This window comes from Nocardia sp. NPDC049935 (assembly GCF_055586645.1).
Window position 1 is genome coordinate 1,185,460 of record NZ_JBVJHV010000001.1, and the last position, 230,686, is coordinate 1,416,145.

The 230,686-nt window shown below is 69.5% G+C and carries 190 protein-coding genes (2 of these 190 running past the window's edge); 97 read left to right on the forward strand and 93 right to left on the reverse strand.

The genetic code is table 11. The features are described 5' to 3' along the window. A protein-coding gene (locus ACZ6SF_RS05575; RefSeq protein ID WP_466060771.1) for an SDR family NAD(P)-dependent oxidoreductase crosses the window boundary here: on the reverse strand, positions 1–631 show its 5' portion. 161 nt of this gene lie to the left of the window's left edge; 631 of the gene's 792 nt are visible here — the first part of the coding sequence; it begins with the start codon at positions 629–631; its stop codon lies beyond the left edge, outside the window. A gap of 217 nt (positions 632–848) precedes the next feature. Between ACZ6SF_RS05575 and ACZ6SF_RS05580 the strand changes: the two genes are divergently transcribed. After that, positions 849–1,475 carry a TetR/AcrR family transcriptional regulator gene (locus ACZ6SF_RS05580; protein ID WP_466060772.1) on the forward strand — a complete coding sequence of 209 codons (627 nt, stop codon included), beginning with the start codon at positions 849–851 and terminating at the stop codon, positions 1,473–1,475. A 44-nt stretch (positions 1,476–1,519) separates the two neighbouring features. On the opposite strand, the gene casG is transcribed toward ACZ6SF_RS05580, so the two are convergent. After that, positions 1,520–3,181, reverse strand: a complete 1,662-nt coding sequence (casG, locus tag ACZ6SF_RS05585; protein WP_466060773.1) for a steroid-24-oyl-CoA synthetase — start codon at positions 3,179–3,181, stop codon at positions 1,520–1,522. Positions 3,182–3,485: 304 nt separating this feature from the next. Between casG and ACZ6SF_RS05590 the strand changes: the two genes are divergently transcribed. Beyond that, on the forward strand, positions 3,486–4,325 hold the full coding sequence (locus ACZ6SF_RS05590; RefSeq protein WP_466060774.1) for an IclR family transcriptional regulator: 840 nt from the start codon (positions 3,486–3,488) through the stop codon (positions 4,323–4,325). 35 nt (positions 4,326–4,360) lie between these two features. On the opposite strand, the gene ACZ6SF_RS05595 is transcribed toward ACZ6SF_RS05590, so the two are convergent. Further along, positions 4,361–5,356 carry a LysR family transcriptional regulator gene (locus ACZ6SF_RS05595; RefSeq protein ID WP_466060775.1) on the reverse strand — a complete coding sequence of 332 codons (996 nt, stop codon included), beginning with the start codon at positions 5,354–5,356 and terminating at the stop codon, positions 4,361–4,363. 324 nt (positions 5,357–5,680) lie between these two features. Between ACZ6SF_RS05595 and ACZ6SF_RS05600 the strand changes: the two genes are divergently transcribed. Together ACZ6SF_RS05600 and ACZ6SF_RS05605 are read left to right on the forward strand one after the other, a co-directional pair. Further along, positions 5,681–6,823, forward strand: coding sequence for a Glu/Leu/Phe/Val dehydrogenase dimerization domain-containing protein (locus ACZ6SF_RS05600; protein WP_466061353.1), 1,143 nt, complete (start codon positions 5,681–5,683; stop codon positions 6,821–6,823). A gap of 88 nt (positions 6,824–6,911) precedes the next feature. Further along, positions 6,912–7,652, forward strand: coding sequence for a dienelactone hydrolase family protein (locus ACZ6SF_RS05605; protein WP_466060776.1), 741 nt, complete (start codon positions 6,912–6,914; stop codon positions 7,650–7,652). On the opposite strand, the gene ACZ6SF_RS05610 is transcribed toward ACZ6SF_RS05605, so the two are convergent. After that, a complete protein-coding gene (locus ACZ6SF_RS05610; RefSeq protein WP_466060777.1) occupies positions 7,649–8,578 on the reverse strand; it encodes a class I SAM-dependent methyltransferase in 930 nt (309 codons plus the stop codon). The genes ACZ6SF_RS05605 and ACZ6SF_RS05610 overlap by 4 nt on opposite strands. A gap of 247 nt (positions 8,579–8,825) precedes the next feature. Here ACZ6SF_RS05610 and mug point away from each other — a divergent pair, with 247 nt between their 5' ends. Further along, positions 8,826–9,413 (forward strand): G/U mismatch-specific DNA glycosylase, encoded by a 588-nt coding sequence (mug, locus tag ACZ6SF_RS05615; RefSeq protein ID WP_466060778.1) that lies wholly within the window; start codon positions 8,826–8,828, stop codon positions 9,411–9,413. A 36-nt stretch (positions 9,414–9,449) separates the two neighbouring features. Here mug and ACZ6SF_RS05620 read toward each other — a convergent pair whose 3' ends face one another. Then, entirely contained in the window at positions 9,450–10,505 is a 1,056-nt protein-coding gene (locus tag ACZ6SF_RS05620; RefSeq protein WP_466060779.1) for an alpha/beta hydrolase, read from the reverse strand. Between the two features lie 137 nt (positions 10,506–10,642). Between ACZ6SF_RS05620 and ACZ6SF_RS05625 the strand changes: the two genes are divergently transcribed. Both ACZ6SF_RS05625 and ACZ6SF_RS05630 read left to right on the forward strand, forming a co-directional pair. Next, complete coding sequence (locus tag ACZ6SF_RS05625; protein WP_466060780.1) at positions 10,643–11,695, forward strand: hypothetical protein; 1,053 nt, start codon at positions 10,643–10,645, stop codon at positions 11,693–11,695. A 57-nt stretch (positions 11,696–11,752) separates the two neighbouring features. Then, positions 11,753–12,535 carry an SAM-dependent methyltransferase gene (locus ACZ6SF_RS05630; protein WP_466060781.1) on the forward strand — a complete coding sequence of 261 codons (783 nt, stop codon included), beginning with the start codon at positions 11,753–11,755 and terminating at the stop codon, positions 12,533–12,535. 26 nt (positions 12,536–12,561) lie between these two features. Here the strand turns inward: ACZ6SF_RS05630 and ACZ6SF_RS05635 are convergent, their stop codons facing one another. After that, positions 12,562–14,160, reverse strand: coding sequence for a GMC oxidoreductase (locus tag ACZ6SF_RS05635; protein WP_466060782.1), 1,599 nt, complete (start codon positions 14,158–14,160; stop codon positions 12,562–12,564). Positions 14,161–14,548: 388 nt separating this feature from the next. Further along, positions 14,549–15,160 (reverse strand): TetR/AcrR family transcriptional regulator, encoded by a 612-nt coding sequence (locus tag ACZ6SF_RS05640; RefSeq protein ID WP_466060783.1) that lies wholly within the window; start codon positions 15,158–15,160, stop codon positions 14,549–14,551. Positions 15,161–15,262: 102 nt separating this feature from the next. Here ACZ6SF_RS05640 and ACZ6SF_RS05645 point away from each other — a divergent pair, with 102 nt between their 5' ends. After that, positions 15,263–16,639, forward strand: coding sequence for a cytochrome P450 (locus ACZ6SF_RS05645; RefSeq protein ID WP_466060784.1), 1,377 nt, complete (start codon positions 15,263–15,265; stop codon positions 16,637–16,639). On the opposite strand, the gene ACZ6SF_RS05650 is transcribed toward ACZ6SF_RS05645, so the two are convergent. From ACZ6SF_RS05650 to ACZ6SF_RS05660, 3 genes are all read right to left on the reverse strand, one after another. After that, positions 16,620–17,696 carry an LLM class flavin-dependent oxidoreductase gene (locus ACZ6SF_RS05650; RefSeq protein ID WP_466060785.1) on the reverse strand — a complete coding sequence of 359 codons (1,077 nt, stop codon included), beginning with the start codon at positions 17,694–17,696 and terminating at the stop codon, positions 16,620–16,622. The genes ACZ6SF_RS05645 and ACZ6SF_RS05650 overlap by 20 nt on opposite strands. Further along, on the reverse strand, positions 17,683–18,501 hold the full coding sequence (locus ACZ6SF_RS05655; RefSeq protein WP_466060786.1) for a DUF1684 domain-containing protein: 819 nt from the start codon (positions 18,499–18,501) through the stop codon (positions 17,683–17,685). The genes ACZ6SF_RS05650 and ACZ6SF_RS05655 overlap by 14 nt, the downstream gene beginning before the upstream one ends. Before the next feature lie 119 nt (positions 18,502–18,620). Next, complete coding sequence (locus tag ACZ6SF_RS05660) at positions 18,621–19,487, reverse strand: sulfurtransferase (protein ID WP_466060787.1); 867 nt, start codon at positions 19,485–19,487, stop codon at positions 18,621–18,623. A gap of 476 nt (positions 19,488–19,963) precedes the next feature. Here ACZ6SF_RS05660 and ACZ6SF_RS05665 point away from each other — a divergent pair, with 476 nt between their 5' ends. From ACZ6SF_RS05665 to ACZ6SF_RS05705, 9 genes are all read left to right on the forward strand, one after another. After that, positions 19,964–29,188 (forward strand): fatty acid synthase subunit beta domain-containing protein, encoded by a 9,225-nt coding sequence (locus ACZ6SF_RS05665; RefSeq protein ID WP_466060788.1) that lies wholly within the window; start codon positions 19,964–19,966, stop codon positions 29,186–29,188. Between the two features lie 332 nt (positions 29,189–29,520). Then, the gene (locus tag ACZ6SF_RS05670; RefSeq protein ID WP_466060789.1) at positions 29,521–30,198 is read left to right on the forward strand and encodes an alpha/beta fold hydrolase; all 678 of its coding nucleotides are present in this window, start codon (positions 29,521–29,523) and stop codon (positions 30,196–30,198) included. Between the two features lie 149 nt (positions 30,199–30,347). After that, entirely contained in the window at positions 30,348–37,529 is a 7,182-nt protein-coding gene (locus tag ACZ6SF_RS05675; protein WP_466060790.1) for an SDR family NAD(P)-dependent oxidoreductase, read from the forward strand. A 51-nt stretch (positions 37,530–37,580) separates the two neighbouring features. Then, positions 37,581–38,231 carry a LuxR C-terminal-related transcriptional regulator gene (locus ACZ6SF_RS05680; protein ID WP_466060791.1) on the forward strand — a complete coding sequence of 217 codons (651 nt, stop codon included), beginning with the start codon at positions 37,581–37,583 and terminating at the stop codon, positions 38,229–38,231. Between the two features lie 15 nt (positions 38,232–38,246). Next, a complete protein-coding gene (locus ACZ6SF_RS05685; RefSeq protein WP_466060792.1) occupies positions 38,247–39,911 on the forward strand; it encodes an AMP-binding protein in 1,665 nt (554 codons plus the stop codon). A gap of 143 nt (positions 39,912–40,054) precedes the next feature. Beyond that, positions 40,055–41,542: an APC family permease gene (locus tag ACZ6SF_RS05690; protein ID WP_466060793.1), complete on the forward strand. Its 1,488-nt coding sequence runs from the start codon at positions 40,055–40,057 to the stop codon at positions 41,540–41,542. Between the two features lie 183 nt (positions 41,543–41,725). Continuing rightward, positions 41,726–42,871 (forward strand): acyl-CoA dehydrogenase family protein, encoded by a 1,146-nt coding sequence (locus ACZ6SF_RS05695; RefSeq protein WP_466060794.1) that lies wholly within the window; start codon positions 41,726–41,728, stop codon positions 42,869–42,871. Position 42,872: 1 nt separating this feature from the next. Continuing rightward, positions 42,873–43,322, forward strand: coding sequence for a PaaI family thioesterase (locus ACZ6SF_RS05700; protein WP_466060795.1), 450 nt, complete (start codon positions 42,873–42,875; stop codon positions 43,320–43,322). After that, complete coding sequence (locus ACZ6SF_RS05705) at positions 43,319–44,806, forward strand: flavin-containing monooxygenase (RefSeq protein WP_466060796.1); 1,488 nt, start codon at positions 43,319–43,321, stop codon at positions 44,804–44,806. Before ACZ6SF_RS05700 ends, ACZ6SF_RS05705 begins: the two co-directional genes overlap by 4 nt. A gap of 47 nt (positions 44,807–44,853) precedes the next feature. Here ACZ6SF_RS05705 and ACZ6SF_RS05710 read toward each other — a convergent pair whose 3' ends face one another. Continuing rightward, positions 44,854–45,354 carry a winged helix-turn-helix transcriptional regulator gene (locus ACZ6SF_RS05710; protein ID WP_466060797.1) on the reverse strand — a complete coding sequence of 167 codons (501 nt, stop codon included), beginning with the start codon at positions 45,352–45,354 and terminating at the stop codon, positions 44,854–44,856. Positions 45,355–45,475: 121 nt separating this feature from the next. On the opposite strand from ACZ6SF_RS05710, the gene ACZ6SF_RS05715 reads away from it, so the two are divergent. The 5 genes from ACZ6SF_RS05715 (at position 45,476) to ACZ6SF_RS05735 (ending at position 49,287) form a co-directional block, all read left to right on the forward strand. Then, a complete protein-coding gene (locus ACZ6SF_RS05715; protein ID WP_466060798.1) occupies positions 45,476–46,174 on the forward strand; it encodes a nitroreductase in 699 nt (232 codons plus the stop codon). A gap of 19 nt (positions 46,175–46,193) precedes the next feature. Further along, positions 46,194–46,394 carry a hypothetical protein gene (locus tag ACZ6SF_RS05720; protein WP_466060799.1) on the forward strand — a complete coding sequence of 67 codons (201 nt, stop codon included), beginning with the start codon at positions 46,194–46,196 and terminating at the stop codon, positions 46,392–46,394. A gap of 80 nt (positions 46,395–46,474) precedes the next feature. Beyond that, the gene (locus ACZ6SF_RS05725; protein WP_466060800.1) at positions 46,475–47,677 is read left to right on the forward strand and encodes a GNAT family N-acetyltransferase; all 1,203 of its coding nucleotides are present in this window, start codon (positions 46,475–46,477) and stop codon (positions 47,675–47,677) included. Between the two features lie 172 nt (positions 47,678–47,849). Beyond that, a complete protein-coding gene (locus ACZ6SF_RS05730) occupies positions 47,850–48,701 on the forward strand; it encodes a mycofactocin-coupled SDR family oxidoreductase (RefSeq protein WP_466060801.1) in 852 nt (283 codons plus the stop codon). A 19-nt stretch (positions 48,702–48,720) separates the two neighbouring features. After that, positions 48,721–49,287: a TetR/AcrR family transcriptional regulator gene (locus tag ACZ6SF_RS05735; RefSeq protein ID WP_466060802.1), complete on the forward strand. Its 567-nt coding sequence runs from the start codon at positions 48,721–48,723 to the stop codon at positions 49,285–49,287. Here the strand turns inward: ACZ6SF_RS05735 and ACZ6SF_RS05740 are convergent. From ACZ6SF_RS05740 to ACZ6SF_RS05750, 3 genes are all read right to left on the reverse strand, one after another. Further along, positions 49,277–49,705, reverse strand: a complete 429-nt coding sequence (locus ACZ6SF_RS05740) for a DUF6069 family protein (RefSeq protein ID WP_466060803.1) — start codon at positions 49,703–49,705, stop codon at positions 49,277–49,279. The two genes, ACZ6SF_RS05735 and ACZ6SF_RS05740, sit on opposite strands and share 11 nt — an antisense overlap. A 119-nt stretch (positions 49,706–49,824) precedes the next feature. Then, complete coding sequence (locus ACZ6SF_RS05745; protein ID WP_466060804.1) at positions 49,825–50,910, reverse strand: NAD(P)H-dependent amine dehydrogenase family protein; 1,086 nt, start codon at positions 50,908–50,910, stop codon at positions 49,825–49,827. A gap of 53 nt (positions 50,911–50,963) precedes the next feature. Beyond that, positions 50,964–52,010 carry a Rieske 2Fe-2S domain-containing protein gene (locus tag ACZ6SF_RS05750; RefSeq protein ID WP_466060805.1) on the reverse strand — a complete coding sequence of 349 codons (1,047 nt, stop codon included), beginning with the start codon at positions 52,008–52,010 and terminating at the stop codon, positions 50,964–50,966. 218 nt (positions 52,011–52,228) lie between these two features. On the opposite strand from ACZ6SF_RS05750, the gene ACZ6SF_RS05755 reads away from it, so the two are divergent. The 18 genes from ACZ6SF_RS05755 (at position 52,229) to ACZ6SF_RS05840 (ending at position 73,941) form a co-directional block, all read left to right on the forward strand. Beyond that, a complete protein-coding gene (locus ACZ6SF_RS05755) occupies positions 52,229–52,783 on the forward strand; it encodes a TetR/AcrR family transcriptional regulator (RefSeq protein WP_466060806.1) in 555 nt (184 codons plus the stop codon). 199 nt (positions 52,784–52,982) lie between these two features. Then, positions 52,983–56,099: an AfsR/SARP family transcriptional regulator gene (locus tag ACZ6SF_RS05760; RefSeq protein WP_466060807.1), complete on the forward strand. Its 3,117-nt coding sequence runs from the start codon at positions 52,983–52,985 to the stop codon at positions 56,097–56,099. A 478-nt stretch (positions 56,100–56,577) separates the two neighbouring features. Next, positions 56,578–56,865 (forward strand): hypothetical protein, encoded by a 288-nt coding sequence (locus ACZ6SF_RS05765; RefSeq protein WP_466060808.1) that lies wholly within the window; start codon positions 56,578–56,580, stop codon positions 56,863–56,865. Beyond that, positions 56,862–60,023 carry a non-ribosomal peptide synthetase gene (locus tag ACZ6SF_RS05770; protein WP_466060809.1) on the forward strand — a complete coding sequence of 1,054 codons (3,162 nt, stop codon included), beginning with the start codon at positions 56,862–56,864 and terminating at the stop codon, positions 60,021–60,023. Before ACZ6SF_RS05765 ends, ACZ6SF_RS05770 begins: the two co-directional genes overlap by 4 nt. Then, positions 60,020–60,724, forward strand: coding sequence for a thioesterase domain-containing protein (locus tag ACZ6SF_RS05775; RefSeq protein ID WP_466060810.1), 705 nt, complete (start codon positions 60,020–60,022; stop codon positions 60,722–60,724). Before ACZ6SF_RS05770 ends, ACZ6SF_RS05775 begins: the two co-directional genes overlap by 4 nt. Positions 60,725–60,727: 3 nt before the next feature. Beyond that, positions 60,728–61,468: an SDR family NAD(P)-dependent oxidoreductase gene (locus ACZ6SF_RS05780; RefSeq protein WP_466060811.1), complete on the forward strand. Its 741-nt coding sequence runs from the start codon at positions 60,728–60,730 to the stop codon at positions 61,466–61,468. Positions 61,469–61,474: 6 nt separating this feature from the next. Next, complete coding sequence (locus ACZ6SF_RS05785; protein ID WP_466060812.1) at positions 61,475–62,740, forward strand: glutamate-5-semialdehyde dehydrogenase; 1,266 nt, start codon at positions 61,475–61,477, stop codon at positions 62,738–62,740. Between the two features lie 40 nt (positions 62,741–62,780). After that, on the forward strand, positions 62,781–63,062 hold the full coding sequence (locus ACZ6SF_RS05790) for an acyl carrier protein (RefSeq protein ID WP_466060813.1): 282 nt from the start codon (positions 62,781–62,783) through the stop codon (positions 63,060–63,062). Continuing rightward, positions 63,059–64,420 (forward strand): TrpB-like pyridoxal phosphate-dependent enzyme, encoded by a 1,362-nt coding sequence (locus ACZ6SF_RS05795; protein ID WP_466060814.1) that lies wholly within the window; start codon positions 63,059–63,061, stop codon positions 64,418–64,420. Before ACZ6SF_RS05790 ends, ACZ6SF_RS05795 begins: the two co-directional genes overlap by 4 nt. Beyond that, on the forward strand, positions 64,417–65,514 hold the full coding sequence (locus tag ACZ6SF_RS05800) for an acyl carrier protein (protein ID WP_466060815.1): 1,098 nt from the start codon (positions 64,417–64,419) through the stop codon (positions 65,512–65,514). The genes ACZ6SF_RS05795 and ACZ6SF_RS05800 overlap by 4 nt, the downstream gene beginning before the upstream one ends. Then, positions 65,511–66,995, forward strand: coding sequence for a class I adenylate-forming enzyme family protein (locus tag ACZ6SF_RS05805; RefSeq protein ID WP_466060816.1), 1,485 nt, complete (start codon positions 65,511–65,513; stop codon positions 66,993–66,995). The genes ACZ6SF_RS05800 and ACZ6SF_RS05805 overlap by 4 nt, the downstream gene beginning before the upstream one ends. Next, complete coding sequence (locus ACZ6SF_RS05810; RefSeq protein WP_466060817.1) at positions 66,985–68,247, forward strand: type III PLP-dependent enzyme domain-containing protein; 1,263 nt, start codon at positions 66,985–66,987, stop codon at positions 68,245–68,247. Before ACZ6SF_RS05805 ends, ACZ6SF_RS05810 begins: the two co-directional genes overlap by 11 nt. Before the next feature lie 5 nt (positions 68,248–68,252). After that, entirely contained in the window at positions 68,253–68,498 is a 246-nt protein-coding gene (locus tag ACZ6SF_RS05815; protein ID WP_466060818.1) for an acyl carrier protein, read from the forward strand. Then, entirely contained in the window at positions 68,495–69,667 is a 1,173-nt protein-coding gene (locus tag ACZ6SF_RS05820) for an acyl-CoA dehydrogenase family protein (RefSeq protein WP_466060819.1), read from the forward strand. Before ACZ6SF_RS05815 ends, ACZ6SF_RS05820 begins: the two co-directional genes overlap by 4 nt. Then, positions 69,660–70,829: an acyl-CoA dehydrogenase family protein gene (locus tag ACZ6SF_RS05825; RefSeq protein ID WP_466060820.1), complete on the forward strand. Its 1,170-nt coding sequence runs from the start codon at positions 69,660–69,662 to the stop codon at positions 70,827–70,829. Before ACZ6SF_RS05820 ends, ACZ6SF_RS05825 begins: the two co-directional genes overlap by 8 nt. Next, positions 70,808–71,434: a 4'-phosphopantetheinyl transferase superfamily protein gene (locus ACZ6SF_RS05830; RefSeq protein ID WP_466060821.1), complete on the forward strand. Its 627-nt coding sequence runs from the start codon at positions 70,808–70,810 to the stop codon at positions 71,432–71,434. The genes ACZ6SF_RS05825 and ACZ6SF_RS05830 overlap by 22 nt, the downstream gene beginning before the upstream one ends. After that, positions 71,431–72,363, forward strand: a complete 933-nt coding sequence (locus tag ACZ6SF_RS05835) for a hypothetical protein (protein ID WP_466060822.1) — start codon at positions 71,431–71,433, stop codon at positions 72,361–72,363. The genes ACZ6SF_RS05830 and ACZ6SF_RS05835 overlap by 4 nt, the downstream gene beginning before the upstream one ends. 27 nt (positions 72,364–72,390) lie before the next feature. Then, positions 72,391–73,941 (forward strand): amino acid adenylation domain-containing protein, encoded by a 1,551-nt coding sequence (locus ACZ6SF_RS05840; protein WP_466060823.1) that lies wholly within the window; start codon positions 72,391–72,393, stop codon positions 73,939–73,941. 53 nt (positions 73,942–73,994) lie between these two features. On the opposite strand, the gene ACZ6SF_RS05845 is transcribed toward ACZ6SF_RS05840, so the two are convergent. After that, the gene (locus tag ACZ6SF_RS05845; RefSeq protein ID WP_466060824.1) at positions 73,995–74,567 is read right to left on the reverse strand and encodes a CGNR zinc finger domain-containing protein; all 573 of its coding nucleotides are present in this window, start codon (positions 74,565–74,567) and stop codon (positions 73,995–73,997) included. 123 nt (positions 74,568–74,690) lie between these two features. On the opposite strand from ACZ6SF_RS05845, the gene ACZ6SF_RS05850 reads away from it, so the two are divergent. Together ACZ6SF_RS05850 and ACZ6SF_RS05855 are read left to right on the forward strand one after the other, a co-directional pair. Further along, positions 74,691–75,998 (forward strand): MFS transporter, encoded by a 1,308-nt coding sequence (locus ACZ6SF_RS05850; protein WP_466060825.1) that lies wholly within the window; start codon positions 74,691–74,693, stop codon positions 75,996–75,998. Positions 75,999–76,065: 67 nt separating this feature from the next. Continuing rightward, positions 76,066–77,133, forward strand: a complete 1,068-nt coding sequence (locus ACZ6SF_RS05855) for an enoyl-CoA hydratase/isomerase family protein (RefSeq protein ID WP_466061354.1) — start codon at positions 76,066–76,068, stop codon at positions 77,131–77,133. A gap of 35 nt (positions 77,134–77,168) precedes the next feature. On the opposite strand, the gene ACZ6SF_RS05860 is transcribed toward ACZ6SF_RS05855, so the two are convergent. From ACZ6SF_RS05860 to ACZ6SF_RS05900, 9 genes are all read right to left on the reverse strand, one after another. Beyond that, entirely contained in the window at positions 77,169–78,560 is a 1,392-nt protein-coding gene (locus ACZ6SF_RS05860) for an amidohydrolase family protein (RefSeq protein WP_466060826.1), read from the reverse strand. Then, positions 78,557–79,753, reverse strand: coding sequence for a CoA transferase (locus ACZ6SF_RS05865; RefSeq protein ID WP_466060827.1), 1,197 nt, complete (start codon positions 79,751–79,753; stop codon positions 78,557–78,559). Before ACZ6SF_RS05865 ends, ACZ6SF_RS05860 begins: the two co-directional genes overlap by 4 nt. Before the next feature lie 74 nt (positions 79,754–79,827). Continuing rightward, positions 79,828–80,925 (reverse strand): MSMEG_0565 family glycosyltransferase, encoded by a 1,098-nt coding sequence (locus ACZ6SF_RS05870; RefSeq protein ID WP_466060828.1) that lies wholly within the window; start codon positions 80,923–80,925, stop codon positions 79,828–79,830. Further along, the gene (locus ACZ6SF_RS05875; protein ID WP_466060829.1) at positions 80,925–81,776 is read right to left on the reverse strand and encodes a carbon-nitrogen hydrolase family protein; all 852 of its coding nucleotides are present in this window, start codon (positions 81,774–81,776) and stop codon (positions 80,925–80,927) included. The genes ACZ6SF_RS05870 and ACZ6SF_RS05875 overlap by 1 nt, the downstream gene beginning before the upstream one ends. Before the next feature lie 11 nt (positions 81,777–81,787). Next, the gene (locus ACZ6SF_RS05880) at positions 81,788–83,056 is read right to left on the reverse strand and encodes an MSMEG_0569 family flavin-dependent oxidoreductase (protein ID WP_466060830.1); all 1,269 of its coding nucleotides are present in this window, start codon (positions 83,054–83,056) and stop codon (positions 81,788–81,790) included. Beyond that, on the reverse strand, positions 83,053–83,985 hold the full coding sequence (locus tag ACZ6SF_RS05885) for a carbon-nitrogen hydrolase family protein (protein WP_466060831.1): 933 nt from the start codon (positions 83,983–83,985) through the stop codon (positions 83,053–83,055). Before ACZ6SF_RS05885 ends, ACZ6SF_RS05880 begins: the two co-directional genes overlap by 4 nt. Further along, entirely contained in the window at positions 83,982–85,451 is a 1,470-nt protein-coding gene (locus ACZ6SF_RS05890; RefSeq protein ID WP_466060832.1) for an MSMEG_0567/sll0787 family protein, read from the reverse strand. The genes ACZ6SF_RS05885 and ACZ6SF_RS05890 overlap by 4 nt, the downstream gene beginning before the upstream one ends. Before the next feature lies 1 nt (position 85,452). After that, the gene (locus ACZ6SF_RS05895) at positions 85,453–86,511 is read right to left on the reverse strand and encodes an MSMEG_0568 family radical SAM protein (RefSeq protein WP_466060833.1); all 1,059 of its coding nucleotides are present in this window, start codon (positions 86,509–86,511) and stop codon (positions 85,453–85,455) included. A 10-nt stretch (positions 86,512–86,521) separates the two neighbouring features. Then, complete coding sequence (locus ACZ6SF_RS05900; protein ID WP_466060834.1) at positions 86,522–87,067, reverse strand: MSMEG_0572/Sll0783 family nitrogen starvation response protein; 546 nt, start codon at positions 87,065–87,067, stop codon at positions 86,522–86,524. 469 nt (positions 87,068–87,536) lie between these two features. Between ACZ6SF_RS05900 and ACZ6SF_RS05905 the strand changes: the two genes are divergently transcribed. Then, on the forward strand, positions 87,537–88,334 hold the full coding sequence (locus tag ACZ6SF_RS05905) for an SDR family NAD(P)-dependent oxidoreductase (protein ID WP_466060835.1): 798 nt from the start codon (positions 87,537–87,539) through the stop codon (positions 88,332–88,334). Here ACZ6SF_RS05905 and ACZ6SF_RS05910 read toward each other — a convergent pair. From ACZ6SF_RS05910 to ACZ6SF_RS05930, 5 genes are all read right to left on the reverse strand, one after another. Next, complete coding sequence (locus ACZ6SF_RS05910) at positions 88,328–90,028, reverse strand: CocE/NonD family hydrolase (RefSeq protein WP_466060836.1); 1,701 nt, start codon at positions 90,026–90,028, stop codon at positions 88,328–88,330. The genes ACZ6SF_RS05905 and ACZ6SF_RS05910 overlap by 7 nt on opposite strands. Next, positions 90,025–90,513 carry a MarR family winged helix-turn-helix transcriptional regulator gene (locus ACZ6SF_RS05915; protein ID WP_466060837.1) on the reverse strand — a complete coding sequence of 163 codons (489 nt, stop codon included), beginning with the start codon at positions 90,511–90,513 and terminating at the stop codon, positions 90,025–90,027. Before ACZ6SF_RS05915 ends, ACZ6SF_RS05910 begins: the two co-directional genes overlap by 4 nt. Positions 90,514–90,568: 55 nt before the next feature. Then, positions 90,569–90,859 carry a hypothetical protein gene (locus tag ACZ6SF_RS05920; protein WP_466060838.1) on the reverse strand — a complete coding sequence of 97 codons (291 nt, stop codon included), beginning with the start codon at positions 90,857–90,859 and terminating at the stop codon, positions 90,569–90,571. Positions 90,860–90,921: 62 nt separating this feature from the next. Next, on the reverse strand, positions 90,922–91,158 hold the full coding sequence (locus ACZ6SF_RS05925; protein WP_466061355.1) for a cold shock domain-containing protein: 237 nt from the start codon (positions 91,156–91,158) through the stop codon (positions 90,922–90,924). A 224-nt stretch (positions 91,159–91,382) separates the two neighbouring features. Further along, positions 91,383–92,390 carry a GlxA family transcriptional regulator gene (locus ACZ6SF_RS05930; RefSeq protein ID WP_466060839.1) on the reverse strand — a complete coding sequence of 336 codons (1,008 nt, stop codon included), beginning with the start codon at positions 92,388–92,390 and terminating at the stop codon, positions 91,383–91,385. 54 nt (positions 92,391–92,444) lie between these two features. Between ACZ6SF_RS05930 and ACZ6SF_RS05935 the strand changes: the two genes are divergently transcribed. Then, positions 92,445–93,755: an MFS transporter gene (locus ACZ6SF_RS05935; protein WP_466060840.1), complete on the forward strand. Its 1,311-nt coding sequence runs from the start codon at positions 92,445–92,447 to the stop codon at positions 93,753–93,755. A 13-nt stretch (positions 93,756–93,768) separates the two neighbouring features. Here the strand turns inward: ACZ6SF_RS05935 and ACZ6SF_RS05940 are convergent, their stop codons facing one another. The 4 genes from ACZ6SF_RS05940 to ACZ6SF_RS05955 all read right to left on the reverse strand — a co-directional run bounded on the left by ACZ6SF_RS05940 (position 93,769) and on the right by ACZ6SF_RS05955 (position 97,416). After that, the gene (locus ACZ6SF_RS05940; protein ID WP_466060841.1) at positions 93,769–94,719 is read right to left on the reverse strand and encodes an acyl-ACP desaturase; all 951 of its coding nucleotides are present in this window, start codon (positions 94,717–94,719) and stop codon (positions 93,769–93,771) included. Between the two features lie 191 nt (positions 94,720–94,910). After that, positions 94,911–95,873 carry an ADP-ribosylglycohydrolase family protein gene (locus tag ACZ6SF_RS05945; protein ID WP_466060842.1) on the reverse strand — a complete coding sequence of 321 codons (963 nt, stop codon included), beginning with the start codon at positions 95,871–95,873 and terminating at the stop codon, positions 94,911–94,913. Positions 95,874–95,977: 104 nt separating this feature from the next. After that, positions 95,978–96,433 carry a nitroreductase/quinone reductase family protein gene (locus ACZ6SF_RS05950; protein ID WP_466060843.1) on the reverse strand — a complete coding sequence of 152 codons (456 nt, stop codon included), beginning with the start codon at positions 96,431–96,433 and terminating at the stop codon, positions 95,978–95,980. Positions 96,434–96,549: 116 nt separating this feature from the next. Beyond that, positions 96,550–97,416 carry an SDR family NAD(P)-dependent oxidoreductase gene (locus ACZ6SF_RS05955; RefSeq protein ID WP_466060844.1) on the reverse strand — a complete coding sequence of 289 codons (867 nt, stop codon included), beginning with the start codon at positions 97,414–97,416 and terminating at the stop codon, positions 96,550–96,552. A gap of 45 nt (positions 97,417–97,461) precedes the next feature. Here ACZ6SF_RS05955 and ACZ6SF_RS05960 point away from each other — a divergent pair, with 45 nt between their 5' ends. The 3 genes from ACZ6SF_RS05960 (at position 97,462) to ACZ6SF_RS05970 (ending at position 99,625) form a co-directional block, all read left to right on the forward strand. Then, a complete protein-coding gene (locus ACZ6SF_RS05960; RefSeq protein ID WP_466060845.1) occupies positions 97,462–97,902 on the forward strand; it encodes a MarR family transcriptional regulator in 441 nt (146 codons plus the stop codon). A 205-nt stretch (positions 97,903–98,107) separates the two neighbouring features. Then, the gene (locus tag ACZ6SF_RS05965) at positions 98,108–98,929 is read left to right on the forward strand and encodes a DUF1206 domain-containing protein (protein ID WP_466060846.1); all 822 of its coding nucleotides are present in this window, start codon (positions 98,108–98,110) and stop codon (positions 98,927–98,929) included. A gap of 123 nt (positions 98,930–99,052) precedes the next feature. Next, entirely contained in the window at positions 99,053–99,625 is a 573-nt protein-coding gene (locus ACZ6SF_RS05970; RefSeq protein ID WP_466060847.1) for a hypothetical protein, read from the forward strand. Between the two features lie 7 nt (positions 99,626–99,632). On the opposite strand, the gene ACZ6SF_RS05975 is transcribed toward ACZ6SF_RS05970, so the two are convergent. Then, positions 99,633–99,983, reverse strand: a complete 351-nt coding sequence (locus ACZ6SF_RS05975) for a UBP-type zinc finger domain-containing protein (protein WP_466060848.1) — start codon at positions 99,981–99,983, stop codon at positions 99,633–99,635. 204 nt (positions 99,984–100,187) lie between these two features. Between ACZ6SF_RS05975 and ACZ6SF_RS05980 the strand changes: the two genes are divergently transcribed. Further along, positions 100,188–100,655, forward strand: a complete 468-nt coding sequence (locus ACZ6SF_RS05980) for a cupin domain-containing protein (RefSeq protein WP_466060849.1) — start codon at positions 100,188–100,190, stop codon at positions 100,653–100,655. A gap of 841 nt (positions 100,656–101,496) precedes the next feature. On the opposite strand, the gene ACZ6SF_RS05985 is transcribed toward ACZ6SF_RS05980, so the two are convergent. Then, positions 101,497–102,267, reverse strand: coding sequence for an IclR family transcriptional regulator (locus ACZ6SF_RS05985; protein ID WP_466060850.1), 771 nt, complete (start codon positions 102,265–102,267; stop codon positions 101,497–101,499). A 68-nt stretch (positions 102,268–102,335) separates the two neighbouring features. On the opposite strand from ACZ6SF_RS05985, the gene ACZ6SF_RS05990 reads away from it, so the two are divergent. From ACZ6SF_RS05990 to ACZ6SF_RS06005, 4 genes are read left to right on the forward strand one after another with little or no spacing between them, the layout of a single operon-like run. After that, on the forward strand, positions 102,336–103,343 hold the full coding sequence (locus ACZ6SF_RS05990; RefSeq protein ID WP_466060851.1) for a 2-dehydro-3-deoxygalactonokinase: 1,008 nt from the start codon (positions 102,336–102,338) through the stop codon (positions 103,341–103,343). Next, positions 103,340–104,005: a 2-dehydro-3-deoxy-6-phosphogalactonate aldolase gene (locus ACZ6SF_RS05995; RefSeq protein ID WP_466060852.1), complete on the forward strand. Its 666-nt coding sequence runs from the start codon at positions 103,340–103,342 to the stop codon at positions 104,003–104,005. Before ACZ6SF_RS05990 ends, ACZ6SF_RS05995 begins: the two co-directional genes overlap by 4 nt. 48 nt (positions 104,006–104,053) lie before the next feature. Further along, positions 104,054–105,202, forward strand: a complete 1,149-nt coding sequence (dgoD, locus tag ACZ6SF_RS06000) for a galactonate dehydratase (protein WP_466060853.1) — start codon at positions 104,054–104,056, stop codon at positions 105,200–105,202. A gap of 2 nt (positions 105,203–105,204) precedes the next feature. Beyond that, positions 105,205–106,542, forward strand: coding sequence for an MFS transporter (locus tag ACZ6SF_RS06005; protein ID WP_466060854.1), 1,338 nt, complete (start codon positions 105,205–105,207; stop codon positions 106,540–106,542). Between the two features lie 200 nt (positions 106,543–106,742). Here ACZ6SF_RS06005 and ligD (ACZ6SF_RS06010) read toward each other — a convergent pair whose 3' ends face one another. The 3 genes from ligD (ACZ6SF_RS06010) to ACZ6SF_RS06020 form a co-directional block, all read right to left on the reverse strand. Next, positions 106,743–107,681: a non-homologous end-joining DNA ligase gene (gene ligD, locus ACZ6SF_RS06010; protein WP_466061356.1), complete on the reverse strand. Its 939-nt coding sequence runs from the start codon at positions 107,679–107,681 to the stop codon at positions 106,743–106,745. Between the two features lie 338 nt (positions 107,682–108,019). Then, positions 108,020–108,640 (reverse strand): class I SAM-dependent methyltransferase, encoded by a 621-nt coding sequence (locus tag ACZ6SF_RS06015; RefSeq protein ID WP_466060855.1) that lies wholly within the window; start codon positions 108,638–108,640, stop codon positions 108,020–108,022. Between the two features lie 585 nt (positions 108,641–109,225). Next, positions 109,226–109,726 carry a hypothetical protein gene (locus ACZ6SF_RS06020; RefSeq protein WP_466060856.1) on the reverse strand — a complete coding sequence of 167 codons (501 nt, stop codon included), beginning with the start codon at positions 109,724–109,726 and terminating at the stop codon, positions 109,226–109,228. Positions 109,727–110,237: 511 nt separating this feature from the next. Here ACZ6SF_RS06020 and ACZ6SF_RS06025 point away from each other — a divergent pair. Both ACZ6SF_RS06025 and ACZ6SF_RS06030 read left to right on the forward strand, forming a co-directional pair. Then, positions 110,238–111,611, forward strand: coding sequence for a glucose-6-phosphate dehydrogenase (locus ACZ6SF_RS06025; protein ID WP_466060857.1), 1,374 nt, complete (start codon positions 110,238–110,240; stop codon positions 111,609–111,611). After that, positions 111,608–112,162 (forward strand): gluconokinase, encoded by a 555-nt coding sequence (locus tag ACZ6SF_RS06030; RefSeq protein ID WP_466060858.1) that lies wholly within the window; start codon positions 111,608–111,610, stop codon positions 112,160–112,162. Before ACZ6SF_RS06025 ends, ACZ6SF_RS06030 begins: the two co-directional genes overlap by 4 nt. Positions 112,163–112,322: 160 nt before the next feature. Here the strand turns inward: ACZ6SF_RS06030 and ACZ6SF_RS06035 are convergent, their stop codons facing one another. Together ACZ6SF_RS06035 and ACZ6SF_RS06040 are read right to left on the reverse strand one after the other, a co-directional pair. Further along, positions 112,323–113,510, reverse strand: coding sequence for a lipase family protein (locus ACZ6SF_RS06035; protein WP_466060859.1), 1,188 nt, complete (start codon positions 113,508–113,510; stop codon positions 112,323–112,325). Between the two features lie 371 nt (positions 113,511–113,881). After that, a complete protein-coding gene (locus tag ACZ6SF_RS06040; protein ID WP_466060860.1) occupies positions 113,882–115,390 on the reverse strand; it encodes a flavin-containing monooxygenase in 1,509 nt (502 codons plus the stop codon). A gap of 38 nt (positions 115,391–115,428) precedes the next feature. On the opposite strand from ACZ6SF_RS06040, the gene ACZ6SF_RS06045 reads away from it, so the two are divergent. Further along, a complete protein-coding gene (locus ACZ6SF_RS06045) occupies positions 115,429–116,100 on the forward strand; it encodes a TetR/AcrR family transcriptional regulator (RefSeq protein ID WP_466060861.1) in 672 nt (223 codons plus the stop codon). Positions 116,101–116,156: 56 nt separating this feature from the next. After that, on the forward strand, positions 116,157–117,326 hold the full coding sequence (locus tag ACZ6SF_RS06050; RefSeq protein ID WP_466060862.1) for an alpha/beta fold hydrolase: 1,170 nt from the start codon (positions 116,157–116,159) through the stop codon (positions 117,324–117,326). Here the strand turns inward: ACZ6SF_RS06050 and ACZ6SF_RS06055 are convergent. Beyond that, positions 117,283–117,897 (reverse strand): TetR/AcrR family transcriptional regulator, encoded by a 615-nt coding sequence (locus ACZ6SF_RS06055; RefSeq protein ID WP_466060863.1) that lies wholly within the window; start codon positions 117,895–117,897, stop codon positions 117,283–117,285. The two genes, ACZ6SF_RS06050 and ACZ6SF_RS06055, sit on opposite strands and share 44 nt — an antisense overlap. 99 nt (positions 117,898–117,996) lie before the next feature. On the opposite strand from ACZ6SF_RS06055, the gene ACZ6SF_RS06060 reads away from it, so the two are divergent. Together ACZ6SF_RS06060 and ACZ6SF_RS06065 are read left to right on the forward strand one after the other, a co-directional pair. Then, complete coding sequence (locus ACZ6SF_RS06060; protein WP_466060864.1) at positions 117,997–119,142, forward strand: FAD-dependent oxidoreductase; 1,146 nt, start codon at positions 117,997–117,999, stop codon at positions 119,140–119,142. A 30-nt stretch (positions 119,143–119,172) separates the two neighbouring features. Next, positions 119,173–119,913 carry a hypothetical protein gene (locus ACZ6SF_RS06065; protein WP_466060865.1) on the forward strand — a complete coding sequence of 247 codons (741 nt, stop codon included), beginning with the start codon at positions 119,173–119,175 and terminating at the stop codon, positions 119,911–119,913. A 52-nt stretch (positions 119,914–119,965) separates the two neighbouring features. Here ACZ6SF_RS06065 and ACZ6SF_RS06070 read toward each other — a convergent pair whose 3' ends face one another. The 4 genes from ACZ6SF_RS06070 to ACZ6SF_RS06085 all read right to left on the reverse strand — a co-directional run bounded on the left by ACZ6SF_RS06070 (position 119,966) and on the right by ACZ6SF_RS06085 (position 126,756). Continuing rightward, positions 119,966–120,715, reverse strand: coding sequence for an SDR family NAD(P)-dependent oxidoreductase (locus ACZ6SF_RS06070; protein ID WP_466060866.1), 750 nt, complete (start codon positions 120,713–120,715; stop codon positions 119,966–119,968). Positions 120,716–120,843: 128 nt separating this feature from the next. Then, the gene (locus tag ACZ6SF_RS06075; RefSeq protein ID WP_466060867.1) at positions 120,844–123,567 is read right to left on the reverse strand and encodes a helix-turn-helix transcriptional regulator; all 2,724 of its coding nucleotides are present in this window, start codon (positions 123,565–123,567) and stop codon (positions 120,844–120,846) included. A 74-nt stretch (positions 123,568–123,641) separates the two neighbouring features. Next, positions 123,642–125,075, reverse strand: coding sequence for an ATP-binding protein (locus tag ACZ6SF_RS06080; protein WP_466060868.1), 1,434 nt, complete (start codon positions 125,073–125,075; stop codon positions 123,642–123,644). A gap of 13 nt (positions 125,076–125,088) precedes the next feature. After that, entirely contained in the window at positions 125,089–126,756 is a 1,668-nt protein-coding gene (locus ACZ6SF_RS06085) for an NAD(P)/FAD-dependent oxidoreductase (protein WP_466060869.1), read from the reverse strand. Positions 126,757–127,136: 380 nt separating this feature from the next. Here ACZ6SF_RS06085 and ACZ6SF_RS06090 point away from each other — a divergent pair, with 380 nt between their 5' ends. From ACZ6SF_RS06090 to ACZ6SF_RS06105, 4 genes are all read left to right on the forward strand, one after another. Then, on the forward strand, positions 127,137–128,045 hold the full coding sequence (locus ACZ6SF_RS06090; protein ID WP_466060870.1) for a DUF2382 domain-containing protein: 909 nt from the start codon (positions 127,137–127,139) through the stop codon (positions 128,043–128,045). A 248-nt stretch (positions 128,046–128,293) separates the two neighbouring features. Further along, complete coding sequence (locus tag ACZ6SF_RS06095) at positions 128,294–129,814, forward strand: SDR family oxidoreductase (protein WP_466060871.1); 1,521 nt, start codon at positions 128,294–128,296, stop codon at positions 129,812–129,814. Between the two features lie 41 nt (positions 129,815–129,855). After that, the gene (locus tag ACZ6SF_RS06100) at positions 129,856–130,938 is read left to right on the forward strand and encodes a DNA glycosylase AlkZ-like family protein (RefSeq protein WP_466060872.1); all 1,083 of its coding nucleotides are present in this window, start codon (positions 129,856–129,858) and stop codon (positions 130,936–130,938) included. 134 nt (positions 130,939–131,072) lie between these two features. Beyond that, positions 131,073–133,109, forward strand: coding sequence for a TerD family protein (locus tag ACZ6SF_RS06105; protein WP_466060873.1), 2,037 nt, complete (start codon positions 131,073–131,075; stop codon positions 133,107–133,109). Between the two features lie 72 nt (positions 133,110–133,181). Here ACZ6SF_RS06105 and ACZ6SF_RS06110 read toward each other — a convergent pair whose 3' ends face one another. Then, positions 133,182–133,919, reverse strand: coding sequence for a sulfite exporter TauE/SafE family protein (locus ACZ6SF_RS06110; protein WP_466060874.1), 738 nt, complete (start codon positions 133,917–133,919; stop codon positions 133,182–133,184). A 290-nt stretch (positions 133,920–134,209) separates the two neighbouring features. Here ACZ6SF_RS06110 and ACZ6SF_RS06115 point away from each other — a divergent pair, with 290 nt between their 5' ends. Then, complete coding sequence (locus ACZ6SF_RS06115; RefSeq protein WP_466060875.1) at positions 134,210–134,668, forward strand: MaoC family dehydratase; 459 nt, start codon at positions 134,210–134,212, stop codon at positions 134,666–134,668. 27 nt (positions 134,669–134,695) lie between these two features. Here the strand turns inward: ACZ6SF_RS06115 and ACZ6SF_RS06120 are convergent, their stop codons facing one another. From ACZ6SF_RS06120 to ACZ6SF_RS06140, 5 genes are all read right to left on the reverse strand, one after another. Beyond that, the gene (locus tag ACZ6SF_RS06120) at positions 134,696–135,823 is read right to left on the reverse strand and encodes an NDMA-dependent alcohol dehydrogenase (protein WP_466060876.1); all 1,128 of its coding nucleotides are present in this window, start codon (positions 135,821–135,823) and stop codon (positions 134,696–134,698) included. A gap of 173 nt (positions 135,824–135,996) precedes the next feature. Then, on the reverse strand, positions 135,997–136,818 hold the full coding sequence (locus tag ACZ6SF_RS06125; protein ID WP_466060877.1) for a mycofactocin-coupled SDR family oxidoreductase: 822 nt from the start codon (positions 136,816–136,818) through the stop codon (positions 135,997–135,999). Between the two features lie 94 nt (positions 136,819–136,912). After that, a complete protein-coding gene (locus tag ACZ6SF_RS06130; protein WP_466060878.1) occupies positions 136,913–137,626 on the reverse strand; it encodes a 3'(2'),5'-bisphosphate nucleotidase CysQ in 714 nt (237 codons plus the stop codon). A gap of 165 nt (positions 137,627–137,791) precedes the next feature. Further along, complete coding sequence (locus ACZ6SF_RS06135; protein ID WP_357421078.1) at positions 137,792–137,938, reverse strand: DUF1059 domain-containing protein; 147 nt, start codon at positions 137,936–137,938, stop codon at positions 137,792–137,794. Positions 137,939–138,058: 120 nt separating this feature from the next. Then, positions 138,059–139,336 carry a cytochrome P450 gene (locus ACZ6SF_RS06140; protein WP_466060879.1) on the reverse strand — a complete coding sequence of 426 codons (1,278 nt, stop codon included), beginning with the start codon at positions 139,334–139,336 and terminating at the stop codon, positions 138,059–138,061. Positions 139,337–139,632: 296 nt separating this feature from the next. Here ACZ6SF_RS06140 and ACZ6SF_RS06145 point away from each other — a divergent pair, with 296 nt between their 5' ends. Together ACZ6SF_RS06145 and ACZ6SF_RS06150 are read left to right on the forward strand one after the other, a co-directional pair. After that, a complete protein-coding gene (locus ACZ6SF_RS06145) occupies positions 139,633–140,493 on the forward strand; it encodes an SAM-dependent methyltransferase (protein ID WP_466060880.1) in 861 nt (286 codons plus the stop codon). A gap of 172 nt (positions 140,494–140,665) precedes the next feature. Next, positions 140,666–141,688, forward strand: a complete 1,023-nt coding sequence (locus ACZ6SF_RS06150) for an oxidoreductase (protein ID WP_466060881.1) — start codon at positions 140,666–140,668, stop codon at positions 141,686–141,688. Between the two features lie 13 nt (positions 141,689–141,701). Here the strand turns inward: ACZ6SF_RS06150 and ACZ6SF_RS06155 are convergent, their stop codons facing one another. The 3 genes from ACZ6SF_RS06155 to ACZ6SF_RS06165 all read right to left on the reverse strand — a co-directional run bounded on the left by ACZ6SF_RS06155 (position 141,702) and on the right by ACZ6SF_RS06165 (position 144,154). Continuing rightward, positions 141,702–142,583: an acyl-CoA thioesterase gene (locus ACZ6SF_RS06155; protein ID WP_466060882.1), complete on the reverse strand. Its 882-nt coding sequence runs from the start codon at positions 142,581–142,583 to the stop codon at positions 141,702–141,704. Positions 142,584–142,735: 152 nt separating this feature from the next. Then, positions 142,736–143,497, reverse strand: a complete 762-nt coding sequence (locus ACZ6SF_RS06160) for an SDR family NAD(P)-dependent oxidoreductase (protein WP_466060883.1) — start codon at positions 143,495–143,497, stop codon at positions 142,736–142,738. Between the two features lie 201 nt (positions 143,498–143,698). Beyond that, positions 143,699–144,154, reverse strand: coding sequence for a nitroreductase family deazaflavin-dependent oxidoreductase (locus ACZ6SF_RS06165; RefSeq protein ID WP_466060884.1), 456 nt, complete (start codon positions 144,152–144,154; stop codon positions 143,699–143,701). Between the two features lie 217 nt (positions 144,155–144,371). Between ACZ6SF_RS06165 and hpnE the strand changes: the two genes are divergently transcribed. The 6 genes from hpnE (at position 144,372) to ACZ6SF_RS06195 (ending at position 152,215) form a co-directional block, all read left to right on the forward strand. After that, positions 144,372–145,772, forward strand: coding sequence for a hydroxysqualene dehydroxylase HpnE (hpnE, locus tag ACZ6SF_RS06170; RefSeq protein WP_466060885.1), 1,401 nt, complete (start codon positions 144,372–144,374; stop codon positions 145,770–145,772). Between the two features lie 31 nt (positions 145,773–145,803). After that, positions 145,804–146,412: a TetR/AcrR family transcriptional regulator gene (locus tag ACZ6SF_RS06175; protein WP_466060886.1), complete on the forward strand. Its 609-nt coding sequence runs from the start codon at positions 145,804–145,806 to the stop codon at positions 146,410–146,412. Beyond that, entirely contained in the window at positions 146,406–146,918 is a 513-nt protein-coding gene (locus tag ACZ6SF_RS06180; protein WP_466060887.1) for an SRPBCC family protein, read from the forward strand. Before ACZ6SF_RS06175 ends, ACZ6SF_RS06180 begins: the two co-directional genes overlap by 7 nt. 290 nt (positions 146,919–147,208) lie before the next feature. Next, the gene (locus ACZ6SF_RS06185) at positions 147,209–148,807 is read left to right on the forward strand and encodes a GMC oxidoreductase (RefSeq protein ID WP_466060888.1); all 1,599 of its coding nucleotides are present in this window, start codon (positions 147,209–147,211) and stop codon (positions 148,805–148,807) included. 135 nt (positions 148,808–148,942) lie between these two features. Continuing rightward, positions 148,943–151,156, forward strand: coding sequence for an acyl-CoA dehydrogenase (locus ACZ6SF_RS06190; protein ID WP_466060889.1), 2,214 nt, complete (start codon positions 148,943–148,945; stop codon positions 151,154–151,156). 165 nt (positions 151,157–151,321) lie between these two features. After that, positions 151,322–152,215: an NAD(P)H-dependent flavin oxidoreductase gene (locus ACZ6SF_RS06195; RefSeq protein ID WP_466061357.1), complete on the forward strand. Its 894-nt coding sequence runs from the start codon at positions 151,322–151,324 to the stop codon at positions 152,213–152,215. A gap of 52 nt (positions 152,216–152,267) precedes the next feature. Here ACZ6SF_RS06195 and ACZ6SF_RS06200 read toward each other — a convergent pair whose 3' ends face one another. Beyond that, a complete protein-coding gene (locus ACZ6SF_RS06200; protein WP_466060890.1) occupies positions 152,268–152,819 on the reverse strand; it encodes a dihydrofolate reductase family protein in 552 nt (183 codons plus the stop codon). Between the two features lie 224 nt (positions 152,820–153,043). Here ACZ6SF_RS06200 and ACZ6SF_RS06205 point away from each other — a divergent pair, with 224 nt between their 5' ends. Together ACZ6SF_RS06205 and ACZ6SF_RS06210 are read left to right on the forward strand one after the other, a co-directional pair. Then, positions 153,044–154,063, forward strand: a complete 1,020-nt coding sequence (locus tag ACZ6SF_RS06205; protein ID WP_466060891.1) for a phage tail tip lysozyme — start codon at positions 153,044–153,046, stop codon at positions 154,061–154,063. A gap of 193 nt (positions 154,064–154,256) precedes the next feature. After that, positions 154,257–154,949 carry a hypothetical protein gene (locus ACZ6SF_RS06210; protein ID WP_466060892.1) on the forward strand — a complete coding sequence of 231 codons (693 nt, stop codon included), beginning with the start codon at positions 154,257–154,259 and terminating at the stop codon, positions 154,947–154,949. A gap of 10 nt (positions 154,950–154,959) precedes the next feature. On the opposite strand, the gene ACZ6SF_RS06215 is transcribed toward ACZ6SF_RS06210, so the two are convergent. After that, positions 154,960–156,111 carry a thioesterase domain-containing protein gene (locus ACZ6SF_RS06215; RefSeq protein ID WP_466060893.1) on the reverse strand — a complete coding sequence of 384 codons (1,152 nt, stop codon included), beginning with the start codon at positions 156,109–156,111 and terminating at the stop codon, positions 154,960–154,962. 873 nt (positions 156,112–156,984) lie between these two features. Here ACZ6SF_RS06215 and ACZ6SF_RS06220 point away from each other — a divergent pair. Further along, positions 156,985–157,317: a hypothetical protein gene (locus tag ACZ6SF_RS06220; RefSeq protein WP_466060894.1), complete on the forward strand. Its 333-nt coding sequence runs from the start codon at positions 156,985–156,987 to the stop codon at positions 157,315–157,317. On the opposite strand, the gene ACZ6SF_RS06225 is transcribed toward ACZ6SF_RS06220, so the two are convergent. From ACZ6SF_RS06225 to ACZ6SF_RS06235, 3 genes are all read right to left on the reverse strand, one after another. After that, a complete protein-coding gene (locus tag ACZ6SF_RS06225) occupies positions 157,318–158,664 on the reverse strand; it encodes a CoA transferase (protein WP_466060895.1) in 1,347 nt (448 codons plus the stop codon). It lies immediately after the preceding gene. A 95-nt stretch (positions 158,665–158,759) separates the two neighbouring features. After that, positions 158,760–159,143: a DUF2784 domain-containing protein gene (locus ACZ6SF_RS06230; RefSeq protein ID WP_466060896.1), complete on the reverse strand. Its 384-nt coding sequence runs from the start codon at positions 159,141–159,143 to the stop codon at positions 158,760–158,762. Positions 159,144–159,183: 40 nt separating this feature from the next. Continuing rightward, the gene (locus ACZ6SF_RS06235) at positions 159,184–160,614 is read right to left on the reverse strand and encodes an SDR family NAD(P)-dependent oxidoreductase (protein WP_466060897.1); all 1,431 of its coding nucleotides are present in this window, start codon (positions 160,612–160,614) and stop codon (positions 159,184–159,186) included. 204 nt (positions 160,615–160,818) lie between these two features. Between ACZ6SF_RS06235 and ACZ6SF_RS06240 the strand changes: the two genes are divergently transcribed. The 3 genes from ACZ6SF_RS06240 (at position 160,819) to ACZ6SF_RS06250 (ending at position 163,548) form a co-directional block, all read left to right on the forward strand. After that, complete coding sequence (locus tag ACZ6SF_RS06240) at positions 160,819–161,964, forward strand: acyl-CoA dehydrogenase family protein (protein ID WP_466060898.1); 1,146 nt, start codon at positions 160,819–160,821, stop codon at positions 161,962–161,964. 52 nt (positions 161,965–162,016) lie between these two features. Then, a complete protein-coding gene (locus ACZ6SF_RS06245) occupies positions 162,017–162,634 on the forward strand; it encodes a TetR/AcrR family transcriptional regulator (protein WP_466061358.1) in 618 nt (205 codons plus the stop codon). A 161-nt stretch (positions 162,635–162,795) separates the two neighbouring features. After that, positions 162,796–163,548: a hypothetical protein gene (locus ACZ6SF_RS06250; RefSeq protein ID WP_466060899.1), complete on the forward strand. Its 753-nt coding sequence runs from the start codon at positions 162,796–162,798 to the stop codon at positions 163,546–163,548. Positions 163,549–163,579: 31 nt separating this feature from the next. On the opposite strand, the gene ligD (ACZ6SF_RS06255) is transcribed toward ACZ6SF_RS06250, so the two are convergent. The 7 genes from ligD (ACZ6SF_RS06255) to ACZ6SF_RS06285 all read right to left on the reverse strand — a co-directional run bounded on the left by ligD (ACZ6SF_RS06255) (position 163,580) and on the right by ACZ6SF_RS06285 (position 168,616). After that, positions 163,580–164,590, reverse strand: a complete 1,011-nt coding sequence (ligD, locus tag ACZ6SF_RS06255) for a non-homologous end-joining DNA ligase (protein WP_466060900.1) — start codon at positions 164,588–164,590, stop codon at positions 163,580–163,582. Beyond that, positions 164,587–165,672 carry an ATP-dependent DNA ligase gene (locus ACZ6SF_RS06260; RefSeq protein WP_466060901.1) on the reverse strand — a complete coding sequence of 362 codons (1,086 nt, stop codon included), beginning with the start codon at positions 165,670–165,672 and terminating at the stop codon, positions 164,587–164,589. Before ACZ6SF_RS06260 ends, ligD (ACZ6SF_RS06255) begins: the two co-directional genes overlap by 4 nt. A 107-nt stretch (positions 165,673–165,779) precedes the next feature. Beyond that, positions 165,780–166,166, reverse strand: coding sequence for a cold shock domain-containing protein (locus tag ACZ6SF_RS06265; RefSeq protein WP_466061359.1), 387 nt, complete (start codon positions 166,164–166,166; stop codon positions 165,780–165,782). Between the two features lie 24 nt (positions 166,167–166,190). Beyond that, positions 166,191–167,297: an SPFH domain-containing protein gene (locus ACZ6SF_RS06270; protein ID WP_466060902.1), complete on the reverse strand. Its 1,107-nt coding sequence runs from the start codon at positions 167,295–167,297 to the stop codon at positions 166,191–166,193. 25 nt (positions 167,298–167,322) lie between these two features. Next, positions 167,323–167,550, reverse strand: coding sequence for a hypothetical protein (locus ACZ6SF_RS06275; RefSeq protein ID WP_449994567.1), 228 nt, complete (start codon positions 167,548–167,550; stop codon positions 167,323–167,325). A gap of 56 nt (positions 167,551–167,606) precedes the next feature. Then, entirely contained in the window at positions 167,607–168,230 is a 624-nt protein-coding gene (locus tag ACZ6SF_RS06280; RefSeq protein WP_466060903.1) for a TetR/AcrR family transcriptional regulator, read from the reverse strand. A gap of 74 nt (positions 168,231–168,304) precedes the next feature. Beyond that, positions 168,305–168,616: a DUF6191 domain-containing protein gene (locus tag ACZ6SF_RS06285; protein ID WP_466060904.1), complete on the reverse strand. Its 312-nt coding sequence runs from the start codon at positions 168,614–168,616 to the stop codon at positions 168,305–168,307. Positions 168,617–168,680: 64 nt separating this feature from the next. On the opposite strand from ACZ6SF_RS06285, the gene ACZ6SF_RS06290 reads away from it, so the two are divergent. Next, positions 168,681–169,364, forward strand: coding sequence for a phosphatase PAP2 family protein (locus ACZ6SF_RS06290; protein ID WP_466060905.1), 684 nt, complete (start codon positions 168,681–168,683; stop codon positions 169,362–169,364). 4 nt (positions 169,365–169,368) lie between these two features. Here the strand turns inward: ACZ6SF_RS06290 and ACZ6SF_RS06295 are convergent, their stop codons facing one another. From ACZ6SF_RS06295 to ACZ6SF_RS06310, 4 genes are read right to left on the reverse strand one after another with little or no spacing between them, the layout of a single operon-like run. After that, positions 169,369–170,691: a pyridoxal-phosphate dependent enzyme gene (locus ACZ6SF_RS06295; protein ID WP_466060906.1), complete on the reverse strand. Its 1,323-nt coding sequence runs from the start codon at positions 170,689–170,691 to the stop codon at positions 169,369–169,371. Further along, on the reverse strand, positions 170,688–172,160 hold the full coding sequence (locus ACZ6SF_RS06300) for a type III PLP-dependent enzyme domain-containing protein (protein WP_466060907.1): 1,473 nt from the start codon (positions 172,158–172,160) through the stop codon (positions 170,688–170,690). Before ACZ6SF_RS06300 ends, ACZ6SF_RS06295 begins: the two co-directional genes overlap by 4 nt. Continuing rightward, positions 172,157–173,443: a heavy-metal-associated domain-containing protein gene (locus tag ACZ6SF_RS06305; protein ID WP_466060908.1), complete on the reverse strand. Its 1,287-nt coding sequence runs from the start codon at positions 173,441–173,443 to the stop codon at positions 172,157–172,159. The genes ACZ6SF_RS06300 and ACZ6SF_RS06305 overlap by 4 nt, the downstream gene beginning before the upstream one ends. Continuing rightward, positions 173,440–174,777: an aminotransferase class V-fold PLP-dependent enzyme gene (locus ACZ6SF_RS06310; RefSeq protein WP_466060909.1), complete on the reverse strand. Its 1,338-nt coding sequence runs from the start codon at positions 174,775–174,777 to the stop codon at positions 173,440–173,442. Before ACZ6SF_RS06310 ends, ACZ6SF_RS06305 begins: the two co-directional genes overlap by 4 nt. Before the next feature lie 108 nt (positions 174,778–174,885). Between ACZ6SF_RS06310 and ACZ6SF_RS06315 the strand changes: the two genes are divergently transcribed. Beyond that, positions 174,886–175,305, forward strand: a complete 420-nt coding sequence (locus ACZ6SF_RS06315) for a pyridoxamine 5'-phosphate oxidase family protein (protein ID WP_466060910.1) — start codon at positions 174,886–174,888, stop codon at positions 175,303–175,305. Between the two features lie 3 nt (positions 175,306–175,308). Here the strand turns inward: ACZ6SF_RS06315 and ACZ6SF_RS06320 are convergent, their stop codons facing one another. The 3 genes from ACZ6SF_RS06320 to ACZ6SF_RS06330 form a co-directional block, all read right to left on the reverse strand. Then, complete coding sequence (locus tag ACZ6SF_RS06320) at positions 175,309–175,746, reverse strand: CBS domain-containing protein (protein WP_466060911.1); 438 nt, start codon at positions 175,744–175,746, stop codon at positions 175,309–175,311. Between the two features lie 102 nt (positions 175,747–175,848). After that, complete coding sequence (locus ACZ6SF_RS06325) at positions 175,849–176,103, reverse strand: hypothetical protein (protein WP_466060912.1); 255 nt, start codon at positions 176,101–176,103, stop codon at positions 175,849–175,851. A gap of 250 nt (positions 176,104–176,353) precedes the next feature. Further along, positions 176,354–177,151: an SAM-dependent methyltransferase gene (locus ACZ6SF_RS06330; protein ID WP_466060913.1), complete on the reverse strand. Its 798-nt coding sequence runs from the start codon at positions 177,149–177,151 to the stop codon at positions 176,354–176,356. 338 nt (positions 177,152–177,489) lie between these two features. Here ACZ6SF_RS06330 and ACZ6SF_RS06335 point away from each other — a divergent pair, with 338 nt between their 5' ends. Both ACZ6SF_RS06335 and ACZ6SF_RS06340 read left to right on the forward strand, forming a co-directional pair. Beyond that, positions 177,490–177,708, forward strand: a complete 219-nt coding sequence (locus tag ACZ6SF_RS06335) for a DUF397 domain-containing protein (RefSeq protein WP_449994588.1) — start codon at positions 177,490–177,492, stop codon at positions 177,706–177,708. A gap of 83 nt (positions 177,709–177,791) precedes the next feature. Further along, positions 177,792–178,679, forward strand: a complete 888-nt coding sequence (locus ACZ6SF_RS06340) for a helix-turn-helix domain-containing protein (protein WP_466060914.1) — start codon at positions 177,792–177,794, stop codon at positions 178,677–178,679. 124 nt (positions 178,680–178,803) lie between these two features. Here ACZ6SF_RS06340 and ACZ6SF_RS06345 read toward each other — a convergent pair whose 3' ends face one another. The 4 genes from ACZ6SF_RS06345 to ACZ6SF_RS06360 form a co-directional block, all read right to left on the reverse strand. Further along, positions 178,804–179,031, reverse strand: a complete 228-nt coding sequence (locus ACZ6SF_RS06345) for a hypothetical protein (protein ID WP_466060915.1) — start codon at positions 179,029–179,031, stop codon at positions 178,804–178,806. A 262-nt stretch (positions 179,032–179,293) separates the two neighbouring features. Further along, positions 179,294–179,953, reverse strand: a complete 660-nt coding sequence (locus ACZ6SF_RS06350; protein WP_466060916.1) for an SDR family oxidoreductase — start codon at positions 179,951–179,953, stop codon at positions 179,294–179,296. Between the two features lie 33 nt (positions 179,954–179,986). Further along, positions 179,987–180,493, reverse strand: a complete 507-nt coding sequence (locus ACZ6SF_RS06355; protein WP_466060917.1) for a DUF2599 domain-containing protein — start codon at positions 180,491–180,493, stop codon at positions 179,987–179,989. Positions 180,494–180,598: 105 nt separating this feature from the next. After that, positions 180,599–180,841, reverse strand: coding sequence for a hypothetical protein (locus ACZ6SF_RS06360; protein ID WP_466060918.1), 243 nt, complete (start codon positions 180,839–180,841; stop codon positions 180,599–180,601). A gap of 280 nt (positions 180,842–181,121) precedes the next feature. Between ACZ6SF_RS06360 and ACZ6SF_RS06365 the strand changes: the two genes are divergently transcribed. From ACZ6SF_RS06365 to ACZ6SF_RS06375, 3 genes are all read left to right on the forward strand, one after another. Continuing rightward, positions 181,122–182,069 carry a helix-turn-helix domain-containing protein gene (locus ACZ6SF_RS06365; RefSeq protein WP_466060919.1) on the forward strand — a complete coding sequence of 316 codons (948 nt, stop codon included), beginning with the start codon at positions 181,122–181,124 and terminating at the stop codon, positions 182,067–182,069. Between the two features lie 224 nt (positions 182,070–182,293). Then, positions 182,294–183,298, forward strand: coding sequence for an RsbRD N-terminal domain-containing protein (locus ACZ6SF_RS06370; protein WP_466060920.1), 1,005 nt, complete (start codon positions 182,294–182,296; stop codon positions 183,296–183,298). Between the two features lie 127 nt (positions 183,299–183,425). Beyond that, positions 183,426–184,466: an alpha/beta hydrolase gene (locus tag ACZ6SF_RS06375; RefSeq protein ID WP_466060921.1), complete on the forward strand. Its 1,041-nt coding sequence runs from the start codon at positions 183,426–183,428 to the stop codon at positions 184,464–184,466. Positions 184,467–184,516: 50 nt separating this feature from the next. On the opposite strand, the gene ACZ6SF_RS06380 is transcribed toward ACZ6SF_RS06375, so the two are convergent. Together ACZ6SF_RS06380 and ACZ6SF_RS06385 are read right to left on the reverse strand one after the other, a co-directional pair. Continuing rightward, complete coding sequence (locus tag ACZ6SF_RS06380) at positions 184,517–185,143, reverse strand: YdcF family protein (RefSeq protein ID WP_466060922.1); 627 nt, start codon at positions 185,141–185,143, stop codon at positions 184,517–184,519. Positions 185,144–185,565: 422 nt separating this feature from the next. Beyond that, positions 185,566–187,155: a GMC family oxidoreductase gene (locus tag ACZ6SF_RS06385; protein WP_466060923.1), complete on the reverse strand. Its 1,590-nt coding sequence runs from the start codon at positions 187,153–187,155 to the stop codon at positions 185,566–185,568. A 110-nt stretch (positions 187,156–187,265) separates the two neighbouring features. Between ACZ6SF_RS06385 and ACZ6SF_RS06390 the strand changes: the two genes are divergently transcribed. Then, positions 187,266–187,904, forward strand: coding sequence for a hypothetical protein (locus ACZ6SF_RS06390; protein ID WP_466060924.1), 639 nt, complete (start codon positions 187,266–187,268; stop codon positions 187,902–187,904). On the opposite strand, the gene ACZ6SF_RS06395 is transcribed toward ACZ6SF_RS06390, so the two are convergent. Continuing rightward, positions 187,882–188,496: a TetR/AcrR family transcriptional regulator gene (locus ACZ6SF_RS06395; protein WP_466060925.1), complete on the reverse strand. Its 615-nt coding sequence runs from the start codon at positions 188,494–188,496 to the stop codon at positions 187,882–187,884. The two genes, ACZ6SF_RS06390 and ACZ6SF_RS06395, sit on opposite strands and share 23 nt — an antisense overlap. A gap of 90 nt (positions 188,497–188,586) precedes the next feature. On the opposite strand from ACZ6SF_RS06395, the gene ACZ6SF_RS06400 reads away from it, so the two are divergent. After that, positions 188,587–189,420, forward strand: a complete 834-nt coding sequence (locus tag ACZ6SF_RS06400; RefSeq protein ID WP_466060926.1) for an acyl-CoA thioesterase — start codon at positions 188,587–188,589, stop codon at positions 189,418–189,420. 10 nt (positions 189,421–189,430) lie between these two features. On the opposite strand, the gene ACZ6SF_RS06405 is transcribed toward ACZ6SF_RS06400, so the two are convergent. Continuing rightward, on the reverse strand, positions 189,431–191,149 hold the full coding sequence (locus ACZ6SF_RS06405; RefSeq protein ID WP_466060927.1) for a GMC family oxidoreductase N-terminal domain-containing protein: 1,719 nt from the start codon (positions 191,147–191,149) through the stop codon (positions 189,431–189,433). Between the two features lie 116 nt (positions 191,150–191,265). Here ACZ6SF_RS06405 and ACZ6SF_RS06410 point away from each other — a divergent pair, with 116 nt between their 5' ends. After that, positions 191,266–191,958 carry a TetR/AcrR family transcriptional regulator gene (locus ACZ6SF_RS06410; protein ID WP_466060928.1) on the forward strand — a complete coding sequence of 231 codons (693 nt, stop codon included), beginning with the start codon at positions 191,266–191,268 and terminating at the stop codon, positions 191,956–191,958. Between the two features lie 9 nt (positions 191,959–191,967). Here ACZ6SF_RS06410 and ACZ6SF_RS06415 read toward each other — a convergent pair whose 3' ends face one another. From ACZ6SF_RS06415 to ACZ6SF_RS06425, 3 genes are all read right to left on the reverse strand, one after another. Continuing rightward, positions 191,968–193,095, reverse strand: a complete 1,128-nt coding sequence (locus ACZ6SF_RS06415) for an AI-2E family transporter (RefSeq protein ID WP_466061360.1) — start codon at positions 193,093–193,095, stop codon at positions 191,968–191,970. 130 nt (positions 193,096–193,225) lie between these two features. Then, positions 193,226–194,551 carry a family 1 glycosylhydrolase gene (locus ACZ6SF_RS06420; protein ID WP_466060929.1) on the reverse strand — a complete coding sequence of 442 codons (1,326 nt, stop codon included), beginning with the start codon at positions 194,549–194,551 and terminating at the stop codon, positions 193,226–193,228. 224 nt (positions 194,552–194,775) lie between these two features. Continuing rightward, positions 194,776–195,945 (reverse strand): epoxide hydrolase family protein, encoded by a 1,170-nt coding sequence (locus ACZ6SF_RS06425; protein ID WP_466060930.1) that lies wholly within the window; start codon positions 195,943–195,945, stop codon positions 194,776–194,778. A 100-nt stretch (positions 195,946–196,045) separates the two neighbouring features. Here ACZ6SF_RS06425 and ACZ6SF_RS06430 point away from each other — a divergent pair, with 100 nt between their 5' ends. The 3 genes from ACZ6SF_RS06430 to ACZ6SF_RS06440 all read left to right on the forward strand — a co-directional run bounded on the left by ACZ6SF_RS06430 (position 196,046) and on the right by ACZ6SF_RS06440 (position 198,596). Beyond that, positions 196,046–196,633, forward strand: coding sequence for a CGNR zinc finger domain-containing protein (locus ACZ6SF_RS06430; RefSeq protein ID WP_466060931.1), 588 nt, complete (start codon positions 196,046–196,048; stop codon positions 196,631–196,633). Positions 196,634–196,792: 159 nt separating this feature from the next. Then, on the forward strand, positions 196,793–197,599 hold the full coding sequence (locus tag ACZ6SF_RS06435; protein ID WP_466061361.1) for an SDR family oxidoreductase: 807 nt from the start codon (positions 196,793–196,795) through the stop codon (positions 197,597–197,599). Positions 197,600–197,702: 103 nt separating this feature from the next. Further along, positions 197,703–198,596, forward strand: a complete 894-nt coding sequence (locus ACZ6SF_RS06440; protein WP_466060932.1) for a helix-turn-helix transcriptional regulator — start codon at positions 197,703–197,705, stop codon at positions 198,594–198,596. 286 nt (positions 198,597–198,882) lie between these two features. On the opposite strand, the gene ACZ6SF_RS06445 is transcribed toward ACZ6SF_RS06440, so the two are convergent. Beyond that, the gene (locus ACZ6SF_RS06445) at positions 198,883–199,677 is read right to left on the reverse strand and encodes an SDR family NAD(P)-dependent oxidoreductase (RefSeq protein ID WP_466060933.1); all 795 of its coding nucleotides are present in this window, start codon (positions 199,675–199,677) and stop codon (positions 198,883–198,885) included. A gap of 109 nt (positions 199,678–199,786) precedes the next feature. On the opposite strand from ACZ6SF_RS06445, the gene ACZ6SF_RS06450 reads away from it, so the two are divergent. Continuing rightward, positions 199,787–199,975: a hypothetical protein gene (locus tag ACZ6SF_RS06450; protein WP_466060934.1), complete on the forward strand. Its 189-nt coding sequence runs from the start codon at positions 199,787–199,789 to the stop codon at positions 199,973–199,975. Positions 199,976–199,988: 13 nt separating this feature from the next. Here ACZ6SF_RS06450 and ACZ6SF_RS06455 read toward each other — a convergent pair whose 3' ends face one another. The 3 genes from ACZ6SF_RS06455 to ACZ6SF_RS06465 form a co-directional block, all read right to left on the reverse strand. Then, positions 199,989–201,161: a macrolide family glycosyltransferase gene (locus ACZ6SF_RS06455; RefSeq protein ID WP_466060935.1), complete on the reverse strand. Its 1,173-nt coding sequence runs from the start codon at positions 201,159–201,161 to the stop codon at positions 199,989–199,991. A gap of 237 nt (positions 201,162–201,398) precedes the next feature. Then, positions 201,399–201,905, reverse strand: coding sequence for a hypothetical protein (locus ACZ6SF_RS06460; RefSeq protein WP_466060936.1), 507 nt, complete (start codon positions 201,903–201,905; stop codon positions 201,399–201,401). A 245-nt stretch (positions 201,906–202,150) separates the two neighbouring features. Then, the gene (locus tag ACZ6SF_RS06465; RefSeq protein WP_466060937.1) at positions 202,151–203,353 is read right to left on the reverse strand and encodes a tyrosine-type recombinase/integrase; all 1,203 of its coding nucleotides are present in this window, start codon (positions 203,351–203,353) and stop codon (positions 202,151–202,153) included. A 402-nt stretch (positions 203,354–203,755) separates the two neighbouring features. Between ACZ6SF_RS06465 and ACZ6SF_RS06470 the strand changes: the two genes are divergently transcribed. Together ACZ6SF_RS06470 and ACZ6SF_RS06475 are read left to right on the forward strand one after the other, a co-directional pair. Beyond that, positions 203,756–204,697, forward strand: coding sequence for a coiled-coil domain-containing protein (locus ACZ6SF_RS06470; RefSeq protein WP_466060938.1), 942 nt, complete (start codon positions 203,756–203,758; stop codon positions 204,695–204,697). 67 nt (positions 204,698–204,764) lie between these two features. Beyond that, entirely contained in the window at positions 204,765–205,127 is a 363-nt protein-coding gene (locus ACZ6SF_RS06475; protein ID WP_466060939.1) for an MmcQ/YjbR family DNA-binding protein, read from the forward strand. A gap of 9 nt (positions 205,128–205,136) precedes the next feature. Here ACZ6SF_RS06475 and ACZ6SF_RS06480 read toward each other — a convergent pair whose 3' ends face one another. Further along, the gene (locus ACZ6SF_RS06480) at positions 205,137–206,354 is read right to left on the reverse strand and encodes a TerC family protein (RefSeq protein ID WP_466060940.1); all 1,218 of its coding nucleotides are present in this window, start codon (positions 206,352–206,354) and stop codon (positions 205,137–205,139) included. 185 nt (positions 206,355–206,539) lie between these two features. Here ACZ6SF_RS06480 and ACZ6SF_RS06485 point away from each other — a divergent pair, with 185 nt between their 5' ends. After that, the gene (locus tag ACZ6SF_RS06485; protein WP_466060941.1) at positions 206,540–207,181 is read left to right on the forward strand and encodes an HdeD family acid-resistance protein; all 642 of its coding nucleotides are present in this window, start codon (positions 206,540–206,542) and stop codon (positions 207,179–207,181) included. Positions 207,182–207,220: 39 nt separating this feature from the next. Next, complete coding sequence (locus tag ACZ6SF_RS06490) at positions 207,221–207,760, forward strand: hypothetical protein (RefSeq protein ID WP_466060942.1); 540 nt, start codon at positions 207,221–207,223, stop codon at positions 207,758–207,760. An 11-nt stretch (positions 207,761–207,771) separates the two neighbouring features. Here ACZ6SF_RS06490 and ACZ6SF_RS06495 read toward each other — a convergent pair whose 3' ends face one another. From ACZ6SF_RS06495 to ACZ6SF_RS06510, 4 genes are all read right to left on the reverse strand, one after another. Then, a complete protein-coding gene (locus tag ACZ6SF_RS06495) occupies positions 207,772–208,263 on the reverse strand; it encodes an SRPBCC family protein (RefSeq protein ID WP_466060943.1) in 492 nt (163 codons plus the stop codon). Positions 208,264–208,285: 22 nt separating this feature from the next. Continuing rightward, positions 208,286–209,167: an SCO6745 family protein gene (locus tag ACZ6SF_RS06500; protein WP_466060944.1), complete on the reverse strand. Its 882-nt coding sequence runs from the start codon at positions 209,165–209,167 to the stop codon at positions 208,286–208,288. A 174-nt stretch (positions 209,168–209,341) separates the two neighbouring features. Next, positions 209,342–211,525: a catalase/peroxidase HPI gene (gene katG / locus ACZ6SF_RS06505; protein ID WP_466060945.1), complete on the reverse strand. Its 2,184-nt coding sequence runs from the start codon at positions 211,523–211,525 to the stop codon at positions 209,342–209,344. A gap of 15 nt (positions 211,526–211,540) precedes the next feature. Then, positions 211,541–211,957: a Fur family transcriptional regulator gene (locus ACZ6SF_RS06510; RefSeq protein ID WP_466061362.1), complete on the reverse strand. Its 417-nt coding sequence runs from the start codon at positions 211,955–211,957 to the stop codon at positions 211,541–211,543. Between the two features lie 722 nt (positions 211,958–212,679). On the opposite strand from ACZ6SF_RS06510, the gene ACZ6SF_RS06515 reads away from it, so the two are divergent. After that, positions 212,680–212,856 (forward strand): hypothetical protein, encoded by a 177-nt coding sequence (locus tag ACZ6SF_RS06515; RefSeq protein ID WP_466060946.1) that lies wholly within the window; start codon positions 212,680–212,682, stop codon positions 212,854–212,856. Between the two features lie 447 nt (positions 212,857–213,303). Next, positions 213,304–230,686, forward strand: the 5' portion of a protein-coding gene (locus ACZ6SF_RS06520; RefSeq protein WP_466060947.1) for an amino acid adenylation domain-containing protein. The gene runs 638 nt beyond the window's last position; only the first 17,383 of its 18,021 coding nucleotides appear in the window; it begins with the start codon at positions 213,304–213,306; its stop codon lies off the right edge, out of view.

The window sequence follows — 230,686 nt, forward strand, 5'->3', positions numbered from 1 at the left end:
GTTCGGCGACCAGCATGCCCGGTAGCTCGAGGTTCAGCCCGGCCCGCCGCATGGCCGGTGTCCGGGTGACACCGAGGACCAGTTCGACCACATGGACCCCGTACGGTTCGAGTTCGATCCACAACCCCTCGGCGAACACCCGGCTGAAGGCCTTCGCGGCGGCGTAGACGCTCTGCTGCTCGGAGCCCAGGTACCCGGCCAGCGAGCCGAGCAGCACGATGCCCCCGCGCCCGCGCTCCTTCATCGGCCCACCGAAATGATGGGCGAGCTCGAGCTGGCGGTCGATATTGAGGGTGATCACGCGACGGAAGCCGTCCAGATCGCCGGTGACGAATTCGTTTCCGTAGGAGTTCGCCCCGGCATTGAAGATGAGCAGGCCGACCTCGATATCGGCGGTCGCCGCGCGGATCCGCGCCACGGCGTCGGCGGCGAGCAGATCGAGAGCGAGCGTGCGTACCTCGACGCCGTGGGCGCGCGCCTTCGCCGCGGTCTCCTCGAGCGGTTCGGGTTTGCGGGCGATGAGCACCAGGTTCATTCCGGCCCGGCTCAGTTCGTCGGCGAACGCGGCGCCGACCCCCTCGGATCCACCGGCGATCACGCACCAGGGTCCGAACAGGCTCTTGTCGATCACTGGACTGCCTCTCTGTTTCCCATCCCGTATCGCGGCGCGGCGGCCGGCCCGGTACGGCTCACGCTAGGGACCGTGGCGACCGGGCGGTGTCGCGATCTCACTGTCCGGGACCGTCGCCGGGCCCGGTGCCGATCTCACTCATCGGACGCGCCTACCTGCCGGTCGCGACGTACTGGCAGCATCGAACCGTACGGATGACCGGGTGAGGAGGGACGCGATGCCGAGAATCGCCGAAGCGCGCGATGCCGCGGCACCGAGTTCCACCGAACAGCGCGCGCGGGTCGTGCGGATCCTCGACGCCGCCGCCGCGCTCGCCACCGACAACGACCTCGAGCGGGTCCAGATGAACGAGGTGGCCAAACTCGCGGGTGTGGCGGTCGCGACCCTGTACCGGTACTTCCCGTCCAAGACCCATCTCTTCGTCGCGGTCATGCTGGACCAGATCGACCGGATGAGCGCGGCGTTCGCGCGCCGTCCACGCCGTGACCGGCGGCCCGCGGACGCGGTGTACGACACCCTGGTGCAGGTGGTCCGGGCTTTGATGCGCCGGCCGCTGCTGGCGACCGCCATGATCCAGTCCAACAGCACCGCGAAGGCCAGTGCCGTCCCCGATACCGCGCGGGTGGACAACAATTTCCGGCAGCTGCTCTACGACGCGGCCGGTATCCGCACGGTGACCGAACGCGACGCGACGCTGGTCCGAATCCTGGTCCACGCCACCTTCGGCGCCATCCAGTCCTGTCTCAACGGGCGGATCACGATCGCCGGCGCCGAACAGGATCTGCGGGTCACCTGCGATCTGCTGCTCGCCGAATGGCCGGACGACTTCGCCGCGTTCGGCTGACACCGGGAGTGCTCCGCACCGTCGCGGCGCGGAGCACCCCCGGATCAGAAGGTGATGGAACGGCGGGCGAGTTTCCCGGTCGCGTTACGCGGCAACGCCTCGGTGGTGATCCGCCACCGCGCCGGCACCTTGAAATACGACAGGCGCTCGGCGGCATAGGCTCGCAGTTCGGCCTCGCCGACGGTCCCGTCGCGCGCGACCACCACCGCCGCCACCTCGTTTCCGAGATCGGGGTGGGGAATGCCGAACACCGCGCATTCCTCGACCTCGGAATGCTCCTCGAGGCACTGCTCGATCTCGGTGGGATAGATGTTCTCGCCACCGCGCAGGATGAGATCGGAGCGCCGGCCGGTGAGCCACAGCCGGCCCTCGCGCACCAGTCCGTAGTCGCCGGTCCGAAGCCACCGGTCGGGGGTTATCGCCGCGGCCGTGGCCGCCTCGTCCTCCCAGTAGCCGAGCATGACGAACGGGCTGCGCACACAGACTTCGCCCTCCGTCCCGTCCGGGACCCGCTCACCCTCGGGCGTGCGGATCTCCAGGGCCACCGTGAGGATCGGCCGGCCGAGGGTGCCGGGCGCCTGCTCGAGATCGGCGGCGGTGGCCACCGCGATGGCGGTACTGCATTCGGTCAGGCCGTAGCTGTCGGCCAGGGTGGTGCCGACTGCCGGGAGCCGTTCCCGGAGCCTGTCCTTGAACGCGATCGACGACGGCGCGGAGGCCAGCGCGAAGGCGGTGAGCGAGGACAGATCGTATTTCTCGAGGTCGTCGTGGGCGAGCAGCCGGGCGGCCATCGTGGGCACCGCGCCCCAGTTGGTGACCCGCTCCCGTTCCACCAGCCCGAGCACCCGGTCGACATCGAAGGCGCCCTGGGTCATCACGACCGCGCTGCCGGTCGCGAGCCGGGGCACGATCACATTGTGCAGGCTGGCGATATGGAACAGCGGCGAGGTGAGCAGGTAGCGCAGCGGGCTGGGCTCGGTGTCGTCGTAGGTGCGGCCGGTGAACTCGGCCATCAGCGCGTCGTTGAACCGATGGTAGTCGGCCACGGCCAGCAGGTTGCGCTGCGAATGCAGGGCGCCCTTCGGACGCCCGCTGGTGCCGCTGGTGTAGAGGATGACCGACGGGTCGTCCTCGCCGGCCGCCACCCGGGGCAGTTCCGCGCCGGCGCGGCCGGCGATGAGCCGCGGCAGGTCGGTTTCCACGGTGAGGACCGTGATTCCGGTGGTATCGATACCGTCCAGCAGCCGGGCGCGCGGGGCATCGACGACGAGAATCGACGGGCGGCTGTGCCGTAACCCGTAGTCGATCTCGCGCGGTACCCACCAGCCGTTGAGGCCGACGGTGACGGCGCCCAGGCACTGGGTGGCCCAGAACGTCATCACCCATTCGGGGCTGTTGGCGGCGAGGATCGCCACCCGGTCGCCGGGGGCGACCGCATAATCGTCCCGGAGCGCGGTCGCCAGGGCCGCCACGGCGTCCAGATGCGCGGCGAACGAGAGGCGGCGGTCGGCGGTGACCAGGTAGTCCCGCTCACCCCAGGCCCGCGAGGCGGCGAGGAGTTCACCGACCGAACGGCCCCGATGCCGCATGACCGGTATCGCCACCCCGAGAACGTCCTCGGTGTCCATCTCGAACCGGCCGCCGGGGCCGGTCAATCGGGCGACAACGGCGGCCGGGTCCGGCTGCGCGGGGAGTGCTCGGGTCATGGAATGCCGCCTCTCGTTCGCGGTGCACATCGCGCGCCAACATCTCACGGTGTGGCCGGTAGCCCGGGAATCGCTACCACTCAGCGAGACCGGGTCCGCGTGGGGCGCCGGCGGGCGCGGTATCCGCGTCCGGCGGATCGCGTGGGCGATGCGGTGTGAACCCGCCGGGCGGTACCGCACCGCCGACGTCCGCCGGATACGCCGATTTCGCCCCTCGGCCCGATGCCGTGGTGCTACGGTCAACGAGAATTCATTTCAGTTTTCGAGATGAATAGTTCGATGAAGTGCGTATTTGGAGTGATCGATGACTGTTATTGATTCGGTCTGCGAGGTCGATGCGCCGAACCAGGGCCTGCCCGCGTCGATGGTCGAGCGGATGACGCTGATCCTCGACGCCTTCGACGGGCGCGGGTCGCGGCTGACACTCGAGGAAGTGGCCGGCCGCGCGCGGTTGCCGCGCTCCACGGTGCATCGGATCCTGCACCAGATGGTGCGCCTGAACTGGATCGAGCACGCCGCCTACGGGTACCGGCTGGGCGGGCGCGCACTCGCACTGGGCGGTGACGGCGGGCAGGGGCGGATCCGGGCCGCCGCCGCACCGGTACTGCACGAACTGCATCAGCGGACCGGCCTCGTGGTCCACCTGACCGTTCTCGAAGGAGCGGACTGCGTCTATCTCGACAAGATCGGAGGACCGTTCGCGGCCAGGGTCCCGTCCCGGGTCGGCGGCCGGGTTCCGGCGTACGCGACCGCCGCCGGGAAGGCGATGCTCGCGCGGCTGATACCGGAGACCGTCGACCTCGTCTACGGGCGGACGCTGCCCGGACGCACCGGACGCACGATCACCGAGCGCACGGCGCTGCACGGGGAACTGCATCGGATCCGGCAGCGTAGCGGCCTGGCCTTCGATCTCGGCGAATCGGCGCACGGGGTGGGTTGCGCCGGCGCGGCGGTGCGTGGACCCGACGGACCGGTCGCCGGTATCTCGCTGTGCGGCGACGAGCAGAGCAACCGGCTCGAGCGGGTCGCGCCGCTGGTGGTCGACGCCGCGCGCGAGGTGTCGCGGCTATTGCACCCCGATCTCGGGGAGTCCCGGCGGGCCGCCCGCGAGCCGGCGCGGTCCGGGCGCGGTCCCGGGGTATGACCGGGAGACCGGACCGGCGGCGTGGCGGGACGGATTCACCCGAACGCCAGGCGGCCGCCGGCGGTTTCGTCCGGGGCGGCGGCGGGCGCCGCCGGTTCGGTGGTGGGCGCGGGCAGCGCCGTATCGGCGCCCAGGCCCTTCTCCGCCGCCGCGGTGCGGATCGCGTCCACGACCAGCAGCAGCGCCGCTCGCCGCGCCGTATTGGTGCGGTAGGCCAGCGAAACGGTCCGGGTGAGGACATCACCGAGCGCGACGACCGATACTCCCGGCGGGCGCAGCGCCAGGCCCAGATCCGATACCAGCGTCACTCCCAGGCCCGCCGCGACCATGGCCATTGCGGTCGCCTGCTCCTCCACCTCGTGGTGGATCCGCGGTTCCAGGCCCGCGGTCTGGAACGCCAGTCGCGCCGAATGCCCGAAATGCGATCGCGCGGGAGCGAGGATCCACGGATGCTCCGACAGTTCGGCCAGCGTCACACTGGCCGCGGGCACCGCCCCGGCCGGCACGGCGGCGTGTAACCGCTCGACCGCGATGACCGCCCGCTCCAGCCCGCGGTCCCAGGTCATCGGAGAATTCGAGTAGTCGAGTACGAAGGACAGATCGAGGGTGCCGTCCAGGACGGCCGCGGCGGTGGCCTCCGGTGCGAGTTCCTTCGTGCGGACCAGGATGCCCGGATGGGTGCGGGCGAGCGCGTTGAGCGCGTCGGGCAGCAGGCCGGAGGCGACCGAGGCCCACACGCCGGCCGTGATCTTGGCCGTCACCGATTCGCCGGCCTCCTCGAGGGCCTGGGTGGCGCGTTCGACCGAGGCGAGGATCTCCTCCGCGTGCTCGGCGAGCAGCACACCCAGATCGGTGAGCTGCACCCGGCGGCCCCGGCGTTCGAAAAGTCTGGTGCCGACATCGCGTTCCAGCTGCGCGAGCTGCTGGGACACCGCGGAGGCGGTGTAGTGCAGGGCCGTCGCGGCCGCGGTGATGGTGCCGCGTCGGTGCAGCTCACGCAGCATTCGCAATCGGGCCAGCGAAAGGTCCATACCCATGAGCGTAAGCGTTGTGCAGGAGTACTGAACACTGCCGTGAACGAACCGTAAATAGACGCGCGGCAGGGTGCGAATGCACGCTGGGTGAACCGGATGCACAGCCATCGGCCGGGGACGACGAGGTCCGGGCAGGGACTCTCGCTACTCGGGTAATTCCCTGCGGGTGGTGGCGCCAAACATGAACTTGAAGAGGAGGGGTTCGCCGTGACGACGATTCAGGACCCGGCCGGGGGCACACCGCAGGTGGCCACGCACACCGTTCCGACCATCCCCGCGGCTGTCGCCGTCGCCCCCGCGATCCGCCGTTCCGAACCGTATATGCGGCTGCACTGGACGGATTCGGTGACCGGCGCGGTCGGCTATCTCGTCGTCCACACGTTGCGAGCGGGCCTGGCGACCGGCGGTACCCGGATGCGCGCCGGATGCACGGTGCACGAGGTGGAGGATCTGGCCCGTGGCATGGCCAACAAGACGGCCACCTTCGATCTGCCGGTCGGCGGCGCCAAGGGCGGGATCGATTTCGATCCCAAGGATCCCCGTGCCGTCGAGGTGCTCGAGCGGTTCTGCGAGGCCATGCGCCCGTGGATCGACTCGCACTGGGTCACGGCCGAGGATCTGGGGGTCCCGCAGCACCTCATCGACGAAGTCTTCGAGAAGCTGGGGATGGGGCAGAGCTACCATGCCGCGATCAGCCGCGCGGCCGACCCGGTGGCGACCCTCGAACGCGTCCGCAAAGGCCTGAACGCCGCGGTCGACGGCGGCTTCCTGCTGGGCGATGTGATCGGCGGCTACGGCGTCGCGCACGCCTGTCTCGCCGCGGCGGTGTGGCGGGGCAAGGGCCCGGCCGACACCACGGTCGCGATCCAGGGCGTGGGCACCATGGGCGGAGCGGCGGCCTACTACCTGCACGAGGCCGGTATGAAGGTCACCACCGTGGCCGATGCCGCCGGCACCCTGCACTGCGACGACGGGCTTGATATCCCGGCCCTGCTCGACCTGCGCGACGGTTTCGGCGAAATCGATCGTTCCCGGCTGCCCGCGGGCATCGAGCTGCTGCCGCGCACCGCCATCCTCTCCGCGGAGGTCGACATCCTGGTGCCGGCGGCGATCTCCTATGCGATCACCCCGGACAACTCGTTCGACGTCCGTGCACATGTCGTGGTCGAGGCCGCGAACGCCGCCACCACGCCGGAGGCGGAGGCCATGCTGGCCGCCCGCGGCATCCCGGTCCTGCCGGATTTCGTGGCGAACGCCGGAGCGGTGGCGTGGGCGTGGTGGCTGCTGCTCGGTGAGGTCGACGACAACCCGGAGAACTCCTTCGACCGGCTGCGCACCATCATGCACACCAAGGTCGCGCTGCTGCTGGCCGCGTGGACGGACGAGGGTCTCACCCCGCGGGAGTCCGGGCACCGCTGGGCCGACGAGCCGGCGCCGGTGGCCGGGCCGGTCGTCATTCCCTGACCGCGAAACCCGACCCGTGACGCCGTTGATCTCCGCGGCGTCACGGGGTCCGGCGGCCCCGGCCCGTTCCGCTGGCTAGGGTCGAGGCGTGACGACGATCGAGATTGCACTGCCCGCCGGAGTTGCCGAAGCGTATGTGGCGGGAGGCGCCGGTCCGGGTGTTCTCCTGTATCCCGATGCCATCGGCCTGCGGCCGCAGATCGAACAGATCGCCGACCGGATCGCCGCCTGGGGTTATGTCGTACTGGCGCCGAATATCTTCTGGCGCGACGGCCGGGCCGCCGATCTCGCACCCACCACCGATCTCCGTGATCCGGACAATCGCGTGGCGTTCTTCGCCTCGGGCGTCGGCGCGCGGATCGCGGCCCTGACACCGGATCTGCTGCGTGCCGACGGTGAGACCTGGCTGTCGACCCTGCACGGGTTGCCCGGGGTGACCGGAACCCAGGTCGGTGCGACCGGCTACTGCTTCGGCGGCCGGGCCGCGCTCGTGCTGGCGGCGCACCGGCCCGCCGAGGTCGCCGCGATCGGGCTGTTCCACACCGGTGGCCTGGTCACCGATGGTCCCGACAGCCCGCACCACGAGGTGCCCCGGGTGCGGGCCGCGGTCCTGGCCGGGCACGCCGACAACGATCCGAGCAACACCCCGGAACAGGCCGCGGCCTTCGACGCCGCGCTCGTGGCGGCCGGTGTGGACCATCGGACCGCGGTCTACCCCGACGCGCCGCACGGGTACACCATGGCCGATACCTCCATGTATCACGAAGCGGGTGCCGAGCGGCACTACCTGGAACTCCGAGAGCTCTTCGACCGCGCCCTGAAGAGCTAGACCGAGCCGGCGGAGTTCTCCGGCTCCGGCGCCGTGGTGTCGTAGGCCGCCGACAGGTATCGCGGGCGCTGCCACTGCTGCTCCAGCTCCTCGGGAAGTTCGGGCAGCGTCACGCCGTAGGCGTCGGCCAGTTCGGCCGAACCGGTGGCCTGTACCGCCCAGCCGTGATCGGTCAGCCACTGCGCGGGATCGCTGCGCTCGTCGTGGTAGAAGAGCTCGGTCGGGTCGATATCGCCGAACGGGTTCTTGTCGAAGTACTTCGCCTCGAGGTTCGCGAAGTTCCCCGCCACCGCGCCGGACGGGGCGGTCTCGACCGCGAATCGGCTGCCGGGCGCCGAGAGGTCGCGGATACGGTCGAACAGGGCGTCCTGCGCCGCGCCCGGCAGGTAGGGGAGCAGCCCTTCGGCCGACCACGCGGTGGCGGTATCCGGGTCGAACCCGGCCGAGACGAGTGCGGCCGGCCAGTCGTCGCGGAGATCGACGGCGACCGTCCGCCGCTGCGCCCGCGGCGCCGCGGCGTGATCGGCGAGCACGCGGTCCTTGAATTCGAGCACTTTGGGCTGGTCGATTTCGAAGACGACGGTGCCCGCGGGCCAGTCGAGCCGATAGGCCCGGGCGTCGAGCCCGGCCGCCAGGATCACCGCCTGGCCGGCCCCGGCCTCGACGGCCGCGAGGAAGTACTCGTCGAAGAACCTGGTCCGCAGCCCCATGAAGCCCGGAACCAGGGATCGGCCCGCGACCTTCGGTGGGTCGCGCAGTATGTCCAGGAAATGGGGTTCACCCGCGGCCCGGACGAACAATGCCGCGTAGTCGTCACGAATCAGTGGATCGGGCAGCGCCGATTCCAGGGCCCGGAAAGTGGCCACGCCCAAGGCGGTGAGCCCGACACCGGTGACGATATCCCACGCGTCTCCCTCGGTTCGCATCACCGAACCACCTTCCGATCGAATCGGCGGACAGGGTTTCGACAACGACCATGCGCCCGGAGAACGGGCCCGGAAACGGGGCGGTCGCGGCGGGTGCGCATCCTGCCGTCGACAACCGACTCCGATTCTACGACCGGTCCGCCGGGAGCCGGACGAGGCGGCCGCCCGATTCGCGCAGTGCGCACGCGCCGGGGCGGCGGGGCGGGCGGCGCCCGGACTCCGGTCGCCGATCGGGCAGACTGAGGGGATGGCACCGTCCGGCGGCTATCGCCCCACCCCGGCCGACCTGACCGCCGCGGCGGGGTCGACGATTCCCGATGTCCTGGCCGCCGATCTGCGGGTGCTGTTCTGCGGTATCAACCCGGGGCTGTGGTCCGGTGCGACGGGCCATCATTTCGCCCGGCCGGGAAATCGTTTCTGGCCCGCGCTGTTCCGGTCGGGGTTCACGCCGCGGCTGCTGCGCCCCGATGAACAGGACGCGCTACCGGCGCTGGGTCTGGGTATCACCAATGTCGTTCCCCGTACCACGGCGAAGGCGCAGGAGTTGACCACACAGGAATTGCGGGACGGCGGCCGCGCGCTCGTGGACCGCGTGACGCGCTACCGGCCACGCATTCTCGCGGTGCTGGGTCTGGGGGCCTACCGCACCGCGTTCGGTCGTCCGCGAACCGGTGTCGGGCCCCAGCCTGGCGGACTGGGCGAGACCGAGGTCTGGGTACTGCCGAACCCGAGCGGACTCAACGCGCACTACACACTGGACGCGCTGGCCGCCGAGTTCCGGACGCTGCGCGAAGCGGCCGAGCGGTCCGGCGGACCGCTGCCGCCCACCCGTTAGCGCGGGCGCGGGCCCGGTGACGCGTCCCGGATCCGGTCAGCCGGGGATCGAGTCCATCCAGTCCCGCACGACTGCCCGGTAGTCGGCGGTATTACGCGCGAGATTGACCGAGTGCCCGCTACCGGGCAGAACGAACGCCCGCAGCCGGGCCTCGGGTGCGAAATGCGGGGCCTCGGCGGCCTGCAGGGTCGCCGTATCGGCACAGGCGTTCGAACACAGCACGTCGGCGCTGCCGTTGACCACCAGAACCGGCACCGTGATCTCCGTCGACATGGGCGGCAGGGTCGAGGTCAGCCCGTCGGGATACTCCGCCGCGGAGAACACGTCCTTGGTCGCCTCGTCGACGGCCACCACCGCCGGATCGGAGGTCGCGGGCGCGTGGAAGGAACGTTCACGGGTACCGGGCCGCGTGGTGAGATATCCGGTGTCGTAACCACGGCCGGTGAACGCGGCATCCTGTTCGGCGGGTTGGTAGGTGCCGATGATGCCCAGTGCGCCGGGCACGTTCAGACTGTGCGAATAGCCCGTGAGCAGCACGCCGTCGACATCGTGGTGGGTGGTCGCCTCCAGCACGGCCACACCGGAACTGAGCGAATGCCCGCCGGTGACGACCGTATCGAAGGGGTCGGCCCCCGCGTACCCCGCGCGCAGGGCGCCCACGAGTTCGTGCAGCGCCTGGGCATCGGCGGTGGCGGTGACCCCGGTACTGGCCGGGCGGGAACTCGTGCCGGTCCCCGCCCGGTCGACGACGAGGGTGGCGAATCCCGCGGCGTTCATCGCGCGGCGGAAATTGTAGGTCTCGGGCGCGTGCGGGAAATCCCAGTAGGTGTGGTTGTAGTTGGAACCCGGCATCAGGACCATGACCTTGCCGGTGGCCGCGCCGGCCGGAGTACACAGTGTCGTGGCCAGGGTGGCGCCGCTGCCGGTGCGGAACGGAACCGGCTCGCACTGCCCGGGATCCGGTTCGGCGGCCTGGGCGACGCCCGGTGTCAGTCCTGCCACCGCGACCACCAGGGTCGCCAGCAATCGTGCGGTGATCGGCGAACGGAGCGCTCGCCGGATGCGGCCGCGCGGAAAGCTCTGTGCAGTCATGCTCACGGAACCTAATGGGGGTCGCCTTGGCGCGCAACGAGTGTCGTGGCGGCGGTCCCGGAACGATATGCCGCGCACCGGGACAGCGAATCGCGCACGGGCAGGTAGGTGAGGGCTTCCGGGGCTACGATACGACCGTGAACAGGCGGGCCGTGCATTTCGTCGGGAGTTTTCCGGCCGACACCACCGAGGATGCGATGCGGGCCATGCTCGACGCCGCCGGACCGCGGCTGCGCACCCTGCCGACCGGGGAGACGCGCCGCTACGAATTCTATATCCGCCCGATTATCGAAAACCTGGTGGAGCGAGGTGTTCTGGAGGTCGACCGCCCCAGGGAGTGGCGGTCGAGCCGGGACCGGACCCGCCACCGCGTGCCCCGGGGCCGCCGCCTCGTCGCCGACGCCCTCGATCTCGGATACCGGGGGGAAGCCGAGGAGGCGCTTCCGGTCTTCGCGGAGCTGTGCCCCGGCCGGGCGGCGCCGGGCACCGCCCTGCAGATCGGTATGCCCACCGATTTCACTCTCGCCTTCATCGCTTTGGGCGTCACCGGCGTACTCCGGCATCGCGCCGTCTTCACCGCCGCGACCGTCCGCGAGATCACCCGGATCCGCGAACTCGCCGGTGACGGGGTGGTGATCCAGCTCGAGGCGACCGCGGAACTGGTGCTGATGGCTTCGGCGCAACCGCTGCACCGGCCGGCCGACCTCGCGCTGGGTCTGGCCCGGGGTATCGCGGGTATCGCCGCGGCCGCCCCGGCCGGCACCCGGTTCGGTGTGCATCTGTGCCTGGGGAGTCTGCACAACAAGGCCAGGGCCACGTTGCGTGATACCCGGCCACTGGTCGATCTCGCCAACGCGATCGCGCGGCACTGGCCCGCGGACCGGCCGCTGGAATTCCTGCACGCGCCACTGGCCGCGGGTGATGTGCCGCCGCCGGATCGGCCGGAATTCTATGCGCCGCTGCGGGGACTGGCGCTCGGTGCGAACACCGCGTTCTACGCGGGTGTGGTCCACGAGACTCCCACCGACGCCGAGCAATTGCGTCTGCTGGCGCTGGTCGAGGACGCGCTGGGCCGCCCGGTCGACGGGGTGGCCAGTGCCTGCGGTCTGGGCCGGCGTCCCCGTGCGGTCGCTGACGCGCTGCTGGCGCGGGCCGAACGGACCGCGGCGGGCGGTGATTCGAGCGTATGAGCACGGGCGGGGTATTCGCCACGACCGGTGGCCGGAATCGGAGGTAGCGTGGCGGAAATGGAACGCACACCGCGCGGGGTGGATCCACACGAGCCGCGCTCGGCCCGGGTGTTCGACTACCTGCTGGGTGGTAAGGACAACTACGAGGTCGATCGCGCCCTCGCGCATCGGATACTGGCCGTGGCGCCGGAAACCAAATCGCTGGCCTGGTTCAGCCGCAACTTCCTGCTGCACGCGGTACGGCTGGCCGCCACCGCGGGCGTGCGGCAGTTCGTCGACCTCGGCTCGGGTATCCCGACCTCCCCGAACGTGCACGAGGTGGCGCACGAGACCCACCCGGACGCGCGGGTGGCCTATGTCGACAACGATCCGGTCGTCTTCGTGCACTGTAATGCCCTGATGGGCAACCACCCCGCGGTGAGCGCCCTGCACGCCGACGTGCGCCATCCCGCGGAATTGCTGGAACGGCTCGCCTCCGAATCGGGGATCGACTTCACCGAACCGGTCGCGGTGATGATGGTCGGCGTCCTGCATTTCGTGATGGACGAAGAACATCCGGCCGGCATCCTCGCCCGCTATCGTGACGCCCTGGCCCCGGGCAGCTATCTGGCCTTCACCCACGGCGCCGATATCAGCCATCCGGAGATCATCGAGCGCACCTCGAAAGACGCGATGAACACCTCCTCGCAGGTGAAATACCGGTCACGCGAGGAGGTGACCTCGTTCCTGGACGGTTTCGAGAACCTGGACCCCGGGGTGGTCCCGCTGCAGCGGTGGCTCGGCGACGATCTGCCCGATACCCGGCTGGTGCTCTACGGCGCGGTCGGCCGCAAGGGCTGAACGGTCCCGGCCCGTCGCTCCGGGGCTCAGATCACCGTGCCCACATCACGGCCGACGATATTGTCCATCGCGCGTTCGGCCACTGCCGCGATGGTCATCGAGGGATTGCACGCCGCGGCGTTACCCGGCAGGAGCGCGCCGTCGAGAACGTACAGCCCCCGCTGACCCAGCACCCGGCCGTCGAGATCGCAGACCGGGCCCATACAGGCGCCCCCGAGACCGTGCCAGGTCGAGGGGAACACCCGGTTGGTATCGGCGATCACCGAGGCGGGGCCCGCCACGGCGTGGACGGTTTTCTCGATCTGCCCGTACTGGATCGCCGCGTCGCCGTCGGCGGGCCAGCGCAGGCGGGTGGTATCGGTAGCCGAGTCGTAGGTGAAATGCCCACGGGCGTCGCTCACTCCGTAGCCGACGAGCATCGTGGTGTGGGCGTCGATCCCCAGCGGCGGGATGGACGCCTGGATCACGGTATGGGCCGTCGCGGGATCGTCCCAGTTCAGGCTGCCGTAGATCACCGGGCCGCCCTGGGCGGCGCCGAATCCCTCGGCGAGATCGGTCCAGGTGTAGATGCGATCCGCGTTCGTGCCCCAGCCGGACCCCAGCGCGTCGGGCATATCGGGGATCGCGCCCGCGGCCGCGGCCCGCAGCAGCAGATCGGTGGTGCCGAGACTGCCGGCGGCCAGGACCAGTGTGGTGGTGGTGAGGATCCGCTGCTCCAGGATCCGTGCGGATTCGTCGGTCCGGTCGGCGTGCACGATCCAGCGCCCGTCGGCGCCGCGTTCGATTCCGGTCACGGTGTGCATGGTCCGGACATCGACCAGTCCGGTGTCCTCCGCTTCGGCGATATAGGTGACATCCACGGAGTGTTTGCCCCCGTTGTTCACCCCCAGTGAGCCGGAGGCATCGGTGTAGGACGGCTTCATCTCGCCGCGGGTCTCGGCCAGCGCGTAGTTCCAGTCGATCGGCATGGGGATCTTCGATACCGGCAGTCCACGGGCGCGCGCATTGCGGGCGAATATCCGGGCGGCGGCGTAGTGGGGGTGCGCGATCAATTCGTCGGGCGCGACCGCCAGCCGCAGCATTCGCGCGACCCGCGGATAGTGGACCCGGTTCATCAGATCCCAGTCCAGGTCCTCGGGGAGATGGGTGCCGAAGACCTCTTTCGAGGGCTGTAGCGACATGCCCTGATAGATCAGCGATCCGCCGCCGAGCCCGGCCGCGCACAGTGCCGTCATGTTCTCACCGGCCACCGCGTCGACGAGGCCCAGGTACGGATCGAATGCCACCGGCCGACCGAACAATTGGGGCGCCGAACCGTGCCAAAGCATACGCTTGTCCGGTTGGGCCGGGTCGGGGAAGGTGGTGGCGCCGGGGCCGGTGCGCCACCGCCTGCCGCGTTCGAGCAACACCACCGGTACACCCGCCCGCGCCAGCCGTAATGCGGCGACGCCACCGCCGAAACCGGATCCGATCACGATCACCCGATGGTCCTCGCGCACGAGCGGCGTGCGCCGCCTGGGTGTGCGGATTGTGGTGTCCGCCCGGGCGATTGCCGCCCCGGCGAGGGCTGTTCCGGTCGCTACCGCGGAGCCACCCAAGAAGGTGCGCCGTGAAATTCCGGACAAGACCGACCTCCGAACCGCCGCGTGAACCTCTTCGCGTCACCGAGTCGGAACGCGCCTCTGGGAACCCGCCGCAGCGATCGGGGAGGCCGGCGATACGAAGTGCCCGTGGGTGTTTCCCGGGGGCGGGGCCCAAATTAGATACACAACAAATCGTGTGTCAATAAATATGCCCAGGTTGGCCGCTCGGTTCCCGGATCGGTGAGATTCCAGGTCGTGGTGGGTAGCTGGTGGGGTCTACCCTCTCGCCGCTGTGACCGAGGTCATATTTCGGGCCCGGATTCCATTGGTTGCCACACGGCGGAACATCGCCCTCGTTGTTTATGGTCACAAAGATTGTAAAGATGGCAAGAATGGCATTGATCCACCGCGCGATCCGCTGTCCGATGGATCAGTGATAGAGGCCGAGGAGGGCGCGGGTGGCGGCGTCGACGATATCGTCGGCCGAGGCGGTGACCGCGTTGTCGAGCCAGGCGGTGACCAGTTCGGCCATCCCGCCGATGAAGAACAGGCCGGCCGTCTCGTCGTCGTCCTCGCTGCGACCCCGGGGGCCGAGGAATTCCCGCGCCTCGAGCGCGGACTGGTGGGCGAGATGGCGCAGAAGTTCGGTCCGGCGTTGCCGCAGTTTCGGAATCGCGACCGATTCCACGATCGCGACCCGGCCCTTCCGGGGGTCGTCGAGCAGCAGCTGGACGAACGCGTGGAGCGAGGCGCGCACCCGCGCCTCGGGTTCGGCGCCCGCGTTCTCGGCGGCGTGCCGGCTGGTCTCCTCGATCTCGGCGGCGATCGCGTTCATCACCGCTTCCAGTGCCGCGTCCAGGCCGGAGAAGCTCTCGTAGAAATAGCGTTCGCTGAGCCCGGCCGCGGTGCAGATCGCGGTCATCGTGGTCTTGGATTCCGGATTCGACCAGACCGTCAGTGCGGCCTCGAGCAGCCGGGCGCGGCGCTCGGTGGCGCGCTCGGCGGCACTGAGGCCCCGGTAGACCCCTGATTGCACGGCCATGCCGCCAGCATGCCACAGCGACCCGCCGGTCAAGGTTGACAGGAGGCTCTTCCTGAATCAGTCTTGACGTGACCGGCACCACATGAACGCGCGAGGTGAACCATGACGGCCGAGACCCTGGGACCCCATGAGGGAACGGCGGACCAGGCCGCCGGGCCGCGGCCGATCCCGGTTCGGCACCGCGACGACGGCGGACTGCCCCTGCTCGGGCAGGTGCTGGAATACGCCAAGGACCCCGTCGCGCTGTGCCGGAGCCGCTGGGAACGCTACGGTCCGGTCGCGCCGTTCCGCGCACTCGGCAAGAACGCCGTGATGCTGCTCGGGGCCGACGCCTGCGGTGCGGCACTGCAGAACAAGGACAAGGCGTTCGCCAACGAACCGGCCTGGTCCGAACTCGTGGGCCCGTTCTTCGACCGCGGCCTGATGCTGATCGATTTCGAGGAACATCTCGCGCATCGGCGGATCATGCAGGAGGCGTTCACCCGGTCCCGGCTCGAGGCCTACACCCAGCGGCTGCACCCCGCCGTCGAACGCGGAGTGGCGAACTGGGCGGCGGGCACGGAGTTCCCGTCCTACTGGAAGCTCAAGCAGCTCACCCTCGATATCGCCGCGGACCTGTTCATGGGCGGTGTCGAGGATACGAGCCCGGCCGAGATGGACCGGGTCAACAAGGCGTTCATCGCCTGTGTCCAGGCCGCGGCCGGAATCGTCCGGATCAACGCGCCGTTCACCCGGTGGGGCCGGGCCTACCGCGGTCGCAAGGTACTCGAGGGGTTCCTGCGCCACTACCTGCCGGCCAAACGCGCGCGGCAGACCGACGATATCTTCTCGGTGCTCTGCCATGTCGAGACCGAGGACGGCGAACGGTTCAGCGACGACGACGTCGTGAACCATATGATCTTCCTGATGATGGCGGCCCACGACACCTCCACCATCACCACCTCGACCATCCTGCAGTATCTCGGGCAGCACCCGCAGTGGCAGCAGCGGTGCCGCGACGAAGCGCTCGCGCTGGGCCCGGCGCCGTCGAAGTCCGAACTGGAGGGACTGGTCTCCGTCGACCTGGTGATGCGCGAGGCGCTCCGGTTGCGGGCCCCGGTTCCGGTGCTGGTCCGCTACGCGGTGAAGGACACGGTGGTCCAGGGTGTGCGGATCCCCGCCGGCACCGATGTCATCGTCGGTATCCAGTTCACCCATCTCATGGAGGAATACTGGACCGACCCGCTGGCCTTCGACCCCGACCGGTTCGGCCCGGATCGCCACGAGGACAAAACGCACCGGTTCGCCTGGGAGCCGTTCGGCGGCGGCGTGCACAAATGCATCGGAATGTACTTCGGTGGCCTCGAGGTCAAGGCGATCATGCACCGGCTGCTGCGCGACTACCACTGGACCGTGGACCCCGGCTATGTGCCGCCGATGGACTATCACTCACTGCCGTTCCCCAAGGACGGTCTCCCGATCACGCTGATCCGGAACTGAGGGTCGGCACGACGCCGGGTTCGGGCCGCCACCCCAGCGCGGGCGCGACGAGTTCGACGGTGTCGTGCAGGATCTGCTCGTAGTCGTCGCGGTGGAATTCGTAGGGCAGTTCGAGACGTAGTTCCGTGGCCTGCGCGAGCACGGGGTCGGCGTGCAGCCGATCGACGATCTCCGCGGCCGAACCGACCAGATCCGGTGCGAACAGGATCCGGCGTTCCCCCCGCGGTGCGAGAGTGCGCTCGTATCGCCCGGCCGCGTACCGCCGGTACCGGTCGCGGGTGCCGCGATCGGCGCCGTCGGTCGGGACGATCACCCGGCCCACCGCGACCCGGGACGGCCGGCCGGTTCCGGCGCGGCGCCGGAACTCCGCGAGCAGTCCCAGCTGGGCGGCACCGAAATCATCCGTGGTTTCGCCGAATACGATATTGCCGGTGAGGAGGTTGAGACCGTTCTCGCCGGCCCAGCGCACCGAGCGCGTACTGCCGCCGCCGTACCAGAGGCGATCGGCCAGGCCCGGACTGTACGGTTGCAGCCGGGGCCGCTGGGTGTTGCCGGGGGAGTGGATGACCGTATCCGGATCGCCCAGATAATCGCCGCGCAGATTCGCGACGAGCCGCGAGATCCGTCCGTAGGAAAGGTCGTAGCCGCGCCAGTCGCCGTCGAAGACGAGGTCGCCGATCAGGTCCGCGTGCGGCGGGGTCCCGGCGCTGAACCCGGGCTGCAACCGGCCGCCGGACAGCACATCGGCCATGGACAGATCCTCGGCCAGCCGGAACGGACTCTCGTAGCCGATGGGAATCACCGCGGTTCCCAGCTGGATCCGGCGGGTGCGCTGGCTCGCCGCGGCCAGGAAGACCGCCGCCGACCCGACCCCGTGCTCGAGATGGCGCTGCCGGATCCAGGCCCCGTCGAACCCGAGGCGTTCACCGAACTCGAACAGCCGCAGGGTGTCCTCGAGTCCGGCGGCGGGATCGTCGTCGGGATAGTTCCCCGGGGTCAGGAACGACAGGGTCGTGATGGTAGGTGCCCCGGCGCCGCGGGCTTCACCCGCGCTCATAGGGGATCTTCTCGCCCGCCTCGACAGCGATCGGGAGCCGGTTCTCCGCCGGCGGCAGCGGGCAGGTCGCCAGATCGGTGTAGGCGCAGGGCAGATTGGCGGCGCGGTTGAAGTCCAGGATCACGGTGCCGTCGGGGGCCGGTGCGGGGACCCGCAGCGCCCGGTTGGCGGCGTAGGTCGTGACCCCCGAGGTGGCATCGGTGAACAGGATCGACAGCTCGCCGGGCGTCTTACCGGGGAACGCGGTGAGCCGCAGCACCTCTCCGTCCCGGAGGAACTCGATCTGCCCGGGCGCGTCGTAGACGTGCTCCAGCCCTTCTACGGCGGCGCCCACGGTGGTCGGCCGGGGTTCGGGAAATGCGAGGTATCGCCCTTCGAACACCCACCGCGGATCCGGCGCGTAGGCCGGTGTGCCGCGGAACCCGGTCCGCAGCGGATTGTCCGGGTGGCGTGGCCGCACCACGTCGTATCCGCCACGCCGGGCGACCTCGATCACGGCTTCGCCCCAGACGGCGTTCACCCCACCTCGTTCGGGAATGACACCGAATCGGTGGGTACCCCGGACCCGGGACCCGTCGATCACCAGTTCCTCATCGTCACCGAGATCGACCACCACACCGCCGGAGCCGGTGGACCAGGTTCCGGGCGCGCCCGGGAACCGTTGCGGAGCCGCGGAAAGCCAGTGCAGCCCCGTAATGGCCAGGAATCCGTGCGGATCGGCCAGTTGCGCCTCGTGCCGCCGGTGCCATTCGCGCCACTCGGCGCCGAAGGCGTCGAGATCGGTGTCGGCTGCCTGTGTCGTCATGGTGCACCTCCGGAAGCTCTCCGTCGATCCAATCGCGCGACGGGGCGGCGGCCCACCATTGCGCTCAGCTCGAACGCAATTGCCCGGATCGGCGAACGGCCCCGCGGGAAGGCGCGACCCTAGAAGCCGCCGCCCGCATCTCCGAGTTCGACGGGGTTGGCCGGGTCGGCGCTGTACTGCGACCAGGATCCGGGGAACAGGGCGGCATCCCGGCCGGTGGCGGCCAGCGCGGCGACCGCGATCGCCGCCGTGACGCCGGATCCGCAGTACAGGGTGGGCGGCGATGCCGCCGCCGAAGGCGGTAGGAGCGCCCCGATCTCGTCGTCCGGCAGGAGACGGCCGGTGGCATCGAGCAGCGTGGTGGCCGGGACGTTGACGGCGCCGGGAATATGCCCGGCCACCGGGTCCACCGGCTCGCTCTCGCCCCGATACCGCTCCGGGGCCCGGACGTCGATCAACCCGCCGGCCCCGACGAGCCCGGGCAGGTCTCCCTCGCCGGCGACCCGGAGAGCGCCGGCGTACAGGTCGTCGTGGGTGAGGGTGATATCACCGGCGGCGGGAATCACCTCACCGGTTTCGAGTCGCCGGCCGGAATCCCGCCATGCCGCCAGACCGCCGTCGAGAATACGGACATCGGTCAGCCCGGCGGCCGTGAGAACCCACCACGCGCGGGCCGAACCGGCGCGATTCCAATCGTCGTAGGCCACGATGGGCACACCCGCACGCACACCCCTGGCCCGCAGATAACGCTGCAGCGCGGGGCCGTCGGGCAGCGGATGGCGCCCGCGCCCGGTGACCGAGTGGTCCGACAACCCGGTATCGAGGTCGACGTAGACGGCGCCGGGGAGATGACCGGTGCGATAGTCCGCGCGGCCGTCGGGCCGGTCGAGCCGCCACCGGACATCGAGCAGCGTGACGGGCGCACCGGATTCGAGAGTCGCCGCCAGTTCGTCGACGGTGGTGAACACCGCTGTGCGTGCGGTCATGGATAGGCCCTCCGCTTCTGTCCCGCGGTCACGTCCCCGGCGGGATGGCGCCGCCACAGCGGGATGGTAACAGTGCCGTGGCATCCCGTTTGCCGGGCCGATGCCGCCCGGAGCGGCCGTGGCGCTGCGCGCGGCGGGAGACCCGGGCGCAATATTTTTATTTATGATGTTCGTTACCCGGTGTATTTCTGGAATTGACATCCGCTCGGTAGCCGAGGAAACGATCACCCGATCGGGGGGATGCCGAAAGAAATGTTTCCGATACGATTCGAATCACCGGAAAATCGCGATCCCGACCGTGCGCATCTTCTCCGCGGATATGTGCCGACGCTACGACGGGGTGGGCCACGGATCGCGCGCGCGATCACATCATCGCTGATCAGTGTACTCATCGTGGGAGATATGCGAGCGCAGCGACACTCCTGGCGAATTCCGATGAAACGGAAACCATCCCTCTCGAGAGAAAGTGCATCGCCGTGACGATCGACGATAGTGCCGTCCCCGGTCTGCATAAGGTGGACCGGGGCGGAGAAATAAATGACGGCATTCCACTCGTAGAACTCTTCTCGTCCGGTGAACCGTATGCGCTGGCATTCGGCGGACAGGGCGCGCCGTGGCAGGACGCATTCGTCGAAATATGCGACGACCACGATATCGGGGCGGAAATGGCGGCGCTGGTGGCGCGCGCCGCCGGCTACCTGGATCCGGTATCGGCCGACCTGCTGGTCGCCCGGCCCGCGGGATTCGATCCGGCGGACTGGTTGCTGCGGCGCGACGACCGGCCCCGGCCGGTGCCGCCGGTATTGCGGTCGGCGGCGATCTCCGTGCCCGGGGTGCTGCTCACCCAGCTGGCGGGACTGTGGGCGCTCGAGCGGTGCGGCCTGGATCCGGACCGGGCCGCACCGGTGGCGGTGGCGGGCCATTCCCAGGGTGTGCTGGGGGTCGCCGCGGTGGCCGGGCGTGATGCCGACGCCCGTGCCCGGCTGCTGGCGATCGCGCAGCTCATCGGTGCGGCGGGAGACCTGGTCGGGCGGCGGCTGGGGCTGGTCGCACCGGGGGAGCCCGCGCCGATGCGCGCCGTCTCGCAGGCGGATCCGGAGATCTTGCGCGAGGTCGTCGCGGAGTGGTCCGGATCGGATCCGGCGGCAGCGCCGGTGGTTTCGATCCGCAACGGCCGCCGCCACACGGTGCTGTCCGGGCCGCCGGAGACGCTGATACGACTCGAGGAGCGGTACGCGACGGTCGCGGCGGAGCGTGCGTCCCGGGCACCCGGCGGCCCGGCCCGGCCCGCGGTATTCGACGACCTGCCGATCGACCTGGCCTTCCACCACCCGTCCCTGAGCGCGGCCGCGGACCTCGCGGCCGACTGGGCCGCGCGCTGCGGTCTGGACGTGGCGGCGACCCGCCGGCTCGCGCGCCGGATCCTGGTCGAACCCGTGGATTGGGTCGCGGCCGTCGACGCCTTGGCCGCGGCGGGCGCGCGGTGGGTGCTGGACGTCGGCCCCGGTGACCTGCTCACCCGGCTGACGGCTCCGTTGCTGCGCGGATCGGGGATCGGCGTCGTCGCGGCCATGACCCGGCCCGGCCAGCGCAATCTGCTGACCCCCGGCGCGGCCCCGGCGGTGTCGCCCGCGTGGAGTGCGTTCGCGCCGCGGCCGGTGACACTGCCCGACGGGCGGACGGTCACCGAAACCGCGTTCACCCGGCTCACCGGGCGCTCGCCGATCCTGCTGGCGGGGATGACTCCCACGACCGTGGACGCGGGCATCGTCGCGGCCGCCGCGAACGCGGGCCACTGGGCGGAGCTGGCCGGCGGCGGACAGGTCACCGAGGCGGTATTCGCCGACCGGACAGCGCAGTTGCGGACGCTGCTGGAACCGGGTCGCGCGGTGCAGTTCAACGCGTTGTTCCTCGACCCGTATCTGTGGTCGCTGCAGCTCGGCGGAAAGCGATTGCTGCAGAAGGCCCGCGCGGCGGGAGCGCCGCTGGACGGTGTGGTGATCAGCGCGGGCATTCCCGAACTCGAGCAGGCCGTGGCCCTCGTCGCGGAACTCGCGGCGGCCGGTATCACGTATATCGCCTTCAAGCCCGGAACGGTCGCTCAGATCCGGGCGGTGTCCCGGATCGCGAACGAGACTCCGCGGCAGCCGATCATCGTGCAGATCGAAGGCGGGCGCGCGGGCGGGCACCACTCGTGGGAGGACCTGGACGAACTGCTGCTGGAGACCTACGCCGAGCTCCGGTTGCGCCCGAACCTGGTGATCTGCGCCGGTGGGGGTATCGGCACCCCCGAACGGGCCGCGGACTACCTCACCGGCGCGTGGTCACGGGAGTACGGCTACCCGGCGATGCCGCTGGACGGCGTGCTGGTGGGCACCGCCGCCATGGCGACGGCCGAGGCCACCACCTCCGCGGCGGTCAAACAGTTGCTGGTGGACACCCCCGGGACACCCGGCTGGGTGGCGGCCGGAACCGCGCGCGGCGGGATGGCCTCGGGGCGCAGCCATCTGGGCGCAGATATTCACGAGATCGACAATGCCGCGTCGCGCACCGGCCGGTTGCTGGACGAGGTCGCCGGAGACGCGGAGGCGGTATCCACGCGCCGGGACGAGATCGTCGCCGCCCTGAACGCGACGGCCAAACCGTTCTTCGGCGACAGCGCGGAGATGACCTACGCCGCGTGGCTGCGCCGCTATGTGGAACTGACGGTCGGTGATACCACCGGACGGGTAGCCGGGTCCGGAAGCGCGTCGTCGCCGTGGGCGGATACCGCCTGGCGGGACCGATTCACCGCCATGCTGCGCCGCGCGGAGGCCCGGCTGCATCCCGCCGACCGCGGCCCGATCCCGACGTTGTTCCCCGGTGACGATCTGCCGGGCCATCCCGCCGACGCCGTGGCGGCGCTGCTCGCGGAATATCCGGCGGCCGATACGACCGTCCTGCATCCCGCCGATACGCCGTTCTTCGTGGCACTGTGCCGGACCCCGGGCAAACCGGTGAATTTCGTACCGGTGCTCGACGCGGACGTCCGGCGCTGGTGGCGCTCGGATTCGCTGTGGCAGGCCCACGATGAGCGCTACTCCGCCGATCAGGTGTGTGTCATCCCCGGTCCGGTCTCGGTGGCCGGTATCACCCGGGCCGACGAACCGGTCGGTGAACTCCTGGACCGGTTCGAGCGGGCCACCACCGACGCGTTGCTGGCCGCGGGTGCGAGCGCCCGTCCGGTGCTCGCCCGGCGTCGTACGGAATCGGGAGCGGCGGCGGTGGATGTGGTGCTCGGTGCACCGGATGTGTTCTGGGCGGGCCGGCTGGTGCCCAATCCGGTGCACCGTCTCGGTCCGCCGGGTGAATGGACGGCCGGGCCCGCGGGACTACTCGAGCACGTGGCATCGGGGGCGACGCTGGAGCAGACCGCACCCGACCGGGTCGAACTCGCGGTCGCGCTGACCCCGGGGGCGCGGCTGCGGGTCGGAATCGGCGTGCCCGCGACGGCGCGTTCCGGCGGCGCGCCGGTGGTGACGGCGGAGGAGGCCGATGCGGCGATGTCGGCGCTGCTCGGGGTGGCCGCCGGTGGGCCGCTGCCCGAAGTGCGCGAGATCGGCGGCCGCCGGGTCGCGCACCTCAACCTGGCGTGGACGCCGGGGGTTTTCGCCGATCACGCGGGTGTGGTGGGCGCCGGGTTCCCGGAGTCGGTGAGCCCGCTGGGCTCGGCGGTGCCCGATGTACTGGTCGGGGCCTGCTGGCCCGCGGTATTCGCGGTGCTGGGCGCCGTATCCGGGCCGGATGCCGTCGCCGCGATCGAGGGTTTTCTGGACCTGGTCCATCTCGACCATCGGATCCGTCTGCTCGGTGACTGGCCCGCCGATATCGGAGTGCTGACCGTGCGCGCCGAATCCGGCGAGGTCGCCGATACCGAACTGGGCCGGGTGATCGAGGTGCACGTCACGATCGGCGCGATCTTCGACGATATCGGGACCGGCCTGGACGGCCCGGTTCTCGCGACGCTCACCGAACGCTTCGCCATTCGCGGCCGCACCGGTAACGCCGCCGTCGCCGACCCCGCGCAGGCGGCCGGAGCGCCGGACGAACCGTATCGGGAGACGCCGCGCCGGCGGCGCCGCGAGCTCACCGTGGTGGCGCCCGCGAGTATGGCCGCCTTCGCCGAGATGTCGGGCGATCACAACCCGATCCACACCTGTGGCGCCGCGGCGGCGCTGGCCGGACTCGGCGGGGTGATCGTGCACGGGATGTGGTTGTCGGCCGCCGGGCAGTACGCGGTGACCGCGGGTGACCCCGGCGACCCGTCGTCCTCGCGGAACCTCACCGCCTGGACCACACGCTTCCTCGCACCGGTGCGCCCCGGCGCGCGTATCGATATCCGGGTCGACCGGATCGCGGTCGCGGCCGGCGCCGAGATCGTGGAGGTGACCTGCCGGGTCGGCGACGAGCCGGTGATGGTGGCCACCGGCCGGCTCGCCGCGCCGCCGACGGTGTATGCCTTTCCCGGGCAGGGCATCCAGCGCCGCGGGATGGGGCTGGACGCGGTGGCCCGGTCCCGCGCCGCGGCGGCGGTATGGGAACGCGCGGACGCCCACACCCGCCGCGTCCTGGGGTTCTCCATTCTCGCGGTCGTCCGCGACAATCCGACGGTGCTGCGGGCCGGCGGCGTCGAATACCGCCACCCGGACGGCGTTCTGCACCTGACGCAGTTCACCCAGGCGGCGCTGGCCACGCTCGGGGTGGCGCAGATCGCGGAGTTGCGGGAATCCGGCGCCTACACCGAAGGCGCGTATCTGGCGGGTCATTCCCTGGGCGAGTACGTCGCCTTGGCGGCAGTGGCCGGGGTGCTGCCGCTGGAGACGCTCCTGGAAATCGTGTTCCAGCGCGGTCAGGCCATGGATCTGCTGGTGCCGCGCACCGAATCCGGTCACAGCGAGTACGCGATGGCGGCGATCCGCCCGTCGCAGATCGGTCTGAGCGATCGTGACGTGGTCGCTTTCGTCGCCGAAACAGCTTCCCGCAGTAGCGAATTCCTCGAAGTGGTGAATCTCAACCTGCGCGACGCCCAGTATTCGATCGCGGGCACCAGGGCGGGCCTGCGGGCCCTCGAGGCCGAGATCGAACTCCGGCGCTCCCGGACCGGGGGCGAGCGCGCGTTCCTTCTCGTTCCGGGTGTGGACGTGCCGTTCCACTCCCGGGTATTGCGGTCCGGGGTGCCCGATTTCCGGGCGAAACTCTCCGAACTGCTACCCGCCGAGATCCGGCCGGAGGCCCTCGTCGGCCGCTATATCCCGAATCTGGTGCCCCGGCCGTTCTCACTCGACCGCGAATTCCTCCGGGAGATCGCCGATCTCGTGCCCTCGGAGCCGCTCGAGGCAGTGCTCGCCGACTACGACGGGTGGGCGGCCCGGCCCGGCGAGCTGTGCCGCACGGTACTCGTCGAACTGCTCGCCTGGCAGTTCGCCAGTCCGGTGCGGTGGATCGAAACACAGGATCTGCTGTTCACCGCATCGGCGCGGGGTGGTCTCGGAGTGCGGCGGTTCGTGGAGGTCGGGCTCGCCGCCGCGCCGACCCTGGCCAACCTGGCGTCCCGGACGCTGCGGCTACCGGGTTTCGCCACCGCCGATGTGGATGTTCTGAATATCGAACGGGACGCGGCCCTCGTCCATGCCACCGATACGGACCCGGTGGATCCCGCGGAGGACGAGGGCGAGCCCCCGGACGCCGCCGGATCCGCTGATATCCCGGCGGCCGCGGTGTCACCGGTGCAGGCGCCCGCGGACCCGGCCGCCGATCGCCGCCCGGACGATCTCGTATTCACGGCCGCCGACGCGACCGCGGTGCTGATCGCGCTGTGGACGAAACTGCGCACCGATCAGATCGGTCCCGCCGATACCGTCGAGGGGCTGTGCGACGGCGTGTCCTCCCGCCGTAATCAGCTTCTGGTCGATCTGGCCGCGGAACTGGCCGTGGGGTCGATCGACGGTGCCGGCGACGCCGACCTCGCCGCCCTCGGCACGACCGTGCGGACACTCGCGCGCACCTACCGGCCTTTCGGGCCGGTGCTCACCGAATGGCTCGACGACCATCTGCGCCGCGCGCTGGGCCCTTCCGGGCGCCGGCCCGCCGCGATCGGCGACCGGGTCCGGACGGTCTGGGGGCTGGGCGACGGCTGGATCGCGCATGTGACCGCCGAACTGGCGCTGGGCACCCGGGACGGGACGAGCGTGCGGGGCGGCGCACTCGGCGGTCCGCTGGTTTCCGGCGCGGCCGACGGCGCCGCGGTCGACACCGCGGTGGACGGCGCGGTCCGTGCCGTGGCGGCGCGGCACGGCACGGCGGTGGACCCGATACCGGCCGCCGGCGCCGGGCAACCCGCGACGGTCGAGGTATCGGCCGAGTTCGCCGAGCGGGTCACCGGCCGCGACGGGGTACTCGCCTCGGCGGCCCGTCTGGTGCTCGAACAGCTGGGACTCGAAGAACCGGCGCCCGGACCGGTCGCGGAGGACACCGCGGCCACCGTCGTCGACGCGGTATCGGCGGAACTCGGCCCGGACTGGCCGCGGCTGGTCGCGCCCGCCTTCGACGAACGCCGGGCGGTCCGTCTGGACGACCGATGGGCCGGTGCCCGCGAGGATCTGGCCCACCTCTGGCTCGCCGGCGATCCGGCGGTGGAATCGCCCGTATTCGCCGGCGCCGGTGCGATCGTCGCCGCGCAGGCCCGGTGGTGGCGGGACCGGGCCGCCGCCACGGACCGGCCGGACCTGGCGCAGCGCTACGCGGAGATCGCCGAAGCCGCCGACAGCGACGAGGCGGGTGAATACGCCGGCGATATCGCGGTGGTGACGGGCGCGAGCGCGGGATCCATCGCCGCCGCGGTGACCGGCCGGCTCCTGGCCGGTGGCGCGACGGTGATCGCCACCACCTCCCGGCTCGACGAGCAGCGGCTGCACTTCTACCGCGACCTGTACCGGCGCACCGCCCGCCCCGGGGCCGCCCTGTGGGTCGTATCGGCCAATCTGGCGTCCTATCGGGATGTGGACGCGCTGATCGATTGGATCGCCCGCCCGCTGACCGAAACCTCCGGTGGCTCCACCACCCTCGTCAAACCCGCCATGACACCGACTCTGCTGTTTCCCTTCGCCGCGCCACCGGTCACCGGCGAGCTCTCCGAGGCCGGGCCGCGTGCGGAAATGGAGATGCGGGTCCTGCTGTGGTCGGTACAGCGCCTCATCGGCGGCCTGTCCGCGATCGGCGCCGACCACGATGTGGACGCGAAACTGCATGTGGTGCTGCCGGGTTCACCGAACCGGGGCGTATTCGGCGGTGACGGCGCCTACGGGGAGTCCAAGGCGGCACTCGACGCGGTGGTCGCGCGCTGGCGGGCCGAACCGGCGTGGTCGCGGCGGGTCACCCTGGTACACGCGGTGATCGGCTGGGTGCGCGGTACCGGGTTGATGAGTCGCAACGACGGGCTGGTCGCCGCGGTCGAGGCCGAGGGCGTGCGAACCTGGTCGGCCGACGAGATATCGCGCGAGCTGCTGGTCTGGTGCTCGGCACGCGCCCGCCTCGTCACCGCGGACGGGCCACACCGTATCGATCTGACCGGCGGACTGTCGGATATCCGGCTGGACCTGCCCGCGCTGACGGCCCGGGTCCGGGCGGAACAGGAGGCCGCCACGGACCCGGATTCCGAATCCACCGCGCAGCAGGTGATTTCCGCGCTTCCGGCGCCCCCGGCCGCCGCCGCTCCGGCGCCCGTACCCGAATGGGGAACGGTGACCACCGGATTGGCGGAGATGGTCGTGATCGTCGGGGCCGGTGAACTCGGCCCCTACGGTTCGGCGCGCACCCGATTCGAGATGGAGGTCTCCGACCGGCTCTCGGCGGCCGGAGTCCTGGAACTGGCATGGACCACCGGACTGCTGACCTGGGAGAACGAACCGGTTCCCGGCTGGTACGACACCGCCACCGGGGAACCGGTCCCCGAAGAGCAGATCGCGGACCGCTATCACGACGCGGTCCTCGCCCGCACGGGTGTCCGCCGGTTCGAGGACGACGGCGAACTCCGCGGCAATACGGCGCCGCTACTGGCCTCGGTATTCCTCGAACGCGATATGACCTTCACCGTCGGCGGCGAATCCGAGGCCCGGGCGTTCGCCGCGGCCGACGGCGACAACACGGTGATCGCGCCGGTACCCGGCAGCACGGACTGGACGGTGACCCGCCGCGCGGGTACCGAGGTCCGGGTGCCGCGCCGGGTCGAGATGTCGCGCACGGTGGGCGGGCAGATACCCACCGGATTCGACCCGACCCGCTGGGGCATCTCGCCGGATATGGCCGCCTCGCTGGACCGGCTCGCGCTCTGGAACATCGTCACCACCGTGGACGCCTTCCTCTCCTCCGGATTCGGGCCGGCCGAGCTGATGCGCTGGGTTCATCCGGCGCGGGTCGCCAATACGGTGGGAACCGGATTGGGTGCGCTGCAGGCGGTGCGCTCGAGCCATATCGATCTGCTGCTGGGCAACGAAAGGCCGAACGACCTGCTGCAGGAAACGCTGTTGAACGTGGCCGCCGCACATGTGGTCCAGTCCTATATCGGCAGCTACGGAGCGATGGTGCATCCGGTCGGTGCCTGCGCCACCGCCGCTGTCTCGGTCGCCGAGGGCGCCGACAAGATCCGTTTCGGCAGAGCGGATTTCGTGGTCGCCGGCGGCGCCGACGATCTCGGCGTGGAATCGGTGGTCGGGTTCGGTGATATGTCGGCCACCGCCGACTCGGCGGTCCTGGCGGCGCGGGGGATCGCCGATCGGCGCTTCTCCCGGGCCAACGACCGGCGCCGGGCGGGTTTCGTCGAATCCCAGGGCGGCGGGACGATTCTGCTGACCCGCGGTGATATCGCCGTACGCCACGGTCTGCCCGTACTGGGAGTGGTGGGTTACGCGGAGTCGTTCGGAGACGGTGTGCACACCTCCATCCCGGCACCCGGTATCGGGGCGCTGGCCGCCGGACGCGGCGGGCGGGAGTCGGAACTGGCGGCCGGGCTCCGCGGACTCGGGGTGACGCCCGACGATATCGCGGTCGTGTCGAAGCACGATACGTCCACCCCGGCGAACGATCCGAACGAAGCGGACCTGCACGAGCGGCTCGCCGCCGCGCTGGGCCGCGGCGACGGGAATCCGCTGTTCGTGGTCTCACAGAAGTCGCTGACCGGGCACGCGAAGGGCGGAGCCGCCGCCTTCCAGCTGATCGGCCTGTGCCAGGTGCTCGCGGACGGGGTGATTCCCCCGAACCGCAGCCTCGACTGCGTCGATGACGTCCAGGCGCGGCATCCCCATCTGGTGTGGGTGCGGGAGCCGCTGCGTTTCGGAGAGACGCTGCCGCTGAAGGCGGGACTGCTCACCAGTCTGGGCTTCGGTCACGTCTCGTGCCTGATCGCGGTGGTGCATTCGGAGGCGTTCGAGCGGGCGATACCCGCCGCGGAACGCGCGGGATACCGGGACCGCGCCGCGGCCCGGCTACTGGCCGGGCGGCGGAGGTTTCTGGACGCCCTGTGCGGTGGCACGCCGCTCTACCGCCGTCCCCCGGATCGGAGGTTCGGAGCGGAGGGCACAGCGGCCGAGGAGATCCGGGCGCGCGAGGCCGGGATGCTGTTGTCGCGCGACGCCCGGCTGGCCGAAGACGGTGTCTACCAGGAATGAACGCGCCGGGGCGGACACCCTTATCCCGGGTGTCCGCCCCGGTCCGGGGCCCGTACCGGATACATTCACGAAGCCGGTCCGTCCACAAGTTTTAATAATTGTGGTGTTCTTAATCCGCCCGGCCCGAACCCTGATATGCTGCGTCCGAATGGAATTCGTGAATATATCACCCGGTTGGGGGGGTTCCCGCGGGTCGGGTTGCGCTACGATTCGATCAAGACAATTCGCGATCGAGATGCGCAGTCGCATCGATTTTCCCCGTCGACGTGGAATCGGCAGTGGCCGGCGGATCGCAATAACCGCTGTACCGTGAGAACCGGGGGTGGACGACAATGAGCACCGCTCTACTCATTCCAGGTAGTTTCGAAGGCGAATGGGTGTACGAGGAAGTCGCCGCCCGGCTCGGCGAGGACGGGCACCGGGTATTCGCGGTAACGCTGCCCGGCCTCGAGCCGGAGCCGGCCGCCCGGCCCGCGGCCACTGCCGACCTCGACGACCATATCGCCGACGTCGTCTCCTATATCGTCGAGCACGATCTGGACGACCTGGTCGTCTGTGCCCACAGCTACGGCGGGATGGTGCTGCGCGGCGTCTGCGCGGCGCTACCGGACCGCTGTCTCGGCGCGATCTATATGGACGCTTTCCTGCCGGAACCGGGGCAATCCTGCTGGATGCTGCTCAACGACCCGCTGCGGGAGGGTTTCGGGCAGCTCGGCGCGGCCGACGGCCGCACCCTGCTGCCGCCGCCCGGATCGGATCCGCGGTCGGCCCCGCATCCGGTGGCCTCGCTGCTGCAGGCGAGCCGCGCCGGCCTGCCCGCGCCGTGGATCCGCCACGCCTACATCTATGCGAGCGCCTGGCCCGGCACCCCGTTCACATCGACCTACGAGCGTTTGTCCGCCGACCCCGCGTGGGAGACCTACAGCATTTTCGAGAATCACGAGATCATGCGCAACAATCCGGAACTACTCGCGGACCTGCTGCACAAGATAATGGTGAATTGGGCCTGAAAAATTGTTTCGCCGACTGCCGGAAATGAACCCTTTCCGGTCCGGTGAATGTCTTCTCCGTCGTCGCCGTGAATAACTGCGTGAATACTTTCCGAGCATTCGGATCGGGTGTACGGCGGAGACAACGAGAACAGTAGAGGATCCCCCGGATGTATCGATCGTTCGTCGATCTATTGGTCTCGCGCTATTCGGAACAACCGGATAGGCGCGCCTATCGATTCCTGGAAACCGGCGATCTCGACGGGCCGGTCTCGGAGCTGACCTATGCCGAGCTGGGCCGCCGGGCCCGGGCGGTAGCCGCCCATTTGCAGGCCGAGGGCTGGGCCGGGCAGCGGGCGTTGCTGCTGTACCCGCCGGGCCTGGGTTTCCTGGGCGGGTTCTACGGCTGCCTGTTCGCCGGTGTGGTGGCGGTGCCCGTACCGCTGCCGGAGTTCCACGAGGCCGACCGGTCGCTGCGGCGGCTGCACCAGGTGATCGCCGACGCCGATATCGACCTGGTGCTGAGCACCCGGGAGACGATCGACGGACTGCGGGCGGTGGCCGACCGGCTGCCGCAACTGGCGAGCCTGACCTGGGTGGCGACCGAGGAGGTGCCCGGCGGGTTCGCCGACGATTGGCGCGATCCCGGCGTCGGTCCGGGTGATACCGCCTTCCTGCAGTACACCTCGGGCTCGACCTCGGCGCCGAGCGGGGTGATCGTCGGTCACGGCAACCTGCTGCACAATCAGGGCGCGCTGGCGGCGGCGATGGGGCATACGCCCGACCGGCTCGCCGAACGCGCCGACCGGGACTGGTTCGTCAGCTGGCTGCCGGTGTATCACGATATGGGGCTGATCCTGCCGGTGCTGCACGCGGTCTACCTCGGTTCGAGTACCGCGTTGATGGCGCCGGCGCATTTCGTCCAGAAACCGCAACGGTGGCTCGAGGCGATCTCCGCGTACGGTGTCCACACCGCGGGCTGCCCGAACTTCGGATACGAGTTGTGTGTGCGGCGGGTGTCGCCGGAGGTGATGGCCGCGCTGGATCTCGGTTCCTGGCGGGTGGCGTTCAACGGCGCGGAACCGGTGCGGCCCAGCACCTTACAGCGATTCGCCGAAGCCGCCGCGCCTGCCGGATTCCGGCGCGAGGCGCTGCTGCCGGTGTACGGACTTGCCGAGGCGACGCTGCTGGTGACCGGTGGCGTGGACGGCGGTGTGGACAGCGCGCCGGTTCTCCTGGATCGGGCGGCCGACGGCGAACCCCCGTGGGTTTCCTCGGGACGTCCACCCGAGGGCGTCACCGTGGTGATCGCCGATCCGGAATCGCGGTCCGCGCTGCCCGACGGCGATATCGGCGAGATCTGGGTCGGTGGTGACAGCGTCGCGCAGGGATATCTCGGCAACGAGACGAAGACGCGGGAGACCTTCGGCGCCGTGCTCACCGACGGCCGCGGCGGATTCCTGCGCACCGGCGACCTCGGATTCCTCTCCGGCGGGCATCTTTTCGTGACCGGGCGCAGCAAGGATCTCCTGATCGTCGACGGGCGCAATCACTATCCGCAGGATCTGGAACTGACCGCGGAGAACGCGCATCCCGGCGTGCGCGCCGGGTGCATCGCCGCGTTCACCGTCGACGGGGCCGAGCGCGGTGAACTACCGGTCGTGGTCGCCGAGGTGAAGGCTTCCGGCCCGGCCGAACTGGCCGAGATCGCCGCGGCCGTCCGGGCCGCGGTATCGGTGGAGCACGGGCTCGCCGTGCACGACGTGGTCCTGGTCCGGCCGCGTTCCATTTTCAAGACCAGCAGCGGCAAGATCGAACGCCGGGCGAGCCGGACCGCCTATCTTGCCGGTGAACTCGATCGCGCCGGAACGGTGTCCGGGGACTCGGAAGCCCGGAACGAACAGCCGGCACCCGGAGCGCCGGGCGCGGACGCCACCGGCGCCACCCGGGACGTCCCGACCGTGGCGCGGGTGCGCGACTGGCTCGTGGACGCCGTCGCGGCGATCACCGCGCTCGAGCCGGAACGCATAGAAACCGGACGCCCGCTGGCCGAATTCGGACTGGGCTCTCGTGGTCTGGTGGAACTCGCCGCGGAGCTCTCGGGATATCTCGGCGCCGAGGTGCACCCCGGCCTGGTCTTCGACCACCCGACCATCGACGCCCTCGCCGCGGCGGTCGCGCCCTCCGCCGCACCCGACCCCGGACCGGGCCGGACCGGGCCCGCGACCGCCGCCTCCCGGGTGACCGCCGTCCCCGGCCCGGACCGCACCGGGGACGCGATCGCGATCGTGTCGATGGCCTGCCGGTACCCCGGGGGCGCCGACGATCCGGACGCACTGTGGCGCCTGCTCGCGGACGGTGTGGACGCCGTCGGCGAGGCACCGGCCGACCGCTGGTCCACGGCCGGTCTACTCGACCCCGATCCGGACGCGGCCGGTAAGGCCTACACGCTGCAGGGCGGCTACCTCGACCGTATCGACGGGTTCGATGCCGCGTTCTTCGGTATCACCGCCCGCGAGGCGGAGGTGATGGATCCGCAGCAGCGTCTGCTGTTACAGACGGCATGGGAGGCGTTCGAACGCGGCGGAATCGATCCGGAGTCGCTCGCCGGTTCCGCCACCGGGGTCTATCTGGGCCTGTACGACAGCGGATATCTCGGCGGAGCCGATCCCGATCAGCTCAACGGGTACGTATCCACCGGAAACGCCGCCAGTGTCGCCTCCGGCCGGATCGCCTACGCGCTCGGGTTGCAGGGGCCCGCGGTCACGGTCGATACGGCCTGCTCCTCGTCACTGGTGGCACTGCACCAGGCCGCGCAGGCGCTCCGGGCGGGCGACTGCGATCTCGCGCTCGCCGGCGGGATCAGCCTGCTGGTGACACCGCGCGCGCATATCGAGTTCAGCAGGCTGCGTGGACTGTCGCCGACCGGACGCTGCCGCCCGTTCGCCGCCGACGCCGACGGGATCGTCTGGTCCGAAGGCGCCGGGCTGGTCGTGCTGAAACGGCTGGAAACCGCGGTACGCGACGGTGACCCGGTACTGGCGGTGCTCCGCGGGTCGGCCGTGAATCAGGACGGCCGCAGTCAGGGGTTGAGCGCGCCCAACGGTATCGCGCAGGAGCGCGTGCTGCGGGCGGCACTGGACGCTGCGGAACTGACGCCCGCCGATATCGACTACGTGGAGGCGCACGGCACCGGCACCACCCTCGGCGACCCCATCGAGGCCCGGGCACTGGCCCGCGTCTTCGGTCCGGACCGGCCCCGCGACCGGCCCCTGGGAATCGGATCGCTGAAATCCAATATCGGCCATACCCAGGCCGCCGCCGGGATCGGCGGCGTGCTCAAGGTGGTGCTCGCGCTGCGGCACGAGCGCCTGCCCGCCTCACTGCACGCCGGCACACCGGCGCCGGGGATCGACTGGGGCAGCGGCGGCATCGTCGTGCGCACCCAGCCGGCCGACTGGCCCGCGGGCGCGCGTCCGCGCCGGGCCGGAGTGAGCGCCTTCGGTATCAGCGGCACCAACGCGCATGTGATCGTGGAGGAGGCCCCGCGCAGCGCACCGCTCCCGGTGGAAACTCCGCTGACCGGTAGCCGGCCCGCCGGACTCTTCGCGGTGTCGGCGCGCACCGAACCCGCGCTGCGCGGACAGGCGCGCCGCTTGCTCACGCGGCTGGACGACGATCCGGGGCTGTCCCTGACGGGGTTGGCGCGGGCCCTGGCCTTCGACCGCACCCATTTCGGGCATCGCGCCGCGATCGTCGCCGGAGACCGCGACGAACTCCGGGACGGACTGCGGGCGCTGGCAGAGGGCCGGCCGGCCGGCACCGTCGTCCGCGGGCCGGGCGAACCGGTCCGGTCGGGCAAGGTGGCGTTCGTCTTCCCCGGCCAGGGCGCGCAATGGGCCGGGATGGCCGCCGATCTCCTCGGCGAATCTCCGGTCTTCGCGGCCGAACTGGGCCGGATCGATGCCGCGATCCGCCGCTACACCGGCTGGTCGGTCGCCGCGGTGCTGCGCGGGGATCCCGGCGCGCCCGCGCTACGCGCCGACGATGTGGTGCAGCCGGTACTGTTCGCGGTGATGTCGGCGCTGGCCGCCGAATGGCGCTCTCGCGGTATCGAACCGGACGCGGTGATCGGACACAGTCAGGGCGAGGTGGCCGCGGCCTACGTCGCCGGGGCGTTGAGCCTGGCCGACGCGGCGGCGGTCGTGGTGGTGCGCAGCCGCGCGCTGCCGGCGATCGCCGGCACCGGTGCGATGGCCGTGGTCGGGTTGCCGGAGAGTGAGCTGGCGGCCCGCCTGCCCGGGCAGGTGTCGGTGGCGGCGGTGAACAGCCGGCTGTCCACCGTCGTGGCCGGGGATCGCGCCGCGGTCACCGCGCTGCTCGACGATCTCGCGCGTGACGAGGTGTTCACCCGCCTGCTGGCCGTGGACTACGCCTCGCATACCGCGCAGGTCGAACCCCTGCGCGCGGGTCTGGCGGCCGATCTGGAAGGGATCACGGCGCGGCGCGGCGCGACCCGGTGGTACTCCACCGTCACCGGGACCGCGGTGGGCGACGAACCGCTCGCACCGGAGTACTGGTATCGCAACCTGCGCGAACCCGTACGTTTCGCCGAGACCGTGCGCCGGATGTTCGACGACGGGTACCGGTATTTCATCGAGCTGAGCCCCCATCCGGCGCTGGCCACGGCGGTGCAGTCGGTGGCCGAGGAATCCGGGCGGGCCGTGGTGTCGGTCGGATCGCTGCGCCGGGAGGAACCGGGGCGTGCCACGCTGGATCTGGCGCTGGCGGAACTGCATACCGGCGGATACGCGTTGCCGTGGGACCGGATCCTGGATTCCGCGCCACGGATCGGGCTCCCGACCTACGCCTGGGACGAGAAACGTTTCTGGACGGCGCCCCGTCCGGCGTCGGTCCGGGCCTTCGGCCTGGAGGCCGCCGACCATCCGGTCCTGGGCGTCGTGGTGCCGCGTCCGGATTCCGGCGGAGTGATCCTGGCGGGCCGGTTGTCCCGCCGGACGCAACCCTGGCTGGCCGATCACACGGTGGGAGACCGGATCCTGGTACCGGGAGCGGCATTCGTGGAATGGGCGATCCGCGCCGGTGACGAAGTGGGCAGTCCCGTGGTGCGGGAACTGGTCCTGCGCACACCGCTGATGGTTCCCGCCGATGCCGCCGTGGCGGTGCAGGTGAGTGTCGGCGGCGCGGGCGCGAGCGGCGACCGGGTGGTGACCGTCCACGCGCGGGCCGACGACGGCGCGGGCCGCCCCTGGACGACGCATGCGGAGGGAACACTCGCCGCCGGCGGCGGTCTCGCCCCCGCCGGCCCGGCCGACTGGCCACCGGCCGGAGCGGTGTCCGTGCCGGTAGGGGACGTCTACGACCGGCTCGCCGGCCACGGCTACGGATACGGCCCGGCATTCCGCGGGCTGCGGGCCGTCTGGCGAGACGGCGCGGATCTCTTCGCGGAGGTGGCGCTGCCGGAGGAACCGGCGGCGTCGTCGGCGGAGGCGGGGGCCTACGGTATCCACCCGGCGCTGCTGGACGCCGCCCTGCATGCCCAGGTGGCGGTGCGCGCGGACCCGGACGCCGAAACCGTGCGGCTCCCGTTCACCTGGTCCGGGGCCGCGCTGTACGCGACGGGCGCCACGGCGCTGCGGGTCCGGATCCGGGGTGTCGCGGGTGAACGGGTCCGGGTGAGTCTGGCCGACCGGAACGGGGCTCCGGTCGCGGAGATCGAATCGCTGACCCTCGGGGAGGTTCCGGTCGCGCAACTCGCCGCGGACCCGGTTCCGGACGCGCTGTACGCGCAGGAATGGGAACCGCTGCCGCCGCCCGCTGTCACCGAGCCGATCGACTGGACCGATCTCGGCGTCGAACGCGACGGCACCGGCCGCCCGGTACTGCTGCTGCGTCCCACCGATCGGGCGCTGCCCCCGGCGGCTCGCTCCGCCACTGCCGCGGCGCTGGCGTCGGTCCAGAAATGGCTGCTGCGCGCGGACCCGGAGACGACACTGACCGTGCTCACCGCCCGGGCCGTCGCCACCGGTGAGACCGAGGATGTGCGCGACCTCGCCCATGCGCCGGTCTGGGGTCTGCTGCGTTCGGCCCAGACCGAGAATCCGGGCCGGCTGGTGCTGGTGGATCTGGACGATTGGGACCGCGTGCCCACGGCGGTCGCCGCGGCCGCGGTCGCGGGCGAACCCCAGCTCGCCCTGCGCGGGGACACCTGGCTCGCGCCCCGGCGGGTCCGGGCACGACCCGCGACGCCGGCCGGGAGGTGGCCGGCCGACGCCGATCCGGAGGGCACCGTCCTCATCGCCGGGGGCACCGGCGCGCTGGGCCGCCTCCTCGCGCGCCATCTGGTGACGCGCCACGGAATCCGGCATCTGGTGCTGGCGGGCCGCTCCGGCGACGCGGCGCCGGGTATCGGTGAACTCGTGGCGGAACTGGGCGCCGCCGGAGCCCGGGTGGACGTCGTGGCCTGCGATCTGGCCGATCGGGCGGCCGTGGCGGCCCTGCTCGACCGCATCCCCGCGGCCAACCCGCTGACGGCCGTCGTGCACACCGCCGGCGCACTGTCGGACGCGGTGTTCACCGCCGTCGCGCCGCGCCATCTCGCCGAGACCTTCGCCGCCAAGGTCGATACGGCCTGGCACCTGCACGAACTCACCGCCGACCGGGACCTGGCGGCCTTCGTCCTCTTCTCGTCGGTGGCCGGAACGGCCGGCTCGCCGGGCCAGGCCGCCTACGCCGCGGCCAACACCTTCCTCGACGCCCTGGCCCGCCACCGCCGCCACCGCGGTCTGGCGGCGACCTCGCTGGCCTGGGGGCTGTGGGAGCAACCCGGCGGGCTCACCGCCGCACTGACCGGCGCCGACCGGGCCCGGCTCGCCCGCGGCGGTGTGACGGCACTGACAGCGGACGAGGGGCTCGCGCTCTTCGACGCGGCCCTGCGGACGGACCGGTCGCTGCTGATACCGGCCCGGATCGAGACGGCGGGCGGTACCGCGACGGGTGCGGGGTCGCGGCGGCGGTCGGTGGCGGCCTCCGCGGCGAGTACGGCGCTGGAGGACCGGCTGTGCGGTATCGCACCGGAGGAACAGGAAGGAATCCTGCTGTCGGTGATCCGGCAGCAGCTGGTCGAGATCGTCGACCACGCCGACCCGGCCGTGGACGACGGTGCCCGCACCTTCAAGGAGATCGGGGTGGATTCGCTGGGCTCGGTGGAATTCCGCAATCGAGTCCAGGCGGCGACCGGGCTGACACTGCCCATCACTCTGACGCTCGAACATCCCACGCCGCGCGCGCTGGCACGGTTCCTGCGCGCAGAACTCGGAGACCGGGGGTGAGGGCGGGTGCGAACCGGGACGACGACGGTGGACCGACGGACGGAGTGCCGGGTGGCCGAGGCGGCGGCGGTCCGGTTGCCGCAGCCGCGCACGCTGGTGGTCGCCTCCGACTCACCGTTCACGCGACGCGATTTCGAGCGTTCCATGATCGCGGCCCGGGATCTGGTGCTGGCCGGTTCGTGTCCCTGGCGGGATGTGGTGGACCGATCGCTGCGCTGGCGTCCCGACGTCGTGCTGCTGGACGCGTCCGTGGCGCCGCTGCCCGGACTGCCGGAAGCGGTGGCGCGGTTACGGTCCGGAACCCGCAGGCCCTTGATCGCGGTACTGGTCCGGCGGGATTCGCCGTCGGTGGACGCCGCCCGCGCCGACGCGGTGCTCGCCGCCGGCCCGGGCGCCGAGGCCGTGGTGCGGGCGGTGGAGGCGCTGGTCTCCGGGGTCATCGTCACCACGGGCGCGGCTCCGCGCTGCCCCGACCCGGGAGCCGATCCCGCGGTGCGGCAGCGGTTGTCGACGCTGACGGACAGGGAACGCGAGATCCTGGGGCTCGTCGTCGACGGCCTGTCGAATCGTGAAGTGGGGTCCCGGCTGTACATCAGCCCGGACACGGTGAAGGAACATGTCAGCCGCATTCTGGCGAAACTCGAGGTGGCCAGCCGTATCGAAGCGGCGGTCGCCGCGGTGCGGGCCGAACTCGGGCACTGAGAGCAGGGAAGAACTATGACGATCGACGGCCTTCGCACCCGGGCGGGACTGCTCGCCGAGGAATTGAGAGCCTATGCCCGGCTGCAGCGCACCGGCGTCCTGGACCTGACCCGTCCGCGCGGGGTGATACGACTGGCGAAGGATACCCGCCGTTTCGGTGCGCAGGCCTCGCTGATCCGGAAGACCGCGCGCGAGCTCCCCGAGGTCACGGCGGTGGTCGACGAGCGGGGCGTCCTGACCTATCGGGAACTCGACGAACAGGCCGACGCCCTGGCGAACGCACTGCTGGCGCGTGGCCTGCGGCCGGGTGCGGTGGTCGCGGTCGTGGCACGGGATCACCGTGGACTGCTGCTGACCATCGCCGCCGCCGGCCGGGCAGGTCTGCGGCTGACCATGCTGAACACGGGTTTCGGCGCGGATCAGCTGGTGGAGGTGATCGTGCGGGAACAGGCGCAGGCGGTTCTGCACGACAGCGAGTTCACGGCCGCGCTGGCCGGGCTCCCGGCCGCGCTGCCACGAGTGCGCACCTGGGCCGAGCCGGCAGATACCGCCGGCGGCGATCCCGGCACGGAGACGATCGACGATCTGATCGCCGGAGCCGAGCCGGGTGCGCCGCCCGCGCCGGAGCGGGCGGGCGGTTTCGTCATCCTGACCAGCGGCACCACCGGCTCGCCCAAGGGCGCGCCCCGGACCACCGTCACCCCGCTGCTGAGCGCGATGCTGGTGGACCGGATCCCGTTCCCGCGCCACGGGACGATCCATATCGCGGCCCCGCTGTTCCACGCCTATCCGTTCGGTATGTGGACGGTGGGGGTCGCGCTGGGCAACCGAGTGGTGCTGGCGCGGCGATTCGACGCCGAGGCGACGGTGCGGGCGCTGGCCGAGCACCGGGCCGAACTGCTGGTGGCGGTGCCGACCATGCTGCACCGGATACTGGACCTGGGGGAGGAGGCGCTCGCCCGCTACGATCTCTCGGCGCTGCGCGCGATCGTGGTGGCCGGTTCGGCGCTCACCCCGCAACTGGCGCGGCGCGCCCACGACACCTTCGGCGAGGTCCTCTACAACCTGTACGGGTCGACCGAGGTCGCGGTGGCGACCGTCGCGCAACCGGCGGAGCTGCGCCGGGCCCCCGGCACGGCCGGCCGGGCCCCGGTGATGGTCCACGCGGCGCTCTATGACGAGGCGGGAACGCGTATCCGGACACCGCATACCAAGGGCCGCATCTTCGTCCGCACCGGGGCGCCGTTCGAGGGCTATACCGACGGCGGGCACAAGGCGATCATCGACGGTCATATGTCGACCGGCGATATCGGCCACTTCGACGACGAGGGCCTGCTGTTCGTCGACGGCCGCGACGACGACATGATCGTGTCCGGTGGGGAGAACGTCTATCCGCTCGAGGTGGAACATCTGCTCGCGGATCATCCCGGTATCGCGGATGTGGCGGTGGTGGGCGTGGACGACCCGGAGTTCGGGAAGCGGTTGCGCGCGGTCGTCGTGGCCGCGGTCCCGGGCCCGGCGCCGGAGCCGCGGGAGATCCGCGAGCATGTGCGGGCGCGCCTGGCCCGGCACAAGGTCCCGCGCGATGTGCTGTTCGTCGAGGCGCTGCCCCGCAACGCGACCGGGAAGGTGGTGCGGCGTGCGCTCCAGGAACTCGAGGCCGTGCCGGACCGCGCGTGAGGGCCCGGTCCGGGAACCGGGCGGTGTTCGGCTCCCGGTGATCCGAAAACTGTGCGGACACAATCCGTTTCCGTTGAATCGGGACAGGCGGCACGGCCCCGCGGCGGGCCGGTGGCCCGAGGCGCGCGAGGAGGGCGAGCGGTATGGCGACAACTGAGGCGGCGGCCGGTGCACAGGGGAGTGCGGCGGCCGGCGAGCCGAGCAGGCTGGCGGCCGGAACCGCCGGGCCGCTCGATGTCTTCGCACAGGGCCTGGCTGCGGCGGCGCCGAGTATCGCCCTGGCGGGTATTCCGGCCTCCCTGTTCCTGGTGACCGGTAAGGGCGCGGTCTGGGCGGCGGTGATCGGGGCCGTGGTCGCGCTGCTGATCGCGGTCCTGATCAGCGCGCAGGCGCGGCGCACCGTCTCGTCGGGGTCGCTGGGAACCTACGCGGGCAACGGCCTGGGTCCCGGTGTCGCGTTCACCACCGGATGGGGGCTGATCATCGGGTATGTCGGCTTCTTCACCGCCGGTGTGGTCGGAGCGGTCCTCTACTTCAGCCTGTTCCTGGACAAGGTCGGGATCGACGTGGACCATCCGGGCTGGAAATTGCTGATTCTGGTGGTGGTCGTGGCGGTCGCGGCCGGAGTGCCGCTACGCGGGGTGTCGCTGTCGGCGAAGTTCGGGCTCACCTTCGAGGTGCTGTCGCTGGCCGGTATCGGGATCATCATCGTCGCCGCGTACCTCACCCAGGGCGCCCGGATCGATACCGAACAGCTGAATCCCGCTCATCTGGGGAACAGCAGCACCTATATCGCGGCGGTCACCGCGGTCGGCGCGTACGCGGGTTTCGAGAGCTCGGCCGCACTCGGGCACGAGGCCCGCGACGCGCACCGCAGCGTGGCCCGCGGCGTGCTCCGGCTGGTACTGATCCTGGCCGTGCTCTATCTGGTGTCGATCTACCCGCAGGTCACCGGATTCGCCGATCTGGACCCCGACAAGGCGCCCCTGGCCCAGGTGGCCGCCCATTCGGGGGTGTCGTGGACCGAGTACGTGATCGGTCCGTCGGTGGGAATCGCCGCCCTGGTGTGGAGTTCGGCGGTGATCAACGCCGGCGCGCGCGGCCTCTACACCCTCGCGGCCGAAGGCGCGCTGCCGGCCGCGCTGGCCCGGGTGCACCCGATCCGCCGCACCCCGGGTACGGCGATTCTCGGTATCGCCGCCGTCGGCCTGGCGACCGGGATCGTGGCGACCGTGAGTTCGGTCGGCCGCGTGCAATTCGAAACCTACGTCGCGACACTGTCGAATTGGGGATTCATCGTCGCGTATCTCCTGGTGGCGATTTCCACCCCGATCTGGCTGTATCGGATCAAAGCGCTCGGCGCCCCGATCCTCGCGGTATCGGTGGTATCGGTGCTGGCCGTAGGTTACGTGATCTACCACAATGTGATTCCGGTACCAGAATTCCCGTACAGCATCCTTCCGTACATATTTCTCGCCCTGCTCGGAATCGGGGTCGCACGCTACGGATACCTGAAATGGCGGCACCCGGAAATCGCCCGGCGGATCGGTAGTGTGCAGACATTGTCCCCGGAGGAACGAGCGCGACGTGCGGCGTTGGGGCTTGCGCTTCCGGAGGAAGCCGCCCGCTGACGGGGTGCTTGGCTCCGCACTGAAATCGACTCGTGCCGAGCGGATTACGCGAATATACCCACCCGATCGGGGGGTGTGGACTCGGATTTCCGTCCGTACAGTAATTATTGCGTCCGGTTCGATAATTCGGATACGGACCGAATGATTTCTGTGCTCGATACCGATCCGGGAGCTGGGGAGCAGATGGCATCAGATCCTTTCGCCACCGAGGAGAGAGTGGCTCTCCGTGAGATGGTCCGCGGATTCGCCGAAAAGGAGATAGCGCCGAATATCGACGAATGGGAGCGCGACGGGCTGATCCCGGTCGAATTGCACCGGAAAGCGGCCGAACTGGGCCTGCTCGGGCTCGGGTTCGACGAATCGGTCGGCGGTAGCGGCGGCGACAGTATCGATTGGTACGTGATGGCCGAGGAACTGGTGCGCAGCGGCCGTTCCAGCGGCCTGCTGATGGCGCTGTTCACCCATCACGTCGCGCTGATACCCGTGGCCGCGCACGGCACCCCGGACCAGATCGCGAAATACGTCCGGCCAACCCTCGCCGGCCAGAAACTCGCCGCCCTCGGGGTGACCGAACCGGGCGGGGGTTCCGACGTCGCGAATCTGCGCACCACCGCGCGCCGCGACGGCGACACCTATGTGGTCAACGGGGCCAAGACCTTCATCAGCTCCGGTGTGCGGGCCGATTTCGTGGTCGCGGCGGTACGCACCGGCGAACCCGGCCACAAGGGCATCTCACTGCTGTTGATCGAGAAGAGCACCCCGGGCTTCGAGGTCACCCGGCATCTGGACAAATTGGGCTGGGATTGCTCGGATACCGCCGAACTCTCCTTCGACGAGGTACGGGTTCCCGCCGAGAATCTCGTCGGCGCCGAGAACGAGGGTTTCCGGCTGATCATGGAGCTGTTCGAGAGCGAGCGGCTCGCGCAGACCGTGATGGCCTACACCACCGCGCAGCGCTGCCTCGAACTGGCCGTCGAGTGGACCCGGGAACGCAGCACCTTCGGCAAACCGCTGATCGCCCGGCAACTGGTGCGGCACACCCTGTCCGATATGGCCCGCGCCGTAGAGGTCAGCCGCGCCTTCGCGCACCAGATCATGGTCCGGGTCGACGCCGGCGAGGTACTGGTGCCGCAGGTGTGTATGGCGAAGAAGCAGGCCACCGACGCGGCGCAGTTCGTGGCCGACGCCGCGCTCCAATTGCACGGCGGCACCGGCTATATGCGCGATACCGAGGTCAACCGGCACTACCGCGACGCGCGGGTGTTCTCCATCGCCGGGGGCGCCGACGAAATTCTGGCCGAAATCGTGACCAAGTGGATGGGATACTGATATGCCCCGAACAATCGATGTGTCCACCGTGCGACCCACCCCGGAGGATCTCACCGAACTCAACGCCAAGGGTTTCGACGGTGTCGTGGGCCTGCGGCTGACCGAGGTCTCGCCCGATCGTGTGCGCGGCGAATGGACGGTCGCACCGCTGCTGCATCAGGCCACCGGCGTGGTGCACGGCGGCGTCCACTGCGCGGTCATCGAATCGCTGGCCAGCACTGCGGGCTGGGCCTGGCTCAACCGGGAGGGCGGCCCCGGCGGGGTGGCGCTCGGCGTGAACAACAGCACCGATTTCCTCCGCGCGGCCACCGCCGGAACCCTGTCGGCCGAAGCCGTCCCGGTCCACCGCGGCAGGCAACAGCAGCTGTGGCAGGTGAGCGTCACCGACGACCGGCAGCGGCTGATCGCCCGGGGCCAGGTGCGGCTGCAGAATGTCGGGGTGCAGGGATGAGCGCCACCCGGCGTCCGGCCGTCGCGATCATCGGAGCCGGTTTCGGCGGCCTGGCGGCCGCGATCGAGTTGGAGCGCAACGAGATCGACTATGTTGTCTACGAACGCTGCGACGATCTGGGCGGAGTCTGGCACGCCAACCGGTATCCCGGGGTCGCCTGCGATCTGCCGTCCTCCATCTACGCCTACTCCTACGCGCTGGATACCGTCTGGCCCAGGCGTTTCGCCGGTCAGCCGGAAATCCTCGGATACCTGCGCGGTACCGCCGAACGGTTCGGGGTGACCGCGAAGATCGAGTTCGGCACCGAGGTGGTCGCGGCGACGTTCACCGGTGACACCTGGTCGCTGGAATTCGGAAACGGCGCGACGCGCGATTTCGACGCGGTGATCACCGCGACCGGTGTGCTGTCCCGGCCCAAGATCCCGGATCTGGACGGGATCGGCGAATTCACCGGCGCCGCGTTTCATTCCGCGCAGTGGGATGATTCGGTGGATCTGACCGGTAAGAAGGTGGTGGTCGTCGGCAGCGGCGCCAGCGCGATCCAGCTGGTGCCCGCGATCGTCGACCGGGTCGGTGAACTAACGGTCGTGCAGCGTTCGCCGAACTGGGTGGTGAACCGGCACGATCGCCGCACCACGGTCATCGGGCGGACGTTGGCGCGGATACCGGGATTCCCCCGGCTCCAGCATCATCTGACATTTCTCTGGAACGAACACCGCGCGCCCTTGATCTTCCGCCGGCTCGACCCGGCCCGGGCGGGCCTGCAGGCGTGGGTGAAACTGAAGATCCGCCGCCAGATCCGCGATGCCGCGCTACGCCGGGCCGTGACCCCGGACTATCCGGCCTTCTGCAACCGGCTGCTGATCTCCGACGAGTGGTACCCCGCGCTGGACCGGCCGCACGTCAGCGTGCACCGGCAGGGCGTAGCGCGGGTCACCGCGAGTGGTGTCGAGCTGGAAGACGGGCGCGGCGTGGACGCGGACGTGATCGTGTGGTGCACCGGTTTCCGCACCGAGGAGTATCTGGCCCCCATCGATATCACCGGGCGTGACGGGCGGAAACTCCACGCGGAGTGGAAGTCCGGACCCAAGGCCTATCTGGGGGTCGCCGTCTCGGGTTATCCCAATCTGTTCATGATCTCGGGACCCGGCACCGGCGGTACCACGACGAATTCGTTCGTCTACATCCTGGAACGGCAGGCCCGGTATGTGCGCCGGGCCCTGGAGCACATCCGCGCGGCCGGCGGCTGGCTCGATGTGCTGCCACGGGTGCAGGAACGGCACAACGACTGGCGCCGGGAGCGGCTCGCCGGCACCGTGTACGCGGGGAGCTGCCCGGGCTGGTACACCTCCAGCGACGGTAACGCCGCGCCGATCTGGCCGGGATCGCACCTCTCCTACGGCCGGGCGACCAGGTCCTTCGAACCGTCCGAATACGATCACGGCGGCCGGTTGCGGGTGGCGGAACCCACGCCGGCGTCCTGACCCCGCACGCACCCGGCGGCCCCGCGGAGCGGGACCGCCGGGTGTACTCATGCTCCCGGCGTCCGGCCGGCCCCGGTTCCCGCCGCCGCCGTGGCGGGCAGGGCCGTCATCCCGGGCCCGGGAACCGGCGCGATATCCCGCGCGGTGAGCAATTCACCGCATTCGTCGCAGGCCAGCGTCACATGCGCTTCACCGCCGCAGTCGCGATGGGTGAAATGCACCGGAGGGCCGTCGGGCGCCATATAGCGGTCGCCCCAGTCGCGGAAGGCGATCAGGATCGGGTACAGGTCGTGACCCTTCTGGGTGAGGCGGTACTCCTCGTAGGCGCCGTCGGCGGTTTTGCGTTTGGCCAGGATCTCGTGCTCGACGAGCCGGTCGAGGCGGTCCTGGAGCCGGCCCCGCGGGATGCCGAGGGTCGTCTGGAACGCGTTGAAGCGGCGGACCCCGTTGAAGGCCGTCTTGAGTACCAGCAGGGTCCACCGGTCCCCGAGGACCACCAGGGGGCGGGTGATCGAACAGGGGAAATCGGCGAGTTCTTCGTATCGCACGTGTCCCATCGTACGGATCCCGGTCGAGGTGGTTCCAAAATGAGACTACCCCTGCTAGGGTTCAGTCTTGAATCGAGACTGCTTTTCACGCGACACAGCCGAACGGCAAGGGGGTCCTCCCGTGACTTCGACCGACGTCCGCACCGATCAGTACGAGGCGCTGAGCGCGATCCTCGAGCAGCGCTGGGCCTGCCGGCAGTTCCTGCCCGACCCCGTACCCCACGCGGTGATCGAACAACTGCTCACACTGGCGTTACGGACTCCGTCGTGGTCCAACACCCAGCCCTGGCAGGTCATCGTCACCGAGGGCGCGGGCACCGACCGGTTCCGCCGGGAACTGGTCGCACATGTGCGATCCGGGGCCCCGGCCCAGCCGGACCTGCCTCACCCGGCGGGATTCCCGGTGCCTTACCGGCAGCGCCGCAAGGAGTCGGGCGTGCAGCTCTACGAGAGCCTCGGCATCGGCAAGGGGGATGCCGAGGCGTCACTGCGCCAGTTCGTGCGGAACTTCGAATTCTTCGACGCGCCGCATGTCGCGATCGTCTCCACCGAGGACGAACTGGGGCCCTACGGCGCCATCGACACCGGGCTCTACATCAACACGGTGCTCCTGGCCGCGCACACGCTGGGCCTGGCCACCATTCCGCAGGCCTCGGTGGCGGCGTACGCGCCGTTCGTGCGCGAATACTTCGGCCTGCCCGGCTCCCGCCGGGTGCTGGCCGCGATCTCCTTCGGCTACCCGGATACGCGGCATCCGGTGAACTCCTTCCGCACCACCCGCGCCGCGCTCGACGAGATCGTCACCTGGAAAACGGCCTGACCCGAGACGAGGAGTGGTGATGTCGATATCGGACCCGATCGATCACACCGCCGGGCGGATTCCCGACGGCCCCATGCTGGACCGGCTCATCGGCGAGGCGATGGGCGATCCGGGCATCTCGCTGCGGATCCTGCCGGGCGGGCGCGGGCCCTACGCGATCACCGCGACGGCGTGCCTCGCCGCGGCCGGGGCGCTGGCACTGTTGCGGCGCCATCGGTGAGGTGGCCGGCGGGCGCCGGGTTCCGGTCACCCTGAGCGGGACCGGGGCCGGCACCGGCGGCGTGGGTTAGCGTGGCGCGGGTGTTGTCGAATCCGGTCGTCGAAGTGCTCACCGAAACCGCCGATCTGCGCGCCGCGCAGCGGGTCTTCCGGACCGCCATGGTCGGGGCGCCACCACTGCCGGCGGGAACCGGTGACGATCTGAACGAGCCGGGACGGACCCTCGGTGTCCGGGTGCGGGGCGAACTCGCCGGCACCGCGAACTCCTACACCAGCCGGCTGGTGGCGCCGGGCGGGGCGCGGCTACCGCACGCCGCAGTGACCCATGTCGGCGTCCTGCCTACCCATGCCCGGCTCGGTCTGGCGACCGCGCTGCTGCGGCGTCAGCTCACCGATATCGCCGCCCGGGGTGAGGTCGTCGCCTCGCTGCGCGCCACTCAGCCGGGGATCTACGAACGGTTCGGGTACGGGGTGGCGGGTTCGGCCGCGCGGCTCGAGATCGATACGCGCCGTGCGCGGTTCCGCGATACCGTGCCGCCGTCCGGTCCGGTGCGCCTGCTGGCCCCCGAAGACGTCTGGGAGGTGCCGGAGAAGATCTATGCCACCGGCGATATCTCCTGGACCGGCGCGATCGACCGGCCGTCGTACTGGTGGCGGCTGCAGCAACTGACCCGGGCCGCCGGGCACGTCGTGGTGCACGGCGAGCCGGGGTCCGAGGACGGATTCGTGCGCTACCGGGCCGACGATGCGCCCGATTGGCCGCGCGGTACCCGGCGCACGGTCGTGGTGGACGATCTGGTGGCCACCTCCACCGCCGCCTATCTCGGTCTCATCCGTTATCTGCTCAGCGCGGATATCGTCGACTCGGTGGTGCTGACCGCGGCCGCCCCCGATTCCCCGCTGGGCCGGTTGTTCACCGACGAACGCGCGGTGCGGGTCTCGGAGATCCGGGACGAGACCTGGTTGAGGCTGGTCGATGTGCCGCAGGCCCTGGCGCGGCGCGGCTACCGGCCGGGTCCGGCGCTGGTCGTCGCGGTCACCGATGACCTGTTGCCGGCCAATACCGGAAGCTACCGGATCGCCGGCGGTGAGGTCGCGGCGACGGAGGCGTCCCCGGATCTCACCGTCGATGTCGCGACGCTGGCCGCCGCGTATCTCGGGGGTACGCCGTGGCGCCATCTGGCCCTGGCCGGGCGGGTGGCCGAGCATCGGCGGGGCGCGGCGGCGGCCGCGGATCTGCTGTTCGGGGTGGACGACCACCCGTTCAGCGGTACGTACTTCTGATCCGTACGAGTGGGTCGCGCGCCGCGGGACAGGTCTTGCGTCGCAGCGGGCGCGGGACTACTTTTTGAGAAAATGGCATTTTCTTAATCTGGGGTACGGGGCACCGGAACCGCCGGCGTGAGCCGGTCCGGGCGCCCGGTGCCCGGCTACTCGAACGGGAGAAGGATCCGCGATGACGAGCCGTACGCAGACGCTGCAGGGACAGGTCGCCATGGTGACGGGCGCCGCGCGAGGGCAGGGTCGCGCGCACGCCGTCCGGCTCGCGGAGGAAGGCGCCGATATCATCGCGATCGATATCTGCGCCCCGGTCGCCGACACCGTCACCTACCCGGCCGCCACCCCCGAGGATCTCGCGGAAACGGCGCGCCTGGTCGAATCCGCGGGCCGCAAGGTGCTCGCCCGCGAGGTCGATATCCGGGATCTCGAGGCACTGCGCCGCACGGTCGACGACGGTATCGATCAGTTCGGCCGGCTCGATGTGCTGGTGGCGAATGCCGGGGTCCTCAGCTGGGGGCGGCTGTGGGAGATGAGCGAAGAACAGTGGAACACCGTGATCGACGTCAATCTCAACGGCACCTGGCGCACCGTCCGGGCCGCGCTGCCGGCGATGATCGAGGCCGGGAACGGCGGTTCCGTCGTCATCGTGAGTTCGTCGGCCGGGCTGAAGGCCACCCCCGGTAACGGGCATTACGCGGCGTCCAAACACGGTTTGGTGGCGGTGACCAACACACTGGCGGTGGAGGCCGGTGAGTTCGGTATCCGGGTGAACTCGATCCACCCCTACTCGGTCGACACCCCGATGATCGAACCGGAGGCGATGATGGATATCTTCGCCCGGTATCCCGCCTACATCAACGCCTTCCCGCCCGTGCCGCTGCGCCCGGCGACGGCGGGCGCCGACGGCCAGAGCGGGTTCATGCCGCCGGAACAGGTCGCGGATGTGGTGGCATGGCTGGCCGGTCCCGGATCGGCGACCATCACCGGCAGCCAGATCGCCGTCGACGCGGGCGCCCTCAAGTACTGATGCCCGGACCGGTGCCGCGATGGCCAAACCGCTGATCCCGGCCGAGACCATCTACGCCCGCGCGCTGGAACTGCTCGACGCGGAAGGTCTCGGCGCCCTGAGCGCGCAGCGGCTCGTCCGGGATCTCCGGATCTCCACCAAAACGCTCTACGCGCAGGTCGGTAATCGCGAGCAGTTGATCCGGGCGCTGGTGGCCCGGCACTTCTCGCGATTACGTCTCGAATTCGAGGAATACGGCACCTGGGAGGACACCGCGCTGCACTGGTGCCTGGCCCTGGACCGGGCGTTACGGGCGCATCCGCACCTGACCCGGCTCATGACCATCGAGGACCGGCTGGCCGTCACCGGATACGTCAACGAACTCGTGAAAGCCGCGCTGCGGGCTGGTTTCCCGAAACCGCTGGCGATCACGGGCTGCCGCTCGCTGGCGACCCTGACGATCAATCACGCGGTGATCGCGGTCCAGGAGTCGTCGACCCCGGTCCCGACCGCGGACGCGCGGACCGAAATGGCCCTCATCGAGCAGAACTTCCCCACCCTGGTGCGCTGGACCCTCACCGGCATGCGCGCGGACCTCACACGCTGAGTTTCCGGCGCATGCCCTCGGTGGCGACCACCAGCACCGGGACCAGCACGATATGCATCACGGTCAGCGCGATCATCGACGGGCCGTCGAAATCGGAGGTCCAGGTGCGCGCGAGGGTGCCGAGAGTCAGCAGTGAGCCGATCACCGCCGCCGTCCGCAGCGCTCCGAGCCATCGATAGGCCAGAAGCGCGGCGGCGGTGAGCCCGATCGCCATCGGCACCGCGGACAACAGGAGAACACCCCCGGGCGCCACGCTGAAGGTCTCGCCCTTCTCCGTCAATTCGAACGAACCGCCCGCGGCGGCGCCGATCAGCCAGATGACCAGATTGATCACGGTGCCGATTACCACGGCACCGATCACGGCGACCGGACGGCTCAGCGGGGGAACCGCGATCACTCGGTCGGCTGCCTCGGACATGGCCTGCTCCTCGATACCGCGACGGATCCGGACGGCTCGTCGTGATGTATCGAGAATCGGCCCGGAACCCGTGGACGGCAAGAGCTATGACCTACATCACATCTGTGTGGCCTGGGTGGTCAGATCCGGAAACGCCCGGCGAAACCGCGCAGCGGCAGGTCCGCGCTGGTGATGATCCCGGGCCGGGCGGCGACGACGGATCGGATCGAATTCAGCGCCGGCAACCCGGTGACGGTCATCCCGATCGACGCGAAGTTCTTCGGATCGGACAGATCGAATCCTTTGCGCGGGAAGATCATATGCTTGCTGTAGATGTTCGGATCACCGGTGACCTGCGTGATGTAGCAGCCCTGGATCTGCCAGGCCGGATCGGTATGCGGGGTCATCTGCCATTCGAGGTGGGTCTCCACCCGGGGTACGCCGTCCACCATGCCCTGATACTTGATGTAGTTGGCGCCCAGTGACCCTTTGGGCAGGAAATACCAGCCCAGATCGATATCCTTGGTGCAGGCGCCGAGTTCGTAGTCGAATCGCACCTCGTCGAGTTCCAGATCGAAGGCATCGGCCATGAGATACACCGCATCGGAGAACACGGCGGTGTAGGTGTAGAGGGAATCCGGAATCGACGGATCATCGACCGGGCGGCCGTATCCGACGGCCTTCCAGGTATCGACCGAATGGTGGCAGGAGACGTCCACCGATTCCGTGACGGTGATGTTCTCGATCTCGGAGACATCGGCGGTGTGCACGATTCCGAGGATCTGGGCCAGGCCCGGATTCATACCGGTGCCGTAGAACGTGGCATTGCCGCGTTCGCACGCCGCCTGGATCACCTCGCTCACCTTCCGGCCCGAGGGGTGCCGGTGATTGGTATCGCGATGGAAACCGGTGATCCAATCCGCGGTGGTCACCACATTGATCCCGGCCTCGAGAACCTTCTCGTAGAGGTTCTCGTCCGGAAAGACACCGTGGAAGGTGAGTACATCGGGCCGGGCGGCCAGGATCTCCTCGACCGAACCGGTGGCGATCACGCCGATCGGATCGAGTCCGACGATCTCACCGGCGTCGCGGCCGATCTTCTCGGGCGAATAGCAGTGCAGGCCGACCAGTTCGAGGTCGGGATGGTCCCGGATCCGGCCGATCATCTCGGTGCCCAGGTTGCCCGTCGCGACCTGGAAGACGCGGACCTTGCCGTTGGCGCTCATCGTCGAAAGCCTTTCTGTTGCGGTGGAGCGGGCGGGAGGCCGTCCGGCTCGGATCAGATCCGGCCGGCGGCGTCCGGGTGCGGGGTGGCGAGTGTGCCGGGGGATCCGGTGCGGGAGGCCTCCCCGGGATAGAACTGCCGGGCCCATTCGCGCAGCGCCCGGAACCCCTGGAATTCCTTGCGGGACAGTGCCGGTGGATCCGAATAACGCTGATGCGCCCAGATATGGACATCGGCCTCGAACTGCTCGATCACGAAATCCGCCATGGTCTTGCCGTATTCGGTGATCTCCGGGGCGTCGTCGCCCGGTTTGCGTCCGATCCAGACGGTGAACCTGACATCGGAGGTGCGTTCGTCGACCGGGGTCACGGCAGGCATGGTGCGGTTGTCCACCATGCCCCAGCTCTTGGTGATCGAACATCCCAGTCCGGCGTTGATCGATTCGACGCCGCTGCTGACCGCGTCTTCGGAAACCTTCGCGTCGAACGCGATGGTGAAGTCGACGTAGGACACCGGGCCGGAGAAATCGTGCCGGGTGAATTCCGGGACGAAGGGGGTCTTGTGCACGTACTTGAAATGCGCGAAATCGACGCCGTTCTCCATGATGTACTGCGGGTGCAGTTCCAGCTGCCGCCGGTAGAGCGTGGCGGCCGGCACCGGCGGATAGTAGTCCGCGGCGGTCCGGTCGTCGCCGAAGGCGGTGAAGATATCCGGAACGTCGAAATAGGGCGGGCGCCCTTCGACGTCGTACCAGATCCATACCGCTTCGTTGCGCTCCACCACCGGATAGCTACGGATCCGGCGCCCCCGATTCGGATGATCCTCGTACGGAATGCAGACATTGCGGCCTTCGCGATTCCATTCCCAGCCGTGGAACGGGCACACCAGATTCTCGCCTTCGACATGGCCGCCGTAGCCGAGATGGGCGCCCAGGTGTTCACAGTAGGCGTCGAATACCGCGATCCGGCCGGACGCCGATCGCCAGGCCACCATCTCGCGGCCGAAGTACTTCATCTTGTGGACTGCGCCCACGGTGATCTCGCCACACCAGGCGACCTGGAACCAGCCCGTCGGCTCCATCGACAGGGGTGGTTGTGCCATTTCGATCCTCCGGGCTCGGTGCGGTCGGTACGCGGCGATCATCCGCTGTGACCCAGGCCACGCGGTGCTATCGAGAATAGAAGGGTCTACGAAAGAATGCAAGAGGGTTCGATGAAACTGGTTTCCCCTGGTAGATATCGCTACACTCGATCCTCGTGACGGATGTGGCGACAGGTGGGCGACGCGCGAACAGACGCGGCCTCGCCTCCCGGGAGAGCATGCTCGAGGCAGCCATCGCCTCCTTGGCGACCGGCGATCCCGCCGCGGTGTCCGGGAACCGGATCGCCCGCGATATCGGTGCGACCTGGGGTGTGGTGAAGTACCAGTTCGGCGATATCGACGGTCTGTGGGCGGCGGTCCTGCGGCATACGGCCGATAAACGCGGTGATCTGCCCGCCGGCATCAAACCCGACGGCACCCTGTACGAACGGGTGGCGGCGATGATCCGGACCATGGCGGTCGGGCTGCGCACACCGGAATCGCTGGCAATCGAAACCCTGCGTGCCGCGCTACCCCGCGACCACGCCGAACTCGAACGCGACTATCCGCGCACGGCCGCGGAACTGGCCTCCTGGAAACCCCACTGGGACAAGGCCTGTGAACGGGCCTTCGCCGATCTGCCGGTGGATCCGGTGAAGATCCGCCAGGTGGCCGCGCTGATCCCCGCGGCGATGCGCGGTATCACCTCGGAACGAACGCTGGGCACCTACGGGGACCTCGACGACGCCCTCGAGGGACTGATCGGCAGTCTGGTCGCCTACCTCACCGACTGAGTCCGGCGGGCGCCGAAGGCCATCATTCATGAACCCGTCCCGAGCTGCTTGCCGGGTGTTCAGTGCTCGTCGATAGCATTTCAGCCTTGCGGCCGTTGGCCGGCAGGCCGATCGCGCCGCCGACAACACCACTCGTGGTCGGTATCGCGGACCCCTGTCGCAGAGGGGAGACCGGGATGCCCTCGGTCTGGGGAGTTGCGTGAACGGCACTGAGGACAACCTCGTATCGCAGAGACCGCTGTACAGCGTTCTCGGACCGGTGGAGGTGCGCGGCGCCGCCGGTACGCGGCGGTTCACGGCGCGACGGCAGCACACGATCCTGGGCCTGCTGCTCCTGCGGGTGGGCACCCTGGTCACCGTCGACGACCTGATCGACGCGATCTGGGGCGAATCGCCGCCCGATACCGCGCGCGGGCAGGTGCAGACCTGCGTCTCGCGGGTGCGGCGGGACCTATTGGAGTTCACCGGGGATCGGGCGATAGTCACCCGGCCCGGTGGCTACCTGTGCGCGCCGGCCGCGGATACCGTCGATGCCGCCCTTTTCGACCGTTATCTGCGGCGTGGCGACGAGCTGGCCGAACAGGGATATACGGCCGAAGCGCTCACCGAGTGCCGGGCCGCGCTGGGGCTGTGGCGGGGGCCGGTGCTGCCGGGTGCGGCCGGGCGGGCGCGACTGCTCGCCGACGCGCTGGAGGAGAAGCGCGTCGGGGTGCACGAGCGCTGCATCGAATGGGAACTCGCCCTCGGGCGGCACCGGGAGGTGCTCGGTGAACTCACCGGTCTGGTGGCCGAGTTCCCGCTCCGGGAACAGCTGCGCGGCCAGCTCATGGTCGCGCTGTACCGGTCGGGCCGGCAGGCCGAAGCGCTGGAGGTGTACCGGCGGGCCCGGGAGGAACTCGTCGAGGAACTCGGTATCGAACCGGGGGAGTCGCTGCGCCGCATAGAGTCGTCCATCCTTGCCAAGGACGAAGGGCTGCTGCTGGCTCCCGGCCCGCCGCCGGTTTCCGAGGACGGCGCGGGACGCCCGGGTGGCGCCGGCGACGGATACGAGGTCCCGCATCAGCTACCGGCCGATATCGGTGACTTCACCGGGCGAGGGCTGGCGGTCGCGGCGGTGGAGAAGGAACTGGGCGGCGAACCGTACTCCAACGCGATGCGGATCGCGCGGATCTCCGGGCGCGGTGGTATCGGCAAGACCGCGCTGGCGGTGCATATCGCGCACCGGCTCCGCGATCACTACCCCGACGGGCAGCTGTTCGTCTGCCTGCACGGCACCACATCGAACCCGCGCAGCCAGGCGGTCGACGTGCTGCGCCGGTTCCTGCGCGCGATCGGTCTGCGCGATAACGATCTGCCCACGGGCCCGGACGAATTGCGGGATCTGTATCGCAGCCGGCTCAACGGCCGGCGGGTCCTGGTGGTGCTCGACGACGCGGATACCGAGGAACAACTGCTGCCGCTGCTGCCGGGTAGTCCCAGTTGCTCGGTCGTGGTGACCAGCCGGCGTCCGCTGGGCAATCTGCCCGGCGCGCTCACCCTCGACCTCGAGGGCCTGGAGAACGCACACGCCACCCGGCTGCTCGAACATCTCGCCGGGCCGGCGCGGGCGGCCGCGGAGCCGGAGGCAGTGCAGAGCCTGGTCCGGTTGTGCGGGCGGTGGCCGCTGGCGATCCGGATCATCGGTGCGCGACTGGCGGCGCGCCCGCACTGGGCGGTGTCGTTCATGGTGGACCGGCTCCAGGACGAACAGCGCCGGCTCGACGAGATCGCTTACGGCGACCTGCATGTCCGCTCGACACTGGCCGTGTCCTACGAGGGGTTGTCGGCGGTCGCCCGGCGACTGTTCCGGCTGCTGGGTTTGTGCGAGGCGGTGGAATTCTCGGTGTGGGTACCCGCCGCCCTGCTCGATACCGACTGCCGCCGGGCCGAGGACATTCTGGAAGAGCTCGTCGAGGCCCGGCTCCTGGGTGTCGGCGAGACCGCCGGCCGCCGCTACGGGTTCCACGATCTGGTGCGGATCTTCGCGCGGGAGCGGCTGGACGCCGAAGACGGTGAACAGGTTCGCCGCTCCGCGCTCGCCCGGCTGCTGGGCGCGCATCTGGCCCTCGCGGAAGAGGCGCATCGCCGGCTCTACGGCGGCGATTACACGGTGCTGCACGGAAGCGGTGAGCGCTGGTGGCTCCCGGGCGCCGATGTGGACCGCGTCGTCGCCGACCCGATGGGCTGGCTGGAATCCGAGAGCGACGGGCTGGTCGCCGCGGTCCATCAGGCGGCGACGGCCGGGGCGGACGAACTGTGCTGGGATCTGGCCTCGACCGCGGTGACGCTGTTCGAGGCCAGGGGCATGGTGCACCACTGGTGCGATACCCACGAGCGCGCGCTGCGGTCCGTGCGCGACGCGGGAAACGCGCGCGGGGAGGCTGCGATCCTGTGCTCGCTGGGGTCGCTGCGCCAGATCACCCGGGGTGCGTCGGACACCGCGGGCCTGGAGCGGGCACTGCTGCTCTTCGACCGGCTGGGGGACCGGCACGGCCGGGCGCTCACCCTGCGCAACCTCGCTTTCGCGGACCGCATGGCCGGCCGCCACGACAGTGCGCTCACCCGATACCGCGCCGCGATCGCGGGATTCCGGGAGGTCGGTGATCCGGTGGCCGAGGCCCACACCCTGGCCAACCTGGCCCAGGTGCAGATGGATCTGCTGCATTTCGACGAGGCCGAGCAGGCACTCGACGAGGCCATGCGGCTGTGCCGGGAGGCCGGGAACCAGCGGGTCGAGGCCCAGACATGGCAGCGGCTCGGCGAACTGTACCTGCGCCAGGACCGGCACGCGGCGGCCGAGAAGGCGTATCACCGGGTGCTCGAGCTGGTCCGGCCGGCCGGGGACCGGGTGGGCGAAGTGTTCGCGCTGTGCGGTCTGGGAGTGATCCGGACACAACGGCAGGATTTCGCCGACGCGGAAGAGGTCCTGGCCCGGGCCCTGGAGATCTGCGCAGCGGTGAGCGCGCATCTGGGCGAGGGCCGGGTGCTGCTGGCACTGGGCCGGTTGCACCTGGCCAGGCGCGAATTCGACAGTGCCGACGAATATCTGCGGCGGGCCGCGGATTCGTTCGAGGACCTGCACGCCACGCTGTGGCACGCACGCGCGCTGGATTCACTGGCCGAGGTGCGATTGCGCAACAATCAGCGGCAGGCCGCCGAGGCGTTGTGGGGACGTGCGCTGGAGTTGCTGCGAACCACCGCCCCGGAAGCGGAGCGGATGTCCGAACGTATCCGCGGCCACCTCGTGGGGCGGGTGCCGCCGAGTATCGCGAGCTGAGCGGCATCGGCAGCATACCCGCTGTGCCCGGCGGTCCCGGGCGGCCCCGGCTCGGTCCGGGTTCAGTCCCAGGGTGTATCGCCGGACGGCGCGGTCGGATCCGCGCCGGCGGACGTGGCGGCGGCCGGTACGCGGCCGGGGTTCACGGTTTTCGTCTCGAACATGACACCTCCTGCGTGGTGGGCGAGCGGCCGGTCCGGAACCGGTGACGGTCCGGACGAGTCGGCTCCGACCCTAGGCAGTCGCTCTCTCGGTCCTCTGTTACGGCCGTATTTCCCACGTGCTCACGGAGTTATCGGTGTGAGAGCGGAATGAGAGAGCCGTGAGTGCCCCGCCGGGCAGGGTTGGCACCAGGTTCCGCTGCCACCGCGGACCCGCTCCGGCGGGGATCCGGGCCCACCGGCGGAACCGGACGGAATCGGCGAATGTCTCCGGCGCGACGGCACGTTCGCCGGCCGGACGATTTCGAGGAGGAACGGTGAGGGAAGGTTTCGGGCGCGGCGGCCCGGGGACGACAGGCCGCGACGCGGAATCGGTCGACGCGCAGCTGGCGCGGTTCGTCGACGGGCCGTTCGACGACGATTCGGTGCTGGCCGAGATCGGGCTGGATTCGCTGGCCACCGTGCATATCGCGGTGGCGCTGGTACCCGACGACGACCGGGAGATCGATGCCGGGAGCCTGGCGACGATCCGGACGGTCGGGCAATTGCGGCTCTGGTTGCGCGAACTCGTGGGCGAGACCGGAACTCCGGAGCGCATCCGATGACCGCGGCGACGACGCACGGTGCGGGGGAGCAGCACGCGGCACTGACCGAATCGCAACTCGGGCTGATGGTGGTGCACCGCTCGGTGCCGGCGCCGCAGCTCTACAACGTGGTGGCCGAGATCGAGCTCGATCCACGCCACAGCGCGCACGCGCTGCGCGCGGCGATCGCCGAGGTGCTGGCGGTCCAACCCGCGCTGCGGACGGCGCTGCGCGAGATCCCGCGTCCGCACGCGGTGCTCACCGAAGCCGGTCTCGCGGCGGACGTGCCCGTCGACACCGTCGTGGTGGACGCCGCGGGCCTCGACCGGCGCAAGGAGCGGGCGCTGGCCGAAACGGCCGCGACGGCCTTCGACCTCGCCGCCGCCCCACTCATCCGGTGCACACACCTCTCGGCCACCGACGGCTCGCGATCGGTCCTGCTGGTGGTGGTGCACCACACCGTATTCGACGGCTATTCGCTCCGGCCGTTCGTTTCGGATCTGGGGCGGGCGCTGCGGGGTGACCTGGACACCCCCGCGCTTCGGGCGCGCCGCGAGCGGGCCCTGCGCCGGGAACTGGACGCACAGCTGGCGGCGGCGGCCGACCCTCTCGTCGACGACGCGGCCGCGGCAGTGGCCGAATCCCTGCGGCGGGTACCGGCGACGGTGCTCCATCCCCGCCCGAACCGCCCGGCCGCCACCGATTTCCGTGGCGACCGCCTCGAACTGCGGCTCGGAGCGCAACAGTCGCGCACCGTGGACCGGCGCTGCCGGGAATCGGGGGCCGGCCCGTTCGCCTTCTTCGCCGCCGTCTACGCCGCGGTGCTCGCCCGGCACAGCGGTAACGAATCCGTGGTGTTCGGCGCGCCGCTGATGGCGCGGCGCACCATCGCCTCGCACGCGCTGTGCGGATTCTTCGTCAACACCCTGCCGCTCGTGGTGGAGGTGTCCTGGGAGATGCGATTCGAGGACTATCTGCGCGATATCGTCCTCCCCGCGGTGACCGCGGCGAAAAGTGCTGTCGCGGTGCCGTTCCACCGCATCGTCGCGCAGGCGGCGCCCGACCGCGCGGGTAACCGCAACCCGCTGTTCTCCTGCATGCTCGCGATGCAGGACGGCACGGATATCCAGGACGCCGAGGTGCGGGCGTTGCGCGAACACGGCACCGGAACGGCAAAATTCGACCTCTGGCTCGGCGTCACGCCCACGCCGGACGGCTGGCTCCTCGAGCTGGAATACGACACCGTCCTGCTGCCGCCCGCGGTCGCCCACGGTGTGCTCGAATCGCTGCGCGGCGCGCTGGATACCGTGCTGGCCGAACCCGGGACCGGAGTGGCGGGGCTGTTCGGCGACGCCTCCGCCGCGGAGACCGACCGCGACGACGGCTTCTACCGTGCACCCGTATCGGCCGGGCTGGACGGCGGTGTGCGCGAGCGGATGCACGCCACACCCGATGCGGTCGCCGTCGCCGAAGCAGGCGCCGCACTGACCTATCGCGCGCTCGATACCGCGGTGCGCGCAATGGCCGGACGGCTGCGCGATCACGGTGTGCGCGCCGGTGACGTGGTGGGGCTGGCGACGACCGGGCTCACCGACACCGTGGTCACGATCCTGGCGCTGCTGCGGTTGCGTGCGATCTACCTGCCGCTGGAGCCGGGCCTGCCGCCCGAGCGCGTCGCCTACATGCTGGCGACCGCGCGGTGCCGGTTGGTAGTGGGCGCCGCCGGGCCGCCCGGGGCCGACCTGGTCGCTCCGGTGGACGCCCGGACCGCCGTCCCCGGTACACCGCACACGGACGGCCGGATCGAATCGGCGGACGACGGCGTGTACGTCATGTTCACCTCCGGTTCGACCGGCCGGCCCAAAGGTGTGCTGATGCACAACGGCCCGCTGGTGAATCTGACCGCATGGCAGCTCGCGGCACTCGATATGGGACCGCGGACCCGCTTCCTGCATTACGCGCCCTCGGGGTTCGACGTGTCGTTCCAGGAGATCGTGCCCACGCTGACCGCCGGCGGCACCGTGGTGGCGCGCGACGGTGTGGACCGCCGCGACTTCCCCGCGCTGGTCCGCCATATCCGCGAGCAGGCGGTCACCCATCTGTATCTGCCGGTGGCGGCCTTGTCACCCTTCGTGCGGGCCGCGGCGACGGCCGGGGCGCAGCTGGACGAGCTCACGCACCTGTGTGTCTCGGGTGAGCAGCTCATCGCCGGTTCCGAGATCCAGCGTTTCTTCGCCGACCGGCCCCATATCCAGCTGGTCGACCTGTACGGCCCCACCGAGACCCACGCGGTGACCACCCACCGGCTCCGCGGCACCGAGGCGCCGTGGGCATCACACGTACCGATCGGCACACCCATCACCGGCGTCACCGCGCAGGTCGTCGACCGGACCGGTCATCTGGCCCCGCGGGGAGTGGCCGGCGAGCTGTATCTCGGCGGCCGGTGCCCGGCCCGCGGCTATATCCATGATCCGGAACGGAGCGCCGAACGGTTCGTCTCCGATCCGCGGCGCCCACCCGAGGGCCGCCGGTACCGCACCGGCGATCAGGTCATGTGGTCGGAGAGCGGGGTGCTGCTGTTCCTCGGACGCGACGACGACCAGGTCAAGATTCGCGGGCACCGGGTGGAACTCGGTGAGATCGAGGCGGTGGCAGGCGAACTGCCGGGTATCCGCACGGCCGTCGCCGCGGTCGGTGGTGACGGCGCGAATCGGCGGGTGCTGCTGTTCCTCGTTCCCGGCGAGAGCGCCGAACTCGATACCGGCGAGATCCGCCGAAAGCTGACGGGACTGCTACCCGCACCGATGGTTCCGGCCGCCGTACTGGTGACCGATGCGGTGCCGCTCACCGCGAACGGCAAGGTCGACCGGCCCGCGCTGGTGCGCCGTGCCGACGACGAGGCCGCCGGCGGGGCGCGGCCGGGCGCGGAGGGCGCCGAGCCCGCCGCCGATCCGGTGCAGGCCCGGCTGCAGACGCTGTGGGCGGAGGTGCTCGGGAGCGAACTCCCCGCGCCCGAGCGCTCGCTACTGGAGTACGGCGCGCATTCGCTGAATCTGCTCACCGCCCTGGCGGCCATCGAACAGGAGTGGGGGGTCCAGCTCACGGTTCTCGACTTCTTCCGGGACCCGACGGTTTCGGCGCTGGCCGAAGCGATCCGCGCCGAAGGAGTCCGGCCGTGACCGGGTCGATCGCCGGCGCCTCGCTCCTGGTCCCGCTGGGGCGCGGCACCCGGGCGCACACCGTGTTGCTCCCGCCCGCCGGGGGCGGCATCGGACCCTATCTCGGTGTGGCGGCGCATCTGGCCGGACTCGGCGCGGTGCACGGGATCCGGGCCGCCGGCCTGATGCGGGGCGAGGTTCCCGACGACGACGTCGCGGTGATGGTGGACAGGTACCAGGACGCGCTGTCCGGTCTCGGACCCCCGCGGCTGCTGTTCGGCTGGTCGCTGGGCGGATCGCTGGCCTGGGAACTCGCGGCACGCTACGCCGAACGAGGCAGCCGCCCGGCGGTGGTGATGCTCGACAGCCCGGCCGTCCCCGAGGCCGCCGGCCCGGCCGCCCGGGCCGTGCTCCGTGAACAGGTCGTGGCCTCGGCGGGCGCGGTGGTTCCCGAGGCGGATCTGATCCGCCGCACGGCCGAGGCCCACATCACCGCCGCGCAGACCTACCGGGCGCAGCGCCGGTACGACGGTCCGGCGCTGCTGATCGCCTGCGCCGGCGCGGAGCCCAGGCACGCGGAGACATGGCGGCGGCTCGGCACCCGGCTGCGGGTGCGCGATATCGACTGCGGCCATTTCGAGATCCTGCGCGCGGCGAACCTGGCCCGTGTCCTGGCCCATGTCGACGAGTTCACGGCCGGGCTCCCGGCCGGGAAGGAGTGAACGATGACCGATCCCCTCGCGGTGGTCACCGGCGGAACACGCGGCATCGGCGCCGCGTTCTGCGCCCGGCTGGTCCGGCTCGGCTACCGGGTCGTCGCGCTGTATCGCGGGGACGCGGCGACGGCCGCGGCGTTCACCGCCGCACACGGCGACCGGGTCGTGGCGCTCCGGGCCGATGTGGCCGATCCGGCCGCGGTCCGCGAGGTGGGCGGCCGGATACTCACCGAATTCGGCACCCCCGAGGTGCTGGTCAACAATGCCGGGATCAACCGGGACAAACCGTTTCTGGAACTCGCGGACGAGGACTGGCAGCGGGTGATCGATACCAACCTGTCCGGCCCGTTCCATCTGATCCGGGCCATCGCGCCCGCGATGCTCGCGGCCGGTGCGGGCACGATCGTCAATATCGGCGCGACCACCGGTATCCGGCCCCGCGCCGACGGCGTGAACTACGCCGCCAGTAAGGCCGGGCTGCTCCAGCTCACCAAATGTCTCGCACTGGAACTCGCCCCGGCCGTCCGGGTCAACTGTCTCGTTCCCGGGATGACCGAGACCGATGAACTGGTCACCCGCTTCCGGCTCGACGATCCGGTTCGCCGGTCGGCGGTGCTGGACGAGATCCCCCAACGACGGATCGGGACCCCCGATGACATCGCCGACGCCCTGGAGTTCCTGATCGGCCCGCACAGCGGTTATCTCACCGGTCAGAAGCTCATCGTCGACGGCGGCCAATTCATGTGGTAGGAGATCATGACCGACACACTGTTGCGCGCGGCCCGGCAGGCATACACCGATGCCCCACCGGTCGGCGACCGGAGTTATCAGCAATACCCCACCGAACTCGCCCGCAGTCTGACCGGCGCCTGGCCGGCCGTCCGCGCGGCCAATGCCGAGGATGTGGCGGCGGCGCAGGCCCGGGGACTACCGGAATCCCTCATCGACCGGGTCCGCCTGCAGGACCGGCACCTGGATCAGCTCGTCGCGCTCACCGAAACGGTGGCGGCCGCGTTGCCGGAGGTCACCCGGCCCGGGCCCGCCGTCCCGATGGGAGAGTCGGCCTCCCTGCGGCAGGTGCCCAAACCCCTCGGCGTGGCCCTGATGGTCTACGAGGCGCGCCCGACGGTCACGGTCGAGGGCGCACTGCTGCCCGTCGTCACCGGTAACGCCGTCCTGCTGCGCGGTGGCAAGGAGATCGCGGCGACCAATACCGCGCTGGGGGAGGTCGCCAAGAAGGCCCTCGCCGCGGCCGGTCTGCCGGCCGGTCTCGTCACCACCCTCGACGATCCGAAACGGGCGATCCTGCGGGAACTGCTGGCGCGCCCGGACGCGGTGGACGTCCTGATCCCGCGCGGCAGCCCCTCGCTGATCGACTACTGCCGCACCGCGAGTTCGATTCCGGTGATCGCCAGCGGCGGCGGAGTGAACCACCTCTACGTCGACCGCTCCGCGGACCCGGAGCTGGCCGCCGCCATCACCCTGGACAGCAAACTGGCGGAGCCCACCGCCTGCAACACGGTGGAACTGGTGCTCGTGCACGACGATATCGCCGACGAATACCTGCGCGCCCTGCTCCGCGCGGCGCCGGCCGGTTTCCGGATGAAACTGGATCCCGCGCTGACCGCGCCGGATACCGGGTCCGGGCCGGAACCGCGCTGGGAAACCCTGGAAGAGCACGATTTCGGCCGCGAATTCCTGGACGCGGCGGTCGGTGTGCGGCCGGTGCGCGATATCTCCGGGGCGCTGACGCATATCCGCGAGTACGGCTCGCGCCACACCGAGGGCGTGGTGGCGCGCGAGGCGGCGGTCGCCGCCGAATTCACCGACCGGGTCGACGCGGCCGCGATCGTGGTCAACGGATCGCTGCGGCTGCACGACGGGCCCGCGATGGGCCTCGGCGCCGAGATCTCCATCAGCACCGGGCGCCTGCACGTCCGCGGGCCGGTGACCCTGCGCGCCCTGCTCACCCACACCTGGGTGGTCGAAGCCGCCGGCCTGTTGCGCGGCACGGGGTCGTGAGACCGCCAGTCCCGACGAACCACCGACGAAGGAAAGATCAATGTCCACAGTCGCACTCGACCGCGCCGCGGTCGCCGAAGCGGTCAAGAGAATGGTGATCGCCGAATCCCGGATCTCGGTGCCCACCGACCGGATCACCGAGGACGAACCCCTCAGCGGCAACCTGCTCAAGGTCAACTCGCTGGGTTTCGTCGGCATGCTCATGCGCCTGGAAGACGAACTGGATATGACGCTGTCCGACGATCTGTTCGTCGGCCGCCGGTTCCGGACCGTGCGCGATCTGGTGGATATCGTCGTCGCCGCCGCACAGGAGCAGCGATGAGCGGTATCGAGATCCCCGAGACCTGGCGCAGCGTCCTGCCCCACCTGGACGGGCCGCTTCCGCCCGACCGCAGCCCGGAGGTGGCCGCCACCGACGGCGTACAGGCGAATCTGCCGATGGAACTGGTCCGCCAGAGCGGTTCGGCCAAGGAATTCTGGCCCATCCCCGAACCGGTGGCCGAGGCCTACCGCAGCTTCCGGCCGACGCCGCTGTGGCGGGCCACCGGCTTCGAGCGGGCGATCGGGGCGCGGGTCCCGGTCTATGTGAAGTACGAGGGCGGCAACATCTCGGGCAGCCACAAACTGAACACGGCACTGGCGCAGGCCCACTACTACGCGCGCGCCGGGGTCCGGGAACTGGTGACGGGAACCGGGGCCGGGCAGTGGGGAACGGCCCTGGCCGCCGCCTGCGCCCTGTTCGGGTTGCGCTGCACGGTGTTCATGGTCGGATCCAGCCTGCGCCGCAAACCCTATCGCGGTGTGCTGATGCGGATGCTGGGCGCCGAGGTGCAGTCCAGCCCGACCGAGTTGACATCCGTGGGCGCGGCCCACGACGGGTCGGCGGGCAACAGCCTGGCGCTGGCCATCGGCGAGGCGGTCGAATACGCCCGGGAGAAGGCCGGCGCCGCCTTCGCGATCGGCAGCGGCGAGACCTACAGCATCCTGCACCAGTCGGTGATCGGGCTGGAGGCCCAGCAGCAGCTCGCGGCCCGCGACGCGACGATCGACACGGTCGTGGGCTGTGTCGGGGCGGGTTCGAACTTCGGCGGTATCGCGCTGCCCTTCCACGCCGAAGCGGTGGCGACCGGCACACCGGCGCCGCTGCTGGTCGCGGCCGAATCGAGTACGACACCGAAACTGACCCGGGGCGTGTACGCCTACGACCGCACCGACGCCACCGGCACCGGACCGCTGGAGGCCATGTACACCATCGGCAGCGACTACGTGATCCCGGATTCGCATTCGGCCGGGCTGCGGTTCCACGCCGCCGCCAAGGTGGTTTCGGCGATGCGGAACGCGGGCCTGATCGCGGCGACGGCGGTGGGCCAGGTCGAGGCGCTGGAGGCCGGACGGCAGCTCACCGTGCACGAGGCGGTGCTGCCCGCGCCCGAATCCGGGCACGCGCTGGCGGCCGCGGCGAAGCTCGCCACCGCGGGCGACGATGCCGGACTGCGCTCCGAGCGCGGGGTGCTGGTCTGCGTGAGCGGACACGGGTATCTGGATCTCGCCGCCTATCAGCAGTTGCTGGACGGCGAGCTGAGCGACGCGGAACCGGAGGGCCGCGCATTGTCGGCGGCGGTGGCCGGACTGCACCGCGTCGGGTCCGGGGAACTGCTCGGCGCGGGGAGAACACGATGACGGCGCCGACCGGGATCCACGCCGAGCTGCTGGATTGCGTCCAGGCCAATCTGGCGGTCCTGGCCGACCACCACCACGGGCCCGGAACACATCTCGCACTGGGCGCCCCGCTGCGCTTCCGGCCGCGGATCGCCCGCGGCGGACTGCCCACCGTCGAGCCGGTCTTCGACGATCAGGTCGCCGACGCGGGCGTTCTGCTCGGGCTCGCGCTCGGGGATCGCCGGACCGTACCCGGATCGGATCTCGCGCAGGCTGTTCGCGCGGACCGGCCGGTCTACGTCCGCGCTGACGCGTTCGATATGCCGTGGGTGCCCTACTACCGGCAGCGCCACCTGGAGCACAGCTTCCTGCTCACCTCCGACGGCAGGGTGGTGGACGCGTACGCCAACCGGACGCCGTGGGGCGAGGCCGTACCCGGCCACTTCGATTTCCCGCCGGACGGGCTGACCTGCGTCACGGCCGAGGTGCTGTCCTTCGAACCGGCCGGTGTCGCGGACCCCGTCGTGACAACGGAATTCGGCGCCGTGGCCGAGTATCTCGGCGCCTACGAATCGCACCCCGACCGGGCCGCCGCCTACGACGGGCTCACCCTGGAAACCTGGCTGCTGGCCCGCTCCCGGCGGCTGCACGCGGCATTCCGGGCGCGCACGGGAACAGCGCCGCACCCGGAGCTGGAGGCCCATCTGGGCCGGTGGGATTCGGTGGTGGAGCAGACGTATCTCGCCTCCCGCCGGGTCGCCCGGGGCCGGGCCGAACCGCCCGGGGTCCTGACCCGGCTGGGGGAGCTACTGGAAGCCGACCGGGCGATATTCGGCGCCCCCGTCGACGCGGACCTGCGGCGCTCGGTGGCCGCGCTGGTGGGATCGGTGCTCGAGGTCGGCGCGGACCCGTTGCTCGCGGGACTGGAGTTCTCCGCTGTGCCCCGGTTCAGTTCCTTCCGGCTGGTGGAGATCATCGAGCGGCTGGAGTCCGAACTCGCGGCCGATATCGATCCCGCCGATCTGATTCCGGAGAACCTGCACCGGGTCGACGATCTCTGCCGGATCATCCGCCGCGCACCCGTCGCGGCCACGGGGGAAGGAGGACTGTCGTGACAGCGCTGCATGATCTGGCCGACAGCGCTGCCCGGCAGTGGCCCGGGCGGCCCGCGGTGACCTGCGGGGGCCGGACCCTGGACACCGGTGAGCTCGCCGCGGCGAGCAGGCGGCTCGCCGGCCGGCTCGACACGCTGGGCGTGCGCCGCGGACAGCGGGTGGTGGTCGCCACCGCCGCGAGCCTGCTGCAGCCGGTGCTGGTCTACGCGGTGTCACGCCTGGGCGCGGTGGTGTGTGTCCTGCACGAGCAGACCAATGCGCGCGCCCTCGAGCATGTGCTCGACGATTGCGAACCGGTCCTGGTGGTCACCGATGAACTGCCCGCCCCGGCGCGGCAACGCGGTATCGACGTGGTCACCACGGCGGAGCTGGAAGCCCACGCCTACACCGGCCCCGATACCGCTGTGTTCCCCGCGCCGCTGGGCGTGGACCCGGTCCTGTTCGTCTATACCTCCGGCACCACCTCCGCACCGAAAGCCGTTGTCGGCACCCATGATCAGGTGTTGTTCTCCGCCGGCGCCATCCAGTCGGTTCTGCGCTACCGCTCAGGCGATATCGTGTACTGCCCGCTGCCGATGTCGTTCGACTACGGGCTGTATCAGCTGTTCCTCGGCGCGATCTCCGGCGCGCACATCTGGCTGGGAGCCGCGGCCGAGGTCGGGCCGCGGCTGGTGGCCCATCTCGTCGAATCCGGCGCGACGGTGCTGCCCGCGGTTCCCGCCGTGGCCGAGGCGCTGGCGCGGCTGCTCGCCCGGCGCCCCCGCCCCGCACCGGCCCTGCGGTTGCTGACCAATACCGGTGCGGCCATCTCTCCGCAGGTGTTGTCGGCGCTGCGCGAGGCGATTCCGGGCCTGCGCGTGCAACTGATGTTCGGCCTCACCGAATGCAAACGCGCCACCATCGCCGCACCGGACACCGATCTCGAACATCCCGGCACCTCGGGCGTGGCGTTACCCGGCACCGAGGTCTTCACGGTGGACGACGACGGAACCCGGCTGCCCCCGGGCGAAATCGGCGAGATCGTCGTGCGCGGCCCCAATGTGATGTCGGGGTACTGGCGGCGTCCCGAACTCACCGCGCGGCGTTTCCCGCGTCGTGACGGTGTGCTCCCGGAACTGCGGACCGGTGACTACGGACGAGTCGGCGTTGACGGCCACCTCTACTTCGACGGCCGGCGCGACGACCTCTACAAGGAGCGCGGCTTCCGGGTCAGCGCGACGGAGGTCGAGGCCGCCGCCCGGCGGGTATCCGGTGTGCAGTCGGCGGCCGTCCTGCCACCGGGCGCGGACGGCCCGGCGGTGCTGATGGTCGTCGCCGACACCACGCCGCAGCGGATGCTCGACGCGATGCGCGCGGAGATCGAGGAGTACAAGATCCCGCGCCGCTGCCTGGTCGTCGACCGGCTGGCGCTCACCGGCAACGGGAAGGTCGACCGGACCGCCCTGGCCGCCCTCGTCGCGGAGGCCGATCGTGGTGCATGAGACCGTCCGGAGCCCGGGAGACCTCGCCGACCGTTTGGGCGGCACCCGCACCCCGGCCTATGTCTACGACCTGGCCGAGGTGCGCGCCAATCACGCCAGCCTGCGCGCGGCCCTGCCCGGCGGCGCGCTGCTGTACTACTCGCTGAAGGCGAATCCCCATCCCGCCCTGCTCCGCGAACTGCGTGCCGGCGGCGCGCTTCCGGAGGTGTGCTCGCCCGGTGAGCTCGACGCGGCGCTGGAGGCCGGCTGGCCCGCCGCGCAGGTGCTCTACACCGGGCCCGGTAAACGCGATACCGATCTGGCCCGCGCCCTGCGCCTCGGCGTCCGCGAGTTCTCCGTCGATTCGGCGGCCGGTCTCGACCAGCTCGACGCGCTGGCCGGTGCGTCCGGGGTGCGGGCGCGGTGCCTGTTACGGATCAACGACGACAGGCCCGCGGCCGGTCAGGGGCTGGCGATGACCGGTGTCGCCTCCCAGTTCGGGGTGGATGCAGGGCAGGTTCTGGACGCACCGGAGCGCTTCGCGGGCCGGCCGAATGTCGGAGTGTGCGGATTCCACCTGTACATGGGCACGAATCTGATGAAGGTGCGCGACCTCGCCGACCAGTTCACCGCGTCGGTCCGCACCGCCGTACGCCTGACCGAGGCGCTCGGCGCCCACGGCGCCGAGATCGAGATATTCGACCTCGGCGGCGGATTCGGCGCCCCGTTCGCCACCCGTGGAGATCCGGTGCCGCTGCACGGGTTGCGCGCCGAACTCGAGCAGTTGCTCGACGCCGAACTACCGGATCCGCGCCCGGAGATCGCGTTCGAGACCGGACGCTATCTGGTGGGCTCGGCCGGAACTCTGCTGACCGCGGTGCTCGATGTCAAACAGTCGCACGGCCGGCATGTGGTGGTACTGGAATCCGGGATCAATCATCTCGGCGGCATGTCCGGGATGCGCCGGCTGCCGCCGCTGCGCCCACACCTGGCGGTCCCGGGAGATTCCGGGGACGCCCCGCCGATCGAGGCCATGATCACGGGGCCGCTGTGCACACCGCTGGACATGTGGGCACGCACGGCCTCGCTGCCGCCGGTGGCGCCCGGTGATCTGCTCGCCGTCCCCAATGTCGGCGCCTACGGGCTCTACGCGAGCCTGCTGGCCTTTCTCGGCCACCCGATTCCCGCCGAGGTGATCGTGGACTCCGATCACCCCGAGCGGCCGCCCCAGCCCTCCCGGCTGGAGCTGATCCGCACCCGCAGAGAGGACTGACCGTCATGGATTCGCGATTCACCGGCCTGCTCACCCCGTTCCTGAAATTCGCCGGCGATCGGGAGATCACCGCCGATTCCCATCTGCGTGATCTGGGACTGGACTCCATGCAATCCATCGAATTGCTGTTCGCGATCGAGGACGTCTACGGGATCACCCTGCCCGACGACGAACTCAACGATGCCACCTTCGCCACCGCAGGCAGCCTGTGGCAGGCGATCTCGGCGCAGATATCGGGAGCGGTGGCATGAGCGCCCCGGCACTGTCGGCCGCGTCGATCGCCGAGCGGGCCGACGAGGTCGCGGGGATCGCCGAAGAGCATGTGGCGCGCACCGACCGCGAGGCCGCCTTCCCCGTCGAGGCGCTCGAGGCGATGCGCCGCACCCGGATGCTCGGATTGCTGGTACCCGCCGAGTACGGCGGTCTGGGCGGCACCCTCACCGAGATGATCGACGCCGGAATCCGGCTGGGCCGCGCGGACATGTCGGTGGCGATGATCTTCACCATGCACTGCCAGCAGGTCGCGGCGCTGGTGCGTTTCGCGGGCGATCCGCTGCGCGGGCCATTGCTCGAACGGATCGGCGCCGGTGAGGTGTATGTGGCCTCGGTGACCACCGAGGCGGGTAAGGGCGGTCATCTGCTCAGCGCGGAATCGGCGCTGCGGGCGACCGGCGGCCTGCTCGATATCGATCGGTTCGCTCCGATCGTCACCGGCGGGGCGCATGCCGACGGCTTCCTCATCACGATGCGCAGCGCCGACGCCGATTCCCCGAACCGGGTGTCGCTGGTGTACGCCGACCGCGCACAACTGGAGGTCGGCGGCTCGGGTGACTGGCAGCCGATGGGAATGCGCGCCAGTCACAGCGTGCCGCGCAGCCTGGCCGGCCGGGTACCCGCCCATCAGCTCGTCGGGGAGCCGGGCGCGTTCGCCGATATCTCCACCTCGGTTTTCGCACCGATGGCACATCTGGGCTGGTCGGCGGCCTGGCTGGGCACGGCGGCGGGTGCGCTGTCGCGGGTGCTGGGGCTGTTTCGCGACCGCCGGAACCGGTCGAGGTTCGATCTCGGCTCGGAACTGCTGCTGACCCGGCTGTCCTCCGCCCGCCAGCGGCTGGACACGGTGCACGCGCTGCTGCGCCGCACCCAGGAGACCGTGCTGGTGTCCGGTGATCTGTCCGCGCCGCGGGTGCAGTTGCTCCTGAACGCCCTCAAGATCACCGCCTCGCAGCAGTGCTACGCGGCCGTGGACGATCTCGTCGACGCCGTGGGCCTGCGGCACGGGTACCTCAAGGATTCCGAGACCCGCCTGGAATTGGCGCTGCGGGATCTGCGCTCGGCGGCGTTGAACTATTCCAACGACCGGCTGCACCTCGCCGACGGCCGCTTGGCGCTCCTCGACCCGGAGGTGCGATTTGTCTGAGCGTGGCCCGGGCCCGGCGGCGGTGCTCGAAAAACCGGACGGCGGGATCTTTTCCGAATCGGTCGCGTCCGGCCTCGCGGCTCTGCCGGCGGACGCACCCGGCACAGCCGTCTGGTCCGCACTGGGACGGGCCGGGGCGATCGGGGCCGTGTACCGGGACCGTGATGTCGCCTCCGGTGTGGACCCGGGCCGTCTCGCCGCGGTCCTGCGCGCGATCGACGACCGGTTCACCGTGGGGGCGACACTGTCGGTATGCGTCCAGCTCGCCACCGCGCTGCCCGTTCTCGCCGGGGGCGGTGAACGCGCCGCCGCCGTCCTGTCCGAGGCGCTGGCCGGTCGCACGTCGGTCGCGCTCGCCGCGACCGACGCGGGCGCCGGTTCCGATCTGACCGCGCTAGAGACCGAGGTCCGGATCGGACAGGATTCGATCGTGGTCGGCGGCCGCAAACGCTGGATCACCAACGCGACGCCGGCCGAATACCTCCTGGTACTGGCCCGGCACCGCGCGGGACGGCATTTCACCGATTTCACCTGGGTGCTGGTGCCCGCCGCGGCGCGCGGTGTCACCGCATATCCCGCGGATTCCGAACTGTTCGCCGGAGCCGGTGTCGGCCACCTCGAAATGGCCGACGTGGCACTGGGCCGCGAATATCTGGTCGGACGCACCGGGCACGGTCTGGCGACCTTCGCGCGCCATATCGGCACCGAACGGCTCGCGGGTGCGCTGTGGGCGGTCGCGTTGTGCCGCCGGACCCTGCGTGACACCTATCGGTGGCTCGCGGACCGGCCCCACGGCGACGGCACCCTGTGGGACCTCGGCGCCGTACGCCAGCGTTTCGCCTCCGGTCTGGTGCGGACCCGGGAACTCGACGCGCTCGTACAGTCGCTCGCCGGCCGGATCGCGGCCGGACGCGATACCCGGGCGGCCGCGCTGCTGAAGGCGGCGGTGGGCCCGGCGGTGGAAGAAGTGCTCGCGGGCTGCGCCCAACTGCAGGGCGCCGAGGGGTTCGCGGCGGCCGGGGCGCAGCGGTTGCGCGCTCAGGCCGCGGTATTCGGAATCGGCGGTGGCACCACCGAACTCGTCCTGGCGGCCGTTGCCGATGACGCGGCCGCCCTGCTGGCGGAACTGGATACGGAACTGTGGACCGGCGACCCGCGATAACCGAGATCGGTACCGGAATGTGGTTGGCCACCGGTGATCTCGTCCCGGCCACCCGCCCGCACCCCGCCGACCGCGCCGCGGCGGCCGGGATGGCGCCCTGGCGGGTGCGGGAATTCCTCGCCGGCCGCGTGCTGTTACGTGCGACGCTGCGCGCGGTGCGCCCCGCCGCCGCGGATGCCCCGGTGCTGCCCGGCCCGAACGGCAAACCCGCCCTGGCCGCCCGGCACGATCTGGGGATCAGCGTGTCCCACGACGGCGGCGTCGTGGCGGCTTTCGTGGCCGCCGGACGCGCCGCGGGTGTGGATGTGCAGTGCCCGCACGCGGATCCGGACCGCCGGTTACTGCGCCGCTGCCTGCGGGGCGACCGGCTCGCGCGACTGTCCGATGCGGAGGCCGCCGTAGAACTCGCCTGGGTCTGGACCGCCCAGGAGGCCTGTGTGAAGGCCTCCGGCGCGGGTATCGGCGGGGTTCCGTGGCGGATCGGTATCTCGCCGGGCACCGGCTCCGGAGTCTGGGGCGCCTACCGGTGGGTGAGTCTGCGCGAGCAATCCGATATCCCCCTCAGTTGCGCCTACGGGCCCCTCCGAGAGGAGAACTCACCATGAGCACGACCTGGTACAGCGGCGCCCCGGAATTGAGCTGCTACACCGCCAACCTCGTCGCCTACCTCGATGACGAGAACCGCGACGCCGCCTGGACGCTCGCGCAGGCCATCCGGCCGGCGGTCGTCGCCGATCCCGGGGCGGCACTGGTCTTCTCGCATCACCACCGGGTCGATGTGGACGACCGGGGTGGCGCCCTCGGCTATCACGGCGCCGCGGGCTGGCCGGAATGCGCGGCCGCGCTCCGTGCCGAACTCGAGGTCCACGGACGCGTCCTGGCCGTGGCGAACACCGCCGGACTGCCGTGGGCGCCGGGCGAGACGAATACTCCGCACTGGATCCTGCTGCGCGGGTACCGTGCCGGCTGCTGGCTGGTCGTCGATCATTTCGCCGCCCTGATGCCGCACGGTGAACAACACGCCTACCGGGGCCACCTGACCGATGCGCAACTGCGGGCCGCCATGGCGCCGGTTCCGGCCCCGTCCCTGGCGATCCGCAATCGGGATACGTTCGCGCTGGGGGAGCCGACGGTGTTGCCGCCGGACGGCCACTACCGCTGGCTCGTCCGGAACCCGGCGACGCCCGGCGCCGGTGTGCCGTGCGCCGAGCGGCGGTTTACCGGCGGGGTCGAGGCCCTGAGCCTGATCTGCGACACGCTCGCCACCGACACCGCGGCGCTGGCCGCCCATATCGAGGACGTCTGGGCGGTGAGCCGGCATCAGCGCTTCCGGCTCGCACTGCTGGCCGAACGTGACGCGCAGCCACCGGATCTGCTGCGCACCGCCTACGACGCGTGGGGCGAGCTCCCGCGTTCGCTGCGTTTCGCGCTCGATTCGGCCCGCCGCGGACGGCCCCGGCCGGGCCTGGTGCGCAGATCCTTCGAACACCTGGTCTCGGTCACCGCGGATCCGCCCGCCCGGGTGGGCCGCTAGCGGCGGCCCCGCCGAAAGGAACAACCGATGAACGACAAACCCACGATGTACGACTGGTTCGCGGCGTCGGTGGCCGGCTTCGGCGACCATACGGCCCTGCAGATCGGCGACCGCCGGTACAGCTACCGCGAACTCGACGATCTCGCGGCCGGTATCGCCGCCGCGATGATCCGGCACCACCGTGGTGCGGTACCGGCGCGGGTCGGCCTGCTGGCGGCGCGTACCGCGCTGGCCTACGCCGGATATCTCGCGGTGCAGCGGCTCGGCGCCACCGTGGTGCCGCTGAACCCGGCCTTCCCGCTCGACCGCAACGCCGCGATCGCGACGGCGGCGGAACTGGACCTGGTCGTCACCGACCCCGGCGCACCCGCCGGTCTGCCGGTGCCGGTGCTCCGGCTGGGGGATCCGGAGCTCGACCGGGCAGCCGGCACGGCCGGGACCGAGCTGCCCGCGGCCACGGCGGGGCCGGGCGATATCGCCTATATCCTGTTCACCTCCGGCTCCACCGGCGTGCCCAAGGGAGTCCGGGTGCGGCACAGCAATATCGGTGCCTACCTGCGGCATGTCATCCCCCGGTACGAGGTCGGGCCGGGCGCGCGGCTGTCGCAGACCTTCGATCCCACCTTCGATCCGTCGGTCTACGATATGTTCACCGCGTGGGGATCGGGCGCGACCCTGGTGGTGCCGACCCGCAACGACGTCCTCACACCGGTCCGGTTCGTGAACCGGTACGGCATCACCCACTGGAACTCGGTACCGTCGGTCATCTCACTGGCCTCGCGCCTGCGTGCCCTGCGCCCCGGTGTGATGCCGGCCCTGCGCTGGAGCCTGTTCTGCGGTGAACCGCTGACCCTGCAGCAGGCCGAGGCGTGGCGGCGGGCCGCCCCGAACTCGGTACTGGAGAACATCTACGGTCCGACCGAGATGACGGTGACGTGCACCGAGTACCGGCTGCCCGAGGACCCCGCCCGGTGGGTGCGTCCGGCCAACGGGACCGTCCCGATCGGGACCCCGTATCCACATCTGGAACACCTGATCCTCGGCGAGGACGGGCGCGGCGCCGACGACGGCGAGTTGTGCCTGCGGGGACCGCAGCGGTTTCCGGGATACGTGGACCCGGACAACGATATCGATCGCTTCGTCACGGTCACCGACGGTGCCGCCACCGGCTACGACGGCACCGGACCGCTCACCGACGCGCAGTGGTACCGGACCGGAGACCGCGTCGCCTACCACGACGGACAGCTGGTGCATCTGGGCCGGGTGGACCATCAGGTGAAGGTGCGGGGATACCGGGTCGAGCCGGGTGAGATCGAAGCCGTCCTGCGCGAACAACCCGGGGTGGCCGACGCCGTGGTGGTGGCGGTGCCGGGCCGGGACGGCGATGTGGAACTCGCGGCGGCCTGTACCGGCGAACCGGAAGGCGAGGACGCCCTGCGCGCGGCGCTGAGCGCCCGGCTGCCCGCCTATATGGTGCCCCGGACGGTGGCGGTGTTCGATCTGCTGCCGCTGAACCAGAACGGCAAGATCGATCGCAGGAAATTGGGCGAAACCTTCGCCGCGGCGCAGCGGCGCTGAGGTATGCGATGCACCGCCCCGCCGTGCCGCCGCCGTGGAGCGCCGTGGGCTGCTCAGACCCGCCGGCGTGCCGCGAAACCACGTGCCTTCGCGCGATTGCCGCAGACCCGCATCGAACACCACCGGCGGCTGCGGTTCTTGGAACCGTCCCAGAAGACCCAGCCGCATTCCGACATCGGGCACTGTTTGACCCGGACCGCCTCGCCGGTGATCAGCACGGTCGCCAGCGCCGCGGTGACGGCGCCCAGTGCCGCGCGCGCCGGAGACAGCGCGGGGTCCGGCTGCAGGACGCTGTCCACGAGCGCGGGACCGGATCGGGCCGGACCGGAGCGGGGCAGAGCGGCAGTGGAGACCAACAGCGGGATATCGCGCAGTACGGCATCGGCATCGGCGAGCACAGGGAGGCGCCGGCCCTCGGCGGCCAGTACTTCGCGGATGCCGGCCCGCAGCCGGAGGCACTGCGCGTGCTCGCGATCGGAGATACGGGGCGGTGTGGCTGTCAGCGCCGCCGCGGTCAGCCACTGTGCGAGCCCGGCCGCCGAGGCCAGCGCATCGGTGCCCTCCTCGAGATCCACCGTATTGGCGAATGCCATGACGAGTTCGGCGTGTGCGGACGGTTCGGTCATGTGCCACCTCCTCGTATCACAACCGGACAGACCATTTCACCGGTTAATTCTTCAGGAAAAACCCGATAGTATGCCGAATCAGACCAACCAGCTATCCGGCTTTGCCAGTTACCGGGAGGTGTTATGACCGACCAGCTCACGGCGCGGAAGCGGCAGACGTCCGCCGGCGCAGGCCCGGCGGCCGCCGATACCAGCGTCCGGAACACGGTCGTCCTGGTGCTCTTCACCGCGGTGACGAATCTGGCCGACGGTGTCACCAAGATCGCGCTACCGTTGCTGGCGACCACCCTGACCGCATCGCCCGCGCAGGTCACCGCCGTCTCACTCACTCTGACGCTGCCGTGGTTGCTCACCGCGTTGCCGATCGGTGTCCTCGTCGACCGCTTCGACCGGCGCCGGCTGCTGTGGGTGGCCAACGCCCTGCGCCTGGCGGCGCTGGGAGTCCTGCTCGGCACCTGCGCCGCCGACGCCGTGAATCTGCCGCTGCTGTATCTGTGCGGCGCGGTGCTCGGGATCGCGGAGGTCATCGCGCTCACCTCCGCGATGGCTTTGACGCCGGCCGCGGTCGGGCCGCGGTGGCGGGAACGCGCCAACGCCTGGGTCACCGGGGCCGAGACCGTGTGCAACGAGTTCTGCGGTCCGTTCGTCGGTGGTCTGCTCGTGGCCGCCGGCACCGCGTTCGCCCTGGGCGCCACGGCGGCCGGCTACATCGCCGCCACCGCGATCCTGGTACTGCTGGCCGGCCGGTTCCGGGTGGTCCGCGACGCGGGCGCGGCGCGGCAGAGCGTGAGCGGGCAGATCCGCGACGGATTGCGCTTTCTCTGGCGCGAGCGGCTACTGCGGCTGATGGCGCTGGTGCTCACGGTGCTGTGCCTGTGCTGGGGAGCCTGGCTGGCGCTGATGCCGCTGCTGGCCACCACCGTCATGGGCCTCGGCCCGAGCGAATGGGGGATCGTCCTCAGCGCGCTCGGGATCGGCGGCCTGGTCGGTGCGCTCACGGTGACCACGGTGAACCGGCTGATCGGCCGGCGCTGGGCGCTGTTCGCCGATCTGGTGGGCACCTTCGCGATGGTGGCGGCGCCGGTCGTCACCACCGATATGTGGATCGTCGCGGCGGGCGCCTTCCTCGGCGGTATGGGCGGCACGCTGTGGGCCATCAATGCCCGCACCATCGCCCAGTACCTGGTGCCGCCGGAACTGATGGGCCGCTACAGCGCGGTGGCCCGGTTGTTCAGCTGGGGCGCCATGCCGATCGGCGCGGGCGTGGTCGGCGTGCTGGCCGAGTTCGTCGGTATGCAGGCCGCCTTCTCGGTGTTCGCCGCGGCGGTGCTGCTCGCCGTCGTACCGTTCCTGCGGACCGTGACACCCGAGGTGCTGGCCGCCGTCGACGTCGCGAAGGAACGGCAGATCGCGGAGAGCGAAGCGAACTGAGGTCGCGGCCGGCCCGGCACCCGCCCTGCTACCTTTCTAGCCACAGGTCAGGAGGGCAGACTTGGATATCGAGGTGCGCACCCGCACCGCGGCGGAGGTGGCCGGCGGCGGGAGCCCGGTGGCGGTACTGGACGCCACCTCCCTGCTGGAACCCGTGACCCTGGTCGACCTGGACGGCGCCGACGGGCCCACCGCGGCGGCCGCGGCGGCCCGGGTACCCGATCTGGGTGGCCTCGTGGTGGGGATCGGCTCGGCGCCGATCCGTCCCGAACTGGCCCCGCTCACCGCGGCTCTGGACCTCACCTACGCCGCCGGGCCCGACCCTGCGGACCGGGCGGTGGTCGGCTGCGACGAGGTGGAACGCGCGGTCGAGGAGTTCCTGGCCGGTGTGCGGCACAGTCCGCAGGCGTCGCATATCGCGGCGCAGGTGCTGCGGGCCTCGGCGGATCTGCCGATCCCCGCGGCGATCGATGTGGAATCGCTGGCGTATTCCACGTTGCAGGGCGGCGCGGAATTCGCGGCGTGGCTCACCGAGCGGCGTCTGCTCGGCCGCCCGCTACCGCCTCCGCCGGTCACGGATCCGGTTCTGCTGGACGCCGCGGGGGCGACGCTGCGGATCACGCTGAACCGCCCGGAACGGCGCAACGCCTACGGCACCGCGCTGCGTGACGCCCTGGTCGACGCGTTGCGGGTGGCCGTGGCCGATGCGGGCTTCACTCGGATCGTGCTGGACGGCGCCGGCCCGTCGTTCTGCGCGGGCGGCGATCTCGACGAGTTCGGCCACACCCCCGATATCGCGACCGCGCATCTGATCCGCACCCGGGGCGGCGCGGCCCGGTTGCTGGCCCGGATCGCGGCACACACCGAAGCGCGGTTGCACGGGCATTGTGTCGGGGCGGGAATCGAGATCTCCGCACTCGCCGGCCGGGTGGTCGCGGCGCCGGACACGGTGTTCAGGCTGCCCGAGGTCGCGATGGGACTGATTCCCGGAGCGGGCGGGACGGTGAGCCTGCCGCGCCGGATCGGCCGCTGGCGGGCCCTGCATCTGTTCGTCACCGGAGTCGCGCTACGGGCGGACCGTGCCCTCGCGTGGGGCCTGGTCGACGAGATCGCGGAGCCGCCCGGCGGGCAGTGAAACCCGTGTCCGCGCACGCGCCGTGGCCGATCGAGTCAGCGGTCGAACACCACGTGTCCGTCGATGAGGGTCGCCCGCACCGCGTCGGCGGCCGGTTCCCGCAGTATCGCCGCGACCGGCCGGTCCAGCAGCACCAGATCGGCGGCGGCGCCCGGTGCGACCACCCGCTCCGGCCCGCCCGGGTCGGGCAGCGGAGCCAGATAGCGGCCGAGCGCGTCCCGGGCGCGGAGGGTCTCACCCCCGCCGATCACCGTGCCGCCGGGCGCCCGGCGGGTGACGGCCGCCGCGATGATCTGCCACGGGTCGGCCGGGCCGTACGGGGCGTCGCTGGACAGGGCCAGGCCGACTCCCGCCGCCGTCAGGCTCCGGCAACGGTACAGGTCGGGCAGATCCGCGCGTTCGACGCGGTGGAGATAGTCGTCGCCCCGGTCGGTGAGGAAACCGGGCTGGGTGACGACGGTGAGCCCGAGATCACGCAGCGCGCCGACCGATTCGGCCGGGATGATCGCGCCGTGCTCGATCCGGTCGCCCGGTACCGTCCCCGTGCCGGCGAAGACCGCGAGCAGGATGAGCAGCGCCTCCCGGCTGACGCAGTGCACGGCGACCGCGCGTCCGGCCTCGTGCGCTCGGCGGACCGTGGCGGCCAGGGTGTCGATATCGGGCAGGCCGGAGTCGGCGAGCACGATCTTGTAGGCGCCGGCCGTCACCACCGGGCCGCAGCCGCGGTCCAGCGGGACACCCAGGAGGTTCAGCCGCTGCGGTACCGCACCCGACGCCGCCGCGTGAACGAGCGCGGCGAGCGAGGTATCGGTCAGATCGGGTGTGGCGTCGGTGATTCCGGTGATCCCGTAGCGGGCCAGGCGGGCGCCGATCGCGGTGAGATCGGGCGGCCCGACCTCCGGCAACCGCGACCGCAACCAGGTGTCGGCGCGCCACAGCCGCCCGGTGGCACGGCCGCCGGTATCGCGTTCCACACCCGGTTCGGTGGCGGCGTCCAGGCCGACGAGCCGGGCCGCCGCGGAGTTGAGAATCCACAGCGCGCCGCTGCGGTGCTGGATCCGGACCGGGCGGCCGGAACAGAGTGCGTCCAGACCGGTCGAATCCAGCAGCCCGGCCACGGTTTCGACGTATCCGGTGCCGCGGATCCACCCGTCGCCGGGTGCCGCGGCGAGAGCCCGGGCCAACTCGGCGGCGCCGCGCACCCGCGGTGGACCGCACCGCACGGAAGCCGAATCCGCCGCCAAGGCGTGCAGATGCAGGTGATGGTCGTGCAGCCCGGGGAGCAGGGCCCCGCCGGCCGCGTCGAGTACGGCGATCCCGGTGGCCGGCAGGCCGGATCCGAGCGCGGCGATCGCACCGTCACGCACCAGCACATCGGTCCGGGGCCGGCCGCCGACCTCCGCGTTCCGGATCAGCAGGTCGTTCATCCGAGCCGTACACCCAGTTCGCCGAGTACGGCGGCGGTATCGCGCCCGCTGTCGGGTGCGGGGCCGGCGGGTGCGCGCCGGGACGGCGCGACGAGGCGCGATTCGTCCGCGAGCACAGTGGGCGAATCCGGTTCGAGGGTCGCGGCCACGACCGCGGACATGGCGATATCCCAGAGCCGGCCCGCACCGCCGGCGTCCGCCGACATCGCGATCGCGGCCGCCGCCAATCCGGTCAGCGGGTCGGCGATCGCATCGCCCGCGAAAACCGGTGTGCCGTCCGCGGTCCGGGCGACCAGGCCCGCGGTGGCGGCGATATCGTCACCGAATCCGATCCGGTTCGATGCACGCCCGTGTGCCGTGAGCGATATCCAGGTGATCCCGGACTCGGTGAACTCCCGCGCGTCCAGGCCGAAACCGGCCAGGGCCCGCGGGCGCGAGGCCTCGAGCACGATATCGGCGGACGCCACGAGCCGGTGCAACGCCCGGCGCTGTGCGGGGTCGCCGGGGTCCAGGACGACGGATTCGTGACCGCCGTGCAGCAGGCGGTAGAAGTCCGGATCGCCGCGGCGGGCGCCGTCGGGGCGGGTGGGCGTCTCCACCTTGATCACGCGTGCGCCGGCCAGGCCCAGGATATGGGCGCAGAGCGGACCCGCCCACAGCGCGCTGAAGTCGACCACCCGTAATCCCGCGACCCGCCTGGGTTCGGCGGGCTCCGGCGGCGCGGTGGCCGCTCCCGGCGCGATCGGGCCCGCGGCCAGGCCCAGCAACCCGGCGCGTTCGGCGAGTTCCGCGCCGGTGTGGTCGCGCAACCAGTCCGCGACGCCGGGCCACGGATCCGCCACGAGGTCGCGGGAGACGAGGGCGCTCAGCAACACCGGATCGTCGGGGCGTGCGCAACTGACCGCCGCCCAGCCGTCCGCGGTGGGCAGCAGGCGGCAGTGCCCGCCCGCGGAGATCGTGCCGCCGCGGCGGAATCCGGTGTAGGCGGTCCGCTCGCCGAGCAGCCGGGCGCCGTCGAGCCGGACCCGCCCGCCGGTCACCGCGGCGATACGGTCGGTGTAGCGCCGGGCGGCGGATGCCGCCGTGCCGGGAGGGATGAGGGCCGGTCCGCCGGGGAGCCCGGTGAGTGCGGGAACTCCGCTCTCGGCCCAGTCGCGGATGCGCGACGAGGGTTCGGCCGAGACTGTGGACACGGCGTGAGCCTACACCGGGCAAATCTCCGTATGCAGGGGAAACAGACCGCCGAGGGCGGTTCCGGATACCGGGGTCACCGCATCGCGACCGCGGCACCCCGGACGGGATGTCTCTCGTAGAACTCCCAGTGCGCCCGCGCCGCGCGCTCCCAATCGAACCGGGCGGCGAGCGCCCTGCCGCGGGCGGCCCGCCGCGGATCGGGACACAGCGCCTCGGCCAGGCCGCGGGCCATCTCCTCCGGTGTAGCGGCGTAGCGGACGGCCGTATCGAAGACCTCACGCAGGACGGGCAGATCCCGTGCCACCACGGGAACCCCCGCGGCCAGCGCCTCCATGGCGGCCAGCCCGAAACCCTCCTTGGTGGAGAAGAACGGGACCGCGGCCGCACCGGCCATCAGGGCGGGTAGCGCCGGATGTGCGACGGTGCCGAGGACGACCGGGCGGATCCCGAGTGCGGCGGCGCGGGTCTCGAAGCGGGCCCGGTAGTCGCGATAGTCGAACAGGGTTTCCCCACCGGCGAAGACGAGGCGCACCGCCGGGTGCCGCCGCCGGAGACCGGCGTAGGCGTCGAGGAGGTCGATACTGCCCTTGCGCGGTTCGATCCCGCCCAGGGCGAGTATGTAGTGGCCCAGGCGCCTCCGCCAGCCGGCGCGCGCGGCGGATGCCGTGTCGGCGAAACGCCGGTACTCGACCCCGTTCGGTATCACGGTGGGCCGCAACCCCCATCCGGCCCGGATCTCGCCGGCCACCGCCGCCGAGACGCAGATATGGCCGTAGGGTTCGGTGATCGCGCGGTCGTGGCAGCGGGCCAGTTCGGGCGTGGTGAACGTATCGAGGTGGTGCACGGTCCGCAGACACCGGCCGGCGGCGTTGGCGCTGATGCAGTCCTGGGCGTGCACGATATCGTAGGCGCCGGGCGTGAATGCCTCCCGCAGGACCGCTATCGAGCGCAGGATACGGGCGCCGACGGCCTCGCCGGCCACATCCGGGAACGGGACCACGCGCAGCCGCACCGCCGGATCGACGGGGCGGAAGAAGCCCGGATCGCCGCCGCGGCCCAGCGTCCACACGGTGACCTCGCCGCCCAGCCGGGCCAGTGCTTCGGCGAGATTGAGGGTGTGCACCACACCGCCGCGCGGTTTCGTGGAATAGGTCAGCAGTGCGATTCGCATCAGGGGCCGCCCTTTTCGGTGAGCAGGTTCGGGTAGGCCCGGACCCGGCGCTCCGCCAGATGACGCAGCACCCGGCGGGCCCGGTCCACCTCGGCGTCGATATCGATATCGGTCACCGCCAGACCGCCCTTGGACCAGGTCTTGGCCAGGATCTCCCCACCCGGCCCGACGATCTTGGCCTGCCCGAGGAAACGCAGCGTGCCGGTGATACCGGTCTGGTTGGAGGAGGCGAGCACGACCTGGTTCTCGGCCGCGCGCGCCTGATCGTAGAGATCGAACAGGCGGGCCTGGCGGTCGTTGGGCATCCGGGAGGCGCGATCGGTGACGCTCGCGGGCCACGCCGACAGGGCGGCGATCGTGCGGGCCCCGTCGAGGGCGAGTGTGCGTGCCGATTCCGGGAAGGTCTTGTCGTAGTCGATGAGCATCCCGATCCGGCCCACCGGGGTATCGAAGGCGGCGAACCGGTCTCCGGCGGCATAGGCCAGATGCTCCCCGGCCGGTTGATGCACCTTGCGGTGCCGGCCCAGGACTCCGTCACCGGAAACGCAGACCGCGGCGTTGTACCGAAGGTCGCCCGCGTGTTCGGCGTAGCCGACACATAGGGTCATGGCACCGGCGATCCGGCACAGCAGCCGGATTTCCGGGCCGTCGGGATCGATGGCCTCGGGTCCGGTGGCCGGATCCGGATTGCGCAGATCGCCGATATAGCCGCCGAGTGCCGCGTCGGGCAGGACCAGCAGGCCGACGCCGTCCTCGGCGAGCCGTTCCACGATTCCGGTGATCTTGTCCAGGGAGCGGGCGATATTCGCGCCGAAATGCGCGGCCACGGCGGCGATTCTGGTGACGGCCATCGGTTTCGCCCTCAGGCGGCGGCGGTCTCACGGGCGGCGACACCGATCCGGTCCGCGAGATATTCCGCGTCGCGGGCGATGGCGGCGAACCGGCCCGAACCCCAGGTGTGCAGCCACGGCAGGCCGAGGAAATAGAGCCCGGGCACGCCGGTCACCCCGCGGTGATGGCACGGATGACCCTCGCCGTCGAATACCCCGGCCCGCAGCCAGCGGTAATCGGTGCGATAGCCGACCGACCACACCACCGAGGTGATGCCGTGCCGCACGGGATCGAGGACCGTGCACTCGGGGCCGGGTTCCCATACCGGCCGGTAGCGCGGTTCGGCGGGCGCGTCGAGACCCTCCCGGGCGATATACGCGTCGATGGCATCCTTGATGCTCTCGGCCACCGCGTCGGCGGAATCCAGCGCCGACCGCAGGGTCGGGGCGAACCGCAGCCCACCGTCGGCGCAGTCGGTCATCCGGCCGTAGAGCGACATGCCCTCCAGGGCGAACCGGCGCAGGTCGATATCGCGGCCGCCGTCGCGCCCGGTGACATAGTGGTTCGTGTTCTCTCGCTTACCCAGACCACCCGGCTGGTTCTCGATGGGCACATCGTAATGACCCATATCGTGCAGCCACGCCACACAATCGCGCCCGCGATAGAAGCGGGCGACCCGCGGGGCGCTGCCCACCGACAGATGTACGGTCCGTCCGGCCAGATGCAGATCCTCGGCGATCTGGGCGCCGGACTGCCCGGTCCCCACAACGAGTACGGCGCCATCGGGAAGATCGCCGGCACTGCGGTACCGCGCGGAGTGCAGCTGGTGGATCGAGGCCGGCAGGCGTTCGGCGAACCGGGGGACGACCGGTGTGTGATAGCCGCCGGCCGCGACCACGACCTGACCGGCGTGCAGCGGTCCGCCGGTGGTGCCGAGATCGAATCCGCCGCCGCGGGCGGCGGTGACGGCGGTGACCGTCACGTGTTCGCGCACCGGCGCGGCGAAGGTGTCGGCGTAGCCGCGCACCCAGGCGTAGACCTCGTCGCGGGACATGAACCCGTCCGGCCGCGGTCCGGTGTAGGGGTATCCGGGCAGTACGCACTGCCAGTTCGGGGTGACCAGGGTGAAGTTGTCCCAGCGGGAATCGCGCCATTCGTGGGCGATGGTGTCGCGTTCGAGGACGAGGTGGTCGATTCCCCGGCCGGTGAGCAGCCTGCTGATGGACAGCCCGGCCTGACCGGCGCCGATCACCACCACGTCGTGGTGCTCCACCGCCGCCGGATCGGGTCGCGGGGTCATGAGTTCGCTCCGGAGACGGCCGCGGCCGGGACGGGACCGGCCGGCTGCCCGACCACCCCGGCGCGCGCGACCACGCGGTCGTAGACCTCGGGCCGGCGGTCACGCAGGTTGTACATCCCGCCGCCGCGGGCCGCGCCGAGCGCCTGCCCGATATCGACCCGCGCGCAGGCGAGTCCGGGTTCGGTGCCGGTAGTCGCCAGGATCTCCCCACCCGGCCCGACGATCTTGGCGCTGCAGACGAAGCGCAGCGAACCGAAGGTACCGGCCTGGTTGGACGCGATCCAGACAACCTGGTTCTCCACGGCGCGGGCCCGGTCGTAGATATCGAAACGCTGGGTCCAGCGATCGTCCTCGAGGCGTTCGGCGGTGGCGGTGCGGGCGGTGGGCCACGCCGAGAGCGAGGTGATGATCTCGGCCCCGTCCAGTGCCAGGGCGCGGGCGGCCTCGGGGAAGGCCTTGTCGTAGCAGATCTGCATTCCCATCCGCCCGATCGGGGTATCGAAGGCGCGATACTCCGATCCCGCGGCGTAGCAGAGGTTTTCGCCGAGGGGCTGGTGCACTTTGCGATAGGAACCGAGGACGCCGTCGCCGTTCAGCGTGACCGCGGCGTTGTAGCGGGTATCGCCATCGGCCTCACAGAAGCCCAGGGTGACGACCATATCCGCGGCGAGTTCCCTGATGCGCGCCAGTTCGGGCCCGTCGAGCCGCAGGGCAGGCGGCAGACTGCGCAGCCGCTGCTGTTTGGCGTCCTCGCTCTCGGCGCCGCCGCCGAGGCTGGGCAGATAGCCGCCGAGGCAGGCCTCCGGCAGGACGAGCAGGCGGCCGCCCCGGGCGCGCGCCCGGTCGATCAGATCGGCGATGGTGCGATAGCACTGCTCCATATCGCGGCCGAATTCGGCGGCGGCGACGGCGAGGGTGAGTTCTGTCATGAGTGTCCCAATCCGGTGACGGTGCCGGGCACCGCGGTGGTGATGGTTCCGTCCGGCCAGCGCAACCGCACACCCGGGGTGGAGGTGAGGACGCCGCAGACGGCGGAGTCGGCCGGACCGGCCGGGGCGATCGGCGCACCCGGACGATCGGCGGTGAGCATCGCGAAGCCCGGGAAACAGGTCAGCCAGTCGGCGAGATCGGCGCCCGCGGGGCGGGGGAGGCGGGCCACCTCCAGTTCGACGCCCGTCCCGGACGCCTCGGCCAGCATGCCGGCGGTTCCGGCGATCCCCGCCATGCTGACATCCTTGGCGGCGGCCGGCGCGGTATCGGCGACGAACCGGCCGAGGGCGTGTAACTCGGCGGTGGTGCGCTGTGACGTCGAATCCCATTGCCGCCCGCGGTATCCCGGCCGCCAGGCGCCGCCGAGATCGGCCGTGAGACGGATCTCGTGGCCGGCCCGCCCGCCACCGCCCGGGACCGGGCGCGCGGTGCGTCCGAGCGCGGTCACCGCGAGCGCCGCCGGAGCGATCTGGGTGTGCCCGCCCAGGACCGGCACATCCCATACCTCGCTCGCCCGGACCAGACCGCGCAGGATCCGGGCCAGCAGCGAGCGGGTGGGCGCGGCGACCGCGTCGAGCAGTCCCACCGGGTGCGCGCCCATGGCGGCCAGATCGTTGAGGTTCACCAGCACCGAACACCAACCGGCCCATTCCGGATCGCGTTCGACCATCGACGGGATGACGGCGTCGCAGGCGGCGACGAGATCGCTGCCGGGTACCGGGGCGCCGTCATCGCCCCGGAAACCGCTGCCGCCGAGCCCCATCGGTGCGGCCCCGGCCGGTGCCAGCAGTGGGCCCAGTAGCGCTTTCGTGGATTCGGTGAGGCGGGCGATCCGATCGATCGGCCAGGTCATCCGCAGATGGGGGGCGGCGCCGAGAGTGGTCGCGTCCAGCGGGAGCCAGCCCAGGTGGGTGAACAGCGCCGCGTGCCGTTGCTGGACGGTGGCCTCGAAGCGCAGCACGTTGTGTTCCTCGGCATAGGCGCAGGCCGCGCGTACCAGCGCCGTCCCGACCCCGCGGGTTCGCCGTCCGCAGGCCACGACCAGGCGGCTGCCGGTCCACCAGCCGAGATCCTCGGCGGTGGCCGGGGCCAGCCGGACCCCGCCCAGTACAGTCCCGTCCGCGGCGACCGCGACCAGGACGACGGTGCGCGGATCGTCGTCGATATCGTCGGCGTCGCTGCCGTCGAAGAGCCCCTGGTCCACCACGAAGTTCTCGCGCCGCAGGGCGCGGTAGGCGGCGCGCTGCCCGGCGCCGGCGCGGCGGATCAGGAAACCACCCGGTGGGGGCGCGGGGGACGGGTGCCCGGACAGGACGCAGTAGTCCGGTGAACCGGTCGTGGCCGGCGCCGGTTCGTCCCACCACGAGTGCTGCGGCGTGGCGGCTCCCGTCGCGGTCGCGGTCATCTCAGCCTCCGGAGGTCCGCAGGACGCTGCACGCCCCGCACGCCGCGCATCCGGCCTTCTGCCCGGACCCGTCCATACCCGCGGCCCGCAGGGCGGCCGCCACCCGCCGGGTCACCTCGTCGAGCACCCGCGCGGGTGGCGCCTGTGCCCCGTCGACCTCCACGGCCAGGGTGCCGCGCAACGGCCGGAACGGCACCACGAACGGGTACACCCCGAGCGCGATGAGTTCTTCGGCGCCCGCCACCAGTTCGTCGGGATCCTCGCCGAGGCCCACGAGCAGATAGGTCGACACCTGGTTGCGGCCGAAGATCCGCACCGCCTCCTTCCAGGCGGCCCGGTACTCGGCCAGCGGGACGGTCGCCTTACCCGGCATCCAGCGGGCGCGTACCCGGTCGTCGAGCGATTCGACGTGGATCCCGAGAGAATCGGCGCCCGCCGCCCGGAGTTCTTCGAGTACCGCCGGATCGCCGGGTGGTTCGCACTGCACCTGGATGGGCAACTCCGGCACGGCCTGTTTCACCGCACGGACGCACCGGGCCAGATGGCGGGCGCCGCGATCCCGGCCCGCGGAGGTGCCGGTGGTCATCACCATCTGCCGTACCCCGTCGAGCCGGACCGCCGCCGCGGCCACCTCGGCCAGCTGCGCGGGCCGTTTGACCGCGACCGTATCGCCCGCGGCCAGCGACGCCTCGATGGCGCAGAACCGGCAGCGCTGGTCCTCGGCGTACCGGACGCAGGTCTGCACGACGGTGGTGGCGAGGACATCGGCGCCGTGCAGTCTCGCGATCTGCTCGTAGGCGACGCCCTCGGCGGTGCGCAGATCGTAGAAGCGGGGCCGCCGCACGGGTTCGACCGAGACACCCACATCGGTGCCCTCGAACAGGAGCCGGTCGCCGCGCAGGGTGTACGGGCTGTCCGGGCGGAGGGGTACGGCCGCACCGGCGCCGTCGATCAGCACATGGCCGTCGTCGCTGGGGCCCGCCCCGGCCCGGCGCCGTACCGGTACGTCGACGCGGATACCGAGCAGGGCCAGATCTACCCGGGTGGATATCTCGGTCATGGCGCCGGCCCTACACCTGATAGGTGGAATTGATGATGGCGCCCTTGCGCGCGTAGTGGATCAGCGCGTCCTGGACGTCGAGCGGATGCGCGGGGACGACGCCTTCGATGAGGTCCTCCTCGCGGGCGCCGTGCAGGGCCAGCCCGAAGCGGCAGGCGAATACCGTGCCGCCTTCCCCGATGAAGGTGGCCAGCGCGTCGTTGATGTTCTGCTCGCCGGGGAATCCGCTGTCGCCGGTGGTGGGGAATCCGCGGTTGGCGATGCAGTTGATGGCGCCGGGACCGTAGAAGTAGATCGCGGATTCGAAGCCCTTGCGCAGCGCCCGGGTGGCCTGCAGGACCGCGACGAAGCTCACCGAGGATTCGTGCGCGATCCCGTGGACGAGGGTGAAATAGGTTTCGCCGGCCTCCGCCCGGTAGTCGGGGAAGATCTTGGTGGATCCGTAGATATCGGTGCCCTTCGGCAGCGCCGGATGCGGGATCTCCGACAGTGATTTCGCGATGTTCTCCGCGATGGCCTTATCGATATCGGCGGTGGTTTCGGCGGGTGCGGACATGATTCGACTCCTGCGAACGGCGGCTGGATTCGGTGTGACGGGACCGTCGCTGCGCGGGTGGCAGTTCACCGATGAATCAAGTTGACGCCCGGTTCGTTTCCGGTTGGTCACGTCCGGAAGAAGACGGAATATCCGGTTGTTAATCGCGTGGAACCGGAATCGAAATGCCGAAAAGTATTGGGCACCAATATGAACCGGTCTACTGATGCGGGTATCGGGCCCTTCGTGGCGAGGTGGGTTGCCGCGCGCTGTAATCGTTGTCCTGCGATCGGGCGCGCGAGTTCACACGCAGCGGCGGAAACCCTCGGCGTGCGGTAACGCGAACGACATACGGGCACTCCGCTATATCGCGCCGCCGCGATTGCGGACTCCGCCTCTCCGGCGCCAGCCCGTACCCCGCGGCACGGTGTTCGGCTCGAGCCGATCCGGACCGGTGCCCCGCACCGCTCCGGTTGCTAGCGTCACGCGCGTGGATCTGGAACTGGATGGGAAACGGGCCGTGGTCACCGGCGGTAGCAAGGGCATCGGGCTGGCGGTGGCCCGCGGGTTGGCCGCCGAGGGCGTCGATGTGGTGCTCGCGGCCCGCTCGGCGACAGCGCTCACGGCGGCGGCGCGCGCGGTCGCCGAGGAGACGGGCCGGCGCGTGGTCGGCGTGCCGACCGACACCGGCGACGACGAGCAGGTCCGCGCACTGGTCGACCGGACGATCGCCGAACTCGGCGGCGTGGATATTCTCGTCAACGCCGCGGCGACGCCCTGGAGTGCCGGAGCCCCCGCGAACCTGGCCGAGACCAGCGATGAGGTGGTGCGCCGCGAGGTCGAGATCAAAGTGCTCGGATATCTGCGGACGGCGCGCGCGGTCGCGCCGCATTTCGTGGCGCAGGGCTGGGGCAGGATCATCAATATCAGCGGTCTGGGCGCGCGACAGGCCAATTCCATCGCGCAGACCGTGCGTAATGTCGGTGTCTCGGCGCTGACCAAGAACCTGGCCGACGAACTCGGCCCGCACGGTGTGAACGTCACCGTGGTACATCCCGGGCTCACCCGCACCGAACGTCTCACCGAACGCCTGGCCGCGCAGTCCGGCGAGTCGGGTACGCCCGTCGCAGACCTCGAGGCCGGGCTCGCGCGGAATTCCGTGCACCGGATCATCGATGCCGCCGAGGTCGCCGATGTGGTGACCTTTCTGGCCTCACCGCGCAGTATCGCGATCACCGGCGACGCCGTCGCCGTGGGCGGCGGCGTGCCCGGGCCGGTGTTCTACTGAGTCGCGTCGCCGGCGTGCCATACCGGCAGCTCGATTCGCGACGGGTCCGCCGCCGCGTGGGAGATCTCCTGGGTGGCGCGCCGCAGTGCCGCGGCCGTGACGGCCGGCTCCCCGGACCCCGGGTTCCGGGCATAGCGGGGGTGCGCGCCGGAACTGATCTGCAGCCCGATCCGATGCCCGGGTGCGAATCGGTGGAAGGCGGGCCACAGCCGGACCTCGACCTCGCGGAAACCGTCCGGGCCGGCCGGCGGATCGGTGTCCGCGGTCGCGATACCGCCGATCCGGCGGATCCCGTCGCAGACGGTCATCGACCGGCCGTCGGGATGGATATCGCAGATCCGGACGAACAGGTCCGCGCCGGGCTGTGACGAGCGGAACCGGATACGCGCCACCGGCTCGCCGGCGATCGTGAGGGCATCGGCCAGCGGTGCACTCCGGAAGACCACCACATCGTCGCGGCGCTCGTGCACGGCATTGTCGACCGGACCCGAATCGGGTAGCAGACTCGGCCCGCCGAGCGCGGGCGTGGGATCGGCGGGGTCGTAGACATAGTGGGTGACACCGCCGTCGGGCAGATCGGTCGTGAGCGATCCCGCCGCGGACAGGTACCGCGATTCGAGGGACACCCCGGCCGGTGGCCAGGTCGGCAGGTCGTGCCACTGCTCGGCGCCGGTGCGGTAGGCGCGTACGGCAGCCACCCGATCGCTGCCGGCCCCGGTGAAATGTTCCCGGAGGAACGCGACGCTCTCGCCGAGCGCGGGCGCCCCCATTCCCCGGGAGAGATGACCCCACGGGCCGACGGTGAGCCGTGGCGCCCGGCCTGCCGCCGCGAGCCGGGCGTGGTCGGCCAGCTGCCACGGCAGGAAGATGTCGTACCAGCCGGTGATCATGTACACCGGCGCGGTGACCTCGGTGACCGCGGCGGTATGCGACTGCCGGGTCCAGTAGTCGTCGGTGAGCCGCTCGTGGGCGACCCAATCCCGGTACCAGTGCAGCCGCCTGCCGGTGGCGGCGAGGTCCCCCTCGGCCAGCGGCAGTACACCGAACGCCCTGCGCAGCCGGCGGTCCGGGCGCAACTGCCCCCAGAGCAGCGCGAGGAATTCGCGATGGATCATCCGGGACATCATCTGCGACCAGCCCAGCGCGTTCCGGAGCGCGAACGCCGAATTGTCCCAGGTGACCGCACCGAAATCGGGCATGGTCGTGATCAGGCACAGCGCGTCGGGCGCGGCGGCGGGATCCTCGCGCTGCAGTGCGGCGGCCACCGCCCACTGGGTGTAACCCATATAGCTGGCGCCGTAGGTGACCACCGGTCCGGTGCACCAGGGCTGGGCCCGGACCCACCGGTGGGTGGCGATACCGTCGCGTTGCTCGTCGATCTGCGGGGTGAATTCCCCACCGGAACCCCAGGTGCCCCGGCAGCTCTGGAAGAGCACCGCGAACCCTTCGCGCGCCAGGGCCCGGGCCTGGCCGGCGACCGGTCCGCTGCGGCCGTACGGGCCGCGGATCACGACTGTGGGCAACCGATGCCCGGGCCCACCGAGCGGGGTGATCAGGTCGGCCAGCAGTTCGACACCGTCGTCCATGGGAACGCGCAGATTCCTGCGGACGCCGATGTCGTACGGGCCGGGCTCCAGCCCTTTGATGGTGCGGGCCTGGAGCCGGCGGGCCAGCCGCCGGCGTAGCGTGCTCATTCGTTCTCCTCGGGGCTGCGACGTCGCCGGAGGGCCTCGCGCAACCGCTCGAGGGCCGGGACGGCGGTGGCGAGAGCGGCCCGGTCGGCGGGGTCCAGCGCGGCCGCGGCCTCGGTGACCAGTGCGCTCGCGGCCAGGTCGAATCGGTCGAGCAGATCCCGGGACCGGTCTGTGCGCACGACCTCGACCCGGCGGCGATCGCCGGGGTGGGGGCGGCGTTCGACCAGTCCGCTCGCTTCCATGGCCGCGAGCAGGTTGCTGACCGTCGACCGGCCCAGTCCCAGGCGTCCGGCGAGGTCCCCGGGGGCGACCGGTGTTCCCGGAGCCAGCGCCCGCAGGATCTCGATCTGCGCGTCGGGGATCTCGGGGAGGTTCTCCGCGGCCCGGGCGGCCGCCAACAGGGTGCGGCGCAGCGGTGAGATCACCGCCGCGAGCCGGGCGGGATCCAGAGGTGTGTACTCCGCACCGGGTTCCGCCGTCTCCATCGCGAATCAGTTTTGCAACAAAACTATTCGGCGTCAACGGCAGCCGGGACCGGCGTCAGGAACCCAGCAACCGGATCTCGGTGTTCAGTTCGGCGGCCTGCGTGCCCAGCGCCGTCGGATCGGGTGTCGCGCCGATGCGGGCGGCCAGCTCGCCGCGGGTGATCACGGCCAGACTCCGGGCGGCGGCCTCGGGGTCGGTCTCCAGATCGATCCGGCCCGCCGCGAGCACCAGGGTCGCACCGTCGTCCGGTGCCCCGAGCAGCCGGCGGAGGTCATCGGTGGTGACCTGCGTATGCGGTGGTGGCAGCCGGTCCGGGCCGGCCGGGTTCGTGTTGTCGGCATCCATGCGCGGCGATTGCCCCGAGCGATGGCGGTGAAACACCGCGTACGAGGGTTCCCGGCGGGGCGTCAGCCCAGGCCGTGCGAAACCGCGCCCGGCAGCGTGTCGTCGGTCCGGTCGCGGCGGCGCACGGTGACGGCCTCGGCCCCGCCCGCGCGCTGGGCACTGGTGAATTCGACCCGTTCGCCCTGGAACAGGGTCCGGTAGCCGGTCGCGTCGATACTGCGGTACTCCACGTACACCGGGGCGATATCGTCCTCGGGAGCGAGGTAGCCGAAACCTTTCTGGGCATCGAACCAGATCACCGTGCCGTGCCGCCATACCCGCGAATTGTGCGTGGCCCCCGTGGCCGGGGTGGTCGCGTGGGCGGTCTGCGAAACGATCATGATCGGCTACTTCTCCCAAGGTGGATCCGGCAAGAACATCCGGTACCGGCGTGGCCGGTACGAGGACTCCGCCGTCATACCCGGACCTCGCGGGGGTATGCACGCCGAGACGCGCGACACACCACGGCGCCACGCGGTACCGATCAGGGCGCGGTGAAGGTCCGGCGATAGGCCGACGGCGACATACCGAGACTGCGCCGCAGGTGGTGGCGCAGATTGTCCGGCGAACCCAGCCCGGACATCTCCGCCACCGCGTCGACCGGGATATCCGCGGATTCCAGGAGTTCCCGGGCCCGCTGGATCCGGCGGTCGCGCAACCACGCCCCGGGCGACATTCCCGTTTCCGCCTGGAAGCGCCGGTTGAACGTCCGCCGGCTCATCCGGGCGTGTGCCGCGAGGGTGGCCACGCTCAGCGGTTCGGCCAGATGTCCCAGGGCCCAGGCCCGGGCGGCCGCGGTACTGCGATCGTCGTGCTCGGGTATGTGATGTTCGATGAACTGCGCCTGCCCGCCCTCGCGGAACGCGGGGACCACGCAGTGCCGGGCGACGCGGTTGGCCACCGCGGCGCCGTGGTCACGACGGATGATGTGCAGGCACAGATCGATTCCGGCCGCCAGGCCCGCCGAACTGAGCAGGGCGCCCTCGTCCACGAACAACACCGCCTCGTCGAGTTCGACCGCGGGGAACAGCCGGCGGAACCCGGCGGCGTACTGCCAGTGGGTGGTTGCCCGGCGGCCGTCCAGCAGGCCCGCGGCCGCGAGCACGAAGGCGCCGGTGCAGATCGACACCATCCGGGTACCGGGCGTGACGGTGGCCAGCGCGGCGGCGAGTGCGGGGACCAGACGCCCGTCGCGGCGGGCCGGTGCGAACCGCGTTCCGGGCACGATCACGGTATCGGCGGTGGCCAGCGCTTCGGGGCCGGCGGTGGCGACCAGGGAGTATCCGGTGGTGGTCCGGACCGGCCCGGGTTCGAGCGCGCAGAGTACGACGTCGTAGAGCGGGGTCCCGTCGTCACCGGTGGCCTCGCCGAAAAGCAGCGGCGGAATGGTCGCGTCGAAACCGATCGCCGGTTCGAGCAGCAGGACGGCGATCCGGTGGCGACGGACGGGCGCGGTGCCACCGCTCGATCCATTGGCACGATTTTCCGGCATATTGGCAATCCTGCCACTGGTGGCACTCCGCCCGCTACCGGATGCTGATTCCTCGTGACTACCGATATCGATCCCGGTAAAGCCCCGGTGCCGGCAGGCCGCGGACCACGGCTGCATTTCGCGTGGATCGTCGCCGCGGTGAGTTTCGTGGCGATCCTCGGCGCGGCCGGATTCCGCGCGGTGCCCAGTGTGATGATGACCCCGCTGCACCACGAGTTCGGCTGGTCGCATGCCACCATCGGCGCGGCGATGTCGGTGAACATGGTGCTGTTCGGCGTCACCGCCCCGTTCGCCGCCGCCCTCATGGACCGCTTCGGGGTCCGGCCGGTCCTCACCGGTGCGCTGATCGCGATCGCGCTGGGAACCGGTGTGGGCGTTTTCATGACCGCGAGCTGGCAGATGGTCCTGCTGTGGGGTGTCCTGGTCGGTCTGGGAACCGGATCCATCTCCATGGGTTTCGTGGCCACCGTCTCGACGCGCTGGTTCGTCGCGCGCCGGGGCCTGGTCACCGGCCTGCTCACCGCGGCCGGCGCCACCGGACAGCTCATCTTCCTACCGGTGGTCGCCGATGTGACCGAGCGGTTCGGCTGGCGCTGGGCCTCGGTGATCGTGACCGGGGCCGCGCTCGCGGTGATTCCGCTCGTGCTGCTGTTCATTCGCGACCGCCCGCAGGATATCGGCACCACGGCGTTCGGCGGAGATCCCGCCGAAACGCCGGAGCCGCTGCCCACCGGCAGCTTCGCGGCGGCCGCGAGCGGGCTGGTCCGGGGGGCGCGAGTGCCGGCGTTCTGGCTGCTGGCGGGAAGTTTCGCGATCTGCGGAATGACCACCAACGGCCTGATCGGCACCCATTTCATCCCGGCCGCGCACGATCACGGTATGCCGACGACGGTCGCCGCCTCCCTGCTGGCCACGGTGGGCATCTTCGATGTCGCGGGCACCGTCTTCTCCGGATGGCTCACCGACCGCGTGGATGCCCGCGTCCTGCTGGTGATCTATTACCTGGGCCGAGGTGCGTCGCTGCTGGCGCTACCGGCTCTGCTGTCCCCGGATGCCGAGCCGAGTACCTGGGTTTTCATCGTGTTCTACGGCCTGGACTGGGTGGCGACCGTACCGCCGACGATCGCCCTGTGCCGCAGCTGGTTCGGCGCCGCGGCCCCGGTGGTGTTCGGCTGGGTGTTCGCGGCACACCAGATAGGCGCCGCGGCGGCCGCTTTCGGGGCGGGATACATCCGCGACGCCCACGGGTCCTACGACAGCGCGTTCTTCGTGGCCGCGGGACTGTGCGTCGTGGCCGCGCTGCTCTGTGCCGCGGTCCGGGTGCCGGGCGGCCGGACCCGGGCGGAGGCTCCGGCCGCCGCCTGAATCCGGCACCGGGTCAGCCGACCGCCGCGGCCTTGCGCGCCTCTCGTTCGACCAGGCGGGCCCGCTGTTCCTCGAACCGCCGGACGTCTTTGCCGAGTTTCTCGAGGTACTCGGCCAGCTGCTCGCGGGCCTGCTCACCACGCGCGGTGAAATCCTCGCGTTCGAAGACCCGCCAGATCCGCAGGACCGGCATCAGCACCTCGTCGAGGTGCTGGCGCAGATCGTAGATACCGTGTTTGACCATCAGCACCCCGTTGCGGCGCCAGTTCGGCATCCCCCGGCCCGGCATCGCGAAATCGAGGATGATCTTCGTGACCGATTCCATCGCCTGGTCCGGGGCGAGGTCGAACGCCGCGTCGGCGAGGTTGCGGTAGAAGAGCATATGCAGGTTCTCGTCGGTGGCGATCCGCTTGAGCATCGCGTCGGCGACCGGGTCGTTGCACACCTTCCCGGTGCAGCGGTGGCTGATACGGGTGGCCAGCTCCTGGAACGTCACGTAGACGACCTGATCGAGCATGCCGTGGAAGTACTCGGGTGCGTGCACGCCACGGGTCAGGTGGACCATCCGGTCGTTCTCCAGCGCCACCGGGTCCACGCCGCGGGTCACCACCAGGTAGTCGCGCATGGCGATCCCGTGCCGGTTCTCCTCCGCGGTCCAGCGGTCCACCCAGGTGCCCCAGGCGCCGTCGCGGGAGAAATGCTCGCTGATGGTGCGGTGGTAGGAGGGCAGGTTGTCCTCGGTGAGCAGGTTGGTGATCATGGCGATCTTGGCGACCTCCGAGAGCCGTGACTGCCCGGGCTCCCAGTCCTGCCCGCCCATGGCGGCGAAGTTGCGGCCCTCGTCCCAGGGGACGTAGTCGTGCGGATGCCATTCCTTGGCGGTGCCCAGGTGCCGGTCGAGATTCTCGGCGACCACCGGTTCCAGTTCCACCAGCAACTCTTTTTGCGTCAGATCCCGGCCCATCAGATCCTCTCAGTTCGTCCTCGCACGATTTCGAAACTGGCAACGGTGTCCGGGCCGCCCCGAGGGCGGGCCGTGACGCCGACGATCATCGATGTGAAACGCATTCTCGACGCGAACGCGACGCGTACTGCGCGCCACTTTACCGATAGCCACCGGCTATCCCCAGCGGGCCCGCGACCGGGTCCGGGGACTCACGAGGTGCGGGAGAACCACCGGCGGAGGCGGCCGGGCACCGATACCGGGCGTGCCCGCGAGGTTCGTTCCCGCTCGAACCATCCGGGCAGCGGTTCCCGGGCCGCGAGCCAGGCCGCCGGGATCCCCGCGGGGCCGGATCCGGTGTAGGCGGCCACGATTCCGCCGGTGACGGCCGCGGTCGTATCGATATCGCCGTCGGCCTCGATACAGCTGGTGACCGCGGCCGGATAGTCGTCCAGGTGCCGGGCGGCCGCCCAGATCGTGAACGGCACCGTATTCTGCGCGGTGACCCGCGATCCGTTGCCCAATTCGGCGGCGGCCTGTTCGGTGGACGCGCCGAGCAGGGTGCGAGCGTGCCGGATACCCCGGGCCGTCTCGCCGTCGCGCAGCGGTGCCAGAACCGAGGTCACGAACTGTTCGGGCGTCGGCCGCACCCCGGTACGGCGGGCTCGTGCGGCCACGCCGGCGGCCACGGCCACCGCGACCGCTCCCGCCACTCCCTCGGGGTGCAGATGCGTCACCTCGGCCGACCGGATCGCCTCGGTGACGATCCGCCCGGGATCCCCGGCGAAGTACGCGCCGAGCGGTGCGACCCGCATGGCCGCGCCGTTCCCGCACGAACCCTGGCCGTCGTAGGCCGCGCCGGAGACCTCCCGCCAGGATTCACCCCGCCCGATCCGGCGCAGGGTGCCGACGGCCAGGAACCCGTAGTCGCGGCGGGGATCGAACCGGCGGGCGAAGGCGGCGGCGAGCCGATCCTGGTCGACGGCGCCGTGCCCGAGCAGTTCGGCCACGACGGAGCAGGCCATCTCCGTATCGTCGGTCCATCCCCACGGACCGGGTGTGAGATCGCCGGCCCGCAGCTCGGCGATCGAGCGGCGCATCACCGGGAATTCCGCCCCCAGCGCGTCCCCGACCGATAATCCGTCCAGTGAATCGAGCATGATGTCGATATCCATCGCCGTCGATCGTAGCCAGGAGGCGGGCGGTGGCACCATCGGACGACAGCCGGTGCGGGGCAACGCCGTTCGGGCGTATGCCACGGACCATCGGAACCGGTCCGCTAGGCCGGATCGATACGGAAGACGGCGCACCGGCCCGCCAGCGCGGCGAAGGCGTCCGGTGTCACCGCGTCCACCACACCGGCGTCGCGCATGAGGCGCGGGCCGTCGGTACCGGCGAGTTCGGGCCAGGCCCGCAGCACCGGTACGGCGGCCTCCGCGTCCAGTTCGGCCAGATGCACCCGTTGCGCGGTGCGTCCGGTGGCGAGTTCGGCGAATCCGTCGGCCGCGCGGATGTTGTGGGCCCAATCGGCACCGGGAAAACCTTCCAGCAGGTAGCGGTGACCGTCGAGGGTGATGACGGTCAGCGGGGTGCTACGCGGTTTCCCGCTGCGCCGGCCCGGCACGGTGAGTACCGGCAGCTCCCGCATACCCCCGAATTTCCGGATCAGGAGCAGGGCCCGGTTCAGTGGTTTGAGCCAGCGGGGCGGGGTGGCGGTACGGCCCGATCGGGGCATCGGTCGACTCCTGACGGTGCGGTGCGGACAACGGGCGCACGCCGGTATCGCCGTGCGTGCAATACCGTACATTGTACGCTGTTATTCCTCGCGGAGCCGTCCCAGGGGTCCGGCTACTACATCCCGCCGGTGAATCTGGCGTTGCGCTTGGTCGCCGAGTACTCGGGGAACGCGATATCGATCAGCGCGGCCAACCGGCCCAGCAGCGGCCCGCTGTGGCGCGGGCGATCGATCACGGCCCGGCACACCGCGTCCGCGCCCTGATCCGGTGTCAGCGCCGCGCTGTTCCGGTAGCGCTCGTTGGGCGCGAGCATGGGGGTGCGGACCAGGGGCATGTACATCGAGGTGAAGCGGACGTTCTCGGTCAGGGTTTCGGCGTGCAGGCTGCCGGCCAGCGAGTCCAGGGCGGCCTTGGAGGCCACGTAGGCGCTGTATCCGGGCCCGCCGAACTGGTTCGCGACCGACAGGACATCGACGATATGGCCGGACCGCCGGGTCCGCATTCCCGGCAGCACCGCGAGCATCAGGCGCGTGGCGGCGAAGTAGTTCAGGCGCATCGTGCGTTCGAAATCGTGGAAGCGATCGTAGGATTCGTCGAGCCGGCGCCGGATCGAGCGGCCCGCGTTGTTGATCAGGATGTCCACGCCGCCGTGCTCGGCGAGCACCGCCGCCGCCATGGCGTCCAGGGCGTCGAAATCGCTGAGATCACACGGGTGGACGGTGGCCGTACCGCCGGAATCCCGGATCTCCGCCGCGACCTTCGCGAGCTCCGCTTCCCGCCGGGCCACGAGCGCCACGGTGGCCCCGGCCGCGCCGAGCCGTACGGCTGTCGCCCGTCCGATTCCCGAGGAGGCGCCGGTGATCAGCACGGTACGTCCGGCCACCACCGTGGTGAGCGCGGTGCGGCGGCGCCGGCGGAACAGGCCGAGATCGGTGTCCAGGCCGTGGCAGGCCCGGTAGAGGGCGCCGGATTTTCCATACATAGTGATGGATCATAAATTATATGACAAGGGATGTATATTGCCGTGGTGGATGCTGCGAGCCTGCATTTGGTCGCCCGCCGGTTGCGCGCGATCGCGTTCGTCGCGACCGGAAACACCGGTCGCCGCCGGATTCCGCCCAGCGAGTACGCGGTGCTCGAGGACGTCGCACTGCATCCCGCTTCGTCGATCCGCGATATCACCCGGCGTACGGCGATCACCCAGAGCCTGGTCTCACGGATCGTGGCCCGGTTCCGCGAACAGGAACTGCTGACCACCGAGCCCGATCCCGACGACGCCCGCCGGGTCCGGGTGACGGTGGATCCCGGCGTCGCTCAGGACGTCTTCCGGACGCGCGGCCGGGCGCCGATCGACAGCGCGCTGGCGGTGGAACTGCCGCATCTGCCACCGGCACAGCGTGAACGGATGATCTCCCTGCTCGACGAATTGGCGGGCCTGCTCGCCACCGGAGGCGGCGGCTCCGAGTGAACGGCGCCCCGCCCTCCCGGGGCCGGGCGACCGTTTGGCCCGGGGGCACCCGGGTATGCGGCCGACATCGGTTCGATCACGGAGGAGGCGCGAGCGGGCGTACCGAAACTACGAGAAGCCGCGCCGTGCCGGGCAGTTCGGGCCGGGTACGCGCGGTGCCCCGCGTTTCGTAGCCCGCGGCGCCTCCGGTAGCAGGAGGCTCTCGATGTCCCAGGTTTCGCTGTCCAGACCGGCTTCGGCGGCGCGACGGATCACCGGCCATCGCGCGTTCGAGCGATGCGCCCGCGCCGGTTTCGTGATGGCGGGCGTGGTGCACCTGCTGATCGGCTATCTCGCCCTGCGAATCGCGTTCGGGTCGGGCGGCGGCGCCACCGACCAGTCCGGCGCGATGGCGGCACTGGCCGCCGAGCCGGGCGGAGTCCTCGTCCTGTCGGTGGGAGTGGTGGCGTTCGCGTTCATGGCGCTGTGGCGGTTCGCGGAGGCGATTCTCGGGGCCGGTACCCGGCTGGCCGAGAAGAACGGTGGATCGGCGGTAGTGCACCGGGTCAAAGCGTTCGCCGTCGCGCTGGTCTATGTGTCCTACGGTGTCACCGCCTTCGGTTTCGCACGGGGCAGCGGACGTTCCAGCGGCGGCGAGAGCGCCGGACTGTCGGCCCGGCTGATGCAGAGTTCCTCCGGTAGCGCGGTTCTCGTCGTCGCCGGTCTGGTGATCATCGCCGTCGGCGGTTATCACGTCTACAAAGGGGTGACGCGCAAGTTCACGAAGGAGCTGCGCACCGACGGCCCTGTACTCCGCCGGCTCGGCACCGTCGGCTATACCAGCAAAGGGATTGCCATCGGCGGTGTGGGTGTTCTGGTGATCGTCGCCGTCGCCCAGGCCGACCCCGGGAAGGCGGGTGGGCTGGACGCGGCGCTGAAAACGCTGGGAGCCCAGCCTTTCGGCATGTTCCTGCTGATCGCGGCGGGACTCGGGATCGCCGCCTACGGCCTCTACGATTTCGCCTGCGCTCGATACGCCCGGATGTGACCGGACCCGGTTCGCGGCCGCTCCGGATCCGCCGCGAATCGTCCCCGGGTCCTCCGATCGGAGGATGTGCGCACCGCCTCCGCGGCCTTAGCGTTTTCGCAGGTCGAGAACAGGGAGGGTGGCATGCTGGGAATTGTCCGGGACAACCCCGTCGCGACGATGATCGTGGTGTCCGAAGTGGGGCTGTGGGTGCTGCTCGCCGCCGGGCTCGTCGCACGGTATCTGTTGCGCCTGCGCACACTGGGCGCGGTACTGCTCTGGGGGATCCCGCTGCTCGATATCGCACTCATCGCGGCCGCGGCGGCCGATCTGCACCGGGGCGCCCGGCCCGGGGTGGTGCACGGTCTCGCGGCGATCTACCTCGGGGTGAGCGTAGCGTTCGGCCCCGCGGTGGTCCGCTGGGCGGATACCCGGTTCGCCCACCGTTTCGCGGGTGGTCCGGCCCCGGTGAAACCGGCCAAAGGCAGTAGAGAACGGGTGGAGGCCACCTGGCGTGAGTGGTACCGGGTAGTGCTGGCCGCCGTTATCGCCTCGGCGGCGCTGGGCCTGGTGATCGGACTCGTCGCGGAGGGCGAGCAGGTGGGGTCGCTGCTGACCTGGATCGGCCGGGCCTGGTCGATCACCGGTCTCTGGCTGGTCTTCGGGCCGCTGTGGGAGGAAGCGAGCGCACGCGGCGCCGGTGCGCGGCAGCCCTGATCGCGGGTCAGTGGATATGGTCGCGCCAGTCCGCCGGTACGCGCTCGCGGGGGCCGGGCACGGTCTGCGTGGGCGGATGATGGTGCGGTGGGGTGAGTGCCGGCCCCGTCTCGAACAGCTGCGTGGTGCGGAAGTCCCAGAACCAGTCCTCGCCGGGTTCGAAGCTCTGGATCACCGGATGCCCGGTCCGCTCGAAATGGCCGGACGCGTGCCGGGCCGGCGAGCTGTCGCAGCAGCCGATATGCCCGCACTGGGCGCAGCGGCGCAGATGAACCCACCAGCCCTGTTCCTGCTCACACTCGACACAACCCGGGCCGCTCGGTGGGACGGCCGGATCGACACCCTCGACAGTCGGCATCTCGGTCCTCTCGCAGTGGGTGGGGCGGTGGCGAGAACGAGATGTCCGGGCCGTACCGCCGCGGGCGGAACCTGCCCGGAGCAGCCTAACGCGCCGGTCGGGCATCCGGCGTGAACCCGACCCGCGCAGCGGCCGCCGTGCCCATTCCGCCGTACCGCGCCGCGGGCGTTCCGACGGTGCCCGGCGGGTGGTTACACTGCTCCGATGAGGCCCTTGATCAGCGGTTTCATCGCGATGACGAGCGCTGCGACGATATGGTCCGGCGGCGAAACGGCGCCCGCCGGGGCGACGCCCGGCGCCGGGATCACCTCCGAACCACTCGGGCAGCTATCGATTCCCGCGGGCCTCACGCCGTCCGGGCCCGGTACCGACCTCGTGGCGCGGCGGATCGTGATCGCACCGGGCGGTACCACCGGTTGGCATTACCACGACGGTCCGGTGCGCGGGCTGGTGACGGCGGGAACCCTGACCCATCCGGGCCCCGACTGTGTGGCGCCGGAGTATCGGGCGGGTGCGGTCCTCGACGAACCGGCCGGTGCCGGGAACGTCCATGCCGGTATGAATCTCGGTGCCGAACCGGTGGTGCTCTACGTGGTCTACGCGACACCGTCCGGGAAACCGCTGTTCCAGGACGCGCCCGCGCCGGAGTGCGCCGCCTGGCCCCGGTCCTGACAGAAACGGCCCGCCGGACGGCATCGTCCGGCGGGCCGTTCGCGCGGACTCCGCCGCGCCGATGGCATGCCGATTATTCGGCGGAGAAGCTCGCCAGCCCTCCGAATCCACTGAAGATATCGGAAAACGCGCTCAGAAGGTCACCGAGGCTGCCCAGATCCACTGAACCCATTTTTTCGCTCCTGTTCGTATCGGTCGATCCGGCGAGGCCGTTTTGCGCCGCCGAAGACATTGATAGTCACGTTATATAAACGTTATTCGTCACTCAGGTTAAATGGAGTTGAACTGTATTCCGGACAGAAAATGTCCTGAGTGCCGCGCGAATATAAGATCAACTGTGATCGCATGGCGCTGATCGGTATATATCCGGTGAAAATATATGCGCGGTCCACATATTTACGCGGATGACTCGACCCTGTGGAGTGATAACCGTTACACGGCTGTGAGCAGGCATGATGATCACCCGCTGTGTCTGGAAGTGTCGGTGTGCGCATCTCTGGTAATTTCCGCGCGGAGCCGCATCTATTTTTGATCATGATTCGGATCCCGGATTCCGAAGACTGTTTACGAATCGGATCGTACGCAAATATCCTGCGCTATCCGAAATTCTCTCGATCGAATAAGTCGCCGTGGCGATCTCGTGCGCGTGGTATGCGAAACATCCTCCCGCGGGGCTGTTTCCGGAATATCGGATAATGCTCGAATGCGGGAACCCGTTCGGCCGTCGATGCCGTGAGTTCGCAATCGTCGCCCGAATACTGTTCCGGCGGTACATATCCTACGATTCGGTGGAACCGGGTGACGGCGGCTGCGTGACGTTGCCGGATCGAACCGCTTCCGGTCATACCGCCTGATAACCGAGGGCGGCCGAAATCCGGCCCGCGGCCCGCCGCACCACCGGGATCAGGCCGCGCATCCGCTCGTCCGGCATATACGGCGTCGTCGCCGAGACGCTGACTGCGCCGACGACCGCGCGGGACGCATCGCGGATCGGGGCGGCGACGCATCGGATACCGGGCTCGTTGTCCTCGAGGTCCATGGCCGCGCCGGCCCGGGCATAGGCCTGCATCCGGGTGAGGAATTCGTCGAGTTCCCCGCGGCGGGCCGCGGGCGGGAGCGCCGCTTCGTCGGCCGTGTACTGCCCGGCCCAGCGGTCGGCGGCGTCGAGTAGCAGCGCCTTGCCGACGCCGGCGCGGGTGAGCGGCATCCGGTAACCGATCCTCGACCGCATCTCCGCGCCCCGTGACCCGGGGAGTTTGTCGAGGTAGAGGACCGATCCGCCGTCCTCAACCGCCAGATGGACGGTATCGAGGACGGTGGCCGACAACTCCTCCAGAACCGGACGCGCCACGAGCGGCAGCGGGTTCCCGTGTAAGGCCTTGAAACCCAATTCGATGAGTGCCGGTCCGAGTGTGTAGCCGCGGGCGTCGTGGCGCAGGAAACCCTCGAGAACGAGGAGTTGCGCGAGCCGGTGGGTGCTGCTGCGACCCAATCCGGTGCGTTCGACGATCTCCCGCAATCCGTGCGCGCCGTCGGCGACGGCGCGGACAACGGCCAGACCTCGCGCGAGGGTCTGGGTGCCGGGTGGAATCTCATCGTGCGCGAGGGCCATGAGCTCCACAGTCCCATAAATAGGGAGCAGGTTGGTAATAATGGGATGCCCTGGTCATAGTGACCGTCATGACACCCGACCGGCCAGAGCTCTCGACGCCGCGACTCATCGCACTCGACTGGGGTACGAGTTCGATGCGGTCCTGGCTGCTCGGCGCCGGTGGCCGGGTCCTCGATACCCGCGAGCCCGGCGGCGGGCTGCTCGATATGGCCGCGGGAACGGACGCCGCCGATGCGGCGGCCCGCGCGCGGGCCTACGAAGCGGCTTTCCAGGAGGTGTGCGGCGCCTGGCTGCGTGACCATCCCGCGCTGCCCACCCTCGCCTGCGGCATGGTGGGCAGCGCGCAGGGCTGGCGCGAAGCCGGCTATCTCACGGTGCCGGCCCGACTGGACGCCCTCGCGCACGGACTCACCGATGTCTGCGCGGCCGGGGGCGTACTGCATCTCGTACCCGGGCTGCGAGTCCCCTCCGATCCCCGCGACGATATCGCCGGCGATGTCCTGCGCGGTGAGGAGACACAGGTCCTGGGCGCGCTGGAACTGATCGGCGAACCAGGCGCCGGCCATACTCTCGTGCTGCCCGGAACCCACACCAAATGGTTGCGGGTCGACGACGGCAAGGTGCTCTCGTTCACCACGGCCATGAGCGGGGAGCTGTACGGCCTGGTCACGCGGCACGGGCTGCTGAGCCATACCGCCACCACACCGCGCCGCGACGACACCGCGTTCTCGCGGGGCCTGACCGCCGGATTCTCCCCGCACGGCCGCGGGCTGAGCACCGCCCTGTTCGGGGCGCGGGCGCTGGTACTCGACGGCCTGCTCGATCCGGCCTCGCTGGCCGACTACGTCTCCGGCGTCGTCATCGCCGACGAAGTGCGCAATCTGCTCCCGCACCAGGGCGGCGCGGACCCGATCGTGCTGTGCGGAAATACCGACCTGTGCCGCCGCTACGCCGTCGCGCTGCGGATGCGCGGCGTGCCGGCCCGGATCGTGAGCGGTGACGACGCGGCCGCCGCCGGACTGTGGTCGGTCGCCGTCGCGGCGGGCCTGGTCGCGGCGGACGGGAGTCCACGATGACCGGGCCACGACAACCGACCACGAACGAGGAGACCCTCATGGCCGACCCGGCGCCCGCGGGCGCATCCGGACTGATCGCGATCCTGCGCGGAATCACCCCCGACGAGGTGATCGCGGTCGGGACCGTACTGGTCGAAGAAGGTATCCACGCTATCGAGGTACCGCTGAACTCACCGGACCCGTTCCGCTCCATCGAGCTCCTGGCGGGGTGTTTCGGCCGGCGGATCCCGGTCGGCGCCGGCACCGTACTGAGCGTCGAGGATGTGGCGCGCGCCCGGACGGCGGGTGCCGCAGTTATCGTGTCTCCCGATACGAATACCGAGGTCATCGCCGCCTCACTGGCCGCCGGTATGCGCCCGTACCCCGGGGTGGCGACGCCGACCGAGGCGTTCACCGCGGTGCGCGCGGGCGCCCGTAGTCTCAAGATGTTCCCGTCCGACGCGCTGGGCATCTCCGGTATGCGGGCGGTCCGCGCCGTGCTGCCGGCCGAGGTCGAACTGCTGCCGGTGGGCGGGGTGGACGAATCGAACCTCGGGGACTGGCTCGCCGCGGGAGCCGGCGGCGCCGGTCTCGGGACCTCGCTCTACCGGCCCGGCGACAGCGCCGACGAGGTGCGTGGCAGAGCTCGCCGACTCTCGAAAATCTGGGCCCGGACCCGATAGTGCCCGCTCGTCACCGGACAACGCAGTCCGCTGCACAGGAGGAAAGTCATGAAGATCGCGTCGATCAGGACGTACACGCTGCCGCCGCGGTGGCTGTTCGTGCGTATCGAAACCGACGACGGCGTCGTCGGCTGGGGTGAGCCGGTACTGGAAGGCCGGGCGGCCTCGGTCGCGGCGACGGTCGAGGAACTGTCGGACTACCTGATCGGACAGGATCCGGGGCAGATCGAGGATCTGTGGACCGTGCTCTACCGGGGTGGTTTCTACCGCGGCGGCGGTATCCATATGAGCGCGCTGGCGGGTATCGATCAGGCGCTGTGGGATATCAAGGGCAAGGCGCTCGGCGTCCCGGTGCACGAGCTGCTCGGCGGCCGGGTGCGTGATCGCATCAAGGTGTACTCCTGGATCGGCGGCGACCGGCCGGACGAAACGGCGAAGGCCGCCCGGGACGCGGTCGGTCGCGGTTTCAGCGCCGTGAAGATGAACGGCACCGAGGAACTGCAGTACCTCGACACCTGGGACAAGATCGACCGGTGCGTGGCCAACGTGGCGGCCGTTCGTGAGGCCGTCGGCCCGGATATCGGAATCGGCGTGGACTTCCACGGACGCGTGCACAAACCGATGATGAAAGTGCTGCTGCGCGAGCTGGAACCGTTCCGGCTGATGTTCGTCGAGGAACCCGTGCTGTCCGAGCACATCGACAGCGTCGTGGACGTGCTGCGGCAGTCCCCGATCCCGATCGCGCTCGGGGAGCGGCTGTTCTCGCGCTGGGATTTCAAATCGGTGATCGCCTCGGGCGCGGTGGATATCATCCAGCCCGATCCCTCGCACTGCGGGGGTATCACCGAAGCGCGCAAGATCGCGCATATGGCCGAGGCCTACGATATCGCCCTGGCACTGCACTGCCCGCTCGGCCCGATCGCGCTGGCCTCGTGCCTGCAGATCGATGCGGGGTGCTACAACGCGACCATCCAGGAACAGAGTCTGGGCATCCACTACAACACCACCAACGAGCTGCTCGACTATCTCGTGGATCCGGCGGTGTTCACCTATTCCGACGGGCAGGTCCGGATTCCGGACGGTCCCGGTCTGGGCATCGAGATCAACGAGGAGTACGTGCTCGAACGGGCAGCGGTCGGGCACCGGTGGCGGAACCCGATCTGGCGTCACAGTGACGGATCGTTCGCGGAGTGGTGAGTATGAGAACCTTGATCGAGAAAAGCACTGCCCCCACTACTTTGGCCGTCAAAGCGAGCCGGGCCCGGATCCTGATCGCGGTCATGCTGTTCGTCACCGTGGTCATCAACTATATGGACCGGGCCAACCTGTCCATCGCGGTACCCGCCATCGCCGAGGAGATGGATCTGTCTTCGGCCCAGCAGGGCCTGCTGCTCTCGGCCTTCGGCTGGACCTATGCCGCCCTGCAGATTCCGGGTGGCTGGTTCGTCGACCGGGTGCCGCCCCGGGTGCTGTACCCGGCGTGCCTGGTGCTGTGGTCGGTGGCGACGGTGTTCATGGGCATCATCGGCGGTTTCGTCGCACTCATCGTGCTGCGGCTGCTGGTCGGAACCTTCGAGGCCCCGGCCTATCCCATCAACAACCGGGTCGCCACCGCCTGGTTCCCCGAGCGGGAACGCGCCACCGTCATCGGTTTCTACACCTCGGGCCAGTTCATCGGCCTGGCGTTGCTGACCCCGGTGCTGTCGTGGCTGCAGTCGGTGCTGAGCTGGCACTGGGTTTTCATCTTCACCGGCGGGGTCGGGATCGTCTGGGGTCTGATCTGGTACCTCGTGTACCGCGAGCCCCGCGATTCCCGCGCCAACGATGCCGAGATCGCCCATATCCGTGAGGGCGGCGGTCTCGTGGATCTGACCGGTTCCCGGCCCACGCGCGCCAAGGTGACCCGGAGCGATATCGCGACGGTGCTCGGCCGGCGGAAACTGTGGGGCGTGTACCTGGGCCAGTTCTGCCTGACCTCCACCCTGTGGTTCTTCCTCACCTGGTTCCCGACCTACCTGGTGAAATACCGCGATATGGATTACATCAAATCCGGATTCCTCGCCTCCCTGCCGTTCATCGCCGCGGTGATCGGGGTGCTGTTCTCCGGTGTGTTCTCCGATTACCTGCTGCGGCGCGGGGTCCCGCTCGGAATCGCCCGCAAGGGCCCGATCATCGCCGGACTGCTGTTGAGCACCACTCTGATCGGTGCCAATTTCACCGACTCGACCGTGCTGGTGATCGTGTTCCTGTCGGTGGCGTTCTTCGGCAACGGGCTGGCCTCGATCACCTGGTCGCTGGTCTCCGCCCTGGCTCCCGAGCGGTTGATCGGCCTGACCGGTGGCATGTTCAATTTCATCGGCAACCTCTCGGGTATCGCTACGCCCATCGTCATCGGGTTCCTGGTCACCGATGCGAGCTTCGCGCCCGCGTTCGTCTACATGACCGTCGTGACCCTGCTCGGTATCACGTCGTATGTACTGCTCGTCGGCCGCGTCGAACGGGTCCGCGAGCGGGGGACCGTCCCGGAACCCGGGTAACCCTGCCCTCCGCATACCGGTGAGGGGTGTGCGAAACGGTCCGCCGCCGCGCGCGGTGGACTCCGATACCGCCTGTGATGTCCGAGTGCGTCGCGGGCGGTATCGTCACCTCGGCCGGTTGCACCTCCTCCGACCGGGGGAGATGCACCCGTTAGGTTGACACAGCTCTCTGGCATCAACGGCCGGAAAGACATCATCGGCTACTCCGGTAGTCCCACCTCGTCCGGGTCTTTGTCCGTGCGCAGGCCCCTCCAGCTCGAATGCCGGACCCCTTCGCCGGTGTACTCGCGGTATTCGATATCGCAGACGAGCACCGGATGCACCCACTGTGGACTGGCAGGCCGCCCGACCCGGCCCCGCGACAGAATGAACAGTGGTTCGGCGCAGGCGATGTCGTCCAGGCGGGCTCGTAGTTCTCGGCGTTCCGCGGCGGTGAATCCGGTGCCGACATTCCCGATATGAAGCAGCCGTCCGGTCGAGTCGTGGCCGGCCAGGATCAAGGACCCGAATGATGTGCTTGCCGACCCGGTACCGGGTACCCATCCGGCCACGATGGCCTCGGTGGTCTTGCGGATCGGTGATTTGACCCATGCCCGCGATCGGCGCCCGGGCCGGTACGCCGAATCGAGGCGTTTGGAGATGATGCCCTCCAAGCCCGTCTCGGCCGCAGCGGCGAGCAGCCGGTCGGCGCCGACACCAACCCAGTACGGCGGGGTCTGAATCGGAGCGGCATCGAACCCCAGCTCCTGCAGTCTGTCCCGGCGATCGAGATAGGACAGGGCGGTCACGTCCTCGCCATCGACGGATAGGACGTCGAAGCAGAACAGCTGCACCGGTACCGCCGAGATCAACGCCCGCGACGGGCGGCTGACGTGCATACGGCGCTGCAGCAGCCCGAACGATGGCACCCCCGCCGGATTCTGCGCGATGATCTCCCCGTCGACCACCATGTCGCGGCCGCTGGATCGCTCGGCGAGCGCGGTGACCATTTCGGGGTACGAGCCACTGATATCGCGGCCGTTGCGGCTGAACAACCGGCACTCCCCGCCGTCGCAGACGGTGATCGCACGCACGCCGTCCCACTTCATCTCCACTGCCCACCCCGGATTATCCGGTGGTCGGCCCGAGACGGCCAGCATCGGTGCCGGAACCCGGCCCGGTGTCAGGCCGCTGTGGGGTCGTAGACGGGGGCGTCGGACTTGTGAGCCATGCTTACCTCCTGCTCGAGCGAAGCGGGATAAAGCCAGGTCGACTGCAGAATACGAGCTGTCACGCCGACCGCTCGACCGGACACGCATGGATGGTGCAAACGGGGTCATCCGAGTTCCGGAACCCAGCCCGAACAGGCCCGCCCGGCGACGGAATCGACACCGCCCAGGCGGTCCATAGGCATCAGGTCGCTGTCGATGCGCTCGATCGGACCGGCAGGGTTCTCTAGAGCCCGCGCTCTCGGTCTCGGGACGGCTGCAGGTGATGACTACACGCTGGACAGCGTGGCTTTCGCGCTGTCTCCGCCGCTGTGGCGAAGCACCGCGAGGTACACGAACTCTTCCCGAAGGAGGCCCACCAAGCCCGGGTGGGATGACCATGCGGTCGAAACATGTTCTCCGGCAACGATGGTAGTCGGGTTCAAGCCGGTGCCGTCGAGCAGCAGGGCCAGGTCGGCCGGGGTGTAGCAGCGTAGGGACTGCTCGATGACGCGGTCCGGCGCGGCCGGCTCCCACCAGGTGTCGAATGCGGTGCAGGTGACCGGATCGAATCGAATCCGTTCTCTGAGTTCGTAATCATAGCCACTGTCGATGTCCGCCACCCGGTGTTCCTCGTCGCCGTCCCAGCCGGCCCAGACGAAGGGATTGAAAACATCGACAAGGGCCGCGGCCCCCGGTCCGAGCCACTCGGATGCGATGCGTCGGAGCAGCCGACGCTGGTCCGCGTCCGATCCGACGCCGAATCCGTTCCAGTAGCAGACCGCGTCGAAGGGTCCCTCCAGCTCCACGGTGTAGAAGTCCGCTTTGTGCAGGGTCAACGCCCCGGGGACGACATCCCGCGCCAATCCGCCGGTGAAGTCCGCACGGTCACTGATTTCGACCGCGACCACCTCGTAACCGCCCGCGCGGCCGCCACGGCCGTCGTACCGTACCCCGATCCGAGCTCCAGAATCCGCCCGCTCTCGACACCATGCCGGCGAAGCAGGTCCACCCGGCGGTGGTCCCGATCGGTGACCCGGGCCTCGGCCTTGCCCCACCACGAGCCACTTCTGGAATAGAACTCCCGCACCCAGTCCACGTGGGCGAGTCAACCAGAGACGCCGCGACGGTTCACGAGAATTTTCCGCTCCCGGGGCAGAGGCCGGGTGGATTCGAGAGCGACCGCAGCCTCGGCACCGCCGATTTCGGTGAACGCGTTCGACTTTCGGGGCCCGCCGCCTTCTTGTAATCGTCCCAGTTGGTCGGGTTGTATTCAGCGTGCGCAATCCGGTGTTCGACTTCGACGTACTCTCGATTTTGTTCCCATTGCAGCCGGCGTACCTCGGACTCGGCTTTCACGGTGCCGTGACCTTTCCGGCACCGCATGAGGGCCGGTGACCGGCGCCGACCAGGTTCGCGGCCCACCCGGCGGTCGGGCTCGCGTGCCGTGGCCGCGGTGCCGGGGATCCCGGCCCCGCGGCGGGAGACCGCGGCGGCTACCGGCTCGCGTACACCACCAGCAGATCACGCATGGCGCGGATCTCCCGGTTGGCCTCCGTGAGCGCCGTGCGCAGGCGATGGTTCTCGTCGAGCAGATCGTCGAACTCGAGGGCCGTATCCGAAACGGCCCCGGTGGTACGGACATGGACCAGAGTGGCGGGAGCCGGTTCCTGGTCGGGCGTGGCGTCGGAGGCCGGGTCGGTATCGGCGGTCGCCGTGAGCAGGGGTTCGGAGGTGGCGGCGGCCTCCGATACCGGCTCGGGGGTCGCCGGGGTCTCCTCGGCCGCCTCGGCGGCGGGTGTCTCGGGTGCCGTGGCGGCGGGCCGGGTCCGGCGGCGGGGTTTCGGTTGCGCGGGTGCGGTGGCGGCCTCGTCGGCGATGCCCGCGGCCTTGACCCAGTTCGCGATGGTGTTCGTCGCGGGTGAACCGCCTTCGCGCTCGGACACCGCGGTGCAGGCGGCGTTGAGTGTTTTTCCTTGATCGATAAGTTTTTTCACCCGGTTCACGAGTTTGGTCTGTTCTCTTTTCGAGTAACGCACTGCCATGGTTTCCTCCTGCTCCGAGCGTTTGCACGCAAATTGAACCATTGTCCAGCACTTGTCGTCACGTCGGTGCCGGGTGAATGCCGATGATGCGGCGGCAATGTCCGAGCGGAGTTCGTCGAATGCCTTTTGTGGCAATGAGTTTGAATGAATTCGAAGGGGTCCGGAGGGGGAGCGCGGGTAGGGCGGCCGGTCCGTGTTCGTCTCGGCGACACCGCGGAGCAGTTGCCGGACCAGCGAAGTATCCCGCTGATGCCGGCGGCGTTGTGCCGTGGTGGGCCGTGGTTACGGTCGTCCCGGGAAATCTCCGCGCCGGGCGGCGAACCTGTCTCATCTTGGCAACGACCGTTCCGCGTGCGTGGCGGCGGCTGTTAATTTGGGCCTGCTTTCTGTCGACAGTCCGTAGCTCGATTGCCCGAGCGAAGAGGAGACGGAACATGCAGTCCGCGGCGACCGGGATATTCCGATGATCACGCGCCTGGTGATATTCGGCGGCACCGGAGATCTGACGGGCCGCTATCTGCTTCCCGGCCTGGCCGCGCTGCGTACCGGCGGTTATCTCGACGACGGGTTCGATCTCGTCTGCGCCGATCTGGCGGACTGGGACGACCGGCGATTCCGGGCCTGGGTATCGGACTGCCTCGACCGGTATGCCGGTGACCTACCGGAACAAACGCGGGACGCGGTGGCCGCGGCCGCCCGGTACCGGCAGGTGGATGTGCGCAACGCGGTCGACGTGGCCGGACTGGTCGCCGGAGAGCGGCCGGTCGCGGTCTATCTCGCACTGGCGCCCGCGTTGTTTCCCGCGGCGATACAGACGCTGCACGCCGCCGAGATGCCCGCCGGCAGCCGAATCGTGCTGGAGAAACCGTTCGGCGAGGATCTGGCCACCGCGCAGCGCCTGAATCGGCAGCTCGCGGATCTGCTCCCGGAGCAGGCGATCTTCCGGGTGGATCATTTCCTCGCCATGACGACGGTACAAAACCTTTTGGGCAGCCGGCTGGCCAACCGGGTACTGGAATCCATCTGGAACAGTTCTCATATCGCGAAGATCGAGATCGTCTGGGACGAGACGCTCACGCTCGAGGATCGCGCCGGATACTACGACCATGTGGGTGCCCTGAAAGATATGGTGCAGAACCATCTCCTGCAATTGATGTGCCTGGTGGCGATGGAACCGCCGATCACCCTGTCGGAGCGCGACCTGCGCGACCGCAAGGTCGATGTGCTGCGCTCGGTGCGGCCACTGTCGGACGGCGATATCCCGCACCGCACCCGGCGTGGCCGCTACTGCGCGGGCGCCGTCGGTACCCGGGCGGTGCCGTCCTACACCGACGAGGCAGGCGTGGATCCGCAACGCCGGATCGAGACCTTCGCCGAAATCGAACTACGTCTCGACAACTGGCGCTGGTCGGGGACCTCCTTCGTCCTGCGCACCGGAAAAGCGCTGGCGCAAGACCGCAAAGAGGTCGCCGTACACTTCCGGCCGGTGCCGTCCATGCCGTTCGGGCACGACGGCGGCACGGCGCCGAATGTGCTGCGATTCGGGCTCGACCCGGAAAGCCTCACGCTGGCGCTGACAGCGGTGGGTGCCAGCGTGGACACCCTGGCGCCGCTCACCTTGACCGCGCATATCGAACCACCCGAACTGCCCGCCTACGGGACATTGCTGATGAATGTGCTGGAGGGCGATCCGGCGCTGTCCATCCGCGCGGACGAGGCCGAGGAGGCGTGGCGGGTGCTGGCGCCGGTACTCGCGGGCTGGTCGCGCGATCTGGCGCCCCTGGAGGAGTATCCCGCGGGTTCTCTCGGGCCCGCCGAGATCGACAGGATCGGATGACCGGCGCGCGGGCCCCGGAGATCCCGCCGGGGCCACCGGCGCCGTATGTCGTCGTGATGGGGGTGTCGGGTACCGGGAAGAGTACGACCGGGCGACTGCTCGCCCTGCGGCTGGACGTACCGTTCGCCGATGCCGACGATCTGCATTCGCCGGCGAATCTGGCCAAGATGGCGGCCGGGGTACCGCTCGACGACTCGGACCGCGGGCCGTGGCTGGCCGCGGTCGGCGAGTGGCTGCGGTTTCGGAACGAGGACGGCTCCGGCGGGGTGATCGCCTGTTCGGCGCTGAAACGGGATTACCGTGACCGGCTCCGGGTCGCGGTGCCGGGCCTGTTCTTCGTGCATCTGACTGCCGAGCGGCCGGACCTGCTCGCTCGGATGTCCGCGCGGGGCTCACATTTCATGCCCGCGACGCTGCTCGATTCGCAGCTGGATACCCTCGAGCCGCTGCATCGGGATGAGCCGGGAGTGACCGTGCGGGGTGCGACAGGGCCCGAGCATGCCGTCGACCTCGTCGCCGACCGGGTTCGCGGCCACACCGGCGGGCACTGACACGGATCGGCCACCGGACCCTCGCGGTGCCCGGCGGTCGGCCGGTTCGGCGTCGTGCCGGTGCCCCGAGACGGACGAGCAGCCGGTCCTTCGCGGACCGGCTGCTCGCTGACCGGGCGTACTGCGCCATGCGCCCGGTCACCGGGACCGGTATGGCCGGTCAGCAGCCGTCGGGAACCGGCTCACCGCGGAAGCGTGCCTCCACGAAGTTCCAGGCGTCGGCGAATCCGGCCACCGCCGCGGTCATATGCTCGGCGATATCGTAGGTGGTGAGTTTCACCGGTGCGCCCGCGCGGCAGTAGCGGTCGGCGAACTCGGCGACACCGTCGTACGGGGTGAGAGTGTCGTACCGGCCGTGCCACAGATAGGTGGGCGCGGTCGGCACACCGTCGTAGAAGCGCAGGCTGTTCTCGTGCAGGACTTCACGGGCTTCCGGGCTGTCCATCAGGCTCTTGGACGCCGCCATCTGTTCGGCGCTGCGGAAGGCGCCGTGGAACAGCAGGAACCGGCGGCACGCGTCATGGGTGAACTCCCGGAACCAGAGGCCGTTCTCGTTGAGCTGATCGGAGATCGGCAGCCGGTGCGGGTATTCGCGTTCCAGTCCCATCGCCGCGGCGAACGCCAGGCCGAAACCGGGATGCGGTGCGAAACCCAGCCCCAGCGCCATCTGCTCGAGATCGGCCGGGATACCGCCGGCGACCACCGCCGAGATCTTCAGCTCCGGTGCGTAGGTCGGGTGCATGGCCGCGGCCCAGCCGGTGGCCAGCCCGCCGCCGGAGTATCCGGCCACGGCCACCGGGGACTCGGACAGGCCGAGTTCGGTCACCCGCTGGACGGCGCGGATGCTGTCCAGGGTGACCATGCCGCTGAGCCGCCCGGCGGCGTAGGCGACGTTCGGGCCGAGATAGTCGGGCACCGAGATGGCCCAGCCGCGCCCGATCGGGAGCATGGCGCCGACGGCGTCCTGGAGCTCACCGTTGAACAGCGACCGCGAGGGATTGCATCGGGTGCCGAGCGAATTGATCAGCGCCTGGTAGGAGACCAGGGGCGGATGTTCCACGCCGGTGGGCAGGAGCACCGTCGTCATTCCCATGATGGCCTCGCCCCGGGAATTGGTGGAGCGGAAGGCCACCTGCCAGCCCTCGGTGCCCATATAGGGACCGGTATCGATCTTGCGGGTGCGGACGACGTCGCCGGGTTCGCGGTCGGCGATATCGGCGGGTGCGGTGTAGAAGGGGTCCGGATCCGGCTGGGGGTAGAGCGGTTCGGCGTGCGCGTCGACGCCGAACATTCCCACCGAGAACAGGGACAGCAGGAGGATCAGGATTCGGTTGGAGAATCTGGACACGATCTTCTTTCGGACAGCAGGAATCGACCGGTGGCGGCCGGCATTCGTGGTGCCGTGAGTGCCGTTTCCGGGAGGTGATACGCGAAGCCCACGGCGAACGTCGTCGGCCGCCGTGGTGTGCGCCGCGGCGGCCCGGAGGCAGCGTGGTGGTCACTCGAATGAACTGTCTCCGTTGGCTTGTGGCCGCGGTTCGGTTCTGCCGGTTGAGCGCTACCTTACGACGCGGACGTATCGTAGCGGCGATCCCGGTCGGGGGATACGCGCCTTTTTGCCCGAATTCATAACGATCGACCCGGCGCCTTTCCACCGGTCACAAGCGCCCGGTGCGGCCGGGAACGCGGCGTCTGTCCGGTGCTGGCAGGAATCCGCCGTCACATAATTTCCGCGGCGGCCTCCGCCGGGCCGTACCGGTAATCGTCGAGCGGGAACCGGACCGCTTCGCGGTGGGCGTTGACGGTACTGGTCGGGCGCAGGAGCGCGGCTTCGCCGTGCTGATTGAAATAGTAACTGCGCGCGCTCGCGCAATCGCCGCCGTAGAACACCGAGGAGCCGAGTTTATCGGTGACGCGATCCAGGAATTCGGCGTTGGCGCGTTCGCTGACCTCGAAGGTGGTTTCACCGCGGCGGCGCAACTCCCGGAAGAGGCGGCCCATATGTTTCATCTGCGCCTCGATGGTGGTGAAGTAGGACAGGCCGCTATAGGAATAGGGACTGTTGAGGCTGAGGAAATTGGGGAATTTCGGCACCGTGATGCCCTCGTAGGCCTGGAACCGGTTGCCGCGCCAGAATTCACCGAGATCCACCCCGTCGCGGCCGACGATCCGGAAGGCGGGAAAGTTCACGTCCCAGAGGTTGAACCCGGTGGCCAGGATCAGGGTGTCGATCGGTGTCTCGGTGCCGTCGGCGGTGACGATGCCACCCGGTTCGATCCGGTCGATCGATTCGGTCTCGAGCCGGACGTGCGGTTTGTTGAAGGTGGCGAAATAGCGGTTGGAGAAGGTGGGCCGCTTGCACCCGAAATCGTAGTGGGGCGTGAGCTGCTCCCGGACGTGTTCGTCGCGGACCTGGGCACGCAGATGCGCCTTGGCCAGCAGGGCCGCCGCCTTGTTCATCGGCCGGGCCTGTTTGTAGTGCAGGACCCCCACCACCATGAGGGCCTCCAGCAGGGAGGTGTTCACCAGCCGCGCGGCCTTCTGGCTCGCCGGCATCCGGGCGAAGAGCCGCTGCACGGCCGGCGGTATCGGCATATCGATCTTGGGGACCACCCAGATCGGCGTCCGCTGGAAGACGGTGAGCGCGCGCGCCCGCGCGGCGACCTCGGGGACCAGCTGGACGCTGGTGGCGCCGGTGCCGATGATCGCGACCCGGCGATCGGTGAGGTCGTATCCGGCGTCCCAGTCGGTGGTGTGGATGATCTTGCCGGCGAAGGACTCGATGCCCGGGAACGGGGGAGTGTAGGGCTGGGACAGGAAACCGGTCGCGGTGAGCAGATAGCGGGCGGTGAGCTCCTCGCCGCCGGTTGTCGAGACCACCCACTGCTGTTCTCCGGCGTCCCAGCGGGCGCTCTCGACGGTGGTGCCGAATCGCATACGCTCCCGCAGGGCGTATTTATCGGCGATGTGCTCCGCGTATTTCTTCAGTTCGGCGCCGGGCGCGAACAGGCGCGACCAGTGGGGGTTGGGTTCGAAGGAATAGGAATAGGTCACCGAGGCGATATCGACGGCCAGCCCGGGATAGCGGTTGACATGCCAGGTCCCCCCGAGATCCGATTCGCGCTCCAGGATGACGAAATCACGCAGACCGAGGCGGTCGAGCTGGATGGCCGCCCCCATTCCGCCGAATCCCGCACCGACCACGACGGCGTCATATCGAGGTGCCACGCCGAACCCTCCTACCGATCTGAACGACACATCACAGAATGACACATCATTCCGCTTCTGATGACAGTATCATCGAGGACGTGACGAAGCCATCGACGAGAGCCGAACGACGTAAGGCCGAGCTTCGGCAGGAGATCATCGATACCGCGTTCGTCTGCTTCGCCGAGCAGGGCTACCACGCCACCGGGATCGCCGATATCGCCACCGCGCTGGGTATCGGGCACGGCACCTTCTACCGCTACTTCAGCAACAAGCGCGACATCATCGACCATGTGATCGACGATCTCGCGGCGCGGATCATCGAAGCCCTGGGCACCGACAACGCGCCCGACGCGGCCACCACCCTGGACCAGTACCGGGAGCAGATCGACCGGATCGGCGTCGCGCTGACCCGGATCCTGATCGCGGACCGCCGAGTGGCGCAGTTGCTGCTCTTCCACGCCACGGGCATCGACGACGAACTCACCCGGCGCCTCTACGGTCTGCTCGATACCGCCGACGCGCTCACCGCGGGATACCTCGATCACGGTGTCGAACTCGGCTATCTGCGCGCCGATCTCGATACCCGCAATACCGCGCGGGCGGTCACGGGCATGTTGCTCGCCGGGGTGGTGCACGGCCTGCGGGATCCGGACGAGAACGCCATCGCCGATCTCAACCGGGCCATCCGGCGGTTGCTGGTGGACGGGGTGCGCGCCGACCGGCTATGAGCCGGGCCACCGCTCGCCGCGGCGAGCGATCGGCCGGAAGCCCTTACAGTGGAGTCATGTCGCCGATGGACGAATGGCATCCGTCCACCGTCGCGGACTGGTGCGACGAACGTCGACGGGACCGGTGGCGCGAAACGCGCCTCGGGTCCCACTGGAAGACGTTGCGCCGCACCAGACTGGCGTTGTTGCGGGTGGCCACGGTACTGGCGATCGTCATGGTGGCGTTCGCCCAGTACTGGGAGCATGATGTGGGACCGGAACGGGCCCGGCTGGCACTGACCGAACCGGCTCTGCTGCCGATCGCCGACCCCGCGCTTCCCGAGAAACGGGATACCGCCGTGGTCGACCTGGTCGGGCTGGGCGGGCTCAACGCGAGCGCCACCGCCGCATCGCTGCCCGCGCTGCGCCAGCTCGGCGCGGTCTGGGCCATCCGCTACGACAATCGCGGTATCGATACCGAGGTGATCGCCGACCTGGTGATCCGCGCCGCGGTGATGTCGGGTGTGCGCGATATCGTGCTGACCGGCCACAGTATGGGCGGGGTGATCGCGCTGGAGGTCGCCGAGCACATCCACACCAGCAGCGATCGCCGGCTGGTGGGTGTGATGCTGGACTGCACCCCACTCGATCTGAACGCCGTCCGCCCCGAAAGCCGTGGTCTGGGCCAGGATATGGTCCGCTGGATGGGCTGGTTGCCCGGCGCGCGGGAGAGTCGCGGGTTGCGGGTGGCCGTCGAAACCTACGCCCGGCGCGACAACTTCCTCGATCGCGGCCCGGTGCCCGGTATCCGGATGAACGAGCTGGAGACCTCGGTCGAAGAGGTGCTGCGCGACAAGATCTACAACGAGGACGTCGCGAGCAACGGGCTGATCGAAGCCCAGTTCCTGGCCATCGTGGCCGGCGGCGCGACCGACGATCTGCGGGCGATATCGCGCCCCGCGCACGGGAAACCCCGCCCCGCGATCGTTTTCATCCGGCCGCACAACGCGAGCCGGGACCGGGTGGTCGATGTCGTTTACACCCACCGGGTCTTGATCGACAAGGTCGGTGGTATCGACGGGAATCTGCTGGTGGTGAAGCCGCGCGGTACCGGGCACGCCAACCCGCGGCAGCGCCCGGCCGAATACAACAAGGTGATCGCGCAGCAGGTGCGGCCGTTCATCGAGCGCTACCAGGTGCAGATCAGCCGGATGGCGACGGCGGCTCCGGTGGCGCGGCCGCGCTGATTCCGGTGCCGAACCGGTCCGCCGCGGAGCCGGTCAGGTACCGCTGCACCGTGGGCCCGAGCCAGTCGATCACCTCCTGCCGGGTCATCACGGTGAGCGGTGGGAAGCGCAGGACGAACCGGCACAGCGCCATGCCCAGGATCTGCGAGGCCACCAGACCGGCGCGCATCGGTCCCTCCTGTGGATCGTTGCCGGTGGCCTTCAGGACCGGGCCCAGCTGGGCGGCGAAGATCGCGCGCATCCGGTCGGCGATGGCGTCGTTGGTGACCCCGGCGCGCAGCAGGATGAACAGCGTTTCGTCGCGTTCCCAGCGGTCGAGGAAGTGGGTCACCAGCGCCCGGCCCATGCGGTCCGGGGGAGCCGTGGTCAGATCCGGTAACTCGAGGTCGAATTCGGCCGCGGCCGCGAACAGCCGTTCCTTGTTCCCGAAGTAGCGCATGACCATCGCCGGGTCGATATCGGCATCCGCGGCGATGGCGCGGATAGTGGCGCGGTCGTAGCCGTCGGCGGCGAATCGCTCGCGGGCCGCGGCAAGGATCTTGTCTTTTGTCTCGGCTGCGGATCTTCTCATGTCAACAATTGTAGGCCAACAACTGTTGACAATGCTACCGGGTGGTTCTAGCGTTGATGCCAACAGTTGTTGACCTTCTGGGAAGCGCAGGTAGGAACCATGACTACAGATACAGCGGACGTCCTGGTCGTCGGGGCCGGCCCGGTCGGTCTCACCGCCGCTCTCGTCCTGAAGCAACTCGGCCACGAGGTCCTGATCGTCGACGGCCAGGCCGCCGGAGCGAACACCTCCCGCGCGGCCGTGGTCCATCCGCACACGCTGGAGATCCTCGAGCCCTACGGCGTCGTTCCGGCCCTGGTCGAGCGCGGTGTACACACCCCGGTCTTCACCATCCGCGACCGGGACCAGGTACTCATCCCGGTTCCGTTCGACGATCTGCCCACCGCCTATCCCTACACACTGATGATCTCCCAGGCCGATACCGAGAAGTTCCTGCTCGAGCGGGTCACCGAACTGGGTGTCGAGGTGCGGCGCCCGGTCACCGTGACCGCCGTGACCCAGGACGCGGACACGGTCGTCGCCACACTCGACGACGGATCGCGGATCCGGGCCCGCTACCTGGTCGGGGCCGACGGTATGCACAGCACCGTGCGCGAACAGGCGGGTATCGGATTCACCGGCGGAAGCTACGCCGAATCGTTCACCCTCGCCGATGTCCGGCTGCGCGGCGGCGTACCCCATAACGAGGTGATCCTCTACTTCTCGCCCGCCGGACTCGTGGTGGTGGCGCCGCTGCCCGACGAGATGTTCCGGGTGGTGGCCGCGGTGGACGAGGCGCCGCACGAACCGGATATCGCCTTCATCCAGCGGTTGCTCGACGAACGCGGGCCGCGCGCCGTACCGGCGGAGGTCACCGAGGTGGTGTGGGGGTCCCGGTTCCGGGTGCACCACCGGCTGGCCGATACCTACCGGCACGGGCGGATCCTGCTGGCCGGCGACGCCGCGCATGTGCATTCACCGGCCGGCGGCCAGGGTATGAATCTCGGGATCGAGGATGCCGTGACGGCGGGCCGGACACTGTCGCGGGTGCTCACGGGCGAATCCGAAAACCTGCTGGACGAGCATGCCGCCGCCCGGTATCGGACCGCGCGCGATGTCATGTCGACGGCGGGCCGGCTCACCACGGCGGGCACCGTACCGGCGGTGGCGCGCCCGGTACGCAATCTCGGCCTGCGGGCCGCGGGGCTGTCGCCCGCGGTGCGCCACCGGCTCGCACTGCGGCTGTCCGGTCTCGACCGGCGTTGATCCGATCCGTTCACGCTCGAAGGAATTTTGATGAATCTCGTCAACGACCATCAGTCCGCCAAGGTTGGTCTCACCACCCCGACCGATAACGGTTTCCTGCTCCTCGCCGCCGAGATCGGCCGGTGGGCGGGGCCGCTGCCGCTGCGTTCCGGCGCCCGCCGGCGCCTGCTGGATCACGCCGTCCGGCTGTGCCGGCAGCTCGCCGCCCGCGACGAGGTGATCGAGGCGACCGTGTTCGGCGCGGCACTGCGCCCGCCGGGGGAGGGCGGGCGGATCCTGCGCGACGCGGGAGTCCGGCCCGCCCGCTACGACGTGGTGGTGCTGGTGCGGACCCGTGACATCGCCGGCCCGGCGGCCGTCCGCACCGCGCCGGCCTGGCTCGAACTGGTCGGCCTCTTCGAGGAGCGGGCCCGCGCGGTCCATCTGGTGGCCGCGAACAGCCCGGCCCGGATCGCCGATGTGGACCACGATCGCGGCGACTGGTTCCTGTTCAACTACTTCCACTGCGCCGACCGCCGGACCGTCCTCGATGTCTGGGAATACACCGCCGGCTGGTTCCAGCGGAAGACGGCGCTGCCGAATTCGGTACCCATGCAACCGTTACCCGGCGAATCGGAGAACTACAGCCTGGTCAACCATGCCTCCTGGCCGTCGCTGCGGGTATTCCTGCCCGGGCTGGTCCTGCGGCCCAGTTTCCGCTCGTTCGTCCTGGCCAACTTCGCGGCCAACGACATCGCCGCGCAGCCGATCATCTATCGCCGGCACCGGTGACCGGCCGGGTGCCCTACGGACGGCTCGCCGACGGCGAACCGTCCCTCGACGGTCAGCCCGCGCACGCTCCGCAGGAGATGTTGATCTGGGTGGCGGTGATGGACCGGGCCCGGTCGGAGGCCATGAATGCCGCCACATTGCCGACATCGCCGAGGGAGGCGGCGCGGCCGAGCAGAGTCGCGTCGATCAGGCTCTGGCGGGCCTGCGCGGTCTCCGGGATATCCGGGAAGCTTTCCGGTATACCACCGGTCAACAGCGTGAGCACCCGGATACCGTGCGGCGCCAGATCGCACGCCCATTGCCGCCGCAACCCTTCCACCGCGTCCATACCGATCTGGACATTGCCGAGGCCGGGGCTTTTCTGCGCGGGATCGGAACCACCGAAGAACAGGATCACCCCGGACTCCTGTTTGACCATATGCCGGGCCGCGGCCTTCGAGGTGATCAGGTGGGTGGTCATCAGCGTCGCTATCGAATCGGCGATATCGCGCACCGGCAGTTCCAGCAGCGGGCCGAAATGCGCCGCCTGCGAGATGACATTGACCGAGATATCGAGGCTGCCGTGTTCGTCGACGACCGAGGCGGCGTGGTCGTTGACCGCGGACTCATCGGACGCGTCGACCACCGCCGTCTCCGCGCGACCCCCTGCCGCGCGGATCTTCCCGGCCGTCGCGTCGAGGGTAGCGGCGGTGCGGCCCACCAGATGGCAGGTCGCGCCCTCGGCGGCGAATCCGCTCGCCAAGGCCGAACCTATGGATCCGCCGGCGCCGTAGATCACCGCGGTTCTGTTCTCCAGCAACATCTCGTATCTCCTGTTCGTTCGGTGTAGCCCGACAGGAAGAACGTAAGGCGACGGTCACCGCCGTCGCATCGGTCGTATGACCGGCGTCCGGGACGGTCCGGCGCGAGCGGGTAGGTCATCGTGCGCCATCAGAGTTCGAGCCGGGCCAGTTCGATACGTCGCCCGACCCCCAGTTTCGGATACGCCCTGTAGAGATGGTGACCCACTGTTCGCGGGCTCAGGAACAACTGGGCGCCGATCTCCTTATTGCTCAATCCGGCCGCGGCCAAGCGCACCACCTGTGCTTCCTGCGGTGTCAGCCGGGCCAGCGGATCATCGTGCGGAGCGGCGGGCCGATCGCCGAGAGCGGCCAGTTCGGTCCGGCCGCGCGCTGCCCACAGCCGGGCGCCGAGCCGGTCGAAAATCTGCACCGCAGCCGCCAGCCGGGTCCGGGCATCCGTGCGGCGCCGGTGGCGGCGCAGCCATTCTCCGAACAGCAACTCGGTGCGGGCACAGTCGTACCGGCCGTCGTGGGAACTGTGGTGTGCCAGCGCGGACAGGTAGTGCTCTTCGGCATCCTCGTCCGGGCCGAGCAGCGCCCGGCTCCGGTGCATCAGGGCCAGCGCCAGCGGGCTCCCGGTCTGCCCGGCCCAATCCCGCAGGGCCGGGAAATGTTTCCGCGCCCGCGTCGGATGTCCGCCCCGCACGGCAGCCTCGATATGGTCGGGGACGGCCCGGATGAGGAAATCATGCGCGGCCGGACCGGAACAGACCTGTTCCAGCCGGATGCGGGCATCGTCGAACCGGCCGTCGCCCAGATCGGCGATCGCCAGACCCCAGATGGTGAGGGCGGCATGGGTACGGTGCCCGGCGGCCAGTACCGGAATGATCCGCTCGGCCAGATCACGACAGCGGGAAAGATCGCCGCAGGCCGCCGCCTCCCAGACCTCGATCGCGTGCAAGGCGGGTATCTCGGTGGCCATACCCAACTCGGTAGCTATCGCCAGACCTTCCGAGATCGAGGTCCGGGCCCGGTGGAAGCGGCCGCCGAGAGCCTCGGCCAACGCGACGATCTCGGCGGTGTAGGGAATCCAGGCCACCGAACCGGAGGCTCTGGACCGGGCCAGAGCGCGTTCCATGATCGCGACGGCCTCCTCGTCCCGGGCCAGCATCAGTCCACCGAACGCGGCGACGACCTCGGCCAGATAGTCGCCGGGTTCGTCGTACACCGCCCGTAACTGGCGAGTCATCGCCTCGACGGCGGACGCAGGCCGGCCGTCGAGAAAGTCCGACCAGGCGATCTGCGCGCGTACCAGCGGCGTCGAGCCGGATTCGGCGGGCAGGTCGAGTGTCCGCAGCAGATCTGCCGCGCGGGCGAGCAGCGCCGGGTCGGCAGCGTCGCGCGCGGCGCAGACGGCCTCCGCCAGAATCGGGACCGCGCGCTCGGGTTCGTGCGCCGCGACCAGTGCGGCGGCCTCCAGCGCGAGTTCGGCGTCGGTACCGGGGGAGGTCCGCTCGTATTCCACCTGAGCGCGGATATGGATCGCCTCGGCCGCGATCCCGCGGTCACGGGTGAGGGCCGTGGCCTCGGCGGCGAGCCTGGTGGCCCGGTCCGGCTTACCCGCGTCGTAGGCGGCCCGGGCGGCCAGCAGAATCCGGCGCGCCTTACGTTCCCGGTCCACGCTGAGGCGCCCGGCCCGGTCGTAGGCGGCGGAGACGGCCATGGCTCCGCCGCGATGTTCGGCGCGGCGGGCGGTGCGCTCCAGTTCCGCGGCGACCGCCTCGTCCGGCCCGCCGGTGCCCGCTGCGAGGTGCCAGGCCCGGCGATCGGAGTCACCGGCGGCGTCGAGCAGCCGGGCGAATGCCGAGTGGACGGCGAGCCGCTGATGGTGCGGTGCGTGCTGATAGGCGGCCGCCCGGATCAGCGGATGCCGGAACCGCAGCGTATCGGTGGCCATCACGATCAGTTCCGACCGCTCGGCGGGTTCGAGATCCGCGGCGTCCAGTCCGAACGCGGCGCCCACACGCAGGATCGTCGCCAGGCCCGCACCGGTATCGGCGGCGGCCACGGCGAGCATGGTGCGGGTGTTCTCGGGCAGGCTCGCGATCTGTGCCCGGAAACTCTCCTGCACCCGCCGCGCCACCGGCAGCGGCCCGACCTCGTGGCCGGGATCGGTATGCCCGGCGCGTTCCGCGGTGTACCGGGTCGTGCCGAGTTCGATAAGGGCCAGCGGGTTGCCCGCCGATTCGGCGAGAACACGGTCGCGGCTGGGTACGGTGAGGCCCGGAGCGTGCCGGGCCAGCAGTTGCGCGGCCGAATCGGCCGACAATCCGGACAATCGCAGGGTGTCGATACCCGGTGTGCCGAACGGGGCGACGGTATCGCGGACGGCGAGCAGGACGGCGATGGGGTCGGCGTGGAATCGCCGCGCGGCGAACAGCAGCGCATCCGCGGAACTCTGGTCCAGCCATTGCGCGTCGTCGCACAGCAGCAGGGTCGGTGTCTCCGCCGCCAGCTCCGCGAGCAGTGTGAGTGTCGCCGCACCCACCAGGAACCGGTTGGTCTCGGCCGCTTCCGCATAGCCCAGCGCGGCACGCAGGGCGGTCGCCTGGGGCGCCGGGAGCCGGTCCAGCCGGTCCAGATACGGATGCAACAGCAGATGCAGACCACCGAAGGCCAGTTCGGCCTCGGATTCGATCCCGGCTCCCCGGATGACCCGCATTCGGGCGGCCGTGGCGGCGACGTACTCGACCAGGGCGGATTTTCCGATTCCGGCTTCTCCGCGCACGACGAGAGCGCGGCCCCGTCCGGCGGTGGCATCCGCGATCAGGCCGTCCAGTACGGTGCGCTCCTCATCGCGCCCCACCAACATGGCGCCAGCGTAATCACCTGCGGCGCTTCGCAGCCAGCGGGCACAGGCCCTCTATCGCCGGGGCACTCGCCGGTCTACTCCGGTTCGGGTTCCGGACGGGTGAGTGGCAGCCAGACCAGGAACCGCGTATCGCCCGGATGCGATTCGACCCGGATATCCCCGCCGTGCTTGTTGACCACGATCCGGAACGAGATATCGAGGCCGAGTCCCGTCCCCTCGCCGACCGGTTTGGTGGTGAAGAACGGTTCGAAGATCCGGCCCTGCACCTCGGCCGGGATACCCGGCCCGGTATCGCCGATCTCGATCACCGCGCAATCGGCGTCGTGACGGGTCCGCACCGTCAGTGTTCCGCTGCCCTCCATGGCGTAGACCGCGTTGTCGATCAGGTTCGTCCACACCTGATTGAGTTCCGCGGCGTAGCAGGGCACTTCGGGCAGAGTACGGTCGTATTCCTTGACCACGGTGATCGAATCGCCGATCTTGCGGCTGAGCATCACCAGTGTGCTGTCGAGCAGTTCGTGCAGATCCACCACCTGGAACGGCGCCCGATCCATCTGGGAGTACTGTTTGGCCGCGTCCACCAGCGTCGAGATACGGCTCGTGGAATCGCCGATCTCGTTCATCAGCAGTTCGGTCTCGATGGTGTAGTTGAGCCAGCGGAAGGCGCCTTCCAGCACCTGCCGCTGCGACCCCTCCAGAGTGGCGGCGACCCGTTCGAGCCAGTCGGTATCGAATCCGGCCTGTACGAAATTCGGCGCGAGTTCCCAGCCGCCCGGGATCTCGTGCTCTTCGAGCCAGTCGCCGAGGACGTCCTCACGGTCGGCGGCCTCCAGCGGCGACAGCTCCGGCGCCTTGGCGACCTGCGCCGCCGCTTCCTCCTGCAACCGCACCAGGGTTTCGAGACTGGCGGTGTCGAATTTGCCCTGCGCCATCATCGCGAGCTTGTGCCGCATACCGGCCACCCGGTCGCGGAGCCCTGCGGTGGCCCGGACCGCCGCCGCGGCCGGATTGTTCAGCTCATGGGTCAGCCCCGCCGACAGGGATCCCAGCGCCAGCAGCCGCTCCCGCTGCGCGATCCGGGCATTGGTGTTGCGGTTACCGAAGAACGCGCCCTCGAGCAGATGGACCGCCATCGGGAACCAGGCGTGCATCATCTGCGAGAAGATCTGCGCGTCCAGTACGAAGAACCGGGACGGCCGGGTCACGTACAACGAGGCGCTGTAATGGGTTTCGGCGTGTTCGCCCAGGTAGGACGTCCAGGCGCCGGCATAGGAGCCGCGGTGGCCGGTGCGCGACATCTCGATTTCGCGACCCGCCGACAGTTTGGTCATCCGCACCTCCCCGTCCATCAGCACGTAGAAACAGGTGGCCGGATCGCCCTCCTGGAAAACCGGTCCCGGTTCCAGCTCTTCGATCCGGCCGTCGGCGCACAACCAGGCCAGTTGTTCGTCGTCGAGCTTCTCGAACAGGAACAGCGTCCGCAGTTCGGCGGGATCGCAGATGGTCATCGCTCACCTTCTCCTAGGCCAGATACCTGTGCACGAGCATCACCGCCATGGCGCCCTCGCCGACGGCGGAGGCCACCCGTTTCGCCGATTCGGCGTGGACGTCCCCGGCCACGAACACCCCGGGGACGCTGGTCTCCAGATGGTGGGGCGGCCGCGGCAGTTCCCAGCCGGCCGGGCGGTCACCGTCCACCAGGAGATCGGGCCCGGCCAGGACGTAGCCCGCCGGGTCGCGATGGACCACTCCGTCGAGCCATTCGGTCTGCGGGGCGGCGCCGATGAACAGGAACAGCCGTTCGGCCGGGGCCTTCTCCTCGGCGCCGGTGCGGTTGTTGCGCAGGACGATCGTGTGCAGATGATCCGCGCCGTCGACGGCGACCACCTCGGTCTCGACGTGCACCTGAATATTCGGCACCTGCTCGATCTGCTGGATCAGGTAGTAGGACATCGACTTCTCGAGCGAATCCGCCCGGACGACCAGATGGACGGTGCGGGCGTTTCGGGACAGGAACATGGCCGCCTGCCCCGCCGAATTCGCCCCGCCGACGATGTAGACGTCCTGGTCGGCGCATTCGGCCGCCTCCGTCATCGCCGAACCGTAATAGACGCCGCGGCCGGTGTATTCGTCCACTCCGGGCGCCGGATGGCGGCGATAGTCGACGCCGGTGGCGATGATGACCGTATGCGCCGACAGGTTGCCGCCGTCGGCGAAGCGCACCCCGCGGGCCGAACCGTTCACCTCCAGCCCCACCACATCCCGGGTGGTGACGACCTCGGCGCCGAATTTCGCCGCCTGCCGGCGGGCCCGGTCGGCCAGTTGCGAGCCGGACAGGCCGTCGGGAAAGCCCAGGTAGTTCTCGATCCGGGAGCTCTGCCCGGCCTGACCGCCGGTGGCGGTCCGTTCGACCAGGACCGTGCGCAACCCCTCGGAGGCGCCGTAGACCGCGGCGCCCAGTCCCGCCGGACCACCGCCGACGACGATCAGATCGTAGAAATCACCGGACGGCTGGGTGCTCAGGCCCACGCTCTGCGCGAGTTCGCCGTCGCTGGGCTGGATGAGGGCCTGTCCCTCCTGCGTGATCACCACCGGGCACCGGTGCGGGTCGGCGCCGGCGGCCTCGAGCAACCGCGCGCCCTCGGGTTCCTCGGCGGCGAACCAGCGGTACGGCAGCTGATTGCGGGCCAGGAATTCACGCACCTGCGACGACCGGGGCGACCACCGATTGCCCACGACCTTCGTACCGTGCACCGGCCGGTGGTCGCTGCTGCGCCAGGCGTCGAGCAGCGTATCCAGGACCGGGTAGAGCTTCTCCTCCGGCGGATCCCAGGGCTTGAGCAGATAGTGGTCGAGATCGACGACATTGATCGCGTCGATGGCGGCATTGGTGTCGGCATAGGCGGTCAGCAGCACCCGGCGCGCGTAGGGGTGCAGGTCCATGGCCTGTTCGAGGAATTCGATACCGTCCATACCCGGCATCCGGAAATCGGCGATGAGCACCGCGACCGATTGTCCGCGCAGTTTCATCTCGCGCAGGGCCTCGAGCGCCTGCGGCCCGGACTCCGCCCGCAGGATCCGGTAGTCGGCGCCGTAACGGCGCCGCAGATCGCGGACCACGGCCCGAGAGACCCCGGGATCGTCGTCGACGCTCAGAATGGCGGGTTTGGCGGCAGTCGGGGAGCTCACTCCGACGAGTATGCCCCGCTTTACGGTGCGGCGGCAGTCGCCGCCGGATTTGCCCGGTCGCCGCCGATTCCCGGAGTGCGGCCGTCCGCCGAGGAGAACGGCGCCGTCGGCAACGGATCGGTGTGTTTGCCACCGCTCTGTGCGGGTAGTTGCCCAGATGTAGCTGTGCGGGGTTTCCCGGCTCGGGACGTCCAGGACGGCTACGGAGATGAGCCGACGCCGTGACCGATGCGAACTTCCGCAGGACCGGAAGCGACGAGCACACCGAGCGGCGGATGACCGACCGCCTGCAGGGGCCGGCCGGCCCCCGGACACCGGGTCCGGAGGTACCCGCCGCTCGATTCGCCGACCGCGCATCGGAGGACAAGCGAGGAGGAACCATGGCTCAGCATGTCGAGGATCTGATCGGAGACGCCGTCTACGACCTGGGCGGCGCGAAGATCGGCAAGGTGAAACGGGTCTATGTCGACAACACCTCCGGTGCGCCCACCTGGGCCGCGGTGAGCACGGGGATGTTCAGCGAGGACTCGCTCGTGCCGCTGGCGGGCGCGCAGGTGCGCCACGGCGCCCACGAACTCCAGGTCCGGGTCCGCAAGGAATCGGTGAAGTCGGCTCCACATCTGGCGCACGACGGGTTGATCACCCAGGAGTCGGAGGAGGAACTGTTCGTCCACTACGGCATCGATCGGGGACCCACCGGCCAGGATTACGGCCGGCACGCCGAAACGACCGGAACGGCCGGCCCCGCGGCCGGTGCCACCGGCGGGCTCGCGGGGCTCGCCGCCGATACACCCGCGACCGGAGAGCGGGTCACCACCGGGGAGGGGACCGCGCGGATGCCCGCGAGCCCCGAACCCAGGGAGAAGCCCGAAGCTCCGCTGACGGCGGAGCGCCCGGCGGCCCCACTGCCTTCCACGCATTCGGATTCGCTGATCCGATCGGAGGAGCACCTGAACATCGGGACCGAGGAACGGGTGGTGGGCCGGGCGCGGCTGCGGAAGTACGTGGTCACCGAGGAACAGACGATCACCGTCCCGGTCACGCACGAGGAAGTGCATATCGAACGCGAACCCATCACCGATCCGTCCTCGGTGACCTCCCACTTCGGCGACGAGCAGCAGGAGGTGACGCTGCACGCCGAACATGTGACCGTGACCAAGGAATCCGTACCGGTGGAACGGGTGCGTCTCGCGGTCGACGAGGTCGAGGACGAGGAAACGATCTCCGATACCGTCCGGAAGGAGCGGATCGAAACAGAAGGAATCGATCGCGACGATATGCGTCGCTGACCGCACGGCACCGAGGGCCCGGGATCCGGTATCCCGGGCCCTCGGCTGCGTTGGGTCCGGCATGCTCCGACCCGGACGCGCCACCGGACCAGCGGTGTGCGGCCGAAATACGTGCGCAGGCCCCCGAGTGGTCGTTCCGGCACACGGCGGTGTCGGCGCCGCGCGCGGCCGGATCGGCGTTAATCTGCAGGTGCGTGCCGTCACGGCACGGTACCCGGCTCGCGGTTTCCGAGGTGAGGGGTCGTTTCATGCGTTGTGTGGTGTTCGGGGCCACCGGGTATCTCGGCGGCCGGTTGGTGCCGGAACTGCTGCGGGCGGGTCATTCGGTACGCGTGCTGGCCCGGACCCCGGGAAAACTCGCGGATACGCCCTGGTGCGAGCAGGTCGAGATCATGCGCGGCGATGTCACGGTCGAGGCGGACGTCCGCGCCGCGCTGGCCGGCTGCCAGGTGCTGTACTACCTGGTGCACTCGCTGACCCGGTCGGATTTCGACGAGGTCGACCGGCAGGCGGCGACGCTGGTCGCGCGCGAAGCGGAAGCGGCCGGACTGGACCGTATCGTCTATCTCGGCGGGATCGCCCCCGCGGGCCAGGAACTGTCCCGGCACCTGTCCTCGCGGGCGGAGGTGGGCCGGATCCTGCTCGACGGCGGGGTCCCGGCGCTGGTGTTCCAGGCCGCGGTGGTGATCGGCTCCGGATCGGCCAGCTTCGAGATGCTGCGCTACCTCACCGAACGGTTGCCGATGATGGTCACCCCGCGGTGGGTGCGCTCCCGAATCCAGCCGATCGCCGTCCGCGACGTGCTCTACTACCTCACCCGGGCCGCGGAGTTGCCCGCCGCGGTGACCGGCGCCTTCGATATCGGGGGCCCGGATGTGGTCACCTATGAGCAGATGATGCGCGAGTACGCCGAGGTCGCCGGACTGCCGCGGCGGATCATCGTGCCGGTGCCGGTGCTGACGCCGTGGTTGTCGGCGCAATGGGTGAACCTCGTGACGCCGGTACCCCGGGCGATCGCCGTTCCGCTGATGGAATCGCTGGTCAACGATGTGGTCTGCGCCGAACACGAGATCGCGGCCCATATTCCCGATCCCGATCCCGGTCTCATCGGCTACCGGCGGGCCGTGGAACTGGCGCTGACCAGAATCCGGAATCTCGATGTACCGACCCGCTGGTCGGACGCCGATCCGGTGGGCGCGGAACCGTCGCAACCGCTGCCCACCGATCCGGAATGGTCGGGCGGATCGCTCTACCAGGACCTCCGCGAACGTCGCACCACCGCGGATCCGGCCGCGCTGTGGGCCGTGATCGAGGCGATCGGCGGCGAGCACGGCTGGTACTCGTTTCCGCTCGCGTGGTCGCTGCGCGGCTGGCTGGACCGGCTGGCCGGCGGGGTCGGGCTGCGCCGGGGGCGTCGCGATCCGCAGCGGCTCCGGGAGGGTGAAGCGCTGGACTGGTGGCGGGTGGAGCGGATCGAACGGCCCACCCTGCTGCGGTTGCGGGCCGAGATGCGCCTGCCCGGCCGGGCCTGGCTCGAGTTGTGTGTGGGGACCGATGCGCGGGGCACGGTCTACCGGCAGCGCGCGGTGTTCGAACCGCACGGTCTGGCCGGGCATCTGTACTGGAAGTCGATCGTTCCGTTCCACGCCGTGATATTCGGCGGGATGACACGCAATATCACCGGCGCCGCCGAATCGAAGGCGGGTGGCGGCGCCGAACGGTCGGTGCGCGCCCGTCTGGCCCGGACGCTCGGCCGCGGCGCGACATAACGGCCCGGCGAACTGTCGGACCCCGTGGTTACCCTCGCCGTATGTCGCTGGCATGGTTGCGTTCCCACGCGGTGGCCTGGTCGCTGCCGCGGACCCCCGGCTCGCTCGCCGAGGTCCTCGCCGAAATGGAGTTCGTGCAGGCGGATCCGATCCGGTCTCCCGCCCGGGCGCAGGACCTGATCCTGCGCCAGCGGGTCCGCGGCTACCGGGCCGGTGATCTCGATCGCCGCTATCGCGCACTCGGCATCGACGAAGATCTCGTCTACGCCTACGGCTACACCGTTCCCGCGCTGCGCCCCATCCTGCACCCCCGCGTCCATCCGAAGGCGCGCGACGGTGCCTTCCCGCACGACTCGCGCACGGCCGACGTCCTCGCCTTCGTCCGGGACCGGGGAGTGGTGCATCCCCGGGATCTACAAGCGCATTTCGGCCACCGCGGCGTCGTCAACGCCTGGGGTGGGACCTCCTCGGCCACGACAATGGCCCTCGAGGAACTCCATCGCTACGGGCTGCTGCGGGTCGCCGACCGGGTATCCGGTATCCGCCGGTACGAGACCGTGCCCGAACCCGAGCATATTCTCGATCCGGCCGAACGCCGTCGCCTGCTCGCCCTCCGGATCGCCCGGACGTTCGCCCCCGCCGCCGAGCCCACTCTCGCCGCCACGGTGAACCGCGCCCTCCGCTCGATCGGTGGCGCGACCGGTTCGGCCACCCTGCGCGAACTCCTCGCCGCCGGCGATCTGTCGGCCACCGTCGTGGACGGCGTGCGCTATCTGTGGCCCGCCGATCTGCCTCCCGCCGACCGGGACGCCCCGGCCCGCGTCCGCTTCCTGGCCCCCTTCGACCCGCTGGTCTGGGACCGCCGCCGCTTCGGCCGGATCTGGGGCTGGGACTACCGCTTCGAGGCCTACACCCCGGTCGCCAAGCGGGTCCGCGGCTACTACGCCATGCCGATGCTGTGGCGCGACAGGGTGATCGGCTGGGCCACCTGCGCCGGACCCGGCACCGAGGTGGAGGTGGGTTTCGTCGACAGCCCGCCGAAGGGCAAGGCCTTCACCTCTGCCCTCGAGGCCGAGAAACGCCGCCTGCAGAGCTTCCTGGGCGGGTCCGGGCAAGGCCCGTGATCCTGCGACCTCGACAGTCTCGTAAAGGCATGTGTAACCAGGTGTTTCGCCTATTTCCCGCGTAACGACCCACTCTCGACGCTCGATGTGCGTGTGACACATAGCACGTTTGAATTGTGAGTAGAGGTGGGTCGATGACGTCTCCGTTGTTGTCAAAAGGGCAGAATCTGCCGTTGCCGGGCGATATCGTGCAGATCGACGTGGTACTGGGCTGGACCGAATCCGAGATCGAGGTCGACGCGTCGGCCCTGCTTCTCGACCGAACCGGAAAGGTCCGATCGGACGCGGATTTCGTTTTCTACAACCAGCCGGAGTCCGCGGACGGATCGGTGCGATTTCTCGGAGTGGGGGCCACCGAGGCGGGTGCTCAGGCTCGGCTCGCGCTGGACCTGTCGGCGGTGCCCGACGATGTGTGCACCATCGCCCTGGCAGGCAGCCTCACCGCCGGTACATTCGGCGATCTCGGCAAGCTGGCGTTCCGGGTGGTCGATGCGGCAGGCATGCTGCTGGCGGAGTATCTGACCGCCGATGCCGTCACCGAGTCTGCGTTCGTATTCGGCGAGGTGTACCGCCGTGCCGGCGTCTGGAAGGTCCGTGCCGTCGGACAGGGCTGGGACACCGGGCTCGCCGGTCTCGCGACGGACTTCGGCGTGGCGATAGACGATCAGCAGGAGAGTTCCGCTGAGTCCGGCGACGAGCACGGACCGGGCGAGCCGGAGGAACCGCCGGCTCCGGTTGCGGCCGTGCCTGCCGACGCCGCTGTTCCCACGAACGGACATCCCGGCGAACGGCATCCACGATCGTCGGCTTCGGTTGGCGGCGTTCGCACCACGAAGCGTGTCGTACGCCGGACCAAACCGGTCGAATTCGTGCTGGCGGAGAGCGATACCTGGCAGCCGGCCCGCCTGTTTTCGGTGGCCGGTGTCGGAGCCGGAGACGAACAGGAGCGCCGGGCCACCTCGGCACTGGTGGCAACGATGCAGGCGGTGCGCCCGTTCGCACGGGCATTGTGCGCCAAGATGGGTGCGCCTGCCGGAGCATTCGAAGGGTATTTCGAAGTCCAATACGACCGGGGAGACAGCCGTGTCGTACCCGACGCGGTATTCCGAGTGGCCCGGGGTGGCCGGGTGTGGACCGGTCTTCTGGAGGTCAAGACAGGCAACGGCAAGCTGCGACGAGAACAGCTCGAGAGTTATCTCGATGTCGCGCGGAAGAAGAAATACGACGCCGTGGTCAGCCTGTCCAACGACATCCCGGCAGGGGCAGGGGAACTGCCGGTAGAGGTGGATCGCCGCAAGCTGGCAAAGGTCGCGCTCAGGCATCTGTCGTGGGCGGAGGTTTCACATGAGGCCCGCCGTCTGCTCACTCACGGCGGTGTGGACGATCCGCTGCAGATATGGTTGCTCGGCGAGTTCCTGCGCTATCTGAACCATCCACGGTCGGGAGCCGCGGAATTCGTCGATATGGGCCGGCACTGGGTTGCGGTCCGTGACAGCGTGACAACCGGGACTCTGCGAAGCGGTGACCAGAAGGCCGCGGCAGTGGCCGAGCGCTGGGTCTCACTGTCACGGCACCTCGCATTGCGAATGACCGCGGAACTCGGTGTCACCGTCAAGCACGTCTTGCCCCGACGTCACACCACGGATCCGGCCGCCCGCAACACGGCGGTGGCAGAGCGCCTCGCGACCGACGGTGTTTTCGAGTCGGTGCTGCGAATCCCGGATACGGCGGGTGATCTCGTGGTGGTCGCCGACGTACGCACGAACAAGGTCCGCTGCCGTGTGACGGTCGCGGCACCGAGTGAGGGAACTGCGTCCAGGAGGATCGTCTGGCTGCTGCGGCAACTGGAGCAGGCGCCGGGTTCGCTGCGGGTCGAAGCCACGTTCTCCGAGCGCGGAGAACAGACCTGCGAACATCTGTCCACGGTCCGCGAGAATCCCAAGGCCCTCACCGCCGGGCGTTCGGGCGAGATAGTCTCCTTCTCCCTGGAGGAGAGCTTTCCGATGGGCAGTAGGCGCTCCGGGGCCGCCGCCGGATTCATCGCCAGTGTGACATCCTCGGTCGACACCTTCTACGGTGCCGTTGTCCAGCCGTTGCGGGAGTGGACTCCCGCCGCACCGAAGCAGGCGGGTCAGGTGCCGGCTGCCATGGATGAGCCGGTCGCTGGATGACCTGCCAGGGAACACGGGACGCGTCCGCGGCCCGGTCCGAGAGCCGGTTGGGCGGGTCGAGGACGGTCCGGATCAGGTGAAGGCGAGCCAGGCCGCCAGCCCGGCCCCGCACAGCGCGACCCCGATACGCATCGCGCCGGGGTGCAGGCGGGCGACCAGTGGTGGTCCGAACCAGCCTCCGGCGAAAGCGCCGATACCCATACCGGCCGCGGCGAGCCAGTGCACCGGGCCGAAGACGGCGAAGCCGATCGCGGCGACGAGATTCGCGGCGCCGGTGAGCACGCTTTTCAGGATGCTGGCGCGCCAGATCGTCTCGGAGGTGCACACCAGGATCAGGGCCAGGAACATGACCCCGACACCGGCGCCGAAGTAGCCGCCGTAGAGCCCGACCGCCACCGTCGCGAGCGGGTAGAGCCGGGGGAACGATCGGCCGCCGGCGAGTTCGCGGAGTTTCGGCTGGAGCAGCAGACCGGCGGAGGCCGCGGCGATGAGTACCGGGACCACGGCCTCGAAAACCTCCGAGGAGGTGGTGAGGAGCAGGGCGGCGCCGCCGATCCCGCCGAGGGCGGCGCACGCCGCGTGCAGCAGTAGTGCGCGCGGATTACCGCCGACGGCCGCTCCCGCCTTGGCGGTGGAGCCGGCGCCGACGGCGACCATGGCCACCGTATTGGTCACATTGGCCGAGACCGGGGAGAGCCCGGCGGCCAGAAGTGCCGGATAGGAGATCAGGGACGCGATTCCGGTGACGTATCCGACGAGTCCGGCGAAGAATCCGGCGACCGTGACGAGGCAGAAGGTGAGGACGGTCAACGGGCGTGGGTCTCCTGGTCGGCGGCGGGTGGGCCGCTGCCGGGGGCGGCCCGAGGGGGTCTGGGCGCCTCGGTGATACCGGAGAGCGGCCGGATCGGAGCCGTCGACGACCAGCACGCAGCATAACGGTCGTACGAATTGACCGGTCACGCGGCCGGGGATCCTCCAGTTTGCGACTGATTCGAAAAATGTCTCATTCAGGGCTTGAACTCGGCGGCGAAGTGCGGAATACCTAATAGGTGAGTGGCGATGTCGCGACAGCGCGCGGCACGGGATCGAAGGAGACAACTGTGCGCACATTCACCGGCAAGGACGAAGTTCTCGGCGCAGTGGGTGAAACCCTGGGTACCAGCGATTGGGTGGAGGTCACCCAGCGGATGGTCGACCAGTTCGCCGAGGCCACCGGCGACCACCAGTGGATCCATGTCGATGTGGAACGGGCGAAGCGGGAGAGCCCGTTCGGCGGGCCCATCGCGCACGGGTACCTGACCCTGTCGTTGCTGCCGCTGCTGGGGTCGCAGATCTTCGCGTTCGAGAACGCGAAGCTCGGCATCAACTACGGCTCGAACAAGGTCCGCTTTCCCAGTCCGGTGCCGGTGGGCGCCAAGGTGCGGTCGACCGCGGTGCTCGCGAACGCCGAGGAAGTGGGCGGCGGCGCGCTGCAGCTGGTGGTGCAGCACACCGTCGAGATCGACGGCGCCGCGAAACCGGCGTTGATCGCCGAGGCGGTGAGCCGGGTCGTTTTCTGACCGGTTCCGGCCGGACGCCGGCCGCGTTCAGCGGTCGGCGTCGGTGAACCGGATGATCCCGCGGATATTGCGGCCCTCGAGCATATCCGCGACACCCTCGTTGATCTGGTCGAGCGAATACTCGCGGGTGATCATCTCGCCGAGCCCGAGATCGCCGAGCTTGTAGAGCGCGAGTACCTCCGGGATGAGCAATTGCGGGTTGCCGCCGCCGAACAGCGTCCCGCAGAGGCTCTTCTGCTGGAAGGTCATCGCGGACAGGTTCATCCGCGGATTGGTATCGGCGGCATCGCCGGTGGCGGCCAGGACGCAACTGCCCGCCTTGGCGGTGACCCGCATCCATTTCGCCAGATCGTTGCCATCACAGCGGCCCACCGCGACGATGACCGTCCGGCACATCTGACCGCCGGTGACCTCCTCGATTCCGCCGATCGCGCTGTCGATATCGGAATAGGTGTGGGTGGCGCCGAATTTCGCCGCCTGGGTGAGTTTGCTCTGCACCGGATCGACCGCGAAGATCCGCCGCGCGCCCGAGATGACCGCGGCCTGGACCGCGGCGGTGCCGACCGCGCCCGCCCCGATCACCGCGACATCCTCGCCGGGCCGCACGGTCGCGGTGTTGACCACCGCGCCGTACCCGGTGGTCACGCTGCAACTGGCCAGGCACGCGATATCGAAGGGGATCGACGGGTCGATCCTGACCACCGAACTCTTGTGCACCACCGCGTACGGGGCGAAGGCGCCGATGAGGGAGGTCGGATGGACGTTCTTGCCGCGGGCGCGGATCCGGAAGGTGCCGTCGGAGACCGCGCCGCGCGTGAGCAGGTCCTGACCCCGGTCGCAGAGATTGTGATGGCCCGATAGGCAGGATTGGCACAGGCCGCAGGCCGGGATGAAGGAGAACACCACATGGTCGCCCACGGCCAGCTGTTCCACTCCGGCGCCGACCTCGACGATCACCCCGGCGCCCTCGTGACCGCCGAGGATCGGGAACTCCGCGGTGGGGACGTCACCGCTGGCGAGACGTTGGTCGAACTGGCACAGCCCCGCCGTCTCCACCCGGACCTTGACCTCGCCCTGCTGCGGATCACCGATCTCGATCTCCTCGACCGACCACGGCTGCGCGTAATCCCAGATCAATGCACCCTTGGATTTCATCGGCGTCCCTTTGCTCTCGTCACGATGCCGCGGATCGGTACACGGCAGTACCCAGGTTGCCTGATAATGCCGTTCTCGGAAAGTGTTATATGGAATTTTCCTCGGCTTTCGTTGCTCGGCCCGGGTCCGGCGGATTCGCCGGACCCGGGCCGAGGAGCGCGGTAGGCGCCGATTCAGTACTGGGACGCGCCCAGATCGACGGAGATACTGCTCGCGGTGACGAACCGGGATTCGTCACCGGCCAGCCAGCACACGGCATCGGAGATATCCTCCGGCCCGGCGATTCCCTCCGGGAGCAGCGGAGTGTTCATATTGGCCAGCAGGCCGTTGGTCTCGGCGGCCCGGGTGAGCGCGCCGACCATATCGCCGGACCCCATCGGTGTGGCGACCGGTCCGGGCGCGACGCTGTTGACCCGGATCGAGTGCTTGCCGAGTTCGGCGGCCAGTGCCCGCGCCATCCCGGTGACCGCGTGCTTGCTGGCGGTGTAGTGGACCATGAACGGTTGCATCGCCACGCCCGAGGCCGAGCTGATCAGGATGATCGACCCGCCGCGGCCACCGTCGATGATGCGCTGCGCGCCCGCCGTCACCGTGTTCCAGGTGCCCGTGACATTGGTGTCGAGCACGGCCTGGAACGATTCGGGCGTGATCGCGTCCCACGGCTCGGGAATGCAGATTCCGGCATTGGCGACGATCACGTCGAGGCGGCCGAACACCTCGACACCGTTGTCGACGGCCGCGCGCAGCGCGGGCAGATCGCGGGTATCCGCGATCGACGCGATGATCTTGCGGCCGGTGCCCTCCACGAGGCGGACGGTTTCGTCCAGATCGTCCGGGGTCGCGGAATCGTAGGGGACCGCGGGCGGCAGCGGCCCGCACAGGTCGACGGCGATGATATCGGCGCCCTCCGTGGCGAGCCGGACCGCGTGCGCGCGCCCCTGACCACGCGCCGCGCCGGTCACGAATGCCACTTTGCCGGATAGTCGACCGCTCACTGAACCACTCCTGTCGTTTCGGATACGTCCGACCATTGTGGCCCGGGTTCGCCGCGGCGAGACCGGTGATCGGATCGGGCCGGGCCGGGCGGTTTCATCCGGAGAGCGCCTCCAGGGCGCGGCCGGCCAGTTCCGGCCGGCAGATCAGCAGATCCGGGAGGTAGGGGTCGGGCCGGTTGTAGCGCAGCGGCGAGCCGTCGAGGCGGGACACGTGCAGCCCGGCCGCCGCCGCGACCGCGACGGGCGCGCAGGAATCCCACTCGTACTGTCCGCCGGAGTGGGCGTAGATATCGGCGGCGCCTCGCACGACGGCCATCGCTTTCGCGCCCGCCGATCCCATGGGCACCGGGGTGGCCGACAGACGCGCCACCAGTTGACGCACTTCGAACGAGGGCCGGCTCCGCGAGAGTGCCACCCGGACCGTGCCCGGAGGCGGTGGCGGTGGCAGGATCGGCGGCCGTCCGGTGTGCAGGACGGTGCCCTCGGCGGGTAGCGCGACCGCACCTGCGACGGGTTCACCGTCCACCGCGAGCGCCACGTGCACCGCCCAATCCGATCGTCCCGGCTCGCCGTACTCCCGGGTCCCGTCGAGCGGGTCGACGATCCACACTCGCGATCGTCCGGTCCGCGCCGGATCGTCCGGTGATTCCTCGGAGAGCACGGAATCGTCCGGACGCTCCTCGGCCAAGCGCTCGAGCAGCAGCCGGTCGGATCGCTCATCGCCCACGCGGCCGCCCAGATCGCGGATGGAGAGCAGAAGTTCGCCGGCTTCTTTCGCCAGCGCGGCGGCGAGTGTGTGGTCGTCCATGGGATCCTTCCCGGCGAGTGATACCGACCGGATCCATATAACACGCCGTGCCCGGATGCCTGTGCCGCGGTTGCCGCCGGCGGGCGGCGGCAACCGGTGCGCGACGGCGCCGCGCCGTGATCCGCGGTGGATCATCGGCCGGGCTGCGGGCCGCCGGTCGGGCGGTCAGTAGGCGATGAACAGGATCTCGTCGCGGGTGTAATCGTGCCCGGGGTGGTTCTCCTTGAGGTGCTTCTGCACCACCTCGACGAGCTCGTCCTCGGTGCTGCCGGTGATGTGCTCGCCGCAGGGGCAGTTCAGGCGGGTCTTCATGGATGCATTCCTCTCTTCGCATGAGTCGGTCCGACTCAGCGTAGTGGTCCGCGCGCGCGGCGACGAGAGATCGGTCGTCGGTTGCCGGTCCGCCGGTCCGCTCGATCCGTGCGAAAGGTCCTAGCGGTGCAGGTGCACCGGCATGCGTTTGATGCCGTGGATGAAATCGCTGTGCACGTACTCCGGTTCACCGAGTACCACCTCCGGTACCCGGGTCAGCAGTTCCCGGAACAGCAGCCGCAGCTGCATACGCGCCAGCCACGCCCCGAGGCAGAAATGCGCGCCGCCGCCACCGAACCCGGAATGCGGATTGTGGGCGCGGGTGATGTCGAAGATATGCGGATCGTCGAGCGCGGTCTCGTCGCGGTTGGCCGAACAGTAGAACAGCACCAGCTTGTCGCCCGCGCGGATCCGCGTGCCCGCGACCTCGGTATCGGTGACCGCGTGCCGGGCGAAATGCATCACCGGCGTGGCCCAGCGGATGAACTCCTCGACCGCGCCGCCGATGCGGGCGTCGAAATCCTCGAGCAGCCATTCCCGCTGGGCCGGGTGGTCGGCGAGCGCCTTGAACGCATGGGAGGTGGTCTGCTTGGTCGTATCGTTGCCGGCCGAGGCCAGCAGGACCATGAACGCGCCGAGCTCCTCGTCGGTCAGCCCCTGTCCGTCGATCTCCGCGGCGACGACGGCCGACATGAGATCGTCGCGGGGCCGCGATCGCCGTTGCCGGGCGAGATCGGTTCCGGCGTGGTGCAGGATGCCGAACTGGGTCAGGAAGAACTCGGCGCGTTCCTCGAGTCCGGCGTATTCGTCGTCGCTCGATCCGAACATGGCCTCGGCCGCGTAGGCCACGGCGTCGCGTTGTTCCCCCTCGATTCCGATCATGTCGGAAATGGTGCGCATGGGCAGTGCGCGCGACACCTGGTCGACGAAATCCACTGGTTCGCCACCGCGTAGCGCCGCCAGGAAATCGTCCACGATCCCGGTGGCGTTCGCGCCGATCTGCGATTCGATCCGCCGCACCTGGCGTGGGGTGAAGGCGGAGCTGATCAGCTTCCGGTACCGGGTGTGCTGGGGCGGATCCATCATGAGAAAGAAGGTGGTGGGCCGCTGAACCTCGACCGGCATCGGATCCATGCTGATACCCAGCGTGGAGGTGAACAGTTCGGGGTGCCGGCTGATATGGGCGATATCGTGGTGGCGTGTCACGGCCCAGTAGCCGGGCTCGTCGTGGGGGAACAGTGCCGGGGGCGGAGCGTGCCAGGTGAGGCCGGGTTCGGCGCGCAACCGGGCGAACGTCTCATCGCGAGTGGGGAAATCCAGCGCCCAGAAGTCCGGTTCCGAGATATCGAGCCGGTGGTGGGGGCGAGGGGTGACCGGGGCGCTGTCGGTAGGGCTCATGAGCGGCTCCGAGCTCGGTGATCCAGGGTCGCGCGGGTGACGGGCCGGCCGCGCGCGTATGTGCAGGGGACAACGATAAAACGCCGCCCGCTCGCCGTCGGCGACTTCGGCGGAATCGAGACGGTCCCGAAACTCGCCCGCGGAATACCGGGTCTACCAGTACAAACGGCGAATGGCGGAATATTTCCGCAGAAATCTCTTCCGGCAGCGATCAATTCGGAGAACCGCCGTCGTCCTACTTGTCGAGCCCTATCTGTCGATCGTGAACCCCAGGACAACCGGATAGAGAGACAGCGATGCCGGATACACCATTCCCTTCGCCATCCACCGGCCGATCGCCGGTCGGCGTCGATACCTCCCGCGCCAGTATCGCGCGGGTCTACGACGCCGGCCTCGGCGGCAAGGACAATTTCGAGGTCGACCGGCTGGTGCTGGACGCGCTGCGTGAGATCGCGCCCGGCGTCTGTGCCATGTCGCACCGCAACCGCGCCTGGCTACGCCGCGTGATCCGCTATCTCGCCGGAATCGTCGGGGTGGAGCAGTTCCTCGACGCCGGGGCCGGTCTGCCCACCGTCGCGAATGCGAACACCCACGAGACAGCCCAGCTGGTGAACCCGTGGGCGCGCGTCGTGTACATGGACAACGATCCGATGGTCAGCGCGCACGGGCGGGTGCTCATGGAGACCAACGAGGACACCATCTACCTGCACGGCGATCTCACGGATCCGGTTCTGCTGGCGCCGGATTCGGAAGTGTGGCGCTATCTCGATCCCGGACGGCCGGTCGCGGTGATCCTGGGCGCGGTGCTGCACCATATCGAGGACGCGCAACGCCCGCGGGAGATCGTCGCGCGCTGCGCGCAGGCGTTGTGCCCCGGATCGTTCGTGGCGATCACGCATTTCTGGGATCCGGGGCCGGGGTCCGCGGATCACGAACTCGCCCGGGAGATGGAGCGGCGGTTCCTGGAGTGCGGTCTGGGAACCGGCTGGTTCCGCGGCCGGGAAGAGATCCACTCCTTCTTCGACGGTCTGGAACCGGTGGAGCCGGGGGTGGTGCCGGTCGATCAGTGGTGGCCCTCGGGTCCGGCGCGCTCGCCCGCGACACGGGAGGAGGGGCTGATTCTCGGCGGGGTCGCGCGTAAGCCCGAGATCCGATAACGCGTCGCGGGTTCGGCGGAGTTCGCCCCGCGGACGAACCGGCCCCGGATATCCATGCGGAAATAAGGTTCTCCCGTTCCGAGAACTGTCTTATACTTTTCGCTGGACCGGCCGCCCGCCGGGCGATACCCACGACGGGCGGCGTAGACCGTGCTGGAACTGGATAGGTGCCGTGAGCTCGTCGAACAAACCGTGGACAGTGGCGGACGCACCCGATCAGTCGGGCCGCACCGCAGTGGTGACCGGTTCGAACACCGGGATCGGATTGGAAGTGGCCCGTGGCCTGGCGCGCCGGGGGGCGACGGTCGTGCTGGCCTGCCGCAACGATGCCGCCGCCGCCGTGGCGAAGGCCGATATCGAGAATTCGGAACCGGGATCCGACGTCCGGACGGTCCATGTCGATATCGGTGATCTGAGCTCGGTCGCGGAATGCGCGCGCCGGCTGCGCGACGATCTGCCCGGGATCGATCTGCTGGTGAACAACGCCGGTGTGGTGGCCGGAACGCGGACACTGACCGTCGACGGGTTCGAAAGCGATTTCGGGATCAACTTCCTGGGCCATTTCGCGCTGAGCGCCCGGCTCGCGGATCTCATCACCGCGGCTCCGGCCGGCCGCATCGTCGGCGTGGGCAGTATGAGCCACGGGCGCCGGAGCGCGGCACTGGATTTCGACGATCTGCAATCCGAGCACAGCTTCGGCCGGCTGGTCACCTACTCGCGGTCGAAAACGGCGTCCATGACGTTCATGGTCGAACTGCAGCGCAGGCTGACCGCCGCGGGTTCGCGGGCGCTGTCGGTGGGCGCCCATCCCGGCGGGGTGCGGTCCACGATCCTGCGAGACGACAGTCTGCTGGTGCGGATCGCCTACAGCGGTGTCGTGATGACGCTGGCGCGCCTGGTCACCCAGACGCCCGAGGCCGGCGCCCGGTCGATCCTGCGCGCTGCGCTGGCCCCCGAAGTCCAGGGCGCCGCGTTCTACGGACCCGAGAAGCGATGGGGTCTGGTGGGTCCACCCGAATTGCTTCCCACCCCGCCGGGCGCGGCCGACCCCGAGGCGGGCCGGCGGCTGTGGGAGATCGCCGAAGAACTGACCGGGGTGACCTTCCCTCTCGGCGAGGCGTCGCCGCGCGCGGACGGGCCGTCCCGCGACCCGGCGGCGGCGCCCGCGGCCGAAGCCGCCGGCGAGGTGTCGTAGCCGGTCTCGGCGGTCACCGCGGCCGGCGCGGCCGGATCAGCCCCTCCTGCATGGTGGTCGCGCAGAGCCGGCCGGACCGGTCCAGCACCTCGCCGTGCGCCAGTCCCCGGCCACCGCCGGACCAGCGCCCGTACTGGTCGTGCAGGAACCATTCGTCCACCCGGATCGGCGCGTGGAACCAGATCGAATGGTTGATGGTGGCCACCTGCAGTTCGATATGTTCCAGCGCGTCACCGTGCGGGCCGGTGGTCGCGGAGAGCAGCAGCAGGTCGCTCAGGTACATCAGGCAGGCCGCCTGCTCCAGCCCGGCGTCGGGAACGGGCTGCCGGGTCCGTAACCAGACGCGCTGCCGGGGCGAGGAGACCTCGCCCCGCATGGCGTGGGCCCGGGCCGGCGGGTCGGGGAAACGGGCGTCGATCCCGAGCGCGTCCAGGAAGTGACTCGTCCACTGCAGCGCGGCCGGATGCCCGGCGAATACCTCCGCGATATCGGGTACGTCCTCGGGAGCGGGGGTATCCAGCGCCGCGACCTGGTGGGCGAGGCCCTCCTCCGGCCGGTGGAAGGACGCGAGCATCGTGAAGATCACCCGGTCGTTCTGGACCGCCTCCACCCGGCGGGTGGAGAACGAGCCGCCGTCGCGGACCGGTTCGACCAGGAAATCGGTGGGGACGGTGGTATCGCCCGGCAGCAGGAAATAGGTCTGCGCGGAATGGATGGGGCGGTCGGCGGGCGCGGTGAGGCCGGCGGCCAGGACTGCCTGGCCCGCGACCTCGCCGCCGTAGCTGCGCTGTGGCGGGCCCGCGTGGATACGGCCGCGGAACCGGAACTCCTCGAGGCGTTCGAGTCCGATCCGGTCGGCGATCGATTCCGCGGGTCGCACGGCTTCCAGCGTCATGGCCACCTCCAGTGGTGCGAAGTGCGGCCACCAGCCGCGGAGTTCGAGCAACCGTCGGGGTTCATTATGGTCGGCGGCACCCGCCGGGATTCCGGCGACCCCGGGCCCCCGCCGCGGCCGGTGCGGGCACCGGGTTCGCGGCGGGGCGGCGCTCACTTGGGCGCGAACCGCATTCCGGCGTCGAGCCGCAGGCACTGGCCGTTGAGCATGGCGTTGTCGACGATGGCGCAGGCGAGTTTGGCGTACTCCTCCGGCCGGCCCATCCGCTTGGGGAACGCGTTACCGGCGACCAGCGGGGTCACCATCTCCTCCGGCACCCCCGCCAGGATTCCGGTGTCGAACAGCGACGGTGCGATGGCCAGCACCCGTACCCCGACCGATCCCAGGTCGCGCGCCATGGTCAGCGCCATACCGGCGATCCCGGCTTTCGCCGCGGTGTAGGCGACCTGTCCGATCTGTCCTTCGAAGGCGGCGATGGAGGCGGTGTTGACGATGACGCCGCGTTCGCCGTCGGCGTTCGGCTCGCCCTTGCTCATATGCCAGGCCTGTAGCCGGTTGAGGTTGAAGGTGGCGATCAGGTTGAGGTTGATGATCTTGGTGAACGATTCCAGATCATGCGGTCCGTCCTTGGACAGCGTGCGCTTGGCGATACCGCCACCGGCCGTATTGACGGCGATATCCAGACCGCCCAATTCGGCCACCGCCTCGGCGAGTACGGCTTCCACGCCCGCGTGGTCGGTGACGTCGGCCTCGAAGAAGGAACCACCCAGATCGGCCGCGACCTTGGTGCCGTCGGCGGCCGTCCGGTCGACGATGGTGACCTTGGCGCCGCGCGCGGCGAGGGCCTCGGCGCTCGCGCGTCCCATTCCGGAGGCGCCGCCCACGACGATGGCGCGTGATCCCTGAATCTCCATGGTTTCCGTCCTTCTCGGTCTTGCCTGGCCCGGCGTCGCCGCCGGACATAACCCGGCCTACGTTATAGCGACCGGCCGGGCCCGGTCGCACCTTTTCACGGAAGCGTCGTTGATAGTGCCGGTCGGCACAACGGGTTGCGGATCACCGGGCAGTCTTTCGGCCCCGGGACGGATGCCACCGGGACGACGGCGCGGGCGCGGTCAGAGCGGGGTGAGTTCGAACACCGGGTGATGCGGAGCCTCGGCGACGAACCTCTCCACCGGGTCCCCGCGTCCGGCCCGGAAATAATCGCGGGTCGCCGAGGCGATCTCGAGGTACTGCCGCAGTACGGGGCCGGCCTCGTCCGCCGAGACCTCCCGGACGGCGTACTCGCGGCTGCTACGCCGCCGGCCGAGTGTCACGCGGCCGGCGTTACGGGCGTTGTGGACCCACCCCACTGCGCCGTACGGGGCGACCAGCCATTGCCGTCCGTCGTGTTCCACGAGCAGCACGGGATTTCGCCGGGGCCGCCCGGTCCGCCGTCCGCGAGTGGTCAGCAGATAGGAGTACGGGATCACGCCGGCTCGGGTGAGCGCTGTCATCACCGTGTTCTCCAGGCGGGACCACCGCCCGGGCCGGTACCGCCGGGCGGGTTCGGATGCTGCGGGGTCAGGCATGCGGGTCACCGTCGAGCACGGGCGTCAGGTTACCCGAACGACAGTCGTGGCCGGGCTGGTCCGGACCGCCGCGCTACGGGCGAGATGCGCGGCCGCCTCCCGGTGGCCCGGGCGGGCAGGATTCATCTCGCCGTTCCGGTGTCCATGGCGGCCGGGAACGACACTGTTGTCGTCGAAACCCATGAAACGGATGTATAGAATGCGTTACATTGTTTCAATGGATGCCCGAGAGGCCGGGGAGCAGCAGATGAACGATTCACGCCGATATGTCGTCATCGGGGGTGGTCTGGCCGGGCTCGCCGCCGCGGTGTGGCTGGCGGAGGCCGGGAAACAGGTGACCGTGCTGGAACGGCGCGCCCGGCTGGGCGGGCGTACCCAGGCGATGCGCGTTCCGGAGGTCGGCGATGTTCCCGACAACGGCCAGCACGTCGTGGCCAGCGGATACCGCAGCCTCTTCCGGTACCTGGAGAGTGTGGGGACCCGTGAGCACGTGGAGTTCCCCGGCGGGGGCACGCTGCGGTGGCCGGGCGGGCGCGCGGTGCCGTTGTACACCAGGGGGATCGGTGCCCTGCGGACCTTGCTCGGCGCCCATCCCGACGCCGGACTGCTCGACCGGCTGCGCGCATTGCGTGCCACCGCGCGACTCGGCCGCGAGGCGTTGTTCCAGCCCGCCGACCTGCCCGATCTCACCACCGAGCAGTGGTTCCGGCGGGTCGGGATGCCGGCGAAAGCGCGCGAGGCGCTGTGGGATTGGCTGGCGCTCGGTATCGCCGCCGAACCGGTCGACCGTGAATCCGCCAAGATCTTCGCCGATGTGCTGGCCACCGGTATCCGGATCGGCCTGCGTGACCGGGTGGGTGTGACCATCGGGTACCCGACCGTGGATCTGGACACGCTCTACATCACCGGTGCGGAAAGGGTTTTCGAGAAGTACGGGGTACAGGTGCGTTTCCGCACGGTGGCCCGCCGGATCGTCGTCACCGAGGGTGCGGTGACCGGGGTGGTGCTGGACGACGGAACCGAGATCCCGGCCGACGCCGTCGTGTGCGCGGTGCCCAACACCGGTATCCACGGCCTGCTCGACGATCTCCCCGAACACGCCGAAATCTATGCCGCAGCAGACAAACTGCACGTGACCCCCATCGTCAGCACCAACCTCTACCTGGACCGCCCGCTGGGCACCGAATCGGCGATGGAGGCCCTGATCGGCGGGACCGGCGTCATCGACGAGGTCTTCGACCGGCAGCGGATGCACGGCCGCGACCCGGACGGCGCGTGGTTGTACTGCCTCACCACCAGTGGCGCCTACGAGCAGATCCACAAGAGCAACGACGAGATCATCGAGGAGCAGGTGGCGCTCATCCGCCGCTACTACCCGGAGGCCGCCGACGCGCAGGTGGTGCACGCGCATGTGGTGAAAATGCCCAAGGCCACCTTCTCTCAGGTATTGGGCACCGACGGGTTGCGCCCCGATCAGCGGACCTCGGTGCCGACCCTGATGCTCGCCGGAGACTGGACCCGCACCGACTGGTCGGCCACGATGGAAAGCGCGGCGCAGAGCGCCGAGCGGGCGGTGGCCGCCCTCCTCGCGCACGCCGCCGCCGGTGAGCAGGGATGACGTCGCGAGGCCCGGTCTATACTCCGGCCATATGGTCCGCACCTATGACGAAGTCGACGAACGGATCCTCGACGCGACGTTGGCCCGGATCCTGCAGGTCGGCATCCGGCGAAGCAGCCTGGACGATATCGCGCGCCGCTGCGGGATCAACCGGGTGACGATCTACCGCCGGTTCTCGGGCAAGGACAATCTCATCGAGGCCGCGCTGTCCCGCGAGATCGGCCGGGTTCTCGCGGAGGCCTCGGCGATCGCGGCCACCACCTCCGGTGTCGACGCCCGGATCGAGGAGACGGTGTTGTTCGTCCTGCGGCTCACCCGGACGCATCCACTGGTGACGCAGTTGCTGGCGGTCGCGCCGGAGGAGGCGCTGGGGTTCTACACCGTACGCGGCCGGGAGATGGTCTCCCAGGGCATCGAATACATCGCGGGCGTTCTGCGGGCCGCCCAGGACCAGGGGCTGCTCGCCCGTTACGACCCGCGCCCGGTGGCCGAACTGGTTGCCCGGATGGCGCATTCGCTGATGCTCACGCCGGTCGCCGGGGTGGATTTCGACGACGAGGCGGCGGCGCGGGCGTTCGTGCGTGGCACGATCGTCCCGCTCATGAAATACGGCATCGGTAAGGAGTTGCAGCCGTGGTGAATATCAACCGGACCATGCGGGTGTCCGACAGTGTGGTCGTGGAGATCGATCCGGATACCGCCTACGACGCGGTGACCGATGTGACGCAGATGGGCCGGTGGAGCCCGGAGAACACCGGTGCCGCGGTGGCCGAACCCGGTGCGCCGGTCTATCCCGGGATGACATTCGTCGGGGACAACCGCCGGGGCCCGATGCGGTGGCAAACCGAATGTACGGTGACCGAGGCGACGCGACCGAGCCTGTTCCGGTTCGCGGTGCGGCGCTGGGGTATGGGGAAAGTGCTGCTGCCGGTGGCCGTGGCGACCTGGGAGTACGAATTCGAGCCCGTGGCCGGGGGAACCCGGATCACCGAGACCTGGTACGACGACCGCACCACGTGGCCGGATACGCCTTCGCTGTGGTTCGACCGGATCGCCACCGGAAAGCGGGGTTTCGCCGAATTCCAGAAGGGCAATATCCGGCGCACTCTCGATCGGCTCAAGGCCGAGCTCGAAGCGGCGCGCTGACGCGCCGGAACGTCTCCCACCTGCGCTGGACAGGTGTCCATATCACATTCTCGAACTCGGCGAACACCGCGCTGAACTGGTGTGATAGGGGGTCTTCGCGATCGTGCGGCGTACTTGGGCAATCGACCGATAGGTTCTTGACACCGGCTGTGACACGTATCTACTTTTGAGCCCGCCCGCGAATCGTTCGCGGGCACTCCGCTTGTCGGCTACCCGGCCGCTGCGTCCGGGGCGAGGCAGCGGCGGCGCACCCGTGCGGAGTCGTGTGCACGGCTGCTCGGAGGTCGCTCTTGTCCGCAATTTCACGGCGCACTTTTCTGGGGGGTGCCGCGGCGGCGGCCGGGATCACGCTGACCGGCGCGGCGTCCGCCTCGGCGGACAGCAGTGTGCGGACCCCGCGCCGGCGGACTCCGGTGGTGCGTGAGGAACACCGGGTGATCGTGGTGGGCTCGGGATTCGGCGGTGGGATCGCGGCCCTGCGGCTGGCGCAGGCCGGTGTACCGGTACTGCTGCTCGAACGGGGAAAGCGCTGGGCCACCGGACCGAACGCGAACACCTTCGGCAATCCGCTCGACCCCGACAAGCGGCTGCTGTGGTACGGGTCCGCGCCCCAGGTTCTCGGCCGGCCGGTGTCGCTCGAGCCCTATACGGGTCTGCTCGACGCGGTGGTAGGCGAGAACATGACCGCGTTGTGCGCGGCCGGTCTGGGCGGTGGTTCGCTGCTCTATCAAGGGATGTCACTGCAGCCGTCGGAAGCGGTGTTCGACACACACTTCCCGCAGGAACTGGACTGGCGGCTGATGGACCGCGTCCACTACCCGCGTGTCGCGTCGATGCTGCGACTGGCGGTGGCGCCGGATGAACTGATCGCGCATCCGCACTACAAGGCGGCGCGGGTCTTCGCCCGCAACGCCGAGGCCGCCGGGTTGCCGGTGTCGAAGATCCCGATGCCGATCGACTGGAACTACGCGCTGGCCGAAACCCGCGGCGAGATGAAGGCCTCCTACTCCAACGGTGCGGGGGCTTTCGGTGTGAACAACGGCGGTAAGCACTCCGTGGATGTCACCTATGTGGCCGAAGCCGAGGCGACCGGGCTGGTCGATGTCCAGGTGATGCACAACGTGACCGATATCGAACGGGGTCCGGACGGGCGCTGGATCGCCCATGTCGACCGGACCGACGAATCCGCGCGGATTCTGGAGCAGAAGATCCTCACGGCCAACGCGCTGATCATGGCGGCCGGAAGCCTCGGCACCACCCGGCTGCTCATGCGGGCCGCCGGTAAGGGATTGGTCCCGGATCTCCCCGACGAGCTGGGGTCCGGCTGGGGAACCAACGCCGACCGGATCTATACCTGGACAAACCTGGCCGAGGATTTCGGGCCGGAACAGGGCGGCCCCGTCGTCTACGGCAGCCTCAACTGGAACGACCCCGCGACCGCGCATACCGTCATCCAGGCCTCTATTCCGCCGCTCGGTATGGACGCCCGCACCACGATGCTGGTGGGCTACGGCGTCAGCGAGGCGCGTGGCCGTTTCGTCTACGATTCCGCGGCCGAGACCGCCCGGCTGTCGTGGCCCGCGGACGGCGACGCGGCCATCCAGTACGGCCATATCGAGAAGACGGTGCACAAGGTGGCGGGCGCGGCATCGGTGGTGGGCGATACCAACCGGGCCTTCCCCTCCACCTGGCATCCGCTCGGCGGCGCGTGTATGGGCTCGGTCTGCGATCTCGACGGCCGGGTGCTCGGTCAGCGCGGTCTCTATGTTCTCGACGGAGCGCTGCTGCCCGGTAACGCCGCCGCCTGTAACCCGTCGATGACCATCGCGGCGGTGGCCGAACGGGCCCTGGACAACCTCGTGGTCCGGGACGTCGGCGCGGTGATCTGACGGACGGGCGGCACCGCCGGGAACCGGGCGCGAGGATCACCGTATCCCCGCGCCCGGTTTAGAACGTGTTCTAATCTGGAGGTCTCCGGGCCACGGTCCGGGATACGCCCCGAGCCGCCGACCGAAGTGAGAACCGTGCCTGTTGCCCTGACCGCCGACCAGGCGGCGCTGGCCGAAACCGTCGCCGGATTCGCCGCCCGCCACGCGGGTCGCGAATACACGCGCACCTACGCCGAGGACCTGAAACAGGGCGTGCCGCCCAGCTTCTGGCCGGATCTGGTGGCGCTCGGCCTGCCCGGGATCCACCTGCCCGACGAGGTCGGGGGACAGGGCGGCACGCTCGACGATCTCGCCGTGGTGCTGGCCGAATCGGGGCGCGCGCTGCTCCCGGGTCCTTTGCTGCCCACCGTGGCCGCCGGCGCCGCGCTCGCATCGGCGGCGGGTGCCGAGGCCGTCGATGCCGTACTGCGGCGCCTCGCCGCGGGAACCACGGCCGCGGTGATCCTGCCCGAGCAGGGGATCGCCGGAGCCGGCGACGCCACGAATCCGGCGCTGACCGGCTCGGCCGATATCGTCCTCGGCGCGGCCGCGGCGGAACTCTTCCTCGTGGCCGCCACCGTCGACGCGCGAACCCGGTGGTTCGTCGTCGACCGCGCGGCCGCGGGGGTGGAGGTGGAGGTCCGGGACGGCGCCGACCTAGGGCGCGATATCGGCGCCGTCCGGTTCCGGGAGGTACCCGGCGCGGTGCCGGTCGACCTCGACGCCGACCGGGTGTCGGCCCTGGTGGTGGCGCTGGCCGCGGTGGAAGCCGCGGGGGTGATCCGCTGGTGTTCGGATACCGCCACCGAATACGTGAAGTCGCGCCGGCAGTTCGGCCGGCCGATCGGCGCGTTCCAGGCAGTCCAGCACCGTACGGCGCAGCTGCTGATCACCAGTGAACTCGCCACGGCGGCGGCATGGGACGCGGTGCGCGGGCTCGACGACGAGCCGCGGCAGCGTATCCACGCGGTCGCGGGGGCCGCGCTCACCACCCTGGGCAACGCCGTGCACGCGGCCGTGGAATGCCTGGCCCTGCACGGCGCCATCGGCTTCACCTGGGAACACGATCTGCATCTCTACTGGCGCCGGGCCATCTCCCTGGCCGGGCTCGCCGGGCCCGTGGGCACCTGGGAACAGCGCCTCGGCGAAGCCGCCCTGTCCGGCCCGCGGAACTTCGCCGTCCCGCTGCCCGAAGACGATCCCGCCTTCCGCGAATGGGTTTCGGAGGTGCTGGATCGAGCGGGTGAACTGGATAATCCGAATTCCTCGACCATCGGCGACCACGATTCGGTGAACACCGGCCCACGCCGGACCCTGCTGGCCGACAGCGGCCTGGTCTCACCGCCGATGGCCCGGCCCCACGGTATCGAGGCGGGTCCGCTGGAACAGCTGATCCTGCAGGACGAATACGACCGGCACGGGATCTCGGCCCCCTCCATGGGGATCGGGCAGTGGGTGGTGCCGATCGTGCTCCAGCGCGGCACCCCCGACCAGCTGGCGCGGCTGGCGGCGCCGGCGCTGCGCGGCGAGGAGATCTGGTGCCAGCTGTTCAGTGAACCGGAGGCCGGATCCGATGTGGCGTCGCTGAGTCTGCGCGCCACGCGGGTCGACGGCGGCTGGGAACTGAACGGGCAGAAGATCTGGACCACGCTCGCGCATCGCTCCGACTGGGGGCTGCTGCTCGCCCGCACCGACCCGGACGCGCAACGGCATCGCGGGCTGACGATGTTCCTGGTCGATATGCACGGCGCCGGAGTGCAGGTCCGCCCCATCACCCAGGCCAGCGGTGACGCCGAATTCAACGAGGTCTTCTTCGACAACGCCTTCGTCCCCGATTCGATGGTCCTGGGCGAACCGGGCCAGGGCTGGGCGCTGACCCTGGAAACCCTGGCCCAGGAACGGCTGTTCATCGGCGGCGTCCGGGACCCCGGCCACAACGCGCGCCTGCGCGGCATCATCGACCGGGACGAGTACGCGGGAACCCGCGAGGACGCGGTGCGCGCTCTCGGCCGGATCAGCGCCCGCGGTGCGGCCATCTCGGCGATGAATCTGCGCGAGACGATCCGGCGGCTCGACGGCCATCCGGTGGGTCCGGCGACGAGTATCGCGAAGGCGGCCGCCTCGATGCTGCACACCGACGCCGCCGCGGCCGCGCTCGATCTCCTCGGCCCGGCGGCGGCGCTGGGGGAGGCGGTCTCCGAGCCGGTGCACCACGAACTCGATATTCCCACCTGGGTGATCGGCGGCGGGACGCTGGAAATACAGCTCAACACGATCGCGGCGCTGGTTCTCGGGCTGCCGCGGAAATAGGGCGCGTGAGGCCCGGCCCGGGTCGTTCCGGTGCCGGGCCCGTGGCCCATCCCACACCCGGGCCATAACTGATGGCACCTGCCATCTGTTAACGTCGGACCTGTGACCGAGCGACTTCCCGCGATCCTGCGCGCCGACCTGCGGCTGCCCGTTATCGCCGCCCCCATGTTCATCGTGTCCGGCCCCGAACTGGTCCTGGCCCAGGCGAAAGCGGGCGTCATCGGCTCCTTTCCGGCCCTGAACGCCCGTACCCCCGACCGGCTGCGGGAATGGCTGACCAGGATCAGCGCGGAACTGGGCGCCGCGCCGGATGCCGCGCCCTACGCGGTCAACCTGATCGTGCACAAGACCAACGGGCGGTTGCTCGAAGATCTCGCGATCCTGGAGGAGTTCCGGGTGCCCATCGTCATCACCTCGCTCGGCGCGCGTCCCGATGTGAACGAGCGGATCCACGCCTACGGCGGAGTGGTCCTGCACGATGTCATCAGCGATACCTTCGCGCGTAAGGCGGTCGACAAGGGAGCGGACGGGCTGATCGCCGTCGCGGCGGGCGCCGGCGGTCACGGCGGAGTCGTCTCACCGTTCGCGCTGGTGCGCGAGATCCGCCGGTGGTTCGACGGGCCGCTGGCCCTCTCGGGCGCGATCGCCCACGGCGACAGCGTGCTGGCGGCGCTGGCCGCGGGCGCGGATTTCGCCTACATCGGGTCGATGTTCATCGCCACCGACGAGGCCGACGCGGCACCCGAATACAAGAAGATGATCGTCACCGGAACGGCGGGCGATATCGTCTACACCGACTTCTTCACCGGCGTGCGCGGTAACTATCTGCGCCCCAGTATCACTGCCGCCGGCCTGGATCCCGACAACCTCGGGGCGGCGGGCGGCGATACCGGCTCGCTGGAATTCCTGAGCTCCGACGAGCCGAAGGCCTGGCGCGATATCTGGGGTGCCGGGCACGGGATCGGCACAGTGGACGAGATCCGGCCGACCGCGGCCGTCGTCGAACGCCTCGCCGCCGAATACGACCGGGCCCGGACCCGCCTCGCCGCCCTGCGCTGAGTCCACTCCGCTCGGCCCGCATCGGGTGCGGCGGCCGTGATCGGCACAGGCGTCAGGCCCGCGCGGGCCGGTAGTTCAGGTGCACCACACCGTTGTCGTAGACATCGGTGCCCGCCAGCGTGAGAGTGGTGGGACCGCTGCCCTCGGCGAACAGTTTCTCGCCTTTGCCGAGGGCCGTCGGATAGACGAACAGGTGCAGATCGTCCACCAGGCCGTCGGCCAGCAGCGCCCGCACCAGGGTGCCGCTGCCGCTGATATAGATCGTGCCGTCGATCCGGTCCTTCAGGGCCCGGATCGCCGCGGCGTCGTAGGCGCCGAGCCGGACGCTGTTGGCCCATTCGACTCCCGGTTCCCGCGCGCCGACCACGTATTTGACGGTGTCGTTGAAGAACGGCGCGCCCGGGTCGTCCTCGACGGTCCGCGTGGACCAGGCCGGTGCGAACATCTCGAAGGTGCTCCGGCCGAGGAGGATGGCCTGCGCCGAACCGGTGATTCCGGCCAGGGTTTCGCCCATCTGCGGGTCGAAGCCGAATTCGAAGGTCCACGACGGATCCTCGTAGACGCCGTCCAGAGAGATGAATTCGTGTACTGCGATGGTGCCCATCCGGTGTCCTTTCGGGGCCCGTGTTCCGGGCCGGAGGTGTGCGCGGCGGCCGAGTGATCGGCGCCGGGTGTTCGGTCTCGTAGCAGTAGACGTGGGCCCGCGCGGTTTCTCATCGGTGCCGAGGCCGGCGGCACCGGGTCATTCTCACCAGCGGGAGGGAGACGGGTGGGCCGGTAATGGAATTCTGTTATGCAGGTGTCGGTATCGGGCGAGGAAGGTGGACCATGGCCCCCAAGGAGGACTGGACGCTGCATCGTCCGCGTAACGCTCCGATCCTGAATCCCTACATCGCGTATACCGAGGGGGTACTCAAGGCTCTGGAGGACGGGCTCGGGGACAAGACCGCGCAGACACTCACCCCCGCCGAACTGGTGAAGAAGGGCAAGGATCGCCCGGGGACCAGCGAGCTGGAAGAGAAGTACAAGCTCAAAGAGGACCAGGTCGAGCGATACCAGGACGACTGGTACGCCCTCGACGACCAGGTCGGCTTCCTCGCCGCACGGGCCGCCGACGACTCGAATATGGTCACCGGCGAGTTCGAGGAACTCCGTGATTCCGTTATCGAGATCACCGGAAGTGTCCCCGACGATCCCACGCCGTCCCGGCAGATCGACGCGGTCAACGCCATCGACAAGGCCGTCGGCGACGCCGTGGACAAGGTGTGGGTGGCCTATGCCGCGCTGGAGGGCAAATCCCAGGAGGTGCCCGCGCAGTGGTCCGGTGGGGGCGGCGGTGGATCGGGGGGCGGATCACCCTATTTCCCCGGTCTGACCGATACCGGAAGCGCCTACAGCAACGATTCGGCCGAGCCCATCGGCGAAGGCGAGAAGGCCACTGTCCAGAGTATGTACGAGTACCTCATCGAGAAGTACGACCTCACTCCGGAGCAGGCCGCCGGGATCCTCGGCAACCTGCAGGTCGAATCCGGATTCGATACCGGCGCCTACAACCCGAACGAGGGCGCCATCGGACTGGCCCAGTGGCTGGGCGGACGGCGGGAGAACCTCGAGGCGTTCACGTCGGGTCTCCCGGGTGGGGTGACCAAGTGGGAGAACCAGATCGATTTCATGATGCACGAACTGAGCACCAGCGAATCGGGGGCCTACAACCGGCTCAAGGCCACCTCGTCGGCCGGGGAGGCGGCGGCGGTGTTCGATCAGTACTACGAACGCAGCTCCGGTGAGGCCCGAGGCAAGCGCGTGGCCAATGCCGAGGCGATCGCCGCGTCGATGGTGGCGGTATGACCCGATAGTGAATCGGTAGCGGTGCCGCCGACGAGGAGGTCGCCGCCGCCGGGCACCGATGTGGCGCAGGCGATTCGCGTGTGCGTAGAGTAAGCGAAGGTCGCGTTAACACCGCGAAGCCCCGGGGAAATGAGTATGGGACACGACGCCGCATCGGGCGTCGTGCACGAACGCGAGGAAACAGGACGTCCTGATGGGTCACCCGCACCAGCCCAATCCGTATCAGCACCAGCCCGGCGGGCCCGTGCCGCCGCCCGGCGGCCCGTATCCGGGTCCGCAGGGGCCTTATCCGGGACAGCCGCCGCAGTACGGGCAACAGCCCTATCCGCCGGGGCAGCAGCCGCAGTTCGGCGGGCCGGGTGGATACGGGCGCCCCGGCGGCTACGGGGGGCCGCCGCCGAGGTCCGGGGGTAACGGCGGCAAGATCGCGTTGATCGTCGGCGGTGTCGCGGTCGTGCTGATCGCGGTGGGTGTCGGGGCGTTCTTCCTGTTCGGCGGAGACGGCGGCGGTGTCGTCGGCGGCGGGTACGACGATCCCCGCGATGTCGCGCAGGCATGGGTGGATCAGGAGGGTGACCCCGAAGATCTGGTCTGCGCCGCCGATATGGACGAGATCAGCAAATACGAGCAGGAGAATCCGACCAAACCCACCGGTGTTCCCGATTCCGATCTGCCGGCGTCGACGACGACCCTGAAGAGCGTCGATGTGCCCGACGGTAGCGATTCGGGGAGCTTCACCATGGAGATCGCGGTCGAGGTGATGGGGACCGAGAGCACCACGACCATGACCTACGACCTGGTGAACGAGGACGGCTGGAAGGTATGCGGAATTCTCGATCCCGAGATCGAGATGGATGATTCCGGCTTCGGGCTGGGCGGGCCGTAACGGACGCGGCTCAGTGGGCGCGGAGCACCTCGGCGATCCGGGCCAGTCCCGCCGCCGAGGTCATCTGCCAGTGTGTGGTCGGCACCGCGTGGTCGCGGACCCGGCCGTCCACCAGGGTGCCCCACTGCCGGATCCCGGCCTCGGAGTCGCTACCGATTGCCCGGAAGTAGCTGACATCGCCCCGGTAACGCGGCGCGGAATAGGCGTCGCGCAATCGGATCGAATGTGCGGCCGCGTCGAGCAATCTGCCGAACCGATCGGCTCCGCACGAGGCCAATGGTTCCGGTAATCGTGCCAGCAGATCCGCTGCCGCCGCCGGATCGAAGTCCGCGGTGGTGCCGAGATCGCCGGGCCGGTCCCCGAGTAGACCACCGAGCAGGTCGGAGATCGGAATCGGTCCGGTGGGGGCGGCCTCATCGGCGAGGTAGCTGTCCATCACTCCCAGGAAGGTGATGTCATGTCCCGCGGTTTGTAACTGCACCCCGATCTCGTGTGCCAGTACGCCGCCGAACGACCAGCCGAGCAGCCGGTAGGGTCCGCTCGGCTGGACCGAGCGGATCAGGCCCACATAGAGGGATGCCCACTCCTCGATGGAACGGGGGAGTGCCGTGCCCGCCGTGAGGGCGGGCGATTGCAGCCCGTAGAGGGGGCGGTTCGGTCCGAGGTGGCCGGCCAGGCCCGCGAACGACCACGCGATTCCGGTGATGGGATGGATGCAGAACAGCGGCGTTCCGGAGCAGGCGGTGCGCAGCGGCAGCAACATATCGAACGCGCTGCGGTCCACCGCCGGCGTCCGGTGCCGGGTAAGGGCGCCGGCCGGGCCCCGGGTCGCGAGCAGATCGTCGAGGCGGCGCGCCAGGCCGGCCACGGTCGGAGATTCGGCGACGGTCCGAGCCGGTAGGTCGAGGGCCAGGGCGGAACCGAGCCGGATCGCCAGCTGTTCGGCCAGTAACGAATTGCCGCCGAGATCGAAGAAGTTCTCGTCCAGGCCGATGGCGACGGTCCGGTTCATCGGGGCGGAGGTGAGGCAGGCGCCCGGTGTTCGATAGGTCGGATCGCGGCGCAGCAGGACAGCGGCGAAACTGTCGGCCACCAGTCGTTCGCTCGAGGTGGCGGGCATCCGGAACCGGCGCGGGCAGGAGGCGGGCCGGATTGCTGTCATCGTGGCCGTCAATGCACTACCAACTCTCTGCCTGGACCGATCCGCACCGGCGCTGAAACGGGGGCTCTCGCCGACCGAAACACAACCGAATGTGCGGGTGGGACACTAGCGGACAAATGTCCCGTCCGGGGTTCCTGGATGCGGAATTCATCCGTGCAGACCTGGCCTGTTACCGATTGTTTGCGGCCTTCTGGAACGCGAATATTTAGCAAAAGTCCAGATAATCGGCCTGGACCACTGACCCATGCCTCATTACTAATGAGTTGTAGATCTCATTTTTAATAGCTCGCTATGGTTAACGTTTTCGGTATTCGCCGCTCGGATCGCCGGGCTCCACCGGCTCTCGTGCCATGAACGTGGCGGGCTCGGCGTCCGTGCTCCCGGAGGTCGGCGGATAAGGGCGGCCGGATTCGGCGGTGCATCCGGGTTGTCGGCGGTCGCGGCGGGTTCGCGGGATATTTGCCGACCGGTTGCTGTTCGGATGCGTGTACGGGTGCGTGCTGCGGCGCACCCCGCAGCGCCGCAGCCGTTGCACCCGTACACGCCGAAGCCCCTCCGGGCGGAGCGGCCCGGAATGGGGAGGCGGTGGGCGCCGGTGGTCCGGCGGCAACACGCAGGGGCGCAGAGCTCGTGCCGCTACGTGCGGTACGCGGCAGGTGTGACCGGCCGCGCGCCGGGGCTCCGTGCTCGCGAAAGAGCGGCGGCGACGCGGGTATGCGTCCGCCACCGTTCGACGACAGACTCTACGGGCCGGAGGTGGTCGCGCCGAGGGGCCGAAGCGACAGAATGCGATCTGTTTGCGACATGTTGTCGCGCACCGGCCCCGTTCCGGATCGGCTCCGGTACCCGCCCGGGTATCCCTACACTGTCCGCATGTCCGCTCGACGGCTGTTCGCCGTGATCGCTGTCCTTTTCGCCGTCGCCCTGGGTGGCTCCGCCTGTACCGTGACCGGTCCCGGCGCGCGCAGTGAATGCGAGGTCAGCGGTTGCACGGTGACATTCGACCGGGGCGTGGACGCCGAGATCAGCGTGCTCGGCGTGGATGTCCGGCTCACCGGGGTGCAGGGTGATCTCGTGACCTTGACCGTGGCCGGCCAGGAGGTCACGGTGCCCCGGGGCGAGACCGGGTCGGCCCAAGGCCTGGACCTCACGGTGCAGGAGGTCACCGAGGACCGGGTGGTGGTCCGTCTCTCCACCGGGCTCTGATCACCCCGCGCCGGGAGTTTCCGGCCAGCGGGGTTCGGCCCGGCCGTATCCCGCGGCCGGGTACGGATAGTCCGGGAACTCCGCCAGTGCCGGTGCGGCCGTGACCACTCGGTCGTGGGTGACCGTACAGCCGGGATCCGGTACGGCGGGGGCGGGATGGCCCGGGGTGCGCCCGCGCTCGGACAGCAGCCAGGTCGCGGTCCGGGCGAGTGCGGCCCGGACGTCGCGGCCCCGCCCGTCGCTCGTGCGGGCCGCGAGTGCGTCGACGATTCCGGCGGCGAGCAGGTATCCGGAGGCATGATCGAGCGCCTGGGCGGGCAGGGCGCCGGGGACCGATGATGCCCCTTCGATCACCGCGATCCCGGTGGCCGCCTGGACGATACTGTCGAATCCCCGCCGTCCGGCCCAGGGGCCGGTGAATCCCCAGGCGCTCACCCGGGCATGCACCAGGCCCGGTCGCCCGGTCAGTCCCAGCCGCTCGAGCGCCCCCGGCCGATAGCCGGTGACCAGGACATCGGCGGTGTCCAGCAGACTCTCCCACTGCGAGGTCGCGCTGCGCAGATCCAGCAGTGCGGATTTCTTGCCCTGGCAGGTATCGGTGTACTGCCACGGAATCTCGGGAAGATGCGGGGGATCGATACGCAGTACCTCGGCGCCCAGGAGCGCCAGCGCGCGGGTGGCGACGGGGCCCGCGATCACCCGGGTCAGATCGAGTACCCGGACCCCCTGGAGCGGCTGGTAGGGCGTGCCCGATATCGGCAACGTGTAGCGCCTGCGGTCGGAGCGTTCCACCACCGCCACCAACGGCCCGGCGGCGGCCGACCCGGCCTGGGGACAGGCCCGCCACTGGGTTTCGTCGCGCACCCGGACCGCGACCGCCCCGCGGGCCGCCGCCAGTTCCTCGAGGTCGGCGGCGCGGATCATCGCCATCTGCGCCTCGGCCTGTTCCACGGGGGCGTCGGCGGGCAGTTCGAGCGCCGCGAGCAAACTCGCCCGGTGGTGCGGATAGTTGGCGTGCGTGCGCACCCAGCCGTCGAAGGTCGGGAAGAAGCCGGAGAGGTCGGCGAAGGCGTCGATCGGCGCCCCGTCCATCCGTAGCAGGCGGTCGCTGGTGAACGACGCCGCGATCCGCCCCGGATCGAGCCGGTGCCGGATCGCGGCGGTATCGGTGACCTGCCGATACCGGTCGGTCGCCGCGATGAACGCCTGGACCGAGCCGGCGGCCAGGCCCCATACCGGCAAGGTGGCGGCCAGCAGGTTTCCGGGGTCGGGCCACTCCACCGGTGGCGATTCCTCGACACCGATACCGTCCTCGTAATCACGAACCAGCCGTGCGCCCACGTCCACGGCACCGAGCGTACTGGGCGCAACGGCCGGCGATCACCGAGTTACCGGTTGGCGCAGCGATTTTCATCACACTGTCACCAGGGCCGGGAAGCCGGTCAGGCGGCGCGGGCGGTGATCCGTCCGGGTCCGTGCCGGGTCCGCCACCACAGGCCGGCCCAGGAGACGAGCACACACGCCGCCACGAGTATGCGCACCTGAACGAGCATGCTCTCGGGATAGATCACGCCGGTCAGGTAGTGGTCGATGAAACCTTCCGGTGGCAGGCCCGCGACCCCGGCGCGTTCCCGGGCCCAGTTCTCGGCGTAGGTGAGCGGGCAGTCGTAGCCGACCAGAACCGTACCGAATCCCCATGCCGCGGCCAGGCCGTGCAGCCAGATGGTGCGAGGGAATCGCCACGCAAGGAAGCCTCCCACCACCACATAGCCGATGAACAGCAGATGCACGGCGGCGGTCAGATCGGCGAGCAGCCGGTACCACACCCTTCCAGGGTATGTCCTCGCCGCTCGCCCGGCATCCGAATTACCACGGCGACGGACGGTAATCCTTCAGGAAGCAGCCGTACAGATCCTCGCCCGCCTCGCCGCGGACCACGGGGTCGTAGACGCGGGCCGCGCCGTCCACCAGGTCCAGCGGGGCATGGAACCCCTCGTCGGCGAGCCGGATCTTGGTGTAATGCGGGCGCTCGTCGGTGATCCAGCCGGTGTCGACGGCGGTCATCAGGATTCCGTCGGCCTCGAACATCTCGGCCGAGCTGGTCCGGGTCAGCATATTGAGGGCGGCCTTGGCCATATTGGTATGCGGATGGCCCGGCCCTTTGTAGCCGCGGGAGAACTGCCCTTCCATGGCCGACACATTGACCACGTACTTGCGCCGGGCCGCGGCCGCGGCCAGGGCCGGACGGAGCCGGGAGACCAGGATGAACGGCGCCACCGAGTTGCACAGCTGGACTTCCAGGAGCTCGGTGGGATCGACCTCGCCCACGGTGTGCACCCAGCTGTTGGTGTGAGCGAGATCGGGCACCAGGCCCCCGGCGTCGATGGCGATTCCGCGGGCGATCCGGTCGGGTGTGGCCGAACCCGCCACCAGCGCCAATTCCGCGACCTCCGCGCCGGTCAGGGCCGGTGTCAGCGAGGCGGTGAGCGCGGTCGGATGGGCCTGGGTGGTCTGGCCGAAAGTCACCGTCTCGGGGAGCTCCCCGGCCGGTAGCGGGCCGGATTCGGCGGTGACCAGCGCGCTGTAGGACCCGGGGGAGCGGCGTACGGTCTGGGCCGCGTTGTTGATCAGGATATCGAGCGGGCCCCGGGCCGAGACATCATCGGTCAGCGCCACGACCTGGGCGGGGTCGCGCAGATCGATTCCGACTATGCGCAACCGGTGCAGCCACTCGGCGCTGTCGGGTTGCGCGGCGAAACGCCGGATCGCATCGTTGGGGAAGCGGGTGGTGATGGTGGTGTGCGCGCCGTCGCGCAGCAATCGCAACGCGATGTACATGCCGATCTTGGCGCGGCCGCCGGTCAGCAGGGCCCGCCGGCCGGAGAGATCCGTGCGGGCATCGCGGCGGTGGTGGCTCATCGCGGCGCATTCCGGGCACAGCTGGTGATAGAACGCGTCGACGCGGGTGTACTTCTCCTTGCAGATATAGCACCCGCGTGGCCGCAGCAGGGTGCCCGCGCTGGAACCGCGGGTGGCCGAGCTGATGGGAATCCCCGCTGTCTCGTCATCGATGCGGTTCGGCGATCCGGTGGCGGTCGCGGCGACCACCGCGCGATCGGCGGCCGATTTGGCCTGGCGCGCGGCGAGCCGGCGCTGCCGTTTGAGCTCCTTGAACATCCGGCCCACCGCGCGCTGCACGGTCACCGAATCCGGGTCGCCGGGGTCCAGCCGTCCCGCCTCGTCGAGGACACGCAGACAGGTGGCGAGGTCGTGGGGGTCGATGCTGGAGTCGGCCATCGGTAGCGGGAAATTCCTTCGTGAGCTGGGCAAGCGTGGTCACCATTGTGGCAAGTGCGGTGGGTGTCGCCGTAGCCGGGCCGTCCGGGGCGGCCGAGCCGGCCCGGCGCTTCGTTGACAATGCGCCAATAGTGCGGGACAGTCGTTCCGGACATCCGGCACTGTGAGGCCGGCCTGGGTGATCACGGAACAGAGGACGCGGATATGGCACGCCCCGCTTGGAGCGACGACGAGGTCGAGGCGGTACGGGAACTCGCCCGCAACTACTTCGAGAAGGAAGTGGTGCCGCACGAGGAGAAGTTCATCGAGCAGGGCCACCCGGACAAGGCGCTGTACCGGCGTGCCGGTGAACTCGGCCTGCTCTGCCCCGCGGTCTCCGAGGAGTTCGGTGGCGGCGGCGGGACCTTCGCCCACGAGGCCGCCATCATCGAAGAACAGGTGCGTGCCGGTGACGGCGCCCTCGGCATCCCCGTGCACAGCTCGATCATCGCGCCCTACCTGGCCGAATTCGGTTCCGACGAGCTGAAGAAACGGATCCTGCCCAAGGCGGGCAGCGGTGAGATGGTGCTGTCCATCGGGATGACCGAACCCGGCACCGGTTCGGATCTGCAGGCGATCAAGACCCGCGCGGTTCGCGAGGGCGACGAGTACGTGATCACCGGATCGAAGATCTTCATCTCCAACGGCTGGCTGTGCGACGGCATCATCATCGCCGCCAAAACCGATCCGGAGAAGGGCGCGGCCGGCGTATCGCTGCTGTTCGCCGAGGTCGGCGACGATACCCCCGGTTTCACCCGTGGCCGGATCCTGTCCAAGATCGGCGGTAAGGGCCAGGACACCGCGGAACTGTTCTTCGACGGCCTGCGGGTGCCCGCGGCGAACCTGCTGGGCGGCGCCGAGGGCCAGGGCTTCTATCAGATGATGCAGCTGCTGGCCCAGGAGCGGCTGGTCACCGCGATCATGGCGGTGGCGATGATGGAACGCGCGGTCGAGCTGACCGTCGAATACACCAAGGGCCGTGAGGCCTTCGGTAAACCGCTGTTCGCCATGCAGAACACCAAATTCGAACTCGCCGAATGCGCGACCATCGCCCGGACCAACCGGGTATTCCTCGACGACTGCATCACCCGGCACCTGCGCGGGGAACTGGATATCCAGTCGGCGGCCATGTCCAAGTACTGGTCGACCGATCAACTCGGTGTCGTCGTGGACCGCTGCCTGCAGTTGTTCGGCGGCTACGGCTATATGACGGAGTACCCCATCTCCCAGCTGTACACCGGCGCCCGGGTACTGCGGATCCTGGCCGGCAGCAACGAGGTGATGAAGGATCTCATCGCCCGTGGGCTCTGACCTCGACTCCTCGTCCGCCGGACCCGTCGCGAACGGGTCCGGCGGCGCCGGCGTGGCCGCACCCGCACGGCGGCGCCGGCTGGAACCCGATGAGCGGCGGGCCCAGATCCTGGCCCGCGCCATCGAGATGTTCGGTGAGCGCCCGTACGCCGCGGTCTCGACCGCCGAACTGGCGCAGCGCGCCGGGGTGGCCCGGGGCCTGATCAATCACTATTTCGGGAACAAGCGCGATCTGTACCTGGCCGTGGTGCGCCGGATGGTGACCCTGCCCCGCGCCGAGGAGTTCGCCGCCCCCGCCGGCAGCACCCGCGACCGGATCGACGCCAGTGTCCGGTGGCTGCTGGACACGATCTCCGAGCACGGCAGCACCTGGGTCAAGGTGACCAGTCACGAGGGCGTCGGCGACGATCCCGAAGTGCAGCAGATCCTGGACGCCGCCGACGACGCGGCCGCACAGCGGCTGCTGGCGATGATCGGACTCGCCGACGGCGCGGCGCACGACGAGCCGCGCCGCGCCATGGTGCGGGCGTTCGGCGGGCTGGTGAAGGTCGCCGGCCGCGAATGGCTCACCCGCGGCACGATGACTCGCGACCAGGTGCACGCGCTCCTGGTCGATATGCTCACGACCCTGGTCACCGAATCGCTGCCCCGGGTGCACGCCGAGCGCTGAGCCGGTTCCCGTGATGAGATATCACCGCGGGGCCGGGTGCACTTTCTGATCTGGAACACAGCTGTTTCGCGGGCCGGTCACGCCGATCCGGCATATCCTGCTACAGCGCCGGGCGAATCGATGAGTTCCGGGATTCGCGGGGCAGTTCGAAGGGATCGTGCATGGCAGACCAGCGGCGCTGGGCGATGGAGCGCTGGCCGGAAGTCACACCGGACCGGGACGAACCCGGGCCCGGCCGGGCGGGGCGGCGGGGTGAGAGCGAATACGAGGACTACGACGACCGGTACGACGAGCCGCCGGCCTACGACGCCCGCCCCCTGGTCAATCCGTACGCGATCGTGGCCCTGGTCGCCGCGCTGCTGCTGCTGTTCCCGGTGGCGATCGTCTTCGGACTGCTCGCGTTCGGCCATCCGCGCGGGCGTCTCATGGCGTTCTTCGCGGTACTGCTGGGGCTTGCCGAGGTCGCACTGCTCGCGGCGTTGGTCCTCACACCCGGCCGCGACGTTCCGGACGTGCTGTCCCGAATCGGCGGCACGCTGGGCGACACGACCTCTACCGCCTCCGCTCCTTCCTCGGAGCCGGTGACGGCCACCGTGCCAACGGCAGCTCCGACCGGCGCCACGCCCACCTCACGGGCGGCCACCGAATCAGGACCTGCCGCACCCGCCGCCGAGCGCGGCACCCCCTGCCCGGAGCCGGCGCTGGTGGGTGCGGGCGCCGACGGCAGCACCCTGCTGTGCCTGACCGACGCCGCCTCGGTGACCGGATACGAATGGTCGGGGCCGTTCCGGGTCGCCGACGGGGAGGGGGAGGAGGGGGCGCGCTGTGGTGCCGACGCGTCCACCACCGCCCGCACCGCCGATGGTTACGCGCTGGTCTGCGAGAACGGGAACTGGGCGTTATGGGTGTCGTGACGCGAGGCGTCCGGCGCGCGCCCGGCGGTTCTCACTCCGCCGGATCGGGTTTACGCGCGCGGCTCGGCTGAACCCGGGGCGGTTCGTTGGGCATCTTCGGATACTGCGGCGGCCAGGGCGCGTCCATGAGCCCGGCGGCCATATCGCGCTCCGACATCTCCAGCAGCGGTGCGAGGGACTGCGGCGCGCGGACCTCCCACGGGTCGCCGGATTCGTCCAGGCGCCCGGGAACGGTGGCGAGGGTGAGCTCCTCGGGAACGACGGTATCGAGCTCGTCCCAGGTCAGCGGTGTGGACACCTGCGCGCCGACCTTGGGTCGCACGCACCACGCGCCGAAAACGGTTTTGTGCGGGGCATTCTGGTTGTAGTCCACGAAAACCCGGCGTCCGCGTTCCTCTTTCCACCAGTGCGCGGTGATGTCCTCCGGGAACCGGCGCTCCAGTTCCCGGGCCAGCGCCACGGCGGCGGCCCGCACCTGATACCCGTCCCAGCGCGGTTCGAGCGCGATATAGAGATGCAGGCCGCGTGAGCCGGAGGTCTTCACCCACGATTCGATTCCCAGCTCGGCACACAGGTCGCGGGTGCGCAGGGCGGCGGTGCGCAATTCGTCGAAGCCGATCCCGGGGGACGGGTCGAGGTCGACACGCAGCTCATCGGCGACCGTGAGGTCGGATACCTTGTTCGGCCAGACGTGGAAGCCGAGGCAGCCCTGGTTCACGGCCCACAGGACATGGGCGAGATCGTGGGCGACCAGCGCGTCGCTGGTGGTGCCGTTCGGTGTGGACACCTCGACCGTGTGCAGCCAGTCCGGCGCGGATTTCGGCACCCGCTTCTGGAACCAGGATTTGCCCGACGCGCCGTCGGGATACCGTTCCAATAGCAGCGGCCGGCCGCCGTTGACCCGCAGGAACGCCGCACCGACCCGCTGGTAGTAGCGCACGAGATCGAGTTTCGTCTCGCCGCGGCGGGTGAAATACACCTTGCCGGGATTGCTGATGGTCAGGACCCGCCCGGAGACCTCGATATCGATGGATTCGCTCATTTCGACACCGGATCACCGAAGATCTCACGCAGTTCCGCCGGCGCGACCTCCTCGAGCTGCGCGTAGGTACACGATTCGGGAGTGCGGTCGGCGCGGAAACGGACCAGCCGGCCACCGTGACGGAAGCGGCCGGACTGCACATGCTCGTAGCGCACCTCGGCCACCAACTCGGTGCGCAGCGGCTCCCAGGACAGATCCTTGCCCCCGCTCCAGCGGCTCACCCCACCCGGCATGGACCCGCCCGAGGCGGCCTGGGCGGCGGCATCGGCCCAGTCGCGCCACGGATGATTCGCCAGCGCGCCCTCCCGCAGCGGTGCGAGTTCCCCGACCAGCTCCCGGCGCCGTGCCGCGGTGAAACTACTGGCGACCCCGACATGATGCAGGCCGCCCTCGTCATCGAACAGGCCCAGCAGCAGCGAACCGACACCCTCGCCGTCCTTGTGCCAGCGGAATCCCGCGACCACGCAATCGGCGGTGCGCTCGTGTTTGACCTTCAGCATCACCCGTTTGTTCTGCTGGTAGGGCTGATCGTCGGCCTTGACCATCACACCGTCGAATCCGGCGCCCTCGAAGCGGGTGAACCAGTCCCGGGCGATCTCCGGATCACCGGTGAGCGGGGTGAGATGCACCCGTCCGGGGTTCGTGCCGAGAACGGACTCCAGCAGGGCCCGGCGCTCGGTGAACGGCCGGTCGGTGAGATCGCGGTCGTCCACTGCCAGCAGATCGAAAGCGACGAAACTCGCCGGGGTCTCGACCGCGAGTTTGGCGACCCGGGACGCCGCCGGATGCAACCGCTGCTGCAGGACGTCGAAATCCAGCCCGTTCCCGGTGACGACGACGATTTCGCCGTCCACCACGCACCGGGCCGGCAGTGCCTCCCGCAGCAACTCGGCGACCTCGGGGAAGTACCGGGTGAGTGGGCGATCGTTACGCGAACCCAGTTCCACCTCCGCGCCGTCGCGGAAGACCACGCAGCGGAAACCGTCCCATTTGGGTTCGTAGCTCAGCCCGGGCCCGGGTGGTATCTCGGGCGCGGATTTGGCCAGCATGGGCCGGACGGGTGGCATCACCGGTAGATCCACACGATCCTCCTCGGGTCGATCCTCACCCGTATCGACGCCGCGGCCGGCGCCGATTCATCGCGTCCGATGATAGGAGTTCGCACCGGCGCCGCGGTGGATCCGCCGCACTATTCGTCGATCCAGCCCTGTTCGAGCGCGAGATCGGTGAGCCGTTCCCGGATGACGACGATCTCACCGGCGGTGAGCGCCGGGGAGGCGTCGAGCAGCAGTTCGGTGACCAGCCGGAGGTGCTCCTCCGCGGTCAGCCGCGGCCCCGCGCCCACCGGGGCCGCGGGGCGGGTGGCGTGCCCGCGGGGCGACCGGAGATTGATCGCCTTCGGGCCACGATCACCCTCGGTGACCTCGAATTCGAACACCCGGCCCTGCCGCAGTTCACCCTCGCCCAGGCCGATATCGTTGACGTGGACGAATACATCCGGGCCCCCGTCCTCGGGACGGATGAAACCGAATCCACGCGATCCGTCGAACGACACCAATTTCCCGCTGGCCACCACACCGCTCCTCGCCACAGTTACCGGCTACCTTATCTCCGGTTTTTCCGCGTCGTCGGTCGAAAGCGCCTTTTGCAGCGAGTTGAACACGGTGAGCCCCTGCCCGACCATCCCGTTGAGGAGTTCACCGACGCCGTCCGGGCCGTTCAGCACGGTCAGGTTGGCATTGGAGAGTCCGCGCGCGGCCTGTTCCACGATGAGGGGCAACTGTTCGATCAGCAGCTGATCGAGCGCGATCCGGTTGTGCGAGGCCGCCGCCTCGGCCTGGATCCGGGTACGCGTCGCCTCCGCCTCGGCCAGGATCAGTACCCGTTCGGCCTCGGCCTGGGCGGGTTTGACAACCTCGGCCTGCAACTGCTGTTCCCGCAGTTCGGCTTCCTTGACGGCCTGGGCGGCCTGGGCGCCGAGCACCTCCTGCTGGGCCAGCGCCGCCGCCAGCGGGCCGGCCGCGGCCGCCTCGGCCTGCGCCTTGTCGATATCGCGCTGGTACCCCGCCTTGAGGATCGCGGTTTCCCGCGAGTACTCGGCCTGTTTGCGCAGCGATTCCTGTTCGGCCTCGGCCGAGCGCTGGGCGGCCTGGGATTCGGCGATCTGGGCGTCGCGCTGTACCGCGGCGTTGTGCGGGGCGGCGAGCGCGGTGATGTATCCGAGGTTGCCGTCGTCGATGGACTGGATCTGGAACGAATCGACCCAGAGCCCGATATTGCTCATCTCCACCTTGGACGCGACCAGCACCTCGTCGGCCAGGCGCTGACGCTCGCGGATGATCTCCTCCACGGTCATGGACCCGACGATGGAGCGCAGATGGCCGGAGAAGATCCGCCCGGTCAGTACCGACATCTCCTGCTCCTGTTCGGACAGGAAACGCTGGGCGGCATTGACGATCGAGGCGGTGTCGTTGGCGACCTTGAAAGCGATCACCGCCCGGACCTGCAGGACGATGGCCTGTTTGGTGACACAGCGTTCGGAGATCTCGGCCTCGAACATGGCCAGTGAGAGATACCGGACCTTGCGGAAGAACGGCATCACCCAGGTGCCGCGGCCGATGATCACCCGGAAGGGGGTGGCATCGCTGCTCTTGGCGCCGCTGACCAGCATCGCCTCATCGGGATCCGGTACGTGATAGCCCAGCACGTCTGACTCCTCGCGTCGTATTTCGCTACGGTGCCGGGTCCGGGGCGAGAGGTATCCAGGGCACCACCTCGGCGATACGCCCGGAATCGACAGCGATGATCAGCACGGTGCTACCTGCCGGAATGGCTTCGGCGGCGCGTGCGATATACCCCTCGGTTCCCCCTCGAACGGCCACCAGGACCTCACCCAGCGTCCCGGGGCCGCGGATCGGCGAGGTCAGCTTACCGGTCGACCCGACGACTTCGTCCCGCAATTGTCCCGAACCTCCTTGCCGGACCCCGGATTCCGTTCGGTGCCGCGTCCGGAAGCCTACTGATACAGGGTGCGATACGCGCTGAGCATGGCGATCAGATGATCGACGATCTCGTCGCGGGTGGCGCGCAGCGAACCGTTGAGCCAGGCCGAGAACATACCCGCGTTGCCGCTGGCCATCGTCACCGCCGCCAGCCGCCGCCGGACCGGATCGTCGATTCGGGTGAACAGATGGTCCTGGATCAGGCGGGTGAAGGCGGGCATCACCGAGATGGTGGTCTGGCCGAGCCCGGTGCTGGAATAGGGCTCCACCAGGAACAGCCGGGATTTACGCGGATCCTCGAGAACCTTGTCCACCAGTGCTTCCGACAGCGCCCGGTCGCGGGAGGAATCGTCGGCGACCGCGAAAGCCGTCATCGGCTCCAGGAAATCGTCGGCGATCTGGCGGTAGAGCACGTCGAGGAGTTCGTCACGGCTGGCGAAACTCTCGTAGAAATAGCGGTCGGTGAGGTTGGCCCGGCGGCAGACCGCGCGCATGGTCACCCCGGCCGCTCCGGCCTCGCCGATCAGATCCAGCGCGGCCTCGAGCAGCGCGGTGCGCCGTGCCTGCTTGCGCTCCGAAAGCGTGGTGCCACCCCAGATCCGGGGTCCGCTGTCGTCCGATCGCTCATCCGCATGCACCCGTCCACAGTAGTGGGCAGGTGGGACGGCGGCCGGAGGGTGGTCGGTGACCGGCCGTGGCAGTGGTCCGGCGATCAGTTGCCCGGTGCCGGCCGGGCGATCAACACCGCCCGGCGGTTGTCCAGGTCGACGCGGGTTCGTGGCGGCGCGCCATCGGATTCTTCGTCGCGGAGCATGGTCCGGGCGGCACGGTGGTCGAGTTCGTCGCGTTTGGTGCCGTACCAGAAAGCGGTGAGCTCCTCGACGCCGGCGGCCGCGAGCCGCGCCTGCCGATCGGTGTGGGCCCGGCCGCGGGCCGACGGGAACCGCGCGTGGACCCAGCGGATCGCGATGGCCGCACCCAGCACGAACATGAGAGCGGGTGCACCGAGGAAAAGGATTTCCACGCTCTCAGGGTAGCGCCGCCGTGGGGGCGGCGGGGTCTCGTAGCAGGTGACTATCGTGAACCGCATGGTCGTGCTCGCTGTCGCGCTCTTCACGGTCTTCGCCGTGACGACCGGTTTCGTCGTCACCGGCGCCGCCCTGACCACCGTGGACCGGCCGGTCCACACCGCGGTTCTCGGGTGGCGCAGCGAACCGCTCACCACCGCGGCCACCGTGATCACGCACGCGGGTGGGTCCGTCGCGATGTGGGTGCTGGCCCTGCTGGTGTGCGGGTTGCTCCTGCGACGGGGCGATACGGCCGGCTTCGCGCTGGTGGCGGGAGTCGGTGCGGCCTCGGCGGTGCTGATTCCGGTGACGAAGCAGCTGGTCGGCCGATCACGCCCGCCCGCGGCCGATCGCCTGGTCACGGTCGCGGACCCGTCGTTCCCCTCCGGTCACAGCACCGGCTCGGCGGCGGTGGTCGGCGTGCTGGCGGCCCTGTGCTGGTTGCGGGTCCAGCGCCGGGTCGTGGCCCGGGTGGTGGCGATTCTCGCGGCGGTATTCGTGATCCTGGTCGGGCTCTCCCGGGTATATCTGGGTGTGCACTGGCCCACCGATGTGCTCGCGGGCTGGGCGCTCGGCGGGTTGCTGGTGGTGCTCGGGCTGCTGGTTCGGGCGCGAGGCGGCCGCGGGCGACATCGCTATCCCGGCCGCCCCGCCGGCGGAGCGGGTGTGTCCCGCCCGGCCGCGGCGGGGTCCGCCCGCGGCTGATCGGTCAGCCGCCCCGCTCCAGGGGATACCCCGCCGCTCGCCAGCCCGCGATACCACCGTCCAGGCTGTAGGCGGTATGGCCGGTGGTGCGAGCGGAGGCGGTGAAGCGCCGCGAGATATCGCCGGTGGGGCAGGTGAACACCACCGGATACGCGCGGGAGAACGGGGTGCCGTGGACGAACAGTTCGGTGAGCCGGTCGTCGGGGATATTGACGGCGCCCGGGATATGGGCGACCCGGTAGGCCATCGCGCCACGGGTGTCGACGACCACCGGCCGGTCGGCGTCGGTCATCGCCGACAACTCGGCCGGTGTCAGTGCGGGGGCGGCGGCGATATCGGCGTCCGGCGGCCGGTGGGATTCGGCGGCCTGCCCGAACAGGTCCGGGCGCCGCTGCTTGATATAGGACAGGTACGGCTCGAGCCGGTCACAGACGATGATCACCGCGACCACGGGTTCGTCCGTGGGGCGGCCGGGACGGGACAGCACGCGGCGGGCGGCGGCGTAGGCGGCGCCGCTGGTGGGTCCGGCGAGCACGCCGTATCCGGTGGCCAGCTCCAGGGTGGACTCGATGGCCGGACCGGATTCGACGGTGACGATCTCGTCGTAGAAATCCGGCCGGAACAGGCCCACCTCCCACATTTCGCGTTCCGAGCGGATTCCGGGGATGAAATCGGCGCGTTCGGATACCACCGCGACGGTGCGCAGTGCGGGATGGTGGGTGCGCAGATAGCTGCCCGCGCCGCGGCTGGACCCGGTGGTGCCCAGGCCGCCGAACAGATAGTCGAGCCGGGTGATCCCCGCGGCGGTGAGATCGTCGTGGATCTCCCGGCCGGTCCCGTCGTGATGGGCCGCGATGTTCTTCTCGCTCGTGTACTGCGACAGATGCCGGAACCGGTCGGGTTCGGCCGCCACGGCCGCGTCGATCGCGGAGTAGACGTCGTTGGGTGTGGTGGGGTCGGGGCATTCGGAGAGACCGGGCAGTTCGACGATATCGGTGCCGAAAAGCCGCAGCAGATCACGGACCTCCCCGACCTTGATCCGGTTGGTCATCGCCCGCAGCCCGATACCGTGGACGGCGCCCAGGATCCGCAGGGCCTTGGCGGTGTTGCCGCTGGACGCCTCGATCAGCGTCCGCCGTTCGGCACGCAGGGTGGTGAGTTCGTCGCGCAGCATCGCCCAGGCGACCCGGTCCTTGACCGAGCCGAACGGGTTGTGCGACTCCAGTTTGGCGTACAACTCGACGCCCTCGAGCCGGTGGACGGCGGGGTCGAGGCGGAGCAGGGGAGTATCACCGATCAACTCGGTGATGTGCTGATGGATCGTCACGAAACCTCGGTGGGTCCGGTACCGGCAGGTCGTGCGGGCGGCCGGTAGTCCGCGTCGGGTGTCGCCCGGAAACCGCCGTCCGCCTCCTCGACCGCCACCCTGTCCGGTACGCGGTGCATGGCGGCCGACGTCGCGGACAGATCCATGTTGTAGCCGGCGGTATTGGGGAACACGACCAGATCGCCGGGACGCGGCCGCCACGGCAGCCACACGGTACGGGTGGTGACCAGATCGCGTTCCAGGCACAGCCGCCCGGCCAGGAAAACCGGAGTGGGATCGGCGGCCGGAGCGGGATCCGGGCCGGGTAGCAGCAGCGGATCGACCATGACCTCCTGATCGGCCGGTGTCACGGTATCGCGGCCGAGGTCGAGATGGGCGAGCAGGCTGCCGTCGGCGGCCTCTTTCACGAACTCCACCCCGGCCACGGTGATCCCGGCGTGATCGGCGAGCGCTTTACCCGGTTCGAGCCAGATATCGACCATATTGTCCGCGGCGACCCGGGCGAACGCACGCCCGCCCTGGCCCTCCAGCGGCGCCGCGAGTATCTCGGCGAGCATCTCCGCGGCCGCGGCCGTATTGGCGTACTTGTGGAAGACCGGAGTACCCCGCACACCGGCCGCGTCCACCTGGTAGCCGAAGGTGCCCGAACCCCACGCCATCCGGGGACCGCGGCCCGCCAGTGATTCGCGCAGCCGGTGGGTGTAGTCGTCGAAGCGGGCGGCGTCGCCGGTGAAGACCTGGCGCAACCCGCCGCCGATATCGAGGACGGAGGGCATCAGATCGTGTGCGAAAGCCTGTTCCAACAGGAACAGGCAGGTGTCCACGGCCCGTACCCGTTCCGCGATATCCGCGGTGTCGAGGTGGAATCCGAGCCCGCGGAACGTCAGCCGGTCGCGGTGCCCGGCGAGCACCTCGAGCGCCCGGTTCACCGCCGGTACCGGGATCCCGAACCGGCTCGGCTGTGATCCGGTGAACCCACTCACCCGCAGCAGCACCGGAACCGGTGCCGTGGGCCCGGCCAGCCGGGCCAGTGTTTCGAGTTCCCACTGGTTGTCGACATTGACCGTCACCCCGGTACCGGCGAGGACACGCAGGAAGGATTCACCCTTCGGCCCGGTCACCTCGATCGCGGAATCGGCGAAACCGGCCGCCCGCGCGGAGTCCAGCTCTCCGGGCGAGGCCACATCCACGGCGATACCCCGGGCAGCGGCGGTCCGTACCAGGGCATGGGAGCGATTGACCTTGTGCGCGTAGCAGATCCGGTACCCGGCGGGCGTCGTATCCAGAACGGACCGGAGCCGGTCCACATTGGCGGCGAATACCTCGGGGAACACCAGATGCAGCGGGGTGCCGAATCGCCGGACCACCCGGCCGAGCGCGGCGCGATCGTCGAGGAAGCGGCGCACGAGCGGATCCCAGCGCGCGGGTAGTGCCGGTGGCGCACCGGCCGGGGCCGCGGGGCCGGTCATTCCCGCGGATCCATCCGCGCCGCCTCCGGCGCTTCGCCTACCGGGTTGTAGCCGCCGTCGCGCAATGCCTCGAACGCACGAACACGGTTGCGTGGGCTGCGGAATTCCGCGACCACCCGTTTGCTGTCGAGATCGATATCGGCGACCTCGACACCCATGGACTCCAGCACACCGCCGATGGTGCGGACACAGTGCTTACACGTCATATCCGGGACGTAGAAGACCCGGTCCTCGGCCTGTACCGGGATATCGTCGGCCGCCTCGGGTCCCGTAGGCGCGGCCGTCACCTCGCACCGGACGGCCAGATCCGCGAAAACATCGACGAGCCGCCCGACCACGACCGGCAGAACGCTGAAATTCCCGCCGTCCACCCGGTGGGCGGCGGCAGCGAGACAGGAGGGACGCTCACCGGGCGCCAGCAGCGCGTACTGGCGGGAGATCAGATCCAGCTCGTCGTGATAGTGGGCGATGGCCTCGGTGATACTCATGCCCTCGTCGGTCGTGGCCCGGCGCATGACTCGATGCGCGTCGCCGATGGTGGCGTCCTTCATGGCCCGCAGCGTCGTGAGGGTCCGGTCCGGGTAGTGGATCGAGCCGTCCGGCCGCGCCGTCAGCCGCACCGGGATCATGCCGCGTCGGTAGGTGGAGGCCTGCAGTTCCCAGAACCAGCGGGTGGCGACGGCGGCGAACAGATGGGAGTCGCGCATCCCGCGGGCGAATTCCACGGCCGTGCGATACGGAGTCTGGGAGGACAGCAACGCGTGCTGCGCGAGTGCCCGTCCGGCCGACTCGATACCGACCCGGAAGATATCGATCGGGTCGTGGTCGGTGGTGGTCGCCTCGAGCACACCGCGGGCCGCGGGGGTCAGCGCCGAGATCCGGTCGCCCAGCCCGGTGCCCGACCCGAGTTCCTGCCAGAGCGTGAGCACCGACTCCCGGACGGCGATCGGCACCACCGGGCCCAGGCCGTCGTCCCGGTAGAACCCGGTGTTCGGGATTCCGGCGCTGTCGATCCAGGTCATCCGATGGGTGGCGGAGGTGACCTCGTCCGCGCGGCACGGGCGCATGAACCGTTCCAGATACAGGCGTTGCGAGTAGGTCAGGTGCGTGCCCGGTTCCGGACGCAGCGCGGTGCCGGTGTAGACGAATGTTCCGCCACGGGGTGGTCGTGGCGGGGTGGCGAAGAGCCCGGGGCGGGCGAGTTCGGCCAGGATCCGCGACGCGCCGCGCCGGTCGTAGTGCGCGGCCCCGAGGTCCGCGTGGGTATCGGTCTCGGCGGTCATAACAGCTCCTCGGCCAGAATCCGGATCCGGTCGACGAAACGGTCGATATCGTCGAGACCGGTGTAGACATGGGTGCTGACGCGCACCGATTCGCGGTCCGTGGCGGACTGCGGAACGCAGTGCGTGCCGGTGCGGACCAGGAAGCCGTATTCCGCGAGAACGAAGCCCAGGTCGGCGGCCGAGATACCGTCCAGGGTGAAGGAGACGATGCCGTACCCGGTGCCGTCGTTCGCCCGGGCCGGTCCGGGAAGGAAGCGCAGACCCGGTATCGGCCGCAGCCCGGCGATCAACCGCAGCGTGAGGGCCCGGTTGTGCGCCGCGATCGCGGACATCCCGTACGACTCCAGGACCCCGAGCGCGGTACCCAGCGCGAGGATGCCCGGAATATTCGGGGTCCCGCCCTCGAGGAGGCCGGGCATCCGGCCCGCCTCGAATCCGCGGGCGGTCAGGACGGCGCCGGTGCCGCCACCGGGAAGAAAGGGCCGCAGGCCGGAATGCACCCGGCGCCGGCAGTAGAGCACGCCGGTCCCGGGGGCGGCGAACATCTTGTGGGCGGCGAAGACCGCGAAATCCGCGCCGAGCGCGGTGACATCCACCGGGAGGTGCCCACCGCTCTGGCTACAGTCGAAGCAGCGCAGCACCCGTTCGGGAATCCGGTCCTCGATCTCGGTGAGGGTGTTCACGGCGCCGAACACATGATGCAGATGCGTGACGGCCAGCAGCCGGGTGCGTGGGCTCAGTTTCCCGGCGATATCGGCGGTATCGGCGCGTCCGTCCGATGCGGTCCGGTAGGGCACCAGGTCTATCCGCCGCCCGAATCGGGCGAGGGTGTCACGCAGCAGGTACCAGGGATGGACGTTGGCGGCGTGATCGACCGGGCTGTAGAGGATCTCGTCACCGTCGTCGAGCGCGGTGAGCCCCCAGGACCAGGCCACGGCGTTGAGCGCGGCGGTGGCGCCGCCGGTGAAGACGATCTCGTCGTCGTACGCGGCGCCGACGAACCGCGCGGTGCGGGTCCGGACCGCGGCGATCCGCTGGGTGAGCGCGGTGGCCCAGGGGTAGGTGCCGCGCGCGGCGTTGGCCGTGGCGACGGTGTGATACTCGCGCACCGTATCGATCACCGGCACGGGTTTCTGGGTGGTCGCCGCGCTGTCGAGGTAGGTTTCCGCGCTGTCGGCCAGCGCGGGGAAGGCGGCGCGGACGGCTGCGGGCAGCACACCGGACGCGGTGCGCGGATCGCTGGCCGGCGATCTGTGATCCGGCGGGTGCAGGGCCGATCCCATCGTGATCATTCCTTCCGCCGAACTGCCCGGGCTGCGAACAACGATACCCATCTCCGAAACTGTGGCCCAGTAGCTTTGGCGTGCACAGGGTTTCGCGCGCGTTCGCGCGGCCGGCCCGGGATCTCCGGAATTGTCGGCGCCTCACGTTAGGGTGCCGGTATGCCCCTCACTGCGGAAGAACGTCAGTCCTTTCTGGCCGAACCCCATATCGGCGCGTTGTCGGTGAGCGCGGGGCCGGATCGCGGCCCGCTCACGGTCCCCATCTGGTATCAGTACGTGCCGGGAGGCGAGCTGTGGGTCCTCACCGGGCCGGAATCGGAGAAGATGCGCCGGATCCGGGCCGCGGGCCGGTTCAGCCTGATGGTGGAGCGGGTCGAGCCGACAGTGCGCTATGTGAGCGTCGAGGGCCCGGTGACCCGGGTCGAACCGCTCACCGACACGGTGCACCGTGCGATGGTCGCCCGTTATCTGCCCGCCGAGCGGGTCGACGGGTATCTGGCCTTCGCCGCTGCCGAACTCGGTGAGCACGTGGTGGTCTCGATGCGGCCCCAACGCTGGTTGTCCGCCGATCTCGGCTGAGGATCAGTAGCCACCCTGCAGATACTCGACGAGCTGTTCACGTTCGGTCGTGAGTTCGGACAGGGCGCTCTTGACGACATCGCCGATACTCACGATGCCGGCCAGTCGGCCTTCCTCGTCGACCACGGGGAGATGGCGGACCCGGTGCTCGGTCATGATTCCGCGCAACCCGTCGACTTCGTCGTCGGGCCCGCAGGTACGGACCTCGGTGCTCATCACCTCCGCGACCGGGAAGTCCAGCAGCCGGGCGCCGTCGCGGAGCAGGGCCCGGACGATATCGCGTTCGGTGATGATTCCGCTGATCCGGCTCCCGTCCGGGGAAACCACGGCGGCCCCGATGTTGTGTTCGGTCAGGAGTGCGAGCAGGGCGCGGATATCGGCCTCGGGCCGAATGGTCGCGACGGCGCTGCCCTTGGTGCGGAGGATCTCGGCTATTCGCATGGTTACCATCCACATGAGCGCGGGATTCCAGAATCTCGCGTCCGGTGATCGAAAGCCAGCACGGATCGGTATCGGGTGGTGGTGACGGCCCGTGACGGCCGGCTATTCGTCGTCGAGCCCCGCCGAGAGGTAGGCGGCGGCGGCCAGCCACTGCCGGCATTGTGGCCCGTGTACATCGTGGACGTGCAGGATTTCCCGGGCCTGGCGGTAGGTCAGTACGGGTGGTTCGGCGCTGCAATCGCTGCCCGCCTCGGCGGCGGCGTAATGGCGCAGCTGTTCCGGGTGGAGGCCCAGCGAATGGGCACCGGTGGCGCTGCCGACCGCGTTCCGGTGGGGACTTCGGAATGGCTGGATCATTCGGTTGCCCCTCACGTGCGATGTTGCGGAGGCGATCCACCCGACCTTCGAACCGGCCGGAAAATGCTGCGTATCGCCCCTCTGGGTGGCACGAGTCTAAGGCGGCGTTACTTACAAATGCAAGTACATCTGCAAACAACATTCGAAAATTCCGGGCGCCCGGGGCGGTGTCTCCGATACGCGACGACCGCTGGGGCGCTGCGCTTCCCGGCCCCGTGGGAGGCCGGGCGGCGTCGTGGGCGACCCGGATTCAGGGCTTTCGCGCCACCGCGCCATAGGCGGAAACCGGGCGGGGTGTGCCGGAGTCCCCGGCGTCGGGCCGCCACTGAGTGAGGGGCACGAATCCCGGGGCCTCGAGTGTGAGGCCCTCGAAGGCGGCGCGGATCTCGGCCCGCGGCCGTGGTGTGTAGGGCGCGCCGCCGGTATCGGTGTAGTTCGCGCACAGCTGCACGTAGGCGGCGCTGTCGTCGGTGCCGTCCCAGAGAACCAGATAGCTTCCCGGCGGGGTGGCGTCGAGGATCGTGCCGACGATCCCGCGCATCTCCGCTGCCGAGGACATATGCCCGAGGACACCCATGAACATGACCGCCAGCGGTCTGGTGAAGTTCAGGACGTGGCGTGCGTCGGCGACGACGAGTTCGGGGTTGCGGTAGTCGGCGTCGATGTAGGTGGTCATGCCTTCGTCGGTGGTGCCCGCCAGCAGGGTGCGGGCGTGCGCGAGCACCAGGGGGTCGTTGTCGAGGTAGACGATCCGGGAATCGGGCGCCACCGACTGGGCCACCTGGTGGGTGTTCTGCGCGGTGGGCAGTCCGGCGCCGATATCGAGGAACTGGCGAATTCCCTTCTTCGCCGCGAGAAATCGCACCGTGCGGATCAGGAACCGCCGGGATTCGACCGCCATCGTGGTGATGCCGGGATCCACCGCGAGGCCGGCATCACCGGCGAGGCGATCCGCCTCGAAGTAGTCGTCGCCGCCCATCCAGTAGTTCCAGATGCGCGCGGAGTGCGGGATATCGGTCCGGATCCCGGGCCGGTGGTCGTCGGACATGGCGAACTCCTCGGCGTGACATGTGTTCGGAAAACGTGCCGGACGCGGCCGGAGGCGAACCCCGGGCGGGAATCGAAGTCTCACTGCGACAGTACAAGACCGGTCGCTGTGGAAGTCGAATCCGGCGCGGCCGCGGCCGGATTCCGTTGTGCTCCAACGCTCGAACGGCAGTGCGGCGACAGCGCTCGGGCAGTGTCCGGGGGCTGTGGGCGCACCCCGGCGAACTTCGTGCTATCGTCCTGATGTCGGTGCAGATGCAAGAACACCTGCGAGTGCATCTGTAAGGACCGGCGGTATGCGACAGTGGCGTCAGCGACCATGAGCAAGGAGTGGGTCCTATGTCGGAAGTAATCAATCAGGTGATCGGGAGCTGGAGGAAGAGCACCTTCAGTAATCCGAGCGGGAACTGTGTCGAGTTCGCGGAGGCGGCCAACAATCTGGTGGCTGTGCGTAATTCACGATTCCCCGATGGTGGCGTACTCTTCTATACCCGTCCGGAGATCGAAGCCTTTCTCCAGGGAGCGAAAGCGGGAGAGTTCGACGATCTGGCGGGCTGAGAGGTAGCATGGGCCGTCGGCGTGGTGCGTCCTGGGCTGATGAGGTGCGCACCGTGGGTTAACCCGAAAGCGGAGACGACTCCATGATGGCAGAGCCCGAGAAGCGTGGCAGCGTACAACCCGTTGATGCGGAACGCGGCCCCACGGTTCTACGCATCGCCCTGGGCGGCCAGTTACGAAAACTGCGCGAGAGCAAGAAGATAACGAGAGAAGCCGCGGGTGACGCCATCCGCGGTTCCCATGCGAAGATCAGCCGGCTCGAGCTGGGCCGGACCAGCTTCAAAGAGCGTGATATCCGGGATCTGCTGACGCTGTACGGCGTCACCGATACCGAGGAGCGCGAGCGATTCCTCGATCTCGCGCGTAAGGCCAACGAACCGGGATGGTGGCATCGCTTCGGCGATCTGCTGCCGTCCTGGTTCGGCACCTATCTGGGTCTCGAACAGGCCGCGAGCAAAATCCGTACCTACGAATCGCATCTGGTGCCGGGTCTGCTGCAGACGCCGGATTACGCCCGCGCGGTGGTCACGCTGGGTTACGAGGATTCCGATACCGATCGCCGGGTGGCCTTCCGGCAGCGCCGGCAGGAAATACTGCACCGCGGCGATCCGCCGGTGGTCTGGGCGGTTATCGATGAGGCGGCGCTGCACCGGCCGGTCGGTGGGTCCGCGGTACACCGGGCGCAGCTCGAGCATCTGCTGGAACTGACCCGCCTGCCCAATGTCACCATTCAGGTGGTGCCGTTCTCGGCGGGTGAACATCCCGCCGCGGGAAGTTCTTTCACCATTCTGCGTTTCGCGGAGACCGAGCTGCCGGATATCGTCTACCTGGAACAATTGACGAGTGCGCTGTATCTGGACCGGCGCGAGGATCTGGCGCTGTACCTGTCGGTGATGGACCGGTTGAGTGTTCAGGCGGCTACTCCGGAGCGGTCACGGAATATCATCGCGCAGTACATCGAGGGGCTGTAGCGGAAGGGCCGGGCGGCCGGATACCGGCCGTCATCCGGGCGGGGTGATGGACCCCGCGGAAAGTAAGTATTCGCAGAACAACCGCCTCGGCGCCGAGATCGCCGAGGCGGAAATTCTCGGGTCGTCAGGCCCGGATAAAGGTCGAGGCCACCCGCCAGAAGGTATCCGGCCGCAGTGTCCCGAAGTCCCAGTCGTCGGCCAGGGCGTGCACCGTGGAGACGATCTTGTCTATATCGAAGTCATCACGGGTGGCGGCCCCGGTGGATTCGATCGCGTCGATAACGAATTCGACGGCGGTCTCACGCGATGTTCCGTTGCGGGTGCGGCCGCTGTGGACGCCGAATGTACTCATATCAATACCGTTCACCGGCTTGCCGATCGTGGCGGAATCGAGTCCGGCCGGACTGTTGCCGAACCGGGTCGGATCCGTCGGACTCTCCCGCAGCTGCGGCAGTAAACCACTGGCGAACGTTGTTGTCGGCTCACTCACGCGGCCTCCCCAATTGTTTTCCCCTGTATAGCGGTGTGGGAAGAGTCTAGGTCGATGGTGCTTTCAAATGCAAGTACATCTGCACGATCGATTCCTTGTGTGCGAAGGTTTTTCGGACGACCGCTCAGGTGCGGAGCGCCGCCACCGCGGCGGCGATCGGCGTGGTCCCCGAGACCAGTTCCAGCGTCAGTCCGGCGCTGACCGGCGCGCCGAGCAGTTCGGTCAGGACCGCCGCGACATCGGCCCGGGGGATATCGCCACGGTCCAGCCGAGGTTCGGCCAGGGTCACCGATCCGGTGCCGGGAGAATCGGTCAGGCGACCGGGGCGCAGGATGGTCCAGTCCAGGTCGCGGCTGCGCAGATCGTCCTCGGCCTGGGTCTTGGCCTCGATATAGGCAGCCCACACCTCATCGGTGCCCGGTGCCGGGGGCAGACCGGTGCCCATGGCCGAGATCTGCAGGAACCGCCGGGTTCCGACGCGTTCGGCGGCCTCCGCGAGCAGCACCGAACCGTCACGGTCCACGGTGTACTTCCGCTCCACCCCGCTACCCGGACCGGCTCCGGCCGCGAAAACGACGGCGTCCGCGCCCTGTACGGTGGCGGCCAGATCACTCACCAGCGCGCTTTCCAGGTCGAGGACCACGGATTCGGCGCCGGTGGCGTATACCTCCCGGGCATGGGCGGAATTGCGGATCAGCGAGATGACACTGTGGCCGCGGCCGGTGAGTTGTTCGGCGAGCAGCAGGGCGATCCTGCCGTGTCCGCCGGCGACGACGATGCGCATTTCCGTGGTTCCTTTCGTCGGTATCGTGCCTTCTCAACGTTCGGGTCCGCCCGGATTGCAGGCGGCGTCGACGGTCGCGTCGTAACCCACCGGCGGTCGCCACGGTTCGAGGTTCCAGCTGGGTTTGTCGGGTGCGATGAGCCGCGCCCAATCCCAATGGCAGCGGAACTGATCCCACATTCCCGGCGCCTCGGCGGCGGGGTCGGAGCGGACGACCTCCTGCCAGGCGCGGACGTCCGAGCCCGGGTAGGTCGTATCACGCCCGGCCCGGGTGGGGAAGACCAGCAGACGCGTCCCGTCCGCGTTCTCGGTCCACGCGATGTGGTCGATCAACGGCATTCCGGCATAGGGATCCACCGTCGGAGTGGGGGAACGGGTCGCGGTACGGGTGGTGGTGAACGCGGGGGTGGAGGAAACGGGGCTCGCCGTGGTGCCGGCCGTGGCGGCGGGACCGGGATCCGGGCTCGCGCAACTACCCGTCGCCACCGCGGCCACCACGGCGAAGAGACCGCCCAGGCGGACGGCGGGTCGGGCCGGCATACACGCTCCTGCGATTCGGGGCCGCCGGGTTGTTCCCGGCTGTTCCCGAGCCTAGAGGTGTGGCAGTCCGGGCGCCGCCATCCGGTGTGGTGCGGCGGCCGCGATTCAGCGCCAGAGACTGTGGCAGGGTAGCCGGCGCAGGCCCGGCCTGATCTTGCTGTCCACGGTGACGGTGAGACCGGTATAGGCCGCGGCGGAGGTGAATTCCCAGGCCTCGGTATGGGTTGCCGCGTATTCCAGAACGAGGTCGTTGCCCGGTACGCCGTCGAAGTAGACGGTCACCCGGCGGGTGAGAGCTTCGCGGGCGGTGTCGTCGCGGTCGGCCGTGGCCGGTGTCGTGGCGTTCAAGATCCGCGTCTCCTTCCGGCCGGCGTCAGCATTGGCGCCGGTTATCTGTAACGGTAGGTCCGCACCATCGGTGAGAACATGTTCCGGAACTGGCTCTGGGGAATTCACAGCACCCGGGAGAGGGGTGTCGGTGCGATTCACACCGCCTGCCCGGAACCCGGAGCGGCCGGTCCTGGTAGCCCTGGGCGAATGTCGTTCACGCCACGGGTGTTTCGTTTGGTCTCCGGCGGCGCTCCCATGCGAAACTCGAATAATGGGCGCTTCTGGGATGCGATCGGCTATGGACACGAATGTCTCGACCGGACCGGGCTCCACGGCACGGGCGGCGGTCGAGGGTGGACCGACGGTGTTGCGGATGGTGCTCGGCGGCCGGCTGCGGCGGTTGCGCGAGGCGAGCGGGCTGTCCCGGGAGCAGGCGGGCGACCATATCCGGGGCTCGGATTCCAAGATCAGCCGACTCGAGCTCGGCCGCACCAGTATCCGTGAGCGCGATCTGATCGATCTGCTCCAGTTGTACGGCGTCACCGACGGTGAGGAGCTCGATGCCTTCCAGGAGCTCGCCCGGCAGGCCAACACCTCGGGCTGGTGGCACCGGGACAACGACTGGCTGCCCAAATGGTTCGATATGTACCTCGGCCTGGAGCAGGCGGCGCAGGTCATCCGCTGTTACGAGCCCCGCACCGTTCCGGAGCTGCTGCAGACCCCGGACTACGCGCGGGCCCTGCTCACGCTCGCGCATCCGACGCAGTCGGAAGACGCGATCGAACGCCGGGTGGCACTGCGGATGCGGCGCCAGCACATCCTGAGCCGGGCCCATCCTCCGCATCTGTGGCTGATCGTGGAGGAGGCGGCGCTGACCCGCCGTATCGGCGGATCCCGGGTCTGGGCCGCGCAGCTCGACCAGCTGCTCGCCGCGGCCCGTCAGCCGCATATCACGGTGCAGGTACTGGCCGATCATGTCGGCGGCCCGGCCCTGGCCGACGGCGCCTTCACCTATCTGCGCTTCGCCGAGGCGGACCTCCCGGATATCGTCTACCTGCAGCAACTCACCGGTGCGCTCTATCTGGACAAACAAGCCGATCTGGATGCGTATCGGGCAGTCGCGAATCAGTTGTCGGTGCATGCCGCGCCGCCGGAGTACACCCCGGGTCTGCTGTCGGCACTACGTCGGCGTCAGCCTCGTATTCTGGACCAGCCCGCGCCGCGCGAATCCGGCCGCACTCTCTGAACTCCGGATGGCCGTCCGGTGGCGCGCGACCGCAGTTCACCGGTGCTGTGTCACCGTCTCGTTATCGTCTTGTGATCGACCCCAATCCGTTGCCGGGCGCCTGATGAACTGTCCGGACTAACGGCTGATCACCCCCTCGCCCCGGACCGCGAGGTTACTGTCCGGTAGTTATGGTGGGCAGAAAGTCAGCCGATTCCGGGAGCGCAGGCCTGGAACACGAACTCGTGGCATATTTCCGTGGCTCCGGCCCGGACCGAGGGGCCACGACGGTCGGTGCCGCGGTGCGCCGCTACCTGGCGGAGGTCGCGGAGGATCTCGCGCCGGCGACCGGGGCCGGGTCGTCCGAGGCCACGATGGCCGGACCGGCCGCGGCCCCTCCGCCGGCGGTGGTCGCGGCGGCCGAACGATGGGCGCGCGAAGGAGTGGCGCTGGAGTCGGTTCTCGGCGCCTGCCACGCGGGTGCCCGCGACGGGCTGGAATTCCTGACCGGCAGGATGACCGACGCCGCGGTACGTGTGGACGCCGTCTCGGATGCCGCGCGGCTGCTGGTCCGGGTCGTGGAGGTCGTGACAACCGCCGCGGCGTCCGCCTATCTGGACGAACACCGCGTCGTCGCGCGCGAGCACCAGACCTCGGCGCAGACGATGCTGGCCGCGCTGTTGAGCGGGCACGGGGTCACGGCACTGGCCAAGCGGGCCGGTATCCGCATCGCACCGGCCTATCAAGTGGTCGCCCTGGATATCCCGCCCCATGCCGAGGAACGCGCGGGCGGACCGGCGGCCGTTTCGGCGGCCCGGCGCAAGCTGCGGCGGGTGCAGGCGGCGCTGGGTACTCCGCTGGGATCCCGCTCGCTGTCGCTGCTGCGCACCGACGGCGGCACCGTGCTCATTCCCCTGGAATCGGCGCGGTCGCTCGGTGGTGATCCGGCCGCCGCCGGGATGATGAGCGCGGCGGTCCTGGAACTGATCGCCGAGGCCGCGGAGGTCCCCCCGACGGCCGCGGTCGCCTCCGGATCGACCGAGCAGGTACCGGAATTGGCCGGTCGAGCCCATGAGGCACTCGACAGTCTGCGCGCGGCGGGCCGGCCTCCGGGGCTGTACCGGATCACCGAGAACGCGGGTGTCGAGCGGGACGGCGATCCGGTGGACGCGCTTCCGCTGCGCCGGCTGTCGCGACATCCGGTGACCACCGGCCGCCGGGCCCGGTCCGGGAAACCGGGGGCGGCGTGATGCGCGGCCGCGGCGGACCGGAGTTCCCGCGGACGGCCGCGGCGGTCACGCACGCAAGTCTGTGCTCGCCGGTCGCGAGCGATGAACGGGGCGCGCGTTCGCCCCGGTGTTTCGACGAGGTGTAGTGATGAGATCCCCGGTATCGGTTCTGGCAGTACTGGTCGCGATGGGGGCGGTGATGGCGAGTCCCGTGGGCGCCGCCCCGCCCGGTGATTCCACGCCGGGTCCGGCGCTCGCGGCGCCGGTGGTGGGACGGGAGCAGGAACGCGGCCCGCGGCTGCTGCGGGTGGAAGTGCTCGACGACCACCGGATCCGGCTGCATATCAGGTCGGCCGCCATGGGTCGTGAGATCGCGATCGATACCCTGATCGGCACCGGTCCCGCGCCCCGGCCCACGCTGTACCTGCTCGACGGTGTGGACGGCGGGCCCACCTCCGGCTGGCTGACCGACGGCGGTGCGGCGGAGTTCTTCGCCGACAAACCCGTCGATGTCGTGCTCACCACCGGCGGCACCGCGAGCATGTACGCCGACTGGATCCGGGTGGATGCGGCACTCGGGCTGAACCGGTGGGAAACCTTCCTCACCGAGGAGTTGCCGCCGATCGTCGAGAAGTACTTGGAATCCACCGGTGCCCGTGCCATCGCCGGTGTCTCGATGGGCGCCCAGGCGGCGATGATGCTGACACAGCGCCACCAGGGTTTCTATCGGGGTGTCGCGGGTCTGAGTGGATGCTATTCCACGGCCGATCAACTCGGCCGGGCGGTCACCACGGCGACCGTGGTGTCCCGCGGAGGGAATCCGGAGAATCTGTTCGGCCCGCCCGCCTCACCGGAATGGCTCGCTCACGACAGCCTGCTGGGCGCGGAGGCGTTGCGGGGGACCGAGATCTATCTGTCGGTCGCGAACGGAACCCCCAGCGGTGCCGCGCTCATGTCGATCGGTGACAGCCCCGAGATCCTCGCCGTCCTGCTCGGCGGCGGGTCGTTGCTCGAGCAGGGGGCGCGGCTGTGCACCCGGCGTTTCGCCGATCGGCTGCGGGAATTGAATATTCCGGCGCAGGTCGATTATCTGCCCGAAGGTATGCATGCCTGGCCCGATTTCGAGGTCCAATTACATCGGAGCTGGCCGGCCCTGTCGCGAGCCCTGGGTATTTCGGACCGGCCCTGACAACGTACCGAGTACACCGAATTCGGTATATCGCCGGATTCACGAAACGGTCACCATCCGAAGATTCCCACGACTTCCGGTATCTCGCGCGGAGTGAGGGTCGCGGCGACCGGTATCCCGGCCGCCGCGAAACTGTGCACCGCCCGGGGGAGATGGTTCTCGGAGGTCACGACCACCGCGTCGTGCATGCCCAGCGCATGAATGAGTTGCGCGCTGCGTTCGGCGTTCTGCACGGTATCGGAGGCCGCCGGTTCCTGATGGATCCGATGCGCCGGTAGTCCGTGGCGAATGAGCCAGTCCGCCATCGCGGCGGCTTCGGTGATGCCGTGGCGGGGGTTGCCGCCGGTGACGATCACCGGTGAACCGGGTGCGAGTACTGCCTGCACGTATCCGGCGCGCAGGCGGTCGACCAGTTCGGGTCGCATGCCACCGTCCGGGAGCAGGCCGTAGCCGAGGATCACGATGGCGGTGCCGGGCCCGTGTACACGGGGGCCGGGTAGGAGGTCGGTGAGACCGGTCGCCGGCGGCGCGGGCGCCGCCGTGGCGGCCGTGGACAACCCCGTGGACAGCGCCGCGGCCGCGGCGGCGGTGGTGAGGGTCGCGCGGAGCGGGCGGGACCGGCGACGCAGGCGGTGCCGGCCCCGCCTGCGGGCGGGACCGTGGAGGGAATCGAACATCGTTGCTCCGAACGCCGCGGCCGTTCCGGCCGGATGGATTGGTGATTCCATCGTCCGGGACGCGAGCACGATCGATTCGTTATTCCCTCTGTTACCGGATAATTCACGGAAGGACAAAAGGTAATTCTGTGTCGTCGACGGAAAGTCCGCTTGCGTGTACGGAAAAACTTGGTACCACGCAACGAAACCGGCTGTGAAACAGAACAGTTCGCCGATCGGAGAATTCGTGAGGTATCCGGCCGGCGCCGGCGGCACCGGAAAACCCGGGTACGGGCACGTACCGTGGAAAGCGGCCTCCCCGTGTGAAACCGCTCGTACGGTAGAGGAATCGAACCGCCGGCACGCCCGGGGCGGCCCGGGCGCCGTGGCCGACGGTCACCGAACTGCCGGCCCCGTACCGCGTCCGGGCCGGCAGTTCGGATTCACTGGTCGCGTGTCAGGAAATCGGCCGCCTGGGCGCCGATGAACACACTGGGCGCATGGGTGTGGCCGCGCACCAGTACCGGCATGATCGACGCGTCCGCGACCCGCAATCCCCGGACCCCGCGGACCCGGAGCTGCGGATCGACCACGCTGTCGTCGTCGGAGCCCATCCGGCAGGTTCCGGCCGGGTGGTACAGCGTATGCGCGTACTTGTCGAGGGCGAGGGCCCGGGTCGCGTCGGCGGCGGGACCGCCCGGAGCCTCCGGCGGATAGCAGAGCGGCCCCAGGACTTCCTTCATGGCCCGGGTATCGGCGATCTCGGCGCAGTACTTCAGGCCGGCCATGATCGCGGCCCGGTCGGCCCCGCCGGTATCGGAGAGGTACTTCGGGTCGATGACCGCCTTGTCCGAGGGGTCCTTGGACGCGAGTGTGACCGTGCCACGGCTGTGCGGCCGCAGCAGGACGGTGGCCAGGATGACGCCGTGCGCGGTGGGATCGACGAGACCCTCGTGGTAGAAGGGCGCCGGCGCGTAGACCAGCTCGAGGTCGGGATGGTCCAGCCCGGGATCGCTGCGCAGGAACCCGTAGGCCTCGCCGACGTTGGAGGTGAGCATTCCGCGGTGCCGGAGCAGATAGCTCACCAGCTGGGCGGGTTTCTCCGCGCCGAACAGCGAATCGGAATCGACCTCGAAGCCCAGGCCCGCGACCAGGTGATCCTGCAGATTCGCCCCGACCTCGGGCGCGTGCCGGCGCACCTCGATTCCGTGGCGCCCGAGTTCGTCCCGGTCGCCGATTCCGGACAGCATGAGCAGCTGCGGGCTGTTGATGGCGCCGCCGCACAGGATCACCTCCTTGTTCGCGGTGACCGTGCGCAGTTCTCCGGCGCGCAGATATTCGACCCCGGTGGCCCGGTCGCCGTCGAAGAGCACCCGGGTCGCGGTCGCCTCGGCGCGTACCTCCAGGTTGCGGCGTTTCATCGCCGGACGCAGGTACGCGTCCGCGGTGCTCCAGCGGCGACCGCGGTACTGCGTGACCATGGTCTGGGTGAAGCCCTGCGGTTCCGGCAGGTTCGGTTCCTCGACGGTGAATCCGCGTTCGGCCACCGCCCGCAGATAGGCGGCCGTGGAGGCGCGCGGGCTGCGCTGCCGTGAGATGTGCAGGGGGCCGCCGGTGCCGTGGTCGTCGCCGCCGGGACCTTCCACGTCCTCGATGGCGCGGAACTGCTCGACCGCTTTCTCGTACCCCCATTCGGGTCCCGCGGCGGCGGCCCAGTCCTCGTAGTCGGCACGGAAACCGCGCACCCACATCTGGGCGTTGAGCGATGAGGAGCCGCCGAAGGTCTTGCCCCGTGGCCAATAGATCCGGCGGTCGTCGAGCTGCGGCTGCGGTTCGGTGAGATAGTCCCAGTCGTAGGGCGTGCGGAAGAGTTTGGAGAATCCGGCCGGGATGCGGATGAACTTGTCCTTGTCCGGCGGGCCCGCTTCGAGCAGGACGACGGAACGCCCCGGGTCGGCGCTGAGCCGGCTCGCGAGCAACGCACCCGCCGACCCGGATCCGACGATTACATAGTCCGCACTGACGTCTGTCACCTTCGCACCTTTCGACACTGTGTCGGCCCAACATACGAGAGCGGAGGCGGGAGTGGGGACAGTTGACTGTTTGCCGGTTCCGCGTCGTCCCGGCCGGGTATAACCGGCGCATGAGTTACCCGGTGGATTTCGGGGTGCTGCAGATCGGTGCGATCGTCGCGATCATCATCGGTGGGGCCCTGGTGGTTTCGGCATTGTTCGCACTACGTGGAAAGGGGCCGCGGGCGCTGCTCGCGCGCGGGTCGGGGGGTGTGCTGATCCTGGCCGCCGCGGGCCTGATCCTGTGGATCGCCACCCTCGTTCAAACCTATCTCGGCCTGACGGGGGAGGTTCGGGCGGCGCATGTGGTGGTTTCCCAGGTCTCCGGCGCGGACCATCAGCTCGAGGTGGAATTGACCCTGTTCGACGACGACGGGGGACAGCAGCGCAGCACCCACCGGGTCGAGGGCGATCTCTGGGTGCTCCAGGCCCAGATCGTCGAACTCGAACCGTGGGTGAACGCGCTCGGGTTCCATTCCGGATACAAGGTTTCGCGGCTGTACGGTCAGCGGCTCGACGGTGTGGCGACCGACCAGAACCACATCTTCCTCAACGGCGGTGACCGGGACTTCTTCCAGGATATGAACGAGGACCGCTGGTTCACCTCCCCGTTCGTGCGGTCCGCCTACGGGAACGCGGTGATCTCCACCCCGGGCGAATACGACGTGTTCATCTCCCGCGACGCCATCAAGACGCGGCCGGCGGAGTGATCGGCGCTTCCGGCGCGGCATCCAGTGCCGACCGGCACAGGGCGCCCAGTTCCTCGACCACGGTGTCGAGTGCGGCCGGGCTGCGTTCGGTGCGGGCGACGATCAGCGCGCCCTCCAGCGCGCTCACGATCAGCACCGCGACCGAGGCGGCCCGCTCGGGTCGCGCTCCGTCGGCCGTCAGTTTGCCCGCGATGAGTTCGCGCCAGGTATCGAAGGCGCCGCCGGCGGCGGCGACCGCGTCCGGTTCGTTGCTCAGCGCGGCCGCAGCGATCGGGCAGCCGACGGTGTAGTCGCCGCGGTCGAGTCCGCGGGCCAGGGTGTCGGCCAGGGCGCGCAGTGCGGTGGAGGTCTCGGGGGTGTCGAGAGCGCGACCGAGGCCGGCCGTGATGCGCGCGCTGGCGACCTCGGTCGCCTCGGTGATGAGCTGGGTACGGCCGCGCGGGAAGTGGTGATACACCGATCCGCGGGGTGCGCCGCTGGCGGCGAGTACGTCTGCGAACGATACCGCCGCCACGCCGCGCCGCCGGATGAGAGAGATCGCGCTCGCGATCATCGCCGCCCGGGGACCGTCCGCGTCCTTGGGTCGTGGCATACGTCCCTCCTCTTGCCTCCGATTACTATGTATGTTGTCATACTTAGAACCGATCTGCCGAAACAACGGCACATATTTCCAGGAGGGTTCGTGACCGGAATCGATGCGCCGCCCCATGTGTTCGATACCGCCATCGCCACCGAATACGTGGGCGCCCATCAGCTCGCCGGTCACACCTGCCCGGATTACGCCAATATGGTCGGGCCCTTCGGCGGCGTCACCGCCGCGGCGCTGTTACGGGCGGTCGAGCAGCACCCCGAGCGCCTCGGCGACCCGTTGTCGCTGACCGTGAACTATGCGGGCCCGATCGCCGACGGCCCGTTCGAGATCCTGGCCCGCCCGGTGCGCACCAATCGCACCAACCAGCACTGGCAGCTGGAACTCACCCAGGACGGTGCCGTCGCGACCACCGCGACCGCGGTCTTCGGGCTGCGTCGCGATACCTGGTCGGACCTCGAACTCACCATGCCGTCGGTGCCCGGCCCGGACCGCGCGGTGCCCCAGGAGTTCCCGGAGTTCATCGCGTGGGGCCGCAACTACGACCTCCGGTTCGTCACCGGCGCCGTTCCCGAGGTGGCGCCCGCGGACGACCGGCCCGGACACCCGGATTCGGTCAGCACCCTGTGGCTGCGCGACCGGCCGGCCCGGCCGCTCGACTTCGCCTCGCTGACCGCCATGTCGGACGCCTTCTATCCGCGGGTCTTCCTGCGCCGCGGACAGTACGTACCGGCGGGCACGATCTCGCTCACCATCTACTACCACGCCACCGCCGCGGAACTCGCCGCCCAGGGCAGTGAATACCTGCTGGGCACGGCCCGGGCGAACCGGTTCGGGCACGGGCACTTCGACCAGAACGCCCATCTGTGGGGCCATGACGGCACCCTGCTGGCGACGAGCCACCAGCTCGTCTACTACAAGGGCTGACCGGCCGCGGTCAGCCCGCGGTGGTATCGGTGATCGCGACGATCGGCAGGCGCAGCGCGGCGGGGGCGGAGTCCGGTACCACCGGCGTCACCGGGCGGACCGGGGGGATACGCCGGTAGGGCGTGTCCTGGGACGGCCGCGGGTCCCGCTCGCCCTTGTTGGGCCAGTAGGCGGCGGCCCGCTCGGCCTGCGCGGTGATGGTCAGCGACGGGTTGACGCCGAGATTGGCCGATACCGCCGCCCCGTCCACCACGCTCAGCGTGGGGTAGCCGAACACCCGGTGGTACGCGTCGATCACGCCCGTCTCCCGGTCCGCGCCGATCGCGGCACCGCCCAGGAAATGGGCGGTGAGCGGGATATTGAACACTTCGCCCCAGGTCCCGCCGGCGGTGCCGCCGATCTGTTCGGCCACCCGCCGGGTCGCCTCGTTACCGGCCGGAATCCAGGTGGGGTTCGGTTCACCGTGACCCTGACGGCTGGTGAGTTTCCGGCCGAACAGCCCGCGGGTGGTGTAGGTGGTGATGGAGTTGTCCAGGTGCTGCATTACCAGCGAGATGATGGTCCGTTCGCTCCAGTCGCGGACGCTGAGGAAGCTGATCAGCAGCAGCGGATGGCGCAGGGCGTACCCGAGGAACCGCAGCCAGCGTGGGACGCGGCCGCCACCGTCGACCATCAGCGTCTGCAGCAGCCCCATCGCATTCGACCCCTTGCCGTAACGCACCGGCTCGATATGGGTGTCCGGGGTGGGGTGGATCGAGGAGGTGATCGCGACGCCGCGGGTGAAATCGGTACCGGGGGTGACCTTCTTGGTCGCGGCCCCGACGATCGATTCGGAATTGGTGCGGGTGAGCAGCCCGAGCCGATCGGAGAGTTTCGGCAGGATGCGCCGGTCGCGCATATCGTGCAGCAGTCGCTGGGTGCCCAGGGTGCCCGCCGCGACCACGACCTGGCGGGCGGTGTAGGTGGTCCGCTGTTTGCGCACCCACGCACCGGTCCGCTCGGCCGAGACCACCCAGCTGCCGTCGTTCTGCGGCCGGAGTTCGGTCACCGTCGTCATCGGCACGACCTGCGCACCGGCCTGTTCGGCGAGATACAGGTAGTTCTTGACGAGGGTGTTCTTCGCGCCGAACTTGCAGCCGACCATGCAGTCGCCGCATTCCAGGCACCCGGTACGCGCGGGACCCACCCCACCGAAATAGGGATCGTCCACGGTCTCGCCGGGTTCACCGAAGAACACCCCCACCGGCGTCTGCACGAAGGTGTCGCCGACACCCATATCCTCGGCGACCTTGCGGAAGACCTCGTCCGCCGGGGTCATATGGGGGTTCTGGACGACACCCAGCATGCGGGTGGCCTGGTCGTAGTAGGGGGTGAGCTCGGCGCGCCAATCGGTGATATCGCGCCACTGCGCGTCCCGGAAGAACGGCTCCGGCGGCACGTAGAGCGTATTGGCGTAGTTCAAGGATCCGCCGCCCACTCCCGCGCCGCCGAGGATGAGCACATTGCGCAGCGGGTGGATGCGCTGGATCCCGTAGCAGCCGAGCTTGGGCGCCCAGAGGAATTTCCGCAGATCCCAGCTGGTCTTGGGGAGTTCGTCGTCGGCGTAGCGGCGTCCGGCCTCCAGAACCCCGACGGTGTAGCCCTTCTCCACGAGTCGTAATGCGGTGACACTGCCACCGAACCCCGAACCCACGATGAGCACATCGAAATCCGTCGGCGCCTCGGTCATGGGCCTGCTCCTTGTCCGGGAATGTCATCAGTGACTGGCGGTAACAGTAACACAAGGAACTGGGAGCAATAGTCACTTTTGTTGACAGTGCTCTCCAAATCGGCGAGGCTCGGGAGATGACCACCCCGCGCGCCCGGGCCCGGGCCCAGACCATGGCCGATATCCTGCGCATCGCCCGTGAACATCTTGCGACCGACGGCGCCGCCGCGCTCTCGTTACGCGCCGTGGCCCGCGATCTCGGTGTCGTCTCCTCGGCGGTGTACCGCTATGTCCGCAGCCGCGACGAACTATTGACGCTGCTGGTGATCGAGGGCTACGACACCCTCGGCGATACCGTCGACGCCGCGCTGGCCACCGCACCCGACGACCCCCTCGAGCGGCTGCGGATCACCGCCCGGACCGTGCGTACCTGGGCGCTCGCCGAGCCTGCCTGGTACGGATTGCTGTTCGGCACCCCGGTCCCCGGCTACGCGGCGCCGGCCGACCGTACCGTGACCCCCGGAACCCGGATCATCGTGACGCTGCTCCGGCTCGTCGACCAGGCATACCGTCGCGGACTGCTCACCGGGCAGCAGGCGAACGAGGTCGTCGCCGAACCGCTCGGCGGCGACCTCCGCCGAGTCTGCGAGGAACTCGCCTTGGATCTACCGGACTGGGTGGTGGCCCGGGCTCTCACGGTGTACTGCTCACTGTTCGGCGCGGTGAACGCCGACGTCTTCGATATGTACGGCGCCGAGACCTTCACCCGGCGGGGCCAGGTATTCGAGGTCCATATCGGTGCGTGGGACGCACTGCTCGGCGTCGCCTGACCGGAGTTCCTACTTCTCCGGAACCGCGGGTTGCGCCTCGCCGGTGTCCGGTTCCTCTGCCGTGGTGGCGGCCGGCGCCGCGGCCGCCGCGCGATCGGCGACCTCGGCGTCGATCTGCTCGCTGATATAGCGGACGACCACCGCCACGACGGCCACCACCGGGACCGCGAGGAACGCGCCCGTGATCCCGTAGAGCGTGCCGCCGCCCGTCACCGCCAGCAGCACCACCACGGCATGCAGTTTCATCGTCCGGCTCTGCAGCACCGGTTGCAGCACATTACCCTCGAGCTGCTGGACGGCGATGATGATCACCAGCACGATCAGCGCGGTGGTGAATCCGTTCCCGACCAGGGCCACCAGCACCGCCAGCGCGCCGGCGACGAAGGCGCCGACCATGGGGATGAATCCGCCGAGGAAGGTCAGCGCGGTGAGCACTCCCCACAGCGGAACCCCGAGGATCACCAGGCCGATCCCGATGAAGAACGCGTCGATGAAACTGACCAGCGCCTGGGTCCGGATGAACCCGCCGAGTACGTCCCAGACCCGCACCAGTACTTCCTCGAGGTGACGGCCGCTGCGGCCGCCGAGGAATATATGCATCCACGGGATGAACCGCGGCCCGTCCTTGACGAAGAAGAAGGAGAGCACCAATACCAGGAAGATGGTCACCAGTACCGAGGTGGCGGTACTGACCCCGGTGAAGACGCCGGTGGCGATCTGCTCGGCGCTGGACTGCAGCCGCGACACCACCGCGTCGACGGCCGAATCCAGCTGCTCGTCGCGGATGTTGAGCGGCGGTCCCTGCAGCCAGTGGCGCACGGTGTTGATGCCGGTGGTGGCCTTGTCCGAGAGTTCGGGTACCTGATCCACCACCGACGGCACGATCAGCGCGATACCGCCCGCGAGGATTCCGATGAATCCGACCAGGGTGAGCCCGGAGGCCGCGGCCGGTGGTAATCCCGCCTTCACCAGCAGCCGGGTCGGTGGCCACAGCACCGTGGCGACCACGATGGCGAGCAACACCGGCAGCAGCACCACCCACAACCGCGCGGCCACGAACCCGAGAACCCACGCCCCGGCGGCGATCGCGACGATGCAGACGGCCCATTTCGCGAGCCACAGCACCCCGGAACCCATCACGTCCCCCCGGTCCGGGCGGGAGAGCTCGGTGCCCCGGGTGCTGTCGTCGCGGATTTCTTTCTCCCCGTTCACCCGGTCAGTCTCGCACGCCCCACCGACGCGGGCAGGTCACCGCGCGCCTTCTCGGTCAGCGCGGCACGGTGACCTGGTCGAGGCAACTGGACAGGCCGTCGGTCACCGAGCACCGTGCCGGTGCCCGCGTCGGGCGGTAGTCGCCGGGCACCCCGCTCGCCGCGGTGATCGCGGTGTAGGCCGCCACCGCGTCGGTGGGCCGGCGGGTCAGCGTGGGATCGGTGAGTACGTCGACGGTGTAGAGGCCGAACCGGGGTGTATAGGAACCCCACTCGTAGTTGTCGGTCAGGCTCCAGTAGTTGTAGCCCATGAGGTTCATCCCGTCGGCGGCCGCGCGTTGCAGCCAGTAGACGGTGTCGCGGAGCAGATCGGCGCGCCCGTAACCGTCGGCTCGCGGGCGGCCGTTTTCGGTCGGCATCCCGTTCTCGACGATATAGAGCGGCATACCCGGGTAACGCCGGGCGTAGTGGTCGAGTGCGTAGTAGATCCCTTCCGCCTGCAGCGACAGCGTCCACAATTTGCCCGGATCCGGGAACCGGGCGAGCACGCCCTCCGGGGAGAATCCGTAGTAGTAGTCGATGCCGAGGTAATCGAGTTTCCCCGCGATCCGGCTCAGGAAGGCCGCATTGACGGCATCGTCGGCGGTGGGGATGTAGGCGACGTTGCTGCTGACCATCGCCCCCGGCTGAACGCGGTGGATATGGTCGTAGATCGCGTTGTGTGCCGTGGTCATCCTTTCCTGCACGGCCGGGATGTCCGTCACCCCGATTCCGCCGTGGCGAACCTCGTTCATCAGGTAGGCGGCGGGTTCGTTGAAAGTGATCCACAGCGGGTCGTGCTCCGCGTATCGATCGACCACCGTACGCGCGTTGGTGAGCCAGTCGGCGACCATCTCGTCGCGGCGCCACCCACCCCGGTCGAACTCCCAGCCCGGGTACACCCAGTGATCGAGTGTGAGCATCGGCCGCATCCCGGCCCTCCGGATGGTGGCGATCACGTCGTCGTAGTAGCGCAGACCGCCTTCGTCCCATGTTCCCGGGTGTGGTTGTACCCGTGCCCATTCGATCCCGATCCGGTACACCCCGACCCCCAGCCGGGCGGCGAGTGCGATATCGGAGCGGTAGCGCGAGTAGAAGTCCACCGAGTCGCCGTAGGGATCCTCGGTTTTCCCGGCGGCGATGTAGCGGGTCCAATTGCTGTCCGGCGCCCGGCCCTCGGATTGGAAACCGGACGATGCGACGCCCCACAGGAAATCGGATCCGAGGGGCGCCACCTCGACCGGGGGAGCGGGCCGGGCGCCTGCGGGCACCGCCCCGAGGGCGAGAACCCCGGCGGCGGCCGCGCCGGTGGTGAGGAATCGGCGGCGGTTCACTGGACCCATCGGATCGGTCTCCTGTTCTGGACCGGCCACTCACGCACCCGGTGGCCCCGGGGCGGTATCGCGGCCGGAATCGAATCGGTGCGTTCGCTTCTCGGCCTGCGGTGAGTCTAGGGCGCTTCGGCCGGAATCGGATGAGGACCGAGCCCGCCGGCGCGCAATCAGAATATAGAGCGATACGTTTATATGCGCATCTAACTATGTATTCTCTCGATCCTCGACCGCTGTCACCGAGCGGCGGCCAGTACTGCCGCGAGACCTTGCCGCAGGTCGTCGACGAAGAACTCGGGAACCTCCAGCGACGGGAAATGCCCCCCGGATTCGGGCGACCTCCATCGAACGATCTGCCGGTACCGCTTCTGCGCCCAGGGGCGCGGATACTTCTCGATATCGCGGGGATACATGGTGATCGCCGCCGGGACGTCGACCCGGAGTTCGGGATCCAGCGAGTTGTGACTCTCGTAGTAGATGCGGGCCGACGATGCGCCGGTCCGCGTCAGCCAGTACAGGGTGACGTCGTCGAGAATCCGGTCTCGGGAAATCGTCTCGAAGGGAGAGTTCTCGGTATCCGACCACTCGGCGAATTTGTCGAGGATCCAGGCGAGCAGCCCGACCGGGGAGTCGACGAGCGAGTAGCCGATGGTCTGGGGCCGGGTCGCCTGCTGTTTCGCGTACGCCGCGCGGTGCCGCCAGAATTCACGGGTTTCCTCGGTCCATCTGCGCTCGATCGCGGTCAGCCCATCCGTTGTCGATCCGGGCAGTCCCTCCGCGAAGGTGGTGTGGATACCGAGAACGTGTGCTGGGAACCGGCCGCCGAGGACCGTGGTGATGTTGCCGCCCCAGTCGCCGCCGTGGGCGGCGAACCGGTGATAGCCGAGCCGGCCCATCAGTTCCACCCATGCGGCCGCGATCTTTTCGGTTCCCCATCCGGTGGTGGCCGGCCTGTCGCTGTAGCCGAAGCCCGGCAGTGACGGAATCACGACGTGGAACGCCGGCGCGTCCGCATCGTCCGGTGCGGCGAGTTCGTCCACGATATCGATGAACTCGGCGATGCTGCCCGGCCAGCCGTGCGTCAACAGCAGGGGAGTGGCGTCTGCGCGCGCTGATCGGCGGTGCAGGAAGTGGATCCCCAGATCGTCGATGGTCGTGCGGAACTGGCCGATTCGTTCGAGGCGCTCCTCGAACGACCGCCAGTTGTAATCGGTGCGCCAGTACTCGACCAATTCGATCAGATCGGCGAGCGGAACGCCTTGGTCCCATCGGTGCGGACCGGGCGTGTCGGAAACCGTCTGGGCCTCCGGAAGCCGTGCCGCGGCCAATCGCGCCCGCAGATCCTCGAGATCGGCGTCTGTCGCGCGGGCTTCGAATACGTGCACATCACTGGATGCCGGGTTCATGAGACCTCCTGATCATCGCGGAACCGGTTCGAATTTCTAGAACCGGCTAAGACGGTTCTAACATCCCGGAGGGTGTCCCGCAACCTGCTAAGGTGGTTCCATGCCCGCCCGGTTCCCCGACTTTCGTCTCGGTAGCGTGCTGGCCACCAGCTTCACGGCGACCCTCACCGAGCGGTGTGGCGATCCGGTGGAGCGCATTCCCACTCCGCAGCGACTCGTCGACTGGCTGGCAGTGAACGGCCTGACCGTGGAGTCCTGCACCGCCGACCAGCTCGAACTCGCGTACGAACTGCGCGAATCGATCCACGCGGCCGCGACCGCGGCCGCATTGCGGGACGCTCTCCCCGCCGCCGCGGTCCGGATCATCAATGACCGCAGCATCGAGGGCCGGGCCGCGGCCGTCCTGACGCCCGAGGGCACTCGTCGATGGCAGCTCGGCTCGGCCTCCTCGGTAGAAGATGCGCTGAGCGTGATCGCCGCCGACGCGATCAGCGTCATCGCGGGCGAGCGAGACGGAAAATTGGCCTTGTGCGAATCCCCGACCTGCCGGGCCGCCTTCTTCGACACCAGTCAGAGTCGCACGCGCAAATGGTGCGATATGAACACGTGCGGGAATCGCCAGAAGAAGGCCCGCTTCCATGCCAATCAGCGCAAGCACGGGACAGCCGCAGGGGCGGACGCCGGCTGAATCATCTCGCCGGGCAGTGGGGGCTCTGACAGTACCTGTACCACCAGGGTCTCCTGGATGTCCGAAACGCCTGTCAACGTGGTCGAGTCGGCTCCCGGCCACAGTGAGGAGACCGGGTCGCGCCGGCGCATTCTTCCACGGCAGAAGGAGCCGGAAACCATGGCGGACAACCAATTCACCGCTCACTCGGATCTTTTCGATCTGAGTGGAAAGTACGCCCTTGTCACCGGTGGCACCAGCGGCATCGGGATGATGATCGCGCGCGGCCTCCTGCAGGCGGGCGCCAGCGTCATCATCAGCTCACGCACGGCGGACAGGTGCGCGCGGGCACAGCGTCTACTGTCCGAATTCGGTGACGTTCGAGCAATCCCCGCCGACCTGTCCGGGCACGACGAGTGCCGACGGCTCGCCGACCTTGTCGAGGCCGACACCGAACGCCTGGACATCCTCGTCAACAACGCGGGAGCGATGTGGCGCGAGCCGCTGGAAACGTTCCCGGACGAGGCCTGGGACGCAGTGATCGACCTCAACCTCAAGTCGCCGTTCTGGCTGGTGCAGGCGCTGCTGCCCGCACTTCGCCGGGCGGGCACCGCCGATGACCCCGCGCGGATCATCAACATCGGCAGTATCGCCGCCATCCACGTCGCCGAGGCGCCCAACTACTCCTACGCCAGCAGCAAAGCGGCACTCCATCAACTCACCAGGGTGCTCGCCAGAGAACTGGGCCCACAGCACGTCACGGTGAACGCGGTAGCCCCAGGAGTGTTCCCCTCTCAGATGATGGCATCCGCACTCGATGCCATCGGCGACACGATCGCGGCGGCGGCCCCGCTGCGACGGCTCGGCCGTGCCGACGATATGGCCGGTGTCGCCGTATTTCTCGCCGGCCGGGCCGGATCCTACCTCACCGGCGCCATCATCCCGGTCGACGGCGGCATCGCGACGACCGCAACGGGTACCCCGTAGACGTCGGCGCCTTGCGGACGCCTCCGAGGGCGGATCTCTCACGCGGTCGCCGGGGTACCCGCAGTACCTCCCTCGGCTTGCGCGACGCGCTTACGGTGAGGGAATGGCCACGAGGGATCTGCGCACCGATATCCGGGAGTTTCTCAGCTCGCGTCGCGCCCGCATCGCACCCGAGCAGTCGGGCTTGGCCGCTTACGGCGGCAATCGTCGCGTCGAGGGTCTGCGTCGGGAGGAGGTAGCGCTACTGGCGGGTGTCTCGGTCGACTACTACGTGCGCATGGAACGTGGCAGCCTCGCCGGTGCCTCCGATAGCGTGCTCGGCGCGTTGGCCTCTGCCCTACAACTCGACGAGGCCGAACGCGAGCACCTGTTCCACCTCGCACGCCGATCCGCGGCGCCCAGCGGCCTCCGCCGACGCGGGCCTGCCGTGGCGGTGCGTTCGACACTGCAGCGGGTGCTGGACGCCATCTCCGATGCGCCCGCCCTGATCGGTAACGGACGCTTTGATCTGCTCGCCATGAATCACCTGGCCCGCGCGCTGTATTCACCGGTTCTCGCCGACCGGCGACGGCCGGCGAACACTGCGCGGTTCGTCTATCTGGCTCCCGAGGCGGCCAGAGATTTCTTTGTCGACTACGACCGAATCGCCGGTGACGTGGCCGCGAAGCTCCGCATGGAATCCGGCCGCGATCCGCACGACGAGGAGCTGATCGCCCTGGTCGGTGAACTGTCGACGTGCAGCGAGCTGTTCCGGCAACGCTGGGCGTCTCGGGACGTTCGGCTGCACAGGTCCGGACGCAAGCGTGTGCACCATCCGGTTGTGGGCCGGCTGGACTTGGACGTCGAGTCGATGGACCTGCCTGCCGAACACGGCCTGTACCTCACCGTCTACACCGCCCCCGCGGGTACACCGACCGCTGACAATCTGGCGCTGCTGGCGTCATGGGCGGCCGACCGACAGACGCCGGCGACCGAGCTCGACGCACACAACGGATAGTCCACGCTTCAGCCGTACCAGTCGGGGGACCGGTGAGGAACCTGTCACCAGGCGCATAAGCGCTACGCCCGGGCTGCGGTGGGGGAGCGGCGTCGATCCTGCCTCTCGGTTCGCGGGGACGCGCGATACCGGCGGAATCCGCCCGCGTACCGAAACAGCACCACGATATCCAGTGAAGCACCTGAAATAGACTGATACCTAGATATGCGCATCTAGCAATGAGTAGCCACCCAACAAACCGACGTACCGTGCACCCTCAGCCCAAAAATGACAAGGACTGGAGGGGTCAGCCCGCTTCCGTGTTCGCCTCCGCCATATCGGCGACGCGCCGCACGATATCCGGGTACCGCATCGTATGGGCGCCGCCGTTGAGATCCACCGCCGATCCGGTCATCCAGCCGGCGGCGGCGGAGGTGAGGAAACCGATGGTCTGGGCGATGTCCTCCGGTGTGCCGGCCCGGCCCAGTGGTGTGTTCTCGATGTACTCCTCGACCAGGCCGGGTACGAGGGTCGCACCGTAGGTCAGTGGGGTGTGCACGAAGCCGGGATTGACGGCGTTCACGCGAATGCCGCGCGGCGCGAGCTCCATGGCGGCGACTTCGGTGAGCATGAGGACCCCGGCCTTGGCCGAACAGTAGGCGCTCATCCCGACACCGGGTTGCCGGCCGTTGAGTGAGGCGACCAATACGACCGATCCACCGTCGCGGACCGTCCGGGCGGCCTCCTTGACCGTGAGAAACGCCCCGGTGAGGCAGACGTCGACGGTGGCCTTCCAATCGTCGAGCGAGAGGTCGGCGATGGTCCCCGGCCGGGAGATCCCGGCGCAATCGACGACGGCGCCGATGGCGCCGTGGCGTTCGACGACGCTGTCGAAGAGGTCCCGCATGCTGTCTGCGTCGGTGACGTTCACCGGGTGGGCGGTGGCGGAGGAGCCGAGCTCGGCCGCTCGCGCGGTGGCGGCCGCGCTGTCGACATCGGCGACGGCGACCGTGTCGCCGCGTTCGGCCATGAGCTGGGCGGTGGCCCAGCCGATTCCGGATGCGCCGCCGATGACGACCACTACCTGTTCCTCTGTGCTCACGGCATGCTCTCCTGTGTTTCCGTGGCGCGAATGAGCGCCGCCGGGTGGTGCGGACACATATCCATACAGCTGTCTAGCACCGTCAGGTGCTTTTGGCCAGCATGCAGCGATGGCCACGGCAGAGCTGCGTACGGTGCGCGTCGGTGCGCACGAATTCGAGGTCCGGGTTCAGCCGGGCGACGCGGTGGACGAGGCGGGTGTGGTCCTGCTGCACGGTTTCCCGCGGAGTTCCGCGTTCTGGAACGCGGTCGCGGCCCGGATGACGGGGACCGCGACCGCGGCGCGCCCGGTTTCCTGACCGCCCCAGCGTGTCACAGCATCGCCTCGATGAGGTCGGCCGCGCGCTCGGTTCCACCTTGGTTCCGGGTATCGGCGCGGAGTGCGGCGCAGCGGCGTGCGACCTCGGGGTCGGCGGTGAGTTCGAGGAGTGCGGACCGCAGGGCCGGGGCGGTGGCGTCGGCGGTGTCGATCCGGCGCGCGACTCCGAGGGCTACCAGTTGATCGGCGTTGATGAATTGTTCGGCGCCCTGCGGCACGGCGATCATGGGTACTCCGGTGAGCAGCCCTTCTCCGCTACTGCCCATTCCGGCGTGAGTGACGAACGCGTCGGCTTGTTCGAGGATGGCGATCTGCGGTACCCAGGAGTGGACTTCGACGTTCGCGGGGATGGGGCCGAGTTCCGCGGGGTCGGTGTATTTGCCGATCTGGAGGATGACGTGCCAGCCGGGCAGATCGCCGAAGGCGGCCAGGCACTGCCGGTAGAACTCCGGCTGCCGGGTGTAGGCGGAGCCGAGGGAGACGAGCAGGACCTTGCCGGCGCCCGCGGGACGAGTCCAGGTGCCGCGTTCGGGTCCGGTGCGAAGGCACGGTCCGACGAAGGTGACCGCCCGGTCGTCGACCTGTTCGGCGTGCGGTTGCATCGCGCGGGCGATCAGGGCGAGGGCTCGGGCCGGGCGTCCGGAGAATTCGTCGACATCGGTGGTGGTGGCGCCGGATTCGAGGAGCCAGCGGGCGAAGCGGTCGCGATAGGTGTCGGCGCCGGGGAGCTGCCAGAGCTGAGCGGCGATCTCGTCGTCGTAGTCGGCCCAGGCGACGTAGGTCGGTGAGAGCTGCAGGAGGGGGCGTCGCTGACGCTCGGCGAGGGCGCGGGCGGCGTAGGCGCCGATGTCGTAGAGGTAGAGATCGGCTGGGTCCCGGTCGTAGGCGGCGCTGAGCTGCGGGAACGCTTGGATGGCGTTGTCGAGGAAAAGGCTCATGGCGGCGATGGGGTCGTCCGGCCAGATGTTGTCGTCGGTGGGCAGTGTGGAGGTGCATTCGACGAGTTCGGCGCCGGTCGGGGCGATCGAGCCGGCGACGGAGGGGTCGTTGGCGTAGGTGACCCGGTGACCACGGGTGGTGAGTTCGCGGATGATCTCGAGGCTGGGCAGGATATGGCTGACGGCGGGGACGCCGATCATGGCGATATGCGCGGGGGGATTCGGCACGGAATTCTCTTTCGGGTCTGCGGGCGGACGATCCGAATGCCCGTCATGCCCGATCGGGTCCCGGACGTCGACCGCGACACGCGGTAATTATCAAATCAGCAATTGTGATCCACTTCGGTTACCCGATCCGGAATCCGCGACTCCGGTCGCTACGGCACGTGACCCGGTGAACACCTTCGTGTTCACCGGGTCACGTGGGAGAGTGCGGGGCCGGGGCCCCGCGATCGCGCGGTAAGACTACATCTGGCGCATCTGCTGACGCACCTGGTGCAGCTGCAGTTCCCACTGCATGGCGCGGTCCTGGGCCCGGCTGGACTGCTCCTCGGCCTGCTGGGCGAGGTAGGCGGCCTGGTCGGCCTGGTCCTGGGCAGACTGGCAGCGCTGGCCGGCCTGGTTGGCCTCGCCCTGCGCCTGCTGGGCCTGGCCCTGGGCCCGGTCGGCTTCGGACTGGGCCTGCTGGGCCTGGTTCTGCGCCTGAGTCGCCTGCTGGCGGGCCTGCTGGGCCTGCTGGTTGGCCTGGTTGGCCTGGTTCTGCGCGATCTGCGACTGGTGCTGGACCTGGCGGGCCTGCTGTTGCACCTGCCGGGCCAGGTTCTGCGCCTGCTGGGCGAATTGCCGAGCGCTCTGCGCTTCCTGGCGGATCTCGTCCAGGCCCCGGCGCAACATCTCGAGGCTCTGGACGTCCTGACTGCTGCCGTTGCCGTTACTCGTACGGGTCGCGGCAGTAGCGGTTTCTTGCGCCATCTGAGCATCCTTCCAAAGTTGGTTTGAAACGGACCGACTCATGGAGCGCTCACATCCTCGCACAGTCCGGAGCTCCGCGACCCCTGCCATTTCGTTGAATAATTGCTGGTCGGAGGGTCGCTCGCGGTTATCGGACGCGGGCCCGGTGTGAGGGCGGCCGATGGGTGCACCCTCGGGTCCGGGGTTGCCGGATCGAGACCGCACCGTCATGGAAGCGGGGCCGGTGGCCGGGTCGGCGTCCGCGATCAGAGGCCGAGTTTGGTGACGGCATTGTCCGCGAGGGGATCCGCGGTGCGGATATAGCGATGGACCGTGCGGGGGTTGCTCCACCGGCCCTGGCGCATGATCTCGCGGTCGGCGGCTCCGCCCAGCGCGGCCTGGGTGGCGAATCCGGCGCGCAGGGAGTGGCCGGAGAACAGGGCGGGGTCCAGTCCGGTGCGGGCGGCGTACCGTTTGACGATTTCGGCGACGGCCCGGCCGGACAGGGCGGTGTCGCCGATGCCGCCGTGCCGGTTGATCGCGGGGAGCAGCGGTTGTTCGGGTGTGAGCCGGGAGTCGGGGTGGTAGCTGTGGCAGCGGTGGATATGGGCTTCGGGGCGGGATTCTCGTTCGATCCAGGCGCGGACGGTTCGGGGGTCGCCGGTATGGGCGGCCAGTAGTCGCAGCCAGTCGGCGCACGCGCAGACCGGGCAGGTGTGTGGCTGCCGTCCGCGGGGTAGCGCGACGTGTTGTTCGGTGATGCCGGTGGGGTCGGTTTTGGTGGAGGGCAGGTGGAATAGCAGCAGGGGTTCGCCGGTGGCGTGGTCGGTGCCGAAGTGGATATCGCCGATGCGCAGTCCGGCGAGTTCGCTGCGGCGTAGTGCGCCGGCGAAGCCGAGGAGAAGGAGCACCGTGTCACGGCGCCGGGCGGGTTCGCCCGGCCATCCCGGTTCGGGGAGCGCGGCGAGGAGTTCGCCGAGGGTGTGCAGCAGGACGGGGCGTTTGCGGTGGGGCCGGGCGCGGCGGGTGCGGCGGATGCCGCGGAGGGTGAGGCGGACGACATCGCTGCGGGTGGGCGCGGGGAGTCCGTTGGCGGCATGGACGGCGGCGATGGCGGCGGATTTGCGTTCGAGGGTGGCGGGTCCGTAGGCGTACCGGCCGGTGGGGGTGCGGGCGTCGGCGGCGGCGGCGAGGTAGACGGCGATATCGAGGGGGTCGGCGGGGAGGGCGCGGCGGTGTTCGCCGGCGCACCAGGCGGCCCATGCGGTCCAGTCGGTGCGGTAGGCGCGCAGGGTGTTCGGTGATTGCGAGGCGCTGAGGTAGCGGCCGAGGGCGGTGGCCTGTTCGGTGTCGAATCGTTCGCGCACCGTGCGCAGTGCCGCGGTGTCGACGAGCACGCTGGTGACGCCGCGCCGGAGTTCGGTGCGGACGGTGTCGGGCAGGGCGAGGTCGAATTCTGGTTCGGTCACCGGTGTCGGACTCCCTCGGTAATTGCGTTGCCGATTCGTTTGGTTGGCGCGCGACGTAACGAAACGTATTACGGGCGAACCCACTACGCGCAGCCTACCTCTTCTAACCGCCGATAATGTTCACTTATCGGCGGTTAGAACTCGGGAGTCCGATCGTGCCCCGAATCCCGCCGGTGCAGGTTTCGTTTCGTGTCATTCCGTATGAAGTGACGAAACCAACGCTACGATTCGACAGTGCCGAGCACCTGTAACTACCCCGGCTGCACCCAACCGATCCCGCGCCCCTCGGGTCCCGGCCGGCCATCCGAATACTGCGACCGTCCCGACCACACGAGATGGCGGGCCTGGCGGGAAAGGCAACGCCTCCAGCAGGAGTCCGAACCTGCCGCAGATATCGTCACGGTGACGCAACAGGGCCCGGTGACCTCCGCCCGGCTCCGCGCGGACGAACTACTCGCCCAGTTCCGCGGATTGGCCGAACAACTGGGCACCACTCTCAACGCGGCCGTCGCCGAAATGTCCACCCTCGCCGACCCGTCGGCCGCCGAGGCGCAAGTGCAGGCGGTGCAGGCGGAGGCCGCCCGCCGGATCGCCGACGCCGAGATGGCCGCGGCGGCAGCCGAACAGGCCCGCCGCGATGCCTCCTCGGCACGACTGCGCGCCGAGGAGGCCGCCGAGGACGCGGTGGCCACGGCCGAAACCGCGGACACCCGGGTCGCCGAGGCCCAGTCGCTGGTCGCATCGGCCGAAACCGCGCGCGACGATGCGATGCGTGAGGTCGAAGCCGTCACCACCCGGGCCGCCGATGATGTATTCGCGGCGCGTTGTGCGGCCGAGGAGGATATCCGGGCGGCCCGTCGTGAAGCGGCCGCGGAAACCGAACGGATCCAGGCGGCGTGCGACGACGAAATCGACCGCGCACGCCGCGCGGCGAACGCCGATATCGCGCGCGCCGAACGCGAATGCGCCCAGCAGGTCAAGGCGTCGGCCGCGGACCGTGATCTCGCGGTGCAACGCGCGGCCGATACCGAACGCGCGCTGGAACGCGCCGAACGGTCGGCCGCCGAAAGAGCGGAGGCGGCCCAGGAGATGCGCGCGGAACTGCAGCGTCTGCGCGCGGACTTCGACGGGCTCCGCACCGAGCTCGCCGATACCCGGCGGACCGCGGCCGCCGACCTCACTGCCGCACGCGCCGAGGCCGATGCTCGGGTGGAGAAGGCCCACACCGACGCGGCGCGGCGGATCGAGGCCCTCGAACACGCGCGCACCCAGACGCTGGCCCGGGCCGAGCGGGCCGAACGCCAGCTCGACGCACTCGTGGCAGTCGAGAAGCCGAGCGCGTGACAGGGCTGTCGCGTGGCCGGTGGCGTCGCGGATGTCGCGTACCGGCGACGCCCGGTACGGTGGCGGGATGACCGGGGATCCGCTGCCGAGGCTGCGGGCATTGTGTTGCGCGCTGCCGGAGACTTCCGAACGGTTGAGTCACGGCGAACCCACCTGGTTCGTGCGCGGTAAGAAGACCTTCGTCACCTATTCCGATCACCATCACGACGACCGCCTGGGCTTCTGGTGCGCCGCGCCGCCGGGAACGCAGGAGGCGCTGGTGGCTGCCGAACCGGACCGGTTCTTCCGGCCGCCGTATGTGGGCCACCGGGGTTGGCTGGGTGTGTACCTGGATGTGCCGGTCGACTGGGTGGAGATCGGTGAGATCGTGACAGAGGCCTATCGGGTGGTCGCGCCGGCCCGTTTGGCGGCCCTGCTGGACGGGGCGTGACCGCCGCGGTCACATCCGTAGCGGGAGACCGGCTTCGACGCGGGCGAGCCGGTCGGCGTGCACATAGTGGGCGTGTTCGAGCAGTGCGATGAGTTCGGTTTCGCCCTCGCGGATGCGCCGGGTGTATTTGCGCGGCAGGTTCGCGATGGTGTGTTCTTCGGCGATCATGTCGGTGTAGGTGCGTTCGCGCAGTGATTGGTCGGCTTCGTAGCCGAGGTCGAGGTAGCGGGTGGCGTGCCGGCGGGCGTTGGAGACGGCGGTCTGGGCGCGCCCGGCGGGGCTCAGCAAGGACGCGGCAACCGTGACGACGAGGACGAGCACGATCACCGCCAGCGAGGCGCCGGTGGAGATTTCGGTGACGGGGATCGGATCGCCGTTGTTGATGAACGGCACATTGTTCTCGTGCATCGCGTGCAGGATCAGTTTGACCCCGATGAAGGCGAGAATCGCGGCCAGGCCGAAGCCGAGGTAGATGAGCCGGTCGAGCAGGCCTTCGAGCAGGAAGAAGAGCTGGCGCAGGCCGAGCAGGGAGAACGCGGTGGCGCTGAAGACGATGAAGACGTTCTGGGTGAGTCCGAAGATGGCCGGGATGGAGTCGAGGGCGAACAGGACGTCGGTGCCGCCGATGGCGACCATGGCCAGCAGCATGGGTGTCATCCGGCGGCGGCCGTCGACGACGGTGAAGAGTTTGTCGCCGTCGTAGTGGTCGCTGGTGCGCAGGAACCGGCGGGCCAGCCGCAGCACGATGTTGTCGTCGGCGTGACTGTCCTCGCCTTCCGGTTTGAGCATGTTCCCGGCGGTGATGAGCAGGGCGGCGCCGAAGGCGTAGAAGACCCAGGCGAAATTGTTGATCAGGGCCGCGCCCACGAAGATGAACCCGGTACGCACGATCAGCGAGAACACGATCCCCACCAGCAGAACCTTCTGCTGGGAGGCGCCGGGTACCCGGAAGGTGGTCATGAGGATGAGGAAGACGAACAGGTTGTCCACCGAGAGCGCTTTCTCGGTGATGTAGCCGGCGAAGTATTCGACTCCCATGGTGGTGCCGCCGAACAGCCAGACCGCGAATCCGAAGGCGATCGCGATGCCGATATAGGCGGCGGACCAGATCGCGGCCTCACGCAGCGACGGGGTGTGGGCGCTGCGGACATGGAAGAGGAAGTCGAACAGCAGGAGGCCGGCGATCAGCGCGAGGGTGCACGCCCAGGCCAGGGCGGGGACGGTCACGGCGGCCTCCTGACTGGTGGGCGGATGCGGCGCTGGGGCGACTGTAGCCCGGTGGCCGCGCGCGTCAGGAGTTTGCGCAGGTGGTGTCGGAGGGGTCGGGAAATGAGGTGTCCCGGCCAGGGGTGTAGACGGACACTCGCGGCAACCGTGCGGCAATCCATGGTCGTGGCCCATATCATTCAGCTATGCCGTCCTACGAGGAACCGGATGATGCTCCGGTGTTCGGTCGTGGAGTTCGCCAGACGATGGCGTCGATGGGGGTGTGCACGGCGGTGATCGGGGTGGCGACGGTGGCCTGGCCGGACAAATCGCTGGGCGCGGTCGGCAATCTGTTCATGTTCTCGCTGCTGTGCAGTGCGGTGACGCTGGCGGCGGTGGCGTTCGGTAGCCGGCTGGGCCGGTTTCCGCGGCTACTGCTGGGGCTGGCGGCGGTGGTGTCGCTGGTGACGGCGACATTGTGTTTCCGGGCGGGCAACTGGACGCTGCTGCTGGCGATGTGGCTGGGGCTGGCGTGGTCGGTGCGCGGTATCGCGCATGCGGTGGCGGGAGTGTGGGACGACGACGCGGTCACCGGTAGCGGCCGTCAGGAGTTGTTCGGGCTGGCGACGCTGACCGCGGGCCTGGTGATCGCGATCGCGCCGTTCGACAGTGTGGAGGCGCTGGCGCTGGCGGCGGGCTGCTGTATGACGGTGTTCGGTGTGCTGGAGGTGTGGACGGCGGTGCGGTCGCCGCTGGCGGTCCTGTCCGGTGCCTCGCTCACTCCTGATGAGCATCTGACCTCGGTGATCGCGAATGCGGGCGGTTCGGGCGGACGCACCCGCGAGTGAGGCGCCGGATCGGTCCGGATTTCGCTAGTCTTTGCTGTCATGGCGATCATTACGAGCCATCGGATCATGCGCCTGCGCGCCTTGATCGACCATCCGAACACCGGCGCGGACGAACGCGCCACCGCGCAACGCATGCTGGATCGCCTGCTGGTGCGTTCCGGCGACGCGCATATCGGCGACCGCACCTACGGAAACCGGCATCACCGCGTGGGCAAGCACGCCGATCTGCCGGCGGTGGCGGAGATGATCCGCGCCGATATCGCGCTGGGCCGGATCATGTTCGCGCCGCAGACGCGGGTGGGGACACCCGCGCTGCGTGATCCGCTGGGCGACGCTCCGGTCCAGATCGAGATCCGGGTGGATCTGCCGCATCACGGTTGTATCGACATCACGATCGACAGTGTGCCGCGGGAGTGGGGCTGGGTGATCGAGGACGGTATCGAGCAGGTGAGCCCGATGTTGCAAGAGCTGGCGATGGAGCTGGCGGAGATCATGAACGGCTACAACCGCGACGGCAGCGATATCGCCAAACGGTTCTTCGGCCGGGTCCGGATTCCGGAGTTCACGCTGGTCTGGTGATCGCCCGGTGGTCAGGCCGGGGCGTCGCGGACGTCCTTTCCCTGTTCGGCGAACGCCTTGAAGTCCTGCAGATGCTGTAGCGACTGTTTGCGGAAGGCGCCGGGCATCAGGAGCCCCACCATCCGCATCAGCAGACCGCTGAATCGGTACTCGTTCTCGCTCACCCAGCGCGTCGTCTCCGGGCCGGCCTCGGTCAGCCGGTCGCGCACGGCGCTCCACATGCCCTCGCCGACGATCTCACGTTCGAAGTGAACGACGCTCTCGTGCGGGATCCCGTGCAGGTCCGCCGGTTCCCGGCGCGTGATCGTCTCGGTGCATTCGATTTCACGCTGCCCGTCCCGCAGCACGACCCGCGAGGTGGTGCCGACCTGCCCGTGCACGCCGCTGAGCGGTTCGTGCAGCACCAGGCCGCGGAGCCACTTGGGTAGATGTGCCGGATCGGCGAGCAGTTGGACCGTCCTCTCCCTCGGCAGGGCGATCTCGATCGAGACGGTGTACCGCATGGTGAAGCCCTCCGGGTTCGTGTCAGGCCTGAGCGGACGCTTCGCGCAGGTTCAGGCCGATCGGGGTGACCGCCGGGATCTCGCCGGCCGCGATCACCGCGCGGGTGAACGGTGGCAGCAGTCGCAGTAGATCGTCGCGCTGGGCGGGGGACAGCGCCGCGTAGGCGGTGCCGGCGAGCGCGTCGGTGCGGTCCTCGATCTCGGCCTTGGTCCGGGCGCCGGCGTCGGTGAGGCCGGAGTCGTCGACGAGTCCTTTGTCCCGCAGGCTCCGGGTGCGGGTGGCCCATTCGGTCTCGTCGAAATCCCGGGACACGGTGTAGACGTCGCGGTCGGTGCCGTTGGCCAGTGCCTGCAGGACATGCGATTCGCGGCCGTCGATTCCGGCCGCGACGAGGGCGGCGATATGCCCGTCTCCGCGATGTTCTCGAAGCAGGGTGGCGGCATGCCACAGTCGCGTGATCGGGTCGGTGGGTTCGGGCAGGGCGCGGTTGGCGGCGAACAGGGCGCGGCCTTCCATCGGCGCGGCCGCGGCGGCCGCGGAAGCCAGGTCGGCTGCGGTGGCGAGTTCGGGAGTTTCGGCGATGTCGCCGAAGTGGCGGCGCAGGGCGGCGGCCGATCCGTGGGCGCGGGCATCGAGGGCGGCCGCGGGCGGGGCGAATTCCCAGGCGGACGGGAGCGCTTTGGCGACCCGTTCGGCGGTGAAGTTGTAGAACAGCGCGTGGACCACTTCGGGGCCGGTGGGACCGAGCGGGGCGCCGCGTCCGGCGAAGTAGCCCATCCAGAAACCGCGGTAGCCCGCGGTTTTGAATGCCTGCAGCGGTTCGGGTGAGAAGTAGGTGACGGCGTGCAGGGGTTCGAGCAGGGCCCATACCTGGCGGGCGTAGGCCGGGAGTGCGGTACTCATATTCGTCACGCTACTGGCCGGGGATCCGGGTGCCCATCGGTTTCGTCCAGGTCTCCGGCAGCGGGCGCCGCTATCTCGTGCCCGCGCCGGACAGTCCGGGAAATGCGGATCGCCCGGGCATCCGTGGATGCCCGGGCGATCACGTACCCTCACCCGGTAGCCGGGTGAACGGAATCAGGCCAGATCGAACCGGTCCGCGTTCATCACCTTGTTCCATGCCGACACGAAGTCGTGCACGAACTTCTCCTTGGCGTCGTCGGCGGCATACACCTCGGCGACCGCGCGCAGCTCGGAGTTCGAGCCGAACACCAGGTCGTAGCGGGTGCCGGTCCATTTGACCTCGCCGGTCGCGGTATCGCGGGCCTCGAAGGTCTCCTGGGACTCGTCGGTGGACTTCCACTCGACACCCATATCGAGCAGGTTGACGAAGTAGTCGTTGGTCAGCGTGCCGACCTTGTCGGTGAACACGCCCTGCTTCGACTGCTTGTAGTTCGCGCCCAGTACCCGCAGGCCGCCGACCAGTACGGTCAGCTCCGGCGCGGTGACGCCCAGCAGGTTCGCACGGTCGATCAGCAGGTGCTCCGACGGGAGCCGGTGACCCTTGCCGATGTAGTTGCGGAATCCGTCGGCGCGCGGTTCGAGCACACCGAAGGAGTCGATATCGGTCTGCTCCTGCAGGGCGTCGTTGCGTCCCGCGGCGACCGGCACGGTGACCTGAACCCCGGCCGCCTTGGCGGCCTGTTCGACACCGGCGGCGCCGGCGATCACGATCAGGTCGGCCAGCGAGACCTTCTTGCCACCGGACTGCGCGGCGTTGAACGATTCCTGGATCTTCTCCAGGGCGCTCAGCACCGTGGCCAGCTGCTCGGGTTCGTTGATATCCCAGCTCTTCTGCGGCTCCAGCCGGATGCGGGCACCGTTGGCGCCGCCGCGCTTATCGCTGGAACGGAACGTCGACGCCGAGGCCCACGCGGTGGACACCAGCTGCTCGACGGTGAGGCCGGCCGCCAGCACCTGCTCCTTGAGCGCGGCGATATCGGCCTCGCCGACGACCTCGAAGTCGACAGCCGGGATCGGGTCCTGCCACAGCAGCACCTCGGAGGGGACCTCCGCGCCGAGGTAACGTTCGACCGGGCCCATATCGCGGTGGGTGAGCTTGTACCAGGCGCGGGCGAACGCGTCGGCGAACTCGGCCGGGTTCTCGTGGAACCGGCGCGAGATGACCTCGAATTCGGGGTCGAACCGCAGCGCCAGGTCGGTGGTCAGCATCATCGGCTTCTTGCGCTTGGCCGGGTCGTGGGCGTCGGGGATGATCTCCTCGGCGTCCTTGGCGACCCACTGGTTGGCGCCGGCGGGGCTCTTGGTGAGCTCCCATTCGTAGCCGAACAGGATCTCGAAGAAGTCGTTGGTCCACTGCGCCGGTTTGGTGGTCCAGGTGACCTCCAGACCGCTGGTGATGGCGTCGCCGCCCTTACCGGTGCCGTGGGTGCTCTTCCAGCCGAAGCCCTGCTGTTCGATGAGGCCGGCTTCGGGTTCGGCGCCCACCAGGTCGGCATCGCCGGCGCCGTGGGTCTTGCCGAAGGTGTGGCCGCCGGCGATCAGCGCGACGGTCTCGGCGTGATCCATGGCCATCCGGGAGAAGGTTTCCTTGATGTCCACGGCCGCGGCGAGCGGATCCGGGTTCCCGTTGGGACCTTCGGGGTTGACGTAGATCAGGCCCATCTGGACCGCGCCGAGCGGGTTCTCCAGGTCGCGTTCGCCGGTGTAGCGCTCGTCGTCGAGCCACACCGATTCCGGGCCCCAGTAGACGTCCTCGTCGGGCTCCCACAGGTCGGCGCGGCCGCCGGCGAAGCCGAAGGTCTCGAAGCCCATGGTCTCCAGCGCGACGTTGCCGGCGAAGATCATCAGGTCGGCCCAGGACAGCTTCTTGCCGTACTTCTTCTTGACCGGCCACAGCAGGCGGCGGGCCTTGTCCAGGTTGCCGTTGTCGGGCCAGCTGTTGAGCGGCGCGAAGCGCTGCATACCGCCACCGCCGCCGCCACGGCCGTCGATGGTGCGGTAGGTGCCGGCGCTGTGCCAGGCCATCCGGATCATCAGCGGGCCGTAGTGCCCGAAGTCGGCGGGCCACCAGTCCTGCGAGGTAGTCAGGATCTCGGCGATATCCTTGCGGACCTCGCCCAGGTCCAGGGTCTTGAACGCCGCGGCGTAGTCGAAACCGGGTTCCATCGGGTCCGAGGCGGGTGCGTTCTTGCGCAGGATCTTGAGGTTGAGCTGGTTGGGCCACCAGTCACGGTTGCCGGCACCCGTGGTGGGGTGTTTGGCCGCGAACGGGCACTGGCCAGTGGAGGTCTCGGACACTGCATTCCTTCCGGTTCAGATCGTCATTTCGGGCTGGGGTGTGGTGGAACAGGCGGGGCACAGGCCCCAGTAGATGACCTCGGCTTCCTCGATGGTGAAGCCGTGGTCGTCGGAGGCGTTCAGGCACGGCGCCGGGCCGGCGGCGCAGTCGACGTCGGCGATCACCCCGCAGGAGCGGCATACGAGGTGGTGATGGTTGTCGGCGACGCGGGTCTCGTAGCGGGCGACCGATCCGGTGGGCTGGATGCGCCGCAGCAGGCCCGCGGTGGTCAGGGCGCGCAGTACGTCGTAGACGGCCTGGTGGGAGACGGCACCCAGGGTGTCGCGCACCCGGCCGATGATGGTGTCGGTATCGGAGTGCGGGTTGTCGTGTACCGCGCCGAGTACTGCCAGCCGCGGCGCGGTCACACGCAGCGCGGCATCACGCAGCATGTTCTCGAATTCCGCGGTCGTGGTCACGCCACGCAGCATACCTATTTTCTGGAACTGATCAAGTCTCGGTCTCTTTCCAGAAAAGCCGCGATCTCGGGGATCGGGCGGTAGGATCACGCGCCGGACGAAGCCGAACCGGACCCCCGGAGGAGCAGGATAGTGCCACCTCCGACCCGCCGCCCGGTAAGCGCGCCCCGGACGGCTCCTGGCACGATTTGAACGAACTGCTGCCCGGTCACTTCTTCTACGGCGTCTTCGCCGCCGGCATCCCGGACGCCGCGCATCGGCGCCGACCGGCCCGCCGGGCCGGGGAACCGGACGCGATACCGCCCGCGCACCCGGGACCTGCGCCGATCGCGCGGTGAACAGTATCGAAGCAGATGAATGATCGTCGGCGATCGATATTATTATCGGTGGAATACCTCGCTCGACAATGCTGTTCGGTACCGGTGTGACGTCCAGGAACGTGTATCAACAAAGCCCGTTGCGGACTCTGCGCGACCTCGTTTACGATTGCCTTCTCAAGCCGGTCGGAGAGCGCGAATGAATACGCTCGGACGACTGCCGATCCGATTGCCGAAACGGCAGATCGGCACAACAGAAGGATCCTTCCGATTGTCGGGGTCGTGGAGGGTCCGCAGTAGGAATTCTGTGACGTTGCGGTCACAGAATTCTGCTGGAACGAACTGCGATGAAGGTAAGCCAACTCCAGAAGGCGATCGGTGCTGCCGATGAATTCCAACGATGTTCGCTTCCTGCTCGCCGAACCCGACTCGGGCCCGACCTGCCCTGGGGACGGCGGCGCTCCCGGTATCCGCCCGGAGTTGCAGATCCGTGCTGTACCTGCAGCTCTTCTGTTCCACGGCCGCAATGTCCGGCGTAAACACGGCATCCTGTGACCCGTCCGGGACCATGCGTGAACGGTCCCGACCGCTGCGGCCGGCGCCGGCGCCCGTGATATTTCGTCACCGTCGGGTCTCGATGGGTTTCGGCCGTTCACTCGCTTTTCCGATATTCCCGCGCAAGCACTGAATTTGCGCGAGACGAAATCGAAATATTTGTTTCCACCGATCCACGGTGCTATTTGTTTCGAGTATCGATCCATCCGCTCGGGAACACCTGGATCGGGCCGCCGGAATTTTCGCGCCGGCGTCTGGAATTACGAAATCGATGGAGGCAAGGTGACCCAGTCCAAGCGCAACTCAGACACGGGTATTCCGCAGTCGGGTTCATCGTGGAACCGCCCCTCCGAGTTTTCCGTGACGACAAGCCCGGGTAACGGTTCGGCCGCGGAACGCATCAATGGGCACTCTGTTCCCGACCGGCAGCCTCCGGACATCTTTCCATTGACCGCGGCGCAGCGCGGAATCTGGTTCGCTCAGCACCTCGCGGGGTCGTCGCCGATTTCGGTCGCGCAATACGTCGACATCGCCGGTGAGTTGAAACCGGAATTGCTCGCCGAGGCGTGCGAAACCGCCGACCGAGAATTCGGCGCGGGCTACACACACCTGATCGAGATCGACGGCGAACCGCGCCAGTACGTCGACCGGACCGGGGTACCGGTCTCGATCGTCGATCTGAGCCGCCACGACGACCCGGTCGCGACCGCGCACCGGCTGATGGTCGAGGACTACTCCGCTCCGCTGGACCTCATCGAAGACCATTTGATGGCCAGCACGATATTCCAGGTCGGCGCGGACCATTTCCTGTGGTATCAGCGGGCGCACCATATCGCGCTGGACGGATTCGCCGCGGTAACGATGCTGCACCGGATCACCGAGCTCTACAACTGTTGGGTAAACGGTGAAGAAGCGCCGCCCGCGACGGCGAAGTACCTGGGCGAAATCGCCGACCAGGATCTGGCCTATCGGGAGTCGGAACGGTTCGGCAACGATCGCCGGTACTGGACCGAGCATCTGGCCGGTGCGCCACCGGTGGTGAGCCTGGCCGGCCGGGTCGCCGAACCGACCATCCATCCGGCGCTGATCAGCACATCGCTGCCGGAGCAGACCGCCCGGCTCCTCGACGAACTCGTCCTGGAACGCGGCACCAGCGTCACACCCATCATCGTCGCGGCATTCGCCGCGTATCTGGCCCGGATGACCGATAGCGACGAGGTGCTGCTGAGCCTGCCGGTTTCGGGCCGGCATTCCGCGGTGCTGCGGCGCTCCGGCGGCATGGTGGCCAATGTGGTCCCGCTGCGGGTGCCGGTGGCCTCCCACAGTGTGGGCGAGCTGATCGACGCCGCCCAGGGGGAGCTGACCAGCGCGCTGCGCCGCCAGCGGTACCGCCAGGAGGACATCTTCCACGATATGGGGATCGCCCGTGACGAAGCGGCCTCGTTCGGCCCGGCGGTCAACCTCATGATGGTGGACAACGACGTCGTCTTCGGTTCCACCACCGGACGCCTGCATGTGCTGACCTCCGGTCCCACCGCCGACCTGTTCGTCAACATCTACCCCGGCGCGGGCCGGGAGAGCACCCATATCGATTTCCAGGGCAACCCGAATGTCTATACGCCGGAGGAACTCGCCGGTCACCATCGACGGTTCCTGATGTTCCTGCACGAATTCCTCGCCGGCGGAACGGACTGCCCGGTGACCGGTCTGCCGCTGCTGGCCGACGGCGAGCGTGCCGAACTGCTGCCGGTGCGGGGCCCGCGCGGCGGCGCCGCGCGGCTACTGCCGGATATCCTCGCCGACAGCGCGCGGCGCCACCGTGATGCCGTGGCGATCTCGGAGGCCGGGCGCACGGTCACCTACGGTGAGCTGGACAGCCGTTCCTCGCGGCTCGCGCGCCGGCTCGTCGCCCTGGGGTGCGGACCCGATACCGCGGTGGCCATCCTGCTGCGCCGCTCGGCCGAGTCGATTACCGCGGCCTGGGCGGTCGCCAAGAGCGGCGCCGCGATCGTGCAGGTGGACCCCGAGTATCCGCCCAGACGGATCGAGCACATGATCGCCGACAGCGGTGCGACGGTGACGATCACCGTCGACGCCCATCGGGAAAGCCTGCCGGACACCGTGTATCGGATGGTGCTCGACGACCCCGCCGCCCGGCGCGATGAGCAGGACCTGCCGGACGGGCCCCTGTCCGACGACGAGCGGATCCGCCCGCTGCGACCGGCGAACCTCGCCTATATGACCTACACGTCGGGATCGACCGGACTGCCCAAGGGCGTGCAGGTCACCCACGGCGGGCTCGCCAACCTGATCGCCGACCGCACCGAAACCTACGGGGTGGACGCGACCTCGCGGGTGTCCTATGCCCTCTCACCCAGTTTCGACGCCTCGCTCGAACAGTTCCTGACCTGTTTCGCGAACGGGTCCACCCTGGTGATCGTGCCGCCCGGGGTGATCGGCGGCGACCGGCTCACCCGGTTGCTCGAAGGCGAGCACGTCACCCATCTGACCCTTACCCCCGCGATGCTGTCGACGGTGGACCCGGAACCGCTGACCGATCTGCGGGTGGTGGTGGTCGGTGGCGACGTCTGCCCGCCGCATGTGATCGAACGCTGGACCCGGAACTGGACCATGTACAACGAGTACGGCCCCACCGAGACCACGGTGACCGCCTCCGGCGCCCCGATCCGGGCCGATCACGACCTGACCGTCGGCGGACCCATCACGGGCGTATCGGCGATGGTGCTGGACCGCACCCTGCAGCCGGTGCCCAAGGGCACCGCGGGGGAACTGTATCTGGCCGGGCCCGGGCTCGCGCGCGGTTACAGCCACCGGGTCGGTGAGACCACGGCGCGGTTCGTCGCCGACCCCTACGGCGATCCCGGGGAGCGGATGTATCGCACCGGCGATATCGCGCGCTGGACCGGTGACGACGGCGCGATGATGCTGGAGTTGCTGGGCCGCACCGATTTCCAGGTGAAGATCCGCGGATACCGGATCGAACCGGGTGAGATCGACGCGGCGCTCACCGGCCACGAGGATATCGACCTGTCGGTCACCGTGCCGGTTCGCAACAATGCGGGCGCGACGGTGCTGGCCTCCTATGTCGTGCCGGTCGCCGAACGGGTCCTCGACCCCGCCGAGGTGCAGCGTTTCGCCCGGGAATCCCTGCCGCCGCATATGGTTCCGGCGGTGATCGTGCCGCTGGAGAACCTGCCGGTGAACGCATTCGGCAAGCTCGATCGCGGCGCGCTGCCGGAACCGGTGTTCGGCGCGGTCTCGACCGGCCGCCCGCCGGCCAGCCCGCGGGAGCACGCGGTGGCGGGCCTGTTCGCGGATGTGCTCGGCGTGCCCGGTATCGGGGCCGACGACAGTTTCTTCGCCCTCGGCGGCGACAGCATCCTGTCCATCCAGCTGGTGGCGCGCGCGAAGACAGCGGGCCTGGCGTTCTCCACCCAGGACGTCTTCGAGTACAAGACCGTGACGGGTCTGGCCGCGATCGCGACCGAGGCCACCGAGACCCCGCTGCTGTTCGAACCGCCCGGAGGCGGTGTCGGTCCGATGCCCTCGTCCCCGATCGTGTACGCGATGCTCGATCGTGGCCATGCCGACCGCTTCGCGCAGGCCACCCTGATCGAACTTCCCGACGGCGTACAACACCCGGACCTGGTGCGCGCCCTGCAGGCCGTGATCGACCGTCACGATATGTTGCGGACGGTGCTGCGCGACCCGGTGCACGGCAACATCGAGGCCCGCGCACCGGGCTCGTCCGACGCCGGCGCGGCCTTGACCGAGGTGCGGCTGGACCGCCGCGATCCCGGCGAGGTGGACGCGCATCTGCAGGCCGCCGCGGACCGGCTGAACCCGCGCGAGGGCGCGATAGTCCAGGCCGTCCTCATGCGGGGTCCCGCCGGCCCCGACCTGCTGTGGCTGGTGGTACACCACCTCGCCGTGGACGCGGTGTCGTGGCGGATCCTGCTCACCGACCTCGCGCACGCGTGGATGCGGATCGCCGACGGCGCCGAACCCGATTTCGGTGCGCCCACCACCTCGTTCCGGCGCTGGGTGCAGGGACTGGTCGAGGAGGCATCGGGCCGGCGGGCGCCGGAACTGGAACTGTGGAAGGACATGGTCGGGCCGGGTGAACAGCTGCTGGGTTCGCGCCGGCTGGACCCCGAACGGGATGTCGCGGCCACCGCGGGCCGGGTCGAGACCCGGATCCCGGCCGATATCGCCGAGGCGGTGCTGACCACCATCCCGGCCCGGTTCCACGGCAGCCCCAACGATCCGCTGCTGGCGGCGCTGGTGCTGGCGCTGGGCGAATGGCGCCGTCGCCGGGGGATGCCCGATACCGGGGAACTCGTCTCGCTGGAGGGGCACGGCCGTGAGGAGCAGGCGGTGCCGGGCGCGGATCTGAGCGGCACCGTGGGCTGGTTCACCAACCGGTTCCCGATCCGGATCGCGCTGTCCGGCGTCGACCCGGCCGATGCGTTCGCCGGTGGCGCCGCGGCGGGCCTGGCGATCAAACAGGTGAAGGAACTGTTGCGCGCGGTGCCCGACAACGGCATCGGCTACGGGATGCTACGCCGGCTCGACCCGCTGGGCGGTGCCGAACTCGGCGGTGCACCGGACCCCCAGATCAGTTTCAACTATCTGGGGCGGGTGGGTGTCCGCGAACACTCGGGGGCGTGGACACCCACCCGTGACTTCGCGTCGCTCACCGCGACCAGCGACCCGCGGATGACGCTGCCCGCGGTGCTCGATATCAACGCGATCGCCGAACAGGGCCCGGACGGACTCGAACTCGACGCGACCTTCGAGTTCGCGGCCCAGGTGCTCAGCGCCGCGGAGGTCGAAGAGCTGGCCGAACTGTGGGTGCGGGCGCTGCGCGGTTTCGCCGGGCACGTCCGGTCGGAATCCGCGGGCGGGTTCACACCGTCGGATTTCGCGCTCGTGCAGGTCTCCCAGGACGATATCGACCACTGGTTGCGCGACCACCCCACGCTGACCGATGTGTGGCCGCTGACGGCCCTGCAGTCCGGGCTGCTGTTCCACGCGATCTACGACGACAGCGACGACGGATACATCGTGCAGGCGACGCTGACACTGGCGGGGGAGGTGCACCGGGACCGGATGCGGCGCGCCGCGCAGTCGCTGATCGATCGGCACGACAGTTTGCGGACCGCGTTCGTGGAGAGCCCGGACGGGTCGCGTCAGCTCGTCGAACAGCAGGTGCCGGTGGATTGGGCGTACACCGATCTCACCGAGACCGGCGCCGGTGACCGTGACGATGCGTGGCGGCGTCTGGCCGAGGCCGCCGCGGTCCGGTTCGATCCGGCCCGGCCGCCGCTGTTGCGGTTCCATCTCGTGCGCACCGGTGCCGCGGAATACCGGCTGCTGGTCACCAACCACCACATCGTGCTCGACGGCTGGTCGATGCCGCTGCTGATCCACCAGCTATTGGCGCTCTACACCGCCGGTGACGCACCGGCCGATATCGCCACCTCCCGCTCCTACCGGGACTATCTGCAGTGGCTGCACACCCAGGATCATGACGCCTCGCTCTCCGCCTGGCAGCGGATGCTCGACGGTATCGAGACCCCGACCCGGGTCACCGGCAGCCAGGATCGTGCCGTCACCGCCCACAACGGTGAGGTCGGGCGCAACCTCGACACCGCGTCCACCGCCGCGCTGCTGGCACTCGGCCGCTCCCACGGAGTCACTCCCAACACCGCGATCCAGGTGGCGTGGGCGCTGTTGCTGACCTCCCTGACCGGCCGCTCGGATGTGGTGTTCGGCAATACGGTCTCGCACCGGCCGCCGCAGATCTCCGGCGTCGACCAGATGATCGGGCTGTTCATCAACACCCTGCCGGTGCGGGTGCGGCTCGACCCGCACGAAACGGTCGCCGGCCTGCTGGAACGTGTGCAATCCGAGCAGGCGGCGATGCTCGACCACCGGCATATCGGACTGGCGGAGTTGCAGCGCGCCACCGGAATCGCGGATATGTTCGACACGGTCACGGTGCTGGAGTCCTATCCGCTGGACCGGGAGCTGCTGGCCCGCGACCTCACCGACGCCGGACTGCGCCTCGTCGACCTGGACGCCCAGGACGCCACCCCGTATCCGCTGAGCCTGCAGGTGAGCCCACCGAAAGCCGACCGCGACGCGGTCTCCGACACCGCTACGGCCGATACCCACACGGTGACACTGCGGTTCGCCACCGACCGGTTCGACACAGCGCAGGCCCGCAGCCTGCTGGACCGTTTCGAGCTGATCCTCACCCAGATCATCTCCGACCCCACCCGCCGGATCGCGGCCGTAACCGCGGCCCGCGAACAGGATCTGGTGTCGCCGACCGCCCCCGAGCGCCCGGCCCCGGAACTCACCCTGCGCGATATCCTGACCCGCACCGCGCGGGCCCATCCGGACGCGGTGGCCGTGCGGTCCGGTGACCTGCACTTGACCTACCGCGACCTGGATGCCCGCGCCGACCGGATCGCGGCCGTGCTGAGCGCGCGCGGCGCGCGTCCGGAATCGTTCGTCGCGGTGGCGGTTCCGCGGTCGGCGGAACTGGCCGTGGCGATCTGGGCGGTCGCGAAAACCGGGGCGGCGTTCGTCCTGCTGGACCCGGCCAATCCGCCCGAACGTCTCGCCGAACTACTGGCCGATTCCCACAGCCGCCTGGGCGTGACCGTCGACGCGGTCGCGGACCGCCTCCCGGACACCGTCGACTGGCTGCGCGTGGACGCCGGCGCCGAACCTCCGGCCGCCGAGATCCCGGTGCCGCTTCCGCTGCGTACAGGTAACGCCGCGTACGTGATCTACACCTCCGGGTCGACGGGTAAGCCGAAGGCCGTCCATATCGCCCATCACGGTCTGGCCGGGCTCGTCGCCGCGCAGGCGGCCGCCTTCGGCGCCGGCACCGGCGCCCGGGTACTGCAGGTGGCCTCGCCCGGGTTCGACGCGTCGGTCTCGGAGCTGCTGCTGGCGCACAGCGCCGGCGCCTGCCTGGTGGTCGCGCCGCCGGAGGTGTACGGCGGCACCGATCTGGAGGAGCTGCTGCGGTCCGAGGATGTTTCCCACGCGATCATCACCCCGTCGGTGCTGAACACGATGGACCCCGGGCGGCTGCCGGAACTGCGGACCGTGGCGGTGGTCGGCGAGGCCACCGGCCCGGACACGGTGAACAGGTGGGCGCCGGGACGGCGGCTGATGAATCACTACGGGCCCACCGAAACCACGATCTGGGCCACCGGATCCGACGACCTGCGCCCCGGTGAGCCGGTGACCATCGGCGGGCCCATCGCGGGGGTCACGGTAACCGTTCTCGATATGTGGCTGCGCCCGGTACCGGCCGGGGTGGCCGGTGAACTGTATATCGGCGGGCCCGGACTTGCCCGCGGATACTACGATCGGCCCGCCGTGACCGCGTCCCGGTTCGTCGCCGGCCCGCGATCCGGTCGCGGCGAACGGCTGTACCGCACCGGCGATTCGGTGCGCTGGATCCGGGTCGGCGGCCGCCCGGCCCTGGAGTACCTGGGGCGCGGTGATCAGCAGGTCAAGATCCACGGTCTGCGGATCGAACCGGGCGAGATCGACGCCCATATGGCGCGGTATCCCGCCGTGTCCCGGGTGGCCACCGTCGCGCAGCAGGGTCCGGCCGGGGAGCCGGTGCTGGTGTCGTATGTGGTGCCGGCGGCGGGTTCGGCACTGGATGTGACCGGTCTGCACGACGAGCTCGCGGAATCGCTGCCGCACTACATGAATCCCGCGGCGATCGTCGAACTCGACGAGATGCCGCTCACCCCGGTCGGCAAGATCGACCTCAACGCGCTGCGGCAGCGCACCTTCCGCGCCGAGAGCAGCCGGGGACGTGCCCCGTCCACCCCCGCCGAGCAGCTCGTGGCGGACCTGTTCGCCGAGGTCCTCGACCTCGGCACGGTCTCCGCCGACAGCAACTTCTTCACCCTCGGCGGTGACAGCATCGTCTCGATGCGGCTGGTCGCCGCCGCACGCGCCGCCGGGCTCGTGTTCACCCCGCGCGAGGTGTTCGAGGCGAAAACGGTTGCCGCGCTGGCCGCACTGGCCCGCACCGATACCGGGGCCGGATACGAGACCTGGACCCGGCTGCCGGCGGCCCGCGCCGAAGGCCGCGCCTTCCGGCCCTCGGATTTCCCGCTCGTCACACTCACCCAACCCGATATCGACCGGCTCGACCGCGACCATCACACCCTCTCCGATGTGTGGCCGCTCTCGCCGATGCAATCGGGGATCCACTTCCACTCCACCTACAACCCCGACGCCGGCGACAACTACACCGTGCAGACGGTGATCGGGTTCTCCGGCACCGTCGACGGCGACCGGTTGCGGCGGGCCGCGCAGGCCCTCGTCGACCGGCACGACATCCTGCGCGCCGCGTTCGTCGAAACCTCCGCCGGGCCCTGCCAGGTCGTCGCGGGTCATGTCGAGGCCCGGTTCCGGGAGATCGATCTGCCCGCCGACGGTACCGCACCGGCCGACGCCGGCCGGATCGCCGAGGCCGACGCGGCGACCGCGTTCGACCTGTCCGAGCCGTCGCTGATCCGGTTCACGCTGCTGCGCGTGGAATCCGGCGTGTATCAGCTGTTCGTCACCAACCACCATGTGATCCTCGACGGCTGGTCGATGCCGCTGCTGATGCGGGAACTGCTCGAATTCTACGGCGCCCCCGAACTGATCGACCGCGCCGAACCCGCCCCCTCCTACCGCGACTATCTGGCGTGGCTGGGCCGGCAGGACCATACGGCCTCCCAGGAGGCGTGGGCACGGGAGTACGAGGAGGTGGACGCCCCCACCCGCGTCACCCGCGGTGGCGGTGCGCCCGGGACAGCCACCGCCGGGGAGGTCCGCGCCGAACTGCCGCCGGAACGATTCGGGGTGCTGTCCCGGATCGCGGCCGACGCCGCCGTCACCGTGAATACGGCCATCGCGGCGGCCTGGGCGCTGAATCTGCGCATCCTGACCGGCGATACCGATATCGTGTTCGGATCCGCGGTCTCGGGGCGGCCGCCGGAACTGCCGGCGGTGGACCGCACCCTCGGCATGTTCCTGAACACGATCCCGGTGCGGGTGCAGCTGGATCCGGCCGAATCGATGCGGCAGCTGCTGGCCCGCATCCAGGCCCAGCAGGCCCGGATGCTGGACCACCACTACATCGGGCTGCCCGATATCCACCGCGCCGCCGGCGTCGCCGAACTGTTCGACACCGCCGTCGCCTACCAGTCGTTCCCCGTCGACCGCCCGGCCCTGCAGCGGCTCGTCGACTCCGCGGGCCTGCACGTCGACGAGATCAGCGGTGTCGACGCCACCCCGTACCCGCTGAGCCTGGTCGTGGCGCCCCGGCACGCCGACGCCGACGGCGCCCCCGGCCTGCAGATCACCCTCCGCTACCTGGAAGACGAATTCGACACCGACCGGGCCCGCCGCATCATCGACCGGTTCGTCGAACTGCTGTACCGGATGACGTGGAACCCGGCCGTACGGCTGGGTGAACTCACCCTCAGCGACGAACCCGGCCCGACCCGCCCGGTCCCGGCCGGCGAACACACCGGTCCCGCCACTCTCGCCGAGATCCTCACCGCCTCGGCGGCCGCCGCTCCCGAGGCGATCGCTCTCGAATCGGGTGACGCCCGGCTCACCTACCGGCAGCTCGACGACCGATCCAACCGGCTCGCCCGGGAACTGCTGCGGCATACCGGCGGCGCCGCCACCGTGATCGCCTCCGCGCTGCCGCGGTCGGTGGACGCGGTCGTCACCGTCTGGGCGGCCGCGAAGGCCGGGGTCGCGTTCGTGCCGGTGGACCCGAACCTGCCCACCGAGCGAATCGAATTCCTGCTGGCGGATTCGGGCGCCCTGCTCGCGATCACCGATACCGCCTCGCGGTCCCGGCTGCCCGGGAACGTCGACCGGCTGGTCCTCGACGACCCGCAGACCCTGCGCACCCTCGACACGCACTCCGCCGCGCCGATCGGGGACGCGGAACGCGGCGGCCCGATCCGGCTCGACCGGGCCGCGTATCTGATCTACACCTCGGGATCCACGGGCACCCCCAAGGGTGTGGTCGTCGGTCACCGCGGCCTGGCCGATCTCGTCGCGGCGCAACGCCGGATCCTCGACGCCGGACCGGATTCGATCGTGCTGCAGGTCGCCTCGCCCAGTTTCGACGCCTCGATCTTCGAACTGCTCATGGCACACGGCTGCGGCGGCCGGCTCGTCGTCTCCCCGCCCGATGTGTACGGCGGCCGTGAGCTGGCGGCGCTGATGCAACGCAGCCGGGTTTCGCACACCATCATCACGCCTTCGGCGCTGGCCACCGTCCCCGACGACGGGCTCGACACGCTGCGGGTGCTGGCCACCGCCGGTGAACCGGTCGGCCCGGAGCTCGTCGACCGGTGGGCGCCCGGACGCACCATGGTCAACCTGTACGGGCCCACCGAATCCACCATCTGGGCCACCGCGAGCGAACCCATGATCCCCGGGGCGCCCATCACCATCGGCACTCCGGCCGGGCCCGTCGCGGCCGCCGTCCTCGACAGCTGGTTGCGGCCGGTGCCGGTGGGTGTGGCCGGTGAACTGTATCTGTTCGGCTCCGGCCTCGCCGAAGGCTATACCGGCCGTGGCGGGTTGACCGCCGCGCGGTTCGTGGCGTGCCCGTTCGGCGCCCCGGGCGCCCGCATGTACCGCACCGGCGACGTGGTCCGCCGCACCGGCGCCGGCGATTTCGAATTCCTGGGCCGCAACGACTTCCAGGTGAAGATCCGCGGTACCCGTATCGAACTCGGTGAGATCGACGCCGTGCTCGCCGCCCGCGACGATATCGCGTTCGCGGTCACCGTCCCCCGCGGGACCGAGGGCCGCCCCGCCATGTTGGTGTCCTATGTGGTGCCCACCGCCGGCGCGGACCCCTCCGGCGACGAACTGAGCGCGATCCTCGCCGAAGCGCTACCGACCTATATGGTCCCCGCCGCGGTCATGCTGCTCGACGACATCCCGCTCACCGCCACCGGGAAACTCGACCGGGACCGGCTGCCCGAACCGGTATTCGCCGCCCGCGAGTTCAAGGCACCCTCCTCGTGGGTGGAGGAAACGGTCGCCGAGGCCTTCGAGCAGGTGCTCGGCGTCGACCGGGTGGGCGCCGACGACGATTTCTTCTCCCTCGGCGGCGATTCCCTGACCGCGTCGCTGGTGGTGGCGCGGGTCGGCGCCGCCCTCGATATCCGGGTGCCGGTCCGGGTGGTGTTCGAATCGCCCACCGTCGCGCGACTGGCCGAACATGTCGGCACGCTCACCACCGGCGGCCGGGTACCGCTGACCGCGGGTGCCCGCCCCGACCCGGTTCCGCTGTCACTGGCCCAGCAACGGATGTGGTTCCTGAACCGGTTCGAACCGGAATCGGCGGCCTACAACATTCCGGTGATGCTGCGGCTGTCCGGACAACTGGACACCGGCGCGCTGGCGGCCGCGCTGGAAGACGTCATCGCGCGCCACGAAGTGTTACGGACCATCTACCCGGAAACCGGCGGCGAACCCCGCCAGGAGGTACTCGACGAACCCCGGATGCCGGTCGAACCGGTACCGGTGGGCGCCCACGACGCCCCCGAGGTGGTCGGCCGGTTCGTGCGACGCGGATTCGACGTCACCGCCCAGGTTCCCATGCGGGTGGGCCTGTTCGAGATCGGCGCCGGCCGCGGCGACGACGGACACTACCTGCTGGTGCTGGTGGTCCACCATATCGCCGGCGACGGCCAGTCGATGGGACCGCTGGCCCGCGATGTGATGGTCGCCTACGCCGCCCGCGTCGCCGGGCAGGCACCGGCGTGGGAACCGCTCGCGGTGCAATACGCGGACTTCGCGCTGTGGCAGCGCCGGATGCTCGGCGCCGCCGACGATCCCGCCTCGCTCATGTCGGCGCAACTGGACTTCTGGCGGTCCACCCTCGCAGGCGCCCCCGACCGGCTGGATCTGCCCGCCGACCGGCCGCGCCCGGCCGTGGCGTCCCTGTCGGGCGGCCGGGTCCCGGTGGAGATCGGCGCCGGCCTGCACCGCAGGCTCCAGGATGTGGCCCGATCCCGCGGGTCGTCGCTGTTCATGGTGTTGCACGCGGCGCTGGCGGCGCTGCTGGGCCGGTTGAGCGGCAGCGACGATATCGTCATCGGCACCCCGGTGGCGGGCCGCGGCGAACCCGGACTCGACGATCTGGTCGGGATGTTCGTCAACACCCTCGCGCTGCGCACCCCTGTCGACCCCGCCGAACCCTTCGCGGATCTGCTGACCCGGACCCGGGAAACCGACCTGCAGGCGTTCGAGCACGCCGATGTGCCGTTCGAGCGGGTCGTGGAGGAGCTGAACCCCGAACGCTCGGCCTCCCAGCATCCGCTGTTCCAGGTGGCGCTGGCATTCCAGAACCTGGCCACGGTGGACGTCGTACTGCCCGATGTCGTGGTCTCCCGCGCCGACGTCGACACCGGGATGTCGCAGTTCGATCTGCAGTTGATCATCTCCGACACCTACGGTGACACCGGCGCACCCCAGGGCCTGTCCGGCACCATGATGTACGCCACCGATCTGTTCGACGAGGCCACCGCCGCCGGGTTCATCCAGCGGCTCGTCCGGATCCTGGAAACCGTCGCCGACGATCCCGGTGTCGCGGTCGGCGATATCGACTGGCTCGACGCCTGCGAGCGGTCCTCGCTGACCTCGCGGGTCGGCACCCCGGTCGCGTCGCGGCCCGAACTGCTGCCCGAGGTCTTCGCGACCGCTGTGCGCGCCAATCGTGACGGTCACGCCGTCGTCTCCGGCCGCACCGCTCTCACCTACGCCGAACTCGACACCCGCTCCAACCGGCTGGCCCGGCTGCTTATCGAGCGCGGCGCCGGACCGGAGACCCGGGTCCTGATGGCCGCCACCCGCTCGGTGGAATCGGTGCTCGGCTGGTGGGCGATCGTGAAAACCGGCGCCGTGTACGTACCGGTGGATCCGCGCTACCCGGACAGCCGTATCGAGCAGATGGTGGCCGACTCCGGTGCGGCACTGGGTGTCACCGTCTCGCGGGCGCGTGCCGAGATGCCCGGCGCCGTGGACTGGCTGCTGCTCGACGACCCCGCCACCGAGACCCGGCTCGCGGCGCTGTCCGGCGGACCGGTCACCGACCGCGACCGGATCCGCCCGCTACGCCTCACCAACACCGCCTACATGATCTTCACCTCCGGTTCCACCGGCGTCCCCAAGGGCGTGGCGGTCACCCACGCCGGGGTCGCCGGATTCCTCGCCGCCCAGCGCACGGGCACGACCCTGGGCCAGAGATCGCGGGTCCTGCATTTCGCGTCCCCGTCGTTCGACGCCTCCCTGCTGGAGATCTTCATGGCGATCGGCCGCGCGGCCGCCCTGGTCATCGCGCCGGCCCGGATGTACGGCGGCGGCGAACTGGCCGAATTCCTGCATACGCAGCGGATCACGCACGCCTTCGTCACCCCCGCCGCGCTCGCCTCGGTGGATCCCGCGGGTCTCGACGACCTGCAACTGGTGATGTCCGGCGGCGACGAGGTCCCCGCCGATCTGATCAACCGGTGGGCCGGCACCGACAGCGCCCACGCCCGCCAGTTCCGCGTGCTGTACGGACCCACCGAGACCACCATCGTCGCCACCGGCACCGAACCGGTCGAGCCCGGCGAACGCCCCACCATCGGCACCTCGCTACCCGGTATGCAGGCCCTGGTCCTCGACACCCGGCTGCACCCGGTACCGGTCGGCGTCGCCGGCGAACTGTATCTGGCCGGTCCGGCCCTGGCCCGCGGATACTCCCACCGCCCGGCCACCACCGCCGAACGTTTCGTGGCCGCCCCGTTCGGGGAGCCCGGCCGCCGCCTGTACCGCACCGGGGACGTGGTGCGCTGGAACTCCGACGGCAATCTGGAGTTCGTGGGCCGCAACGACTTCCAGGTGAAGGTCCGCGGTTTCCGCGTCGAACTCGGCGAGATCGACGCCCGGCTCGGCGCCCGCGACGACATCTCCTTCGCCGTCACGGTGCCGCTACGCGAGGACACCGGCCCGGTCAAACTCGTGTCCTACGTCGTCCCCGCCCCCGGCACCGTTCCCACCCCGGAAGAGCTGACCGTCGCCCTCGCCGCGGAGGTCCCGTCCTATATGGTCCCGGCCGCGGTGATGCTGCTGGACGCGGTGCCGCTCTCACCCAACGGCAAACTCGACCGCCGGGCCCTGCCCGAACCCGTCTTCCAGGCCCGCCCGTTCCGGGCACCGTCCTCACCGGTGGAGGAGATCGTGGCCGGTGTCTTCACCGAGGTCCTCGGCCTCACCGCCCCGGTCGGCGCCGACGACGACTTCTTCGAACTCGGCGGCAACAGCCTGGTGGCGACCCGGGTCGCCGCCCGCATCGGCGCGGCACTCGATGTCACGGTGCCGGTGGCCATGATCTTCGAGGCGTCGACCGTGGCCCGGTTCGCCGCCCGCATCGAATCGCACGCCGACAGCGGCCGGATCAAGCTCACCGGTCTCGCCCGCCCCGACACCATCCCGCTGTCCTACGCACAGCAGCGCATGTGGTTCCTCAACCGGTTCGAACCCGACTCCGCCGCGTTCAGCATCCCCATCGTCATCCGGCTCTCCGGAGCCCTGGACCTCGACGCCCTGCACGCGGCGCTCGACGACGTGGTGACCCGGCACGAGGTGCTGCGCACCGTCTACCCGCAACGTGACGGCGAACCGGTGCAGCTGGTGCTGCCCGGCTCCGAATCGGTACCGCGCCTGGGCGTAACCGCCACCACCGAACCGGACCTGCCCGCCGCGGTGACCGCGTTCGTCTCACAACCCTTCGACGTCACCACCGAAGTGCCCTTCCGGGTACGGCTGTTCGACCTCGGGCACGACGAATGGGTCCTCGCCGTGGCCATGCACCACATCTCCGGCGACGGATCGTCACTCACACCGCTGGCCGGCGATATGATGACCGCCTACGCGGCCCGCATACAGGGCGACGCCCCCGACTGGTCACCGCTGGCCGTGCAGTACGCCGATTTCGCGATCTGGCAGCGCGCCGTGCTCGGTTCGGAATACGAGCCGGATTCGCTGCTGCACGCGCAGATCGACTACTGGACCACCCAGCTGGCCGGCGCGCCGGCGGTCCTGGAACTGCCCACCGACCGGCCACGGCCCGCGGTCCAATCCTATTCGGGCGCCACCGTCCCGCTCACTATCGACGCCGGCCTGCACGCCGGGCTCGACCGTATCGCCCGCGCCCACAACGCCACCCTGTTCATGGTGTTCCACGCGGCGCTGGCGGCCGCCCTGTCCCGGCTCTCCGACAGCAGCGACGTCGCGATCGGCACCCCCTACGCCGGCCGCGGCGAACCCGAACTCGACCCGCTGATCGGCATGTTCGTCAACACCCTGGTCCTGCGCACCCGGCTCGACCCCGATATGTCGTTCACCCGCTTCATCGACCATGTGCGGGGTACCGACCTGGCCGCCTTCGGGCACGCCGACGTTCCCTTCGAGCGGCTCGTCCAGGAACTCAACCCGGTCCGCTCGCACGCCCACCACCCGCTGTTCCAGGTGCTGCTGGCGTTCCAGAACCTCGGCACCACCGATTTCGAACTCCCCGGACTGTCGGTTTCGGCCGTCGAAGCCGATACCGGGACCTCCCTGTTCGATCTGCAGGTGACCGTCTCCGACACCTACGATCCCACCGGCGCCCCCGCCGGACTCACCGGCGGCATCACCTACGCCACCGACCTGTTCGACTCCGGCACCGTCACGGCGCTCGTCGAGCGCCTGCACCGGCTGCTCGACGCCATGGTCGCCGACCCCGCCCAGCCCGTCTACGAAGTCGACCTGCTCACCTCCGCCGAACGCGAGACCGAACTGGTGCGCTGGAACGCGACCGATCGGGCTCTCGATCCCACCGAAACCCTCGCCTCGGTCTTCGCCGCCGCCGTCCGGGAACACACCGACCGCACCGCCGTGGTCTCCGGCGTCGAAGCCCTGACCTACGCCGAGTTCGCCGCCCGCGTCAACCGGCTGGCACGGTGGTTCATCGCCCGCGGCGTGGGCCCGGAATCACTGGTCGCACTGCGGATGCCGCGTTCGCTGGACCAGGTGACCGCGATGTACGCCGTCCACGCCGCCGGCGGCGGCTACGTACCGGTCGACCCGGACCACCCCGCCGAACGGATCGACTACATGCTGGCCACCGCGCAACCGGTGGTGGTTCTGACCTCCCTCGGCGGAATCGACCTCACCGGATACGACGACACACCTGTCACCGACCGCGACCGGATCACCCCGCTACGCCCCGACAACACGGCCTATGTGCTGTTCACCTCCGGATCCACCGGCCGCCCGAAAGGTGTCGCCGTCTCACACGCGGCCGTCCTGAACCAGCTGCGCTGGATCAACGGAACCTACGGTGTCACCCCGGACGATATCGTCCTGCAGAAGACCCCCGCGACCTTCGACGTCTCGGTGTGGGAACTGTTCGCGACCCTGGCCGCGGGCGCCCGCATGGTGATCGCCGCCCCCTACGGTCACACCGATCCCGCCTATCTCGCCGAAGCCATCGCCGGACACCGGGTCACCATGACCTCCTTCGTCCCGTCCATGCTGGCCGCGTTCGCCGACGCCGCGCCCGAACACTCACTGGACACCTTGCGCGCGCTGCTCGTCGGCGGCGAGGCGTTCGGCGCGGAAGTCGTCGCCGCCGCCCGGCGAGTGGTCCCCGGGGTCACCCTGCACAACCTCTACGGGCCCACCGAATTCACCCTGCACGCCACCGCACACGAGGTGACCGGCGCCGACCATGGCAGTATCCCCATGGGCAGGCCCGTCTGGAACGTCCGCGCCTACATACTCGACGCCCGGCTGCGCCCGGTGCCGCCCGGCGTCGCGGGCGACCTCTATCTCGCGGGCCCGCAGATCGCGCGCGGCTACCAGGCCCGCCCCGGCCTCACCGCGGAACGTTTCGTCGCCGACCCCTTCACCCCGGGCGCGCGGCTCTACCGCACCGGCGACCTGGCCCGCAGGCTGCCCGACGGGGAACTGGAGTATCTGGGCCGCACCGATTTCCAGGTCAAACTCCGCGGCCTGCGCATCGAGCTGGGTGAAATCGAAGCCGTGCTCGCCGAACACGACTCCGTCGCCCGGGCCATCGTGTCCGTGCACAGCGGACACAGCGGCGACCACCTCGCCGGCTACCTCGTCCCCGCCGCCGGCGCCACCCTCGACACCGACACCGTCCTCGCACACGCGGCCACCGAACTCCCCGGCTATATGGTGCCGACCACGGTGATGGTCCTGGACACGGTGCCCCTCACCGCCTCCGGCAAACTCGACCGCAAACAACTCCCGGAACCGGAATTCACGGCGGGGGAGTACCGGGCCCCGTCGTGGTGGCTGGAAGCCGAGGTCACCTACGCCTTCCAGCACGTCCTGGGGGTGGAGCGAGTCGGCGTAGACGACGACTTCTACGCTCTCGGCGGTAATTCGCTGCGCTCGGTGCAGGTGGTGAGCGAACTGAAGAAGGAACTCGACTACGAGGTCCCCGTCGGCTGGATGCTGTCGGACCCGCGGCCCGCCGATCTCGCCAAACGGATCGATTCCGGAATGCGCTCCGGGCACAGCGAACCCGGCGCGGGCGGCGTCTTCGACGTCCTGCTCCCGATCCGCACCGGCGGCGACCTGCCACCGCTGTTCTGCATCCACCCCGCCTCCGGCCTGTCCTGGTGCTACCGGCCGTTCGACGAGTATCTGTCCGGTGACCGGCCGATCTACGGCCTCC

What these genes read in the sequence shown, in the direction of transcription:
- ACZ6SF_RS05580 (WP_466060772.1), top strand. Translation starts at nt 849, where the DNA reads ATGCCGAGAATCGCCGAAGCGCGCGATGCCGCGGCACCGAGTTCCACC.
- casG (WP_466060773.1), bottom strand. Translation starts at nt 3,181, where the DNA reads ATGACCCGAGCACTCCCCGCGCAGCCGGACCCGGCCGCCGTTGTCGCC.
- ACZ6SF_RS05590 (WP_466060774.1), top strand. Translation starts at nt 3,486, where the DNA reads ATGACTGTTATTGATTCGGTCTGCGAGGTCGATGCGCCGAACCAGGGC.
- ACZ6SF_RS05595 (WP_466060775.1), bottom strand. Translation starts at nt 5,356, where the DNA reads ATGGACCTTTCGCTGGCCCGATTGCGAATGCTGCGTGAGCTGCACCGA.
- ACZ6SF_RS05600 (WP_466061353.1), top strand. Translation starts at nt 5,681, where the DNA reads ATGCGGCTGCACTGGACGGATTCGGTGACCGGCGCGGTCGGCTATCTC.
- ACZ6SF_RS05610 (WP_466060777.1), bottom strand. Translation starts at nt 8,578, where the DNA reads ATGCGAACCGAGGGAGACGCGTGGGATATCGTCACCGGTGTCGGGCTC.
- mug (WP_466060778.1), top strand. Translation starts at nt 8,826, where the DNA reads ATGGCACCGTCCGGCGGCTATCGCCCCACCCCGGCCGACCTGACCGCC.
- ACZ6SF_RS05620 (WP_466060779.1), bottom strand. Translation starts at nt 10,505, where the DNA reads ATGACTGCACAGAGCTTTCCGCGCGGCCGCATCCGGCGAGCGCTCCGT.
- ACZ6SF_RS05630 (WP_466060781.1), top strand. Translation starts at nt 11,753, where the DNA reads ATGGAACGCACACCGCGCGGGGTGGATCCACACGAGCCGCGCTCGGCC.
- ACZ6SF_RS05640 (WP_466060783.1), bottom strand. Translation starts at nt 15,160, where the DNA reads ATGGCCGTGCAATCAGGGGTCTACCGGGGCCTCAGTGCCGCCGAGCGC.
- ACZ6SF_RS05645 (WP_466060784.1), top strand. Translation starts at nt 15,263, where the DNA reads ATGACGGCCGAGACCCTGGGACCCCATGAGGGAACGGCGGACCAGGCC.
- ACZ6SF_RS05650 (WP_466060785.1), bottom strand. Translation starts at nt 17,696, where the DNA reads ATGAGCGCGGGTGAAGCCCGCGGCGCCGGGGCACCTACCATCACGACC.
- ACZ6SF_RS05655 (WP_466060786.1), bottom strand. Translation starts at nt 18,501, where the DNA reads ATGACGACACAGGCAGCCGACACCGATCTCGACGCCTTCGGCGCCGAG.
- ACZ6SF_RS05660 (WP_466060787.1), bottom strand. Translation starts at nt 19,487, where the DNA reads ATGACCGCACGCACAGCGGTGTTCACCACCGTCGACGAACTGGCGGCG.
- ACZ6SF_RS05670 (WP_466060789.1), top strand. Translation starts at nt 29,521, where the DNA reads ATGAGCACCGCTCTACTCATTCCAGGTAGTTTCGAAGGCGAATGGGTG.
- ACZ6SF_RS05675 (WP_466060790.1), top strand. Translation starts at nt 30,348, where the DNA reads ATGTATCGATCGTTCGTCGATCTATTGGTCTCGCGCTATTCGGAACAA.
- ACZ6SF_RS05685 (WP_466060792.1), top strand. Translation starts at nt 38,247, where the DNA reads ATGACGATCGACGGCCTTCGCACCCGGGCGGGACTGCTCGCCGAGGAA.
- ACZ6SF_RS05690 (WP_466060793.1), top strand. Translation starts at nt 40,055, where the DNA reads ATGGCGACAACTGAGGCGGCGGCCGGTGCACAGGGGAGTGCGGCGGCC.
- ACZ6SF_RS05695 (WP_466060794.1), top strand. Translation starts at nt 41,726, where the DNA reads ATGGCATCAGATCCTTTCGCCACCGAGGAGAGAGTGGCTCTCCGTGAG.
- ACZ6SF_RS05700 (WP_466060795.1), top strand. Translation starts at nt 42,873, where the DNA reads ATGCCCCGAACAATCGATGTGTCCACCGTGCGACCCACCCCGGAGGAT.
- ACZ6SF_RS05705 (WP_466060796.1), top strand. Translation starts at nt 43,319, where the DNA reads ATGAGCGCCACCCGGCGTCCGGCCGTCGCGATCATCGGAGCCGGTTTC.
- ACZ6SF_RS05720 (WP_466060799.1), top strand. Translation starts at nt 46,194, where the DNA reads ATGTCGATATCGGACCCGATCGATCACACCGCCGGGCGGATTCCCGAC.
- ACZ6SF_RS05730 (WP_466060801.1), top strand. Translation starts at nt 47,850, where the DNA reads ATGACGAGCCGTACGCAGACGCTGCAGGGACAGGTCGCCATGGTGACG.
- ACZ6SF_RS05735 (WP_466060802.1), top strand. Translation starts at nt 48,721, where the DNA reads ATGGCCAAACCGCTGATCCCGGCCGAGACCATCTACGCCCGCGCGCTG.
- ACZ6SF_RS05740 (WP_466060803.1), bottom strand. Translation starts at nt 49,705, where the DNA reads ATGTCCGAGGCAGCCGACCGAGTGATCGCGGTTCCCCCGCTGAGCCGT.
- ACZ6SF_RS05745 (WP_466060804.1), bottom strand. Translation starts at nt 50,910, where the DNA reads ATGAGCGCCAACGGCAAGGTCCGCGTCTTCCAGGTCGCGACGGGCAAC.
- ACZ6SF_RS05750 (WP_466060805.1), bottom strand. Translation starts at nt 52,010, where the DNA reads ATGGCACAACCACCCCTGTCGATGGAGCCGACGGGCTGGTTCCAGGTC.
- ACZ6SF_RS05755 (WP_466060806.1), top strand. Translation starts at nt 52,229, where the DNA reads ATGCTCGAGGCAGCCATCGCCTCCTTGGCGACCGGCGATCCCGCCGCG.
- ACZ6SF_RS05770 (WP_466060809.1), top strand. Translation starts at nt 56,862, where the DNA reads ATGACCGCGGCGACGACGCACGGTGCGGGGGAGCAGCACGCGGCACTG.
- ACZ6SF_RS05780 (WP_466060811.1), top strand. Translation starts at nt 60,728, where the DNA reads ATGACCGATCCCCTCGCGGTGGTCACCGGCGGAACACGCGGCATCGGC.
- ACZ6SF_RS05785 (WP_466060812.1), top strand. Translation starts at nt 61,475, where the DNA reads ATGACCGACACACTGTTGCGCGCGGCCCGGCAGGCATACACCGATGCC.
- ACZ6SF_RS05790 (WP_466060813.1), top strand. Translation starts at nt 62,781, where the DNA reads ATGTCCACAGTCGCACTCGACCGCGCCGCGGTCGCCGAAGCGGTCAAG.
- ACZ6SF_RS05795 (WP_466060814.1), top strand. Translation starts at nt 63,059, where the DNA reads ATGAGCGGTATCGAGATCCCCGAGACCTGGCGCAGCGTCCTGCCCCAC.
- ACZ6SF_RS05800 (WP_466060815.1), top strand. Translation starts at nt 64,417, where the DNA reads ATGACGGCGCCGACCGGGATCCACGCCGAGCTGCTGGATTGCGTCCAG.
- ACZ6SF_RS05815 (WP_466060818.1), top strand. Translation starts at nt 68,253, where the DNA reads ATGGATTCGCGATTCACCGGCCTGCTCACCCCGTTCCTGAAATTCGCC.
- ACZ6SF_RS05820 (WP_466060819.1), top strand. Translation starts at nt 68,495, where the DNA reads ATGAGCGCCCCGGCACTGTCGGCCGCGTCGATCGCCGAGCGGGCCGAC.
- ACZ6SF_RS05835 (WP_466060822.1), top strand. Translation starts at nt 71,431, where the DNA reads ATGAGCACGACCTGGTACAGCGGCGCCCCGGAATTGAGCTGCTACACC.
- ACZ6SF_RS05840 (WP_466060823.1), top strand. Translation starts at nt 72,391, where the DNA reads ATGAACGACAAACCCACGATGTACGACTGGTTCGCGGCGTCGGTGGCC.
- ACZ6SF_RS05845 (WP_466060824.1), bottom strand. Translation starts at nt 74,567, where the DNA reads ATGACCGAACCGTCCGCACACGCCGAACTCGTCATGGCATTCGCCAAT.
- ACZ6SF_RS05850 (WP_466060825.1), top strand. Translation starts at nt 74,691, where the DNA reads ATGACCGACCAGCTCACGGCGCGGAAGCGGCAGACGTCCGCCGGCGCA.
- ACZ6SF_RS05860 (WP_466060826.1), bottom strand. Translation starts at nt 78,560, where the DNA reads ATGAACGACCTGCTGATCCGGAACGCGGAGGTCGGCGGCCGGCCCCGG.
- ACZ6SF_RS05870 (WP_466060828.1), bottom strand. Translation starts at nt 80,925, where the DNA reads ATGCGAATCGCACTGCTGACCTATTCCACGAAACCGCGCGGCGGTGTG.
- ACZ6SF_RS05875 (WP_466060829.1), bottom strand. Translation starts at nt 81,776, where the DNA reads ATGGCCGTCACCAGAATCGCCGCCGTGGCCGCGCATTTCGGCGCGAAT.
- ACZ6SF_RS05880 (WP_466060830.1), bottom strand. Translation starts at nt 83,056, where the DNA reads ATGACCCCGCGACCCGATCCGGCGGCGGTGGAGCACCACGACGTGGTG.
- ACZ6SF_RS05885 (WP_466060831.1), bottom strand. Translation starts at nt 83,985, where the DNA reads ATGACAGAACTCACCCTCGCCGTCGCCGCCGCCGAATTCGGCCGCGAT.
- ACZ6SF_RS05890 (WP_466060832.1), bottom strand. Translation starts at nt 85,451, where the DNA reads ATGACCGCGACCGCGACGGGAGCCGCCACGCCGCAGCACTCGTGGTGG.
- ACZ6SF_RS05895 (WP_466060833.1), bottom strand. Translation starts at nt 86,511, where the DNA reads ATGACCGAGATATCCACCCGGGTAGATCTGGCCCTGCTCGGTATCCGC.
- ACZ6SF_RS05900 (WP_466060834.1), bottom strand. Translation starts at nt 87,067, where the DNA reads ATGTCCGCACCCGCCGAAACCACCGCCGATATCGATAAGGCCATCGCG.
- ACZ6SF_RS05910 (WP_466060836.1), bottom strand. Translation starts at nt 90,028, where the DNA reads ATGAGCACGCTACGCCGGCGGCTGGCCCGCCGGCTCCAGGCCCGCACC.
- ACZ6SF_RS05915 (WP_466060837.1), bottom strand. Translation starts at nt 90,513, where the DNA reads ATGGAGACGGCGGAACCCGGTGCGGAGTACACACCTCTGGATCCCGCC.
- ACZ6SF_RS05920 (WP_466060838.1), bottom strand. Translation starts at nt 90,859, where the DNA reads ATGGATGCCGACAACACGAACCCGGCCGGCCCGGACCGGCTGCCACCA.
- ACZ6SF_RS05930 (WP_466060839.1), bottom strand. Translation starts at nt 92,390, where the DNA reads ATGCCGGAAAATCGTGCCAATGGATCGAGCGGTGGCACCGCGCCCGTC.
- ACZ6SF_RS05940 (WP_466060841.1), bottom strand. Translation starts at nt 94,719, where the DNA reads ATGGGCCGGGATCTGACGCAAAAAGAGTTGCTGGTGGAACTGGAACCG.
- ACZ6SF_RS05945 (WP_466060842.1), bottom strand. Translation starts at nt 95,873, where the DNA reads ATGGATATCGACATCATGCTCGATTCACTGGACGGATTATCGGTCGGG.
- ACZ6SF_RS05950 (WP_466060843.1), bottom strand. Translation starts at nt 96,433, where the DNA reads ATGCCCCGATCGGGCCGTACCGCCACCCCGCCCCGCTGGCTCAAACCA.
- ACZ6SF_RS05955 (WP_466060844.1), bottom strand. Translation starts at nt 97,416, where the DNA reads ATGTATGGAAAATCCGGCGCCCTCTACCGGGCCTGCCACGGCCTGGAC.
- ACZ6SF_RS05965 (WP_466060846.1), top strand. Translation starts at nt 98,108, where the DNA reads ATGTCCCAGGTTTCGCTGTCCAGACCGGCTTCGGCGGCGCGACGGATC.
- ACZ6SF_RS05970 (WP_466060847.1), top strand. Translation starts at nt 99,053, where the DNA reads ATGCTGGGAATTGTCCGGGACAACCCCGTCGCGACGATGATCGTGGTG.
- ACZ6SF_RS05975 (WP_466060848.1), bottom strand. Translation starts at nt 99,983, where the DNA reads ATGCCGACTGTCGAGGGTGTCGATCCGGCCGTCCCACCGAGCGGCCCG.
- ACZ6SF_RS05980 (WP_466060849.1), top strand. Translation starts at nt 100,188, where the DNA reads ATGAGGCCCTTGATCAGCGGTTTCATCGCGATGACGAGCGCTGCGACG.
- ACZ6SF_RS05985 (WP_466060850.1), bottom strand. Translation starts at nt 102,267, where the DNA reads ATGGCCCTCGCGCACGATGAGATTCCACCCGGCACCCAGACCCTCGCG.
- ACZ6SF_RS05990 (WP_466060851.1), top strand. Translation starts at nt 102,336, where the DNA reads ATGACACCCGACCGGCCAGAGCTCTCGACGCCGCGACTCATCGCACTC.
- ACZ6SF_RS05995 (WP_466060852.1), top strand. Translation starts at nt 103,340, where the DNA reads ATGACCGGGCCACGACAACCGACCACGAACGAGGAGACCCTCATGGCC.
- dgoD (WP_466060853.1), top strand. Translation starts at nt 104,054, where the DNA reads ATGAAGATCGCGTCGATCAGGACGTACACGCTGCCGCCGCGGTGGCTG.
- ACZ6SF_RS06005 (WP_466060854.1), top strand. Translation starts at nt 105,205, where the DNA reads ATGAGAACCTTGATCGAGAAAAGCACTGCCCCCACTACTTTGGCCGTC.
- ligD (WP_466061356.1), bottom strand. Translation starts at nt 107,681, where the DNA reads ATGCTGGCCGTCTCGGGCCGACCACCGGATAATCCGGGGTGGGCAGTG.
- ACZ6SF_RS06025 (WP_466060857.1), top strand. Translation starts at nt 110,238, where the DNA reads ATGATCACGCGCCTGGTGATATTCGGCGGCACCGGAGATCTGACGGGC.
- ACZ6SF_RS06030 (WP_466060858.1), top strand. Translation starts at nt 111,608, where the DNA reads ATGACCGGCGCGCGGGCCCCGGAGATCCCGCCGGGGCCACCGGCGCCG.
- ACZ6SF_RS06045 (WP_466060861.1), top strand. Translation starts at nt 115,429, where the DNA reads ATGACACATCATTCCGCTTCTGATGACAGTATCATCGAGGACGTGACG.
- ACZ6SF_RS06050 (WP_466060862.1), top strand. Translation starts at nt 116,157, where the DNA reads ATGTCGCCGATGGACGAATGGCATCCGTCCACCGTCGCGGACTGGTGC.
- ACZ6SF_RS06055 (WP_466060863.1), bottom strand. Translation starts at nt 117,897, where the DNA reads ATGAGAAGATCCGCAGCCGAGACAAAAGACAAGATCCTTGCCGCGGCC.
- ACZ6SF_RS06060 (WP_466060864.1), top strand. Translation starts at nt 117,997, where the DNA reads ATGACTACAGATACAGCGGACGTCCTGGTCGTCGGGGCCGGCCCGGTC.
- ACZ6SF_RS06065 (WP_466060865.1), top strand. Translation starts at nt 119,173, where the DNA reads ATGAATCTCGTCAACGACCATCAGTCCGCCAAGGTTGGTCTCACCACC.
- ACZ6SF_RS06070 (WP_466060866.1), bottom strand. Translation starts at nt 120,715, where the DNA reads ATGTTGCTGGAGAACAGAACCGCGGTGATCTACGGCGCCGGCGGATCC.
- ACZ6SF_RS06075 (WP_466060867.1), bottom strand. Translation starts at nt 123,567, where the DNA reads ATGTTGGTGGGGCGCGATGAGGAGCGCACCGTACTGGACGGCCTGATC.
- ACZ6SF_RS06080 (WP_466060868.1), bottom strand. Translation starts at nt 125,075, where the DNA reads ATGACCATCTGCGATCCCGCCGAACTGCGGACGCTGTTCCTGTTCGAG.
- ACZ6SF_RS06090 (WP_466060870.1), top strand. Translation starts at nt 127,137, where the DNA reads ATGGCTCAGCATGTCGAGGATCTGATCGGAGACGCCGTCTACGACCTG.
- ACZ6SF_RS06095 (WP_466060871.1), top strand. Translation starts at nt 128,294, where the DNA reads ATGCGTTGTGTGGTGTTCGGGGCCACCGGGTATCTCGGCGGCCGGTTG.
- ACZ6SF_RS06100 (WP_466060872.1), top strand. Translation starts at nt 129,856, where the DNA reads ATGTCGCTGGCATGGTTGCGTTCCCACGCGGTGGCCTGGTCGCTGCCG.
- ACZ6SF_RS06105 (WP_466060873.1), top strand. Translation starts at nt 131,073, where the DNA reads ATGACGTCTCCGTTGTTGTCAAAAGGGCAGAATCTGCCGTTGCCGGGC.
- ACZ6SF_RS06120 (WP_466060876.1), bottom strand. Translation starts at nt 135,823, where the DNA reads ATGAAATCCAAGGGTGCATTGATCTGGGATTACGCGCAGCCGTGGTCG.
- ACZ6SF_RS06130 (WP_466060878.1), bottom strand. Translation starts at nt 137,626, where the DNA reads ATGGACGACCACACACTCGCCGCCGCGCTGGCGAAAGAAGCCGGCGAA.
- ACZ6SF_RS06135 (WP_357421078.1), bottom strand. Translation starts at nt 137,938, where the DNA reads ATGAAGACCCGCCTGAACTGCCCCTGCGGCGAGCACATCACCGGCAGC.
- ACZ6SF_RS06140 (WP_466060879.1), bottom strand. Translation starts at nt 139,336, where the DNA reads ATGAGCCCTACCGACAGCGCCCCGGTCACCCCTCGCCCCCACCACCGG.
- ACZ6SF_RS06145 (WP_466060880.1), top strand. Translation starts at nt 139,633, where the DNA reads ATGCCGGATACACCATTCCCTTCGCCATCCACCGGCCGATCGCCGGTC.
- ACZ6SF_RS06155 (WP_466060882.1), bottom strand. Translation starts at nt 142,583, where the DNA reads ATGACGCTGGAAGCCGTGCGACCCGCGGAATCGATCGCCGACCGGATC.
- ACZ6SF_RS06160 (WP_466060883.1), bottom strand. Translation starts at nt 143,497, where the DNA reads ATGGAGATTCAGGGATCACGCGCCATCGTCGTGGGCGGCGCCTCCGGA.
- ACZ6SF_RS06165 (WP_466060884.1), bottom strand. Translation starts at nt 144,154, where the DNA reads ATGCCTGACCCCGCAGCATCCGAACCCGCCCGGCGGTACCGGCCCGGG.
- hpnE (WP_466060885.1), top strand. Translation starts at nt 144,372, where the DNA reads ATGGATGCCCGAGAGGCCGGGGAGCAGCAGATGAACGATTCACGCCGA.
- ACZ6SF_RS06175 (WP_466060886.1), top strand. Translation starts at nt 145,804, where the DNA reads ATGGTCCGCACCTATGACGAAGTCGACGAACGGATCCTCGACGCGACG.
- ACZ6SF_RS06195 (WP_466061357.1), top strand. Translation starts at nt 151,322, where the DNA reads ATGTTCATCGTGTCCGGCCCCGAACTGGTCCTGGCCCAGGCGAAAGCG.
- ACZ6SF_RS06200 (WP_466060890.1), bottom strand. Translation starts at nt 152,819, where the DNA reads ATGGGCACCATCGCAGTACACGAATTCATCTCTCTGGACGGCGTCTAC.
- ACZ6SF_RS06205 (WP_466060891.1), top strand. Translation starts at nt 153,044, where the DNA reads ATGGCCCCCAAGGAGGACTGGACGCTGCATCGTCCGCGTAACGCTCCG.
- ACZ6SF_RS06210 (WP_466060892.1), top strand. Translation starts at nt 154,257, where the DNA reads ATGGGTCACCCGCACCAGCCCAATCCGTATCAGCACCAGCCCGGCGGG.
- ACZ6SF_RS06215 (WP_466060893.1), bottom strand. Translation starts at nt 156,111, where the DNA reads ATGACAGCAATCCGGCCCGCCTCCTGCCCGCGCCGGTTCCGGATGCCC.
- ACZ6SF_RS06220 (WP_466060894.1), top strand. Translation starts at nt 156,985, where the DNA reads ATGTCCGCTCGACGGCTGTTCGCCGTGATCGCTGTCCTTTTCGCCGTC.
- ACZ6SF_RS06235 (WP_466060897.1), bottom strand. Translation starts at nt 160,614, where the DNA reads ATGGCCGACTCCAGCATCGACCCCCACGACCTCGCCACCTGTCTGCGT.
- ACZ6SF_RS06240 (WP_466060898.1), top strand. Translation starts at nt 160,819, where the DNA reads ATGGCACGCCCCGCTTGGAGCGACGACGAGGTCGAGGCGGTACGGGAA.
- ACZ6SF_RS06250 (WP_466060899.1), top strand. Translation starts at nt 162,796, where the DNA reads ATGGCAGACCAGCGGCGCTGGGCGATGGAGCGCTGGCCGGAAGTCACA.
- ligD (WP_466060900.1), bottom strand. Translation starts at nt 164,590, where the DNA reads ATGAGCGAATCCATCGATATCGAGGTCTCCGGGCGGGTCCTGACCATC.
- ACZ6SF_RS06290 (WP_466060905.1), top strand. Translation starts at nt 168,681, where the DNA reads ATGGTCGTGCTCGCTGTCGCGCTCTTCACGGTCTTCGCCGTGACGACC.
- ACZ6SF_RS06300 (WP_466060907.1), bottom strand. Translation starts at nt 172,160, where the DNA reads ATGACCGGCCCCGCGGCCCCGGCCGGTGCGCCACCGGCACTACCCGCG.
- ACZ6SF_RS06305 (WP_466060908.1), bottom strand. Translation starts at nt 173,443, where the DNA reads ATGACCGCCGAGACCGATACCCACGCGGACCTCGGGGCCGCGCACTAC.
- ACZ6SF_RS06310 (WP_466060909.1), bottom strand. Translation starts at nt 174,777, where the DNA reads ATGGGTATCGTTGTTCGCAGCCCGGGCAGTTCGGCGGAAGGAATGATC.
- ACZ6SF_RS06315 (WP_466060910.1), top strand. Translation starts at nt 174,886, where the DNA reads ATGCCCCTCACTGCGGAAGAACGTCAGTCCTTTCTGGCCGAACCCCAT.
- ACZ6SF_RS06320 (WP_466060911.1), bottom strand. Translation starts at nt 175,746, where the DNA reads ATGCGAATAGCCGAGATCCTCCGCACCAAGGGCAGCGCCGTCGCGACC.
- ACZ6SF_RS06325 (WP_466060912.1), bottom strand. Translation starts at nt 176,103, where the DNA reads ATGATCCAGCCATTCCGAAGTCCCCACCGGAACGCGGTCGGCAGCGCC.
- ACZ6SF_RS06330 (WP_466060913.1), bottom strand. Translation starts at nt 177,151, where the DNA reads ATGTCCGACGACCACCGGCCCGGGATCCGGACCGATATCCCGCACTCC.
- ACZ6SF_RS06335 (WP_449994588.1), top strand. Translation starts at nt 177,490, where the DNA reads ATGTCGGAAGTAATCAATCAGGTGATCGGGAGCTGGAGGAAGAGCACC.
- ACZ6SF_RS06340 (WP_466060914.1), top strand. Translation starts at nt 177,792, where the DNA reads ATGATGGCAGAGCCCGAGAAGCGTGGCAGCGTACAACCCGTTGATGCG.
- ACZ6SF_RS06345 (WP_466060915.1), bottom strand. Translation starts at nt 179,031, where the DNA reads ATGAGTACATTCGGCGTCCACAGCGGCCGCACCCGCAACGGAACATCG.
- ACZ6SF_RS06350 (WP_466060916.1), bottom strand. Translation starts at nt 179,953, where the DNA reads ATGCGCATCGTCGTCGCCGGCGGACACGGCAGGATCGCCCTGCTGCTC.
- ACZ6SF_RS06355 (WP_466060917.1), bottom strand. Translation starts at nt 180,493, where the DNA reads ATGCCGGCCCGACCCGCCGTCCGCCTGGGCGGTCTCTTCGCCGTGGTG.
- ACZ6SF_RS06365 (WP_466060919.1), top strand. Translation starts at nt 181,122, where the DNA reads ATGGACACGAATGTCTCGACCGGACCGGGCTCCACGGCACGGGCGGCG.
- ACZ6SF_RS06375 (WP_466060921.1), top strand. Translation starts at nt 183,426, where the DNA reads ATGAGATCCCCGGTATCGGTTCTGGCAGTACTGGTCGCGATGGGGGCG.
- ACZ6SF_RS06380 (WP_466060922.1), bottom strand. Translation starts at nt 185,143, where the DNA reads ATGTTCGATTCCCTCCACGGTCCCGCCCGCAGGCGGGGCCGGCACCGC.
- ACZ6SF_RS06390 (WP_466060924.1), top strand. Translation starts at nt 187,266, where the DNA reads ATGAGTTACCCGGTGGATTTCGGGGTGCTGCAGATCGGTGCGATCGTC.
- ACZ6SF_RS06395 (WP_466060925.1), bottom strand. Translation starts at nt 188,496, where the DNA reads ATGCCACGACCCAAGGACGCGGACGGTCCCCGGGCGGCGATGATCGCG.
- ACZ6SF_RS06405 (WP_466060927.1), bottom strand. Translation starts at nt 191,149, where the DNA reads ATGACCGAGGCGCCGACGGATTTCGATGTGCTCATCGTGGGTTCGGGG.
- ACZ6SF_RS06410 (WP_466060928.1), top strand. Translation starts at nt 191,266, where the DNA reads ATGACCACCCCGCGCGCCCGGGCCCGGGCCCAGACCATGGCCGATATC.
- ACZ6SF_RS06415 (WP_466061360.1), bottom strand. Translation starts at nt 193,095, where the DNA reads ATGGGTTCCGGGGTGCTGTGGCTCGCGAAATGGGCCGTCTGCATCGTC.
- ACZ6SF_RS06420 (WP_466060929.1), bottom strand. Translation starts at nt 194,551, where the DNA reads ATGGGTCCAGTGAACCGCCGCCGATTCCTCACCACCGGCGCGGCCGCC.
- ACZ6SF_RS06425 (WP_466060930.1), bottom strand. Translation starts at nt 195,945, where the DNA reads ATGAACCCGGCATCCAGTGATGTGCACGTATTCGAAGCCCGCGCGACA.
- ACZ6SF_RS06430 (WP_466060931.1), top strand. Translation starts at nt 196,046, where the DNA reads ATGCCCGCCCGGTTCCCCGACTTTCGTCTCGGTAGCGTGCTGGCCACC.
- ACZ6SF_RS06435 (WP_466061361.1), top strand. Translation starts at nt 196,793, where the DNA reads ATGGCGGACAACCAATTCACCGCTCACTCGGATCTTTTCGATCTGAGT.
- ACZ6SF_RS06440 (WP_466060932.1), top strand. Translation starts at nt 197,703, where the DNA reads ATGGCCACGAGGGATCTGCGCACCGATATCCGGGAGTTTCTCAGCTCG.
- ACZ6SF_RS06450 (WP_466060934.1), top strand. Translation starts at nt 199,787, where the DNA reads ATGGCCACGGCAGAGCTGCGTACGGTGCGCGTCGGTGCGCACGAATTC.
- ACZ6SF_RS06460 (WP_466060936.1), bottom strand. Translation starts at nt 201,905, where the DNA reads ATGGCGCAAGAAACCGCTACTGCCGCGACCCGTACGAGTAACGGCAAC.
- ACZ6SF_RS06475 (WP_466060939.1), top strand. Translation starts at nt 204,765, where the DNA reads ATGACCGGGGATCCGCTGCCGAGGCTGCGGGCATTGTGTTGCGCGCTG.
- ACZ6SF_RS06485 (WP_466060941.1), top strand. Translation starts at nt 206,540, where the DNA reads ATGCCGTCCTACGAGGAACCGGATGATGCTCCGGTGTTCGGTCGTGGA.
- ACZ6SF_RS06490 (WP_466060942.1), top strand. Translation starts at nt 207,221, where the DNA reads ATGGCGATCATTACGAGCCATCGGATCATGCGCCTGCGCGCCTTGATC.
- ACZ6SF_RS06495 (WP_466060943.1), bottom strand. Translation starts at nt 208,263, where the DNA reads ATGCGGTACACCGTCTCGATCGAGATCGCCCTGCCGAGGGAGAGGACG.
- ACZ6SF_RS06500 (WP_466060944.1), bottom strand. Translation starts at nt 209,167, where the DNA reads ATGAGTACCGCACTCCCGGCCTACGCCCGCCAGGTATGGGCCCTGCTC.
- ACZ6SF_RS06510 (WP_466061362.1), bottom strand. Translation starts at nt 211,957, where the DNA reads ATGCTGCGTGATGCCGCGCTGCGTGTGACCGCGCCGCGGCTGGCAGTA.